General features: G+C 32.8%; 201 protein-coding genes, 5 pseudogenes and 1 riboswitch (1 of these 207 cut by a window edge). Of the genes and pseudogenes, 170 read left to right on the plus strand and 36 right to left on the minus strand.

Features of this window, described 5'->3' with window-relative positions; translation table 11 throughout:
- The first annotated feature begins 278 nt into the window (after positions 1–278).
- The 14 genes from LIX58_RS09215 to LIX58_RS09280 all read left to right on the plus strand — a co-directional run bounded on the left by LIX58_RS09215 (position 279) and on the right by LIX58_RS09280 (position 16,066).
- Positions 279–1,802: an NAD(P)H-binding protein gene (locus tag LIX58_RS09215; RefSeq protein ID WP_226386283.1), complete on the plus strand. Its 1,524-nt coding sequence runs from the start codon at positions 279–281 to the stop codon at positions 1,800–1,802.
- Positions 1,803–2,240: 438 nt separating this feature from the next.
- The gene (locus LIX58_RS09220; protein WP_226386284.1) at positions 2,241–2,714 is read left to right on the plus strand and encodes a CHAP domain-containing protein; all 474 of its coding nucleotides are present in this window, start codon (positions 2,241–2,243) and stop codon (positions 2,712–2,714) included.
- 115 nt (positions 2,715–2,829) lie between these two features.
- Positions 2,830–3,306 carry a signal peptidase II gene (lspA, locus tag LIX58_RS09225; protein WP_126566505.1) on the plus strand — a complete coding sequence of 159 codons (477 nt, stop codon included), beginning with the start codon at positions 2,830–2,832 and terminating at the stop codon, positions 3,304–3,306.
- Positions 3,307–3,317: 11 nt separating this feature from the next.
- The gene (locus tag LIX58_RS09230) at positions 3,318–4,235 is read left to right on the plus strand and encodes an RluA family pseudouridine synthase (RefSeq protein WP_154836651.1); all 918 of its coding nucleotides are present in this window, start codon (positions 3,318–3,320) and stop codon (positions 4,233–4,235) included.
- An 837-nt stretch (positions 4,236–5,072) separates the two neighbouring features.
- A complete protein-coding gene (pyrR, locus tag LIX58_RS09235) occupies positions 5,073–5,600 on the plus strand; it encodes a bifunctional pyr operon transcriptional regulator/uracil phosphoribosyltransferase PyrR (RefSeq protein WP_126566510.1) in 528 nt (175 codons plus the stop codon).
- A gap of 246 nt (positions 5,601–5,846) precedes the next feature.
- Positions 5,847–7,157 carry a uracil-xanthine permease family protein gene (locus LIX58_RS09240; protein ID WP_126566511.1) on the plus strand — a complete coding sequence of 437 codons (1,311 nt, stop codon included), beginning with the start codon at positions 5,847–5,849 and terminating at the stop codon, positions 7,155–7,157.
- Between the two features lie 31 nt (positions 7,158–7,188).
- Positions 7,189–8,082, plus strand: a complete 894-nt coding sequence (locus LIX58_RS09245; RefSeq protein WP_154836652.1) for an aspartate carbamoyltransferase catalytic subunit — start codon at positions 7,189–7,191, stop codon at positions 8,080–8,082.
- A 3-nt stretch (positions 8,083–8,085) separates the two neighbouring features.
- Positions 8,086–9,360 carry a dihydroorotase gene (locus tag LIX58_RS09250; RefSeq protein ID WP_154836653.1) on the plus strand — a complete coding sequence of 425 codons (1,275 nt, stop codon included), beginning with the start codon at positions 8,086–8,088 and terminating at the stop codon, positions 9,358–9,360.
- 1 nt (position 9,361) lies between these two features.
- Positions 9,362–10,462, plus strand: a complete 1,101-nt coding sequence (locus LIX58_RS09255; RefSeq protein ID WP_126566514.1) for a carbamoyl phosphate synthase small subunit — start codon at positions 9,362–9,364, stop codon at positions 10,460–10,462.
- Complete coding sequence (gene carB / locus LIX58_RS09260; RefSeq protein ID WP_226386285.1) at positions 10,455–13,628, plus strand: carbamoyl-phosphate synthase large subunit; 3,174 nt, start codon at positions 10,455–10,457, stop codon at positions 13,626–13,628. The genes LIX58_RS09255 and carB overlap by 8 nt, the downstream gene beginning before the upstream one ends.
- Positions 13,629–13,719: 91 nt before the next feature.
- On the plus strand, positions 13,720–14,412 hold the full coding sequence (pyrF, locus tag LIX58_RS09265; RefSeq protein ID WP_126566520.1) for an orotidine-5'-phosphate decarboxylase: 693 nt from the start codon (positions 13,720–13,722) through the stop codon (positions 14,410–14,412).
- Between the two features lies 1 nt (position 14,413).
- On the plus strand, positions 14,414–15,022 hold the full coding sequence (pyrE, locus tag LIX58_RS09270; protein ID WP_154836655.1) for an orotate phosphoribosyltransferase: 609 nt from the start codon (positions 14,414–14,416) through the stop codon (positions 15,020–15,022).
- Between the two features lie 29 nt (positions 15,023–15,051).
- Positions 15,052–15,279, plus strand: a complete 228-nt coding sequence (locus tag LIX58_RS09275) for a hypothetical protein (RefSeq protein ID WP_126566526.1) — start codon at positions 15,052–15,054, stop codon at positions 15,277–15,279.
- Positions 15,280–15,661: 382 nt separating this feature from the next.
- Positions 15,662–16,066: a VOC family protein gene (locus tag LIX58_RS09280; protein WP_126566528.1), complete on the plus strand. Its 405-nt coding sequence runs from the start codon at positions 15,662–15,664 to the stop codon at positions 16,064–16,066.
- A gap of 235 nt (positions 16,067–16,301) precedes the next feature.
- On the opposite strand, the gene LIX58_RS09285 is transcribed toward LIX58_RS09280, so the two are convergent.
- A complete protein-coding gene (locus LIX58_RS09285) occupies positions 16,302–17,999 on the minus strand; it encodes an NFACT family protein (protein ID WP_154836656.1) in 1,698 nt (565 codons plus the stop codon).
- Between the two features lie 158 nt (positions 18,000–18,157).
- Between LIX58_RS09285 and gmk the strand changes: the two genes are divergently transcribed.
- The 5 genes from gmk to LIX58_RS09310 all read left to right on the plus strand — a co-directional run bounded on the left by gmk (position 18,158) and on the right by LIX58_RS09310 (position 23,471).
- On the plus strand, positions 18,158–18,781 hold the full coding sequence (gmk, locus tag LIX58_RS09290) for a guanylate kinase (RefSeq protein WP_126566534.1): 624 nt from the start codon (positions 18,158–18,160) through the stop codon (positions 18,779–18,781).
- The gene (gene rpoZ, locus LIX58_RS09295) at positions 18,781–18,993 is read left to right on the plus strand and encodes a DNA-directed RNA polymerase subunit omega (RefSeq protein WP_103297890.1); all 213 of its coding nucleotides are present in this window, start codon (positions 18,781–18,783) and stop codon (positions 18,991–18,993) included. Before gmk ends, rpoZ begins: the two co-directional genes overlap by 1 nt.
- A 264-nt stretch (positions 18,994–19,257) precedes the next feature.
- Positions 19,258–20,457, plus strand: a complete 1,200-nt coding sequence (gene coaBC / locus LIX58_RS09300; protein WP_126566536.1) for a bifunctional phosphopantothenoylcysteine decarboxylase/phosphopantothenate--cysteine ligase CoaBC — start codon at positions 19,258–19,260, stop codon at positions 20,455–20,457.
- Entirely contained in the window at positions 20,457–22,865 is a 2,409-nt protein-coding gene (gene priA, locus LIX58_RS09305; protein WP_154836657.1) for a primosomal protein N', read from the plus strand. The genes coaBC and priA overlap by 1 nt, the downstream gene beginning before the upstream one ends.
- A 363-nt stretch (positions 22,866–23,228) precedes the next feature.
- Positions 23,229–23,471, plus strand: a complete 243-nt coding sequence (locus tag LIX58_RS09310; RefSeq protein ID WP_154836658.1) for a hypothetical protein — start codon at positions 23,229–23,231, stop codon at positions 23,469–23,471.
- A gap of 57 nt (positions 23,472–23,528) precedes the next feature.
- Here the strand turns inward: LIX58_RS09310 and LIX58_RS09315 are convergent, their stop codons facing one another.
- Positions 23,529–23,732, minus strand: a complete 204-nt coding sequence (locus LIX58_RS09315) for a TM2 domain-containing protein (RefSeq protein WP_126566543.1) — start codon at positions 23,730–23,732, stop codon at positions 23,529–23,531.
- Positions 23,733–23,909: 177 nt separating this feature from the next.
- Between LIX58_RS09315 and LIX58_RS09320 the strand changes: the two genes are divergently transcribed.
- From LIX58_RS09320 to LIX58_RS09360, 9 genes are all read left to right on the plus strand, one after another.
- On the plus strand, positions 23,910–24,398 hold the full coding sequence (locus tag LIX58_RS09320) for a peptide deformylase (protein ID WP_154836659.1): 489 nt from the start codon (positions 23,910–23,912) through the stop codon (positions 24,396–24,398).
- On the plus strand, positions 24,391–25,323 hold the full coding sequence (fmt, locus tag LIX58_RS09325; RefSeq protein WP_154836660.1) for a methionyl-tRNA formyltransferase: 933 nt from the start codon (positions 24,391–24,393) through the stop codon (positions 25,321–25,323). Before LIX58_RS09320 ends, fmt begins: the two co-directional genes overlap by 8 nt.
- Complete coding sequence (rsmB, locus tag LIX58_RS09330) at positions 25,320–26,627, plus strand: 16S rRNA (cytosine(967)-C(5))-methyltransferase RsmB (protein ID WP_154836661.1); 1,308 nt, start codon at positions 25,320–25,322, stop codon at positions 26,625–26,627. The genes fmt and rsmB overlap by 4 nt, the downstream gene beginning before the upstream one ends.
- Before the next feature lies 1 nt (position 26,628).
- Complete coding sequence (gene rlmN / locus LIX58_RS09335; RefSeq protein WP_126566554.1) at positions 26,629–27,723, plus strand: 23S rRNA (adenine(2503)-C(2))-methyltransferase RlmN; 1,095 nt, start codon at positions 26,629–26,631, stop codon at positions 27,721–27,723.
- A 5-nt stretch (positions 27,724–27,728) separates the two neighbouring features.
- A complete protein-coding gene (locus LIX58_RS09340; RefSeq protein ID WP_126566556.1) occupies positions 27,729–28,472 on the plus strand; it encodes a Stp1/IreP family PP2C-type Ser/Thr phosphatase in 744 nt (247 codons plus the stop codon).
- A complete protein-coding gene (pknB, locus tag LIX58_RS09345; protein WP_226386286.1) occupies positions 28,469–30,526 on the plus strand; it encodes a Stk1 family PASTA domain-containing Ser/Thr kinase in 2,058 nt (685 codons plus the stop codon). Before LIX58_RS09340 ends, pknB begins: the two co-directional genes overlap by 4 nt.
- Positions 30,527–30,736: 210 nt before the next feature.
- Positions 30,737–31,612, plus strand: coding sequence for a ribosome small subunit-dependent GTPase A (gene rsgA / locus LIX58_RS09350; protein WP_154836662.1), 876 nt, complete (start codon positions 30,737–30,739; stop codon positions 31,610–31,612).
- Positions 31,612–32,256, plus strand: coding sequence for a ribulose-phosphate 3-epimerase (rpe, locus tag LIX58_RS09355; RefSeq protein WP_126566564.1), 645 nt, complete (start codon positions 31,612–31,614; stop codon positions 32,254–32,256). Before rsgA ends, rpe begins: the two co-directional genes overlap by 1 nt.
- Before the next feature lie 5 nt (positions 32,257–32,261).
- On the plus strand, positions 32,262–32,900 hold the full coding sequence (locus tag LIX58_RS09360) for a thiamine diphosphokinase (RefSeq protein WP_126566566.1): 639 nt from the start codon (positions 32,262–32,264) through the stop codon (positions 32,898–32,900).
- An 82-nt stretch (positions 32,901–32,982) separates the two neighbouring features.
- On the opposite strand, the gene rpmB is transcribed toward LIX58_RS09360, so the two are convergent.
- Complete coding sequence (rpmB, locus tag LIX58_RS09365) at positions 32,983–33,171, minus strand: 50S ribosomal protein L28 (protein ID WP_103297877.1); 189 nt, start codon at positions 33,169–33,171, stop codon at positions 32,983–32,985.
- A gap of 342 nt (positions 33,172–33,513) precedes the next feature.
- Between rpmB and LIX58_RS09370 the strand changes: the two genes are divergently transcribed.
- From LIX58_RS09370 to rplS, 18 genes are all read left to right on the plus strand, one after another.
- Positions 33,514–33,888 (plus strand): Asp23/Gls24 family envelope stress response protein, encoded by a 375-nt coding sequence (locus tag LIX58_RS09370; RefSeq protein WP_103297876.1) that lies wholly within the window; start codon positions 33,514–33,516, stop codon positions 33,886–33,888.
- A 14-nt stretch (positions 33,889–33,902) separates the two neighbouring features.
- Positions 33,903–35,561, plus strand: a complete 1,659-nt coding sequence (gene fakA, locus LIX58_RS09375; protein WP_226386287.1) for a fatty acid kinase catalytic subunit FakA — start codon at positions 33,903–33,905, stop codon at positions 35,559–35,561.
- Positions 35,562–35,878: 317 nt separating this feature from the next.
- On the plus strand, positions 35,879–36,649 hold the full coding sequence (locus tag LIX58_RS09380) for a thermonuclease family protein (RefSeq protein ID WP_154836664.1): 771 nt from the start codon (positions 35,879–35,881) through the stop codon (positions 36,647–36,649).
- A 200-nt stretch (positions 36,650–36,849) separates the two neighbouring features.
- Positions 36,850–38,901 carry an ATP-dependent DNA helicase RecG gene (gene recG, locus LIX58_RS09385; protein WP_154836665.1) on the plus strand — a complete coding sequence of 684 codons (2,052 nt, stop codon included), beginning with the start codon at positions 36,850–36,852 and terminating at the stop codon, positions 38,899–38,901.
- 316 nt (positions 38,902–39,217) lie between these two features.
- Entirely contained in the window at positions 39,218–39,787 is a 570-nt protein-coding gene (fapR, locus tag LIX58_RS09390; RefSeq protein WP_126566575.1) for a transcription factor FapR, read from the plus strand.
- Positions 39,780–40,766: a phosphate acyltransferase PlsX gene (gene plsX / locus LIX58_RS09395; protein WP_154836666.1), complete on the plus strand. Its 987-nt coding sequence runs from the start codon at positions 39,780–39,782 to the stop codon at positions 40,764–40,766. The genes fapR and plsX overlap by 8 nt, the downstream gene beginning before the upstream one ends.
- Positions 40,759–41,685, plus strand: a complete 927-nt coding sequence (fabD, locus tag LIX58_RS09400) for an ACP S-malonyltransferase (RefSeq protein WP_226386289.1) — start codon at positions 40,759–40,761, stop codon at positions 41,683–41,685. Before plsX ends, fabD begins: the two co-directional genes overlap by 8 nt.
- The gene (gene fabG / locus LIX58_RS09405) at positions 41,678–42,415 is read left to right on the plus strand and encodes a 3-oxoacyl-[acyl-carrier-protein] reductase (protein WP_103297870.1); all 738 of its coding nucleotides are present in this window, start codon (positions 41,678–41,680) and stop codon (positions 42,413–42,415) included. The genes fabD and fabG overlap by 8 nt, the downstream gene beginning before the upstream one ends.
- A 151-nt stretch (positions 42,416–42,566) precedes the next feature.
- Positions 42,567–42,800, plus strand: coding sequence for an acyl carrier protein (locus LIX58_RS09410; protein WP_001830184.1), 234 nt, complete (start codon positions 42,567–42,569; stop codon positions 42,798–42,800).
- A 110-nt stretch (positions 42,801–42,910) separates the two neighbouring features.
- Entirely contained in the window at positions 42,911–43,621 is a 711-nt protein-coding gene (rnc, locus tag LIX58_RS09415) for a ribonuclease III (protein ID WP_413470821.1), read from the plus strand.
- Positions 43,622–43,687: 66 nt separating this feature from the next.
- On the plus strand, positions 43,688–47,257 hold the full coding sequence (gene smc, locus LIX58_RS09420) for a chromosome segregation protein SMC (protein WP_226386290.1): 3,570 nt from the start codon (positions 43,688–43,690) through the stop codon (positions 47,255–47,257).
- The gene (ftsY, locus tag LIX58_RS09425; protein ID WP_154836670.1) at positions 47,254–48,477 is read left to right on the plus strand and encodes a signal recognition particle-docking protein FtsY; all 1,224 of its coding nucleotides are present in this window, start codon (positions 47,254–47,256) and stop codon (positions 48,475–48,477) included. Before smc ends, ftsY begins: the two co-directional genes overlap by 4 nt.
- Positions 48,464–48,796 carry a putative DNA-binding protein gene (locus tag LIX58_RS09430; protein WP_126566590.1) on the plus strand — a complete coding sequence of 111 codons (333 nt, stop codon included), beginning with the start codon at positions 48,464–48,466 and terminating at the stop codon, positions 48,794–48,796. The genes ftsY and LIX58_RS09430 overlap by 14 nt, the downstream gene beginning before the upstream one ends.
- Positions 48,797–48,821: 25 nt before the next feature.
- A complete protein-coding gene (gene ffh, locus LIX58_RS09435; protein WP_154836671.1) occupies positions 48,822–50,192 on the plus strand; it encodes a signal recognition particle protein in 1,371 nt (456 codons plus the stop codon).
- 339 nt (positions 50,193–50,531) lie between these two features.
- Complete coding sequence (gene rpsP, locus LIX58_RS09440) at positions 50,532–50,807, plus strand: 30S ribosomal protein S16 (protein WP_103297864.1); 276 nt, start codon at positions 50,532–50,534, stop codon at positions 50,805–50,807.
- A gap of 120 nt (positions 50,808–50,927) precedes the next feature.
- Positions 50,928–51,431, plus strand: a complete 504-nt coding sequence (rimM, locus tag LIX58_RS09445; RefSeq protein ID WP_126566595.1) for a ribosome maturation factor RimM — start codon at positions 50,928–50,930, stop codon at positions 51,429–51,431.
- Positions 51,431–52,171, plus strand: a complete 741-nt coding sequence (trmD, locus tag LIX58_RS09450; protein WP_154836672.1) for a tRNA (guanosine(37)-N1)-methyltransferase TrmD — start codon at positions 51,431–51,433, stop codon at positions 52,169–52,171. Before rimM ends, trmD begins: the two co-directional genes overlap by 1 nt.
- A 101-nt stretch (positions 52,172–52,272) precedes the next feature.
- Positions 52,273–52,623: a 50S ribosomal protein L19 gene (gene rplS / locus LIX58_RS09455; protein WP_103297861.1), complete on the plus strand. Its 351-nt coding sequence runs from the start codon at positions 52,273–52,275 to the stop codon at positions 52,621–52,623.
- 120 nt (positions 52,624–52,743) lie between these two features.
- Here the strand turns inward: rplS and LIX58_RS09460 are convergent, their stop codons facing one another.
- A complete protein-coding gene (locus tag LIX58_RS09460) occupies positions 52,744–55,362 on the minus strand; it encodes a YfhO family protein (protein WP_226386291.1) in 2,619 nt (872 codons plus the stop codon).
- Position 55,363: 1 nt separating this feature from the next.
- Positions 55,364–57,955, minus strand: a complete 2,592-nt coding sequence (locus LIX58_RS09465; protein WP_154836674.1) for a YfhO family protein — start codon at positions 57,953–57,955, stop codon at positions 55,364–55,366.
- A 238-nt stretch (positions 57,956–58,193) separates the two neighbouring features.
- Between LIX58_RS09465 and ylqF the strand changes: the two genes are divergently transcribed.
- The 44 genes and pseudogenes from ylqF to rny all read left to right on the plus strand — a co-directional run bounded on the left by ylqF (position 58,194) and on the right by rny (position 109,421).
- Entirely contained in the window at positions 58,194–59,078 is an 885-nt protein-coding gene (gene ylqF / locus LIX58_RS09470; protein ID WP_154836675.1) for a ribosome biogenesis GTPase YlqF, read from the plus strand.
- Positions 59,062–59,829 carry a ribonuclease HII gene (locus LIX58_RS09475; protein ID WP_154836676.1) on the plus strand — a complete coding sequence of 256 codons (768 nt, stop codon included), beginning with the start codon at positions 59,062–59,064 and terminating at the stop codon, positions 59,827–59,829. The genes ylqF and LIX58_RS09475 overlap by 17 nt, the downstream gene beginning before the upstream one ends.
- Positions 59,830–59,939: 110 nt before the next feature.
- On the plus strand, positions 59,940–61,106 hold the full coding sequence (sucC, locus tag LIX58_RS09480) for an ADP-forming succinate--CoA ligase subunit beta (protein WP_154836677.1): 1,167 nt from the start codon (positions 59,940–59,942) through the stop codon (positions 61,104–61,106).
- Positions 61,107–61,127: 21 nt separating this feature from the next.
- Positions 61,128–62,033 carry a succinate--CoA ligase subunit alpha gene (gene sucD / locus LIX58_RS09485; protein ID WP_154836678.1) on the plus strand — a complete coding sequence of 302 codons (906 nt, stop codon included), beginning with the start codon at positions 61,128–61,130 and terminating at the stop codon, positions 62,031–62,033.
- 99 nt (positions 62,034–62,132) lie between these two features.
- Positions 62,133–62,570: pseudogene (locus LIX58_RS09490) on the plus strand (peptidoglycan bridge formation glycyltransferase FemA/FemB family protein); the annotation flags it as partial.
- 223 nt (positions 62,571–62,793) lie between these two features.
- Complete coding sequence (gene dprA / locus LIX58_RS09495; RefSeq protein WP_126566614.1) at positions 62,794–63,657, plus strand: DNA-processing protein DprA; 864 nt, start codon at positions 62,794–62,796, stop codon at positions 63,655–63,657.
- A gap of 201 nt (positions 63,658–63,858) precedes the next feature.
- Positions 63,859–65,928, plus strand: a complete 2,070-nt coding sequence (gene topA / locus LIX58_RS09500) for a type I DNA topoisomerase (RefSeq protein WP_226386292.1) — start codon at positions 63,859–63,861, stop codon at positions 65,926–65,928.
- Positions 65,929–65,948: 20 nt separating this feature from the next.
- Positions 65,949–67,256, plus strand: a complete 1,308-nt coding sequence (gene trmFO / locus LIX58_RS09505) for an FADH(2)-oxidizing methylenetetrahydrofolate--tRNA-(uracil(54)-C(5))-methyltransferase TrmFO (protein WP_154836680.1) — start codon at positions 65,949–65,951, stop codon at positions 67,254–67,256.
- Positions 67,257–67,400: 144 nt separating this feature from the next.
- Entirely contained in the window at positions 67,401–68,294 is an 894-nt protein-coding gene (xerC, locus tag LIX58_RS09510) for a tyrosine recombinase XerC (protein ID WP_126566620.1), read from the plus strand.
- Positions 68,295–68,840 (plus strand): ATP-dependent protease subunit HslV, encoded by a 546-nt coding sequence (hslV, locus tag LIX58_RS09515; RefSeq protein WP_103296939.1) that lies wholly within the window; start codon positions 68,295–68,297, stop codon positions 68,838–68,840. It begins immediately after the preceding gene.
- Between the two features lie 62 nt (positions 68,841–68,902).
- Entirely contained in the window at positions 68,903–70,306 is a 1,404-nt protein-coding gene (gene hslU, locus LIX58_RS09520) for an ATP-dependent protease ATPase subunit HslU (protein WP_154836681.1), read from the plus strand.
- 21 nt (positions 70,307–70,327) lie between these two features.
- Complete coding sequence (codY, locus tag LIX58_RS09525; protein ID WP_126566626.1) at positions 70,328–71,101, plus strand: GTP-sensing pleiotropic transcriptional regulator CodY; 774 nt, start codon at positions 70,328–70,330, stop codon at positions 71,099–71,101.
- A gap of 296 nt (positions 71,102–71,397) precedes the next feature.
- Positions 71,398–72,186 (plus strand): 30S ribosomal protein S2, encoded by a 789-nt coding sequence (gene rpsB / locus LIX58_RS09530; RefSeq protein ID WP_103296943.1) that lies wholly within the window; start codon positions 71,398–71,400, stop codon positions 72,184–72,186.
- 162 nt (positions 72,187–72,348) lie between these two features.
- Positions 72,349–73,227, plus strand: a complete 879-nt coding sequence (tsf, locus tag LIX58_RS09535; protein WP_154836682.1) for a translation elongation factor Ts — start codon at positions 72,349–72,351, stop codon at positions 73,225–73,227.
- 140 nt (positions 73,228–73,367) lie between these two features.
- A complete protein-coding gene (gene pyrH / locus LIX58_RS09540) occupies positions 73,368–74,090 on the plus strand; it encodes a UMP kinase (RefSeq protein ID WP_103296946.1) in 723 nt (240 codons plus the stop codon).
- Between the two features lie 15 nt (positions 74,091–74,105).
- Positions 74,106–74,660 carry a ribosome recycling factor gene (gene frr, locus LIX58_RS09545; protein ID WP_103328775.1) on the plus strand — a complete coding sequence of 185 codons (555 nt, stop codon included), beginning with the start codon at positions 74,106–74,108 and terminating at the stop codon, positions 74,658–74,660.
- 226 nt (positions 74,661–74,886) lie between these two features.
- The gene (locus LIX58_RS09550; RefSeq protein WP_126566632.1) at positions 74,887–75,657 is read left to right on the plus strand and encodes an isoprenyl transferase; all 771 of its coding nucleotides are present in this window, start codon (positions 74,887–74,889) and stop codon (positions 75,655–75,657) included.
- A 3-nt stretch (positions 75,658–75,660) separates the two neighbouring features.
- A complete protein-coding gene (locus LIX58_RS09555) occupies positions 75,661–76,443 on the plus strand; it encodes a phosphatidate cytidylyltransferase (RefSeq protein ID WP_126566634.1) in 783 nt (260 codons plus the stop codon).
- A 372-nt stretch (positions 76,444–76,815) separates the two neighbouring features.
- A complete protein-coding gene (gene rseP / locus LIX58_RS09560) occupies positions 76,816–78,102 on the plus strand; it encodes an RIP metalloprotease RseP (protein ID WP_126566636.1) in 1,287 nt (428 codons plus the stop codon).
- Positions 78,103–78,119: 17 nt separating this feature from the next.
- Complete coding sequence (locus LIX58_RS09565) at positions 78,120–79,820, plus strand: proline--tRNA ligase (RefSeq protein WP_226386293.1); 1,701 nt, start codon at positions 78,120–78,122, stop codon at positions 79,818–79,820.
- Positions 79,821–80,060: 240 nt separating this feature from the next.
- Positions 80,061–84,371: a PolC-type DNA polymerase III gene (locus tag LIX58_RS09570; RefSeq protein ID WP_226386356.1), complete on the plus strand. Its 4,311-nt coding sequence runs from the start codon at positions 80,061–80,063 to the stop codon at positions 84,369–84,371.
- A gap of 183 nt (positions 84,372–84,554) precedes the next feature.
- Positions 84,555–85,022 (plus strand): ribosome maturation factor RimP, encoded by a 468-nt coding sequence (gene rimP / locus LIX58_RS09575; RefSeq protein ID WP_154836683.1) that lies wholly within the window; start codon positions 84,555–84,557, stop codon positions 85,020–85,022.
- Between the two features lie 20 nt (positions 85,023–85,042).
- Complete coding sequence (gene nusA / locus LIX58_RS09580; protein WP_226386294.1) at positions 85,043–86,299, plus strand: transcription termination factor NusA; 1,257 nt, start codon at positions 85,043–85,045, stop codon at positions 86,297–86,299.
- Positions 86,300–86,326: 27 nt separating this feature from the next.
- The gene (gene rnpM, locus LIX58_RS09585; RefSeq protein ID WP_126566645.1) at positions 86,327–86,611 is read left to right on the plus strand and encodes an RNase P modulator RnpM; all 285 of its coding nucleotides are present in this window, start codon (positions 86,327–86,329) and stop codon (positions 86,609–86,611) included.
- Positions 86,608–86,925 (plus strand): L7Ae/L30e/S12e/Gadd45 family ribosomal protein, encoded by a 318-nt coding sequence (locus LIX58_RS09590; protein WP_154836685.1) that lies wholly within the window; start codon positions 86,608–86,610, stop codon positions 86,923–86,925. The genes rnpM and LIX58_RS09590 overlap by 4 nt, the downstream gene beginning before the upstream one ends.
- 4 nt (positions 86,926–86,929) lie before the next feature.
- Positions 86,930–89,032, plus strand: coding sequence for a translation initiation factor IF-2 (infB, locus tag LIX58_RS09595; protein WP_154836686.1), 2,103 nt, complete (start codon positions 86,930–86,932; stop codon positions 89,030–89,032).
- 280 nt (positions 89,033–89,312) lie between these two features.
- Entirely contained in the window at positions 89,313–89,663 is a 351-nt protein-coding gene (gene rbfA, locus LIX58_RS09600) for a 30S ribosome-binding factor RbfA (protein ID WP_126566653.1), read from the plus strand.
- Between the two features lie 98 nt (positions 89,664–89,761).
- Positions 89,762–90,682, plus strand: a complete 921-nt coding sequence (gene truB / locus LIX58_RS09605) for a tRNA pseudouridine(55) synthase TruB (RefSeq protein WP_154836687.1) — start codon at positions 89,762–89,764, stop codon at positions 90,680–90,682.
- 14 nt (positions 90,683–90,696) lie between these two features.
- Positions 90,697–91,668, plus strand: coding sequence for a bifunctional riboflavin kinase/FAD synthetase (locus LIX58_RS09610; RefSeq protein WP_126566657.1), 972 nt, complete (start codon positions 90,697–90,699; stop codon positions 91,666–91,668).
- Between the two features lie 114 nt (positions 91,669–91,782).
- On the plus strand, positions 91,783–92,052 hold the full coding sequence (gene rpsO, locus LIX58_RS09615) for a 30S ribosomal protein S15 (protein ID WP_011275926.1): 270 nt from the start codon (positions 91,783–91,785) through the stop codon (positions 92,050–92,052).
- Between the two features lie 134 nt (positions 92,053–92,186).
- The gene (pnp, locus tag LIX58_RS09620) at positions 92,187–94,283 is read left to right on the plus strand and encodes a polyribonucleotide nucleotidyltransferase (protein ID WP_226386295.1); all 2,097 of its coding nucleotides are present in this window, start codon (positions 92,187–92,189) and stop codon (positions 94,281–94,283) included.
- A 298-nt stretch (positions 94,284–94,581) separates the two neighbouring features.
- A complete protein-coding gene (gene rnjB, locus LIX58_RS09625; RefSeq protein WP_154836689.1) occupies positions 94,582–96,255 on the plus strand; it encodes a ribonuclease J2 in 1,674 nt (557 codons plus the stop codon).
- Between the two features lie 244 nt (positions 96,256–96,499).
- A pseudogene (locus LIX58_RS12675) lies at positions 96,500–97,187 on the plus strand (cell division protein FtsK); the annotation flags it as partial.
- Between the two features lie 281 nt (positions 97,188–97,468).
- Positions 97,469–98,926: pseudogene (locus tag LIX58_RS12680) on the plus strand (DNA translocase FtsK); the annotation flags it as partial.
- A gap of 2 nt (positions 98,927–98,928) precedes the next feature.
- Positions 98,929–99,645, plus strand: a complete 717-nt coding sequence (locus LIX58_RS09635) for a GntR family transcriptional regulator (protein WP_154836691.1) — start codon at positions 98,929–98,931, stop codon at positions 99,643–99,645.
- A gap of 26 nt (positions 99,646–99,671) precedes the next feature.
- A complete protein-coding gene (gene yfmF, locus LIX58_RS09640; RefSeq protein ID WP_226386296.1) occupies positions 99,672–100,958 on the plus strand; it encodes an EF-P 5-aminopentanol modification-associated protein YfmF in 1,287 nt (428 codons plus the stop codon).
- Complete coding sequence (yfmH, locus tag LIX58_RS09645; RefSeq protein ID WP_226386297.1) at positions 100,948–102,237, plus strand: EF-P 5-aminopentanol modification-associated protein YfmH; 1,290 nt, start codon at positions 100,948–100,950, stop codon at positions 102,235–102,237. Before yfmF ends, yfmH begins: the two co-directional genes overlap by 11 nt.
- Positions 102,237–102,941 carry an elongation factor P 5-aminopentanone reductase gene (gene ymfI / locus LIX58_RS09650; RefSeq protein WP_154836693.1) on the plus strand — a complete coding sequence of 235 codons (705 nt, stop codon included), beginning with the start codon at positions 102,237–102,239 and terminating at the stop codon, positions 102,939–102,941. The genes yfmH and ymfI overlap by 1 nt, the downstream gene beginning before the upstream one ends.
- Positions 102,942–103,073: 132 nt before the next feature.
- On the plus strand, positions 103,074–103,904 hold the full coding sequence (locus LIX58_RS09655) for a YmfK family protein (RefSeq protein ID WP_126566673.1): 831 nt from the start codon (positions 103,074–103,076) through the stop codon (positions 103,902–103,904).
- A 21-nt stretch (positions 103,905–103,925) separates the two neighbouring features.
- Positions 103,926–104,318 carry a helix-turn-helix domain-containing protein gene (locus LIX58_RS09660; RefSeq protein WP_154836694.1) on the plus strand — a complete coding sequence of 131 codons (393 nt, stop codon included), beginning with the start codon at positions 103,926–103,928 and terminating at the stop codon, positions 104,316–104,318.
- A 34-nt stretch (positions 104,319–104,352) separates the two neighbouring features.
- Positions 104,353–104,928 carry a CDP-diacylglycerol--glycerol-3-phosphate 3-phosphatidyltransferase gene (pgsA, locus tag LIX58_RS09665; protein ID WP_126566677.1) on the plus strand — a complete coding sequence of 192 codons (576 nt, stop codon included), beginning with the start codon at positions 104,353–104,355 and terminating at the stop codon, positions 104,926–104,928.
- Positions 104,929–105,094: 166 nt separating this feature from the next.
- Positions 105,095–106,237 carry a CinA family nicotinamide mononucleotide deamidase-related protein gene (locus tag LIX58_RS09670; protein ID WP_154836695.1) on the plus strand — a complete coding sequence of 381 codons (1,143 nt, stop codon included), beginning with the start codon at positions 105,095–105,097 and terminating at the stop codon, positions 106,235–106,237.
- Between the two features lie 337 nt (positions 106,238–106,574).
- A complete protein-coding gene (recA, locus tag LIX58_RS09675; RefSeq protein ID WP_126566681.1) occupies positions 106,575–107,621 on the plus strand; it encodes a recombinase RecA in 1,047 nt (348 codons plus the stop codon).
- Between the two features lie 240 nt (positions 107,622–107,861).
- Positions 107,862–109,421, plus strand: a complete 1,560-nt coding sequence (gene rny, locus LIX58_RS09680) for a ribonuclease Y (RefSeq protein ID WP_126566684.1) — start codon at positions 107,862–107,864, stop codon at positions 109,419–109,421.
- 178 nt (positions 109,422–109,599) lie between these two features.
- Here the strand turns inward: rny and LIX58_RS09685 are convergent, their stop codons facing one another.
- Positions 109,600–109,815 (minus strand): hypothetical protein, encoded by a 216-nt coding sequence (locus LIX58_RS09685; protein ID WP_126566686.1) that lies wholly within the window; start codon positions 109,813–109,815, stop codon positions 109,600–109,602.
- 159 nt (positions 109,816–109,974) lie between these two features.
- Between LIX58_RS09685 and LIX58_RS09690 the strand changes: the two genes are divergently transcribed.
- From LIX58_RS09690 to hfq, 17 genes are all read left to right on the plus strand, one after another.
- On the plus strand, positions 109,975–110,769 hold the full coding sequence (locus tag LIX58_RS09690) for a TIGR00282 family metallophosphoesterase (RefSeq protein ID WP_154836696.1): 795 nt from the start codon (positions 109,975–109,977) through the stop codon (positions 110,767–110,769).
- 147 nt (positions 110,770–110,916) lie between these two features.
- The gene (locus LIX58_RS09695) at positions 110,917–112,677 is read left to right on the plus strand and encodes a 2-oxoacid:acceptor oxidoreductase subunit alpha (RefSeq protein WP_154836697.1); all 1,761 of its coding nucleotides are present in this window, start codon (positions 110,917–110,919) and stop codon (positions 112,675–112,677) included.
- A complete protein-coding gene (locus LIX58_RS09700; RefSeq protein ID WP_154836698.1) occupies positions 112,678–113,544 on the plus strand; it encodes a 2-oxoacid:ferredoxin oxidoreductase subunit beta in 867 nt (288 codons plus the stop codon). It abuts the gene before it with no gap.
- 216 nt (positions 113,545–113,760) lie between these two features.
- Positions 113,761–114,381 carry a poly-gamma-glutamate hydrolase family protein gene (locus LIX58_RS09705; protein ID WP_226386298.1) on the plus strand — a complete coding sequence of 207 codons (621 nt, stop codon included), beginning with the start codon at positions 113,761–113,763 and terminating at the stop codon, positions 114,379–114,381.
- A gap of 65 nt (positions 114,382–114,446) precedes the next feature.
- Entirely contained in the window at positions 114,447–114,743 is a 297-nt protein-coding gene (locus LIX58_RS09710; RefSeq protein ID WP_126566698.1) for an MTH1187 family thiamine-binding protein, read from the plus strand.
- 205 nt (positions 114,744–114,948) lie between these two features.
- Positions 114,949–116,493 carry a tRNA (N6-isopentenyl adenosine(37)-C2)-methylthiotransferase MiaB gene (miaB, locus tag LIX58_RS09715; RefSeq protein WP_126566701.1) on the plus strand — a complete coding sequence of 515 codons (1,545 nt, stop codon included), beginning with the start codon at positions 114,949–114,951 and terminating at the stop codon, positions 116,491–116,493.
- A 1-nt stretch (position 116,494) separates the two neighbouring features.
- Positions 116,495–116,863: a RicAFT regulatory complex protein RicA family protein gene (locus LIX58_RS09720; RefSeq protein ID WP_154836701.1), complete on the plus strand. Its 369-nt coding sequence runs from the start codon at positions 116,495–116,497 to the stop codon at positions 116,861–116,863.
- 19 nt (positions 116,864–116,882) lie between these two features.
- Positions 116,883–117,374: an energy coupling factor transporter S component ThiW gene (gene thiW / locus LIX58_RS09725; RefSeq protein ID WP_103328787.1), complete on the plus strand. Its 492-nt coding sequence runs from the start codon at positions 116,883–116,885 to the stop codon at positions 117,372–117,374.
- Positions 117,375–117,642: 268 nt separating this feature from the next.
- Positions 117,643–120,312, plus strand: a complete 2,670-nt coding sequence (gene mutS, locus LIX58_RS09730) for a DNA mismatch repair protein MutS (RefSeq protein ID WP_154836703.1) — start codon at positions 117,643–117,645, stop codon at positions 120,310–120,312.
- Between the two features lie 10 nt (positions 120,313–120,322).
- The gene (mutL, locus tag LIX58_RS09735) at positions 120,323–122,359 is read left to right on the plus strand and encodes a DNA mismatch repair endonuclease MutL (RefSeq protein ID WP_154836705.1); all 2,037 of its coding nucleotides are present in this window, start codon (positions 120,323–120,325) and stop codon (positions 122,357–122,359) included.
- Positions 122,360–122,374: 15 nt separating this feature from the next.
- Positions 122,375–122,908, plus strand: coding sequence for a glycerol-3-phosphate responsive antiterminator (locus tag LIX58_RS09740; RefSeq protein ID WP_226386299.1), 534 nt, complete (start codon positions 122,375–122,377; stop codon positions 122,906–122,908).
- A 382-nt stretch (positions 122,909–123,290) separates the two neighbouring features.
- Entirely contained in the window at positions 123,291–124,109 is an 819-nt protein-coding gene (locus tag LIX58_RS09745) for an MIP/aquaporin family protein (RefSeq protein WP_154836709.1), read from the plus strand.
- A 137-nt stretch (positions 124,110–124,246) separates the two neighbouring features.
- A complete protein-coding gene (gene glpK / locus LIX58_RS09750; protein WP_126566715.1) occupies positions 124,247–125,746 on the plus strand; it encodes a glycerol kinase GlpK in 1,500 nt (499 codons plus the stop codon).
- 148 nt (positions 125,747–125,894) lie between these two features.
- Positions 125,895–127,568 carry a glycerol-3-phosphate dehydrogenase/oxidase gene (locus tag LIX58_RS09755; RefSeq protein ID WP_154836710.1) on the plus strand — a complete coding sequence of 558 codons (1,674 nt, stop codon included), beginning with the start codon at positions 125,895–125,897 and terminating at the stop codon, positions 127,566–127,568.
- 252 nt (positions 127,569–127,820) lie between these two features.
- Entirely contained in the window at positions 127,821–128,744 is a 924-nt protein-coding gene (locus tag LIX58_RS09760; RefSeq protein ID WP_126566721.1) for an alpha/beta hydrolase, read from the plus strand.
- Positions 128,745–128,758: 14 nt separating this feature from the next.
- The gene (miaA, locus tag LIX58_RS09765; protein ID WP_126566723.1) at positions 128,759–129,757 is read left to right on the plus strand and encodes a tRNA (adenosine(37)-N6)-dimethylallyltransferase MiaA; all 999 of its coding nucleotides are present in this window, start codon (positions 128,759–128,761) and stop codon (positions 129,755–129,757) included.
- Positions 129,711–129,953 (plus strand): RNA chaperone Hfq, encoded by a 243-nt coding sequence (gene hfq / locus LIX58_RS09770; protein ID WP_126566725.1) that lies wholly within the window; start codon positions 129,711–129,713, stop codon positions 129,951–129,953. The genes miaA and hfq overlap by 47 nt, the downstream gene beginning before the upstream one ends.
- 191 nt (positions 129,954–130,144) lie before the next feature.
- Here hfq and LIX58_RS09775 read toward each other — a convergent pair whose 3' ends face one another.
- A complete protein-coding gene (locus LIX58_RS09775; protein ID WP_126566727.1) occupies positions 130,145–130,621 on the minus strand; it encodes a glutathione peroxidase in 477 nt (158 codons plus the stop codon).
- A 109-nt stretch (positions 130,622–130,730) separates the two neighbouring features.
- Here LIX58_RS09775 and hflX point away from each other — a divergent pair, with 109 nt between their 5' ends.
- The 4 genes from hflX (at position 130,731) to glnA (ending at position 135,170) form a co-directional block, all read left to right on the plus strand.
- Positions 130,731–131,969 (plus strand): GTPase HflX, encoded by a 1,239-nt coding sequence (hflX, locus tag LIX58_RS09780; protein WP_226386300.1) that lies wholly within the window; start codon positions 130,731–130,733, stop codon positions 131,967–131,969.
- A 19-nt stretch (positions 131,970–131,988) separates the two neighbouring features.
- Positions 131,989–133,227, plus strand: coding sequence for an aminotransferase class I/II-fold pyridoxal phosphate-dependent enzyme (locus tag LIX58_RS09785; RefSeq protein ID WP_154836712.1), 1,239 nt, complete (start codon positions 131,989–131,991; stop codon positions 133,225–133,227).
- 213 nt (positions 133,228–133,440) lie between these two features.
- Complete coding sequence (locus tag LIX58_RS09790; RefSeq protein ID WP_186805176.1) at positions 133,441–133,809, plus strand: MerR family transcriptional regulator; 369 nt, start codon at positions 133,441–133,443, stop codon at positions 133,807–133,809.
- A gap of 20 nt (positions 133,810–133,829) precedes the next feature.
- On the plus strand, positions 133,830–135,170 hold the full coding sequence (glnA, locus tag LIX58_RS09795) for a type I glutamate--ammonia ligase (protein WP_154836713.1): 1,341 nt from the start codon (positions 133,830–133,832) through the stop codon (positions 135,168–135,170).
- 183 nt (positions 135,171–135,353) lie between these two features.
- Here glnA and LIX58_RS09800 read toward each other — a convergent pair whose 3' ends face one another.
- Complete coding sequence (locus LIX58_RS09800; RefSeq protein ID WP_154836714.1) at positions 135,354–136,379, minus strand: threonine aldolase family protein; 1,026 nt, start codon at positions 136,377–136,379, stop codon at positions 135,354–135,356.
- Positions 136,380–136,612: 233 nt separating this feature from the next.
- On the opposite strand from LIX58_RS09800, the gene LIX58_RS09805 reads away from it, so the two are divergent.
- The 6 genes from LIX58_RS09805 to LIX58_RS09830 all read left to right on the plus strand — a co-directional run bounded on the left by LIX58_RS09805 (position 136,613) and on the right by LIX58_RS09830 (position 141,784).
- Positions 136,613–136,807 carry a hypothetical protein gene (locus LIX58_RS09805; protein WP_154836715.1) on the plus strand — a complete coding sequence of 65 codons (195 nt, stop codon included), beginning with the start codon at positions 136,613–136,615 and terminating at the stop codon, positions 136,805–136,807.
- A gap of 38 nt (positions 136,808–136,845) precedes the next feature.
- Positions 136,846–138,330 (plus strand): cardiolipin synthase, encoded by a 1,485-nt coding sequence (cls, locus tag LIX58_RS09810; RefSeq protein WP_154836716.1) that lies wholly within the window; start codon positions 136,846–136,848, stop codon positions 138,328–138,330.
- Between the two features lie 145 nt (positions 138,331–138,475).
- A complete protein-coding gene (locus LIX58_RS09815; protein WP_154836717.1) occupies positions 138,476–139,333 on the plus strand; it encodes an ABC transporter ATP-binding protein in 858 nt (285 codons plus the stop codon).
- A gap of 13 nt (positions 139,334–139,346) precedes the next feature.
- Positions 139,347–140,084 (plus strand): ABC transporter permease, encoded by a 738-nt coding sequence (locus tag LIX58_RS09820; protein WP_226386301.1) that lies wholly within the window; start codon positions 139,347–139,349, stop codon positions 140,082–140,084.
- Positions 140,085–141,185: a sensor histidine kinase gene (locus tag LIX58_RS09825; RefSeq protein ID WP_154836721.1), complete on the plus strand. Its 1,101-nt coding sequence runs from the start codon at positions 140,085–140,087 to the stop codon at positions 141,183–141,185.
- Positions 141,182–141,784, plus strand: coding sequence for a response regulator transcription factor (locus LIX58_RS09830; RefSeq protein WP_226386302.1), 603 nt, complete (start codon positions 141,182–141,184; stop codon positions 141,782–141,784). The genes LIX58_RS09825 and LIX58_RS09830 overlap by 4 nt, the downstream gene beginning before the upstream one ends.
- Here LIX58_RS09830 and LIX58_RS09835 read toward each other — a convergent pair whose 3' ends face one another.
- Both LIX58_RS09835 and LIX58_RS09840 read right to left on the minus strand, forming a co-directional pair.
- Complete coding sequence (locus tag LIX58_RS09835; protein ID WP_154836725.1) at positions 141,785–141,964, minus strand: hypothetical protein; 180 nt, start codon at positions 141,962–141,964, stop codon at positions 141,785–141,787.
- A 352-nt stretch (positions 141,965–142,316) separates the two neighbouring features.
- A complete protein-coding gene (locus LIX58_RS09840; protein WP_154836727.1) occupies positions 142,317–142,508 on the minus strand; it encodes a LapA family protein in 192 nt (63 codons plus the stop codon).
- A 164-nt stretch (positions 142,509–142,672) separates the two neighbouring features.
- On the opposite strand from LIX58_RS09840, the pseudogene nucI reads away from it, so the two are divergent.
- Positions 142,673–143,211, plus strand: a pseudogene (gene nucI / locus LIX58_RS09845) (thermonuclease NucI).
- 94 nt (positions 143,212–143,305) lie between these two features.
- Here the strand turns inward: nucI and LIX58_RS09850 are convergent.
- A complete protein-coding gene (locus tag LIX58_RS09850; protein ID WP_154836731.1) occupies positions 143,306–144,163 on the minus strand; it encodes a hypothetical protein in 858 nt (285 codons plus the stop codon).
- Positions 144,164–144,623: 460 nt separating this feature from the next.
- On the opposite strand from LIX58_RS09850, the gene LIX58_RS09855 reads away from it, so the two are divergent.
- The gene (locus LIX58_RS09855) at positions 144,624–145,205 is read left to right on the plus strand and encodes a hypothetical protein (RefSeq protein ID WP_126566754.1); all 582 of its coding nucleotides are present in this window, start codon (positions 144,624–144,626) and stop codon (positions 145,203–145,205) included.
- A gap of 83 nt (positions 145,206–145,288) precedes the next feature.
- Here LIX58_RS09855 and LIX58_RS09860 read toward each other — a convergent pair whose 3' ends face one another.
- On the minus strand, positions 145,289–146,671 hold the full coding sequence (locus LIX58_RS09860; protein WP_226386303.1) for an aspartate kinase: 1,383 nt from the start codon (positions 146,669–146,671) through the stop codon (positions 145,289–145,291).
- 199 nt (positions 146,672–146,870) lie between these two features.
- On the opposite strand from LIX58_RS09860, the gene LIX58_RS09865 reads away from it, so the two are divergent.
- From LIX58_RS09865 to LIX58_RS09880, 4 genes are read left to right on the plus strand one after another with little or no spacing between them, the layout of a single operon-like run.
- Positions 146,871–148,148, plus strand: a complete 1,278-nt coding sequence (locus LIX58_RS09865; protein WP_126566757.1) for a homoserine dehydrogenase — start codon at positions 146,871–146,873, stop codon at positions 148,146–148,148.
- A 5-nt stretch (positions 148,149–148,153) separates the two neighbouring features.
- On the plus strand, positions 148,154–149,215 hold the full coding sequence (gene thrC / locus LIX58_RS09870; protein WP_126566759.1) for a threonine synthase: 1,062 nt from the start codon (positions 148,154–148,156) through the stop codon (positions 149,213–149,215).
- Positions 149,216–150,133 (plus strand): homoserine kinase, encoded by a 918-nt coding sequence (gene thrB / locus LIX58_RS09875; protein WP_154836735.1) that lies wholly within the window; start codon positions 149,216–149,218, stop codon positions 150,131–150,133.
- A gap of 51 nt (positions 150,134–150,184) precedes the next feature.
- Positions 150,185–150,988, plus strand: coding sequence for a Cof-type HAD-IIB family hydrolase (locus tag LIX58_RS09880; protein WP_126566764.1), 804 nt, complete (start codon positions 150,185–150,187; stop codon positions 150,986–150,988).
- 86 nt (positions 150,989–151,074) lie between these two features.
- Here the strand turns inward: LIX58_RS09880 and LIX58_RS09885 are convergent, their stop codons facing one another.
- Positions 151,075–151,389: a hypothetical protein gene (locus LIX58_RS09885; RefSeq protein WP_154836737.1), complete on the minus strand. Its 315-nt coding sequence runs from the start codon at positions 151,387–151,389 to the stop codon at positions 151,075–151,077.
- A 167-nt stretch (positions 151,390–151,556) separates the two neighbouring features.
- The gene (locus LIX58_RS09890; protein ID WP_226386304.1) at positions 151,557–153,008 is read right to left on the minus strand and encodes an amino acid permease; all 1,452 of its coding nucleotides are present in this window, start codon (positions 153,006–153,008) and stop codon (positions 151,557–151,559) included.
- A 216-nt stretch (positions 153,009–153,224) separates the two neighbouring features.
- Between LIX58_RS09890 and LIX58_RS09895 the strand changes: the two genes are divergently transcribed.
- The 5 genes from LIX58_RS09895 (at position 153,225) to LIX58_RS09915 (ending at position 157,650) form a co-directional block, all read left to right on the plus strand.
- A complete protein-coding gene (locus LIX58_RS09895; protein WP_154836740.1) occupies positions 153,225–154,739 on the plus strand; it encodes a catalase in 1,515 nt (504 codons plus the stop codon).
- Positions 154,740–154,826: 87 nt separating this feature from the next.
- Positions 154,827–154,976: a 50S ribosomal protein L33 gene (gene rpmG / locus LIX58_RS09900; protein ID WP_103299054.1), complete on the plus strand. Its 150-nt coding sequence runs from the start codon at positions 154,827–154,829 to the stop codon at positions 154,974–154,976.
- A gap of 219 nt (positions 154,977–155,195) precedes the next feature.
- Complete coding sequence (gene rpsN, locus LIX58_RS09905) at positions 155,196–155,465, plus strand: 30S ribosomal protein S14 (protein ID WP_011275862.1); 270 nt, start codon at positions 155,196–155,198, stop codon at positions 155,463–155,465.
- A 156-nt stretch (positions 155,466–155,621) separates the two neighbouring features.
- Positions 155,622–156,605 (plus strand): GMP reductase, encoded by a 984-nt coding sequence (gene guaC / locus LIX58_RS09910; protein WP_126566775.1) that lies wholly within the window; start codon positions 155,622–155,624, stop codon positions 156,603–156,605.
- A 25-nt stretch (positions 156,606–156,630) separates the two neighbouring features.
- The gene (locus tag LIX58_RS09915) at positions 156,631–157,650 is read left to right on the plus strand and encodes a CAP domain-containing protein (protein ID WP_186805178.1); all 1,020 of its coding nucleotides are present in this window, start codon (positions 156,631–156,633) and stop codon (positions 157,648–157,650) included.
- A gap of 226 nt (positions 157,651–157,876) precedes the next feature.
- On the opposite strand, the gene lexA is transcribed toward LIX58_RS09915, so the two are convergent.
- Positions 157,877–158,500, minus strand: a complete 624-nt coding sequence (lexA, locus tag LIX58_RS09920) for a transcriptional repressor LexA (protein WP_126566781.1) — start codon at positions 158,498–158,500, stop codon at positions 157,877–157,879.
- 142 nt (positions 158,501–158,642) lie between these two features.
- Here lexA and sosA point away from each other — a divergent pair, with 142 nt between their 5' ends.
- The 7 genes from sosA (at position 158,643) to sbcC (ending at position 166,830) form a co-directional block, all read left to right on the plus strand.
- Positions 158,643–158,876, plus strand: a complete 234-nt coding sequence (gene sosA, locus LIX58_RS12605) for a DNA damage-induced cell division inhibitor SosA (protein ID WP_154836744.1) — start codon at positions 158,643–158,645, stop codon at positions 158,874–158,876.
- 292 nt (positions 158,877–159,168) lie between these two features.
- The gene (locus LIX58_RS09925; RefSeq protein WP_154836746.1) at positions 159,169–159,411 is read left to right on the plus strand and encodes a DUF896 domain-containing protein; all 243 of its coding nucleotides are present in this window, start codon (positions 159,169–159,171) and stop codon (positions 159,409–159,411) included.
- A gap of 99 nt (positions 159,412–159,510) precedes the next feature.
- Complete coding sequence (gene tkt, locus LIX58_RS09930) at positions 159,511–161,499, plus strand: transketolase (RefSeq protein ID WP_226386305.1); 1,989 nt, start codon at positions 159,511–159,513, stop codon at positions 161,497–161,499.
- 182 nt (positions 161,500–161,681) lie between these two features.
- A complete protein-coding gene (locus tag LIX58_RS09935) occupies positions 161,682–161,924 on the plus strand; it encodes a YneF family protein (protein ID WP_037541068.1) in 243 nt (80 codons plus the stop codon).
- 155 nt (positions 161,925–162,079) lie between these two features.
- Positions 162,080–162,547 (plus strand): CcdC family protein, encoded by a 468-nt coding sequence (locus tag LIX58_RS09940; RefSeq protein WP_126566791.1) that lies wholly within the window; start codon positions 162,080–162,082, stop codon positions 162,545–162,547.
- 119 nt (positions 162,548–162,666) lie between these two features.
- Positions 162,667–163,791, plus strand: a complete 1,125-nt coding sequence (sbcD, locus tag LIX58_RS09945; protein ID WP_226386306.1) for an exonuclease subunit SbcD — start codon at positions 162,667–162,669, stop codon at positions 163,789–163,791.
- Between the two features lie 3 nt (positions 163,792–163,794).
- On the plus strand, positions 163,795–166,830 hold the full coding sequence (gene sbcC / locus LIX58_RS09950) for an exonuclease subunit SbcC (protein WP_226386307.1): 3,036 nt from the start codon (positions 163,795–163,797) through the stop codon (positions 166,828–166,830).
- A gap of 101 nt (positions 166,831–166,931) precedes the next feature.
- Here the strand turns inward: sbcC and mscL are convergent, their stop codons facing one another.
- Positions 166,932–167,291: a large conductance mechanosensitive channel protein MscL gene (mscL, locus tag LIX58_RS09955; protein WP_126566799.1), complete on the minus strand. Its 360-nt coding sequence runs from the start codon at positions 167,289–167,291 to the stop codon at positions 166,932–166,934.
- A 196-nt stretch (positions 167,292–167,487) separates the two neighbouring features.
- On the opposite strand from mscL, the gene LIX58_RS09960 reads away from it, so the two are divergent.
- The 3 genes from LIX58_RS09960 (at position 167,488) to menI (ending at position 172,693) form a co-directional block, all read left to right on the plus strand.
- On the plus strand, positions 167,488–169,134 hold the full coding sequence (locus tag LIX58_RS09960) for a BCCT family transporter (RefSeq protein ID WP_154836754.1): 1,647 nt from the start codon (positions 167,488–167,490) through the stop codon (positions 169,132–169,134).
- 287 nt (positions 169,135–169,421) lie between these two features.
- Positions 169,422–172,127 carry an aconitate hydratase AcnA gene (gene acnA, locus LIX58_RS09965; RefSeq protein ID WP_154836756.1) on the plus strand — a complete coding sequence of 902 codons (2,706 nt, stop codon included), beginning with the start codon at positions 169,422–169,424 and terminating at the stop codon, positions 172,125–172,127.
- 95 nt (positions 172,128–172,222) lie between these two features.
- On the plus strand, positions 172,223–172,693 hold the full coding sequence (menI, locus tag LIX58_RS09970) for a 1,4-dihydroxy-2-naphthoyl-CoA hydrolase MenI (RefSeq protein WP_154836758.1): 471 nt from the start codon (positions 172,223–172,225) through the stop codon (positions 172,691–172,693).
- A gap of 76 nt (positions 172,694–172,769) precedes the next feature.
- Here menI and LIX58_RS09975 read toward each other — a convergent pair whose 3' ends face one another.
- Both LIX58_RS09975 and plsY read right to left on the minus strand, forming a co-directional pair.
- Positions 172,770–173,069 carry a HesB/YadR/YfhF family protein gene (locus tag LIX58_RS09975; RefSeq protein WP_126566807.1) on the minus strand — a complete coding sequence of 100 codons (300 nt, stop codon included), beginning with the start codon at positions 173,067–173,069 and terminating at the stop codon, positions 172,770–172,772.
- Between the two features lie 248 nt (positions 173,070–173,317).
- On the minus strand, positions 173,318–173,926 hold the full coding sequence (gene plsY / locus LIX58_RS09980) for a glycerol-3-phosphate 1-O-acyltransferase PlsY (protein WP_126566809.1): 609 nt from the start codon (positions 173,924–173,926) through the stop codon (positions 173,318–173,320).
- Between the two features lie 202 nt (positions 173,927–174,128).
- Between plsY and parE the strand changes: the two genes are divergently transcribed.
- The 6 genes from parE to mprF all read left to right on the plus strand — a co-directional run bounded on the left by parE (position 174,129) and on the right by mprF (position 185,296).
- Positions 174,129–176,129, plus strand: a complete 2,001-nt coding sequence (gene parE / locus LIX58_RS09985) for a DNA topoisomerase IV subunit B (protein WP_154836760.1) — start codon at positions 174,129–174,131, stop codon at positions 176,127–176,129.
- The gene (parC, locus tag LIX58_RS09990; protein WP_126566814.1) at positions 176,126–178,528 is read left to right on the plus strand and encodes a DNA topoisomerase IV subunit A; all 2,403 of its coding nucleotides are present in this window, start codon (positions 176,126–176,128) and stop codon (positions 178,526–178,528) included. Before parE ends, parC begins: the two co-directional genes overlap by 4 nt.
- 215 nt (positions 178,529–178,743) lie before the next feature.
- The gene (locus LIX58_RS09995; RefSeq protein ID WP_126566815.1) at positions 178,744–180,204 is read left to right on the plus strand and encodes an alanine/glycine:cation symporter family protein; all 1,461 of its coding nucleotides are present in this window, start codon (positions 178,744–178,746) and stop codon (positions 180,202–180,204) included.
- Between the two features lie 170 nt (positions 180,205–180,374).
- Entirely contained in the window at positions 180,375–181,223 is an 849-nt protein-coding gene (gene glcT, locus LIX58_RS10000) for a glucose PTS transporter transcription antiterminator GlcT (RefSeq protein WP_126566816.1), read from the plus strand.
- Between the two features lie 118 nt (positions 181,224–181,341).
- Positions 181,342–182,571 carry an AI-2E family transporter gene (locus LIX58_RS10005; protein WP_126566817.1) on the plus strand — a complete coding sequence of 410 codons (1,230 nt, stop codon included), beginning with the start codon at positions 181,342–181,344 and terminating at the stop codon, positions 182,569–182,571.
- A gap of 202 nt (positions 182,572–182,773) precedes the next feature.
- Positions 182,774–185,296 carry a bifunctional lysylphosphatidylglycerol flippase/synthetase MprF gene (mprF, locus tag LIX58_RS10010; RefSeq protein WP_154836762.1) on the plus strand — a complete coding sequence of 841 codons (2,523 nt, stop codon included), beginning with the start codon at positions 182,774–182,776 and terminating at the stop codon, positions 185,294–185,296.
- Between the two features lie 74 nt (positions 185,297–185,370).
- On the opposite strand, the gene msrA is transcribed toward mprF, so the two are convergent.
- Positions 185,371–185,880 carry a peptide-methionine (S)-S-oxide reductase MsrA gene (gene msrA / locus LIX58_RS10015; RefSeq protein ID WP_126566819.1) on the minus strand — a complete coding sequence of 170 codons (510 nt, stop codon included), beginning with the start codon at positions 185,878–185,880 and terminating at the stop codon, positions 185,371–185,373.
- Positions 185,881–186,023: 143 nt separating this feature from the next.
- On the opposite strand from msrA, the gene LIX58_RS10020 reads away from it, so the two are divergent.
- Positions 186,024–187,001 carry an LCP family protein gene (locus LIX58_RS10020; RefSeq protein ID WP_154836764.1) on the plus strand — a complete coding sequence of 326 codons (978 nt, stop codon included), beginning with the start codon at positions 186,024–186,026 and terminating at the stop codon, positions 186,999–187,001.
- Positions 187,002–187,089: 88 nt separating this feature from the next.
- Here the strand turns inward: LIX58_RS10020 and LIX58_RS10025 are convergent, their stop codons facing one another.
- Complete coding sequence (locus LIX58_RS10025) at positions 187,090–187,278, minus strand: 2-hydroxymuconate tautomerase (protein WP_103298140.1); 189 nt, start codon at positions 187,276–187,278, stop codon at positions 187,090–187,092.
- Between the two features lie 149 nt (positions 187,279–187,427).
- Between LIX58_RS10025 and LIX58_RS10030 the strand changes: the two genes are divergently transcribed.
- Positions 187,428–188,690, plus strand: a complete 1,263-nt coding sequence (locus tag LIX58_RS10030; RefSeq protein WP_154836766.1) for a Y-family DNA polymerase — start codon at positions 187,428–187,430, stop codon at positions 188,688–188,690.
- A 181-nt stretch (positions 188,691–188,871) separates the two neighbouring features.
- Here LIX58_RS10030 and LIX58_RS10035 read toward each other — a convergent pair.
- Positions 188,872–189,962: pseudogene (locus tag LIX58_RS10035) on the minus strand (prephenate dehydrogenase).
- Between the two features lie 147 nt (positions 189,963–190,109).
- On the opposite strand from LIX58_RS10035, the gene LIX58_RS10040 reads away from it, so the two are divergent.
- From LIX58_RS10040 to LIX58_RS10085, 10 genes are all read left to right on the plus strand, one after another.
- A complete protein-coding gene (locus LIX58_RS10040; protein WP_126566823.1) occupies positions 190,110–191,147 on the plus strand; it encodes a M42 family metallopeptidase in 1,038 nt (345 codons plus the stop codon).
- 445 nt (positions 191,148–191,592) lie between these two features.
- A complete protein-coding gene (locus tag LIX58_RS10045; protein ID WP_154836768.1) occupies positions 191,593–193,002 on the plus strand; it encodes an anthranilate synthase component I in 1,410 nt (469 codons plus the stop codon).
- Complete coding sequence (locus LIX58_RS10050) at positions 192,999–193,598, plus strand: anthranilate synthase component II (protein WP_154836770.1); 600 nt, start codon at positions 192,999–193,001, stop codon at positions 193,596–193,598. The genes LIX58_RS10045 and LIX58_RS10050 overlap by 4 nt, the downstream gene beginning before the upstream one ends.
- Positions 193,573–194,568, plus strand: coding sequence for an anthranilate phosphoribosyltransferase (gene trpD, locus LIX58_RS10055; protein WP_126566826.1), 996 nt, complete (start codon positions 193,573–193,575; stop codon positions 194,566–194,568). The genes LIX58_RS10050 and trpD overlap by 26 nt, the downstream gene beginning before the upstream one ends.
- Before the next feature lie 4 nt (positions 194,569–194,572).
- The gene (trpC, locus tag LIX58_RS10060; protein WP_226386308.1) at positions 194,573–195,358 is read left to right on the plus strand and encodes an indole-3-glycerol phosphate synthase TrpC; all 786 of its coding nucleotides are present in this window, start codon (positions 194,573–194,575) and stop codon (positions 195,356–195,358) included.
- Positions 195,355–195,990: a phosphoribosylanthranilate isomerase gene (locus LIX58_RS10065; RefSeq protein WP_154836774.1), complete on the plus strand. Its 636-nt coding sequence runs from the start codon at positions 195,355–195,357 to the stop codon at positions 195,988–195,990. The genes trpC and LIX58_RS10065 overlap by 4 nt, the downstream gene beginning before the upstream one ends.
- Positions 195,983–197,194 (plus strand): tryptophan synthase subunit beta, encoded by a 1,212-nt coding sequence (trpB, locus tag LIX58_RS10070; protein WP_154836776.1) that lies wholly within the window; start codon positions 195,983–195,985, stop codon positions 197,192–197,194. Before LIX58_RS10065 ends, trpB begins: the two co-directional genes overlap by 8 nt.
- Complete coding sequence (gene trpA, locus LIX58_RS10075; RefSeq protein WP_154836778.1) at positions 197,187–197,915, plus strand: tryptophan synthase subunit alpha; 729 nt, start codon at positions 197,187–197,189, stop codon at positions 197,913–197,915. The genes trpB and trpA overlap by 8 nt, the downstream gene beginning before the upstream one ends.
- 323 nt (positions 197,916–198,238) lie before the next feature.
- Entirely contained in the window at positions 198,239–199,492 is a 1,254-nt protein-coding gene (locus LIX58_RS10080; protein WP_126566831.1) for an aminoacyltransferase, read from the plus strand.
- Between the two features lie 27 nt (positions 199,493–199,519).
- A complete protein-coding gene (locus LIX58_RS10085; protein ID WP_126566832.1) occupies positions 199,520–200,779 on the plus strand; it encodes an aminoacyltransferase in 1,260 nt (419 codons plus the stop codon).
- Positions 200,780–200,819: 40 nt separating this feature from the next.
- On the opposite strand, the gene LIX58_RS10090 is transcribed toward LIX58_RS10085, so the two are convergent.
- Positions 200,820–202,136 (minus strand): ISL3 family transposase, encoded by a 1,317-nt coding sequence (locus LIX58_RS10090; RefSeq protein ID WP_226386176.1) that lies wholly within the window; start codon positions 202,134–202,136, stop codon positions 200,820–200,822.
- Between the two features lie 1,015 nt (positions 202,137–203,151).
- On the opposite strand from LIX58_RS10090, the gene LIX58_RS10095 reads away from it, so the two are divergent.
- On the plus strand, positions 203,152–203,934 hold the full coding sequence (locus tag LIX58_RS10095) for an HAD family hydrolase (RefSeq protein WP_126566833.1): 783 nt from the start codon (positions 203,152–203,154) through the stop codon (positions 203,932–203,934).
- A gap of 89 nt (positions 203,935–204,023) precedes the next feature.
- On the opposite strand, the gene LIX58_RS10100 is transcribed toward LIX58_RS10095, so the two are convergent.
- Positions 204,024–204,362, minus strand: a complete 339-nt coding sequence (locus LIX58_RS10100; protein WP_126566834.1) for a hypothetical protein — start codon at positions 204,360–204,362, stop codon at positions 204,024–204,026.
- 162 nt (positions 204,363–204,524) lie between these two features.
- On the opposite strand from LIX58_RS10100, the gene pepF reads away from it, so the two are divergent.
- Entirely contained in the window at positions 204,525–206,336 is a 1,812-nt protein-coding gene (gene pepF / locus LIX58_RS10105) for an oligoendopeptidase F (RefSeq protein WP_154836780.1), read from the plus strand.
- 149 nt (positions 206,337–206,485) lie between these two features.
- On the opposite strand, the gene phoU is transcribed toward pepF, so the two are convergent.
- From phoU to cvfB, 6 genes are all read right to left on the minus strand, one after another.
- Positions 206,486–207,139 carry a phosphate signaling complex protein PhoU gene (gene phoU, locus LIX58_RS10110; protein WP_126566836.1) on the minus strand — a complete coding sequence of 218 codons (654 nt, stop codon included), beginning with the start codon at positions 207,137–207,139 and terminating at the stop codon, positions 206,486–206,488.
- Between the two features lie 8 nt (positions 207,140–207,147).
- The gene (gene pstB / locus LIX58_RS10115) at positions 207,148–208,035 is read right to left on the minus strand and encodes a phosphate ABC transporter ATP-binding protein PstB (RefSeq protein WP_126566837.1); all 888 of its coding nucleotides are present in this window, start codon (positions 208,033–208,035) and stop codon (positions 207,148–207,150) included.
- An 81-nt stretch (positions 208,036–208,116) separates the two neighbouring features.
- Complete coding sequence (gene pstA / locus LIX58_RS10120) at positions 208,117–209,052, minus strand: phosphate ABC transporter permease PstA (RefSeq protein WP_126566838.1); 936 nt, start codon at positions 209,050–209,052, stop codon at positions 208,117–208,119.
- Between the two features lies 1 nt (position 209,053).
- Positions 209,054–209,980 (minus strand): phosphate ABC transporter permease subunit PstC, encoded by a 927-nt coding sequence (gene pstC, locus LIX58_RS10125; protein WP_103298060.1) that lies wholly within the window; start codon positions 209,978–209,980, stop codon positions 209,054–209,056.
- Positions 209,981–210,164: 184 nt separating this feature from the next.
- Complete coding sequence (locus LIX58_RS10130) at positions 210,165–211,124, minus strand: PstS family phosphate ABC transporter substrate-binding protein (RefSeq protein ID WP_126566840.1); 960 nt, start codon at positions 211,122–211,124, stop codon at positions 210,165–210,167.
- A gap of 306 nt (positions 211,125–211,430) precedes the next feature.
- Complete coding sequence (gene cvfB / locus LIX58_RS10135) at positions 211,431–212,327, minus strand: RNA-binding virulence regulatory protein CvfB (RefSeq protein ID WP_226386309.1); 897 nt, start codon at positions 212,325–212,327, stop codon at positions 211,431–211,433.
- A 153-nt stretch (positions 212,328–212,480) separates the two neighbouring features.
- On the opposite strand from cvfB, the gene LIX58_RS10140 reads away from it, so the two are divergent.
- From LIX58_RS10140 to lysA, 9 genes are all read left to right on the plus strand, one after another.
- Positions 212,481–214,085, plus strand: coding sequence for an ABC-F family ATP-binding cassette domain-containing protein (locus tag LIX58_RS10140; protein ID WP_226386310.1), 1,605 nt, complete (start codon positions 212,481–212,483; stop codon positions 214,083–214,085).
- 243 nt (positions 214,086–214,328) lie between these two features.
- Positions 214,329–214,505, plus strand: a riboswitch (Lysine riboswitch).
- 83 nt (positions 214,506–214,588) lie between these two features.
- Positions 214,589–215,791 carry an aspartate kinase gene (locus tag LIX58_RS10145; protein ID WP_126566843.1) on the plus strand — a complete coding sequence of 401 codons (1,203 nt, stop codon included), beginning with the start codon at positions 214,589–214,591 and terminating at the stop codon, positions 215,789–215,791.
- Positions 215,792–215,861: 70 nt separating this feature from the next.
- Positions 215,862–216,851 carry an aspartate-semialdehyde dehydrogenase gene (locus LIX58_RS10150; protein ID WP_126566844.1) on the plus strand — a complete coding sequence of 330 codons (990 nt, stop codon included), beginning with the start codon at positions 215,862–215,864 and terminating at the stop codon, positions 216,849–216,851.
- Between the two features lie 2 nt (positions 216,852–216,853).
- Positions 216,854–217,738, plus strand: coding sequence for a 4-hydroxy-tetrahydrodipicolinate synthase (dapA, locus tag LIX58_RS10155; RefSeq protein WP_154836782.1), 885 nt, complete (start codon positions 216,854–216,856; stop codon positions 217,736–217,738).
- Entirely contained in the window at positions 217,738–218,463 is a 726-nt protein-coding gene (gene dapB / locus LIX58_RS10160; RefSeq protein WP_154836784.1) for a 4-hydroxy-tetrahydrodipicolinate reductase, read from the plus strand. The genes dapA and dapB overlap by 1 nt, the downstream gene beginning before the upstream one ends.
- Before the next feature lie 49 nt (positions 218,464–218,512).
- A complete protein-coding gene (dapD, locus tag LIX58_RS10165) occupies positions 218,513–219,232 on the plus strand; it encodes a 2,3,4,5-tetrahydropyridine-2,6-dicarboxylate N-acetyltransferase (RefSeq protein WP_154836786.1) in 720 nt (239 codons plus the stop codon).
- Between the two features lie 175 nt (positions 219,233–219,407).
- A complete protein-coding gene (locus tag LIX58_RS10170) occupies positions 219,408–220,559 on the plus strand; it encodes an amidohydrolase (protein WP_226386311.1) in 1,152 nt (383 codons plus the stop codon).
- 6 nt (positions 220,560–220,565) lie between these two features.
- A complete protein-coding gene (locus LIX58_RS10175; protein WP_126566849.1) occupies positions 220,566–221,642 on the plus strand; it encodes an alanine racemase in 1,077 nt (358 codons plus the stop codon).
- Between the two features lie 2 nt (positions 221,643–221,644).
- Positions 221,645–222,910, plus strand: coding sequence for a diaminopimelate decarboxylase (gene lysA / locus LIX58_RS10180; RefSeq protein ID WP_126566850.1), 1,266 nt, complete (start codon positions 221,645–221,647; stop codon positions 222,908–222,910).
- 164 nt (positions 222,911–223,074) lie between these two features.
- On the opposite strand, the gene cspA is transcribed toward lysA, so the two are convergent.
- Together cspA and msaA are read right to left on the minus strand one after the other, a co-directional pair.
- Positions 223,075–223,275 (minus strand): cold shock protein CspA, encoded by a 201-nt coding sequence (gene cspA, locus LIX58_RS10185; protein WP_002433901.1) that lies wholly within the window; start codon positions 223,273–223,275, stop codon positions 223,075–223,077.
- A gap of 204 nt (positions 223,276–223,479) precedes the next feature.
- Positions 223,480–223,788: a regulatory protein MsaA gene (gene msaA / locus LIX58_RS10190; RefSeq protein ID WP_154836790.1), complete on the minus strand. Its 309-nt coding sequence runs from the start codon at positions 223,786–223,788 to the stop codon at positions 223,480–223,482.
- 163 nt (positions 223,789–223,951) lie between these two features.
- Here msaA and LIX58_RS10195 point away from each other — a divergent pair, with 163 nt between their 5' ends.
- Genes LIX58_RS10195 through LIX58_RS10205 form a run of 3 tightly spaced genes read left to right on the plus strand, consistent with a single transcriptional unit; the run spans position 223,952 to position 226,051 of the window.
- Positions 223,952–224,221: an acylphosphatase gene (locus tag LIX58_RS10195; RefSeq protein WP_154836792.1), complete on the plus strand. Its 270-nt coding sequence runs from the start codon at positions 223,952–223,954 to the stop codon at positions 224,219–224,221.
- A gap of 20 nt (positions 224,222–224,241) precedes the next feature.
- On the plus strand, positions 224,242–224,868 hold the full coding sequence (locus LIX58_RS10200) for a 5-bromo-4-chloroindolyl phosphate hydrolysis family protein (RefSeq protein WP_154836794.1): 627 nt from the start codon (positions 224,242–224,244) through the stop codon (positions 224,866–224,868).
- Between the two features lie 25 nt (positions 224,869–224,893).
- Positions 224,894–226,051, plus strand: coding sequence for a toxic anion resistance protein (locus LIX58_RS10205; RefSeq protein ID WP_126566854.1), 1,158 nt, complete (start codon positions 224,894–224,896; stop codon positions 226,049–226,051).
- A 52-nt stretch (positions 226,052–226,103) separates the two neighbouring features.
- Here the strand turns inward: LIX58_RS10205 and brnQ3 are convergent, their stop codons facing one another.
- From brnQ3 to LIX58_RS10230, 5 genes are all read right to left on the minus strand, one after another.
- Positions 226,104–227,450 carry a branched-chain amino acid-like transporter carrier protein BrnQ3 gene (brnQ3, locus tag LIX58_RS10210; RefSeq protein ID WP_154836795.1) on the minus strand — a complete coding sequence of 449 codons (1,347 nt, stop codon included), beginning with the start codon at positions 227,448–227,450 and terminating at the stop codon, positions 226,104–226,106.
- Positions 227,451–227,577: 127 nt separating this feature from the next.
- Positions 227,578–229,467 carry a vWA domain-containing protein gene (locus LIX58_RS10215; RefSeq protein ID WP_154836797.1) on the minus strand — a complete coding sequence of 630 codons (1,890 nt, stop codon included), beginning with the start codon at positions 229,465–229,467 and terminating at the stop codon, positions 227,578–227,580.
- A gap of 12 nt (positions 229,468–229,479) precedes the next feature.
- Positions 229,480–230,271 carry an AAA family ATPase gene (locus LIX58_RS10220; protein ID WP_154836800.1) on the minus strand — a complete coding sequence of 264 codons (792 nt, stop codon included), beginning with the start codon at positions 230,269–230,271 and terminating at the stop codon, positions 229,480–229,482.
- 108 nt (positions 230,272–230,379) lie between these two features.
- The gene (locus tag LIX58_RS10225) at positions 230,380–230,583 is read right to left on the minus strand and encodes a DUF6501 family protein (protein WP_126567128.1); all 204 of its coding nucleotides are present in this window, start codon (positions 230,581–230,583) and stop codon (positions 230,380–230,382) included.
- Between the two features lie 37 nt (positions 230,584–230,620).
- Positions 230,621–230,686 carry the end of a VOC family protein gene (locus tag LIX58_RS10230; protein ID WP_154836802.1) on the minus strand. 741 nt of this gene lie beyond the right edge of the window, so only the last 66 of its 807 coding nucleotides appear in the window; its start codon lies beyond the right edge, outside the window — the gene reads right to left on this strand; its stop codon occupies positions 230,621–230,623.

Below are 230,686 nucleotides of genomic sequence, written 5' to 3' on the forward strand. Positions count from 1 at the left end.
TTATAACTTCGCGACTATTTGCCTCAACAACAAAAAAAGAGATTAAACAACCTAAGGTTGCTTAATCTCAATATTAGGACTCATCAGTCCGATTTGACGTAGAGCCATTATTTAGTACTACAACTTACTTTAGAAAAAAATAAATTTTATTTCATTTAATTAAATTAATGTTTAATGTTTGATAGTAGTTTTAAAGGGATATTACATTTTATAACCAAATTTAAACGCTTTCAAAAAAGAGTAATTAATTGAATATAAAAGATAAAAGGAGTGGCATTATGGGTAAAGTATTATTAACAGGGGCTTCGGGTTATATCGGGGGTCACTTAAAAGAATTATTAAAAGAAGATCATGAAATAATAGCAATTTCGCGTCATGCTGATAATAAAGAAGATGAAAAGAATATTACTTGGAAATCAGCAGATTTATTCGATTTAGATGAAATTACAGAAGTGATGGAAGGCATCGATACAGCAGTATACCTAGTACATTCTATGATGCCAAGTGCCAAATTAACACAAGCCAATTTCGAAGATATGGACGCATTGCTTGCAGATAACTTTGCACGTGCTGCTAAAGCACAGGGTGTAAAACATATTGTTTTCATGAGCGGTATCATTCCTGATGAAAATAATCTATCACCTCATTTACGTAGCCGCTTAGAATGTGAAAAAATTCTTAGTTCATATGGTATTCCAGTAAGTACATTACGTGCAGGTTTAATTATTGGTGCCAAAGGTAGTTCATATCCTATTTTAAAAAGATTAGTAGATCGTTTACCAGCAATGATTCTTCCTAACTGGGCCTACCATATGATTGCCCCAGTAGCTATCGAAGATGTCATTGAAAAATTAGCAGCGTTAGTAGACCGTTCACCAGATGAAAATGAAGCATTTGATATAACTGGTCCAGAAGTGATGAACTATAAAGAATTAATTAAGCGTACAGCTAACGTATTAGATAAACCTTTGCCTATATTAGATTTACCTATCATTCCTATTTGGGCAAGTCGTTATTGGGTACAGTTAATATCACAAGTACCAAAAGAAATGGTATATCCTTTAATGAATAGTTTAGTGCACGATATGATTCCACAACCTCATCGTGTGCATCCTGAACTTTCAATTGGAAAGATTGATTACGAAGATAGTGTGAAAAAAGCTTTAAGAGAAGAAGAAAAGCAAGGACAAGTGAAAAAAAGTAAGCAATCTAAATCTAACAATTCAAACAATAAAGATAAAAAAGAAGATATCAAAGATGTTCGCGCAATTACACGATTTAAAATACCTGAAAGTTATTCAATGCGTGATGTAGCTCAAGAATACGCAAAATTTATTAATGACATTACATTGCACTTAGTTAACGGTAATATTAATGAATATGAATTCAATATTCGTTTACCGCTAATTAATAAATTCATTTTGAAAATGGAAAGAGATGAACACGATTCTACAAATGAAATGATTGTTTATAGAATCGTAGGTGGCGATCTTGCCTTAGCTCGAGATGGTGGAAATGCTAGATTTGAATTTAGACGTATTTTAGATACTAATGAAGGTTTAATTGCTCTTCAAGAATATGAACCAACGTTACCATGGGCGATTTACAAATTCACACAAGCGAATGCTCATAAAGCTGTAATGGATGTTTTCATGAAACATATGAATCATTTAGCTGAAGAAGAGGAAGAAAAACAACAGTCGTCTCAATCAGAAAAATTTGTAAGCAATTTAGTCATGACGACAGGCGCTATTGTGGGTGCATTTGTAGGTGCTAAAATTTATAATAGCTTTAGAAAATAATATAAGTATCACTGATAGGTCAATTCACTGATTAAATTGATTCAGTGAATTGGCCTTTTTGTATAAAATTTGAAAATAATAAACTAATAAATTGCAAACTACATATATAATTGGTAAAATAGTTGATATTTTGTAGTAAATCTAAACGAATAATCTCATGTAAGTGATTATGAAGTACGTAAGTAGAAGATGATTTCATAGAATACTTTGGTTTAGAACAAATAGCTTCCTTAGACAATTTCTCTCTTTTATTAGCTTCTGCCCAATGCTACCATTATGCAATTCACTCATAATTATCTATTTTAAAATATGACGAGAATAATTCTACTTATTGTTAAATACTAATCAATATTTAATATCCTCAAATTACTTATTTGAAGATGAAAGAGCCCAATAAATTCTTATTCTAATTTAATTTTATAGAAGTAGCGTGATAGAATGAAAAAATTTTTATTAATAATTGTAGTTGGAAGTGCGCTTTTAACTGGGGACGCGCTTTATGACGGTGTAGATAATCAAGATATGACAGAACCGACCATTCACTTTTGGCAAAGTAACCCAATGAAATTTAACACTTACGTTAAAGGACAGTGTACGTATTATGCTTTCGATCGTATTCGTCAAGACGGGAATATGATTAACAACAAATGGGGTGATGCTAAGTATTGGGCATCTAAAGCTGAGAATGAGGGTTACAAAGTGGATGAATCTCCTAAAGCAGGTTCAATATTGCAAACCTCTGAAGGTGAGCACGGTCATGTTGCCTATGTAGAAAAAGTAAATGACAATGGTTCACTTACAGTGTCTGATATGAATTATAGAAAGCCTTATGAAGTAACGACGAGACACATCGGTACTTATGAAGTAAAAGATTATAATTATATTCATCCTAAAAATAATGCTAAAACGTAATAGATGATAATAATTTAAATCGTTTGAGATTGTAACTGTAGCTTTTTTTATAAAGTTTATTAGGCTATAATGTAGAGTGTTGTCAAAGCATTGAGGTGTGAATGGAGGCACGTGAATGAAAAAGAAATATTATATTGGTGTTTCACTTATAGTAGCGATTGCTATTTTAGTCATTGACCAATTAACGAAACGCATAATCGCGATGACGATGAATATTGGAGATTCTTATGAAGTCATTCCTAATTTCTTAAATATAACGTCTCATAGAAACAATGGTGCAGCATGGGGAATCTTAAGTGGTAAAATGGGATTCTTTTACATTATTACACTAATCATTTTAGTGGTGCTTGTATTATTTTATATCAAAGAAGCTAAGCACAATTTATTTATGCAAGTAGCGATTAGTCTATTATTTGCAGGTGCATTAGGTAATTTCATTGATCGTTTACTTAATGGTGAGGTAGTAGACTTTATTGATACAAATATTTTTGGATATGCTTTTCCAATATTTAACGTCGCAGATTCAAGCTTAACTATAGGCGTAGTATTAGTCATCATTGCTTTAATCAAAGATGCCACATCAAACAGATAGGAGGTTATAAGTTGGAAACACATGAGTATAAGATAGATAATAATGAACTCGTTGGACAACGAATTGATAAATTACTTTCTGATTTCAATGGAGAATGGTCTCGAAGCCAAATTCAAGATTGGATTAAAGAAGAACTTGTAACAGTTAATGGTAAAGTCATTAAATCAAATTATAAAGTTAAAATGAATGATGACATAGTTGTGACTGAAAAAGAAGTCGTTGAAGCGGATATTCAACCTGAGAATTTAAACTTAGATATCTATTATGAAGATGAAGATGTAGCTATTGTATATAAACCTAAAGGTATGGTAGTTCATCCATCACCAGGTCACTATACAGGTACTTTAGTTAATGGGTTAATGTATCAAATTAAAGATTTATCAGGTATTAATGGAGAAATTCGTCCAGGTATTGTGCACCGTATCGATAAAGATACGTCAGGGTTATTAATGGTTGCTAAAAATGATATTGCCCACCGTGGACTAGTGGAACAACTTATGGATAAAACAGTTAAACGTAAATATACAGCGTTAGTTCATGGTAATATTCCACATGATTATGGCACGATTGATGCACCTATTGGTCGTAACGAAAAAGATCGCCAATCTATGGATGTAGTTGATAATGGTAAAGATGCTGTAACACATTTTAATGTATTAGAGCATTTCAATGACTACACATTAATTGAATGTCAATTAGAAACAGGGCGTACACATCAAATTCGTGTGCACATGAAATATATAGGTTTCCCATTAGTTGGCGACCCTAAATATGGTCCTAGAAAAACACTTGATATCGGTGGTCAAGCATTACATGCAGGTGTCATTGGTTTCGAACATCCTGTGACACATGAATACATTGAACGCCAAGCTGACTTACCACAAGAATTTAAAGATTTATTAGAAGAAATTCGCTTAAGAGAAGCGTAATATAACTAGGAATATAAAATTCTTGAAGAAGTTCATGAGACAATTTCTATTGTAATAATATAGAAATTGTCTCTTTTTAATTAATATGATTTTAACTTCATTTTGAGATCTTTGTGTATATATATGAATGTCAATGAACGTAAGTAGTTCTAAGGTGAATAACGAATGACACTGTGTGACGCCTATGTTGATTATTAATGAACCTAAGTGCTAAAGCACTTAGGTAAGAAATTCTAGAGATGAACTACGAGTGTTGTTGCGCGCGGGGCCCCAGCAAAGAGATTTTCAATAAGAAAATCTACAAGCAATGCAAGCTGGGGAAGGAACTTAAGTGTTTAGACACTTAAGTAAATAGTTCTAATGATTAAAATCAAAGAACTATTTTACATGATTACAGGCTTGAGCCTTTCCCGCAAGAAAGCGTCGCAACAAAAATAAGTGAATGTTCATCTAAGAATTTCTTTACAACTCAGCCCCTAGGCAAGCATCACAACAGAGTGAGTGACTATCTATCTAAGAACTATGTTTTTGAATTTTTTCAGTTTAAGAGTGTATCTTTTTTTAATTTTGCATTGACTTATTTTCAAAAAAGCATTAAGCTAATAACAGTTCAAATAAGAAAACGTTATGTCTTTAAGTGAGAGTCCAGAGAGGCTTCAAAGACAGAGAGAATAATTATATACTAAATTAAAACATAGCATCGATGTTAGGTTGATATGTTTTATGAACTGAAACTTTTAATATGTAATAGTATAAATATTACATATTTGTATATAAATAAACCCTCGTGTCTTTGATTAAAGACATGAGGGTTTTTATATTTTAAGAGGTGAGATAATGTCAGAACGTATCATTATGGATGATGCTGCAATTAAAAGAACAGTTACACGCATTGCGCATGAAATTCTTGAATACAATAAAGGTACTGAAAACCTTGTATTACTCGGAATTAAAACGAGAGGCGAATTCCTAGCACGACGCATTCAAAATAAAATTAATCAAATTGAGCAAAAAAATGTTCCAACCGGTACGATTGACATTACGCATTTCAGAGATGATATTGAAATCACAAACAAACAAATTACTAAAGAAGCTATAGACATTGAGGCTGACATCACAGATAAAGTTGTCATCATTATCGACGATGTTCTTTATACTGGACGTACAGTCAGAGCTTCATTAGATGCAATATTATTACATTCTCGACCAAATAAAATTGGCTTAGCAGCACTCGTTGATCGAGGGCACCGTGAATTGCCAATTAGAGCAGATTTTGTAGGAAAGAATATTCCAACTGCTAAAAATGAAGCCGTTTCAGTTTATTTAGATGAAAAGGATTCACGTAACGCAGTAGTAATTGAATAAAGACCTTTTAAATCAGTACGAGAGACTGAAAAAGGTGAAGTATTTAATGGTGAGCATGTAAATCGATAATATCAAATAAGTAATTAAATTGCCCCTACACTCACAGTAATTAAATGCTTTATCACGTACTTAACAGATAATATTAATGATCAATTTCGTTTTATCTATTTAAATGAGTACCAATTTTTTAGTCTCTTTACATTCACAAATGTAAAGAGACTTTTTTTATAGAAGGGAAGAAAAAAGATGGAAAATGATCAAATGTTTGAACGCACCGTTAAACCGGTGTTAGATGTGAAAGATAAACCGAAACCTTCGCAATGGGCATTACTTAGCTTACAACATTTATTTGCTATGTTTGGCTCGACGGTATTAGTACCATTTCTAACAGGTTTGCCAATCTCGGCAGCATTGCTAGCTTCAGGAATAGGAACATTACTTTACATTCTAATAACAAAAGCTAAAATTCCAGCCTATCTTGGCTCAAGCTTTGCATTTATAACGCCAATTATCACAGGGTTAAGCACACATAGCTTAGGCGATATGTTAGTTGCTTTATTCGCTAGTGGTGTGATGTACATCATTATTGGTATTTTAATCAAAATCAGTGGTACAGGTTGGTTAATGCATTTATTACCACCAGTAGTAGTTGGTCCAGTCATCATGGTTATCGGCTTGAGTTTAGCGCCAACAGCAGTGAACATGGCAATGTTTGAAAACTCAGGTGAAATGAAAGGCTATAACTTAAGTTATTTAGTTGTTGCCTTAATCACATTATTAGTAACGATTATCGTACAAGGTTTCTTTAAAGGGTTCTTATCACTTATTCCAGTGCTTATCGGTATTATAGTAGGTTACATTGTAGCTATCTTTATGGGAATTGTTAATTTCGCACCTATTGCAAAAGCAAGTTGGATTGATTTCCCACACATCTACTTACCATTTAAAGATTATATTCCATCTATTCATATAGGTTTAATCTTGGTAATGTTACCTATCGTATTTGTGACGGTAAGTGAACACATCGGTCACCAAATGGTTATTAATAAAATCGTTGGACGTAATTTCTTTGAAGACCCAGGACTACACCGTTCGATTATTGGTGACGGGGTATCAACAATGTTCGCGAGCATCATTGGTGGGCCGCCAAGTACAACATACGGTGAGAATATCGGCGTGTTAGCCATCACAAGAATTTACAGTATTTATGTGATTGGAGGCGCAGCAGTCATTGCGATTGTTCTTTCATTTATCGGTAAATTCTCAGCCCTTGTTTCATCAATACCTACACCAGTCATGGGTGGCGTTTCTATCTTACTCTTCGGTATTATCGCAGCAAGTGGTTTAAGAATGTTAGTTGAAAGTAACATTGATTTCTCAAACAACCGTAACTTAGTTATCGCGTCAGTTGTCTTAGTAGTTGGTATTGGTAATTTACTTATCAACTTAAAAGGACTCGGCATTAATCTTCAAATTGAAGGTATGGCGTTAGCAGCACTTTCAGGTATTATCTTAAATTTAATTTTGCCAAAAGAAAAAGAAGAACCAAAACATTAATTTAAATAGATTATTTATCAGGAGGCGCTTTATGAAGAACTTATTATCTATGGAACACTTATCAAATGAGGACATTTACGATTTAATTCAAACAGCTATCGCTTATAAATCCGGTGAACAAGCATTACCACAATATGAAGGTCAATTTGTATCAAACTTATTCTTCGAAAATTCAACCCGTACAAAATGTAGCTTCCAAGTTGCAGAACAAAAACTTGGATTAAAAGAAGTTAACTTTGAAACAAGCACTTCTTCTGTTCAAAAAGGTGAATCATTGTACGATACATGTAAAACGTTAGAAAGCATCGGTGTGAATTTATTAGTCATTAGACATTCACAAAATGCATATTACGAAGAATTAGAGAACCTTAATATTCCGATTGCAAATGCAGGAGACGGAAGTGGTCAGCATCCTACACAAAGTTTATTGGATATCATGACAATTTATGAAGAATATGGTTCATTTGAAGGTTTAAAAGTGTTAATTTGTGGTGATATTAAAAACTCTCGTGTAGCTAGAAGTAATTACACTAGCTTAACAGCACTAGGTGCTGAAGTGATGTTCTCAAGTCCAGATGAGTGGGTGGATGACTCACTAGATGCACCATATGTTCAAATTGATGATGTGATTGATCAAGTAGATATAGTGATGTTATTACGTGTGCAACATGAAAGACACGGTATAACAGGTGAAGCGAATTTTGAAGCAAATGAATACCATGAGAAATATGGTTTAACGACAGAACGTTATGACAAATTAAAAGATAATGCGATTGTAATGCATCCAGCACCAGTTAATAGAGGTGTAGAAATTGATTCAGAATTAGTTGAAGCACCGAAAGCACGCATTTTCAAACAAATGACTAACGGTATGTATTTAAGAATGGCAGTCATTAATAAACTTTTATCAGGAAAAGGGGAGTAAAGAATGAAATTAATTAAAAACGCTCAAATTTTAGATAACGGTGAACTAAAACAGGTTTCAATATTAATTGATGGACAACATATCAAAGAAATTAACAACTCAATTGAAGTAAGCGATGATGTTGAAGTAATTGATGCACAAGGCCAATTCGTGGCACCTGGATTTGTAGACGTACATGTACACTTACGTGAGCCAGGCGGTGAACATAAAGAAACAATTGAAACTGGTACGAAAGCGGCAGCTCGTGGTGGTTTCACTACAGTATGTCCAATGCCTAATACGCGTCCTGTACCGGATTCAGTTGAAAACATGGGCCGTTTAAATAAACTTATTAAAGAAAATGCTCAAGTACGTGTTTTACCATACGCTTCAATTACAGTACGAGAAGCAGGTAAAGAACATGTAGATTTTGAAGCTTTAGCTAAAGAAGGTGCTTTCGCTTTCACTGATGATGGTGTAGGTGTGCAAGAAGCTGCTATGATGTATGAAGCGATGCAACAAGCTGCTAAAGTAAACAAAGCTGTAGTGGCCCATTGTGAAGATAACAGTTTAATCTACGGTGGTGCGATGCATCAAGGTAAACGTAGTGAAGAATTAGGTATTCCTGGTATTCCTAATATTTGTGAAGCGGTACAAATTGCTAGAGATGTGTTATTAGCAGAAGCTGCAGACTGTCACTACCATGTATGTCACGTTTCTACTAAAGAAAGTGTTAGAGCAATTCGTGATGCTAAAGCAGCAGGCATCCATGTTACAGCAGAAGTAACACCTCATCACTTATTACTAACAGAAGATGATGTACCAGGTGATGATGCCATTTTCAAAATGAATCCGCCTTTAAGAAGTAAAGAAGACAGAGAAGCGTTATTAGAAGGTTTACTAGATGGTACAATCGATTGTATCGCAACAGACCATGCGCCTCATGCTAAAGAGGAAAAAGCACAACCGATGACGAAAGCACCATTCGGTATTGTGGGTAGTGAAACAGCATTCCCATTATTATACACACACTTTGTGAAAAATGGAGACTGGACACTTCAACAATTAGTTGATTATTTAACTATTAAACCTGCCGAAACATTCAATTTACCATATGGTAGATTAGAAGAAGGAAGCTTTGCTGACTTAACAATTATTAACTTAGATGAAGAACGCGAAATCAGAGGCGAAGACTTTTTATCTAAAGCAGATAACACACCATTCATTGGGTATAAAGTATACGGTAATCCAGTATTAACAATGGTTGAAGGCGAAGTTAAATTTAAGGAGGATAAGTAAAATGCTTGAACGACGTTATCTTGTATTAGAAGATGGGACATTTTATGAAGGTTATAAATTAGGATCAGATGAATTATCTATTGGTGAGATTGTATTCAACACAGCAATGACTGGTTATCAAGAAACAATTTCTGACCCATCTTATACAGGTCAAATCGTGACCTTTACTTACCCATTAATTGGAAATTATGGGATTAATAGGGATGATTTTGAATCATTAACACCTACATTAAATGGTGTAGTAGTGAAAGAAGCAAGTACTCACCCAAGTAATTTTAGAAAGCAAAAAACATTACATGAAGTACTTGAACAATACAAGATTCCAGGAATTTCAGGCGTAGATACACGTAGTATTACACGTAAAATCAGACAACATGGTGTATTAAAAGCTGGATTCACTGATAATAAAGAAGAAATTGAACAATTAGCTGAAAGCTTAAAAACAGCGGAGTTACCTCGCGATGAAGTGACGACAGTTTCAACAAAAACGCCATACGTTTCAACTGGTTCAGACTTAAGCGTTGTGTTATTAGACTTTGGTAAGAAACAAAACATTGTGCGTGAATTAAATTCAAGAGGGTGTAACGTAACTGTTGTACCATATGATACGTCAGCAGAAGAAATTTTAGCAATGGCTCCAGATGGTGTAATGTTATCCAACGGCCCTGGGGATCCAGATGAAGTAGATGTAGCATTAGATATGATTAATGGTATTTTAGGTAAAATTCCATTCTTTGGTATTTGTCTAGGCCATCAATTATTCGCATTATCTCAAGGTGCGACATCATTTAAGATGAAATTTGGTCACCGTGGTGCGAACCATCCGGTTAAAGACTTGCGTACTGGTAAAGTAGATATTACTAGCCAAAACCATGGGTATGCGATTGATAAAGATTCATTAGCAAATACAGAGTTAGAAGTTACGCATATTGCATTAAATGATGGCACAGTAGAAGGGTTAAGACATAAAACATTACCTGCATTCTCAGTACAATATCATCCTGAGGCTAGACCAGGCCCAAGTGATTCGAATTACTTATTCGATGAATTTATGACAATGATGAAAGAATTTAAAGAAAAGGAGAAAAAAGCAAATGCCTAAACGTGACGATATTCAAACGATTCTAGTGATTGGATCAGGTCCGATTATTATTGGACAAGCTGCAGAATTTGATTACGCTGGTACACAAGCGTGCTTAGCACTTAAAGAAGAGGGTTATCGTGTAATTTTAGTTAACTCAAATCCTGCCACAATTATGACAGATAAAGAAATTGCAGATAAAGTTTATATCGAACCGTTAACACATGACTTTATTGCTCGTATTATCCGAAAAGAACAACCCGATGCATTACTACCAACATTAGGTGGTCAAACGGGATTAAACATGGCGATTCAATTACATGATAGCGGTGTATTAGAAGCAAATAATGTAAAACTATTAGGTACTGAACTTAAATCAATTCAACAAGCAGAAGACAGAGAATTGTTTAGATCATTAATGAATGACTTAAACGTGCCTGTACCTGAGAGTGATATTGTAAATACAGTAGAACAAGCTTTTGCTTTTAAAGATGAAGTAGGCTATCCATTAATTGTACGTCCAGCCTTTACAATGGGTGGTACTGGAGGCGGTATTTGCCATAACGATGCAGAATTAAAAGAAGTAGTTAGTAATGGTTTACACTACAGTCCTGCTACACAATGTTTAATTGAAAAATCAATCGCAGGTTATAAAGAAATCGAATACGAAGTAATGCGTGATAAAAATGACAACGCGATTGTTGTATGTAATATGGAAAATATCGACCCAGTCGGTATCCATACTGGTGACTCAATTGTAGTAGCACCAAGCCAAACGCTATCTGATGTTGAATATCAAATGTTACGTGATGTATCACTTAAAGTAATCAGAGCATTAGGTATTGAAGGTGGATGTAACGTTCAATTAGCTTTAGATCCACACTCTTTAAATTACTATATTATCGAAGTTAACCCACGTGTATCACGTTCATCAGCACTTGCGTCTAAAGCAACTGGTTACCCAATTGCTAAACTAGCGGCTAAAATCGCAGTAGGATTAACGTTAGATGAAATGTTAAACCCAGTAACTGGCACATCTTATGCTGCCTTTGAACCAGCATTAGACTACGTTATTTCTAAGATTCCTCGTTTCCCATTTGATAAATTTGAAAAAGGTGAACGAGAATTGGGTACACAAATGAAAGCTACCGGTGAAGTTATGGCGATTGGACGTACTTATGAGGAATCATTACTAAAAGCAATTCGTTCATTAGAATACGGTGTACATCATTTAGGCTTACCAAATGGTGAAAGTTTTGACTTAGACTACATTAAAGAACGTATTGGTCATCAAGATGATGAACGTTTATTCTTCATTGGTGAAGCCATTCGTCGTGGTACAACATTAGAAGAAATTCATAACATGACTCAAATCGACTATTTCTTCTTAAATAAATTTCAAAATATCATTAACATTGAACACGAATTAAAAGCGCATCCTGGTGATTTAGAATATCTTAAATATGCTAAAGACTATGGTTTCAGTGATAAAGTAATCGCACACCGCTTTGGCATGACAGAAGAAGAAGTATATCAATTACGCCAAGATAATAATATTAAGCCAGTATATAAAATGGTAGATACATGTGCCGCAGAATTTGAATCTGCTACACCTTATTATTATGGTACGTACGAAACTGAAAACGAATCAATTGTTACTGATAAAGAAAAAATCTTAGTACTTGGTTCAGGTCCAATCCGTATTGGACAAGGGGTAGAATTTGACTATGCTACTGTACATGCCGTATGGGCTATTCAAAATGCTGGATATGAAGCAATTATCGTGAATAATAACCCTGAAACAGTTTCAACAGACTTTTCAATTTCAGATAAATTATACTTCGAACCATTAACTGAAGAAGATGTAATGAACATTATTAATTTAGAACAGCCTAAAGGTGTGGTTGTACAATTTGGTGGTCAAACAGCAATCAACTTGGCTGATAAATTAGCAAAACATGGTGTTCAAATCTTAGGTACAACATTAGAAGATTTAAATCGTGCAGAAGATAGAAAAGAATTCGAAGCGTTATTACGTAAGATTGATGTGCCACAACCTAAAGGTAAGACAGCGACTTCTCCTAAGGAAGCGCTTGAAAATGCCCGTGAAATTGGCTATCCAGTGGTAGTACGCCCATCATACGTTTTAGGTGGACGTGCAATGGAAATCGTAAATAGCGATGCAGAATTAGAAAACTATATGGAACAAGCGGTTAAAGCGAGTCCAGAGCATCCTGTACTAGTGGATAGATATTTAACAGGTAAAGAAATCGAAGTAGACGCGATTTCAGACGGCGAAACAGTGATTATCCCTGGTATCATGGAACATATCGAACGTGCAGGTGTGCATAGTGGTGACTCAATCGCAGTTTATCCACCACAAACATTAAGCCAAGAAGATATTGATACTCTAGAAGACTACACAATCAAATTGGCTAAAGGTTTAAACATTGTAGGTTTAATTAATATTCAATTCGTAATCGCACATGATGGTGTCTATGTATTAGAAGTGAACCCACGTGCTAGTCGTACAGTGCCATTCTTAAGTAAAATCACTGATATTCAAATGGCACAATTAGCAATGCAAGGAATTATGGGAACTAAGTTGAAAGATTTAGGTTACAAACAAGGGATGCAACCTTATTCAGAAGGCGTATATGTTAAAGCACCAGTATTCAGCTTCAATAAATTAAAAAATGTAGATGTGACGCTTGGACCTGAAATGAAATCTACCGGTGAAGTTATGGGTAAAGACATGACATTAGAAAAAGCTTTATATAAAGGCTTAACTGGTAGTGGTGTAGAAGTCAAAGATCACGGTACTGTATTAATGACAGTAAGCGATAAAGATAAAGAAGAAATTGTTAAAATAGCACATCGCTTAAATGAAGTAGGCTATAAAATCTTAGCTACAGAAGGTACAGCTGAAAAATTAAAAGAACAACACATTCCAGTTGAAGTCGTAGGTAAAATCGGTGGAGAAGATGATTTACTAACACGCATTCAAAATGGAGAGGTACAAATTGTAATTAATACAATGACAAAAGGTAAAGAAGTAGAAAGAGATGGTTTCCAAATCCGTCGTACTACTGTAGAAAATGGTGTACCTTGCTTAACGTCATTAGACACTGCAAGCGCATTGACAAATGTGATTGAAAGCATGACATTCACAATGAGAAATATGTAAATAATCAGTAAGAACGACAAAGCAGAATAAGGTTTGGACTTTACAAACCTTAAACTGTTTTCGTCGTTCATTTTCAAAAGGAGCTTTATAAATGAAGGATTTACCTATTATCGCTTTAGATTTTGAATCTGCGGATAAAGTAAACACGTTTCTTGATCAATTTGATGAACCATTATTTGTGAAAATTGGCATGGAATTATTTTATCAAGAAGGACCAGACTTAATTAAAACGATTAAATCACGTGGACATGATATCTTTCTAGACCTTAAGTTGCACGATATTCCCAACACCGTGGAGAAAGCAATGGAAGGCTTAGGTAAACTTGATGTAGATTTAGTTAATGTGCATGCTGCTGGCGGTACACAAATGATGGAGGCAGCTATACGTGGTTTACGTAAATATAGTAAAGACACAAAGATTATAGCGGTAACTCAGTTAACTTCTACTACTGAAGAGATGTTGCATAACGAACAAAATATTCAAACATCAATTGAAGAAGCCGTATTGAATTATGCGACATTAACACAGAAAGCTGGACTTGACGGTGTCGTATGTTCACCACTTGAAGCGGAATTATTAACAAATGAGTTAGGTTCAGACTTTTTAAAAGTAACACCAGGGATCAGACCACAAGGGGCAGCGGTAAATGATCAAAAAAGGATTACTACACCAGAAGATGCTAAACAATTAGGGGCAACGCACATTGTAGTTGGACGTCCAATTACACAAAGTCAAAATCCAGTAGAAAGTTATAACAATATTAAAGAAAGTTGGTTAGGTTAAAATGGCAAAAAACATTGCGAAATCTTTATTAGATATTGAAGCAGTTACATTATCACCAAACGATTTATATACATGGAGTTCAGGTATTAAATCACCTATCTATTGTGATAACCGTGTAACATTAGGTTATCCTGAAGTACGTGAAGCAATTCGTGATGGCTTAAGCCAGTTAATCACTGATAAGTTTGATCACGTTGACGTTGTTTCAGGTACTGCGACAGCTGGTATTCCTCATGCTGCTTATATCTCTGAGAAATTAATTTTACCGATGAACTATGTACGTTCTAAAAGTAAAAGTCATGGTAAACAAAATCAAATCGAGGGCGCTCAAAGTAAAGGTAAAAAAGTAGTAGTGGTTGAAGATTTAATTTCCACTGGTGGATCATCAATTACTGCGGTAGAAGCTTTACAAGAAGCAGGTGCAGAAGTAGTAGGTGTAGTAGCTATTTTCACTTATGGTTTAGCTAAAGCAGATAAAATGTTTAAGGACATTGGCGTACCTTTCTATACATTAAGTAACTATAATGAATTAATCGAAGTAGCTCGTGAAGAAGGTAAAATTTCTGAAGAAGATATTCAAACGTTAGTTGATTGGAGAGACAACTTATAATAAGCTATGTCTAAAGGGGGTAGTGAATATTGACTACTGATAAAGAGAAAAATCATTTTTATAATAAGATGCGACATGTGAATGATTTTTTATATAGTGAAACTAATTTTAAAACCCCAGACCAGAGATTAACGGTTGATGAAAGTATCGAAAGCATTCACAATGAGAGTAACAAAACAAGTATGGAGGCTTTCGAACATACTATTGATTTTTTCAAAAAAGCAAAAGAATCTTTACGCCAAAAAGGCGAAATTTAAAAAGACAAAATGGTACATATCACGACAGCTGTTTAAATACAGATATAGTCGTGTATGTACCATTTTTTTAGTTATAAAAAAACGCCACTAAGTGAATTCCTTTTATGGCGTTTAAATGTAATCAGAAAATATTATTAACGAATAAAAATTTTAATTAAGACCCATCCTATTAATAACACAATACACATAGATAATAGGGGAATAACAAAATGCATCATTATAAAAAGCCTCCAATTTAACTTTCTTTAATTGTAACGATAATACAAAATAAGTCAAAAAAATAAGTTTTAGGAAGTATTATGTAAGATTGAAATTTTGTTAAATTATTCATGAATAGTTTAGAATAATAATATGAATATAAAGAAAACGCAGGGGGATTATAATGGAAATACCTAAAATAACAACATTTTTAATGTTTAATAATCAAGCTGAAGAAGCAATTAATTTATATACAAGCCTATTCGAAAATAGTGAAATTTTAACTATGGTGAAATATGGAGAAGAAGGACCAGGCGTGCCAGGGACAGTACAACATTCTATCTTTACGTTGAATGGACAAGTATTTATGGCAATTGACGCTAATAATGGTGAAGAATTACCTATGAATCCATCCATTTCACTATATATCACTGTAGATAATGCGATGGAAATGGAACGTTTATTTAGCGGATTGAAAAAGGAAGGCGCTATTTTAATGCCAAAAACAGCAATGCCACCATTTAGAGAATTCGCTTGGGTACAAGACAAGTTTGGTGTGAGCTTCCAATTAGCTTTACCAGAAAAATAAAGTGTACGATTGATATAATGTACTTAATAACATAATTCTATAGAAAGATATAAGGCACTGCGCAAATTTTGTTTAGCAATAAATAAATGATGCGAAAGTGCCTTTTTGTTTTAAAGATTGTTGATAAATAATTTACAGAATAAGTGAATAAATATTTTCGTCTTATAGAACTGCTTTACAATCAAAATAAAATTATCCACGCTATAAGCAATTTATAACGTGGATAATCAATTTTTTATTTTTGTTTCATACTTTGGATTTTATCGTAATCAGGTGTAGCATAGAGTGTTTTTTGGTTATCATATGTGACAAAACCAGGTTTCGCACCTGAAGGTTTGTGGACATTTCGAATTTCTGTATAGTCCACTGGTATTTGTCCAGAATTGCCGGCTTTAGAGAAGTAACCTGCTAACATTGCCGCTTCTTTAATTGTTTGCTCACTAGGCGCGTCATTTAAAATCACCACGTGAGAGCCTGGTATATCCTTCGTATGGAACCAAATATGAGATTTTTGAGCTTTACGATTAGTTAAATAATCATTTTGTTTATTGTTTTTACCAACTAATATCGTATCTCCATCGGTTGATAGATACGTTTGTAGTTGAATCTTTTCATTTTTCTTCTTTTTAACATTTTTACGCTGTTTCATGAAGCCTTGTTCAGCTAATTCATCTCTAATATCATCTATCTCATCCACTGTAATATGTTCAAGTTGTTGTTCAATATTAGCGAAATAATCAATGTTTTCACGTGTTAATTTAATTTGATGATCGAGTTCTCGTTCACGCGTTTTCATGCGGTTATACTGCTTATAATAATACTGTGCGTTTACTGAAGGAGACTTCGTTGGATTTAAAGGAATCGTCACTTCCTCATTAGTATAGTAATTAAGTGCAGTGATAGACTCATCACCTTGTTTAATACGGTAGATATTAGCCGTAATGAGTTCCCCATACAATTGTTGCGTATCTTTATCTTTCGCACCTTCATATTCCTCAATCAATTTATTTAACTTATGTTGTTGCTTTTGAAGTTGCTGTTGAACAAAGCGCACTAAATCATTCGCACGTTGTTTCACTCGTTCTCGTTCGCCACGCGCATCATAGAAACGGTCTAACAATTCATGTAATGAATCATATATAACGGCATCATCTTGGAATTGTTTAAGTTTCATAAAGTAGAAATCTTCTTTACCTGTTTCATGATTTTTATGGAAAATGGGTACAGGTTCCTGGTGTATTTGTTCCATGACTTCATCGTATGCTTTAGGCAATGTTTCAGAAGTCATAAATTGATAACGATCTACAATTTCATTTGTAATTAAAGGACTAAAGCCCTCAAATGTAGTTAATAGTTGTTTTGCAATTTTACCACTATTAAAATCAATATGTTTTAACGCTTCTTGGCCATCCATTTCAAACGGATTGATTTTATTTTGCGTAGGAGGCGCTTCATATTGGAAACCAGGCATTACTGTACGATATTGGTTAGTATTAGGTGTTAAATGTTTAAATCCTTCGATAATTTTATAATTGTCATCTACTAAAATGAGGTTACTGTGTTTACCCATTATTTCAAGAATGACGGTACGATAAATTGTATCTCCAATTTCATCTTTACTTTCAATATCAATCTCTACACGGCGGTCATTTCCAATTTGACGCACTGCTTTCACAATGCCACCTTCTAAATGTTTACGGAAGACACGTGCAAACATAGGTGGATCAAACGGATTATCGTATTTTTTATTAGTTAAATGCATTCTTGAAAAGCTTGGATGTATTGATAACAATAAATGATGGTTTTTACGATTTTGTCGTACAATCATAATTATTGTGTCATTTTCTGGTTGATTAATTTTGTGAATTCTACCAGAAACTAGAAATTGTAATGAGTCTACTATTTTATTAGTAAATAAGCCATCGTATGCCATAATTAATTTCCACCTTCAATATTTTCATTCATTATATTGTAACATGGTAAAATCATAGAGTCATGAGTTAAGTTTGTCGTTCATACTCTATACAATTCAATCCTCAATGTGATATTATATTTAAATAATAGAAGAATAGCTTAGAGAGGTCGTAAGGCATGGATAATGAAAAAGGATTACTAATTGTTCTTTCAGGTCCTTCAGGAGTAGGTAAAGGAACTGTTCGTAAAGAAATATTTGACGATCCAACTACATCATATAAGTACTCTATCTCAATGACTACACGTGATATGCGCGAAGGAGAAGTTGATGGTGTAGATTACTTTTTTAAAACGAAAGAAGAATTCGAAGCGTTAATTCAGGAAGATCAATTTATTGAATATGCCGAATATGTAGGAAATTATTATGGAACACCTGTTCAATATGTTAAAGATACGATGGAAGCTGGTCATGACGTATTTTTAGAAATTGAAGTAGAAGGTGCTAAACAAGTAAGAAAGAAATTTCCTGATGCATTATTTATCTTCCTTGCACCGCCAAGCCTAGACCATTTGAGAGAACGTTTAGTTGGGCGAGGCACTGAATCTGATGAAAAAATTCAAAGCAGAGTTAATGAAGCACGTAAAGAAGTGGAAATGATGAATCTTTACGATTATGTTGTTGTTAATGATGAAGTAGATTTAGCCAAACAACGTATTCAATCAATCGTTGAAGCGGAGCATTTAAAAAGAGAACGCGTAGAAGCTATATATAGAAAAATGTTATTGGAGGCCAAAAAATAATGTTAAACCCACCTTTAAATCAATTACAATCAAAAATTAATTCAAAATACTTAATTGCTACGACTGCAGCTAAGCGTGCACGTGAATTAGATGAGAAACCTGAAACTGCTTTATTAAATGGTTATCATTCAGCTAAACCAGTTGGTCAAGCATTAGAAGAAATCGCTAACGGTAAAATTGAACCTGAATATCCAGATGATTTTTACGCTTAAGTTTAACGTTTAAAGCATTTTTAAATTCACAAGATTGTATTAATTTATGTGACTACCATAGATAAGATTCACACACCTTACATTAAATGAGCTACTCATTTTATTAAGGTGTGTGTTTTTAATTATACGATTGATTTGTGTATAATTGATTTAAAATGAGCTTGTCAGAAAGTAAAACAACGTATAAAAACCGAAATGGTTTGCCTACAGGCTTAATGTAAAAATCTATTAAATAATCGAAAAAAGTAAGGGAGAAAGCCGATTATGAAACACATTCTACTCGCCGTAACAGGTGGTATTGCAGCTTATAAAGCAATTGATTTAACGAGTAAGTTAACGCAAGCAGGTTACGATGTAAGAGTTATGCTTACAGATCATGCTCAAGAATTCGTAACACCTTTAGCATTTCAAGCTATTGGTAGAAATCCAGTATACACGAGTACTTTTAAAGAAGAGAATCCTCAAGAAATTCAGCATGTGGCACTAGGAGATTGGGCTGACGCGATTATAGTAGCACCAGCTACTGCCAATATGATTGCTAAATTGAGTGTAGGCATTGCTGATGATATGGTGACTTCTACGTTGTTAGCTACTGAAACACCTAAATTTATAGCGCCAGCGATGAATGTGCATATGTATGAGAATCCTCGTACACAGCGCAATATTGATGTGCTTAAATCAGACGGTTATCACTTCATTGAACCTGGTGATGGTTTCTTAGCGTGCGGTTATGTGGCAAAAGGAAGAATGGAAGAACCACTACAAATTGTAAGTGTCCTTAACGACTATTTTAAACAACAGCAACAAATTCAACATAGTAGCTTCACTGGCAAGCATGCCTTAGTTACAGCAGGACCTACAGTAGAAGTGATTGACCCCGTACGTTTTGTTTCAAATCGTTCATCTGGAAAGATGGGATTTGCAATCGCCCAAGCATTAAGAGATCGTGGTGCACATGTGACATTAGTCACTGGTCCTACTCAATTAGAGGATCCAGCTGGGGTAGAAGTGATTCATATTGAGAGCGCAGAAGAAATGTTCCAAGCGGTGACACAACGCTATGATGAACAAGATATTGTAGTGAAAGCAGCTGCAGTGTCAGATTATACCCCTACTCAAGTGCTAGACCATAAAATGAAGAAACAAGAAGGGGATTTATCAGTCACATTTAAGCGTACTAAAGATATATTAAAATATTTAGGTGAACATAAAACCCATCAATATTTAGTAGGTTTTGCTGCGGAAACACAAAATATTGAACAATACGCACAAGACAAATTAAAACGTAAAAATGCAGATGTCATTATTTCAAATAACGTAGGTGATCAATCAATTGGTTTTAAATCTGATGATAATGAATTAACAATGCATTTTAAAAATGGTGAGGCACATAATATAAAGAAAGGAAAAAAAGTGCAACTCGCTCAACAAATTTTAGATGAATTAGAAACTAGGTGGCAATAATGATTGCAAAGGTCATTGTAGATGTACCTTCCAAGAGTGTAGATTTTAAGTTTGACTATCTCGTACCTGATAAGTTAGAAGAATTTATACAAGTAGGCGTCAGAGTAATCGTTCCATTTGGGCCTCGTACAATTCAAGGCTATGTTATGGATATTCAGTCACAACCAAGTGATGATATTGATATTCAAAAGTTAAAAGAAATTAAAGAAGTGCAAGATATACGCCCTGAATTAACGCCTGAATTAATACAATTAAGTGAATGGTTAAGTTATTCTCATGTATCTAAGAGTATTTCAGTCCTTGAAGCGATGTTACCTAGTGCCATTAAGGCAAAATATACAAAAGTATTTGAAGTCGTAAAACATAATGACATAGAGGAAGAACTTTTAAAGTATTTTGATTCAAAAGGTCATTATAAATATAAAGATGCGCAAAAAAATAACCATTTGCCGGTATTAAATGATTTACTCAAAGCAGGTAGCGTTCAAGAAGTAACATTGTTATCTCAAAACACTAGTAAAAAAATGCAAAGAGCGGTTCGCATTCTTGATGACTATCATCCTGATGAAATATTGGCATTGCTTGAAAAATCCATGAAGCAATATGATGTGTATGCCTTCTTATTAGATGAACAACATAAGACGGTTTTTCTTAAAGATTTAGAAGAAATGGGATTTTCAAAATCTAGTATTGATAGTCTTGTAAAAAAAGGATTTATCGAAAAATATGATGCTGAAGTAGAACGTGATCCATTTGCAGACCGTATTTTTGAAAGAGAAGAGAAACGTACATTAACGCAAGAACAAGAAGAGGCTTTTCAACAAATCAAAACAACGATTGATGAAGAGCAACAGCGTACTTTTCTACTACATGGTGTTACTGGTTCAGGGAAGACGGAAGTCTACTTACAAACTATTGAAGAAGTACTTAATAAAGGACAACAAGCCATGATGTTAGTACCTGAAATTGCCTTAACACCACAAATGGTTTTACGTTTCAAACGCCGTTTTGGTGATGATGTTGCCGTACTTCACTCAGGCTTATCAAATGGTGAACGCTACGATGAATGGCAAAAAATTAGAGATGGTAGAGCGCAAGTAAGTGTAGGTGCGCGATCAAGTATTTTCGCGCCTTTTAAAAACTTAGGCATTATTATTATTGATGAAGAACATGAATCAACCTATAAACAAGAAGACTATCCACGCTACCATGCGCGTGACATTGCTGAATGGCGCAGTCGTTATCATCATTGTCCATTAGTGCTAGGAAGTGCAACACCAAGTCTTGAATCTTATGCTCGAGCTGAAAAGGGAGTATATCAACTTCTAACATTGCCTACTAGGGTGAATCAACAAGCACTACCTTCGATTGATATTATTGATATGCGTGAAGAATTAAGTTCAGGCAACCGTTCCATGTTCTCAAATGAATTGCGTGAAGCAATTCAAGATCGTTTAAATAAAAATGAACAAATTGTATTATTTTTAAATCGTCGTGGATATGCATCATTCATGTTATGTCGTGATTGTGGTTATGTTCCTCAATGCCCTCATTGCGATATTTCGCTTACTTACCACAAAACAACGGATCAGTTAAAATGCCATTATTGTGGTTACCAAGAAATACCGCCTAATATTTGTCCTAACTGTGAGAGTCCCCATATTCGCCAAGTAGGTACAGGGACACAACGCGTAGAAGAAATATTGCAACAAGAATTTGAAGAAGCGCGTATCATTCGTATGGATGTAGATACGACATCGCGTAAAGGTGCACATGAGAAATTACTTACTGATTTTGAAAAGGGCAAAGGTGATATCTTACTAGGTACACAAATGATTGCGAAAGGCTTAGACTTTCCTAACATTACATTGGTAGGCGTACTCAATGCCGATACAATGTTAAACTTACCCGACTTTAGAGCAAGTGAACGAACGTATCAATTATTAACCCAAGTGTCAGGTCGAGCTGGACGTCATGAAAAGCCCGGGAAAGTAATTATACAAACATATAATCCAACCCATTACGCTATTGAAGATGTAAAACAAAATGATTATTTAACGTTTTACCAAAAAGAAATGGAATTTCGAAAAATTGGAAAATATCCTCCATATTACTTTTTAATCAATTTTACTATTGCACACAAAAATATGAAAAAAGTGATGGAAGCTTCAAAACATGTTCATCAGGTATTGTTACAACATTTAACCGATAAAGCATTAGTGCTAGGGCCCTCTCCTGCAGCTATTGCGCGAATTAATAACGAACATCGTTTTCAAATCCTTGTTAAATATAAGCGTGAGCCAGAATTGCTTAAAGCGTTACAATATTTAGATGATTATTATCATGAAGCGTATATGAAAGATAAGCTATCCTTGAAAATTGATATTAATCCTCAAATAATGATGTGATGAAATTATCGAGTTTTTATGATTGATAAAAATGATATCAAGGTGTAAAATGTAATCTAAATTAGAGCGTAGTATTGTCGCTAAAACGCAATGTTTAATTTATCCATTAATTATTTTATGTCATTCAAGCATCTAGAACATACACATAACTGTAAGTACATGGCATTTTAATAATGGAGGATGACCGCTATGATTTAAGATAAATATGTCGGTACCAAAGAATTTGAGGAATTTAAAGAACACGTTGATTCAAGATTTAATCATCTTGGAGATAAAATCAACAGAACAGAAGCAACACTTAGTGAGAAAATAGATAATGTTGAGCTAAGACTTGATCAAAAAATCGATAATGTAGAACAAAAGTTGAACTTACGTATTGACGACGTGGAACAAAAGCTAACCCAACGTATAAATAACGTAGAAGAAAAATTAAGTCACAAGATAGATAGTAATCATAAAGCTTTAACTTTGACCATTCAAAATATGATGTTTCAAATTAAAGAAGAAACCCATAAAAAATATATAGATGAGATACGCTTTATTATTCCAACGATAATAAGTATCATAGCGCTTGTATTACCAATTGTTTTATTTATTTTAAGATAAAATAAAAGTTACGCCACAGAATTTAAATTCTGTGGCGTAACTTTTTTAATAAATATGCTACATTACTACGTTACCATTTTCATCGGCAGGTCTGAATAATGTTAAGATTGCACTAATAATAGCGATGATATGTGGAATGCCTGTCCAGAAGAAAGCTAAATGTAAAATGCCTGATATCGTTTTACCTGCATAAAACTTGTGCACACCAAAACTACCTAAAAATACTGCTAAAACGATATATATAATTTTGTTTACTTCCATTTTAATGACACCTCCAATCTTTTTATAATTAATTTCTTCTTACTTTCTATTTTAATCGTATCAAATTTAAATGCAATTGATAACAAGCTATTCAGTATTAATTTCAGTCTAAGGTCGCAATTCAATTTGAATTAAGTTATAATTATATGATGAATTTTTTCAGGAGGAGCATACATTATGGCGATACAAAAATTAGTCCAATCTACGCATCCTGTATTAACTAAAAAAGCACAACCTGTAACACAATTTGATGATGTATTAAAAGATTTATTATTAGATATTGAAGATACACTATATGCTGAAGAAGCATCTGCATTGAGTGCGCCTCAAATAGGGATTAGCAAACAAGTGGCGATGATTGATATGGAATTAGAAGGTTTATTACAGCTAGTAAATCCTGTCATTAAATCTGAATCAGCTGAGAAAATAACCGACTTAGAAGGATCTGTGAATTTACCTGGCGTATATGCGGAAGTAGAACGTAGTAAAATGATTACAGTAGAAGGTAATGATCTAGAGGGAAATAAAATAGAATTAACTGCTTATGATGATGTGGCGCGCATGATTTTACACATCGTTGATCAATTAAATGGCATATTATTTACCGATCGTGCTAAAAAAGTATTAACTGAAGAAGAAGTGGAGGCGTATTTTGAAAATGAGTAAAATAATTTTTATGGGAACACCTGATTTTTCAACAAAAGTATTAGAAATGTTAATAGCAGAGCATGAGGTGATTGCAGTCGTTACTCAACCAGATAGACCGGTTGGACGTAAACGCGTATTAACACCACCCCCAGTTAAAAAAGTAGCTCAAGCGCATGATATACCTGTTTATCAACCTGAAAAACTTAAAGATTCAGAAGAATTAACTACATTATTAAACCTTGAGCCAGATTTAATTGTAACTGCTGCATTTGGTCAGTTATTACCTGAAAGCTTATTAAACGCCCCTAAAAAAGGCGCTATCAACGTTCACGCTTCACTATTACCTAAATATCGCGGTGGCGCACCAATTCATCAAGCGATTATTGATGGAGAGAAACAAACTGGTATTACAATTATGTATATGGTAAAGAAATTAGATGCTGGTAATATTATTTCTCAAAAAACCATTGATATTGAGGAAGATGATAATGTAGGAACAATGCATGATAAACTAAGTTTCTTGGGCGCCGATTTATTAAAAGAAACATTACCTTCAATTATTGAAGGAACGAATGACAGCATCCCTCAAGATGACGCAAAGGCTAGCTTTGCTTCAAATATTAGCAGAGAAGATGAACGAATCGATTGGACAAAGTCAGCGCAAGATATTCATAACCATATTAGAGGATTATCGCCATGGCCAGTAGCTTATACTAAGATGGATGATACAAATTTAAAACTATTTGCTGCTCATATTATTGAAGGTAAAAAAGGTGAGCCAGGACAAATTATTGAAACAACTAAAAAAGCAATTATAGTTGGTACAGGTTCAGATGATGCTATAGCATTAACAGATATACAATTAGCAGGAAAAAAACGTATGTTAGTAAGTAATTACTTAAGTGGCGTGCAAGAATCACTAGTTGGGAAGACATTAGTATGACACAAACAGTGAGAGAATTAGCGTTTCAAGCTATCCAAGATATTCTAAATGAAAATGCTTATAGTAATTTAAAGATTAATGAAGTACTTTCAAATGAGGAGATATCTTCTATTGATAAACCACTTTTCACAGAATTAGTCTATGGTACGATAAAACGTAAATTAACGTTAGATTTTTATTTAAAACCGTTTATTAAAACAAAAGTAAAAGGCTGGGTTAGACAATTACTTTGGATGAGTCTGTATCAATATATTTATCTAGATAAAGTGCCTAATCATGCTATTATCAATGAAGCTGTAGATATCGCAAAGCGCCGTGGTGGACCGCACAATGGCAATATAGTAAATGGTATTTTAAGAACCATTTTCAGAAGCGATTTAACTAGCATTGATACTATAAAAAATGAAAAACAGCGTATGTCTATTCAGTATAGTGTGCCAAAATGGATTATTGAGCATTGGATAACGCATCATGGTATTGAACAAACCCATAAAATCGCCAATGCTTTTCTGCAACAAACAGCGAATACTGTAAGAGTTAATACAAGCCGAATTAATCCTGAAGAGATGGCAACGCGTTTACAAGATGAAGGTTATCAAGTTGAAATAGATAATATCATACCATATTGTTTACATTTGAAAGGCAAACCTGTAGTAGATTCTTTAGCATTTAAAGAAGGACTTATTTCAATTCAAGATAAAAGTTCAATGTTTGTGGGTTACTTCATGGACGTGCAACCTAATGATGAAATCTTAGACACATGTAGTGCACCAGGTGGTAAAGCATGTCATATGGCAGAATTATTATCGCCACATGGCCATGTTGATGCGACAGATGTGCATAAGCATAAAATTGGCTTAATTAAAGAAAATATTAGAAAATTGCAACTTAAGAATATAACAACATTTGATCATGATGCTACAACACCTTATAAAGGCATGTATGACAAAATTTTAGTGGACGCGCCTTGTAGTGGATTAGGTGTATTAAGACATAAGCCTGAAATTAAATATGTACAATCTCAACAAAGTATTAATGACCTAGTTGAATTGCAACTTGAGATATTAGACAATGTAAAAGGTAACTTAAAGCCTGGAGGTACACTTATTTACTCGACGTGTACAATAGAACAACTTGAAAACGAGAACGTGATTTACACGTTCTTAAAACGCAATAAAGATTTTGAATTTGAGCCAATCACACATCCAATCACTGGAGAACAAGTTAAAACGTTACAAATTTTACCCCAAGACTTCGATTCAGATGGATTTTTCATAACTAAAATAAAAAGAAAGGAAAGTTAAGATGATAACTGCTGAAAAAAAGAAGAAAAATAAATTCTTGCCTGATTTCGATAAACAATCGATTTATTCTTTGAGATTTGATGAAATGCAAGAGTGGTTAGTAGAACACGGACAACAAAAATTTAGAGCGAAACAAATTTTTGAATGGTTATATCAAAAACGTGTAAATAGTATTGATGAAATGACGAACTTATCTAAAGAGTTACGTCAAGTATTAAAAGATAATTTTGCTATGACAACGTTAACTACCGTAGTAAAACAAGAAAGTAAAGATGGTACGATTAAATTTTTATTTGAATTACAAGATGGTTATACGATTGAAACGGTATTAATGCGTCATGATTACGGTAATTCAGTATGTGTAACGACACAAGTAGGTTGTCGTATTGGTTGTACTTTCTGTGCCTCTACATTAGGAGGATTAAAACGTAATTTAGAAGCGGGAGAAATCGTTTCTCAGGTATTAACTGTACAAAAAGCATTAGATGCTACAAATGAACGTGTGTCTCAAATTGTAATCATGGGAATTGGTGAACCATTTGAAAACTATGATGAAATGATGGACTTTTTACGTATTGTTAATGATGATAATAGTTTAAATATCGGGGCTCGTCATATCACGGTTTCAACATCAGGTATTATTCCACGTATTTATGATTTTGCGGAAGAAGATATTCAAATTAACTTTGCAGTAAGTTTACATGCTGCGAAAGATGAGATACGTTCAAGATTAATGCCTATTAACCGTGCTTATCATGTAGATAAGTTAATGGAGGCGATTAAATATTATCAAGAAAAAACAAATCGTCGTGTTACCTTTGAATATGGTTTATTTGGAGGCGTTAATGATCAATTAGAACATGCACGTGATTTAGCGCATCTAATCAAAGATTTAAATTGCCATGTTAATTTAATACCTGTTAACCATGTTCCAGAACGTAATTATGTTAAGACACCGAAAGATGACATTTTTAAATTTGAAAAAGAATTAAAAAGACTCGGCATTAATGCTACGATTAGACGTGAACAAGGTGCCGATATTGATGCAGCATGTGGACAATTAAGAGCTAAGGAACGACAAGTAGAAACGAGGTAATCAAAATGCTAAACGCACAATTTTTCACAGATACTGGACAACATAGAGATAAGAATGAAGATGCAGGAGGTATTTTTTATAACCAAACCCACCAACAATTATTAGTATTATGCGATGGAATGGGTGGTCATAAAGCAGGAGAAATTGCAAGCCAATTTGTTGTTTATGAACTTCAAAAACGCTTTGAAAATGAAAACTTTATTGAGTTCGAACAAGCAGAAGATTGGTTGCGTTTGACTTTAAAAGATATAAATCGTGATCTATTTGAGTATGCTCAAAGTCATGAAGACTATAAAGGCATGGGCACAACTTGTGTCTGTGCACTTGTCTTTGATAAACAATTAGTAATTGCTAATATTGGAGATTCTAGAGCGTATGTAGTAAGCACAAGAGAGATTGAACAAATTACACACGATCATTCATTTGTTAATCATTTAGTAATGACAGGACAAATTACTGAAGAAGAAGCATGGTCTCATCCTCAACGTAATATTATTACAAAGGTGATGGGTACAGATAAACGTGTAAATCCTGATATATTTACTAAACGTTATAGTTACTATGATTACCTTTTACTAGCATCAGATGGACTTACAGATTACGTAAGAGATGCGCGTATTTTAGAAGCCTTAAGTGAACCATTATCACTTGAAGAACATGGTAATCAGTTAATTCAATTAGCGTTATATCATCGTTCTAAAGATAATATTAGTGTACTATTAGCTTCTATTGAAGGTGATAGTGTATGATAGGAAAGTTAATTAGTGATCGCTATAAAGTTTTAGATAAACTCGGTGGCGGTGGTATGAGTATTGTTTACCTAGCCGAAGATACGATTTTGAATCGAAAAGTAGCTATTAAAGCAATTTCTATTCCACAGAATGAAAAAGATGAAACGATGCGTCGTTTTGAAAGAGAAGTAAATAATGCCACTCAACTTAGTCATAATAATATCGTTGAAGTCTATGATGTAGATGAAGAAGAGGAATGTTTTTATCTCATTATGGAATATATTGATGGCCCTACGCTTTCAGAATATATACATAGTCATGGACCACTAAGTATTGATACGGCAATCAATTTTGTTGAACAAATTTTAAAAGGTGTTCAACAAGCACATGAAAAGCGCATTGTACATAGGGATATTAAACCTCAAAATATTTTAATTGATAAAAATAAAACATTAAAAATATTTGATTTCGGTATTGCGAAAGCACTTAGTAAAACTTCTATGACACAAACTAATCACGTACTAGGTACAGTACAATATTTGTCACCTGAGCAAGCTAAAGGTGAAACGACTAATGAAACTACAGATATTTATTCAATTGGTATAGTACTTTATGAAATGTTGATTGGCCACCCACCATTTAGTGGAGAAACTGCTGTAAGTATTGCTATAAAGCATATACAAGAATCTGTTCCAAATGTGACTGATCAAAGGGAAGATGTGCCTCAATCGTTAAGTAATGTGGTATTAAAGGCTACTGCTAAAAATCCTGAGCATCGTTATCATAGTATTAAAGAAATGCGAGAAGATTTAAGTAGTGTATTATTCTCGAGCCGTATTAATGAAAAAAGACATATGCTTGAAAATGATGAGAAAAAAACAGTCCCTATTAATAAAAATGAAATTAAAGATAAATTAAAAGAAGAAGATGCTAAGAAAAATATTGCACAAACTATGCAAATTCCAATCGTAAATGAGCATCAATTTCAAACGAGTGAGAATCATATATATGAACCTCCTCGTAAGAGACGTTCTAAAAAGAAGAAATTTGCTATTGCTTTAATTTTACTTTTTCTTTTAGTAAGCTTATTCGGTTTTATAGCTATTGGTATGTTTGGAGATAAATATTCTGAAATGCCAGATTTAACAGGTAAAACCGAAAAGGAAGCGGAAAAATTACTTCGTAAGTCACATTTAGAAATTGGTAAAATTTCACGCGAATATAGCGATACTTATCCTGAAAATAAAATCGTGAAATCTACACCCAAAGCTGGGGAAAGAATTAATCAACATGATAAGGTAGATATCATTCTTTCAAAAGGTCCTGAGCGTGCAAAAATGCCGAATGTCATCGGTATGAAAAAATATGAAGCAGTCAATAAACTAAAAGAATTAAAACTAAATAATATTTCTATTGAGCAGGAATATAGTAACCAAATGCCGAAAGGTAGTATTCTTCGACAAAATATTACTCCAGATAGCGAAGTAAAAGTAAATGATCATCGTATTATATTAACTGAGTCTTTAGGCGTGAAAAAAGTCTATGTTAAAAATTATGAAAACGAAAATTATCAAACTGCCAAAAAAGAATTAGAAAAAGATAAATTAAAAGTAGAAATATCTGAAGAATTTAGTGATGATATTAAAAAAGATAAAATCATTTCTCAGACACCTAAGAGTACACAAGTAGACGAGGGTAGTATTATCCATTTCACTGTTTCTAAAGGTAAAGAAGATAAGAAAGATAACAAAGGCAATAAAGATAGTAAAGATACAGAGGATAATAAAAAGAATGATTCACAAGAAAAAAGTGATGATTCGAAAAACACAGCGAATATAAAAAATTATAATGAAACGTACACGATACCGTACACTGGGGAAGACGATACTAGTCAAAAAGTTCAAGTATATGTAAGAGATAAAAATAATAGTGGTACAAGTGCTATTCAAACTTACACAATTACTGATGACAAGACCATAACAATTCCATTAGCTATTGAAAAAGGTACATCAGCTGGCTATACCATTAGAGTAGACGGTAAAGTTGTGGCAGATAAAGATGTTTATTACTAACACCACTTTATTGAGAAATAATAGCAAAAGTCTCAAAGTGATTTTGAAAATATGTCAAAATCATTTTTGAGACTTTTTTAAAAATTAAAATTTACTATAAAAAAATTATGTAAACATCTATAATAACAACCTTTTTTAATGCTAACTTAGAATATTCATTCACATTTTGCTATAATATGTAATTATAAATATAAGACAAGAGGTGTCATTTTGGAGACTGGACGTATCATTAAATTAGTAAGTGGCGTTTATCAAGTAGATGTAGAAGGGAAATTATATAATACTAAACCACGTGGGTTATTTAGAAAGAAAAAGTTTTCTCCTATAGTGGGTGATATTGTAGATTTTGATATTCAAAACATAGATGAAGGGTATATTCATCATGTACATGATCGACGTAACGCTTTAAAACGTCCACCAGTAAGTAATATTGATGGTTTAATTATCGTAATGAGTGCGGTTGAACCTGAGTTTTCAACACAATTATTAGATCGATTTTTAGTGATTGCGCATTCTTATGACTTAGCACCGAGTATATTAGTTACTAAGAAAGATTTAGCATCAGAAGAACAAATTGAACATATTGAATCATTATTAACAAACTATCAATCTATCGGATATAATACTCAATTTGTTGGTAAAGACTCTGATAAAAGTCATGTCGTTGCTTCATGGCCTAATGGATTAGTCGTTTTAAGTGGTCAATCTGGTGTAGGTAAATCAACATTTATCAATACATTTAATCCAGAACTAAATCTTGAAACGAATGACATATCGAAATCGTTGAATCGTGGTAAACATACAACGCGACACGTAGAATTGTTTGAAAGAGAGAATGGCTTTATAGCTGATACTCCCGGGTTTAGTGCTTTAGATTTTGATCATATTGAAAAAGATGATTTAAAACATTATTTTATTGACATTGATCACTATGGAGAGCAATGTAAATTTAGAAATTGTAACCATATTAAAGAACCTCAATGTCATGTAAAACAACAATTAGATGAAGGTCATTTACCGCAATTTCGCTATGACCATTATCTTCAATTATTTAATGAAATTTCTAATAGAAAGGTAAGATATTAATGAGAAGAATATATCCTTCGCTATTATCAGCAGACTTTTTAAATTTAAAAAATGAAATTACTTTATTAGAAGAAGCTCAAGTAGACGGTTTGCACTTTGATGTCATGGATGGACAATTTGTGCCTAATATTTCTATTGGGTTGCCTATTTTAGACGCTGTACGTAGTGCTACTCAGCTTCCAATTGACGTTCATCTGATGATTGAGAATCCTGAACAATATATTGAAACGTTTGCTGAACATGGCGCAGATATGATTTCAATTCATGTAGAAGCAACTCCTCATATTCATCGTGCATTACAAATGATTAAAAATGCTGGTAAAAAAGCTGGCGTGGTGATTAATCCTGGCACACCAGTAGAAGCATTAATGCCTATTCTAGAAATGGTGGATTACGTATTAATTATGACAGTAAACCCAGGATTCGGTGGACAATCATTTATAGAAGCTTGTGCAACTAAAGTAAGACTATTACGTGATATAAGAGAAGCGTCAGAATTGCATTTTGATATTGAAGTTGATGGTGGAATTAATGATGAAACGATTCAATTATGTGCAGACAATGGTGCCACTATGTTTGTAACTGGATCTTATTTCTTTAAACAAGATGATTATAAAAAGGTTACACAACGCTTGAAAGGTTGATTGATATGAGAATCAATTTAATGTGTGGAGACAGATATTTACCTCAAGATATATTTAATAACGCGCAAGACATGCATTGGGGCGGTATAGATAGAGGGACTTTAATACTTACTAATCATGAAATTATTCCTAAATTTACAGTGGGTGATTTCGATTCGGTAACAGAAGAGGAAAGAAATCATTTGAAAGAAGCGCTTGATATTCATCCAGTTAAGGCTGAAAAGGACGACACTGATTTAGCACTGGGTGTCGAAGAAGCAGTTCAACGAGGCTATAATGAAATTTATATTTATGGCGCCACTGGCGGACGTTTAGATCACTTTATGGGGATGCTTCAAATTTTGCTGAAACCTTTTTATTCTGAAAAACAAATTAAATTAATCGTAGTTGATCAGCAAAATGAAATTCAACTATTAAATAGTGGTATACATACAATAGAAAAGTCTGCAAATTACAAATATGTATCCTTTATTCCTGTAAATGGAGAAGTGACTTTAACACTAAAAGGATTTAAATATAACCTTCAACAGCAGCATTTAGAAATTGGATCTACATTAACTATTTCTAATGAAGTAGAGGAGTCAATTGCGCATATTAACGTTGAAAATGGCCAAGTACTACAAATGAGAAGTAAAGATTTATAGCACGAACGTTCATCACAATAAAATTTAGACATAAAAAAATGCCTTCACCACATATGAAGGCATTTTTTGTGCATTATATTTATTAAACTCTAGTAACTTTACCAGATTTTAAAGCACGCGCAGAAACCCAAACTTTTTTAGGTTTTCCATCAACTAAAATTCTAACTTTTTGAAGGTTAGCATTAAATCTACGTTTATTCGCATTTAAAGCGTGTGAACGATTGTTACCAGTCGATGCTTTACGACCTGTTACGAAACATTGTTTACCCATCAAAGTACCTCCTTTAATAAATATAAATACACTTGACTACTTATATACTTTAATAAGATACCACATATGAAATTTGAAAGCAATAAAATAAGATGTAATTTAACTTAAAATGTTTTGAAATCTTCAAATTATGGTATAATTGTTAGCTGAGGAGTTATGTAACATATCTTGAATAACAAATATATTTGAGTATGAAGCAATAGTGTTTATCACTATTTTAATAAAATATTGATTATAGATAGGGTATACATATTATCAATGACCCATGAAGTCTTCTATAATCTTTGTGTAGTTTCTTTAAAGTTAACGTCATTTTAACCACAATTCAGGAGGAATAGGAAGATGACTATTGAAATCTCAAATGACTATGGCAAAATAGATATTTCAAATGAAGTAATCGCATCAGTGGTAGGTAGTAAAGCAGTTGAAAGTTATGGAATAGTAGGTATGGCATCTAGACAACAAGTAAGAGATGGTATTGCTGAAATCTTAGGTCATGAAAATTATGCTAAAGGTATTATTGTTAAAGAGAATAATGGCGTGATTGATATCGATATGTATATTATCGTAAGCTATGGTGTAAAAATTTCTGAAGTAGCTAATAACGTTCAATCATCTGTAAAATACACACTAGAGCATTCGTTAAATGTTAAAGTAAATTCAATTAATATTTTTGTACAAGGCGTACGACTTAATCACAAGGGCAAGAAGGTATAGGAGGACAAAGCACGATGATTAGCACAATTAACGGTAAATTATTTGCCGATATGATTATACAAGGGGCACAAAATTTATCTAATAATGCAGATTTAGTGGATTCCCTGAATGTATATCCTGTTCCAGATGGTGATACAGGGACAAATATGAACTTAACAATCACTTCAGGACGTGAAGAAGTAGAGAATAATTTATCAAATAGTATTGGTGAACTAGGTAAAACATTTTCTAAAGGATTATTGATGGGCGCTCGCGGTAACTCAGGCGTTATTTTATCTCAATTATTTAGAGGCTTTTGTAAAAATATTGAACAAGAGCAACAAATCAATGCACAACAATTAGCGAGTAGCTTCCAAGCTGGTGTAGATACTGCTTATAAAGCGGTAATGAAGCCTGTTGAAGGAACGATTCTTACAGTAGCTAAAGACGCTGCTAATGCGGCTATGAACAAAGCTGAAGAAACAGACGATTGTGTTGAAGTAATGGAATATACCATTGCAGGAGCTGAAAAATCACTAAACAATACACCAAATTTATTAGCTGTATTAAAAGAAGTAGGTGTCGTTGATAGTGGTGGTAAAGGCTTATTATGCGTTTATGAAGGTTTCTTAAAAGGTCTTAAAGGTGAAACAGTTGAAGCTAAGAAACCTAAATTAGACACTGATGATTTAGTTCATGAAGAACACGATTTCCATGGTGTTATCAACACTGAAGATATTAAATACGGCTATTGTACTGAAATGATGGTTCGCTTTGGAAAAGATAAAAAAGAATTTGATGAACAAGAATTTAGAAATGACATGAGCCATTTCGGAGATTCTTTACTCGTTATCAATGATGAGGAAATTGTCAAAGTACACGTTCATACTGAAACACCAGGTGAAGTGTTTAACTACGGTCAACAATATGGTGAATTAATAAAGTTAAAAGTTGAAAATATGCGTGAACAACATCGTGAAGTTATCCGCAAAGAACAACAAAATCAACACACAAGTAAGGATGAAGCACCAAAAACAGTAGAAACAGCTATTATTGCAATTTCTATGGGTGAAGGTATTTCAGAATTATTTACTTCTATGGGTGCAACACATATTATTAGTGGTGGACAAACAATGAATCCGTCTACTGAAGATATTGTAAAAGTCATCGAACAATCTCAATGTCAACGTGCAATTATTCTTCCTAACAATAAGAATATTAGAATGTCGAGTGATCAAGCAGCCGAATTAGTTAAGGCAGATACTGTTGTCATTCCAACAACATCTATCCCTCAAGGTATTGCTGCACTTTTCCAATACGATCCATCATCTACATTGGAAGAGAATCAATCTCACATGACTACTGCTCTTGAAACAGTGAAATCTGGTTCAATCACATTTGCAGTAAGGGATACTAAAATTGATGGTGTAGAGATTAAAAAAGATGAATTCATGGGATTAGCAGAAAGTAAAATTGTTACTAGTAATGCAGATGAATTTGCAACTATTAAAGGCCTACTATCTGAATTATTAAATGAAGATAGCGAAATTTTAACTGTTATCGCTGGTGAAGAAGCTAGTGATGACATGACAAGCCAATTAGTTGAATGGGTAGAAGCTGAATATCCAGATGTTGAAGTTGAAGAACATAATGGCGGTCAACCTATTTATCAATATTTATTCTCAGTTGAATAGAAATTAAAGTTATAAGAGCCTGTACATTGTAAAATGTGACAGGCTCATTTTATATTTAAGCTGTAAATAACTGGATTGAAAATACGATAATATAGATTATTCCAATTTTAGTAAAATCTTTTTCCATAAATAAAGGAAGTTGAGAATAATGAAATCTTTTTATTAAAATTCAGATTTCTCTTTCCTTCTTTCTTATGTTTTTTTAAATTAAGCAGACCTACGCTTTTTAAGTTTCAATAATATGTAAAATTTTAATATTAGAAAAATTTACAAAAAATTATATTTCTAATTTCCAAAATTAGTATAAAATATATTTAATGAAACTTAGGAGGATAGAAATGAAAAATTCAAGTTTGGTTATTAAAACATTTATTATCACTTTAATTAGCGTCATAGCACTTTCATTAGGTACTAGTTATACATATCATTCTCATATTGCTAATGCGCAAACATCATTAAAAAAAGAGCCGGCTAAGTTTGTTCGAGGTGTAGATGGCGATACTGTACAATTACTATATAAAGGTAAACAAGCAACATTCAGATTATTACTTATTGATTCACCTGAAACTAAAGATCCACGCAAGCCAGTTCAGAAGTATGGTCCAGAAGCAAGCAGATTTACTACTAGCATGATGGCGAATGCGCGAAATATCCAAGTTCAGTTTGATAAAGGGCAACGTACAGATAAATATGGTCGATATTTAGCTTATGTATACGCAGATGGTCAAATGGTAAATAATGCTATTGTAAGACAAGGTTTAGCTAGAGTTGCTTATGTTTACCCGCCGAACAATACTTATGTTCAAACATTGTATGCGAGTCAATCTAGAGCTCAAGCTGAAAAGTTGAACATTTGGAGCACACAAACAACTAAATCGACAACTAAGACTAGTACAGTCCCTAAAGCTACAAAACCTAGTGCAACAGTAAACGCGACAAACAAAACAAACAAAACTACAGCACCACAATATTTTAAAAATTGTACAGCAATGAGACAAACATATCCCAATGGTGTAAGTAAAAATCATCCAGCTTATCGTTCAGCATTAGATAGAGATAAAGATGGATGGGCATGTGAAGTAAAGTAGATAATTAAATAATAAGCGGTAAAACCTGTCTTCAAAAGATAGGTTTTATTTTTTATTACTATAAATTTATTATGTAAACAAAAATCGTGAATGTTCATTTTCCCTTTTTATATCTCATTTTCAAAAAGCGTTAACTATCATTAATATAGTTAAACCATGTTAAAATAATAACGAGATTATAAATATTAGGTGAGAAAACGATGTCTAAAGTCAATTTAATAGAGAGTCCATATCCGCTTCAAAATATTAAAGGACTTGGACCTAAAAGAATGGCGTTATTACATGAATTAAATATTCACACTGTTGAAGATTTAGTATTATATTTACCGACAAGATACGATGATAATACGATAGTTGATTTAAATATGGCAGAAGATCAATCTACTGTAACGGTAGTAGGTCAAGTTTACTCAGTACCAACCGTAGCCTTTTTCGGGAGAAATAAATCTAAGTTAACGGTCCATCTCATGGTAGATAATATTGCAGTGAAATGTGTCTTCTTTAATCAACCATACTTAAAAAAGAAAATTGAATTACATGGCACAGTGACAGTTAAAGGGAAATGGAATCGAGCAAAGCAAGAGATAAATGGTAATCGTATGTTCTTTGATGCACAAGCGCAAGACACTGAAGAAGTGAAGCTAGAGCCAGTGTATCGCATTAAAGAAGGCATCAAGCAAAAACAAATGCGCGATATCATTCACCAAACATTAAATGATGTCACTATTCATGAATGGTTAACGGATGAATTGCGAAATAAATATAAATTAGAAACGTTAGACTATACGATTAAAACGATGCATCAACCGAAAGATAGAACTGAGTTATTACGAGCACGTAGAACATATGCGTTCACAGAATTATTTATGTTTGAGCTAAGAATGCAATGGCTTAATCGAATAGAGAAAACGTCTGATGAAGCGATTGAAGTTAATTACGATATCAAAAAAGTGAAAGCATTTATTGACACCTTACCATTTGAATTGACTGATGCTCAGAAAACGAGTGTTAATGAAATCTTTAGAGATTTAAAAGCACCGATACGTATGCATCGTCTATTACAAGGGGATGTAGGTTCAGGTAAAACCGTCGTCGCAGCAATTTGTATGTATGCCCTAAAAACAGTTGGTTACCAATCTGCACTTATGGTACCTACAGAAATTTTAGCGGAACAACATGCCAATAGTTTAACGGAATTATTTGGAGATTATATGAATGTTGCTTTATTAACGGGTTCTGTCAAAGGAAAAAAACGTCGTGCCTTATTAGAACAACTAGAAAATGGTACTATAGATTGTTTAATTGGAACACATGCACTGATTCAAGATGACGTTATCTTCGATAATGTAGGATTAGTGATCACAGATGAACAACATCGTTTCGGTGTGAACCAACGTCAAATGTTAAGAGAAAAAGGGGCGATGACTAACGTCTTATTCATGACAGCAACGCCAATTCCAAGAACTTTAGCAATTTCAGTATTCGGTGAAATGGACGTTTCTTCAATTAAGCAATTACCTAAGGGGCGCAAACCGATTATTACTAATTGGGCGAAGCATGAACAATATGAACAGGTACTAGCGCAAATGACTTCTGAATTGCAAAAAGGAAGACAAGCGTATGTTATCTGTCCTTTAATTGAAAGCTCTGAGCACCTTGAAGATGTGCAAAACGTTGTAGCACTGTATGAGTCACTACAAGCGCATTATGGCAATGGTCGTGTAGGACTACTTCACGGTAAAATGCCGGCAGATGAAAAAGATGAGGTTATGACACGATTTAGTGAACATGAACTAGACATTCTTGTTTCTACGACAGTTGTAGAAGTTGGGGTTAACGTGCCTAATGCCACATTTATGATGATTTATGATGCGGATCGTTTCGGCTTGTCAACGTTACACCAATTAAGAGGACGTGTAGGTCGAAGTGAACATCAAAGTTACTGTGTATTAATCGCCTCACCTAAAACAGAAACTGGAATTGAGCGTATGACGATTATGACGCAAACAACAGATGGGTTTGAGTTGAGTGAACGCGATTTAGAAATGCGCGGTCCTGGTGATTTCTTTGGCGTGAAACAAAGTGGGTTGCCAGACTTTATGGTGGCTAACATAGTTGAAGATTATCGTATGCTTGAAGTAGCGCGTGATGAGGCTGCTGAGTTAATCCAATCTGGTGTCTTTTTTACTGATGCTTATGAACATTTACGTACATTTATTGATGAGAATTTGCTACACATGAGCTTTGATTAAATGACTGTAGGTAAATACTCTTACGCTTCATCTAAAGTAACACTTCTTATATAGAAGTTAATGCCACTTATATATAAAAAGTGTTTCTTTTTCCTAAAAGCGTCCACCGATGCGTATGACATTCCTTCGATTAATGGCCTTTTGCTTATAGTCATAATACCTTTGGGAATACTGATGAGTAATCTATCTTTCTCTTTTCCGAAAAAGGGAGCAAGGTATGATGATATTTGTTGAGCTTCTTAAATAGAAAGTGTTATGATATGTGAGGAATGTTTAAGACTTGGTACTAAATTCGCGTGTGAAGGGGGAACTTTATTTGAAAATGAAGAAAGACGAACGTCGCCAAGCCATTCAAAAGGCGATTGATTTGAACCCCTTTATAACGGATAGTGCGCTGTGTGAGATGTTTGGTGTGAGTATTCAAACAATACGGTTAGATCGCACGTATCTTAATATTCCTGAGTTACGCAAACGTATTAAGTTAGTAGCTGAGCAAAATTATGAGCAGATTCAAGCTTTAGAGGCCAATGAAGTGATAGGTGATTTGATTCAAGTTGCGCCTAATCAATCAGCGCAATCGATTATTGAAGTAACAGAAGAATCGGTATTTGCGAAGACTCAAATTGCTCGTGGTCATATCTTATTTGCGCAAGCGAATTCGTTATGCGTAGCATTGATACATAAATCGACAGTGTTAACACAAGAAAGCTCGATTAAATTTATTGAAAAAGTGAAGTTACATGATACTGTAAGAGCAGAAGCACATGTAACTGATAAAACAACGCATCATTATTTTATAAAAGTTAACTCTTATGTCAAAGATACTTTAGTGTTTCAAGGCACGTTTAAAATGTTTTATATAAGCGAGGATGAAGCAAATGGTTAAAATTGCTATAGATATGATGGGTGGCGATGATGCCCCTGGTATCGTGTTAGAGGCTGTTGAAAAAGCGGTTAATGATTTTAAAGATTTGGAAATTATTCTTTTTGGTGATGAAAAACAATATACGCTCAATCATGAACGTATTGAATTCAGACATTGTTCTGAGAAGATTGAAATGGAAGACGAACCGGTTAGAGCAATTAAACGTAAGAAAGATAGTTCAATGGTGCGTATGGCTGAAGCGGTTAAAAATGGCGAAGCAGACGGTTGTGTTTCAGCAGGGAACACTGGTGCATTAATGTCTGCTGGATTATTCATCGTAGGTCGCATTAAAGGTGTAGCACGTCCAGCTCTAGTAGTTACATTACCAACGATTGATGGTAAAGGCTTTACGTTTTTAGATGTAGGTGCCAATGCGGATGCGAAACCAGAACATTTATTACAATATGCACAACTTGGCAATATTTATGCTAAAAAAGTTCGTGGCCTCAATAATCCAAAAGTATCATTATTAAATATTGGTACTGAGCCAGCTAAAGGTAACTCACTAACGAAAAAAGCGTATCAATTATTGAGTGAAGATGGTAGTTTCAACTTCGCTGGTAATATTGAAGCGAAAACGTTAATGGAAGGTAACACAGACGTTGTAGTAACGGATGGATACACTGGTAACATGGTATTAAAAAATATTGAAGGTACTGCGAAATCTATCGGTAAAATGTTGAAAGAAACATTATTAGGTAGCTTTAAAAATAAATTAGCTGCAGCCGTATTGAAAAAAGATTTAGATACGTTTGCTAAGAAAATGGACTATGCAGAGTATGGTGGATCAGTATTACTAGGTTTAGACGGTACTGTAGTTAAAGCTCACGGTGGTTCAAATGCGCGTGCATTTTACTCAGCAATTCGCCAAGCTAAAATTGCTGGAGATGAAAAAATTGTTGAAATTATGAGAGAAACGGTAGGTAATCAAGATGAGTAAAATTGCAATTGTTTTTCCTGGCCAAGGTGCTCAAAAAGTCGGAATGGCAAATGATTTATACAATGAAGATGCTAAGGCAACAGAGATATTAAATTCAGCACAGGAAGCAGTAGATTTTGACTTACTAGAAACAATGTTTACTGATAGTGAAGGGAAATTAGGTGAAACTGAGAATACGCAACCTGCATTGTTAACGCATAGTGCTGCATTATTAAACGCACTTAAAGATGTTAATGCAGACTATACAATGGGACACAGTTTAGGTGAATATTCAAGCTTAGTAGCTGCTGGTGTATTAAATTTTGAAGATGCCGTTAAGATTGTACGTAAACGTGGTCAATTAATGGCGCAAGCTTTTCCAAATGGTGTGGGTAGTATGGCAGCCGTGCTAGGTTTAAGTTATGAAGAAGTAGATAAAATCTGTAAAGACTTATCTACGGAAGATGAATTAATTGAGCCAGCTAATATTAACTGTCCTGGACAAATTGTTGTGTCTGGTCATAAAACGTTAATTGATAAATTAGCGGAAGAAGGTAAGTCACTTGGTGCTAAACGTGTATTACCTTTAGCTGTGTCTGGCCCTTTCCATTCTTCAATGATGCAAGTCATTGAAAAAGACTTCGAAGCTTATATTAATCAATTTGATTGGCATGATGCTAAATTCCCTATTGTACAAAATGTGAATGCGAAAGGCGAAACAGATGCTGAAACAATCAAACAAAATATGGTTAAACAATTATATTCACCAGTGCAATTTATTAAATCAACTGAATGGTTAATCGACCAAGGTGTTGATCACTTTATTGAAATTGGACCTGGCAAAGTATTATCTGGTTTAATTAAAAAAATCAATCGTGATGTTAAATTAACATCTATTCAAACTCTAGAAGATGTGAAAGGATGGAATCAACATGACTAACAAGAATGCATTAGTAACTGGTGCTTCAAGAGGTATTGGCCGTAGTATTGCGTTACAATTAGCTGAAGATGGCTTTAACGTAGCTGTAAACTATGCAGGCAATAAAGAAAAAGCAGAAGCAGTAGTAGCTGAAATTAAAGAAAAAGGTGTAGAAAGCTTTGCGATTCAAGCAAACGTTGCTGAAGGCGATGAAGTTAAAGCAATGATTAAAGAAGTTGTGAGTCAATTTGGTTCACTAGATGTGCTTGTAAATAACGCTGGTATAACACGCGATAACTTATTAATGCGTATGAAAGAGCAAGAATGGGATGACGTCATTAATACAAACTTAAAAGGTACATTCAATTGTATTCAAAAAGCTACACCACAAATGTTACGTCAACGTGGTGGGGCAATCATTAACTTATCAAGTATTGTAGGTGCTATGGGTAACCCTGGCCAAGCAAACTATGTAGCAACTAAAGCGGGTATTGAAGGCTTAACTAAATCAAGTGCACGTGAACTTGCATCACGCGGTATTACAGTGAATGCTGTTGCACCTGGTTTCATTGTTTCAGATATGACAAATGCTTTAAATGATGACTTAAAATCACAAATGTTAGAACAAATTCCGTTATCACGTTTTGGTGAAGATAAAGACATCGCTTATACGGTAGCATTTTTAGCGTCTGAAAGAGCTAAATACATCACAGGCCAAACAATCCACGTTAATGGTGGCATGTACATGTAAAATTAAAAATAAGCATTTTTAGTATAAAAAAATGTACTTTACATGGTGTAAATAGTATCTTTACAATGCTAATAAATGCTTGTATTTTAACCATTAAAATGGGAAAATAAAATAGTCTATGGATAGACACTTTTAAAGGAGGTGAATCGACGTGGAAAACTTCGATAAAGTAAAAGACATCATCGTTGACCGTTTAGGTGTTGATGCTGACAAAGTAACTGAAGATGCATCATTCAAAGATGATTTAGGCGCTGACTCACTTGATATCGCTGAATTAGTAATGGAATTAGAAGATGAATTTGGTACTGAAATTCCTGATGAAGAAGCTGAAAAAATCAACACTGTTGGTGATGCTGTTAAGTATATCAATAGTCTTGAAAAATAAAAAACTTACATCTGAGTCGTCTACAGGATGGCTCAGATTTTTTTCATAAGAATCAAACATAGAATAGATATAATGGAGGTTCTAGCGTGACAAATCCAAAGAAAATAGCAATGGTAAATGAGTTTCAACAACAATTTTCAAAGAAAATGAAATCGCTTGGATTTGAATATTCAAATATCGAATTATATCAACAAGCATTTTCACACTCGAGTTTTATAAATGATTTTAATATGGATCGTTTAGAACACAATGAACGTTTAGAATTTTTAGGAGATGCGGTATTAGAATTGACGGTTTCACGTTATCTTTTTGATAAACACCCTGACTTACCAGAAGGGAATTTAACTAAAATGCGTGCAACAATCGTATGTGAGCCCTCACTTGTAATATTTGCAAACAAAATCGGTTTAAACCAATTAATTTTATTAGGTAAAGGTGAAGAAAAAACGGGCGGAAGAACACGTCCATCACTCGTTTCAGATGCATTTGAAGCATTTGTAGGTGCCTTATATCTTGACCAAGGCTTAGAGGTCGTTTGGCAATTTGCTGAAAAAGTGATATTCCCACACGTTGAAGATAATGAACTCATAGGTGTAGTAGATTTTAAGACACAATTCCAAGAATTTGTGCATAGTCAAAATAGAGGAGATGTGACGTATCGCCTTATCAAAGAAGAAGGGCCCGCACATCATCGCCTATTCACCTCTGAAGTTATATTAGAAAATGAGGCAGTTGCCACGGGACAAGGAAAAACGAAAAAAGAATCCGAACAAAAAGCTGCTGAACGTGCCTATACTAAATTAAAACAATTAGACGCCTAATTAGAATGATATTAATAATTACCCCTTATCAACAAGAATGAGTATGAATGTATTAAGGAGAATAAAATGGTTTATTTAAAATCAATTGATGCCATTGGTTTCAAGTCATTTGCCGATCACACAAATGTGCAATTCGATAAAGGTGTTACGGCAATTGTAGGTCCAAATGGTAGCGGGAAAAGTAATATCACAGATGCCATTAAATGGGTACTAGGTGAGCAATCAGCTAAATCCCTTCGTGGTTCTAAAATGGAAGATATTATTTTTTCAGGAGCAGAACATCGAAATGCTCAAAATTATGCAGAAGTACAACTTAATTTAGATAACTCTACCCGACAATTACAATTTGATGCCGATAATATCGTAGTGACGCGCCGATTATACCGTAGTGGTGAAAGTGAATACTATTTAAATAATGATCGTGCACGCTTACGAGATATTACGGAACTATTTTTAGATTCTGGCTTAGGAAAAGAAGCATTTAGTATTATATCTCAAGGCCGAGTAGATGAGATTTTGAATGCAAAACCTATCGATAGACGCCAAATATTAGAAGAATCTGCGGGCGTACTCAAATATAAGAAGCGTAAAGCGGAGTCATTGCAGAAACTTGGTCAAACAGAAGATAATTTAACTCGAGTGGAAGATATATTATATGATTTAGAAGGTCGTGTAGAGCCACTTAAAGCTGAGGCATCGATAGCTAAAGAATACTTACAATTATCAAAAGAAATGAAACAGAGCGATGTTATTGTTACTGTGCATGATATCGATCAATATTCAGAGGATAATCGACAATTAGATCATAGATTGAATGACTTGAAAAGCCAACAAGCTGACAAAGAAGCGAAACAAGCTCAAATTACACAATATTTACAAAAGCAAAAGGCAAAGCGTCAACAAATTGATACGGATGTAGAACGACTTAACTATGATTTAATCAAAGCAACAGAAGAGTATGAAAAGTTCACTGGTCAACTTAATGTGTTAGAAGAAAGAAAACGCAATCAATCTGAAACAAATGCACGTTTCGAAGAAGAAATTGAAAACCTTAATGAAGAATTAAGTAATGCTGAAAAAGAAAAAGAAGAACTAACACAACAGCTTGTCTCTCTAAAAGATAAACAAAAAGGGTTAAATGCAGAAATTCATGACATAGAATCTCAGCTTTATGTTTCTGATGAACAGCATGAAGAAAAACTTGAAGCTATAAAAAATGATTATTATGAATTAATGTCGGAGCAATCAGATGTTAACAATGATATTCGCTTTTTAGAACATACGCTTAAAGAAAATGAAGCTAAAAAATCACGTTTAGATACACGATTAGTTGAAGCTTTTAATCAGTTGAAGGAAATACAAAAAGAAATTTCGAATACTGAAAAACGTCATCAAACTATCTCGAATGAATTTAAAGCTGTGGAAAGACAGATTGAGCAACAAGAAAAAGCACTTTCAGAAGCAAAACAATTACAGACTGAGTATGAAGATAAACTGTATCAAGCATATCGTTATACCGATAAAATGAGAGCTCGAATCGAAAGTTTAGAAACACAAGAGGAAGAATATTCTTATTTCTTTAATGGCGTTAAACATGTGTTAAAAGCAAAAGGTAATACACTACAAGGTATTCACGGTGCAGTAGCAGAAGTCGTTCAAGTACCTTCAGAACTAACACAAGCGATTGAAACAGCGTTAGGTGCTTCTTTACAACATGTCATTGTTGAAACAGAAAAAGAAGGTCGCCAAGCCATTCAATTCTTAAAACAAAAAGGCTTAGGAAGAGCAACATTCTTACCATTAAATGTAATTAAACCTCGCATGCTTTCAGCAGATATAAAAAGAACAGCGCAAAGTTCCAATGGCTTTATTAATGTAGCTTCAGAAGCGGTGTCAGCGAGTAAACAATATCAAGCTATCGTTGATAATCTTTTAGGTACTACAATTGTTGTCGATAATTTGAAAAATGCTAATGAACTTGCAAAAGCCATACAATATAAAACACGTATTGTTACATTAGAGGGCGACATTGTTAACCCTGGTGGTTCAATGACAGGTGGTGGCGCTCGTAAAACGAAAAGTATTTTATCTCAAAAAGATGAACTTACTACGATGCGTGCTCAGTTAAAAAGCTATGAACAACAAACACAAGACTTTGAACATCAATTACAAACACATAAACAAAAAGTTGAAAGTTTAAGTTACGCGTATATTGAGTTAAATCAACAATATAATCACTTAAAAGAACAGTCACATAATGAAGCGTTAGCTTTAGATCGTTTAAAAACACAAGAAGCACATATTAAAAATGAGCATGAAGAATTTGAATTCGAAAAGAATGATGGCTATCAAAGTGAGACAAGTCGTACAACACTAACAGAAAAACAAAATCGATTAGTTGAAATTCAAACGCATCTTGCTCAACTTGAAAAAGATATTGAGCGTTATACACAGCTATCTAAAGAAGACAAAGCATCAACTTCAAAAATGCAACAGCATTTAAATCAAAAACGTTCTGACTTAGCCGTTATTAAAGAACGCATTAATGCTCAAAAGTCCTCATTAGATCGTGCAGAAAAACAAATTAACAACATTCAACAACAAATAACAAATGTTAATGAAAAGATTGAATTATTTAATTCAGATGAAATGATGGGACAACAAGCCTTCGATAAATTACAGAACAATATTCAAGAAAAACAAGCATTGCGTGAATCAGTGACGCAACAATTAGAAGAATTGAAACAACAACGAGTGTCAGTTGATGAAGATATAGAGATTCATGATTATCAATTACAAGAATGCCATCAAGACTTGTTATCCATTGAAAGTTTTTACCAAGATATTAAAGCACAGCAATCTAAATTAGATGTCTTAATCAATCACGCCATCAATCATTTGAATGAGACATATCAATTAACAGTTGAACGTGCCAGAGAAGAATATCAAGATGAGACGCCTATTGAAGCATTACGTAAGAAAGTGAAATTGACTAAAATGTCTATCGATGAATTAGGACCTGTTAACATCAACGCGATAGAACAATATGAGGAAATTAATGAACGCTATACATTCTTAAACGATCAACGTAATGATTTGAGGGAAGCAAAACAAACGCTTGAACAAATTATTGAAGAAATGGATCAAGAAGTGAAAGGTCGCTTTAAAGAAACATTCTTACAAGTTCAATCACACTTTACTACAGTGTTTCAGTCGTTATTTGGTGGCGGACATGCTAAATTAGAGTTGACAGATGATGATTATTTATCAGCTGGGGTAGATATTATTGTTCAGCCCCCAGGTAAAAAACTACAACATCTTTCATTATTGAGTGGCGGTGAACGTGCTCTTAGTGCAATTGCTTTATTATTCGCAATATTAAAAGTTCGCTCTGCACCATTTGTTATACTAGATGAAGTAGAGGCTGCACTTGATGAAGCAAACGTCATTCGTTATGCTCAATTTTTAAAAGAATTATCAGTACAAACTCAATTTATTGTTATTACGCATCGTAAAGGAACAATGGAATACTCAGATCGCTTATACGGTGTCACGATGCAAGAATCAGGTGTTTCTAAATTAGTAAGCGTTAATTTAAATACTATAGATGAGGTTATGAAGGAGGAGCAAGGATGAGTTTTTTTAAACGATTAAAAGATAAGTTTTCATCTAAATCTACAGATGAGATTGAACAAGAATTATCTGAAAATGAAGAAGTCGAGGAAGATGTGTCGTCGCAACAAGACGACATGGCAGAGCCAGCCCCTAAAAAGAAGCCTCGTAAGTTAAGTGAAGCAGACTTTGACGAAGATGGTTTAATTTCAATTGAAGACTTTGAAGAAATTGAAGCTCAAAAAATGGGTGCGAAATTCAAAGCCGGTCTTGAAAAATCACGTGAAAACTTCCAAGAACAACTTAATAATTTAATCGCACGTTATAGAACAGTAGACGAAGATTTCTTCGAAGCATTAGAAGAAATGTTGATTACAGCAGACGTTGGATTTAACACTGTAATGCAATTAACTGACGAATTACGTACAGAAGCACAACGTCGTAATATTAAAGAAACTGAAGATTTACGTGAAGTTATTGTTGAAAAAATAGTAGAAATTTATCATCAAGAAGACGATAATTCAGAAGCGATGAACCTTGAAGATGGACGTCTTAATGTCATTTTAATGGTCGGTGTTAACGGTGTAGGTAAAACAACTACAATCGGTAAATTAGCACATAGATATAAAATGGAAGGTAAAAAAGTAATGCTTGCTGCAGGCGATACATTCAGAGCCGGAGCTATCGAACAATTACAAGTTTGGGGCGACCGTGTCGGTGTAGAAGTGGTTAAGCAAAGTGAAGGTTCAGATCCAGCAGCGGTTGTATATGACGCCATTAATGCTGCGAAAAATAAAGGTGTCGATATTTTAATTTGTGATACAGCTGGACGTTTACAAAATAAATCTAACTTGATGCAAGAATTAGATAAAATGAAACGTGTTATTAGCCGTGCTGTACCAGACGCACCTCATGAAGCGCTATTATGTTTAGATGCGACAACTGGTCAAAACGCCTTATCACAAGCCCGTTCATTTAAAGAAGTAACAAACGTATCTGGTATCGTGTTAACGAAATTAGATGGTACTGCTAAAGGTGGTATCGTACTTGCCATTAGAAATGAACTTCATATCCCGGTTAAATACGTAGGTCTTGGTGAGAAATTAGATGACTTACAACCATTTAACCCTGAAAGTTATGTATATGGCCTATTTGCAGATATGATTGAGCAAAATGAAGATATTCCTGAAGAAGTGGCTGAATTAGATTTTAATAATGAGGAACATTCGAATGGGGAAAAATGATTTAGTTAAAACCTTACGAATGAATTATTTGTTTGATTTCTATCAATCATTACTTACTGAAAAACAAAGAAATTATCTTGAACTATTTTATCTTAAGGATTATTCTTTAAGTGAAATTGCAGAGACATTTAATGTGAGTAGACAGGCAGTTTATGATAATATAAGAAGAACTGGCGATTTAGTAGAAGATTATGAAGCTAAGCTTAATTTATATGAAAAATTCGAACAACGTCGTACTATTTATGAAGAAATGAAACAAACGTTAAATGATCCAAATAAATTAAAATATTACATTACTCAATTAGAAGAATTAGAATAATTTTCAAAAAAGGAGGGCAATTAACATGGCATTTGAAGGATTATCCGATCGCTTGCAGGCCACGATGCAAAAGATTCGTGGTAAAGGTAAAGTCACTGAAGCGGATATTAAAACAATGATGCGTGAAGTACGTCTCGCATTACTTGAAGCCGATGTTAACTTTAAAGTAGTTAAAGACTTCGTTAAGACTGTATCTGATCGTGCTTTAGGTTCAGATGTAATGCAATCTTTAACGCCAGGTCAACAAGTTATAAAAATTGTACAAGACGAATTAACACAACTAATGGGTGGAGAAAATACATCTATTAAAATGGCTAATAAGCCACCAACAGTAGTAATGATGGTAGGTTTACAAGGTGCCGGTAAAACGACAACTGCTGGTAAATTAGCTTTATTGATGCGTAAAAAATATAATAAAAAACCTATGTTAGTAGCTGCCGATATTTATCGTCCAGCAGCGATTAACCAATTACAAACAGTAGGTAAACAACTTGATGTACCTGTATATAGTGAAGGTGACCAAGTTAAACCACAACAAATTGTTGAGAATGCCTTAAGTTATGCTAAAGAAGAGCATCTTGATTTCGTCATCATTGATACAGCTGGTCGTTTACACATCGATGAAGCGTTAATGAACGAGCTTCAAGAAGTTAAAGAAATTTCTAAACCGAATGAAATTATGTTAGTTGTCGATGCAATGACAGGTCAAGATGCCGTTAACGTTGCACAATCATTTGATGATCAATTAGATGTTACAGGTGTCACTTTAACTAAATTAGATGGTGACACTCGTGGTGGTGCTGCGTTATCAATTCGTTCTGTTACTCAGAAACCAATCAAATTTGTCGGTATGAGTGAGAAGATGGACGGTTTAGAACTATTCCATCCTGAACGTATGGCGTCTCGTATTCTTGGTATGGGTGACGTTTTAAGTCTTATTGAAAAGGCTCAACAAGATGTCGACCAAGAAAAAGCGAAAGACTTAGAAAAGAAAATGCGTGAATCATCATTTACATTAGATGATTTCTTAGAACAATTAGATCAAGTTAAAAACTTAGGTCCACTGGATGACATTATGAAAATGATACCTGGTATGAATAAAATGAAAGGTATCGATAAATTAAATATGAGTGATAAACAAATCGATCATATTAAAGCGATTATTCAATCAATGACACCAAGTGAAAGAGAAAATCCAGCAAGTTTAAATGTTTCACGTAAAAAACGTATCGCTAAAGGTTCAGGTCGTTCTTTACAAGAAGTCAATCGATTAATGAAACAATTTAATGATATGAAGAAAATGATGAAACAATTCACTGGTGGCGGACGTAAAGGTAAAAAAGGCAAACGTAGCCAAATGGAAAATATGCTTAAAGGCATGAACTTACCATTCTAATAATGAATAACAACATCGAGCAATCAAATGGGTTGTTCGATGTTTTATTGGTTATAAAGGTTTATTTCATAAATCTATTTTTAGAGGTTCGGCCTAGCTAAAGCTAGTGCGCAGTGGTTGATTGGACTTGAAATAAAATATTTCAAGTGCCTAATCAACTGTGCGGGGGTGAGAGGACGAATTCAAAAGAATTCTATCTCACTCCCATAACCAAATCTACGATTTATTTCATAAATCTAGATTTGGTAAAGAAAAAAGTCTTTACAAAGTTTAATTGAACTGTTAATATTATTTCTTGTAGAAAATAAAAAGTAAAAGATTTAAAGGAGAGTTTTATATATGGCAGTTAAAATTCGTTTAACTCGTTTAGGTTCAAAAAGAAATCCATTCTATCGTATCGTTGTAGCAGATGCACGTGCTCCACGTGACGGTCGTATTATCGAACAAATCGGTACTTACAACCCAGCTAGCGTTAACGCACCAGAAGTTAAAATCGACGAAGAATTAGCTTTAAAATGGTTAAAAGACGGTGCTAAACCAACTGATACAGTTCACAATATCTTATCTAAACAAGGTATTTTAAAAACTTTTGATGAACAAAAGAAAGCTAAATAATTAGCGAAAGTTTTAATAGTTTAAAACTTACCTAAGGCGCCCTTTGTGGCGTCTTTTTATTTAATAAAAAATCATGATACTATGTAAGAAATGAACTTAATGTATTAGGAGGGGCGCAATATGGAAGTTGAAGTGGGACAGATTGTTAACACGCATGGAATTAAAGGCGAAGTAAAAGTTAAATCTAATTCAGATTTTACGGAAACACGTTTTCAGCCAGGAGAAACATTAATAGTTAAACACAACAATAATGAAATAGCGTTGACAGTTACTTCTTATCGTGTGCATAAAGGGTTTCACATGCTTAAATTTGAAGGTATCAATAACATTAATGATGTTGAACAATATAAGGGAGACTATTTATATCAAGAGCGTGATCACGAAGATATAGAATTAGAAGAGAATGAGTTTTATTATTCAGATATCATCGGATGTACAGTGTTTGATGATGAAGATACACCAATTGGTCGAGTAATCAACATCTTCGAAACAGGTGCAAATGATGTATGGGTAGTGAAAGGTGACAAAGAATATCTTATCCCTTATATTGCCGATGTAGTTAAAGCAGTTGATATTGAAAATAAATCAATTCGAATTACACCAATGGAAGGATTGTTAGACTAATGAAGATTGATTATTTAACATTATTTCCAGAAATGTTCGATGGTGTACTGAATCATTCTATTTTAAAAAGAGCGCAAGATAAAAATATTATCAACGTAAACACGATTAATTTCAGAGATTATGCTGTCAACAAACATAATCAAGTAGATGATTATCCATTTGGTGGCGGTCAAGGCATGGTGTTAAAACCAGAACCTGTATTTAATGCTATGGAAGATATTCAACGCGATGCGGATACACGTGTAATATTAATGTGTCCTCAAGGACGTCCATTTTCACAAGAAATAGCACAAGAACTTAGCGAAGCAGAACATATTGTCTTTATCTGTGGACATTATGAAGGCTATGACGAACGTATTCGTGAGCATCTTGTTACAGATGAAATTTCAATGGGTGATTACGTTTTAACAGGAGGCGAGTTACCTGCGATGACGATGACGGATGCGATTGTGCGTTTGATTCCTGGCGTTCTAGGTAATGAACAATCTCACCAAGATGATTCTTTCTCAGACGGTTTGTTGGAATTTCCGCAATATACCCGCCCAAGAGAGTTTAATGATATGACGGTGCCTGATGTATTATTATCTGGTAACCATGCAAATATTGAAAAGTGGCGTCATGAACAAAAGTTAATACGTACTTATAATAAGCGTCCTGATTTATTGGAACAGTATCCACTTACAGATAATGATAAAGAAATTTTAGAAAGCTATAAAAAGCAATTGAAAAACGAGAAGTAGTATGCTAATATATATCAAGTGTGAAAAGACACTAAAAATCACTATGATCCGCTGCTATATGTATGTCGAGGCAAGAACATAGGTTGAAGGAGAGTATAAAAATGAGTAATCATAAGTTAATCGAAGCAGTAACTAAATCACAATTACGCACAGACTTACCAGCTTTCCGTACTGGTGACACTTTACGTGTACACGTACGTATCGTGGAAGGTTCACGTGAACGTATCCAAGTATTCGAAGGTGTTGTAATCAAACGCCGTGGTGGAGGAATTTCAGAAACTTTCACAGTTCGTAAAATTTCTTCAGGTGTAGGTGTGGAACGTACATTCCCATTACACACTCCAAAAATCGAAAAAATCGAAGTTAAACGTCGTGGTAAAGTACGTCGTGCTAAATTATACTACTTACGTAGTTTACGTGGTAAAGCTGCTAGAATCCAAGAAATTCGTTAATCAGCATACTGAAGATATGATAAAGGTATGGGTTAGTCACAACGCATATCTTAATCAAAAAGACTTCCAATTGATGGCTTCATGCCAGATTGGAAGTCTTTTTTGTATTAGTTAAGTTTTTTAAGATGAATGCACTTTACGTTTTACCCATAGGCTAAATATGACACTACCTATTATTCCGATTACACTTAATACTATTAAAATGAATAAATGAGGTGGTGTATATGTTAATCGTATATGCGTATCATTTTTATTGACTGGAATGGCAGTCATAATACCATTTGCTTTTTCAACTTTAACGTCTCTACCGTTGACGTTTGCTTTCATACCATCTGCATATACAGTCGGTAGAACAACATAACCTGAAGTGCCTTTAGATTTTGTAATAGTATAACCATTTCTATTTTCTTTTACTTTAACAGCTTCTAGCTGCTTTGAAGCATGTTTTAAGGTATCATAATTTTCACCGTAAATGCCTTTAACAGATAAGCGATATTTTCCCTTTGAAAGGTGAATGTTTAACTTATCAGATGATTTCACCCTCATTGTGACAGGTGTAACAAAGCGACGGTATTTATAGCTTAATTCATTACGATTTTGAGTATATTCATTTACACCTACATTATGAGCTTTATCAGGTGCTAATAATTCTACATCCATTTCCACATACATATCTTTATATTTATTTGCAATGGATTGTGGCAATGATAAGGTTACGCCACCATCATCTTTAGTTACTTGAAGGTGATTTTTATTTTGCCAAGAGGCGTTATTTAACGATTCCTCCGCTTCACCAAGTAAATTATCGTTACGCTTAAATGATGTATTTGCTTTTTTAGAATTATTATCTAGGACTACACCTTGTAACATCGCCTGTTCACGATCTAGCGGTGATTTAAGATCCTTAGCATTATAAATCTTGTCAGTAACGTGTGCAGCTGGATAATCTATTTTATTTTTGGAATGTATTAATTTGTCTTTACCCTCAGTAATTGTCTCTGCCTTTTCAAAACCATAAGGCATGTTTAAATCCTTAGGATGACGGAAACGGTCTTGAACATCCCACATTGCTTCTAAATTCGCGCGATTACCTAAATAACGATAAGTACTATTCTTATCCACCGGCATATTGATTTGCATTAATTTATCATAATAGTTTAAGATGCTCCCATCGAAAATGCTGGAATATAGGGAGATGCCATTATAATGATAAATAAACGGTGAATTTAACCCATACATCGACATGTAATCAATGCGATGAAATGGATCATTAGTTGCGTCATTAATATGATTGATTTTTTTAGCTAGTGCCTTGTTATGATAACTAGGGTCATGAATTGTTTTCATTGTAGTGGCATAAGGATCAATCGTACGTGCTCGTGAATCATGCGTTAATACAACTTGTTGCACGACGAAGATAAGAACCATAGCTAAAAGTATAATAGGGTGGTTTAACCACTTTTTCCTCCAAACTAAGAAAGCAAGTACCACCATCAATGCTAATGGAACAACCATCCAATGAACATAGCCTTCAGCAAAGATTAATTTAAGTATGCCAAAAATGAAGACCGGCACCGCAGCAAATAAATAATGCTTCAGCGATAATTCTGATAAATATTGAATAAATAAAGCGATCAATGCACTTGTTGATAGGGATAGGAAATAAACCCAGCGACGTTGTGGTAAAGAGAAACCATTAAACGCACTATCAAAGTATTGTGAAAGTGAACCGATTAATAAAAACCATGTAATGATGGCAAAAATACGATAATAGTAATGCCTATATAGTTTAAATGAAAGTAATGCGACTAATGCAATAATTGATACAGTGATATAAAAACCATTTGAGAATATATAATATTTATTTTGAGTTAAATCAGTGAATAACGAAATGTTAAAGTCATTATTTTGCTGTCTATCGTTATTTAAAAATGACGACACGCCAGTATAGAAACCTAAAATACTTGAAAGCAACGCTAAAATTGCACCACAAGCAAGTAGATAGAACTTTTGCCAACGTGTAACGATATCATAGCGATGTTTAAAAATCAGTCGTAATAAGAAATATATTCCTAATACAATGGCTTGATAATAGCTAAAGTAGAAGTTTGAAAATAAAGTTAACGCAACTGAAAATATAAATAAGCCAATTTTTCGTTGTTGGAAGAAACGTTCCATTCCCCATATTGATAATGGTAAGAAAATCAATAAATCACCATAAAACGACCATGTATAGTTATAGTATAATATGAGCGTTGAAGCACCATAAGAGATGGTCGCTATTAATAGTGGTGCAGGTTTTAATTTTAAATATCTAAAGCAATAAAATGCACAGATAAATGTAATGATTGTTCTAATATAGGCAACAATCAATTGGTTAAATGGCCAAAAATCAATTTGATGGGGATTCCAATTAAATAGGGTTTCTCCAAGCCAAACAAATATGAAATTAAGCCACATAATAGGGGAGAAGGAGTAATAATAAGCAAGTCCTTTAACATAGTCGCCCCCTAAACCAAATGACTGGTCATAAAAGCCTTTGAATTGAGTAAAATGCTCATATAAATAGAGTTGAAAAGGCATCATTTGTCTAAAACCGTCGCCAGAACCACTAAACACATATCCCTCTCTAAAATAATCGCGTATAAATGGATAATAAATCGCTAACGACACTAAATTAGCAACGATAAAAATGAATCCAAATGTCCATAATGGTTTAGTCCAAACTTTCTTAATCAATTTACTTCCTCATCTTTCTCTTTTTTGAATTGTTAAATCGTACAAATATGAAGCTTATAGTCATACTTATTAAAGAAATCAGTATCATCGTATTCCAATAAGGTGGTTGATACTTGATAGTAATTGTTTTAGCTGATGCATTTACAGGTACACCTGTCATCATATAATTTACTTTTACCGGATTAACACGCGTTCCATCGACATAGGCGCGCATGCCATCTCGATAAGGAATATTAATAGAAGCCATCCCCTTACGATGTTTATCTAGATGAACTTCCACGCCATTTTTAATATCTTTGTAATTACTGTGATCTCTATGCTGATAAGCCTGTTTAAGCGTATCATAATTTTCCCCATTTAAATCGAGCAATTTCATATTAAATTCTCCATCAGGAGATAACATAATCGTAATATTACCATCTTTATCAGGTTGCGTACGGTAAAGTTGCGTGTCTATGCCAGTTCGGTACGTTGAATTATTAAATAAACGATGGTTCGCATAATTATTGACAGCAACTGTATAATTACTATCCGGATTACCACGTTTAATCATCATTGTAAGATAAAAATCATCATATTTTTTACGTAATGCAGAAGGCACATGTAAAGTAATGGAACCGCCTTTACCGCCTACAACTTTATATTTATGGTTGTCTAGTTTCTTAATGTTGTGAGATTGCATGTCTACTTTACTAAGTAAGTCAGGCGCTTTAGCAGTAAACTTAGTCCCTTTGTCTTCCATTATTACGCCGTCTAGCATCGCATGTTCACGATCTATAGCTTTAGTCAGACTCTTACTATTATAAATCTTGTCAGTTACTTTTACTGAAGGTAGATTAAGTTGATTCTCATATATTGAGTATTGCCCGCTTGTTTTTATTTTTTGAAAATGCGTAGGCAAATTACCTTGATATTCTTTTAACATTATATAACGAATAGAGAATAAACTTGCGAGATTTTGACGACCATTGATAGATTGATAGCGACTCAATGATTCTTCAGCTAAATTAATCTTCAAGGCATCGTAATAAAAATCAAGAATATTATGATGGAAGATACTTGAATAAAGACTCAAACCTTTAAAATGTTGATACATTGGCGTATTGTCTTGTTCATTCACGCGCCAATCTATACGTTCATCATCTTGCTTACCTTTCACCATTTCTTTAACAAGCGCACGTTGTAAATCTGAACTATATAAACTCGAATTGACATAGAACGTATTGGCACGATCTCTGTGATCTTTAAAATATATTTGATTATTTATAAATACAATTGAGACGACAATACTTAATAAGATGATGGATATTCCATATATATAATTAAGCTTTATACGATAAGACGCATCTTTTATTAATAAAATAATTAAACCAATGAGTGATACCATTGGAACAAGAATTAACCAAGCGACGAACTTATGATAAACAATAGCACTACTAAAAATAACTATTTCAGCTATAAGATTAGATATTATGTAAGTTCTAAGACTCAACGTACGATAATATTTTAAAAATAAACCAATTAATATTGCTGAATTAAAAGCTAGAATAAAGTGCCAACGTTTTTGTGGTGCAGAAAAGCCATTAAACACTTGATCCACAAATGGGATAAAACTACATATGATAAAAATGAATGTGAGTATAGCAAACATTCTATAGTAATAATGTTTATATAATTTAAACGATAATAAAGCTTGGATGGTAATAAATAATATGACAATAAGATAATTATCAAAGAATACATTAGTATTAATATCTAATTTTTCAAAAGCAGGGACATCACCTGAAAAGGGAATACGTCGATTGTTTAAAAAACTTTGCGCACCATGGAAAAAAATAAATAAACTGTTACCAAGTGCTAATAATGCACTAATGACTAGCAATAACAGCGCTTTTCCCCGTGAAACTATATCTTTAGGATGTCTAAATATAATTCGTATTAATATGTAACCTGCACCTATTAAACTTAAGTAATAAGCGAAATAGAAGTTGTTAATTAAGAGTAGTGTCACAGTCACTATAAATAAACCAAACTTCTGTTTCTGTAACACACGTTCAATTGAGAATAATAGAAGAGGCATCCAAATAAAGACATCACTAAAGAATGGCCAATAAACGGTAAAACGATAATATAACGGCGACATAACAAATAGAAAGGCCATAATTAAACTTAGCCATTTATTTTTAGAAATCAATTTACTATATAAATAAGTACAATATAGCGCAATGGCTGCTTTGATAATTGACATAATGAGTGCATCAATCATCCAAAACATTAAATCTTGGGTATGTAATGTTATGAAAGTTTTTAATATTAATATAATAATAACGTTTAAAATAAATAATAAATTAGTAGAGAAGTAGTAACTTAAGTCGGTGAAAAAGTCTCCACCTAAACCGAAATCCGTAGCATAAAATAGATTGCCGTGACTCCACTTATCAAATAAATACATTTGAATAGGAACCATTTGCTCCATACCATCATTCGGCCCAGTGAATAAAATACCATCGTGAATGAAGCGGTAAATAATATAGCTATGGCCAATTAAAGCAAGTGCTATGAATAAGCCTATATGTATTAGAAATTTCTTCATATTTAACCTCTAACTTGTTTTAAATCATTTTCATAATTAAATTGTAGGCTATTCGTGGTTAGGAATAAAGTAATTTGAGCATGACGTAGAGGGATGGTAACCGCTATTAGTTCACTCATATTCAATACGAATGATAAAATGAAAGAGAATATACAGGTTTAGTGGTGAAGGTTTTAATTTTCAAGTATAATCAAAAAGTTGAAATCATATAAAATTAACGAAAGCAAGGTGAATGAATATGCCAATCCAATGGTATCCAGGTCACATGGCTAAGGCCAAAAGAGAGGTTACTGAACAATTAAAAAAAGTAGACGTTGTCTTTGAATTAGTAGATGCACGTATTCCGTATAGTTCACGAAATCCAATGATAGATGACGTCATTAAGCAAAAACCAAGAGTAGTCATTCTAAATAAAAAAGATATGGCTAATTTAAATGAAATGCAAAAATGGGAGCGTTTCTTTGTAGATAAAGGCTATTATCCTGTAGCGGTTGATGCTAAGCACGGCAAAAATCTAAAAAGCGTAGAAACGGCTGCTATTGAAGCGACTAAAGAAAAATTTGAAAGAGAAAAAGCAAAAGGATTAAAACCACGTGCGATTCGTGCGATGATTGTAGGCATTCCGAATGTTGGGAAATCTACACTTATTAATAAATTAGCTAGAAAGAATATCGCTCAAACAGGAAATAAACCTGGTGTTACTAAACAACAACAATGGATTAAAGTGGGTCAATCACTACAATTATTAGACACACCTGGGATCCTTTGGCCTAAATTTGAAGATGAGTTAGTAGGTAAGAAATTAAGTTTAACAGGTGCGATTAAAGATAGTATCGTGCATTTAGACGAAGTGGCAATATATGGTTTAGAATTCTTGATTAAACATGATTTAGAAGGCTTTAAGCAACATTATAAAATAGATGTGCCTGAAGATGCTGAGATGTTAGAATGGTTCGATGCTATTGGTCGACGTCGAGGACTATTACAACGTGGTAATGAAGTAGATTATGAAGCGGTTATTGAATTAATTATCAATGATGTACGTAATGCTAAAATCGGCACTTACTGCTTTGACCTATATGCTGAAATGAAAAGTGAGTTAGACGATGGCGCAAACGATTAAAGAAGTAAAAGCATTGCTAGCCACAATCACAGATATTGAAGAATTAGATAATCATGAATTAAATGCTGATAGTCGTAAAGGTGTACAACAAAGTATCGTCCAACGTCGTAAACAACTTTTAAAAGAGCAAGAAATCATCCAGCATTATAAAACTATGAGTAAATTTGAGAATGAATTGCTTGAGCAACATCCTGAAGCATTAATTTGTGGGATAGATGAAGTAGGGCGCGGGCCATTAGCAGGACCAGTAGTGGCCTGTGCTGTCATACTTAATCCGGGCCACCAATATTTAGGGTTAGATGATTCTAAAAAAGTCTCAGCTGTAAAACGCGAATTATTAAATCAACAGCTTAAAGAAGGCGTACTTGATTATGCATATGGTGTGGCGAGCGCAGAAGAAATCGACCAATTAAATATTTATAATGCGACAAAAGTAGCGATGGAACGTGCCATTGCGCAATTGAAACATCAGCCAGATCACCTATTGATTGATGCAATGACGTTAGATAATTCAATTCCTCAGACTTCAATTATTAAAGGGGATGCTAAAAGTGTGTCCATTGCGGCTGCAAGTATTATGGCTAAAGAGTATCGAGATACATTAATGAAAGATATTGCAGAAGCATATCCTGGTTATGAGTTCGATAAAAATGTGGGTTACGGCACGAAAGCGCATCTTGAAGGATTAAATAAATTAGGTATTACGCCATATCATCGACAGAGCTTTGAACCAGTGAAATCTATGTTGTAATTATTTGAATTTTAAATTTATTGCAAAAAATGAAACAGTTTCAGTTTACAATAGCGCTTTCATTTTTTATAATTGAAATGAACTTAACCTAAGAAACAGGAGGATGGAAGATGAATATCCACGAGTATCAAGGTAAAGAAATATTTCGTTCTATGGGCGTAGCCGTTCCTGAAGGACGAGTTGCATTCACTGCTGAAGAAGCGGTAGAAAAGGCGAAAGAATTAGACTCAGATGTTTATGTGGTAAAAGCACAAATCCACGCTGGGGGTAGAGGTAAAGCAGGTGGTGTTAAAATTGCTAAATCACTATCTGAAGTTGAAACTTACGCAAATGAATTATTAGGTAAACAATTAGTTACACATCAAACTGGCCCAGAAGGTAAAGAAGTAAAACGTTTATATATCGAACAAGGTTGCGACATTCAAAAAGAATATTATGTAGGTTTTGTTATTGACCGCGCAACTGATCGTATTACTTTAATGGCTTCTGAAGAAGGCGGTACTGAAATTGAAGAAGTAGCCGCTAAAACACCAGAAAAAATCTTTAAAGAAACAATCGACCCAGTTGTAGGTTTATCACCTTACCAAGCACGTCGTATTGCTTTTAATATTAATATTCCTAAAGAATCAGTTAATAAAGCAGCAAAATTCTTAATTTCTTTATACAATGTATTTGTAGAAAAAGACTGTTCTATCGTTGAAATTAACCCATTAGTAACAACTGGTGACGGTGACGTTTTAGCTTTAGATGCGAAACTTAACTTTGATGACAATGCTTTATTTAGACATAAAGATATTCAAGAATTACGTGATTTAGAAGAAGAAGATCCAAAAGAAATTGAAGCATCTAAATATGACTTATCTTACATCGCTTTAGATGGAGATATCGGTTGTATGGTTAACGGTGCTGGTTTGGCTATGGCCACAATGGATACAATTAATCATTTTGGTGGAAATCCAGCTAACTTCCTAGACGTTGGGGGCGGCGCTACTAAAGAAAAAGTTACTGAAGCATTTAAAATCATCTTAGGTGATGACAATGTTAAAGGTATCTTTGTAAATATCTTTGGTGGAATCATGAAATGTGACGTTATCGCTGAAGGTATCGTAGCAGCAGTTAAAGAAGTAGACTTAACTTTACCTTTAGTTGTACGTTTAGAAGGTACTAACGTTGAACGTGGTAAACAAATCTTAAACGATTCAGGATTAGCAATCGAACCAGCAGCTACAATGGCTGAAGGCGCACAAAAAATTGTTAAACTTGTTAAAGAAGCGTAAGGAAAGGATGGGAACACTAAGATGAGTGTATTTATAGATAAGAATACTAAAGTAATGGTACAAGGTATTACAGGGTCTACTGCCCTTTTCCATACAAAACAAATGCTTGATTATGGCACACAAATCGTTGCTGGTGTAACACCAGGTAAAGGCGGACAAGTCGTTGAAGGCGTGCCAGTGTACAATACAGTAGCAGAAGCTAAAGAAGAAACAGGTGCTAACGTATCAGTTGTTTATGTTCCAGCACCATTTGCTGCAGACTCTATTTTAGAAGCGGCTGATGCTGATTTAGATATGGTTATTTGTATTACTGAACACATTCCAGTTGTCGACATGATTAAAGTTAAACGTTACTTAGAAGGTAGAAAAACACGTTTAGTAGGACCAAACTGCCCAGGTGTCATCACTGCTGATGAATGTAAAATTGGTATTATGCCTGGATATATCCACAAAAAAGGTCATGTAGGCGTAGTTTCACGTTCTGGTACATTAACTTACGAAGCAGTTCATCAATTAACTGAAGAAGGTATTGGTCAAACTACAGCTGTAGGTATCGGTGGCGACCCAGTCAACGGTACAAACTTCATCGATGTTCTTAAAGAATTTAATGAAGATGAAGAAACTAAAGCGGTTGTTATGATCGGTGAAATTGGTGGTACAGCTGAAGAAGAAGCAGCTGAATGGATTAAAGCTAACATGAAGAAACCAGTAGTAGGTTTCATTGGTGGACAAACTGCTCCTCCAGGTAAGCGTATGGGCCATGCTGGTGCGATCATTTCTGGTGGTAAAGGTACTGCAGATGAAAAAATTAAAACATTAAACGATTGTGGTGTTAAAACTGCAGATACACCTTCAGAAATTGGTACAACATTAATCGAAGCAGCTAAAGAAGCTGGCATTTATGAAGAATTATTAACAGTTAAATAATCATCATTAAAATTTGAATTGATTTTATTGTCTAAGACCTGATTTCTAACACTGGAAATCAGGTCTTTTGTTTAATTTATTATAAGTAATTAATATTTATTAAAGCAACGAGCGATAGAATTAGAAGAGAAAGTGACTGAAATTAAACAATCATTAAAAGTGAATGCTAATTCAAAAAAGACAAAAACAAAATATCACCAATTAAATCAACAACTCGAGAGCCTTTATAATAAAATAGCAAAAACTGAACAATTAATCATTACGGATGGTACATTACTTGATTTAGCTGCTGCATTGTTTATTTATAACAATCACGAAATGTACTATTTATCAAGTGGTTCTAATCCTAAATACAATGAATTTATGGGTGCCTATTGTCTACAATGGGATATGATACGCTACGCAAAGGAGAAAGGGATAGAGCGTGATAATGGCATAACTGGCGACTTTGGTGAGGATGCAAAAGATTATGGTGTTCAACAATTTAAAAAAGGATTCAATGCATTTGTAGAAGAATATGTAGGCGATTTTATTTAGCCAGTAAATAAGTTGTTATATAAATTATATAGGAAATAATAAAGGAGGTAGAGATGATAAAGATATAAATCTCTACTTTTTACTTTTATAAAAGTTAGTTTACATAAGTAAATCTTCTATTTTACTCATTAAGTTTTAATATTATTTCGATAGTGAAATGTATTTATAATGAAATATCAAATTGACAGAATTACTTTATAATGAGATTAAAGGAGAAGACATCATGACTAACAACGATGAATTATTATTAAAAATGCGGTGGGTTGGTTATTCTACCCATCAGATACACCACTTACTTTCGTTATATCCTGACTATTTTAATTTGTCTTATAAAGATCAAAAAGATACTTTAAGGATATGGGATGAAATTTACAATCATAATAAGCTAATAGACAAATTTATGGATATAGATTTAAATAAAATTTTAACCTTCTTAAAAGATAATGATGTGAGATATGTTACATTCTTAAACCCCAATTATCCTAAGCTACTTAAAGAAATATACGATTTTCCTCTTCTCATATTTTACCGTGGTAATGTAAAGCTATTAAATTCTACTAATACTCTAGGTGTTGTTGGGTCTCGCACTGCTACTAATTATTCTGCAAGAGCATTACAATATTTATTTCCTCATTTTAAACGAATACCACTAACAATTATATCTGGATTAGCTAAAGGTGCCGATAGCTTAGCACACCATTTTGCATTAAAATATCAACTTCCTACAATAGCTGTATTAGGATATGGACATATGATACATTATCCGAAAGAAACACTAAAGTTACGCAATATTATTGAAGAAAAAGGATTAGTAATTAGTGAATATCCTCCATTTGTTAATATTGCGAGGTATCATTTCCCACAACGTAATCGTCTAATTAGTGGTTTATCAAAAGGCGTTCTTATTACTGAAGCAGGTATTAAAAGTGGTAGCCAAATCACGATTGATTGTGCAGTTGAACAAAATAGAAATGTATATGTATTACCAGGTTCTATGTTTAATCCATTAACAAAAGGAAACATACTAAGAGCTCAAGAAGGTGCAATGATAGTTTCGGAAGCTCAAGATATATTAAATGATTTTTAAGAGGAGTTTAATTGTTAAAAAATTGCTAAAATTGTTATAAATGATAATTTATATTATGAAATAAGTTGATATTATATGTTAATAGAAACTATTTTAAATGATGATCAAAAACGGATTTAATTAAAGTTAAATATTGACAAAATCAAAATTAACCGTTTATCATTTATCTTTAGTAATTGAAAAAGCAAGGGGGAATTCACTTTGGCAGATAATTTAGTCATAGTTGAGTCGCCTGCAAAAGCTAAAACCATTGAAAAATATTTAGGTAAAAAATATAAAGTTATTGCTTCTATGGGGCATGTTCGTGACTTACCAAGAAGTCAAATGGGTGTCGATGTAGAAGATAATTATGAACCAAAATATATTACTATTCGCGGTAAAGGTCCCGTCGTTAAAGATTTGAAAAAATATGCTAAGAAAGCGAAAAAAGTTTTCCTAGCGAGTGACCCCGACCGTGAAGGTGAAGCGATTGCTTGGCATTTATCAAAAATTTTAGAACTTGATGATACAAAAGAAAACAGAGTAGTATTTAATGAAATTACAAAAGACGCGGTTAAAGAAAGTTTTAAACATCCACGCGATATTCAAATGGATTTAGTGGATGCCCAACAAGCGCGTCGTATTTTAGATAGATTAGTAGGTTATAACATTTCTCCAGTATTATGGAAGAAGGTAAAAAAGGGTTTATCAGCAGGACGTGTACAATCAGTAGCTTTAAGATTAGTAATCGATAGAGAAAACGAAATTCGCAATTTTAAACCAGAAGAATATTGGACAATTGAAGGCGAATTTAGATATAAAAAGTCGAAATTTAATGCGAAGTTCTTACATTATAAAAATAAGCCATTTAAATTAAAGACTAAGAAAGACGTTGAAAAAATTACAGCTGAACTTAATGGTGATGAGTTTGAAATTACGAATGTGAATAAAAAGGAAAAAACAAGAAATCCAGCTAATCCTTTTACAACTTCAACACTTCAACAAGAAGCAGCACGTAAATTAAACTTTAAAGCTCGTAAAACAATGATGCTTGCACAACAACTGTATGAAGGTATAGATCTAAAAAGACAAGGCACAGTTGGTTTAATTACTTATATGCGTACAGATTCAACACGTATTTCTCAGTCAGCTAAAGATGAAGCAAAGAATTACATCGAAGATAAATACGGAAAAGATTATGTGTCTCGTCGTACAGCTAAAGGTAAACAAGGGGACCAAGATGCCCATGAGGCAATTCGTCCTACAAGTACTCTACGTACGCCTGAAGAAATGAAAGCATATTTAACGCGTGATCAACATCGTTTATATAAATTAATTTGGGAACGTTTTGTAGCGAGTCAAATGGCGCCAGCTATTTTAGATACTGTAGCTTTAGACGTTACTCAAAATGACATTAAGTTTAGAGCTAATGGACAAACAATTAAATTTAAAGGCTTTATGACTTTATATGTTGAAGCTAAAGATGATAAAGAAAATGAAAAAGAAAATAAATTACCAAAATTAAATGAAGGCGATAAAGTTACTGCAACACAAATTGAACCTTCACAACATTTTACACAACCACCTCCACGTTATACAGAAGCACGTCTAGTAAAAACATTAGAAGAATTGAAAATCGGTAGACCATCAACGTATGCACCGACAATTGATACAATTCAAAAAAGAAATTATGTAAAACTTGAAAGTAAGCGATTTGTACCTACTGAATTAGGTGAAATTGTATATGAACAAGTAAAGGATTACTTCCCAGAAATCATAGATGTAGAATTTACAGTCAATATGGAAACGCTTCTAGATAAAATTGCTGAAGGTGACATTGGTTGGAGAAAAGTAATTGATAATTTCTATGGTAGTTTCAAATTAGATGTAGCACGTGCAGAAGAAGAAATGGAAAAAGTCGAAATCAAAGACGAATCAGCTGGAGAAGATTGTGAAGTCTGTGGCTCACCAATGGTTATAAAAATGGGTCGTTTTGGTAAGTTTATGGCTTGTTCTAATTTCCCTGATTGTAGAAATACCAAAGCTATAGTTAAAACAATTGGTGTTACTTGCCCTAAATGTAAAGATGGCGATGTAGTAGAAAGAAAATCTAAGAAAAATAGATTATTCTACGGCTGTTCAAATTATCCAGAGTGCGACTTTATTTCATGGGATAAACCTGTAGGGCGTGATTGTCCTAAATGTAATCACTATCTCATGGAACATAAAAAAGGACGTAGCTCTCAAGTTATTTGTTCAAATTGTGACTATAAAGAAGAAGTACAGAAATAAAAAATTTGAGGAGGATCAATATGAGTCAAACCGTTAACGTAGTTGGTGCAGGTTTAGCTGGTTCAGAAGCTGCTTACCAATTAGCACAACGAGGAATTAAAGTTAACTTAATTGAAATGCGTCCAGTGAAGCAAACACCAGCGCATCATACAGATAAATTTGCTGAATTAGTATGTTCTAACTCATTAAGAGGTAATTCATTAACTAATGGCGTAGGTGTATTAAAAGAAGAAATGAGACGCTTAGACTCATTAATCATTGCAGCTGCTGATAAAGCTAGAGTACCTGCAGGAGGCGCTTTAGCTGTAGATAGACATGATTTTTCAGGATATATTACTGATACATTAAGAAATCATCCAAATGTGACTGTATTAAATGAAGAAATTCATAGCATTCCAGAAGGTCATACCATTATTGCTACTGGACCATTAACTACTGAGAATTTAGCAAAAGAAATTGTAGACATCACTGGCAAAGATCAGTTATATTTCTATGACGCTGCAGCACCTATTATTGAAAAAGATTCAATCGATATGGACAAAGTGTATCTAAAATCACGTTATGATAAAGGTGAAGCGGCTTACTTAAACTGTCCAATGACAGAGGAAGAATTTAACCGTTTTTATGATGCAGTGCTTGAGGCAGAAGTTGCGCCAACAAATGAATTTGAAAAAGAAAAATATTTCGAAGGATGTATGCCTTTTGAAGTAATGGCTGAACGTGGTCGTAAGACACTACTATTTGGACCTATGAAACCAGTTGGTCTTGAAGATCCTAAAACAGGCAAACGCCCATTTGCGGTTGTACAATTACGTCAAGATGATGCTGCTGGTACGCTTTATAACATCGTTGGTTTCCAAACGCATTTAAAATGGGGTGCACAAAAAGAAGTTATTCGATTAATTCCAGGCTTAGAAAATGTTGATATCGTAAGATACGGCGTCATGCATAGAAACACTTTCATTAATTCACCAGATGTTTTAAATGAAAAATATGAGTTAATTAATGAGAAAAGAATTCAATTTGCTGGTCAAATGACTGGAGTTGAAGGTTATGTTGAGAGTGCTGCAAGTGGCCTTGTAGCTGGAATTAATTTAGCGCATAAACTTCAAAATAAAGGAGAAGTTATTTTCCCTAGAGAAACGATGATAGGTAGTATGGCTTATTACATTTCTCATGCTAAAAACGAAAAGAACTTCCAACCAATGAACGCTAATTTTGGCTTGCTTCCTTCATTAGAGAAACGTATTAAAGATAAAAAAGAACGTTACGAAGCACAAGCAAACAGAGCTTTAGAATATTTAGAGAACTTTAAGAAGACACTATAAGTTTTAATTTATATATAAATTAAAATTGAGAAGTATTATTTCGATATTTTGAACAATTCTCAAAAGATTTTGAATTCTATAGCTAATTATTTTAGTCCCTTCCATAATATATGCTACAATGCATATGATGGAGGGGATTTTTAAGTGGAAGAAATCCAAAAAACATTTTTAAATATGCTTAAAGTTGAAAGAAATTTCTCCGACCATACCTTAAAATCTTATCATGATGATTTAGAGCAATTTAACCGCTTTTTAAATCAAGAAATGTTAAAATTAAATACGTTTGAATATAAAGATGCTAGAAATTATTTAAGTTTTTTATATTCTCAAAATTTAAAAAGAACGACTGTATCTAGAAAAATATCAACGCTAAGAACATTTTATGAATTTTGGATGACTCAAGATAATTCAATCATTAATCCTTTCGTGCAATTAGTTCATCCTAAAAAAGAACAATATTTACCCCAATTCTTTTATGAAGAAGAGATGGAGGCATTGTTTAAAACCGTAGCTAAAGATTCTAAAAAAGGATTAAGAGATCGAGTTATCTTAGAATTATTATATGCAACAGGCATACGTGTTTCAGAATTAGTAAATATTAAACTTACCGATATAGATATGTCATTACCAGGCGTTAAAGTACTGGGAAAAGGTAATAAAGAACGCTTTGTTCCGTTTGGAGAATTTTGTCGACAAAGCATTGAACAATATTTGAATGAATTTAAACCCGTTCAACACAAATCGCATCCTTATTTAATAGTAAATATGAATGGTGACCCAATTACGGTTAGGGGAATTCGATATGTGCTTAATGATGTAGTTAAACGCACTGCAGGAGTAACTGAAATTCATCCCCATAAATTAAGACATACGTTTGCCACTCATTTATTGAATCAAGGGGCTGATTTGAGAACAGTTCAATCTTTGTTAGGCCATGTAAATCTTTCTACAACTGGAAAGTATACGCATGTGTCAAATCAACAATTACGCAAGGTATATTTAAACGCACATCCTCGAGCGAAAAAGGAGAGTAAATAAATGAGCAAGACATCATTACACGCTACAACTATTTATGCAGTGAGACATAATGGAGAAGCAGCGATGGCAGGAGATGGCCAAGTTACACTTGGTGAACAAGTGATTATGAAACAAACTGCCCGTAAAGTTAGACGTTTATATGAAGGTAAAGTATTAGCTGGATTTGCTGGAAGTGTAGCAGATGCATTTACTTTGTTTGAAAAGTTTGAAACTAAGTTGCAACAATTCAGTGGTAATTTAGAACGTGCAGCTGTTGAATTAGCTCAAGAATGGCGAGGAGATAAGCAATTACGTCAACTTGAAGCGATGCTTATTGTTATGGATAAAGATGCAATATTAGTAGTTAGTGGAACAGGAGAAGTTATTGCACCAGACGATGATTTAATTGCGATTGGTTCTGGCGGTAACTATGCATTAAGTGCTGGTAGAGCATTGAAACGTCATGCTACACACATGTCTGCTAAAGAAATGGCTTACGAAAGTTTAAAAGTAGCCTCTGATATCTGTGTATTTACAAACGATAATATTATTGTAGAAACTTTATAATAGTTTAATAAAAAATGGGAATGAATAGATATGGACATACATTTAGTTGGAGGTAATAGTTAATGGATGCAAACGGTATAAAATTAACACCTAAAGATATCGTATCTAAGTTAGATGAATATATTGTTGGTCAAGATGATGCGAAACGTAAAGTCGCAATCGCTTTAAGAAACAGATATAGAAGAAGCCTTCTTGATGATGAAACTAAACAAGAAATCGCACCTAAAAACATTTTAATGATTGGTCCAACAGGTGTAGGTAAAACGGAAATTGCACGTCGTATGGCTAAAATAGTAGGCGCACCATTTATTAAAGTGGAAGCTACTAAATTTACTGAAGTAGGCTATGTAGGTCGCGACGTTGAGAGTATGGTAAGAGATTTAGTAGATGTCGCAGTACGATTAGTGAAGGACCAAAAGAAAGCTTTAGTTAAAGATGAAGCTACTGAAAAAGCTAATGAAAAATTAGTAAAACTATTAGTTCCTAGTATGAAGAAAAAAGCGTCACAAAATAATAACCCACTTGAATCTCTTTTAGGTGGCACACTTCCAAACTTTGGTAATCATGATGATGAGGAAGAAGAAACACCAACCGAAGAAATTAAAACAAAACGTTCTGAAATTAAAAAACAACTTTTAGATGGTAAACTTGAAGAAGAGAAAGTTAGAATTAAAGTTGAGCAAGATCCAGGTGCATTAGGCATGTTAGGTACAAACCAAAACCAACAAATGCAAGATATGATGAATCAACTTATGCCTAAACGTAAAGTTGAACGCGTTGTTCCAGTGAAAACGGCACGTAAAATTTTAATAGATGATTTCGCTGATGAATTAATCGATCAAGAAACAGCTAATCAAGAAGCGTTAGAATTAGCCGAACAAATGGGTATTATCTTTATTGATGAAATCGATAAAGTTGCGACAAATAATTCAAATAGCGGTCAAGATGTATCAAGACAAGGTGTACAACGTGATATTTTACCAATCCTTGAAGGTAGCATGATTCAAACGAAATATGGTACTGTAAACACTGAACACATGCTATTTATAGGGGCTGGAGCATTCCACGTTTCAAAACCTAGTGACTTGATTCCTGAATTGCAAGGTCGTTTTCCAATTAGAGTTGAACTTGAAAGTTTAACAGTAAATGACTTCTTCAGAATTTTAACAGAGCCTAAATTATCACTTATTAAACAATATGAAGCTTTACTTAAGACTGAAGATGTTACTGTGAATTTCTCTGAGGAAGCGATTACTCGTTTAGCAGAGATGGCATATCAAGTAAACCAAGATACAGACAACATTGGTGCACGTCGCTTGCACACTATTTTAGAAAAAATGCTTGAAGATTTATCGTATGAAGCTCCGAACATGCCGAATGCGGTCGTAGATATAACACCTCAATATGTTGATGATAAATTGAAATCTATTTCAACTAATAAAGATTTAAGTGCATTTATTTTATAATATAAATAAAGGAGAAATTTTATGAGCTTATTATCTAAAACTAGAGAATTAAATACGTTATTACAAAAACATAAAGGTATAGCTGTAGACTTTAAAGATGTTGCTCAAACAATTAGTAACGTAACTGTGACAAACGTGTTTATTGTATCACGTAGAGGAAAAATCTTAGGTTCAAGTTTAAATGAACTTTTAAAAAGCGAAAGAATTAGTGAGATGTTAGAAAGCAGACACATTCCAAGCGAATACACTGAACTATTAATGGATGTTAAACAAACAGAATCTAACATCAAAATTGACAATGAATTAACTGTTTTCCCTCCTGAAGATAAAGAAACTTTCATTAACAGTCGTACTACTGTGTTTCCAATTTTAGGTGGTGGAGAACGTTTAGGTACATTAGTACTAGGACGTGTTGAAGATGACTTCAATGAAAATGATTTAGTTTTAGGCGAATATGCAGCCACAGTTATTGGCATGGAAATTCTTCGTGAGAAACATAATGAAGTGGAAAAAGAAGCACGTGATAAAGCAGCGATTACGATGGCAATTAATTCACTTTCTTATTCGGAAAAAGAAGCTATCGAACACATTTTTGAAGAATTAGGCGGTAATGAAGGATTGTTAATCGCATCAAAAGTTGCTGACAGAGTAGGTATTACTCGTTCTGTAATCGTCAATGCCTTACGTAAATTAGAAAGTGCTGGTGTAATTGAATCTCGATCGTTAGGAATGAAAGGCACATTCATTAAAGTTAAAAAAGAAAAATTCTTAGACGAATTAGATCGTAATAAATAAGCGTTAATCATTTGAAGCGAAAAAGTTTTATAATAAATTAATTTTCATTTTAGCTAGTTTATAGAAACGAGCCAAGTTAATCTTTCAGGTAAGATAACTTGATGACTCGTTTTTATTTTCTCTAAAATGAATGATATTAAATCAGCCATTGCACTAGTAAAAAAAATATGGTATTATTATTGACGGCTATAAAGCCAATACACACATAATAAGCGTATATGCAAAGGGTGCAATTCTAAGAATTGTCTTTACATTAGTTTATTATGGAGGTAAATAACCAATAGGAGGAATTTAAAATGGCAGTAATTTCAATGAAACAATTACTAGAAGCCGGTGTTCACTTCGGTCACCAAACACGCCGTTGGAACCCAAAAATGAAAAAATATATCTTCACTGAAAGAAATGGTATCTATATCATTGACTTACAAAAAACAGTGAAAAAAGTTGAAGAAGCTTACAATTTCTTAAAACAAGTATCTGAAGATGGCGGTAAAGTCTTATTCGTAGGTACTAAAAAACAAGCACAAGAATCAGTTAAAGCTGAAGCTGAACGTGCTGGACAATTCTACGTTAACCAAAGATGGTTAGGCGGAATTTTAACTAACTATAAAACAATTTCTAAACGTATTAAACGTATTTCTGAAATCGAAAAAATGGAAGAAGACGGTTTATTCGAAGTATTACCTAAAAAAGAAGTTGTTGAACTTAAAAAAGAATACGACCGTTTAATCAAATTCTTAGGCGGTATTCGTGATATGAAATCAATGCCTCAAGCATTATTCGTAGTTGACCCTCGTAAAGAGCGCAACGCGATTGCTGAAGCACGTAAATTAAATATCCCAATCGTTGGTATTGTTGACACTAACTGTGATCCTGATGAAATTGATTACGTTATCCCAGCGAACGACGATGCTATTCGTGCCGTTAAATTATTAACTGGTAAAATGGCAGACGCTGTCTTAGAAGGTCAACAAGGTATTTCTAACGATGAAGTAGCTGCAGAACAAAACATCGATTTAGATGAAAAAGAACAATCTCAAGAAGCAGAATCAACTGAAGAAAATACTACTGTTGAATCAAACTAAGATATAGTTTAAATGGGTGATAAGATGTAATGCTTATCGCCCTTTTTTCAAATAAAAAAATATTTATTAAATAATAATAGAGTATTGGAAATTATAGTGCCTTTAATGGTAATATTTAAGTATCATCTATTATTACAATTAGACATATTGGAGGAATAATTAATGGCAATTTCAGCAAAACTTGTAAAAGAATTACGTGAAAAAACTGGCGCTGGTATGATGGATTGTAAAAAAGCGCTAACTGAAACTGATGGTAACATCGATAAAGCGATTGATTACTTACGTGAAAAAGGTATCGCTAAAGCAGCTAAAAAAGCTGACCGTATCGCAGCAGAAGGTTTAGTACACGTTGAAGTAAAAGGTAATGAAGCTGCAATCGTTGAAATCAACTCTGAAACAGACTTCGTTGCTCGTAATGAAGGTTTCCAAGAATTAGTAAAAGAAATTGCTAACCAAGTTCTTGAAAGCAAAGCAGAAACAGTTGAAGCTTTATTAGAAACTAAATTATCAAGTGGTCAAACAGTTGATGAAAGAATGAAAGAAGCTATCTCAACTATCGGTGAAAAATTAAGCATCCGTCGTTTTGCTATCAGAACTAAATCTGACAACGATGCATTCGGTGCATACTTACACATGGGTGGACGTATTGGTGTGTTAACTGTTGTTGAAGGTTCAACTGATGAAGAAGCAGCTAAAGACGTTGCTATGCACATCGCAGCAATCAACCCTAAATATGTTTCATCTGATCAAGTAAGTGAAGAAGAAATCAGCCACGAAAGAGAAGTATTAAAACAACAAGCATTAAATGAAGGTAAACCTGAAAAAATCGTTGAAAAAATGGTTGAAGGACGTTTACGTAAATATCTTCAAGAAATTTGTGCAGTTGATCAAAACTTCGTTAAAGATCCAGACCAAACAGTTGAAGCTTTCTTAAAATCTAAAGGTGGTAAACTTGTTGACTTCGTACGTTATGAAGTAGGCGAAGGTATGGAAAAACGTGAAGAAAACTTTGCTGACGAAGTAAAAGGACAAATGAAATAATCTTTCAAAATTACCAAACAAGAAAGAAGGCACCTTTGAGGTTTTCTATTAGATAAAGGCTCTACTTTATCTCAGAAGACGCGTTCGTGTCTTCTTTACTTGTATATATTACATATTTTTACAATAGAGAGGAAAAAACAATGGCGCAAACTTCTAAATATAAACGTGTAGTTTTAAAACTTAGCGGTGAGGCACTTGCAGGAGATAAAGGCTTTGGAATTAATCCAATGATCATTAAAAGCGTAGCTGAACAAGTAGCTGAAGTAGCTAAAATGGATTGTGAAATTGCTGTAATTGTTGGCGGTGGCAATATCTGGAGAGGGAAAACGGGTAGCGATTTAGGTATGGATCGCGGTACAGCTGATTATATGGGTATGTTAGCAACTGTAATGAATGCACTTGCTTTACAAGATAGCCTTGAACAATTAGACTGTGATACTCGCGTATTAACTTCAATTGAAATGAAACAAGTTGCAGAACCTTACATTCGTCGTCGTGCAATCAGACACTTAGAGAAAAAACGTGTGGTTATCTTTGCAGCGGGTATTGGTAATCCATACTTCTCTACAGATACAACTGCAGCATTACGTGCAGCAGAGGTTGAAGCTGATGTTATTTTAATGGGTAAAAATAATGTAGATGGCGTATATTCAGCTGACCCTAAAGTTGATAAAAATGCAGTAAAATATGATCACTTAACTCATATCCAAATGTTACAAGAAGGATTACAAGTTATGGACTCAACTGCTTCATCATTCTGTATGGACAATAATATTCCTTTAAATGTCTTCTCAATTATGGAAGAAGGAAATATTAAACGTGCAGTAATGGGTGAAAAAATCGGTACTTTAATTACTAAATAATTTGAGGTGTAAAACATGAGTGACATTATTCAAGATACTAAAGCTAGAATGAAAAAATCTATCGATAACTTATCACGTGAATTAGCTAATATCAGTGCAGGTAGAGCTAACTCTAATTTATTAAATGGTGTAACTGTTGATTATTATGGTGCACCAACACCAGTACAACAATTAGCAAGTATCAATGTGCCTGAAGCACGTTTACTAGTTATCTCACCTTACGATAAAACTTCTGTTGCTGATATCGAAAAAGCAATTATTGCTGCTAACTTAGGTGTTAACCCAACTAGTGATGGTGAAGTAATTCGTATCACAGTTCCAGCTTTAACAGAAGAACGTCGTAAAGAATTAGTTAAAAACGTGAAAAAAATTGGTGAAGATGCTAAAGTTTCAATCCGTAATATTCGTCGTGATATTAATGATCAATTGAAAAAAGATGAAAAAAATGGCGATATTACTGAAGATGACTTAAGAAGTCAAACTGAAGATGTTCAAAAAGCGACTGATAATTCTATTAAAGAAATTGATCAATTAGTAGAAGATAAAGAAAAAGATATCATGTCTGTATAATTTAGAATATTAATACCGTTTAATTATTCATAAATTTTGTGAATTTATCGTATTATTAATTATAATAGTACAATAATCATTTTAGTCTAAACTGTGCCAATTCAGACTTTGGTACAGTTTTTTAATTTGCTTATTCAATGCCATTATCGAGTATGATAAAATGATAGATGATTTCTTAAATAACTAATATAATATAACAGAGATGATCAGGCTCGGAGGAAAGACCATGTTTAAAAAGCTAATACAAAGAAATAAGACTAAAATCACTCACAACGATGATTTAGATTTACATAATTTACCTGAACATGTAGCGATTATCATGGACGGAAATGGACGTTGGGCTAAAAAGCGTAAAATGCCTAGAATTAAAGGTCATTATGAAGGTATGCAAACAATAAAAAAAGTAACGCGTGAAGCGAGCAATTTAGGTATTAAATACTTAACCTTATACGCTTTTTCAACGGAAAATTGGTCTAGACCTGAAAATGAAGTTAATTATATCATGAATTTACCTGTTAATTTTTTAAAAACTTTTCTACCAGAATTAATAGAAAAAAATGTCCAAATTGAAACAATTGGTTTTTTAGAGGCAGTGCCTCAATCAACTATTGATGCTATTGAATATGCAAAAGAGAAAACAAAAGATAATACAGGTTTGAAATTAATATTTGCCATTAATTATGGTGGACGAGCTGAAATTGTTCAAAGTATGAAATCAATTTATGATGAGCTTCAAAATAATGGTCAGGATAGTAATGACATCGACGAAACAATGATATCGAAACATTTAATGACGCATCCCTACCCAGATCCTGAATTATTAATTCGCACGTCTGGTGAACAACGCATTAGTAATTTTCTAATTTGGCAATCTTCTTATAGTGAATTTATATTCAATGAGAAGTTATGGCCGGATTTTGATGCTGAGGAATTTAAAAAATGTTTAAAAATATACCAATCTCGTCAAAGACGTTTTGGAGGATTAAGTAAGGAGTAGCGTATGAAAGTTAGAACTTTAACCGCGATTATAGCTTTAATTATATTTCTACCTATTTTATTAAAAGGTGGAACTATTTTAATGTTATTTGCTTATTTACTAGCTTTAATTGCATTAAAAGAACTGTTGAATATGAATATGATCAAATTACTTTCTATTCCAGGTATTTTTAGTGCTTTAGCGTTAATTATCATTATGTTACCGCAAGATGCTGGGCAATGGGTAAATGATGTTCAGCTAAAAAGTTTAATCGCAATGAGCTTTATATTACTAAGTTATACTGTACTTTCTAAAAATAGATTTAGTTTTATGGATGCAGCATTTTGTTTAATGTCAGTTGCTTATGTAGGCATAGGTTTCATGTATTTTTATGCTACACGTGAAGATGGCTTGCACTATATACTATATGCATTTTTAGTTGTATGGTTAACTGATACAGGCGCATATTTATTTGGTCGTTTAATGGGCAAACATAAATTATGGCCTGTCATTAGCCCGAATAAAACAATTGAAGGTTTTATTGGTGGATTAATTTGTAGTCTAATTGTGCCACTAGTTATGCTATTTTTCGTTGATTTCCACTTAAACATTTGGCTACTATTACTTGTAACGATAATTCTAAGTGTATTTGGTCAACTTGGTGACTTAGTGGAATCAGGGTTTAAACGTCATTTCGGTGTGAAAGATTCAGGCAGAATTTTACCGGGACACGGTGGTATACTAGACCGTTTTGATAGTTTTATGTTTGTGTTACCTTTACTCAACATATTATTAATACAAATATAGTGAGAATTTAACGTAATATTTATTTTTAAAAAATGAATAATGGTATAATTGAGGAGTTATTGAATTTACTGTTGATTAGAAGCATTCAATCACGTAATTCTTAACTCCTTTTCTCAAAGGTAATAATTAGAAAATTTTGTTAAAGTAAATATAGTAAATGACTGAAAGAACCTTTATCAATCGATGAACGTAATGCGTAACGGTGGGAGTTTACGGTGTGTAAACGAGCTAGCCATGCATAATGTAACGAAGAGTGAAAGGAATGTTATACAGTCATAAATGCTTGAAAAACTCTACAAAATCATACATAATCTACAACATTCTTATGAATTGAATAGAAGTAGATAAATTTAATTAATTGAGGTGTAGCGAGTGAGTTATTTAGTCACTATTGTCTCATTTATTATCGTATTTGGTGTGCTTGTAACGGTACATGAATATGGCCATATGTTCTTTGCTAAACGTGCAGGGATTATGTGTCCAGAATTTGCGATTGGTATGGGACCGAAAATTTTTAGTTTCCGTAAAGACGAAACCCTTTATACGATCCGTTTACTACCTGTGGGAGGCTACGTAAGAATGGCCGGGGATGGTCTTGAAGAACCGCCCGTTGAACCAGGTATGAATGTAAAAATAAAATTAAATGACCAAGATGAAATTACACATATTATTTTAGATGATCAGCATAAATTTCAAAAAATTGAAGCTATTGAAGTAAAGCAATGTGATTTTAAAGACGAATTATTTATTGAAGGTATTACAACTTATGATAATGAAAGACATCACTTCAATATTGCTAAGAAAGCGTATTTTGTAGAAAATGGTAGTTTAATTCAAATTGCGCCTAGAAATCGTCAATTTGCTCACAAAAAACCACTGCCCAAATTTTTAACATTATTTGCAGGGCCATTATTTAACTTCCTCTTGGCTATCGTATTATTTATTGGTTTAGCTTATTACCAAGGAACGCCTACAACTACAGTTAATCAATTGGCGGATAATTATCCAGCACAACAAGCCGGGTTAAAAACAGGTGATAAGATTGTACAATTAGGTAGTCATAAGGTAGATAAGTTTGAAGATATTCAAAAAGCTGCCGATCAAATTAAAGATCATAAGACAACGTTAAAAGTTGAACGTGATGGCAAGGTTAAAACGTTAGATATTACACCTAAAAAACAAGTGATTAAGCAAACAAAAATGAACTCAGTTACAAAATATGTACTAGGTTTCCAACCTAAAAATGAGCACTCATTGTTTAAACCTATTCCAGCTGGTATTGAAGATTTTGTTAACGCTAGTACAGTCATTTTCAAAGCAGTAGGTACAATGATAGCAAGCATCTTCACTGGCGGTTTCACATTTGACATGCTTAATGGACCAGTGGGTATCTATCATAATGTTGATTCAGTGGTTAAACAAGGTGTCATCGCGCTTATATTCTATACTGCTTTATTAAGTGTAAACTTAGGTATAATGAACTTATTACCAATTCCAGCACTTGATGGTGGTAGAATTTTATTTGTAATTTATGAAGCTATATTCAGAAGACCAGTGAATAAAAAAGCAGAAACAGCTATCATAGCTGTTGGGGCAATATTCGTAGTAATTATCATGGTACTGGTTACTTGGAACGATATACAACGCTATTTCTTATAATTTAGGAGGAGAATGATATGAAACAATCGAAAGTATTCATACCAACGATGCGAGAAGTACCTGCAGAAGCAGAAGCTTTAAGTCATCAATTATTATTAAAAGCAGGATTAATCAAACAAAGTACAAGTGGTATTTATAGCTATTTACCACTAGCAACACGCGTATTAAATAATATTTCTAAAATTATTCGTGAAGAAATGGAAAGTGTTGATGCAGTTGAAATTTTAATGCCTGCACTTCAACAAGCTGAGTTATGGGAAGAGTCAGGTCGTTGGGGAGCGTATGGTCCTGAACTAATGCGTTTAAAGGATCGCAATGGTAGAGAATTTGCTTTAGGACCAACACACGAAGAAGTAGTGACTTCAATCGTACGAGATGAACTTAAATCTTACAAACGTTTACCAATTACTTTATTCCAAATTCAATCTAAATTCCGTGATGAGAAGCGCCCACGCTTTGGTTTATTACGTGGTAGAGAATTCATCATGAAAGATGCTTATTCTTTCCATGCAGACGAAGAATCACTAGATCAAACATACCAAGATATGTATAACGCTTATAGCCGTATATTTAAACGAGTAGGAATTAATGCTCGTCCAGTAGTTGCAGATTCAGGTGCTATCGGCGGTAACCATACACATGAATTTATGGCATTAAGTAAAATTGGTGAAGACACAATCGTTTATAGTGAAAATAGCGACTATGCAGCAAATATCGAAAAAGCTGAAGTGGTTTATCATCCTAATGAAAAACATACAGATATTGCTGAATTAAGTAAAATTGAAACACCAAATGTTAAAACTGCACAAGAATTAGCTGACTTTTTAAATCGTCCAGTAGATGAAATTGTTAAAACAATGAACTTCAAAGTAGATGGCGAATTTATAATGTTCTTAGTAAGAGGGCATCACGAATTAAATGATGTGAAAGTGAAATCATTCTTTGGCACTGATAATGTAGAATTGGCATCTCAAGATGAAATAGTTAATTTATTAGGTGCTAACCCAGGTTCATTAGGTCCTATTCATGATAAAGAAATTAAAATCTATGCCGACAATTATGTTAAAGATTTAAATAATATCGTTGTAGGCGCAAATGAAGATGGTTACCATTATGTAAATGCGAATGTTGATCGTGACTTCAAGATTGATGAATATGGAGACTTCCGCTTTATCTTAGAAGGTGAACAATTAAGCGATGGTTCAGGTGAAGCTAAATTTGCCGAAGGTATCGAAGTAGGACAAGTATTTAAACTTGGTACTAAGTATTCAGAAGCTATGAATGCAACATTCTTAGATAATCAAGGTAAAGCGCAACCATTAATCATGGGTTGCTACGGTATCGGTGTTTCAAGAACGCTAAGTGCGATTGTAGAACAAAATAATGATGAAAATGGTATTATTTGGCCTAAATCAGTGACACCATTTGATTTACATTTAATTACAATTAATCCTAAAAAAGAAGAACAACTTGAATTAGCTAATCAATTATATGCACAATTCCAAGGTAAGTACGATGTGTTATACGATGATCGAAAAGAACGTGCAGGTGTTAAATTTAACGATGCTGATTTAATCGGTTTACCTATTCGTATTGTAGTAGGTAAGAACGCTTCTGAAGGTATCGTTGAAGTAAAATTACGCCACACTGGTGAAAGCGAAGATGTGCATATTGATGATTTAGAAGCACATGTAGCTAAAATTTATGAAAACTTATAAGTTTATTTAAAAGTTTAACTCGAAGCGGTAAAAATGTTTGTGGCATTTTTACCGTTTTTCATTGTGTATATAGAATTAATTTTCAAAAAATAAAGAAATAATCTGTACGAATGAAATACGAATGAAAAATGATAATTGAAGTAGTATAATAGATATCAAGTTTGTGAATGTAGGGTAGTTGAAAATACTATCAACTGTGAGGAATTTAAGTAAGAAATAAGGTGGTTATCTGTCGTGGCAATGACGAATCAAGAAAAATTTAGAGTACTTGCTGACCAAATCAAAATTTCAAATCAACTTGATAAAGAAATTCTTGAAAATGGGGAATTAACACGCGTTGATGTATCAAATAAAAATAGAACATGGGAATTTCAAATTACATTGCCATACTTTCTTTCGAATGAAGATTATTTAATCTTTACCAATGCAATCACCGAAGAATTTAAAGAAATCGCAAAAGTAGATTGGCATTTTACGATACAAAATACGAGTAACCAAGATGAACATGCAATCAAATACTTTGGTCACTGCATCGAACATACTGCTTTATCACCTAAAGTGAAGGGACAACTAAAGCAGAAACGTTTAATTATGTCTGGCAATGTTTTAAAGATTATGACTTCAAATGATATTGAAAGAAATCATTTTGACAAAGTATGTAACGGTAGTTTGGTTAAAGCTTTTCAAAAGTGTGGATTTGATATAGATAAAGTTGTCTTTGAAACGGATGAGTCTAACACGGATGAAGATTTAGCTTCATTAGAGGCGCATATTCAAGAAGAAGATGAAAAAAGCGCAAGAGAAGCAACCGAAAAAATGGAAAAAATCAAAGCTGAAAAAGCGAAACAGCAAGATAATAACGAAAGTAGCGTCGATAAATGTCAAATTGGTAAGCCAATTCAAGTTGAGAATATCAAACCAATTGAATCAATTATTGAAGAAGAATTTAAGGTAGCTATTGAAGGGGTCATCTTTGATATTAATCTGAAAGAACTTAAAAGTGGCCGTCACATCGTAGAATTGAAAGTGACAGACTACACAGATTCATTAGTACTAAAAATGTTTACTAGAAAAAATAAAGATGACTTAGATCACTTTAAAGCATTAAGTGTAGGTAAATGGGTACGTGCTCAGGGACGTATTGAAGAAGATACATTTGTGCGCGACTTAGTTATGATGATGGCAGATATTGAGGAAATCAAGAAGACGCCAAAACAAGATAAAGCTGAAGAGAAACGCGTTGAATTCCATTTACACACGTCTATGAGTCAAATGGATGGGATTCCTAATATTGGCTCTTATGTAGCACAAGCAGCAAACTGGGGGCATAAAGCTATTGCAGTAACCGATCATAATGTAGTACAAGCGTTCCCAGAAGCGCATAGTGCTGCTGAGAAAAATGGCATTAAAATGATTTACGGTATGGAAGGTATGCTTGTAGATGATGGTGTACCAATTGCTTATAAACCGACAGATAGAGATTTAAAAGAAGCAACTTATGTCGTCTTTGACGTTGAGACAACAGGTTTATCAAACCAATATGATCAAATTATTGAACTTGCCGCTGTAAAAGTGAAAGACGGCGAAATTATCGATAAATTTGAACGTTTTAGTAACCCGCATGAAAAGTTATCTGAAACAATCATTAATTTAACGCACATCACAGACGATATGTTAACGGATGCTCCAGAAATTGAAGAAGTATTAACAGAATTTAAAGAATGGGTTGGAGACGCTATATTTGTAGCGCATAATGCTTCATTCGATATGGGCTTTATCGATACTGGATATGAAAGACTTGGTTTCGGTCCTTCTACAAATGGGGTTATTGATACGCTTGAATTATCTCGTACGATTAATACGGAATATGGTAAACATGGTTTGAACTTCTTAGCTAAAAAATATGGTGTAGAACTGACACAACACCACAGAGCCATTTACGATACTGAGGCAACAGCCTACATTTTCATAAAAATGGTGCAACAAATGAAAGAGTTAGGCGTTACAAATCATAAAGATATTAATAAAAAATTAACCAACGAAGATGCTTATAAACGTGCGCGTCCTACTCACGTCACTTTAATTGTGCAAACTCAAGAGGGACTTAAAAATCTCTTTAAGATTGTCAGTGCCTCATTAGTTAAATATTATTACCGCACACCAAGAATTCCACGTTCATTGTTAAATGAATATCGAGAAGGCATTTTAGTGGGCACAGCTTGTGATGAGGGTGAACTATTCACTGCGGTAATGCAAAGAGATCAAGCAGAAGTTGAAAAAATCGCGAAATATTATGATTTCATTGAAGTTCAACCGCCAAAACTTTATCAAGATTTAATTGATCGTGAATTAATTAGAGATACTGAAACGTTATATGAAATTTATGATCGTATCTTAAAAGCTGGTGAGAGTACAGGTATTCCGGTATTAGCAACTGGTAATGCGCATTATTTATATGAACATGATGCGATTGCACGTAAAATTTTGATTGCTTCTCAACCAGGTAATCCATTAAATCGCTCAACGTTACCAGAAGCTCATTTTAGAACGACAGATGAAATGTTAGACGAATTTCATTTCTTAGGAGAAGAAAAAGCCTATGAAATTGTGGTTAAAAATACAAATGAATTAGCAGATCGTATAGATAAAGTTATTCCAATTAAAGATAAACTGTTCACACCACGTATGGAAGGTGCTAACGAAGAAATACGAGAATTAAGTTATGCTAATGCGCGAAAACTTTATGGGGAAGATTTACCTCAAATTGTTATTGATCGTTTAGAAAAAGAGTTAGCAAGTATTATCGGTAATGGTTTCTCTGTAATCTATCTAATTTCTCAACGATTAGTTAAAAAATCATTAGATGATGGCTATCTTGTAGGATCTCGTGGTTCTGTAGGTTCAAGTTTCGTTGCGACAATGACTGAAATTACAGAAGTTAACCCACTACCACCGCACTACATTTGTCCAAACTGTAAGACAAGTGAATTCTTTGATGATGGGTCAGTAGGGTCAGGATTTGACTTACCAGACAAGAAATGTGGTACATGTGGTGCTGAGTTAATTAAAGAGGGACAAGATATTCCGTTCGAAACGTTCTTAGGATTTAAAGGGGATAAAGTGCCTGATATTGACTTGAACTTTAGCGGTGAATATCAACCTAACGCCCATAACTATACGAAAGTGTTATTTGGTGAAGATAAAGTATTTCGTGCTGGAACAATTGGTACTGTTGCTGAAAAGACTGCCTTTGGTTATGTAAAAGGTTATTTAAATGATCAAGGTATTCATAAACGCGGTGCTGAAGTGGATCGTCTAGTTAAAGGATGTACTGGTGTTAAACGTACGACTGGACAACACCCTGGCGGTATTATCGTAGTACCTGATTACATGGATATATATGATTTTACGCCTATTCAATTCCCAGCAGATGACCAAAGTGCTTCATGGATGACCACACACTTTGACTTCCATTCTATTCATGATAACGTATTAAAACTTGATATTCTTGGACACGATGACCCAACTATGATTCGTATGTTACAAGATTTATCAGGTATAGATCCTAAAACGATTCCAGTTGATGATAAAGAAACGATGCAAATCTTTAGTAGCCCTGAATCATTAGGTGTGACTGAAGAAGAAATTTTATGTAAAACCGGAACATTTGGAGTGCCTGAATTTGGTACAGGATTTGTGCGTCAAATGTTAGAAGATACTAAACCTACAACGTTCTCAGAGCTTGTTCAAATTTCAGGGTTATCTCATGGTACAGACGTATGGCTAGGCAATGCGCAAGAACTAATTCGCTCTGGTATTTGTGATTTATCAAGCGTAATTGGTTGTCGTGACGATATCATGGTTTATTTAATGTATGCAGGTCTAGAACCATCTATGGCTTTTAAAACAATGGAGTCTGTACGTAAAGGTAAAGGTTTAACGGATGAAATGATTGAAGCTATGAAAGAAAACGATGTACCAGATTGGTATTTAGATTCATGCCTTAAAATTAAGTACATGTTCCCTAAAGCCCATGCTGCTGCATATGTATTAATGGCTGTGCGTATCGCGTATTTCAAAGTTCATCATCCTTTATACTATTATGCGGCTTATTTCACTATTCGTGCTTCAGACTTTGACTTAATTACAATGATTAAAGATAAAGAAAGCATCAAAAATACAGTTAAAGATATGTATTCTCGATATATGGATTTAGGCAAGAAAGAGAAAGACGTGTTAACTGTATTAGAAATAATGAACGAAATGGCGCATAGAGGTTTCCGTATGCAACCTATTAGCTTAGAAAAAAGTCAGGCGTTTGATTTTATTATCGAAGGCGATACTTTAATACCACCATTTATCGCCGTTCCCGGTCTAGGTGAGAACGTAGCGAAACGTATCGTGGAAGCTCGTGAAGATGGTCCGTTCTTATCTAAAGAAGACTTAAATAAAAAAGCAGGTTTATCACAAAAAATCATTGAGTATTTAGATGATTTAGGTTCATTACCAGACTTACCAGATAAAGCACAGTTATCTATTTTTGATATCTAAAATGAGTAGGCCAACAAAGTTACTATTTTTTACTAAACTGGAACTATTCAATGCTTTATTTAAATACCTTAATTTGTTTAAAAAATGAACTTGTGATATAATTGCACTGTGTAAAAATTAGACTCAGGCAGAAAGAGTGGGCATATACCCGCTCTTTTCTATTTGCCAAAAAAGGAGGCCTGTATGAGTAAAATAACTAAAGAAGTAGAAACTATCATTTCTCCTGTTTTAGACGAATTAAATTTTGAACTAGTAGATATCGAGTATGCTAAAGAAGGAAAAGATCATTTCTTAAGAATTTCTATCGATAAAGAAGGTGGCGTCGATTTAAATGATTGTACGCTTGCTTCTGAAAAGATAAGCGAAGTAATGGATGAGAAAGATCCAATATCTGAAATGTACTATTTAGATGTTGCCTCACCAGGTGCTGAGCGACCAATAAAAAAAGAAAAAGATTATCAAAATGCAATCGACAAACCAGTATTTGTGTCACTATACGCTCCTATTGAAGGAGATAAAGAATGGTTAGGCATCTTAAAAGGTGTCACTGATGATGCAATTACGATGGAAGTTAAAGAAAAAGCTAGAACTAAAAATATCGAAATCCCAAGAAATAAAATTGCAAAAGCACGTCACGCAGTAATGATTTAACGTGATGAGGAGGAATAATTGTGGCAAGTAATGAGTTATTATTAGCAACTGAATATTTAGAGAAAGAAAAGAAAATCCCAAGAGAAGTTTTAATTGATGCCATTGAAGCAGCATTAATTACAGCATATAAGAAAAACTATGATAGCGCTAGAAACGTGCGCGTTGAATTAAATATGGATGAAGGTACTTTCAAAGTTATCGCACGTAAAGAAGTCGTAGAAGAAGTATTTGATGACCGTGATGAAGTTGATTTAAGTACAGCATTAGTTAAAAACCCTGCTTATGAAATTGGCGATATTTATGAAGAAGATGTGACACCTAAAGACTTTGGTCGTGTAGGTGCACAAGCAGCTAAACAAGCGGTAATGCAACGTTTAAGAGATGCTGAAAGAGAAATTCTTTATAAAGAATTTATCGACAAAGAAGAAGACATTTTAACAGGTGTGATTGACCGTGTTGATCATCGCTATGTTTATGTTAATTTAGGTCGTATTGAAGCTGTATTATCTGAAGCTGAAAGAAGCCCTAATGAAAGTTACATTCCAAATGAACGCATCAAAGTGTACGTAAACAAAGTTGAACAAACTACTAAAGGCCCTCAAATTTATGTGTCTAGAAGTCATCCAGGTTTACTTAAACGTTTATTTGAGCAAGAGGTACCTGAAATCTACGATGGAACTGTTATCGTTAAATCAGTAGCACGTGAAGCGGGAGACCGTTCTAAAATCAGTGTTCACTCTGAAAATCCTGACATTGATGCAGTAGGCGCATGTGTAGGTGCTAAAGGTGCGCGTGTTGAAGCTGTAGTTGAAGAACTTGGCGGAGAAAAAATTGATATCGTTCAATGGAACGAAGATCCTAAAGTTTTCGTGCGCAATGCATTAAGCCCATCACAAGTACTTGAAGTAATTGTTAATGAAGATAACCAATCTACAGTCGTAGTTGTACCTGATTATCAATTATCTCTTGCTATCGGTAAAAGAGGTCAAAACGCACGTTTAGCAGCCAAATTAACTGGTTGGAAGATTGATATTAAATCAGAAACTGATGCACGTGAAGCGGGCATTTATCCTGTTATCGAATCAGAAGAACAAGCTGATGAAATCGTTATGACAGGCGATGAAGATGTAGAAATCGATGATGTGAATTTAGAAGAATCTAATTTAACAACTGCTGAGTTAGCAGCCGAAATCGATGAACCTTCTGATGAAGAAAGTGAAGAAACTTCTGAAGACGTAGAGCAAACTGAAGAAGAGAATGAAAATAAAGACGTTTAAGCACAAAATTGGGGTGAGTAATTAATAATGAAGAAGAAAAAAATTCCAATGCGCAAATGTATTATTACTAATGAAATGCGTCCTAAAAAAGAAATGATTCGCGTTGTTATTAATAAAGAAGGCGAGATATTTGCTGATGGTACAGGGAAACAACAAGGTAGAGGCGCATATGTTTCAAAAGATGTTAAAAGTGTAGAAGAAGCTCAACAAAAAGGCGTACTTGAGAGATATTTTAATGAAAATCCTGAAAAATTAGACCCAGTCTACAAAGAAATTATCAGATTAATTTATAGAGAAGAGATTCCTAAATGACCAAAGAAAAAATATTTAATTTTTTAGGGTTAGCTATGAGAGCTAGAAAAGTTAAAGCAGGAGAATCTGTATTATTAACAGAAATAAAAAAACAAAATGTTAAATTAGTTATTTTAGCTTCTGATGCTTCTGAAAACTCTATAAAAAATATACAAAATAAATGTGAAACATATCATGTTCCATTTAGAATTTTCGGTACGAGAGCAGAATTAGGCCAATCTTTAGGCAAAGCAGAACGTGTAAATGTTGGAGTCACTGACTCAGGATTTGCTAAAAAGCTAAAGGCTATGATTGATGAATATTGTAAGGAGTGATTATATGAGTAAAAAAAGAATTTATGAATATGCGAAAGAGTTAAACGTGAAAAGTAAAGAGATTATCGATGAGTTAAAAAAAATGGACGTAGAAGTATCTAATCACATGCAAGCGCTAGAAGACGATCAAATTAAAGTGCTTGATAAGAAATTTAAACCACAACAAAGTGGTAATAATGATAAACAAACTACTCAAAATAATCACCAAAAACAACAAAGTAATAACAATAATAAGAAACAAAATAACAAAGGAAACGCTAATCCTAAAAACAATAATAAAAATAAAAACAACAAAAATAATAAGAACAATAATAAAGGAAACAAAAATAAACCAGCAGCTGAACCAAAAGAAATGCCATCAAAAATCACTTATGAAGAAGGCATTACTGTTGGTGAATTAGCGGATAAATTAAATATTGAATCATCAGGCATCATTAAAAAATTATTCTTATTAGGTATTGTAGCGAATATTAACCAATCTTTAGATGAAGAAACGTTAGAATTAATTGCTGATGACTATGGTGTAGAAATTGAAAAAGAAGTAGTAGTTAATGAAGAAGATCTTTCAACCTACTTTGATAACGAAGAAGACGATCCAGATGCAATTGAAAGACCGGCTGTAGTGACTATTATGGGTCACGTTGACCATGGTAAAACAACGTTACTTGATTCAATTCGTCATACAAAAGTAACTGCTGGCGAAGCAGGTGGTATTACACAACATATCGGTGCATATCAAATTGAAAATGCTGGTAAGAAAATTACTTTCTTAGATACTCCTGGACACGCAGCTTTCACTACAATGCGTGCACGTGGTGCTCAAGTTACAGATATCACAATCTTAGTAGTAGCAGCAGATGATGGTGTAATGCCTCAAACAATTGAAGCGATTAACCATGCCAAAGAAGCAAATGTACCTACAATCGTTGCGGTAAACAAAATCGATAAACCAACTGCTAACCCAGATCGCGTTATGCAAGAATTAACTGAATATGGTTTGATTCCTGAAGATTGGGGCGGTGACACAATCTTTGTTCAGTTATCAGCATTAAGTGGCGATGGTATCGATGACTTATTAGAAATGATTGGTTTAGTAGCTGAAGTTCAAGAATTAAAAGCTAACCCAGATAAACAAGCTGTTGGTACTGTAATTGAAGCAGAATTAGATAAATCACGTGGTCCAGCAGCATCATTACTTGTACAAAATGGTACATTAAATGTTGGTGATTCAATCGTAGTAGGTAACACGTATGGACGTATTCGTGCTATGGTAAATGACCTTGGTCAAAGAATTAAAACTGCAGGCCCATCAACTCCTGTTGAAATCACTGGTATTAATGACGTACCTTTAGCTGGTGACCGTTTCGTTATTTTCAAAGATGAGAAACAAGCACGTCGTATCGGTGAAGCACGTCATGAAGCAAGCGTAATTCAACAACGTCAAGAAAGTAAAAATGTTTCACTAGATAATTTATTTGAACAAATGAAACAAGGTGAAATGAAAGATCTTAACGTTATTATTAAAGGTGACGTTCAAGGTTCAGTAGAAGCCTTAGCCGCTTCATTAATGAAGATTGATGTTGAAGGTGTAAACGTACGTATCATCCACACTGCCGTAGGTGCTATCAATGAATCAGATGTAACATTAGCTAATGCATCTAATGGTATCATTATCGGATTTAACGTTCGTCCAGATGCAGGTGCTAAACGAGCTGCTGAAGCTGAAAATGTAGATATGCGTCTTCACCGTGTTATTTACAATGTTATCGAAGAAATCGAATCAGCCATGAAAGGTTTATTAGACCCTGAATTTGAAGAGCAAGTTATTGGTCAAGCTGAAGTACGTCAAACATTTAAAGTATCTAAAGTGGGTACAATCGCAGGTAGTTACGTAACTGAAGGTAAAATCACACGTAACGCAGGTGTACGTATTATCAGAGACGGTATCGTTTTATTTGAAGGTGAATTAGACACATTAAAACGTTTCAAAGATGATGCTAAAGAAGTAGCACAAGGCTACGAATGTGGTATTACAATTGAGAAATTCAACGATATTAAAGAAGGCGATATTATCGAAGCCTTTGAAATGGTAGAAGTTGAAAGATAATTTAACCCTTTAAGTTAGTTAGATTTTAAGGTAAAAATAACTATATGAAGCCACATAGCAAATTCGCAGTAGTTGATTGAATTGAGAAGTCGCTTATTACAAGTCTTTCTCAACGTTAGTCATCCTTGCGGGGGTGGGACAATGATTTCTAATTGATTTCAGTCCCACTCCCTTTTTTAAGAAATAAAAGTAATATAATCATTTCTAAAGTTTAAACAAACTGAAAAAAGGAAATTTAAAAAATAAGTAGAATTAAACATCAATTAAAGAGGTGACACAAATGAGTAACATGAGAGCAGAACGTGTTGGCGAACAAATGAAAAAAGAAATTATGGATATCGTTAATAATAAAGTAAAAGATCCTAGAGTAGGTTTCATCACAATTACTGATGTTGACTTAACAAATGACTTGTCACAAGCTAAAGTATTTTTAACAGTACTTGGTAGTGATAAAGAAGTGAAAGATACTTTCAAAGCTTTAGATAAAGCTAAAGGATTTATTAAATCTGAACTTGGTTCAAGAATGAGATTACGTATTATTCCAGAATTATTCTTTGAATACGATGAGTCAATCGAATATGGAAATAAAATTGAAAAAATGATTCAAGATTTACACAAACAAGATAAATAATGAAGGATTGGCTGAGGCATAGTATCATGTCTCAGCCTCTCAATTATTATTGAAATAAAACTTATACATAAATCGTTTTAGGATAAGGGCGTGAAATAATGTACAACGGCATTTTACCCGTATATAAAGAACGTGGACTTACAAGTCACGATGTTGTATTTAAATTAAGAAAAATTTTAAAAACGAAAAAAATCGGTCATACTGGCACATTAGACCCAGAAGTTGCAGGGGTGTTACCTATTTGTATTGGGACTGCTACTAGAGTGAGTGACTATATTATGGATATGGGTAAATCTTATAAAGCGACTGTTTCAATTGGTGAAAGTACAACTACTGAAGATCAAACTGGAGAAGTTATTAATAAGGTGAATATTGCGACAAATGAACTTAATGAACGTCAAGTAGATTTAATATTAGAAGATTTTCAAGGTATTATAACGCAAGTTCCACCTATGTATTCTTCAGTAAAAGTGAATGGTAAAAAATTGTATGAATATGCGAGAAATGGTGAAGCGGTAGAGCGACCAGAAAGAAAAGTGAATATTAAACAAATCGAACGCACGTCAGATTTAGTGTTTAAAGATAATCAATGTCATTTTGATATCATTGTTCATTGTGGAAAAGGGACATATATTCGTACGCTTGCCACTGATATAGGAAAAGAATTAGGTTATCCAGCGCATATGTCTTTATTAACGCGCACAACTTCAGGTGGCTTTGATATTAAAGAAAGTTTAACACTTGAACAAATTTCAGATTTCCATGAGCAAGACACATTACAATCTCATTTATTTCCTATAGAATATGGTTTGAAAAGTTTGCCTGAGATACTTATTTCAGATGAAAATATGAAAAAAAGAATTTTAAATGGTCAGAAATTTAATAAGAAAACGTTTAAAAAATCAATAAAAAGTGATCAACTTGTATTTAAAGATGCAGACACTGACAAAGTAATGGCTATTTATGTTCAACATCCTGACAAACCACATGAAATAAAACCTAAAAAAGTATTCAATTAAAGGAGTTAGACGTTATGAAAGTGATAGAAGTAACCCATCCAATCCAAAAGGACCAATTAATCCAAGAAGATGTTGCCATGGCTTTTGGTTTTTTTGATGGTGTGCATCGTGGACATAATAAAGTATTTGAAGCGTTAGATGAACGTGCTCAAGAGAAACATTTGAAAAAAGCAGTGACAACTTTTGACCCACATCCTTCTGTAGTGTTAAATCCTGAACGTAAACGTACGGATTATTTAACACCGCTTTCAGATAAACTTGAAATGATTGAACAACATGACATCGATTATTGTATTGTCATTAATTTCTCTTCTCGATTTGCAAATGTGACTGCTGAAGAATTTGCACAAGAATACATCATTAATAACCATGTTAAAGAAGTTGTTGCCGGTTTCGATTTTACGTATGGTAAATTTGGAAAAGGTAATATGTCAGTTTTAAACGAAATGGAAGAATTTAATACCACTATTGTTGGTAAACAAGAAATGGAATCTGAAAAGATTTCAACCACTGCTATAAGAGAAGCTTTAAAAAATGGTGACTTGAAAAAAGCAAATGAACAATTAGGTTATTTATATCGCATTAAAGGTACGGTAGTGCAAGGTGAGAAACGTGGACGTACGATTGGTTTCCCTACTGCTAACGTTCAACCTAGTGATGATTACGTTTTACCGAAAAAAGGTGTATATGCAGTAAGTATGGCTATTGGTGCTGAAAATAAATTATATCGTGGAGTAGCGAATGTTGGCGTAAAACCTACATTTCATGATCCTTCAAAAGCAGAAGTTGTTATTGAAGTAAACATCTTCGACTTTAGTGATAATATTTATGGTGAACGCGTGATAGTTTATTGGCATCATTATTTAAGACCAGAAGTTAAATTTGATGGTATTGATCCGTTAGTTGAACAAATGAACAATGATAAAGAACGTGCTAAATATTTATTAGCTGTTGATTTCGGAGATGAAGTATCGTATAATATTTAAAGTTGAGTTTTATAAATATAAGACTTATTAAATTTATTCCTTTCTCTTGGCAAGTTGAAACTCCGACGCTTAGCTCAGATTAAGGTGTATACAAAATTTAGGAGGAATTTAATTATGGCAATTACTCAAGAACGTAAAAATGAAATTATCAAAGAATATCGCGTACACGAAACTGACACTGGTTCACCAGAAGTACAAATCGCTGTTTTAACTGCAGAAATCGCTGCATTAAACGAACACTTACGTGAACACAAAAAAGACCACCATTCACGTCGTGGATTATTAAAAATGGTAGGTCGTCGTCGTCACTTATTAAACTACTTACGTGGTAAAGATATTCAACGTTACCGTGAATTAATTAAATCATTAGGTATTCGTCGTTAATATTAATATATTTAAAGGAAAGCACCACTTGGTTTGGTACTTTCCTTTTTTTATCTTTTTAAACAATCACTAATATAAAATTATAAAAATTAATGATATGATGTAGGTATTAGATTTCAGAGAGGAGATTCATAATGTCTCAAGATAAAAAAGTTTTTAAAACTGAGTGGGCTGGAAGATCGTTAACGATTGAGACAGGTCAATTAGCTAAACAAGCTAATGGTGCAGTATTAGTGCGCTATGGTGATACAGTAGTATTATCAACGGCTGTAGCCTCAAAAGAACCTCGTGATGGTGACTTTTTCCCATTAACAGTGAACTATGAAGAAAAAATGTATGCTGCAGGTAAAATTCCTGGCGGTTTCAAAAAACGTGAGGGTCGTCCTGGAGACGAAGCTACATTAACAGCGCGTTTAATTGATAGACCTATTCGACCACTTTTCCCAAAAGGCTACCGTCATGATGTACAAATTATGAATACAGTACTAAGTGCTGATCCTGATTGTTCACCTGAAATGGCAGCAATGATCGGTTCATCAATGGCATTAAGTGTATCTGATATTCCATTCCAAGGACCAATTGCTGGCGTAAATGTCGGTTACATTGATGGAGAATACGTAATCAATCCTACACTTGAACAAAAAGAAGTTTCACGCTTAGATTTAGAAGTAGCTGGGCATAAAGATGCGGTCAACATGGTTGAAGCGGGCGCAAGTGAAATTACTGAAAAAGAAATGTTAGAAGCGATCTTCTTTGGTCATGAAGAAATTAAACGTTTGGTTGCATTCCAAGAAGAAGTTGTTGAGCATATTCAACCAGTTAAGAAAGAATTCGTACCTGTTGAACGTGATGAAGAACTTGTAAACAATGTAAAAGCTTTAACAGAAGAAAAAGGCTTGAAAGAAACTGTCTTAACATTCGATAAACAACAACGTGATGAGAATTTAGATGCTTTAAAAGCTGAAATTGCAACTGAGTTTGTTGACGAAGCGGATCCTGAAAATGAATTATTAATTGATGAAGTCTATGCTATTCTTAACGATTTAGTTAAAGAAGAAGTACGTCGCTTAATTGCAGATGAAAAAATTAGACCAGATGGTCGTAAACCAGACGAAATTCGTCCATTAGACTCTGAGGTTGGTTTATTACCACGTGCACATGGTTCAGGATTATTTACACGTGGTCAAACACAAGCGTTATCTGTATTAACATTAGGTGCTTTAGGAGATTATCAATTAATTGATGGTTTAGGACCTGAAGTTGAGAAACGATTCATGCATCATTATAATTTCCCTAACTTCTCAGTAGGTGAAACTGGCCCTGTAAGAGCGCCAGGACGTCGTGAAATTGGACATGGTGCGTTAGGCGAAAGAGCCTTAAAATATATCATTCCAGATACAGCTGACTTCCCATATACAATCCGTATTGTAAGTGAAGTATTAGAGTCTAACGGTTCATCTTCACAAGCTTCAATCTGTGGTTCAACGCTTGCATTAATGGATGCAGGTGTACCAATTAAAGCTCCAGTAGCAGGTATTGCAATGGGTCTTGTAACACGTGAAGATAGTTATACTATTTTAACTGATATTCAAGGTATGGAAGATGCGTTAGGTGATATGGACTTTAAAGTAGCAGGTACTAAAGAAGGTATTACTGCTATTCAAATGGATATTAAGATTGACGGTTTAACAAGAGAAGTGATTGAAGAAGCACTTGAACAAGCACGTCAAGGCCGCTTAGCAATTATGGATCATATGTTACAAACTATTGATCAACCACGTAAAGAATTAAGTGCATATGCGCCTAAAGTAGAAGTTATTCATATCAATCCAGATAAAATTAGAGATGTTATTGGACCTGGTGGTAAGAAAATCAATGAAATCATTGATGAAACAGGCGTTAAATTAGATATTGAACAAGATGGTACAGTCTTTATTGGCGCAGTTGATCAAGCAATGATCACACGTGCTCGTGAAATTATTGAAGATATCACACGTGAAGCGGAAGTAGGTCAAGTCTACAATGCTAAAGTTAAACGTATTGAGAAATATGGAGCATTTGTAGAAATCTTCCCTGGTAAAGATGCATTATTACACATCTCTCAAATTTCTAAAGAACGTATTAATAAAGTCGAAGATGTATTAAAAATTGGCGATACAATTGAAGTTAAAATTACTGAAATTGATAAGCAAGGTCGCGTGAATGCATCTCATAAAGCATTAGATGAATAGGAATTGAGACAGAAATTAAACTTATTTCTTCATCTCGCTCATTAAGGGTGACAATACTAAGATTGTTAAGGTTAAGGCGTTTGTTTACGCTTTAACCTTATTTTTTTAACTCATTTAGATATCTGTGGTACTTGCTGTTACAAAAATGAAAAATTTAAGTAAAAATAAGCATTAATAGTTTTTGCCTATATTACAAGAAGTAATGAAGTACTTTAATAGTGTACATCCTACATAAATTAAATTATAATAAATGATGAGTTTATATGGACGGGGATTTTTTTATATAGGAGGTAACATTTTGAGTTTAGTAAAGAAAAAAAATGACGATATTCGCATCATCCCACTTGGTGGCGTTGGCGAAATCGCTAAAAATATGTATATCGTTGAAGTAGACGATGAAATGTTCATGTTAGATGCGGGATTAATGTTCCCAGAAGATGAAATGTTAGGTGTAGACATTGTTATTCCTGACATTCAATATGTCATCGAGAACAAAGAAAAATTAAAAGGAATCTTTTTAAGTCATGGTCATGAGCATGCAATTGGTGCTGTTAGCTATATTTTAGAACAAATTGATGCGCCGGTTTATGGTTCGAAATTAACTTTAGCGCTTGTTAAAGAGAATATGAAAGCAAGAAATGTGAAGAAAAAAGTGCGCTATTACACAGTTAATCATGATTCAGTAATGCGTTTTAAAAATGTAAATATCACTTTCTTTAATACAACACATAGTATTCCAGATAGCTTAGGCATTTGTATCCATACATCTTACGGTTCAATCGTTTATACTGGTGAATTTAAATTTGATCAAAGTTTACAAGGTCATTATGCGCCAGATATTAAGCGCATGGCTGAAATTGGTGAAGAAGGTGTATTTGCATTAATCAGTGACTCTACTGAAGCAGAGAAACCTGGTTACAATACGCCAGAAAATGTAATTGAGTCACATATTTATGATGCCTTTGCTAAAGTGCGAGGACGTTTAATTGTGTCTTGTTATGCGTCTAATTTTATTCGTATCCAACAAGTGCTTAACACGGCTAGTAAATTAAACCGAAAAGTTTCATTCTTAGGACGTTCATTAGAAAGTTCATTTAACATTGCACGTAAAATGGGATATTTTGATATTCCAAAAGATTTATTAATCCCTATTAATGAAGTAGAGAATTATCCTAAAAATGAAGTCGTAATTATTGCTACAGGTATGGAAGGCGAACCAATTGAAGCTTTAAGTCAAATGGCTCAACATAAGCATAAAATTATGAATATTGAAGAAGGCGATTCAGTTTATTTAGCAATTACCGCTTCAGCTAATATGGAAGTCATCATTGCAGATACATTGAATGAACTTGTTCGTGCAGGTGCACACATTATTCCTAACAATAAAAAAATCCATGCATCTAGTCATGGTTGCATGGAAGAATTAAAAATGATGATTAATATCATGAAGCCTGAATACTTCATTCCTGTACAAGGTGAATTTAAAATGCAAATCGCTCATGCCAAATTAGCTAATGAAGCAGGCGTTGCACCTGAAAAGATTTTCCTTGTAGAAAAAGGGGATGTCATTCATTATGATGGCAAAGATATGGTATTAAATGAAAAAGTACAATCAGGTAATATCTTAATCGATGGTATTGGTGTTGGTGATGTAGGTAATATTGTATTAAGAGATCGTCATTTATTAGCAGAAGATGGTATCTTTATCGCAGTAGTTACCTTAGATCCTAAAAATAGACGTATTGCTGCAGGGCCAGAAATTCAATCTAGAGGTTTTGTATACGTACGTGAAAGTGAAGATTTAATGAAAGAAGCTGAAGAGAAAGTACGTGAAATCGTTGAGGCAGGACTTCAAGAAAAACGTATCGAATGGTCTGACATTAAACAACATATGCGTGATCAAATTAGTAAGCTTTTATTCGAAAGCACGAAACGTCGTCCAATGATTATACCAGTCATTTCTGAGATATAAGATATATATAACAATAAAGAGGTCGGGACAACACATCACAGCAGTGAATTAATAGAACGCGGGGTATCATAACTTGCGTCATTCATTATTCACGTTGTTGAAAGACAATTTAGTCTGAAGATGTATGATATTGTCTCAACCTCTTTCCTAATTTTTATGAAAAGTGAAACCAATACATAGTCATAACTTGTTTTAAGCAATACATATAAAAATTAACGCATGAAATAAAAGAAGGTGTACAAATTTGCCACAAACTAAGAAAAAAACAACTACTAGAAAAAAAGGAACTTCTACACGAGCACGTAATACTAAAAAGAAAAAGCAACAAAAAACGGAAAGTTCTTCTTTAAGATACGTCGTAGCAATTGTAGTTGTCATTTTATCAGTATTAGGCATGTTTCAACTCGGCATTGTTGGACGAATGATTGATAGCTTCTTTAATTATTTATTTGGTATGAGTCGCTATCTTACATATATTTTAGTCAGTTTAATTACAATTTATGTTGCTATGCAAAAACGATTTCCTAAATCACGCCGAACGATAGGCTTAATTCTATTACAGTTCGTTTTATTAATCGTCGCACAAATTATATATCATATGACTAAAGGTGCAGTAGCGGAGCGAGAACCGGTACTTTCTTATGTATATAAATCGTATAACCATACGCATTTCCCGGATTTTGGGGGAGGTTTACTTGGTTTTTATTTATTGAAAATATTTGTGCCATTAATTTCTATTGCTGGTGTCATTATTATTACTTTATTACTACTAGTTTCAAGTATTATTTTACTTATGAAATTACGTCATAGAGATGTTGCTAAATTATCTTTAGAAAAGATGAAATCATCGAGCTCAAGTGCTTCGTCTAATTTTAAAGAAAAAAGAGAACAAAATAAGATTAAAAAACAAGAGCGTGCACGTCAAAAAGAAGAACGCGCACGAGAGCGACAATTGCAAAAAGAGCAAGAAGAAGAGCGATTACAACGTGAAAAAGAAGTTACAGATGTTAGTGATTTCCCAGAGGTAGAAACACCATCTGAAGATATTCCAATTTATGGTGATAACGATAGTTCAGAAGAGAGACCAGTAGCTAAGAAAAGAAAGAAACGTCACTTCGACTTTGAAGACGAAATACCTTTTGAACGAGCTCCAAAAGCAACTCAATCTAAGCCATCAACACCACAGCACGATAATTCTTCAGAAGATGGTAATCAAGCGGGCAGCTCTATTTCAGAAGCTGGTGAAGTAGCGAATGTAGCTTATCATATTCCACCGTTATCATTATTAAAACAGCCAGCCAAACAGAAAGCGACATCAAGAGCTGAGGTTCAAAGAAAAGGTCAAATTCTTGAATCTACAATGAAAAACTTTGGAGTCAATGCGAAAGTTACTCAAATTAAAATTGGCCCTGCAGTAACTCAATATGAAATTCAACCAGCCCAAGGGGTTAAGGTAAGTAAAATCGTAAACTTACATAATGATATTGCCCTTGCACTAGCTGCAAAAGACGTCCGCATTGAAGCACCCATCCCTGGACGTTCAGCAGTAGGAATTGAAGTTCCAAATGATAAAATATCATTAGTTACTTTAAAAGAAGTGTTAGAATCCAAGTTCCCAGCGCAAAATAAATTAGAAGTTGGATTAGGGCGAGATATCTCCGGTGAACCAATGACTATCCAGTTAAATGAAATGCCTCATTTATTAGTCGCAGGTTCTACAGGAAGCGGTAAATCAGTATGTATTAATGGTATTATTACTAGTATTTTATTAAATGCTAAGCCACATGAAGTCAAACTTATGTTAATTGATCCTAAAATGGTAGAATTAAATGTATATAATGGCGTACCACACCTATTAATTCCGGTAGTTACAAACCCTCATAAAGCATCTCAAGCATTAGAGAAAATCGTAGCTGAGATGGAACGACGTTATGATTTATTCCAACATTCTTCAACACGAAATATCGAAGGGTATAATCAATTCTTACGTCGTCAAAATGAAGAGCTGGATGAGAAACAAGCTGAATTACCTTATATCGTAGTGATTGTCGACGAGTTAGCTGACTTAATGATGGTAGCGGGTAAAGAGGTGGAGAATGCGATTCAACGTATTACGCAAATGGCGCGTGCAGCGGGAATTCATTTAATTGTGGCTACACAAAGACCATCTGTAGATGTTATTACAGGTATTATCAAGAATAATATTCCATCACGAATTGCGTTTGCAGTAAGTTCTCAAACTGACTCAAGAACGATTATTGGTTCAGGAGGAGCTGAAAAGCTACTCGGTAAAGGTGATATGTTGTATGTTGGTAATGGAGAATCTTCTCAAACACGTGTGCAAGGGGCATTTTTAAGTGATCAAGAAGTACAAGATGTCGTAAATTATGTAGTAGAACAACAAAAAGCTAACTACGTGAAAGAAATGGAACCCGATGCACCTGTAGATAAGTCAGAAATGAAAAGTGAAGATTCATTATATGATGAAGCTTATTTATTTGTGATTGAACAACAAAAAGCAAGTACTTCTTTATTACAAAGACAATTTAGAATTGGCTATAATAGAGCTTCAAGATTAATGGATGATTTAGAACGCAATCAAGTTATCGGTCCTCAAAAGGGCAGTAAACCTAGACAAGTCTTAATAGATTTAGATAATGAAGAGGTGTAAAAATGACAGAATTAAACTCAGTTTTTAAAGTTAAAGAGTATATATTTAGACAGATAAAAAATCAATCTTTAAAACCTGGTGACCCACTTCCTAGCAATTTAGAAATTGCTAGAGAAGTGAATGTCAAAACAGATGATGTCTATGACGCAATTGGGGAACTCATTACAGAGCAAGTCCTAACAGATAACTTTGAAGAGGGACCAAGTGTTAAAGCGTTACATCCTTTCTTTTATCCATTAAATAAATTATTTAGCATTAATGACATGATTGAAAAAGCAGGATACTATTCAGGTACTGAATATTTAAGTTTAGAACAACAACCTGCATCAATATGGGATGCTCAAATGTTAGGAATTGAAGATAAGCAACCTATTACGATTATTGAACGTTTACGCACTGCTAATCATCAACCGGTTATATATTGCTTAGATAAAATTGCTAAAAATAATCTAACTTGTGCAGATTATCAAGTTAGTGATGGCTCAATGCTTAAAGCAATAGAAACAAATACAGGTCATAAAGTGGCATCTGCTGAAACTGAAGTTGAAGCTATTAGTTATGAACCACATATTTCTGAAATATTAAATGCTTCTCCCCATGAAGGTTTAATGTTATTAAAGGTTGTACATTATGATGAAATGGGTAAACCTATCTTATATTCATTAAATTATGTTAAAAGTAGCTTAGTTAAATTTAAATTGACGCGCACTAAGCTTTAAAACTTAATAAGGAGTGAGATGTTACATTGAATTCGCAAGTAAATAAGGATAAATATCAACATATCAACATATTGCCTACCGAAAAATTTAAAACAACAATGATTACTTTTAAATTTATGGCGCCGCTTGATTATAATACAATCACTGTAAGGTCATTATTAAGTAAAGTTCTAGTACGCGGTACTCAGAAATGGCCAACTGATAAAGCATTGAATAGAGAGTTATCAGAATTATATGGGGCTTATATCAACAGCTTTGTATCTAAATTTAAAGATAAACATGTGATTACTATCTCACTAGAAATTGTTAATGAACGTTATCTTAAAGATAATACACCATTACTTGAAAAGGGACTTAATTTACTACAAGAAGTTATTGCTAACCCTCTCATTAAAGATAAAGCATTTGACCCTACGTTTGTGACGCAAGAAAAATCATTATTATCTAAAAAAATTGAGTCAATAATAGATAATAAAGCACAATATTCATTTTTAAACCTACTTAAATATATGTTTAAAGATGAACCATATCGTTACTTAGCAACGGGACAAATAGAAAATATAGCTCAAGTTTCATCTGAAAGTTTATACGATACATATCAATCTATGATTAATAATGATGACTGTTCTGTATATGTAGTAGGAAATGTTGACGAAGCGAAAGTTAGTCGATTAATTAAGGAAAAAATTGATATCAGACCATTTATACTTCAACAATCAGTTATGCCTGAGTTGAAGTACAATCAAACTGAGCCGCAATTCATTGTTGAAGAGGATGAAGTAGATCAAGCAAAGCTTAACCTTGGTTATCGTTTTCCTACGCGTTACGGATCTAAAGATTATTATGCCCTTGTTGTTTTAAATACAATGTTTGGTGGAGACCCTTCATCTGTATTATTTAGCGAAGTACGTGAAAAGCAAAGTTTAGCGTATTCAATCCATTCACAACTAGATGGTAAAAATGGCTATTTATTTGTTTTAAGTGGTGTATCGGTTGATAAGTATGAAGTCGCTAAAGAAACGATTTTAAAAGAATTTGAGAAATTTAAAAATGGTGAATTTGAGGATAATAAACTAGCACTCGCTAAAAAAATTATTGTTTCACAACGTCAAGAAATTGCAGATAGACCTAAAAGTATTATTGAGGTTATGCAAAACCAATTACTTCTTGAAGAAGCACAAACAGATGAAGAATATATGCAAGCCATCATGAGTGTGACAAGAGAAGATGTTATAGCAATGGCTAATAAAGGCTTACTTGATACTATTTATGTGCTTACTAAAGGAAAAGGAGGTCAAACTGATGAAAAATAAATACTATGAACTCATAGATGAGCATGTGTTCGAACATGAACTAGAGAATGGTTTACGTTTATTTGTGATTCCGAAAAAAGGATTTCAGAAAACATTTGTTACATATACGACTCAGTTTGGCTCATTAGATAGTACATTTAAACCTCATCACAGTGATGAATTTGTAACTGTTCCTGATGGCGTAGCGCACTTTTTAGAGCATAAATTATTTGAAAAAGATGAAGATGAGGATTTATTTACTACATTTGCAGAAGACAATGCTCAAGTAAATGCTTTTACTAGTTTTGACCGTACAAGTTATTTATTTAGCGCAACAGATAATGTTGATAGCAATATACAACGTTTACTTGAAATGGTAGAAACGCCTTACTTTTCAAAAGAAACAGTAGATAAAGAAAAAGGAATTATAGCTGAAGAAATCAAGATGTACCAAGAACAACCGGGCTATAAAATTATGTTTAATACGTTACGCGCTATGTATCAAAACCATCCAATTAGAGTAGATATTGCAGGTAGTGTGGAGAGTATTTATGACATTACAAAAGATGATTTATATTTATGTTATGAAACGTTCTATCATCCTTCAAATATGGTGTTATTCGTAGTGGGAGATGTCGATCCAGAGCATATTCGTGAAGTAGTTGAAACGCACGAGAATAAACGCAATAAAACGAATCAACCAAGTATTCAAAGAGGCCACATTGATGAACCAGTCAACGTGATAAAACCTTATGTCACTGAAGAAATGAAATTGCAATCGCCACGATTAATGTTAGGATTTAAAAATCAACCTTTAAATGAAACACCTGAAAAATATGTCCAACGCGATTTAGAAATGACCCTATTCTTTGAATTAGTATTTGGTGAAGAAACAGAATTTTATCAAGTGTTATTAAATAATGATTTAATTGATGACACCTTTGGCTATCAATTTGTTTTAGAATCTACATATAGTTTTTCAATCATTACTAGTGCAACTCAACATCCCGATAAGTTAAAAGAAATACTTTTAACTGAGTTACGACAACGTAAAGGAGCGTTAACTGATACTGAAGCCTTTGAGTTATTGAAAAAACAATTTATTGGTGAGTTTATCTCAAGTTTAAATTCTCCTGAATACATTGCCAATCAATACGCAAAATTATACTTCGAAGGTGTAAGTGTATTTGATATGTTAGATATCGTTGAAAATATAACGCTTGAAAGTATTAATGAAACGGCAAATCAATATTTAAACTTAGATAATTTGGTAGATAGTCGCTTGGAGATTAAACAGTAATGAAAGCTTTAGTTATGGGCGGATCAGGTAGTATAGGCACGGCTATTGTAGAACGACTATTGAAGGATAACTTTGAAGTTATCGTGCAATACCATCATACTGATGTAGCCATTTTAAAAGAAAAATATCACAACGAAGCGGTTGAATTTATTCAAGCTGACTTAACGAAAGATATTGATTTAGAACAAACCTTTGGTCATATTCAACATTTAGATTGTTTAGTTTATAGTGCAGGCACAGCCTTGTATGGCATGATTCAAGATATGACTGATGATGATATTGATCAAAGTTATCATATTCATGTAAAACAATTTATAAGATGTTGTCGCTACTTTGTAGACACGTTGCGACAAAGTTCCAATGGAAGAATTATTGTGATTTCTTCTATATGGGGAGAAACTGGTGCAAGTATGGAAACCGTTTATTCAGCAATGAAAAGTGCTCAAATTGGGTTTGTTAAAGCGTTGAGTCAAGAGCTGGCAATGACGAATGTAACGGTAAATGCCGTGACGCCAGGGTTTGTTTCAGGTAATATGTCTCAAACATTTAGCGACGTTGAAAAAGAAGTCATTTTAGCAGAGCTTCCTCAACAACGAATGGTGAAACCTGAAGAGATAGCGCATACGTGTGCTTATTTATGGCATCCATTTTCTCAAAGCATTACAGGTACCGTTCAGAAAGTGAATGGTGCTTGGTACTTATAGATACATATGAAGTTTAAAGTGTGAAGAGTTAAATTATTAATTAGCATTATCTAAATAAATGATATAATATGATTATCATTTTATGAATGTATACTGATGCTAAATGGATATTTAAACAAGGGGCGGATGTAAATGACGATTGCCGAAAAAAAAGAATGGTATCTTGAATATGAAATTACTGTGAATCGTGCTGGCCTATTAGGGGATGTTTCAAGTTTACTTGGTATGTTAGGTATTAGCATTGTCACAATTAATGGTGTAGACCGAGGACGCCGTGGTTTATTAATTAAAACGGATAATCTTGAAAAAGTAAAACGCTTTGAGCACATCATTAAAGAACTTAATGAAATCGAAATTACTAAATTGCGCTTACCTGAATTACGTGATCGACTAGCAGTACGTCACGGTAGATATATCGAACAGGATGCAGATGATAAAAAGACATTTCGTTTCGAACGTGAAGATTTAGGACTACTTGTAGACTTTTTAGCTGAACTTTTCAAAGAGGAAGGTCATAAGCTGATCGGTATCAGAGGAATGCCTCGAGTTGGGAAAACGGAATCAATTGTAGCTGGAAGTGTGTGTGCACATAAACGTTGGTTATTTATCAGTTCCACGTTAATTAAACAAACTGTTCGTAGTTCTCTAATTAAAGGTGAGTATGAAGCAAATCATGTTTATATTATTGATGGTGCAGTTACAGCTAGAGAAACAAATCCTAAACATCAAGAGTTAGTTAGAGAAGTGATGGCATTGCCATCGATTAAAGTAGTGGAACATCCGGATTTGTTTGCAGAATCATGTGATTATAATATGGATGATTTTGATTACATTATTGAATTACGTGAAAATGAAAATCAAGAAATACAATATGAACACATGAAACAACAAACTGTTAAAAGTAAAAACACATTAGATTTTGGTGAAGATACATTTGGCGGGGGCTTTGGATTTTTTGAATAGTAAGTGTGGAGGCTTTTGAAAGTGAGAACAATTGGAGAAACTTTAAAAGGTAGAAGAGAAAGATTAGGAATGACACTAGCTGAATTAGAAGAACGTACGCAAATTAAGCGTGAAACGTTAAAAATGATTGAAGATAATCGTTTTAATCAATTAGCTAAAATAGACTATGCTGAAGGCTTTATCAGACGTTATGCTAGTGTAGTGAATATAGATGCAAATCAACTTATCTCAGCACATAAAAGTGAAATTCCTAGTAGCCAGAATCAATTAGATGATCTCCTTTATCGTTATCATAGTGATGAGGCGCCAACATATCGTACTAAGAATAAAGAACCGTTGCAACTTGCAGTTATTATGGGTGGCATTGTTATTATTACTTTTGTTCTTTGGGTTTTGGCAGTATTAATATTATAATCAAAAGATATAAATTTAGAAATGAGGCTTTAACATGAATATACCAAATCAAATTACAGTTTTTAGAGTAATACTTATTCCTGTTTTTATTTTATTTGCTCTAGTTAACTTTGGATTTGGCAGTGTATCAATTTTAGGCGGATATGAAATCCGTATTGAACAACTTATTGCTGCTATTGTGTTTATCATAGCATCATTAAGTGATTTCTTAGATGGCTATTTAGCAAGAAAATGGCAATTAGTTACAAACATGGGGAAATTTTTAGATCCTTTAGCAGATAAGTTATTAGTTTCAAGTGCGCTTATCGTTATGGTACAAATGGACTTAACTAATTCAGTAGTAGCGATTATTATCATAGCCAGAGAATTTGCAGTGACAGGTTTACGTTTATTACAAATTGAACAAGGTTTTGTTAGTGCGGCAGGTCAATTAGGTAAGATTAAAACTGCAGTCACAATGGTCGCTATTATTTGGATTTTATTAGGGGATTTATTTGTACATTGGATTGGATTCCCTATTGGACAAGTCTTACTTTATATTGGTGTATTCTTTACGATTTTATCTGGTATTGAGTACTTCTATAAAGGTAGAGATGTTTTTAAACATTAAATTAGTGAAAATATTAACCAAGAATAATTGTAAGATAGTTTTCTTACGGATATTCTTGGTTTTTTATTTTTTATAAGCCTAATTTTAGAATAAATAGATTAAGACGTTTATAATATATATGTTGTATATGAACGAGTATTGTAAGTATTACAAGGGGGAGTCATAAATGAATATTTCAATCATTGCAGTAGGTTCGGAATTATTATTAGGACAGATAGCTAATACTAATGGCCAATATTTATCTAAGTTATTTAATAGTATTGGAAAAAGTGTCGTAGAACATACGGTTATTGGAGATAATCCACAAAGACTTGAATATATTATTAAAGAAGGTTTAAGACGATTTGATACTTTAGTATTAACTGGTGGTTTAGGACCAACGAAAGATGATTTGACTAAGCATACTGTAGCTAAAGTGCTTGGGAGAGAACTTGTTACAGATAATGACGCATTAGAATATATTGAACAATATTTTAAAGAACAAGGACAAGAAATGACACCTAATAATAAGCAACAAGCGTTAGTCATTGAAGGCTCAAAAGTTTTAAAAAATCATTATGGCATGGCTCCAGGTATGCTAGTTGAAAAAGATGATAAGAAAGTAGTGTTATTACCAGGGCCGCCACGTGAAATGCAACCAATGGCTAAAAATGAATTACTTCCTTATTTAATGGACGATGATAAAGTCATCTTTTCAGAACAATTAAGATTTGCAGGCATAGGTGAATCAAAAGTTGAAACAGAACTTATGGATTTAATCGATGAGCAATCTAATCCTACTATTGCACCGTTAGCTGGTACACATGAAGTATATATAAGATTGACTGCAAATGCTGATACAAAAGAGGAATGTCAACGTCTAATAGCGCCTGTTAAAGAAGAAATATTAAATCGTATAGGTGATTACTACTATGGTTCAGATGATGTCGTCATTGAACAGTCAGTTATGAATACTATGAAAGAAACATTTAGTATTTATGATGGCGTAACAAATGGTGCAATATATACACGTCTTAAAAATTATGATGAGGAGCATATTCTAAAAGGATTACTACCTGATAATGAGGTATTCCTTGAGGAAAATAATGATATTGAAGGAAAAGTAAAAAGAGCGGCACAATACGTTAAAGATTTATATAAAACAGAAGTGGGTATAGCTTTATTACATGACAATGAACATGTTGTCTTAGGAATGTATCAAGATGATGAATTTAAAGTAGACGCATTTAAAATGTCACAGAAAAGAAATCTACTTCAAAACAGAAGTCAAAATTATGCATTAATAAGATTACTAAATTGGCTTAAGTAATTTGATATTTCTTCAAAAATCTAATTTTTAGGCACATTTGTTCGATTTTAGAACTTTTAAATTTGAAAAATGCGAACAAATATTCGTAAAATGCTTGTAATTCATTTTGATTGAGAGTATAGTATTAGATAAGATATTAAATAGATAACCAAGGTTGTCGACAAAGAAATTTTTAAGTATAAAGACTGAATGAAGACCATCGTCAATCTAGGAACCAAAATGCATAATGCTGGGAGTTTACTATATGTAAACGACTTAGTCATGCATAAGGTGATGAAGAGTGAAAAGGTTTGTCTACAGTCTAATTAGATAACTATCTCATTTAGGAGGTTTCGCTTTGGATAATGAACGTCAAAAAGCTTTAGATACAGTTATTAAAAATATGGAAAAATCATTTGGTAAAGGTGCCGTTATGAAATTAGGCGACAATAAAGGTCGTCGTGTTTCAAGTGTTTCCAGTGGTTCAGTTACTTTAGATAATGCATTAGGTGTCGGTGGATATCCTAAAGGAAGAATTATTGAAATTTATGGACCTGAAAGTTCAGGTAAAACAACAGTAGCTTTACATGCTATTGCAGAAGTACAAAAAAATGGTGGCGTAGCTGCATTTATCGATGCTGAGCATGCGCTTGATCCAGTTTACGCAGAAGCTCTAGGCGTAGATATTGATAACTTATATTTATCTCAACCAGACCATGGTGAACAAGGTTTAGAAATTGCTGAGGCATTTGTAAGAAGTGGCGCAGTAGATATCGTTGTTGTTGACTCGGTAGCTGCTTTAACACCTAAAGCAGAAATCGAAGGGGAAATGGGCGATACTCATGTAGGTTTACAAGCGCGTTTAATGTCACAAGCGTTACGTAAACTTTCAGGTGCTATTTCTAAATCTAATACTACAGCAATATTTATTAACCAAATTCGTGAAAAAGTCGGCGTAATGTTTGGTAACCCAGAAACTACACCTGGCGGTAGAGCATTAAAATTCTATAGTTCTGTTCGTTTAGAAGTACGTCGTGCCGAACAACTAAAACAAGGACAAGACATTGTTGGTAACAGAACTAAAATTAAAGTTGTTAAAAATAAAGTAGCACCTCCATTCAGAGTAGCTGAAGTAGACATTATGTATGGTCAAGGTATTTCTAAAGAAGGCGAATTAATCGACCTTGGTGTTGAAAATGAAATCGTTGATAAATCAGGTGCTTGGTACTCATATAATGGTGAAAGAATGGGCCAAGGTAAAGAAAATGTTAAAACTTACCTTAAAGAAAACCCTCAAATTAAAGACGAAATTGATCGTAAGTTACGTGAAAAACTTGGTATTTTTGATGGTGATGTAGAAGAAAAAGAAGAAGACTCACCACAGTCATTATTTGATGAAGAATAATATCTAGCATTTTAAAATAAATTACATCCTGAGGTAGGTGAAAGGAAGCTTTCACCTGCTTTGTTTTATTCAAAAAAATGTTTGATAATATATATGTAAACTGAATCTTATGTGCAATTTCATATCTTGACACTACCAACTTTAAAAACGTACAATTAATATGTATAATTATTATACAACTTATAAAATCATATAGATTTTGATATACAAAGCAAATACCTAGAAAAAGGAGGTGTTTATGTGAATTTATTAGACCTCCTACTCATTTTGCTGGGGATTATTCTAGGGGTTGTTGTAGGGTATATTGTAGCCCGAAATATATTGCATCAAAAGCAATTACAAGCTAGACAAACTGCTGAAGATATTATTAGGCATGGTCAAAAAGAAGCCGAAAATATCAAAAAAGAAAAATTATTAGAGGCAAAAGAAGAAAATCAATTTTTAAGAGAACAAACTGAAACTGAACTACGTGAAAGACGTGGTGAGCTTCAAAGACAAGAAGCCCGACTTCTTCAAAAAGAGGAAAACTTAGATCGAAAATCTGATCTTTTAGATAAAAAGGATGAGATTTTAGAACAAAAAGAATCTAAACTTGAAGAAAGACAACAACAAGTAGATGCAAAAGAGAGTAGTGTTCAAACATTAATAATGAAGCATGAACAAGAATTAGAACGCATCTCCGGACTAACTCAAGAAGAAGCTGTTAATGAGCAACTTCATAGAGTAGAAGAAGAACTGTCACAAGATATTGCAGTACTTGTTAAAGAGAAAGAAAAAGAAGCAAAAGAAAAAGTTGATAAAACAGCGAAAGAACTATTAGCTACTACCGTTCAAAGATTAGCTGCTGACCATACTACAGAATCAACCGTATCAGTAGTTAATTTACCAAATGATGAAATGAAAGGCCGTATCATTGGTAGAGAAGGTAGAAATATTCGAACTTTAGAAACATTAACAGGTATCGATTTAATCATCGATGATACACCCGAAGCGGTTATTTTATCTGGATTTGATCCAATAAGACGTGAAATCGCTAGGACTGCATTAGTCAACTTGGTGTCTGATGGACGTATCCATCCAGGACGTATTGAAGAAATGGTTGATAAGGCTAGAAAAGAAGTTGACGATATTATTAGAGACGCTGGTGAACAAGCTACTTTTGAAATTAATGTTCACAATATGCATCCTGACTTAGTTAAAATATTAGGTCGTCTAAACTATCGTACTAGCTATGGCCAAAATGTTTTAAAACATTCTATTGAAGTTGCGCATTTATCAGGAATGTTAGCAGCGGAATTAGGAGAAGATGTTAATTTAGCTAAACGTGCTGGTTTACTTCATGATGTGGGTAAAGCTATCGACCATGAAGTTGAAGGTAGTCACGTAGAAATTGGCGTAGAATTAGCAAAAAAATATGCTGAGAATGATACTGTGATTAATGCTATCCATTCTCACCATGGTGATGTAGAACCAACATCAATCATTTCAATATTAGTAGCTGCAGCTGATGCACTTTCTGCAGCAAGACCAGGTGCCCGCAAAGAAACACTTGAAAACTACATCCGCAGACTTGAACGTTTAGAAACTTTATCTGAAAGTTATGATGGTGTGGAAAAAGCATTTGCTATTCAAGCGGGTAGAGAAATCAGAGTAATTGTATCACCTGATGAAATTGATGACTTGAAGTCATATCGATTAGCTCGAGACATCAAAAATCAAATCGAAGAAGAACTACAATATCCTGGTCACATTAAAGTGACAGTTGTAAGAGAAACAAGAGCAGTTGAGTATGCGAAATAATTTTTAACAGACCTAATCATTTATTGGGTCTGTTTTTTCTTCGACTTTTTAAATTAGACCGATAACATGACATCAATTAGTATAAGTAAGAATTTGAAAAATAAAAATTAAGCTAGAAGTTGAAACGTCATATTTTAACGTTAACTTCTAGCTTTTTAAAATGTCACTTATTCATTAACTATTTAAGTTGTAAATCAGTTTTTCTTACTTCAGAAATTATTTCAGCAGTATCATAGCAGTTTGTAGCGATATTTGAATATCTTTCTGCTAAACGATAAGCATTAACGTATAATTCTAAACTTTCTTTAGCAATATCTTCAGCATCCTCAGACTTTGATGGATTAGATGTAACTACTAATTCTGCAAATTTTTCAGGATCAATATTAATTGACATATATTTATTACAACTCCTATTATTTTTATAAGTTTATATTATCATATGTTATATACATGCTAAAGTAAAGTTAGGCATAAATTTAAGTTGAGTATAAATCATCTCTTTAAATCTAGTCCTTTTTGAATTAAACTGTTTTTATGAGAGGATGAACATTTAATGAGAATATTATTTATCGGGGATATTGTTGGTAAAATTGGCAGAAACGCTATTAGTGAATATTTGCCTAAAATTAAGCAAGCGTATAAGCCAACAGTAAGTATCGTAAATGCAGAAAATGCTGCTCATGGTAAAGGTCTAACTGAAAAAATTTACAAACAATTATTGAGAGATGGCGTAGATTTTATGACAATGGGCAATCACACGTACGGCCAACGTGAAATTTACGATTTTATTGATGATGCAAAAAGGATGGTTCGTCCAGCGAATTTTCCAAGCGAAGCCCCTGGTGTGGGAATGCGCTCTATTCAAGTTAATGATATCAAATTAGCAATTATTAATTTGCAAGGTCGTTCATTTATGCAAGATATTGATGATCCCTTCAAAAAAGCAGATCAATTAATTGAAGAAGCAAAAAAAGAAACGGATTATATTTTTGTGGATTTCCATGCTGAAACTACATCAGAAAAAAATGCAATGGGATGGTATTTAGATGGTAGAGCAAGTGCTGTAGTTGGTACGCATACCCATATACAAACATCTGACGATCGTATCTTGCCTCAAGGCACTGGATACATTACTGATGTAGGAATGACTGGATTCTACGATGGTATTCTTGGAATTAATCGTGATGAAGTAATTGAACGCTTTATTACAAGTTTACCTCAAAGACATGTAGTTCCAAATGATGGAAGAAGTGTGCTATCAGGTGTTATCATTGATTTAGATAAAAATGGTAGAACGAAGCATATTGAAAGAATTTTAATCAATGACGATCATCCTTTTAATAAATAATATATTTTGTGTTTAATATTTTTATTGAAAATGGATTTATTATAGTCCATTAGTATGAATTTAATCAAATGCCACTGTTGACATAGTAAGACGGTGGTTATTTTTGTTATTATTTAAGATGAATTATTTCCACAGGAGGCATATGATATGAAATCACAGATATCATGGAAAGTGGGCGGACAACAAGGTGAAGGAATTGAATCAACAGGTGAAATATTCGCCACAGCAATGAATCGTAAAGGTTATTATCTTTATGGATATAGACATTTCTCTAGTCGTATTAAAGGTGGTCACACAAATAATAAAATTAGAGTATCTATCGAACCAGTTCATGCGATTAGTGATGATTTAGATATTTTAGTCGCATTTGATCAAGAAACAATTGAATTAAACCATCATGAGATGCGAGAAGATAGTATTATCATTGCAGATGCTAAAGCAAAACCTACTAAGCCTGAAGATTGTCGTGCTCAATTAATTGAATTACCTTTTACGAGCACTGCTAAAGAGTTAGGTACAGCGCTAATGAAGAATATGGTAGCAGTAGGTGCTACATGTGCAATAATGGATTTAGATACAAATACGTTTGAAGAACTTATTAATAATATGTTCAGTAAAAAAGGCGATAAAGTCGTTGAAATGAATATTGAAGCGTTAAACCAAGGATACAATTTAATGAAAGAGCAATTAACTGAGGTTGAAGGTGACTTCAAGTTAGAAGCAAATAATGAAGACCCACATTTATATATGATTGGTAACGATGCAATAGGATTAGGTGCTATCTCAGCAGGGTCAAGATTTATGGCTGCTTATCCAATTACACCTGCTTCAGAAATTATGGAATATATGATTGCTAATGTTCCTAAAGTTGGTGGTACAGTTGTTCAAACTGAAGATGAAATTGCAGCAGCTAATATGGCTATTGGAGCTAACTATGCTGGAGTAAGAGCATTTACAGCTAGTGCTGGCCCCGGTTTATCATTAATGATGGAAGCCATTGGTTTATCGGGTATGACTGAAACGCCACTAGTGATTATCAATACTCAACGTGGTGGTCCATCAACAGGGTTACCTACGAAACAAGAACAATCAGATTTAATGCAAATGATATATGGTACACATGGTGATATTCCTAAAATTGTCGTAGCTCCAACTGATGCTGAAGATGCATTTTATCTAACAATGGAAGCCTTTAATTTAGCAGAAGAATATCAATGTCCAGTCATTGTATTAAGTGATTTACAATTATCATTAGGTAAACAAACTGTTAAAAATCTAGACTATAATAAAATCCAAATTAAACGTGGAGAGTTATTACAGTCTGATATAGAACGTGAAGAGGATGATAAACAATACTTCAGACGTTATGCATTAACAGGTAGTGGTGTATCTCCTAGACCGATTCCAGGAGTCAAAGGTGGTATTCATCATGTTACTGGTGTTGAGCATAATGAAGAAGGTAAACCGAGTGAAGCAGCTGAAAACAGACGCCAACAAATGGAAAAACGTATGCGTAAAACAGCTGATTTACTAATTGAAAATCCTGTTGAGTTAAATGAAGCACATGACGAAGCGGATATATTATATATAGGATTCATTTCAAGTAAAGGTGCGATACAAGAGGGTACAAAACGCTTAAACGAAAAAGGTATCAAAGTGAATACAATGCAAATCCGTCAATTGCATCCTCTACCCGTAGACACAATCCAAGATGCTATTGATAAAGCTTCTAAAGTAGTGATTGCGGAACATAACTATCAAGGACAATTAGCGAATATTATTAAAATGAATACAAATGTTCAAAATAAATTAATCAACCAAACTAAATATGATGGTACGCCTTTCTTACCTCATGAAATTGAAGAAAAAGGTTTAGAAATAGCTAAAGAAATTAAGGAGTTGGTTTAATTGGCTACATTTAAAGATTTCCGAAATAATGTTAAGCCAAATTGGTGCCCAGGCTGTGGTGATTTCTCTGTTCAAGCAGCTATACAAAAAGCGGCAGCTAATGTAGGTCTTGAGCCAGAAGAAGTAGCAATCATCACAGGTATAGGATGTTCAGGTCGCTTATCAGGTTACATTAATTCTTACGGTGTACATGGTATTCATGGTCGTGCTTTACCATTAGCTCAAGGTGTTAAAATGGCTAACAAAGATTTAACAGTTATTGCATCAGGAGGAGATGGCGACGGTTATGCGATTGGTATGGGACATACTATTCACGCTTTACGTCGTAATATGAATATGACTTATATTGTTATGGATAACCAAATTTATGGTTTAACTAAAGGTCAAACTTCTCCTTCGTCAGCAGTTGGATTTGTAACTAAATCTACGCCTAAAGGTAATATTGAGAAAAATGTAGCGCCATTAGAATTAGCATTATCTTCAGGCGCAACATTTGTAGCGCAAGGATTTTCAAGTGATATTAAAGCATTAACAAAATTAATTGAAGATGCTATAAACCATGATGGCTTCTCATTTGTAAATGTATTCTCACCATGCGTAACGTATAATAAAATCAATACGTATGACTGGTTTAAAGAACATTTAACTAATTTAGATGATATTGAAGGATACGACCCAACGGATAAACAATTAGCTATGAAAACTGTATTAGATCATGAATCTCTAGTTAAAGGCATTGTTTATCAAGATACAGAAACGCCTTCATATGAATCTCAAATCGAAGAATTAGAAGAAAGTGCATTATCTAAAAGAGATATTCATATTTCAGAAGAAGATTTCCAAAAATTAACAGCTCAATTTGTTTAATAATATTTACTCTTAAGCCTAGCACATTATTAAATGTGTAGGCTTTTTTATTTAGAATGAAATTATTTGGAATTCTCTCTTACTCTCATAGTTTTATTAAAGAGGAATAACAAAATTTAATTGCAAGTAAATTTTGTTAAATCTTAGTAAAGCTACTTTTTATAATGATTTTAAAGGGAAGAGTTTAAATATACATTATTAAAAAGTGGGGGTTCTATGGATAAATTTAAATCAATGACAGAATTAGTAAAACAAACAAAAGAGAATGAAGATTGGGAAATAGTTAGTAATGATTTAAGAAGTAATGTGACTATATTAGCTATACATGGAGGCGGTATTGAACCCGCAACTACTGAATTAGCATGTGTTATAGTTGAGCAAGGACAATATAACTATTTTGCTTTTAATGGTATAAGAAGCAAAGGAAACAATGAGTTGCATGTAACTTCTATCAATTACGATAATGAAACAGCTATGAACCTTGTGAATGATAGTGACATAGCAGTAACAATACATGGTTGCTCTGGCGATGAAAGCGTTGCATATATAGGTGGAAAAGATATAGAACTTAAAGAGGCCATTGGGAGTGGTTTAGCTAACATCGGTATAGATGTTCAAGCTGCACCAAGTAATATGGCTGGTGCTCAAGATAACAATATTGTTAATCGCACTACAAAAGGTGCAGGTGTTCAAATTGAACTTTCTTCAAAATTAAGAAAATCTTTATTTAAAAATAGGAAAAGTAATTTTAAAAGTAGACAAGATCAATCAAATTGGGATGATTTAATGTACGAAATAGCTAAAGCAATTAATAAAGCGATTGAAAGTCTAAATTAAATAAGTTATTTAGAAATAAGAGTGCTAAAATAAATATGAATATAATTTATAGAGGTGAATGAATAATGCAAGATACTTTAATGAGTATACAAATTGTCCCAAAAACACCAAACAATGAGGATGTTATTCCGTATGTTGATGAAGCGATTAAAATTATAGAAGAATCTGGTTTGCATTTTAGAGTGGGGCCACTTGAAACGACAGTTCAAGGAGATATGAGTGAATGTTTAATTTTAATTCAAAAATTAAATGAAAGAATGGTTGAATTAGAATGTCCAAGTATTATTAGCCAAGTGAAGTTTTATCATGTGCCAGAAGGCATTTCAATTGAAACATTAACTGGCAAATACGACGAAGCTTAATAAAAGTTTATCGAAACTAAGGCATATTAAATGCCTTGGTTTTTTTATTTTTAGAAATTTTTAGTAGCAATACTAAAAAAGTATGTAATTAATCTTTCATAAACTTTACTATTTTATGAATTCTTTTGAACTCTTTTTGCACTTTATGGTTAATTTTAATATAATGTACTAATGATATTAGGGCATATAGAAAGGATATTGTAAAGTGAACGAAGAACAAAGAAAAGCTGGTACGATAAATATATTAGATGAACGTGAGAAAAAAGCTGAAAAAGATTATAGTAAATATTTTGAACATGTTTATCAGCCACCTAGTCTTAAAGAAGCTCGTAAACGTGGGAAACAGGATATAAATTATAATCGCGACTTTCATATAGAAGAGAAATATAAAGGAATGGGTAAAGGACGTACATTCCTTATTAAAACATATGGCTGTCAAATGAATGCGCATGATACTGAAGTAATGGCAGGTATTTTACAGGCATTAGACTATACTGCTACAGATGATATTAATGAAGCGGATGTCATTTTGATTAATACTTGTGCAATTCGTGAAAATGCAGAGAATAAAGTGTTTAGTGAAATCGGGAATTTAAAACACCTTAAAAAGAATAGACCAGAAGCTTTAATTGGTGTATGTGGGTGTATGTCTCAAGAAGAGTCAGTAGTAAATAAGATTTTAAAATCTTATCAAAATGTAGATATGATTTTTGGAACTCATAATATCCATAAGTTACCTGAAATTCTTGAAGAAGCATATCTATCAAAAGCAATGGTAGTGGAAGTATGGTCTAAAGAAGGAGATGTCATTGAAAATCTCCCTAAAGTACGTGAAGGTAGCACAAAAGCATGGGTAAATATCATGTATGGCTGTGATAAATTCTGTACATATTGCATTGTTCCATTTACTAGAGGTAAAGAACGAAGCCGTCGTCCAGAAGATATTATTGAAGAAGTACGTGGTTTAGCACGTGATGGTTATAAAGAAATCACATTGTTAGGACAAAATGTTAACTCTTATGGTAAAGATATAAAAGAACTGAACTATGGTCTAGGAGATTTATTAGAAGATATTTCTAAAATAGATATTCCACGTGTTCGCTTTACTACAAGTCACCCTTGGGACTTTACTGATCGTATGATTGAAGTAATCGCTAAAGGTGGAAACATTGTTCCTCATATTCACTTACCAGTACAATCAGGTAATAATGCTGTGTTAAAAATTATGGGACGTAAGTACACACGTGAAAGTTATTTAGATTTAGTTTCTCGAATTAAACAAGCTATTCCAAATGTTGCACTAACTACAGATATTATTGTTGGTTACCCAAACGAAACAGAAGAGCAATTTGAAGAAACTTTATCATTATACGATGAAGTGAAATTCGAACATGCTTATACTTATTTATACTCACAAAGAGATGGCACACCTGCTGCTAAAATGAAAGATAACGTGCCTAATGAAGTTAAAAAAGATCGCTTACAGCGTCTGAATAAAAAAGTAGGACACTATTCAGAAGAGGCAATGAAACAGTACGATGGTCAAGTAGTGACAGTATTATGTGAAGGTACTAGTAAAAAAGACGATACTGTTTTAGCAGGATATACTGAAAAGAATAAATTAGTTAATTTTAAAGGTCCTAAAGAAGCAATTGGACAATTAGTAGATGTGAAAATTGAAGAAGCTAAACAATATTCATTAAATGGTACTTTCGTGCGTTTCAATGATAATGTATTGGTGACAAATTAACATGTATAGTAAAGAAGAAATATTAAATCAAGCAGAGCAACTTTCGGGTAAAATTAGTGACTTAGATATCATTCAAACTTATCAAAATATTGAACAACAGATTCATGAAAATGCTACGATTAAAAATAAAATGAATCAATTAAAAAAACAGCAGAAACAATCTGTTAATTTTCAAAATTATGGTAAAACCCATGCTTATGAACAATCAGAAGATGAAATTCATAATTTGGAAAGTGAAATTAATAGGTTACCAATTGTTGAAGAATTTCGTTCTGCGCAATATGAAGCTAATGATTTTTTACAAATGATGATTAGCACGATGGAAAAAAGATTAAATGATTATAATAAAAAAGAACATAATGATTTATAAATGAGAAAGGAACTAAACTATGAACACTCGAAAACTTACACTCACTGCATTATTGATAGCCATCAATGTGGTGTTAAGCAGTATTATTGTTATCCCTTTAGGGCCAATTAAAGCAGCACCAGTTCAACATTTTATCAATGTACTATGTGCTGTATTTGTTGGACCATGGTATGGCTTAGCCCAAGCTTTAATTTCATCAATTATTAGAATTCTTTTTGGAACAGGAAGCTTCTTTGCGTTCCCTGGAAGTATGATTGGTGTATTATTAGCTAGCCTTTTCTATATGTATAGAAAACATATATTTATGGCTGCAGTAGGTGAAGTTATAGGTACAGGTATCATAGGTAGTTTAATGTGTATTCCTGTAGCATGGATGTTAGGTATGCAAAACTTTTTTGTTAAACCATTAATGCTTGCTTTTATTATTTCAAGTTTCATAGGTGCGATAATCAGCTATTTCTTACTTATAATGTTGAAAAAACGAGGCTTACTCGATAAATTTAAAAAATAATTGTCATAGATTTTTATTTAGTCAATTTAAAAAGATTATCATTTCAAATGTAGTTATTAGATGTCATAACCTCTTGTATCTTTCATTTTGGAATGGTAATTTTTTTATCTGAAAATATATTATTGAATAGAATATAAATTATAAAATAGAGTTTACCCGAAAACTTTCACTAGTAATGAGAACGAGCGTGTAATAATGAGTTATGTTAAAATAGACAAGTTAAAAGTACGTATAAAAATTAGAAATACTTTAGTTAGGTTGTGAAAATATGTCGAATACGACCCCAATGATGCAACAATATTTAAAAATTAAATCTCAATATCAAGATTGTTTATTGTTTTTTAGATTAGGCGATTTTTATGAAATGTTTTATGAAGATGCTAAAGAAGCTTCTAGAGTTTTAGAAATTACTTTAACTAAAAGAGATGCTAAAAAAGCTAATCCTATTCCAATGTGTGGTGTACCATATCATTCCGCTAATAGTTATATTGAAACGTTAATTAGTAATGGATACAAAGTAGCAATATGTGAACAAATGGAAGATCCAAAACAGACTAAAGGTATGGTAAAAAGAGAAGTAGTTCGAATAGTAACTCCTGGTACAGTAATGGAACAAGGGGGTATGGATGAAAATCAAAATAACTATATTCTTAGCTTTATTTTACAAGATAATAGTTATGCTTTAAGTTATTGTGATATTTCGACGGGAGAACTTAAAGCTACTCATTTCGACGATGAAGGTACATTGATAAATGAAATTATTACTATCAATCCAAATGAAATTGTAGTCAATCATGAAATAGATGAGGAATTAAAAAAACAAATTAGTTTAACGACTGAAACAATAACAGTTAGAAATGACATTTCTGATGCTACCTATGAAGTTAATCAACTAGATAATCAAAAAATGTATTTAGCAACCCAATTACTTTTAGATTACATCCACCATACTCAAAAAAGAGACTTGTCTCACATTGAAGAAGTTATTTCATATACGGCGATCGACTTTATGAAAATGGATTACTACGCTAAGAGAAATTTAGAATTAACAGAGAGTATTAGACTTAAATCGAAAAAAGGAACGCTATTATGGTTAATGGATGAAACAAAAACACCAATGGGTGCCCGTCGATTAAAACAATGGATTGATAGACCATTAATTCATAAAGATAAAATTGAAGAACGTTTAAATATAGTAGAATCATTTATTAATCATTTTATTGAGAGAGATACCTTAAGAGGTTATTTAAATCAAGTTTATGATATTGAAAGATTGGTAGGACGTGTAAGTTATGGAAATGTTAACGCTCGCGATTTAATTCAACTTAAACATTCTATTTCTGAAATTCCTAACATTAAGTTATTACTTGAAGAAATGGATAGTACAACATCTGAACAATTCAGTGCACTCGAACCTTTAGAAGATTTATTAAAAGTGCTTGAAGATAGTTTGATTGAAGAACCCCCGATTTCTGTCAAAGACGGTGGTATTTTTAAACAAGGTTTTAGTAAACAATTAGATGAATATCTTGAAGCTTCTAAAAATGGTAAAGATTGGTTAGCGCAATTACAAGCTAAAGAGCGTGAACGTACTGGAATTAAGTCTCTAAAAATTAGTTTCAATAAAGTATTTGGTTATTTTATAGAAATTACGCGTGCTAATCTTCAAGGCTTCGAGCCTACAGAATTTGGCTATCATCGTAAACAAACGCTATCTAATGCCGAACGTTTTATTACTGATGAACTTAAAGAAAAAGAAGATATTATTTTAGGCGCTGAAGATAAAGCAATCGAATTAGAATACCAATTATTCGTTAGATTAAGAGAACATATTAAAACGTATACTGAACGCTTACAACGACAAGCTAAAATTATTTCAGAACTTGATTGCTTGCAAAGTTTTGCCGAAATTGCTCAAAAATACAATTATGTTAAACCTGAATTTAGTGTAGATAAAACATTAAAACTTGAAAATTCTCGACATCCAGTAGTTGAGCGTGTAATGGACTATAATGACTATGTTCCAAATGACTGTCAGTTAGATAAAGATAATTTTATTTATTTAATAACAGGACCAAATATGTCTGGTAAGTCGACATATATGCGACAAGTAGCCATTATTAGTATTATGGCTCAAATGGGAGCATATGTACCTTGTGATGCTGCTGTGTTACCTATTTTCGATCAGATATTTACTAGAATTGGAGCTGCTGATGATTTAGTTTCGGGTAAAAGTACATTTATGGTAGAAATGTTAGAAGCTCAAAAAGCACTTACTTATGCTACAGAAGATAGTTTAATTATCTTTGATGAAATTGGTCGAGGTACTTCAACATATGACGGACTAGCATTAGCTCAAGCGATGATTGAATACGTTGCACAAACATCACACGCTAAAACTTTATTCTCAACGCACTATCATGAATTAACTACTTTAGAACAAGAATTGCCAAGCTTAAAAAATGTGCATGTTGCTGCTGAAGAGTATCAAGGAGAATTAATCTTCTTGCATAAAGTTAAAGATGGGGCAGTAGATGATAGTTATGGTATTCAAGTAGCTAAGTTAGCGAACCTGCCTGACTTAGTAATTGATCGCGCTCAAGTTATATTAAATAATTTTGAACAAAAAGACGACAATCAAATTGACTCAGCAACATTAAGTGAACCTTCCATCTCAGAGTTAAATATAGCGGAAGAACAAGAGACTGGTACAGATGAAAGAAACGAACTTGATTCATCAGTTTATTCGGAAAATGATACGGAAAAATCACACAATACTAAAAATAAAAATCAATTCGAACAAGCTAGTTTCGACTTATTTGAAGCTAATAAAGAAACTAGTGAAATTGAGGAACAAATCAAAAATCTTAATATATCAAATATGACACCTATTGATGCATTATTAAAATTAAGTGAATTACAAAATCAGTTAAGATAGAGGTGCTATTATGGGTAAAATTAAAGAATTGCAAACCTCTCTAGCTAATAAAATAGCTGCCGGAGAAGTAGTTGAGAGACCGAGCTCAGTTGTTAAAGAATTGCTTGAAAATGCCATTGATGCACAGTCAACAGAAATTAATATTGAAGTTGAACAATCAGGGATTTCTTCAATTCGCGTGGTAGATAATGGAACTGGAATAGAACAAGATGATTTAGAGTTAGTATTTCATAGACATGCTACGAGTAAGTTAGATGCTGATGAAGATTTATTTCATATCCGAACTTTGGGCTTTAGAGGAGAAGCATTGGCAAGTATTTCTTCTGTAGCTAAAGTTACTTTGAAAACTTGTACTGATAATGAAAATGGACATGAAATATACGCTGAAAATGGAAAAATTATTAATCAAAAACCTGCTAAAGCGAAAAAAGGTACGGATATCAAAGTAGAATCATTATTTTATAATACGCCAGCTCGTTTAAAATATATTAAAAGTTTATATACAGAATTAGGTAAGATAACTGATATTGTAAATCGCATGGCTATGAGTCATCCAGACATTCGAATATCTCTTATTTCTGACGGCAAAGTCTTACTTAAAACAAATGGTTCAGGAAAAACAAATGAAGTCATGGCAGAAATATATGGTATTAAAGTAGCTAAAGATTTAGTTCATATTTCCGGAGATACTAGTGATTATCATTTAGAAGGGTTTGTAGCTAAACCGGAACATTCTAGAAGTAATAAACACTATATTTCAATTTTCATTAATGGTAGATATATTAAAAACTTTGTACTTAATAAAGCTATAGTAGAGGGTTATCATACATTACTTACTATAGGTAGATATCCAATCTGTTATATCAATATTGAAATGGATCCAGTTCTAGTAGATGTCAATGTGCATCCTACTAAATTAGAGGTTAGACTTTCTAAAGAAGAACAACTTTATAATTTAATTGTTGAAAAAATCCGTAGTGCTTTTAAAGATAGAATTCTTATCCCTCAAAATGATTTAGATAAAGCACCTAAGAAAAATAAAGTACTACAATCGTTTGAACAACAGAAATTAGATTTTGAGAAAAAACAGAGAGAGAATGAAGAAGCTTTAAAACAAAATAATAATCGTCCTACTAATAATTGGAGCACTAATAATTCCGATAACGTAACTCATGCTGATGAGTATATAAGTGATAATGAGTCTATAGCTAATGAAGATACTGCTAATTTTGATAACTATAATAATAAACGTTCAGATGACGTAGATTACTTCCAAATTCAGAAAGATATTTTAAATAGTTTGGATAGAGCAGAGAGTTCATTGAATGAAGAGAAAGAATATGTAGAGTCAGATAATGAAGTTTTTAATCAAAATACTGACTCAGATACTGAGTCGCAAAACACTTTAAGTAATGATAATGAAGAAAGTGACATTAAAGGTACAGTGAGTAAAACACCATCTCGTCGCGTGCCTTATATGGAAGTTGTAGGGCAAGTTCATGGTACTTATATTATTGCCCAAAATGAGAATGGTATGTTTATGATTGACCAACATGCTGCACAAGAACGTATTAAGTATGAATATTTTAGAGAAAAAATCGGAGAAGTGAGTAATGAAGTTCAAGATTTATTGATCCCTTTGACTTTCCACTTTTCAAAAGATGAACAAATGATTATTGACCAATATCAAGAAGAATTAGATAAAGTAGGTGTGCATTTAGAACACTTCGGCGGTCACGATTATATTGTGAATAGTTATCCAGTGTGGTTCCCTAAAGTAGAAGCGGAAGAAATTATTAAAGATATGATAGAATTGGTGCTAAATCATAAAAAAATAGATATTAAAAAAATGCGAGAAGATGCCGCGATTATGATGAGTTGTAAAAAATCGATAAAAGCGAATCATTATTTAAAAAATAATGAAATGGCTGACTTAATAGATCAATTACGTGAAGCAGAAGATCCATTCACATGTCCTCATGGCAGACCGATTATTATCAATTTCTCAAATTATGAATTAGAAAAATTATTTAAACGAGTAATGTAGAAAGGGATACGCTAAATGAAAAAGAACGTGTTACCGGCAATTCGTACTATGAAAGATTTAGAGAAGCTCACTAAAACAGACTATAAAGTGTGTGTGTTACTAGATATGCATATTGGACACTTAAAAAGTGTAATGGAATTACTTAAAAATCATAATATTGAAGCATTTATCCATATCGACTTAATTAAAGGCATGACTCATGACGAATTTGCATGTGAGTACATTATTCAAACTTATAAGCCTAAAGGAATTGTTTCGACTAAAACTAAAGTGATTCAAAAAGCTAAGTCACTCAACACATTAACGATATTCAGAGTGTTTATTATAGATAGTCAAGCGCTAAATAGAAGTATTCAACTTATTAAAAAGGTGCAACCTGATTTCGTTGAAGTGTTGCCAGGCGTCGCCCATAAAATTGTTAAAATAGTTGGCGAAGAAACTGCTTCAAAAGTGATAGCAGGAGGCTTAATTGAAGAAGACAAAGAAGTTCAAGAAGTGATTGATAGTGGTGCGAGTTATGTAACAACTAGCAATCGTGCACTATGGTAATCGAGAAACATACAATTTTTTAGTAACAATTAAATTATTTTGATGCATAATTTTTCTAATTAAGCGCTTATAATCATGTGATATTTATTTAAATGATTATAAGCGTTTTTTAATACAAATGACTCACAATATTGCATTAAACACAAACTATTGAAAATGCTATAAGACAAAACAATTTAAAAAAAATTCTAAAAATAAATTTTACAACTTTTAAATAAATCTATTATTTGTGACAAATTTTTTACAAAAGTATTGACAACGCTTACACCGATTATGTATGATTTAACCAAGTTAATATTTGATTAAGAGACGAAGAGATTTCTGCAATGCATATATCTAGTGCTTTTGTAGGAATCTTTTTGTCTTCATAGGAGGTAAAAACATGAATATATATTTAGCAGAGTTTTTAGGTACTGCTATCTTGATATTATTCGGTGGTGGCGTTTGTGCTAACGTAAATTTAAAACGTAGTGCCGGACAAGATTCTGACTGGATAGTTATCGCAGCTGGTTGGGGATTAGCAGTATCGATGGGTGCTTATGCAGTAGGGAAATTTTCAGGAGCGCATTTAAATCCTGCGTTAACCATTGCACTTGCGATGGACGGTAGTTTTAGTTGGGCACAAGTTCCTGGCTATATCATTTGTCAATTACTTGGTGGTATCTTTGGTGGGGTGTTAGTTTGGTTAATGTACTTACCTCATTGGAAAGCAACAGAAGATCAAGGTGCTAAACTTGGCGTATTTTCTACAGCACCTGCAATCAAGAACTATTTCGCAAACTTTTTAAGTGAAATCATTGGAACAGCTATCTTATGTTTAGCGATTATGTACATTGGTATAAATAAAATTGCTGACGGTATGAATCCATTAATCGTTGGGGCTTTAATCGTAGCGATTGGCTTAAGTTTAGGTGGTCCAACTGGATATGCAATTAACCCAGCACGTGACTTAGGTCCTAGAATTGCTCATGCCATTTTACCAATTGCTGGAAAAGGAAATTCAAATTGGGGTTACGCAATTGTTCCAGTTTTAGGCCCAATTGCTGGTGGTATGCTTGGCGCAACAATTTACAAAGTATGCTATCAAGGACGTTTTGATATCTCTTGTATAGTTGCTATGGTTGTTGTCATTGCTACTTTATTATTAGGTGTGGCACTTAATAAATCTAATAAATCAAATGATATTGAATCGATTTATTAAATTTAAATGAAATATAGCATTTTTATGATTAATTTTTTTGGAAAAGTGTAATAAAGATAGTACACTTCCTTATTAACAAGATACTCAAGCTACATAATAGCACTTTTTCATTTATAGATTAGAAAGGGAGAATATTTATGGAAAAATACATCATGTCAATAGACCAAGGAACAACAAGCTCTAGAGCGATTTTATTCGATAAAGATGGGGATATTAAAGGCGTCGCTCAACGTGAATTTAAACAATACTTCCCTAAATCTGGTTGGGTAGAACACGATGCTAATGAAATTTGGACATCAGTATTAGCAGTTATGGCAGAAGTGCTAAATGAAAATGAAATAAATGCTGAACAAATTGAAGGTATCGGTATTACTAACCAACGTGAAACTACAGTCATCTGGGATAAAAATACTGGACGCCCTATCTATCACGCAATTGTATGGCAATCTCGTCAAACTCAATCTATTTGCCAAGAATTAAAAGATCAAGGGCACGAAGATACATTCCGTAACAAAACAGGTTTATTACTAGATCCTTATTTCGCAGGCACAAAAGTTAAATGGATTTTAGATAATGTAGATGGTGCTAGAGAAAAAGCTGAAAACGGCGATTTATTATTTGGTACTATCGATACTTGGTTAGTTTGGAAATTATCTGGTGGAGAAGCTCATATCACAGATTACACAAATGCAAGCCGTACATTAATGTACAATATTTATGATTTAAAATGGGACGACGAACTTTTAGAATTATTAGATGTTCCTAAAAACTTATTACCAGAAGTTAAAGAATCAAGTGAAGTTTATGCGCATACTAAAGACTATCACTTCTTTGGTCAAGAAGTTCCAATTGCTGGTATCGCTGGAGACCAACAAGCAGCATTATTCGGTCAAGCTTGTTTCGAACGTGGAGATGTGAAAAATACTTATGGTACTGGTGGTTTCATGTTAATGAATACCGGAGAAGAACCAGTTAAATCTGAAAGTGGTTTATTAACAACAATCGCTTATGGTCTTGATGGAAAAGTAAACTATGCATTAGAAGGTTCTATCTTTGTCTCAGGTTCTGCGATTCAATGGTTACGTGATGGTTTAAGAATCATTAACTCAGCACCACAATCAGAAAATTATGCTACACGTGTCGATTCAACTGATAATGTATATGTAGTACCTGCTTTTGTAGGTCTTGGTACACCATATTGGGACTCAGAAGCAAGAGGTGCAGTATTTGGCTTAAGCCGTGGTACTGAAAAAGAACACTTCATTCGCGCAACACTTGAATCATTATGCTATCAAACACGTGATGTAATGGAAGCAATGTCTAAAGACTCTGACATTGAAGTACAGACTTTACGTGTCGATGGTGGCGCTGTTAAAAACAATTTCATCATGCAATTCCAAGCAGATATCGTTAATATCGCTGTAGAACGTCCTGAAATTCAAGAGACTACAGCGCTAGGTGCTGCTTACTTAGCAGGTTTAGCAGTAGGCTTCTGGGACAGTAAAGATGAAATTGAAAACAGATGGCAATTAGAAACTGAATTTAAACCACAAATGTCTGAAGAACAAAGAACTAAGTTATATAAAGGTTGGAAGAAAGCAGTAGAAGCAACTCAGGTCTTTAAATTAGAAGATTAATCACTATTAATGGCTTAGTTTTGAAAGATGTGTTATGATAAACTTAAGTTAATATATTAATCGAGATTTGAGAGACCTGTTTCATGCAGTATGCTTCTGTATGGATAGGTCTCTCTTTTTTTAATTAAAAGTTGGAGGGGTATAAATTATGGCTTTGTCTACTTTAAATAGAGAAGTAATTAAAAAGAATTTACAAGATACTGAATATGACGTAGTTATTATTGGTGGCGGTATTACTGGTGCAGGTATCGCATTAGATGCTAGTCAACGTGGTATGAAAGTAGCTTTAGTTGAAATGCAAGACTTTGCGCAAGGTACTAGCTCACGCTCAACTAAACTTGTTCACGGTGGTTTACGTTACTTGAAACAAGCACAAATTAAAGTTGTAGCAGAAACAGGTAGAGAACGTGCAATCGTTTATGAAAATGGTCCACACGTAACTACACCTGAATGGATGTTATTACCAATGCATAAAGGTGGTACATTCGGTAAATTTACAACTAACTTAGGTTTAATGATGTACGACCGTTTAGCTCGTGTTAAAAAATATGAACGTAAAAAAATGTTGACTAAAAAACAAACATTAGATAAAGAACCATTAGTTAAAAAAGATGGTTTAAAAGGTGGCGGTTATTACGTTGAATACCGTACTGATGATGCTCGTTTAACTATTGAAGTAATGAAACGTGCTGAAGAGAATGGTGCAGAAATTATTAACCACACTAAATCTACAAACTTTTTATACGACTCAAAATCAAAAGTAAATGGTATCGAAGTTCAAGATCAATTAACAGGCGATATCTACCAAATCAAGGCTAAAAAAGTAATCAACGCTTCAGGCCCATGGGTAGATGAAGTGAGAAGAAAAGACTATACACGTAATAATAAACAATTACGTTTAACTAAAGGTGTACACGTAGTTATCGACCAATCTAAATTCCCATTAGGTCAAGCAGTTTACTTTGATACTGAGAAAGATGGTCGTATGATTTTCGCTATTCCACGTGAAGGTAAAGCGTACGTAGGTACTACAGATACTTTCTACGATAACGATAAAGCGAAACCATTAACTACTCAAGAAGATAGAGATTATTTAATTGATGCGATCAATTACATGTTCCCAGATGTAAATGTTAAAGATGAAGATATTGAATCTACATGGGCTGGGGTAAGACCACTTATTTTAGAAGATGGTAAAGATCCTTCTGAAATTTCACGTAAAGATGAAATCTGGGAAGGTAAATCAGGTCTATTAACAATCGCTGGTGGTAAGTTAACTGGTTATCGTCACATGGCATTAGAAATTGTTGATTTATTAGCGAAACGCTTAAAACAAGAACACGGTTTGAAATTTGGTGAATGTGCTACTAAAAACACTCCAATTTCTGGCGGTGATGTAGGTGGCAGTAAAAACTTTGAAAAATACGTTGAACGTAAAGTTGAAGAAGGTAAAGCAATTGGCTTGAAAGAGGATGTTGCACGTCGCTTAGCTTCTAAATATGGTTCAAATATTGATAAATTATACAATATTGCTCAAATCGCAAAAGATAAAGATCTTAAATTACCATTAGAATTATATGTACAATTAGTTTATAGTGTACAAAATGAAATGGTTTATAAACCAACTGACTTCTTAGTACGTAGAACTGGTAAATTATACTTCAATATTAATGAAGTAAAACAATATAAAGATGCAATTATTGAAGAATTGGGTCAATTATTGAATTACACTCAAAGCCAAGTTAACGAATATACTAAAGAAGTTAATGTAGCTATTGAAGAAGCAACACATGGTAATGAACAATTAGCTGTAAAAAAATAATTGTTAACTAGCTTATAACACTTTTAATACTACTAACATATGGGTGTCTTACCAATATGTTAGTAGTATTTTCTTATGTCCTAAAAAAATTAATACATAGTCCATTTAATATTTTGATTTTCAAAAAATTCATTTACTCACTATTAAAAAGTCACTCTCAATTTGATAACATTAAACAGTAAAGGTATATTTAAAGGAATACTAAATCATTTTAATTTATAAAAGATTTGTTTTTCGTTGGGAGGCATATGCGTGGGTCAAAATTCTTATAAAATTACCGTTGAAGATGGTACAACATTAGAAGTTAAAGTAGATAAAGCAAAAATAGCTACCTTTGGCGTCGTCCATATTTTTCACGGGATGGCTGAGCATATGGATCGTTATGAGGCACTCGTTCAATCTTTAACTCAACAGGGATATGATGTTATTAGACATAATCATAGAGGTCATGGTATGGAAATAAATGAGGATGAACGTGGCCACTTTGATGATATGAATATAGTGGTGCAAGATGCGTATGAAATAGCTCAAACATTACATAGTGAAAAAAGAGACTTACCTTATATTGTTTTGGGTCATTCAATGGGTTCGATTATTGCTCGTTTATTTGTTGAAAAGTATCCTGATATGGCACAAGGATTAATATTAACAGGCACGGGTCTGTATCCTAAATGGAAAGGTATACCAGCAATGATTGGTCTAAAATTAATTACATTATTCTGTGGTAAACGCAATCGTTTAAAATGGGTAAATCAATTAGTTTATAAGTCTTTTAACAAAAAAATCGATCAACCAGAAACGCAAAGTGATTGGTTATCTTCTAGACGTGATGAGGTTGATAAGTTTGTTAAAGATGAATATACCGGTTTCTTAGTTTCAAATCAGCTCATTTATCAAACAGTTAAAAATATGATGAGAACTGCAAATGATGGTCAATTGAAAAAAATGAATTCGCAATTACCAATACTACTTATTTCAGGTAAAGAGGACCCATTTGGAGATTACGGTAAAGGCGTAAGAAATTTAGGGAAAAAATTTAAAGCAGCTGGAATTAAGCATATTACAGTTCAACTATACGCCCATAGACGTCATGAAATTTTATTTGAAGAAGATGAACAAATGATTTGGAATCATATGTTTGATTGGATTCAAAAACAAATATTAAATAAAAGTTAAAGTGAGGGATAATTTTGAGTGATTCTACCAAACCCTTTTTAGTTGTAATAGTGGGGCCAACTGCTTCAGGTAAAACTGAGCTAAGTATTGAATTAGCCAAACGCATCAATGGAGAAATCATCAGCGGAGATTCTATGCAAGTGTATCGACAAATGGACATTGGTACCGCTAAAGTAACTCAAGAAGAAATGGATGGCATACCTCATCATATGATAGATATATTGAATCCAGACGATACTTTTTCTGCTTATGATTTTAAAAAAAGAGCAGAAATATTAATCGATGAAATTACTGCTAAAGGCAAAACGCCAATTATAGCTGGGGGCACAGGACTATATATACAATCGTTAATTTATGACTATCCATTTGATGATGAAAGTGTATCTAAAGAAGTAGAGGCACAAGCCAATGCAAAAATGAGCGAATTAGAACAACTTGATAATCAAACCTTACATCAATATTTAGCTTCATTTGATCCTGAATCCGCAAAAGATATTCATCCCAATAATCGAAAAAGAGTCAATAGAGCGATAGAATACTACTTAAAAACGAAAAAACTTTTAAGTTCTCGCAAGAAAGTGCAACAATTTACAGAAAATTATGATACATTATTAATAGGGATTGAAATGTCGCGCAAAACATTATATTCAAGAATAAATAAACGTGTTGATATTATGTTGGGCCACGGATTATTTAATGAAGTGCAACAACTCGTTGAACAAGGTTTTGAATCTACTCAAAGTATGCAAGCAATTGGTTATAAAGAATTGGTTCCCGTAGTCAAAGGACAAATGGAATTAGAACCTGCCATTGAAACGTTGAAGCAACATTCTAGACAATATGCTAAGCGACAATTGACTTGGTTCAAAAATAAACTAAATGTTCAATGGTTTGATAGAGAGAGACTTACACTTCAAATGATGTTAGATGAGATTACAACCCAAATAAATAAAAGGAGTTCTAAACATGATTGCAAACCACAACATCCAAGATCAAGCACTAGAGAACTTTAAAGCAGAGAAAACTGAAATCACAGTCTTTTTCTTAAACGGATTTCAAATGAAAGGTGTTATCGAAGACTTCGATAAATACGTGATTAGCTTAGTATCTCAAGGCAAACACCATCTGATTTACAAACATGCGATCAGCACTTTCACTGTTGATGATGAAGCTTCTGAAGCAGAATCAGCAGTAGCGAGTGAAGAATAAGTTGTAATCAAAGTGCCAAGTTTAAAAGTTTTGTAGAGCGTAGACAGCGGTCTAGCATGACTTTCACTTGCTGAAAACTCATCATTTTAGCACTTTTGAACAAATAGAGGAAATGTTTGTAATAAGAAAAAGCTTCATATCAGACGGACATTAGAAAATAAATGTCTTCTGATATGAAGCTTCTTTTTGTTTTATAATAATTTTTCAATATCTTTTTCGATTTGAGCTGGCTTTTTCTGTGGTGAGAAACGGCTCACTACACGGCCATCGCGATCTACTAAGAACTTAGTAAAGTTCCATTTGATTTTTTCATTCAACATACCTTTAGCCGCATCAGTTAAGTAACGGAATAAAGGATGTTGATTGTCCCCTTTGACGTCTACTTTTTCATGAATAGGGAACGTTACGCCATAGTTAATTTTGCAGTTTTGGTTCGCTTCAGCGCCAGTACCTGGTTCTTGTCCACCAAATTGATTACAAGGGAAACCTAAAACAATAAAGCCTTGATCTTTATATTTCTCATATAAAGCTTGTAAGCCTTCAAATTGTGGCGTAAAACCACATTCACTTGCTGTATTTACAATTAGCATAACCTGACCTTTATAGTCAGCTAATTTATAATCTTCACCGTTAGATTTTTTTACTACAAAGTCATATATATTTTCCACAATATCACCCTTTCTTATCAACTTTAATTTAACATAATTTTAGAAGATAGTCTTAAGAAACACACTATGATAGAATATTTGAGAAACATTTTAGAAGGAGATGTATAACATGGCGCAGCAAACCACTCATGATACAAAGAAAAAATTAGAAACTGCTGTTTTAGTCGGTGTACATGCTCAAAACGATAATCAATTTAATTTTGAGTCAACAATGGAAGAATTAGAAGCATTATCATTAACTTGCCAACTAGATGTTAAAGGACAAATCACACAAAATAGAGAACAGGTTGATCATAAATATTATGTTGGTAAAGGTAAAATCGAAGAATTAAAAGCTTTTATAGAATTTCATGAAATAGATGTAGTAGTAACGAATGATGAATTAACTACTGCACAGTCGAAAACATTAAATGATAATTTGGGCATAAAAATTATCGATAGAACTCAATTAATTCTTGAAATCTTCGCGTTAAGAGCGCGTAGTAGAGAAGGTAAACTTCAAGTTGAGTTAGCACAATTAGATTATCTTTTACCACGATTACAGGGTCATGGAAAAAGCTTATCACGTTTAGGCGGCGGAATTGGTACAAGAGGTCCTGGTGAAACTAAGTTAGAAATGGATCGTCGTCATATCAGAACCCGTATGAATGAAATTAAGCATCAACTTCAAACAGTGGTAGAACATCGTGAACGTTATCGTAATAAACGAGAACAAAACCAAGTGTATCAAATCGCATTAATTGGTTATACAAATGCGGGTAAATCATCATGGTTCAATGTCCTAGCTGGTGAAACGACATTTGAAAAAGATTTACTATTTGCGACATTAGATCCTAAAACAAGACAAATTCAAATTAATGATGGCTTTAATTTAATTATTTCAGATACTGTTGGATTTATTCAAAAATTACCAACTACGCTTATTGCTGCTTTTAAATCAACATTAGAAGAAGCAAAAGGTGCTGATTTATTATTACATGTCGTAGATGCAAGTCATCCTGAACACCGTGCACAATTTGATACTGTTAATCAATTAGTAAAAGATTTAGACATGGATCAAATTCCACAAGCAGTCATTTTCAATAAAAAAGATCAATGTAATAAAGAAGAGGATGCCCCTGTTTCAGAGGCGCCTTCAGTATTTGTTTCTAGTCGAGCTGACGAAGATAAAGCGAAAGTGAAACAATTATTGTTTCAACAAATCAAAGCGTCATTAACGCATTATAAAGAGACGGTTCCTGCAGCTGATGCCGACAGATTATATTTCTTGAAACAACATACATTAATAGAAGAAATGGATTTTGACGCTGAAAAAGAAGAATACCTTATTGAAGGTTATAAAAAATAGTAAAAGGAAGTCATTAAGCATGTCAGATATTAAACAATTGGTTACTGAAGTAGAAGATACTTTGGCGCCATATTTTGAAGAAATAGAAGAAACTGCATATATTAATCAAGAAAAAGTGTTAAATGCATTTCATCATGTTAAAGCCACAGAAAGTGACTTAACGGGTAGTACAGGATACGGTTACGATGATTTCGGACGTGATCATTTAGAAGAAATATACGCGCATACATTTAAAGCGGAAGATGCGATTGTTAGACCACAAATCATTTCAGGTACACATGCGATAACGTTAGCACTGCAAAGTACCCTTAAATATGGAGATGAACTCATTTATATTACAGGTAGCCCGTATGATACGTTATTAGAAGTGATAGGGGTTAACGGTAATGGTATTGAAAGTTTGAAAGAACATGGCGTAAGTTATAACGAAGTCGCTTTAAAGAACGGTCAAATCGATGTTGAGAGTGTTTTAAATACTATCTCAGAGAAAACGAAAGTGATAGCGATTCAACGTTCTAAAGGTTATGATCAACGTCCATCTATTCCAGTTGATGAAATTGAAGAGGCTATCAAATGTATTAAACAACACCACCCAAATATTATAGTCTTTGTCGACAATTGTTATGGTGAATTTGTCGAACGCCGTGAACCTATTGAAGTAGGGGCTGATTTAATCGCTGGATCATTAATTAAAAATCCTGGTGGTGGATTAGCTAAGATTGGTGGTTACATTGCTGGTAGAAAGGATTTAATCGAACGCTGTGGCTATCGCTTGACTGCTCCTGGTATTGGGAAAGAAGCGGGTGCGTCATTGAATTCACTACAAGAAATGTATCAAGGCTTCTTCCTTGCGCCTCATGTCGTAAGTCAAAGTTTAAAAGGCGCCTTATTTACTAGTTTACTTCTTGAAAAAATGAACATGAACACTGTGCCTAAATATAATGAACGACGCACAGATTTGATTCAAACGGTTCAATTTGATACGAAAGAACAAATGATTGCGTTCTGTCAAAGTATTCAACATGCATCACCAATTAATGCACATTTCAGTCCAGAACCTAGTTATATGCCGGGTTATGAAGATGATGTTATTATGGCAGCAGGTACTTTCGTTCAAGGTTCTTCTATTGAATTATCTGCAGATGGCCCGATTCGACCGCCATTTGAAGCTTATGTGCAAGGTGGACTAACATATGAACATGTGAAGATTGCCGTAACTAGAGCAGTGAGCCATTTGAAAGAACAGAATATGATTTAATAAAAATTCCTACTTTTTTAAGTAGGTTTTTTATTTTTTCTGAAAATGAAGATAAATTATAATGCGAAATTTAATAATTATATGAAGCAAATGCTTGATATAACAACGTTTAAGGAGTATTTAAATTTTTATGTCAGAAAACCTAACATATTTTTGTAATGCGAATGAAACTATGCTAAATTATAGACAAGTTCAAAAGTAGAGGTGAGGTTATTGATGTCTAACGATAGAATAAGACGCAATATGGCCGTGTTCTCTATGAGTGTAGTTTGTAAATTAACCGACCTCACTGCTAGACAGATCCGCTACTATGAAACACATGAACTTGTAAAGCCCGAACGTACGGAAGGAAACAAACGATTGTTTTCTTTAAATGATTTGGAAAGACTTTTAGAAATTAAATCCTTAATTGAAAAAGGATTTAACCTGAAGGGAATTAAACAAATCATTACCGGTAATCAAGGGCATTTGTCACCCGATGAACAAGAGACTAGAAAGAGAATGATTGTAGACGCAACGCAAAAACCACATGGTGAAGCTTTGCCAATAAATCGTGGCGATTTATCGCGATTTATTAAATAAATATTTGGAGGATTTCTGTTATGCCAAAACGTACATTTAGTAAAGATGATATTCGTAAATTTGCAAAAGAAGAAAACGTTAGATATTTAAGATTACAATTCACTGATATCTTAGGTACAATCAAAAACGTTGAAGTACCAGTTAGCCAATTAGAAAAAGTTTTAGATAACGAAATGATGTTTGATGGATCATCAATCGAAGGTTTCGTACGTATCGAAGAATCAGATATGTACTTACGCCCAGACTTAGATACTTGGGTAATCTTCCCATGGACTGCTGGTCAAGGTAAAGTAGCACGTTTAATCTGTGATGTTTACACGACTGATGGTGAACCATTCGCTGGTGACCCACGTACAAACTTAAAACGTGTCTTAAAAGAAATGGAAGATATGGGCTACACAGACTTTAACCTAGGGCCTGAACCAGAATTCTTCTTATTCAAATTAGATGAAAAAGGTGAACCAACATTAGAATTAAACGATAATGGTGGTTACTTCGATTTAGCACCAACTGACTTAGGTGAAAATTGCCGTCGTGATATCGTATTAGAACTTGAAGATATGGGATTCGATATCGAAGCAAGTCACCACGAAGTTGCGCCTGGTCAACATGAAATTGACTTCAAATATGCAGACGCAATTTCAGCATGTGACAACATCCAAACATTCAAATTAGTTGTTAAAACAATTGCTCGTAAACATAATTTACATGCAACATTTATGCCAAAACCATTATTTGGTGTTAACGGAAGCGGAATGCACTTCAACGTTTCATTATTCAAAGGTAAAGAAAATGCATTCTACGATCCAAATGGCGAAATGCAATTAACTGACGATGCATATCACTTCACTGCAGGTATCTTAAACAACGCACGTGGATTCACTGCTGTATGTAACCCATTAGTAAACTCATACAAACGTTTAGTACCAGGTTACGAAGCACCATGTTATATCGCATGGAGTGGTAAAAACCGTTCACCATTAGTACGTGTACCTTCTTCAAGAGGATTATCAACTCGTATTGAAGTACGTTCAGTTGACCCAGCTGCTAACCCATACATGGCATTAGCAACAATCTTACAAGCTGGATTAGATGGTATTAAAAACAAAACTAAAGTACCAGAACCAGTAAACCAAAATATTTATGAAATGAATCGTGAAGAACGCGAAGCTGTAGGCATTCAAGATCTTCCATCAACATTATACACAGCGCTAAAAGCTATGCGTGAAAACGACACAGTTAAAAAAGCGTTAGGTAACCACATTTACAATCAATTCATCAATTCTAAATCAATTGAGTGGGACTATTACAGAACTCAAGTGTCTGAATGGGAACGCGAACAATATATGAAACAATATTAATCGCTAAGTAAATCGGGGAAAGACTTAGGGAAATAAGGAGTTAAGGCATTTTGCCTTAGCTCTTTTTTGTTTTTAGTTGGGTAATTGAATGAGAAAAATAAGTATAATTTTGAAGAAATGGGCAACTATTTTAAAATTCATTAAAAACAGGGCTAACTTTAAAATTAGCCCTGTTTTTCAATATCAAATTAACTCTAATAACTTATCTACGTTTTCTTCAGTAGTAGCCCAACTTGTCGCAAATCTAACGACACGATGGTTATCATCATATTTTTCCCACACTGCGAATTTCACTTTTTGTTGTAATTCTTTAATCTTATCTTCACTTAAAACAAAAAATTGTTGGTTGGTAGGTGAGTCGAAATATACTTGATAGCCTTTTTCGATAAATCCTTTTTTCATCTTGTTAGCCATGTTAATCGCATGACGGCTAATGTCAAAGTATAAATTATTAGTAAATAATTCTAAGAACTGGACACCGACTAAACGACCTTTAGCTAATAAAGCACCATGTTGTTTAATACGTGTTGTGAAGTGTTTCGGTTCGTTATTATTTGTGAAGACAATTGCTTCGCCACATAAGGCACCGATTTTTGTACCGCCGATATAAAATATATCACAATACTTCGCAATATCTTCAATAGTTAAATCACTTTGATCACTCATCAATCCGTAACCTAATCTAGCGCCATCCATGAATAATGGTACTTTATGTTCTTTACAAACAGCAGCTAGATTTTTTAATTCTTCTTTACTATATAACGTTCCATATTCAGTTGGATGAGAAATATATACCATGCCAGGAAATACCATATGTTCACGTTTAAAATCACTATAGAACGTATCTAAATAAGCATTAACTTCTTTAGGTGTGATTTTCCCTTCATGAGAAGGAATAGCTAAGACTTTGTGACCGCTAAATTCTATTGCGCCACCTTCATGTACTGCGACATGTCCTGTGTCGGCTGAAATGACACCTTCATACGATTCTAAAACGGAATTAATTACAACTTGATTGGTTTGTGTACCACCTACTAAGAAACGTACGGTTGCTTCAGGACATTTAATAGCAGCTTTAATTTGTTCAGCTGCTTTTTTGGAAAATTGATCATCCCCATAGCCACTTGCTTGTATTAAATTCGTATCGAGTAGTCTTTGTAACACTTTTTCATGTGCGCCTTCTAGGTAGTCATTTTCAAAAGAAATCATATATTTCCCTCCATGAAATTAATTAACACAAATTATTATATTATTCTGAAAATTTAAAAGAATGTCTTTAGTATACCTTAAATCACACATGATGTGAATTTAATATTAAAAAAATATAATTGTAAGCGTTTTAAAAATAATGAAGCGTTTTAACTAATACATTTAAATTTAGTTGCTAAACGTATATAAAAAGACTATGATTTAAACAAACAGAAAAGAGGAGTGTTAGATAGATGAATAAGATTAAATTCAAAAAGATTAAAGAAAAAACATTAGAAGGTTTAGAAGCTAAAGTTAATGAGTTTTTAGCTAGTGAGGAAGGTAGTCAATTTAAGCTTTTAAATGCTTCAATTGAAAGAGTAGAAGAACAAAAGTTTCCACATAACGAAGAAGTTTTAAGTGCTACATTAATTTTAGCGCACCAATAATTTTAAGCATTAATATCGGGTTAATAGGAGTAAATGTTATGAAATATATATTTGGTCCAGATTTAGGGACTGTATTTACAATTATATTAGCTTTAGGGTTTATTATTAATTTAGTATTAGCTTTTATAATTATATTTTTAGAAAGAAATCGACGCAGCGCAACATCGACATGGGCCTGGTTATTTGTATTATTCGTTTTGCCTTTAATAGGCTTTATTCTATATCTATTCTTTGGTAGAACAGTATCTAAACGTAAAATGGAGAAAAACAACGGTAAAGAATTGGATACCTTCAAAGATGTCATTAAGCAACAAGTTGAGGCATTAGATGCTAATAATTATCAAACGAATAATAATGAAGTTAAAAAACATCGTGATATGATTAGAATGCTATTAATGAAACAAGATGCCTTTTTAACTGAAGATAATAAAGTAGATTTATTTACAGATGGTCATCAACTTTACGACAAAGTAATTGAAGATATCTATAATGCGAAAGACTACATACATTTAGAATATTATACTTTCGAACTAGACGGGCTAGGGCATAGAATTATTGATGCACTAGAAACAAAGCTTAAAGAAGGCTTAGAAGTAAAAATCTTATATGACGATGTAGGCTCTAAAAAAGTAAGAATGTCTAAATTTAAACATTTTAAATCATTAGGTGGGGAGGTAGAAGCTTTCTTTGCCTCTAAATTTCCACTTATCAACTTTAGAATGAATAACCGTAATCATCGCAAAATTATTGTTATTGATGGCCAAGTTGGTTACATTGGTGGTTTTAACATTGGTGACGATTATTTGGGATTAGGGAAATTAGGGTACTGGCGTGATACGCATATTCGTGTTGAAGGTGATGTGGTCGATGCTTTACAAATGCGTTTTATTCTCGACTGGAACTCTCAAGCCCATCGTCCTCAATTTGAATATGATGATAAGTATTTCCCACCGAAGAAAGCGCAACATCATGGCAATTCGGCAATTCAAATTGCTTCTAGCGGACCAGCTTATGAGCTTCATCAAATTGAATATGGTTACACGAAGATGATTATGAGTGCTAAGCGATCGGTTTATTTACAAAGTCCATACTTTATTCCAGATCGTTCTTATATAAACGCTTTGAAAATGGCTGCTAACGCCGGCGTGGACGTGCACTTAATGATTCCAAGTAAACCTGACCATCCTTTCGTATACTGGGCTACATTTTCAAATGCAGCAGATTTAATTGAAAGTGGTGTCAAAGTTTATATGTATGAAAATGGCTTTATCCATTCAAAAGTCGCTATGATTGATGGAGAAGTCAGCAGTGTGGGGTCAGCAAATATGGACTACCGAAGCTTTGCTTTAAACTTTGAAGTCAATGCATTTATCTATGACAAAGATATCGCGCAACAACTTAAAACAGCATTTGAAGAAGATGTTAAAAAATCTAAACAACTAACAAAAGAAGAATATGACAAACGATCACTATCTATAAAAATAAAAGAAGATATAGCTAAATTAGTATCGCCAATTCTATAGAACTTAATGACTCACTAAGACTAAATTTTAGTTTTAGTGAGTTTTTTTATGACAAATGTCACATTATATTCATGACATATTGGACTAATGACAAATAAAGAAAGTTGATAAATTAAGTATATTAAATAAAAGGAAGTGAACAGTCATGGTTGAAATAATGCATTTGTCTAAATTTTTTGGAAAAAAAGAGGTACTTAAGGATATTTCATTAACAATTGAAAAAGGGGCATGTACTGCTTTAATTGGTAAAAATGGCGCAGGTAAGTCAACATTAATAGATATATTAATTGGCCATAAACATGCTTCTAAAGGTTCGATTAACGATGCAGATGACTTAAATCAGTCGAAAAATATGGGAATCTTATTTCAACGCACCAACTTCCCAAAATTAATTAAAGTTAAAGAATTATTTTATTTGTATCAAACTTTATATAAAAATAGTATGACTCTAGAGCAATTTAGAGAACTTACACAGTTTAGTCAAACGCAAATGAACCAATATGCTAATGATCTTTCAGGTGGTCAAAAAAGACTGTTAGATTTCGCGCTTACATTAATTGGTAACCCTCAATTTTTAATATTAGATGAACCTACAGCTGCTATGGATATTGAAACAAGAGAACATTTTTGGCAAATTATTTATCGCCTTAAACGTCAAAATATAACAATATTGTATACTTCTCACTATATCGAAGAGGTAGAGCGGATGGCTGATAGAGTGGTTTATTTAGAAGATGGAAAAGTAAAAATTGATGATACACCTCAACATATATTATCTAATCAAAATAATTCGATTGTAGAGTTAACAAATTATAGTCATGAGATACATCAATCACTTGCAAAATCATTTAAAACAGAAGTCAAAAATGGAAATTTAAAAATTTATACGAACGAAGTTGAGGAAGTGATAAAAAGCTTATTAGAACTAAACTTCAATTTAAACTATATGACAATTTATAAAAAATCATTGCTTGAATTAATGTTTACAAATACTAATGAGTAAGGAGCGTTAAATTATGAATAATACAATGATGTTATTAAAAACTGAATATAAATTAATGGTGAGACGTAAATTAACTACCTTCTTAGCATTTATATTTCCTTTAGCATTTTATATATTATTTAGTTCTTTGATTGATTTGCCAGAAGATGCTAAAAAAGTTTTCTATAAAGAGTATATGTATAGTATGACAACTTTTAGTTTAATGGGATTTTGTATGATGCAATTTCCACTTGAAATTATTGAAGAGAAAAATAACGGTTGGTATAAAAATTTGATAGCTACACCTATAACACCTTTTAATTATTTTTTATCCAAAATCTTAAAAACAATGACACTTTTTTTGTTTTCAATTATATTATTATTTAGTGTAGCGCATTTTTATAAAGGTGTTAACTTGAGCTTAAGTGAATGGATTTTATCGGGGTTTTCACTATGGATTGGAGGAAGTTTGTTTTTAACTTTAGGTCTTATTATTACCCAATTTAATGAAGCGCAAAAAGCGAGTAGTATTGCCAATTTAATTAATATGATCTTAGCAATTCTTGGAGGTCTATGGTTTCCAGTTCAAACATTTCCAACTTGGTTACAACATATTTCAAAATGTACGCCAACATATCATTTATGTCAGTTAGCTTTAGATTTAGGTAAAGGTAACGGTTTTAATTTACAATCATTTGTTATTTTGATTATGTATAGTTTGGTATTTTTAATCATTGCATTATATATAAATATGAGAAAAGAAGTGAATTAAATGGCGCGTCGCAATATAGGTGCTAGAATGGGAGAAATTTCTTCATTAATTTATCTGATTTTTCCGTTTTATGGAGTTTATTTAACAAGAAATCGAGAAGAATTTATTTTGAATATTATTGTTGTATTAATTTTTACGATTGCCTACAGTGGTTTAATTCTGTTTCATCAAAAATTAAATTATAAGCTAAATTTATCATTATTTATTATACATTTAATTGCAATCGTTTATTTTGTAGCAGTATTTAGTCCAATGCTGAGCTTGTTTTTCTTTTTTAGTGCATTTGCAATCCCTTTTATGTTTAAAGCAAGTATAAAATCAATCGAATTTGTGCTTTTATTGTTAACTATGGTGAGTTGTGTCATTGTAACAATATATCAAGATGACATTACTAGTTTAGTCAGTCTACTTATTTATTATATAGTTATTATGGCATTGTTATTCGGGAATTTTAGCACGGCGAAACATCGAGAAACACGTAGACAACTTGAAGCAAAAAATAAATACATCAATGTTCTTATTGCAGAACAAGAACGTAATCGCATTGGTCAAGATTTACACGATACCTTAGGCCATGTATTTGCTAGTCTTAGTTTGAAGTCAGAATTAGCTTTTAAATTAATTGACTCTAATCCTGAAGCTGCAAAAGAAGAAATTAAAAATATAAATGAAATATCTAAAGAAACATTAAATAAAGTACGACATATTATAGAAAATTTGAAGGTCCAAAATTTTGAAGATGAAGTGACCTCTATTGATAATATATTGCAAGACGCTAATGTTGAATTTACTTTTAAAAATAAAAAAGGGGCAAATTCTTTAAATCCAGCCAAGCAGTCTATACTAGCAATGATTTTCAGAGAAACAATAAATAATATTATTAAACATGCTCAAGCGACTAGAGTGGAAGGTAAATTAAAAAATAATCAAGAAAGTATTCAATTATTTGTAAAAGATAATGGTATCGGAATTAAAAATCCAAAAGAGATTAAATTAAAAAGTATAAGTGATAGAGTAGAATTACTTCAAGGCACATTAGAAGTTAAATCAGTAAACGGTACGCAACTAAAAATCACTATACCGAGGGAAGATGTACAATGATTTCAATTGTGATTGCAGAAGATCAATATATGTTACGTCAAGCTATGGTGCAGTTAATAGGATTGAATGAGGATATGAAAGTTGTAAATGACTTTGATAATGGGGAAGAGGCACTTGACTTTATTAAACAACATCCTCCTGATGTGGTAATATTGGACATTGAACTTCCGAGAATGTCAGGTTTAGAAGTTTTAGCAAAGTTAAGAGAAACTTCAATTGATACAAAAATTATAATAGTCACTACATTTAAACGACCTGGTTATTTTGAAAAGGCAGTAGCAAATGAAGTAGACGCTTATGTTTTAAAAGAGCGATCCGTAGATGAATTAGTTACGACTATTCATAAAGTAATGCAAGGAGAAAGAGAGTATAGTACTTCATTAATGACTTCATTGTTTAAAGAAGCTAACCCACTTACACATAAAGAACAAGTTGTATTGCGTGAAATTGGTGAAGGTTTAAGTAGTAAAGAAATTGCTGAAAAACTATATCTTTCAAATGGCACAGTACGAAATTATACTTCTATAATTATAGAAAAATTAGTAGCAGAAAATCGTTTTGATGCTTGGAAAAAGGCAATAAGTAAAGGATGGATTTAATTATTTTTTTGCCTTTTCCGCTTCTAATTGATCTACGTGGGTCGCTAATAAACGTAATACTTGTGCTACTTTGTCTGGTGGTGTTTCATTAGCTAATGTGTGTTCAAATATATTGCCATTTTGCGTTTGCACTCTATAAATAAGTCCATGTGTATCGATAATAATATCAAGAATTTCCATTGTTTCCACCTCTTTACTTTAGTATTTAATATGAGGTTTCTTTTTGATTATCGTCTTAATATTTCTATAAAGGATAAATTATATAGTTATTCCTTATATCTACCACACTGACTTTAAATTAATCTTAAATATTAAAAATAAGGGAGTGGGACAGAAATTAAATAAATTTTGTCGTCCAACCCCAGCTTGCTTTATTAGTGGAATTTCTTAATGAAATTCTCTGTGCTGGGGCCCCGCTCCCCGGCAAGGGTGACTAGATTTGAAAAAAGCTTGATTTAAGCGAATTTTCAAACCAGTCAGTCTTTGCCAATATATTAGCAAAGGCTGAGACATTTTAATTTGTCTCAGCCTCTTATTTGTTTTTACGTTTTTTAATAAAGGATTGAATAATATAAATAATAAAACCGACTAAAACGCCTAATAATACGGCTACTACTACTGATACAATGATTGGAAGTTTATAAATAATTTGAAGAATAACACCAATGATGATGGCGATTACGACAGTTATAGTAGTCAGTAAATTTTCATTACGTTCGTTCATGTGTTTCACTCCTAACGCATTACATTATAGCATGATTTTAATTGTTTCTTCATTTTCAGGAAAATAAAAAGACGTTTTATATTAATGTAAGTAAATATTTCATTGACGATTAAATTCGAATTATATATTATATGGAAGTATCGAAAAGAAGAGCAGGTGAGTTCATGAAATCTAAAAAATCTCTCAGTATAATCGTCTTAGCTGTGATTATAGTAGGGGTGTTAGCATTCCAATTTATTAATCACACAGGTCCGTTTAAAAATAGCGGGAGCCCAACTTCATCAACTACAGAATTAAAGGGTAAAGAGAAAGTACATATTGAACGTGTCGTCGATGGTGATACATTTGTAGCTAGAAATAATAGCGGTAAAGAAATAAAAATAAGATTAATCGGTGTGGATACGCCTGAAACCGTTAAACCTAATACACCTGTGCAACCTTATGGAAAAGAAGCAACAAATTATAGTAAAAAACATTTATCAGGTAAAGATGTATACTTAGAGTACGATAAAGAAAAAAAGAGGATCGATACGGACGTACTTTAGCATATGTCTGGTTAGATAAAGATACAATGTACAATGAAGAATTAGTAAAACAAGGGTTGGCACGTGAAAAATATTTTGCGCCTAACGGTAAATATAGAAGTACTTTTGAAAAAGATGAAGCGGAAGCTAAAAAGAATAAAGTTAATATCTGGAGCTAAAATAAAGAGAAAAAGCGATTATCATATTATCTAGGAAGATAGTATGATAATCGCTTTTATCATTAATGTTAAATATTCAATTCATTAAAATAAATTAGTTATTGAAGCTATTGACGATTTTACTAGCCTGTTCTTCAGTAAGTGGGTGTTTAGATAAATTAATTGCATTTTTAATCACATGTTCGAGTGAATATTTTGTTGAGACTGTGTCTACATATTTCTCACGATCTTGCGCACCTTCAATGATATTAACACTTCCGTCACTAAAGTAAATAATACCAATACTTTGAATTTTGTGGTCAAAATGCTTTTCAATATTATCTTTTAAAGACTTAGAATTTATCGCAGCTTGTTCATATGGATCATATTCATAAAAGTCATAAATCACTCTATTATTTTGAACCTTTTCGACAAAAGTATAAATGTCACTACGTGGTGAATTGAATTGGCTATGAAACTGTTTGCTAATATAATGACCAACTATTTGATTAACATCTTTAGTATCAATAACCATTTTATCGTCTATCGGCGCATTAAAATGATAGAACGTTTTCTGATTCCATTTTTTGACATCAATATTGATTAAACCAATATCAGAAATAACAATAAAATCAAATGTTCTAGCATATTCGAATAAAGGATGTTTAGTTGCTAGATTACTCGTCGTAACGATATGATAAAATTTTAATTGACCTTCAGTGATGTAGTTATCTAAAATTTCTCTTATCACTCTTTTTGCATTACTTTTAGCATGCGGACTGATTTCCTTGTTAGAACTTAACATTTTGTTCCTAAGATCTAAATTCTCTTTACTTAAAACTGCATTTTTAGATATCATTTGATTTCTAGCATACATTTCAGTGTCAACTCGATCTTGCATATAACGTTGATTTAAAATAAATGCCAAGATAAGTACTGCTATGATAATTAGCAAAATAACCGTTAACGTCATAATTAATCACCTGCATTTTTGTTTATTCGTTTATATCATTAAACGTTTTCAAAAATTTTAAATGATATAAGACAACACATAAATTATAAACGTAATATATCGACAGTTCAATATTCTGAAAATCAAGAAGGTCTTAAGATTTTGTTAAGACATTATTAAAAACAATTGATTTTACACTTTAATTTTAATTCAAGTTTCTCAACTTTTAGGTTTGATAAATATGATGTAGGTTTCTGTTAGAAGTAATTTGGCTTATAAATTAGTTATTTTTATATCGAAAATTTTAAAGAATTATTTTATAATAGTTAATTATCAATTAAATATTAATTGAATTTAAAATGTTGGAATTAACATTTTATGAGTTAAATACTTACATATTTTTCATAAATTGAAGTTTGAAAATATTGTACAAGAAAGGTATAATAATCACTATGAAAGCGTTTCCTTAGGAGGTAGTAGAATGGAGAATGAACATCAAGAATATGTAGAAAAGTTAGTAGACATTCTTAAATCAAAATGTCGAAAATCTTTTAAATTTCATGGGGAAGTCGCTATGCAGTTATTTTTAAACGATAACTTTACGCTACCTTCAAAAGTTGACATATGTGTTGAGAGAAAATATTTAGTCGAAGTGTTAAGAGTAATTCCTTCATCATACACATATAATTTTTATAATAAAAATAATAAGAAAATGGATAAAGATAAATTAAATGTGCCGGAAGTAGCTCATATCGATGTCACAATTAATAATGAATTAGTTCTAAATATCTTTATTTATGATGTTGTAAATGAAGAATGGATATTTAGATTAGATGAAAGTATTCGTCTACCTAAAAATAGTATTTATTTTCATTCGCTCACTTGGAATGTTGATTATATAAAACCAGAAATAGTGCTAATGTATGATTTGATGGATAATCAAAATTATCATCAATTACCAAATTATAAAAGGGTATTAGAAGCGTTAAGTTACTATCAATTTGTTATATTAAAAATGGTTGTGGGTGAGCAAAGAATCCAAGCAGCTTTAACACAAGGTTAAACCTAATAAAATTTAAGATAGAAAAAAGCAACTGATATAGATAAGACTTTAACAGTATTTATCAACATATCAGTTGCTTTTTATTACTTTTTAGCACATAAATTTTTTAAACAAACACCGTGATAACAATATTCATAGGTTGATAAGACTGCTTTATCAGCATCTTCAACCGAAATTCCAAACATCATTGAAATTTCTGAGGCGCCTTGGTTAATCATTTTTAAGTTAATATTAGATTCGGCTGATGCATGCGTAATTTGATGGGCGGTACCTACAGATTTGTTCATTCCTTCCCCTACAATCATTAAAATAGCTAGATCATGTTCAATACTTAATTCATCAACATCGCATTTTTTACGTATAGCATTTAAAACTTCTTGTTCCTTACCTTTAATTTGATGTGTACGCATAATAATACTGATACTATCGATTCCTGAAGGCATATGGTCAAAAGAAATATTGTAATCTTCAAGAATTTCTAATATTTTACGAGTAAACCCAACTTGTCTATTCATCAGATATTTTTTTATATTAATTACTGTAAAGTCTTTGTCACAACTAATACCGATAATAACTTCTTTATCATTAATATCGCGATCATGTCTAATGAACGTTCCTTTATCTTGGGGACGATTAGTATTTTTAATAACTACAGGAATTCTATGTTTATACAAAGGTTGTAGTGCTTCATCGTGGAAAACACCAAACCCTGCATAAGATAATTCGCGCATTTCTCTATATGTAATTTCATTAATGAGTTCTGGATTTTTTATAACATTTGGATTCGCTTTGAAAATACCTGAAACGTCAGTAAAGTTTTCATAAAGTGATGCTCTTACGCCTCTAGCAATAATTGCACCAGTGATATCTGATCCGCCTCTAGGGAACGTTACAACATAATTTTGTTTAGATACCCCGAAGAAACCAGGAATAATAATTTTTCCTTCAACCTCTCTCAGTTTATAGATTTGGTCATAAGCTTTTTCTAAAATTTGTGCTTGTTGAGGCAAATCACTAACTAAAATACCAGCATCTTTAGGGGAAAAGTATGTTGTTTTAACACCTTGTGAGTTATTATAACTTGCGATTAATTGAGCATTAAAATTCTCGCCGCACGATAATAAAGCATCATATAAACGAGGGGGTTCGTTTTTTAATGTTTTAATGATGTGTTCAAGTGTTTCATCAATTGTAGTTAAAAAAATCATATCCATCTCTAGCTCTTCTAAAATATCTGCATAGCGCTGAATAATTTCCTTCTTTTTATCTTGATAGTCTAATCCATTTAGAACCTTTTCATACAAACGAATTAAAAGGTCAGTTGTTTTTATATCATCTTTGTGTCTTTTTCCAGGAGCAGAAACAATAATGATTTTACGTTCGTCATCTTCATTGACAATATTAAGGACTTTTTTAATTTGAGTTGCATTTGAAACAGAACTACCGCCGAATTTTGCTACTTTCATAAATTGTATCAACCTTTCTAAAAAATCAGAAAATTCTATTTAATTTTCTGATACCCCGTGGTAATATATATCTATATATTCACTTTTTACGCTAAAAAAGTCCTATCAATTTAATATGATTTAATAGTATACTATAATAAAGTATATTTCAAGAAAACAATTGTATTTCTCAGTAATACAAATGGGGGAAGATAGTTATATGAAAGAATTGAACGTTGCTTTACTTGGCCTGGGAACAGTTGGGTCAGGCGTAGTAAAAATCATAGAAGAAAATAGACAACAAATTAAAGATACGCTCAATAAAGATATCATTATTAAACATATTTTAGTTCGTAATAAATCTAAAAAAAGACCTATCAATATTAGTCAATATCATTTAACAGATGATGTAGACGAAATCTTAAATGATGATTCAATTGATATCGTTATCGAAGTTATGGGAGGTATTGAACCTACCGTTGATTGGCTTAGAGATTCGCTTAAACGTGGTAAACATGTTATTACAGCGAATAAAGATTTACTAGCCGTACACTTAAAACTTTTAGAAGATTTAGCTGAAAAACAAGGCGTAGCACTAAAATTTGAAGCAAGTGTAGCAGGTGGTATTCCAATCGTTAATGCAATCAATAATGGATTAAATGCCAATAATATTTCTAAATTTATGGGAATTTTAAATGGTACTTCTAATTTTATTCTTTCTAAAATGACACGAGAACAATCATCATTTGAAGAAGCACTAGAAGAAGCAAAGCGTTTAGGCTATGCAGAAGCGGATCCTACTGATGATGTTGAAGGAATTGATGCAGCACGTAAAGTAGTGATTACTTCTTATTTATCATTTAACCAAGTCATTAAATTAAATGATGTAAAAGTTAGAGGAATTAGTAACACAACATTGAGTGATATTAATGTAGCAGATAAATTAGGTTATAAGATTAAATTGATTGGTAAAGGAACATATTATAACAGCAAAGTTTCAGCATCTGTAGAACCAACTTTAATACATAAATCTCACCAATTAGCTGCTGTGGAAAATGAATATAATGCTATTTACGTTATTGGTGATGCTGTAGGAGACACTATGTTCTACGGTAAGGGGGCAGGTAGTTTAGCTACAGGTAGTGCGGTAGTAAGTGACTTATTGAATGTTGCGTTATTCTTTGAATCCAATCTACATACACTTCCTCCACATTTCGAATTGAAGACTGATGAAACACGCGAATTAATGGATAATGATGAGTCAGTTTCTCTTAAGGAAAAGTTAAATTATTATGTTGTTATTCATAGTGACAAATCAATAGAAAAAATTGAAGGTGAACTAAAAGCGATATTACCTTTCCATAAATCGCTTCAAATAGAAAAAAGAGATGAAACATCTTATGGTGTAGTGGTTATTGGCTTAGACGTATCTCCTGAAGATGAACTAAGTAAAGCAGGATTGAATGTTGAAAAAATTTATCCAGTTGAAGGAGTTTAATAATTATGAAAAGATGGCAAGGATTAGTAGAAGAATTTAAAGAATATTTACCTGTGAATGAAGACACACCTCATTTAACACTTAATGAAGGGCATACACCACTTATCCATTGTGAAAATTTATCAGCAATGTTAAACATTGACTTATATGTCAAATTTGAGGGTGCAAATCCTACAGGTTCTTTTAAAGACCGTGGCATGGTAATGGCTGTCACTAAAGCAAAAGAGCAAGGTAAAAAAGTAGTTATTTGTGCTTCAACTGGTAATACATCTGCTTCTGCAGCAGCCTATGCCGCAAGAGCAGGTTTAAAAGCAATAGTCGTTATTCCTGAAGGTAAAATAGCGTTAGGAAAGTTATCTCAAGCGGTAATGTATGGGGCAGAAATCGTTTCTATTGAAGGAAATTTCGATGAAGCTTTAGAAATTGTTAAAGAAATAGCGGCAAATGATGATGAAATTGAATTAGTGAATTCAGTTAACCCATATCGTATTGAAGGACAAAAAACAGGAGCATTTGAAATTGTTGAACAATTAGAACAAGCACCAGATGTTTTAGCGATCCCAGTAGGAAACGCGGGAAATATCACTGCATATTGGAAAGGGTTTAAAGAATATAACGAGAAAAAAGGTAGCCAGTTACCACAATTATTTGGTTTCCAAGCAGAAGGTGCATCTCCAATTGTTCAAAATAAAGTAATTAAAAATCCTGAAACAATTGCTACTGCTATTCGTATCGGTAATCCTGCTAGCTGGAGTAAAGCGACAAAAGCGTTAGAAGAATCTAATGGTTTAATTGATAGCGTAACAGATGAAGAAATTTTAGAAGCTTATCAATTAATGACTTCAAAAGAAGGTGTATTTAGTGAACCAGCAAGTAATGCTTCTATTGCTGGACTTATTAAATTACATCGTGCAGGTAAGTTGCCAAAAAATAAAAAAGTTGTAGCTATTTTAACTGGTAATGGCTTAAAAGATCCTGACACAGCTATTTCTATTTTAGATAATCCTATTCAACCGCTTCCGAATGATAAAGCAAGTATTATTGATTACATCAAAGGAGCATTATAAATGAATAAATATTTGCACCTTAAGATTCCAGCATCAACTGCTAATTTAGGAGTAGGATTTGATTCAATTGGAATGGCTATCGACAAATATTTAAATTTATATGTTCATAGAATCGAAGGTGATGAGTGGGAATTTGAGTATTTAAGTCCAGAATTAAACAGTCTTCCTAACAATAAGGACAATTACATATATCAAGTCGCCCAACAAGTTGCTACTAAATATAATATTGAGTTACCGACGTTAAAGGTTGAAATGAGAAGTGACATACCATTAGCAAGAGGATTAGGATCTTCAGCATCTGCTTTAGTTGGAGCATTATATATAGCTAATTATTTTGGTAACATTCAGCTTTCAAAATATGAGTTACTTCAGTTAGCAACTGAATTTGAGGGTCATCCCGATAACGTAGCGCCGACTATATATGGAGGCCTATTGGCCGGATATTATAATCCAGATACTAAAGAAACAGATGTCGCTCATATTGATGTGCCTGACGTGGATATTATTTTAACTATTCCTCCATATGAATTAAAAACTGAAGATTCTCGAAATGTTTTGCCAGATAAATTTTCTCATAAAAAAGCAATTCAAAATAGTGCGATTAGTAATACAATGATTTGCGCCTTAATACAGCACAATTATGAACTTGCTGGGAAGATGATGGCACAAGATGGTTTTCATGAACCATATCGTCAACATTTAATTCCAGAATTTGAAGAAATAAAAGCGTTAGCCAAGAAATATGATGCTTATGCTACAGTGATTAGTGGAGCGGGACCTACTATCTTAACATTAAGTCGTAAAGAAAAAAGCGGCGAGTTGGTAAGAGCATTGAGACATCAAATTACACATTGTAATTCTGAATTAGCTACGATTAATCAAGTAGGTGTAGTTGAAGAAATTGTGTATCCTTCTTAAATTTATTGTAAAATGAGAACAAGCAATTTTTGAAAGGAGCACCATAAAAATATGAGTAATTTCAAAGTGATAGTAATGGATATGGATGATACTTTAATTAATAGTGATAATAAAGTAAGTCCTGAAACGAAAGAGTATTTAATAGATCTTCAAAATCAAGGCTATAAAGTAGTTCTAGCTTCTGGACGACCAACAGAAGGTATGTTACCCATAGCTAAAGAATTACATTTAGATAAACATGATAGCTATATCATTAGTTATAATGGTGGAAAAACAATCAAAGTAGCCACTGAAAAAGTTGAAGTAAGTAAGAGTGTCTCAAAAGAAGACTTTGATAAAATCGCAGACTTCTGTAGAGAAAAGAACTTTTTAGTGTTAACTTATCAAGATGGTCATATCATTCACGATGGTGATCACGAATATAGAGATATTGAATCTCAACTTACTGGTTTACCGATGAAGAGAGTAGACGATATCAAAAAATATATCAATGAAGATGTGCCTAAAGTGATGGGTGTAGATTATGTAGAGAACATTACGAATGTAAGAGATGCATTACATGGTTCATTTAATTCCAATATTGATGTTACTACAAGTAAACCATTTTTCTTAGAGTTTATGGGTAAAGGCGTATCTAAAGGTAATGCTATTAAAGCGTTATGTGAAAAGTTAGATATTTCTTTAAAAGAAGTAGTGTGCTTTGGCGATAGTTTAAATGACCAGTCTATGTTTGAAGTAGCAGGTTATTCTGTAGCTATGGGAAATGCTACTGAAGAATTAAAAGAAGTAGCGGACAAAGTGACATTAGATAATGATTCTAATGGTATACCAGCCGCTTTAAAAGAAATTTTATAAATAATTAAAGCATGAGTACTTATTAACGTTGAATATACTAAAATGTTTTTAGTAAAAACGTTAATAAGTATTCATGCTTTTTAATATTACTTAGCAGTATGTGTCCAATCATGTTTGCCACGATAGCGTTTGACATAAGCGTAAACTTGGTCCGCTGCATAATCTAAATTAGTATAAACAGTAATAGTATATGCTGATTGATTATCGTTAAATGGTTCATTACTAAACACGTCTTTTAAATGGATAAATAAATTCTCCATCTGATCGTGTTCGAGACTTGGATACTCTCGTAAAGTACGTTTAAGTAGCTGACCATTTTTCTCTTCAAGAGATTGGACTACGATTACAAAACGCTCTTCACTTTTAATGACATCGTCAAATAAATTTGTTTGACCAACCATTCTTCTCACCTCTAAATCGATATCTTAAGACTTATTATACAGAATAAATTAAACCGTGGAAATACACAGAATACGTTTCAATGAAAAAGCGAACAGTTAAGAGAGAAAGAGGATATATATGTTCATATCCAAAGTTCTCTTTACTGTTCGCTTAAAATATAAAAATTCTAATTATCATGATAGTGATGAGGCGTAATATCCATTTCATCTAACTTAACATATTTTGTTTTTCTAATTACTTTATGCACCAAGAAAATGAGTGCTAAAACAATTAAAGGTAAAATATTAATGATGAACTTACCGATATGACCACTAAATAAATCGCCTATTGAATTACCAAAATATAAGAAAATAAGTGTTGCAAATACTAGGATTGGACCTAGAGGATATAAAGGTGATTTATAAGGTAATAAAGTATTGATATCTTTGCCTTGGCGTTTTATCGCTTTACGTAAACGCACTTGAGCCCATGAGCTAGCTGCCCAAACAATAATTACCAATGAGCCAATAATATTTAATAAACTAAATACTGCATTAGAATAAAAGTTAGCGATAATAATGATTGCTACAATTAAAATATATGTTGTAACTAAAGCACGTAAAGGAAGTTTCGTTTTTTCATTTAATTTACTTAAGAATTTCGGCGCTTGTTTTTCATCACTTAAAGAGAATAACATTCTACTAGTAGTATACATGCCCGAGTTCGTCGCTGATAATAATGAAGTTAAAATAACTGCATTAATAACAGAAGCCGCGAAAGCAATTCCAATTCTATCAAATACAATGGTAAATGGACTTTGAGATACAGATTCATGCTCATTTAGTAACAGTGGATCTGAATAAGGAATAATGGCTGCAATGACAGCGATAGACAATACGTAAAATAATAAAATTCTCCAAAAGACTTGTTTAACGGCTTTAGGCATTGTTTTTTTAGGATTATCTGATTCACCAGCTGTCACAGCGACAACTTCTGTACCGCCCACTGAGAAACCCGCTACAAGTAATACGCCTAAAAAACCTGAAAAGCCGCCAACAAACGGTGCTTGCCCTTTAGTATAATTTTCAAAGCCATAAGTATGGCCACCTAGGATACCAAGAATCATTAAGAAACCAACAATTATAAATACTATAATTGTAATCACTTTAATTAGTGAAAGCCAAAACTCAGTTTCCCCAAATGCTTTAACTGTGAATATGTTTAATAGGAATATTATCGTAATGAAGATTAAACTCCAAGTAAGCGGACTAAAGAATTTAAATATATCCCAATAAAACAAAACATTTGATGCGACCATTACGTCTACACTTGAAACTAAAGACCACATTATATAATATAGCCATCCCATCGTAAAACCTAGAGAAGGATCAACGAAGCGGGTAGCATATGAACTGAATGAACCTGATACAGGATAAAAAGTAGCAAGTTCTCCAATTGATGACATTAAAAAATAAAGCATAACGCCTATTAATAAATAAGCTAAAATAGCGCCTCCAGGACCTGCTTGAGCTACAACGCTACCAGTAGCTACAAAGAGACCTGTACCGATTGCTCCGCCAATTGCAATCATGGATATGTGTCTTGAACTAAGACCACGTTTCATATTGTTATCTTCCATATGTTGTCTCCTATACAAAAATTAAATATACACATCATTTTAATGCTTTTATCTCAAGTATTCAATAACTTTTAAACAATTCGTTCTAAAAATTTTAAATTTTCTGATTTTTCAAGAAAAAGTGAAAATACGTTTATCTACAAGGGAAATGGGTTTAATAATAGTAGCTATTAGATTATAATTATTACAAAGTAAGGTAATGAGAGGAGATTTACTATGTCTAAAGAAGATAAAAAATTGACTGGTTTATTCGGACATCCCGTTTCAGATAGAGAGAATAGTATGACAGCAGGCCATCGTGGTCCGTTATTAATGCAAGATATATATTATTTAGAACAAATGTCACACTTTGATCGTGAGGTCATTCCTGAACGTCGTATGCATGCAAAAGGTTCAGGCGCATTCGGTACATTTACAGTAACGAATGATATTACTCAATATACAAGTGCGAAAATATTCTCAGAAGTTGGTAAACAAACAGAAATGTTTGCACGTTTCTCAACAGTTTCAGGTGAGCGTGGAGCAGCCGACTTAGAAAGAGATATTCGTGGTTTCGCTTTAAAATTTTATACAGAAGATGGAAACTGGGATTTAGTTGGTAACAACACGCCTGTATTCTTCTTCAGAGATCCAAAATTATTCATTAGTTTAAACCGTGCCGTGAAACGTGACCCACGTACTAATATGAGAAGTCCTCAAAATAACTGGGATTTCTGGACAGGTGTCCCAGAATCATTACATCAAGTAACAATTTTAATGTCTGACCGTGGTATGCCTAAAGGTTTCCGAAATATGCATGGCTTTGGCTCACACACATATTCAATGTACAACGATAAAGGTGAACGTGTATGGGTTAAATATCATTTCAGAACTCAACAAGGTATTGAAAATTATACAGACGAAGAAGCTGCTGAAATTGTTGGTGGCGACAGAGATTCTTCTCAACGTGATTTATATGATGCGATTGAACGTGGAGATTATCCTAAATGGAAAATGTACATTCAAGTAATGACTGAAGAACAAGCTAGAAATCACCCAGACAATCCATTTGATTTAACTAAAGTTTGGTACAAAGATGAATATCCTTTAATTGAAGTAGGGGAATTTGAATTAAATCGTAACCCTGAAAACTATTTCATGGAAGTTGAACAAGCTGCGTTTGCACCTACAAATATTGTTCCAGGTCTAGATTTCTCACCAGACAAAATGTTACAAGGTCGTTTATTCTCATATGGTGATGCGCAACGTTATAGATTAGGCGTTAATCACTGGCAAATTCCAGTAAACCAACCTAAAGGAGTAGGCGTAGAAAACTTATGCCCATTTAGTCGTGATGGTCAAATGCGATTCCTTGACGGAAACCAAGGTGGCGGACCTCATTATTATCCAAATAATCAAGGTGTTTATGATTCACAACCAGAATACAAAAAACCACCATTCCCTGTAGATGGTGATGGTTATGAATACAATCAACGCCAAGATGATGACAATTACTTTGAACAACCAGGTAAATTATTCCGTTTACAAACAGATGATGCTAAAGAAAGAATCTTCAAAAATACTGCAAATGCTATGGATGGTGTTTCTGAAGATGTGAAACGTAGACATATTCGTCATTGCTATAAAGCTGACCCTGAATACGGTAAAGGCGTAGCAAAAGCATTAGAAATTGATATTAACGATATCGATTTAAAAACTACAGAAGATGAAACATACGAAAACTTCAAATAAATTAAAATATTAATTGCGCATAATTGAACCTTGTGGTAAAATTTTAAATCGTAAGAATTCCTAGTTGTAAAAGAAAGGATGTTAATTATGCGCGTTAATGTAACATTAGCTTGCACAGAATGTGGCGATCGTAACTATATTACGACTAAAAATAAACGTAATAATCCTGAGCGTATTGAAATGATGAAATATTGCCCAAGATTAAACAAACACACGCTACATCGTGAAACTAAATAATCACTTATCTTTTAAATACGACATTTTAAGATAATATTAAAGAGCTAAGACTGCTGACAAAGTTAGAAAGATTTTGTCAGCAGTCTTTTTTTATTCATCAAAATTCTAATAAAGTGATTTATAATTTGAAATTTAAAATTTTAACTACTTGCAAATGAAAAAAGATGTGTTAATATATAAAACGTAATTATTACGATTTGTAAAAAGGAGATATCATTTATGGCTAAAAAATCAAAAATCGCAAAAGAAATGAAAAGAGAAAAATTAGTTAATCAATATTACGAATTAAGAAAAGAATTAAAAGCGAAAGGTGATTACGAAGCTTTAAGAAAATTACCAAGAGATTCTTCACCAACGCGTTTAACTAGAAGATGTAAAGTAACAGGAAGACCTAGAGGTGTTTTGAGAAAATTTGAAATGTCTCGTATTGCGTTTAGAGAACATGCACATAAAGGTCAAATTCCTGGTGTGAAAAAATCAAGTTGGTAAACTTTTATAAAAAGTACTACTTTAGTCCATTTACAATATAAATAAAAGGTTGTAAAGTATATAAGGGTGAAAATCATGAATGATTTATGTAAATGCTTTGTAAATTGTTCGTATTTTCAATGTTAAATAAATTTATATAGGGGCTATGAAATTAAAATGAAAATTTTTGACTATGAAGATATCCAATTAATTCCAAATAAATGTATTGTTGAAAGTAGATCAGAATGTGACACAACGGTTCAATTCGGACCAAAAACTTTTAAATTACCAGTAGTACCAGCAAATATGCAAACAGTTATGAATGAAGAACTTGCACAATGGTTTGCAGAAAACGATTATTTCTATATCATGCACCGTTTTGACGAAGCAGGTCGTATTCCATTTATCGAAAAAATGCAAAACAAAGGTTTATTTGCGTCAATTTCTGTAGGTGTTAAAAAGAATGAATTCCAATTCGTTGAAGAGTTAGCTGAAAAAGGTTTAGTACCAGAATATATTACTATTGATATTGCACACGGTCACTCAGATTCAGTTATTAATATGATTAAACATATTAAACAACACTTACCTGAATCATTTGTTATTGCAGGTAATGTAGGAACTCCTGAAGGCGTAAGAGAATTAGAAAATGCTGGCGCAGATGCTACGAAAGTAGGTATTGGTCCAGGACGAGTTTGTATTACTAAAATTAAAACAGGATTTGGTACAGGCGGTTGGCAATTAGCTGCATTAAATATTTGTAGCAAAGCTGCTCGTAAACCAATTATTGCTGACGGCGGAATTAGAACACATGGTGATATCGCTAAATCTATTAGATTCGGAGCAAGCATGGTAATGATTGGATCATTGTTTGCAGCACACGAAGAATCTCCAGGTGAAACTGTTGAATTAGAAGGTAAACGTTATAAAGAATACTTTGGTAGTGCTTCTGAATTTCAAAAAGGTGAACACAAAAATGTTGAAGGTAAAAAAATGTTTGTAGAGCATAAAGGTTCACTAAAAGACACATTAGTTGAAATGCAACAAGACCTTCAAAGTTCAATTTCATATGCTGGTGGTAAAGATTTAAAATCATTAACAACAGTAGATTATGTCATTGTAAGAAATTCAATTTTCAATGGGGACAGCGACAGAGGTTAATTATAAAAAGTGGCAGGTGTGACTTATTAAAAAATTTCTTTTATTTTCATTGTTATTGTTGTCCTTTATCTTAATAGTGCCACTCAACGAAAGTCCATCCCTCATTCATTTACAAAATGACGTTCAAGCTAAAGTCAGTAAATGGATGAATGGGGATACTAGTGTTAAAAATAATACGTTAAAAGTTCCGAAAGATCAGGAATTTGCAATTAATAATATACAATTGAATACATCTAAAAGCGAAGTTGAAAAACACTTAGGTCAACCTAAGCGAGTGACCACGAATGAATATGGATTAAAATGGTTTACTTATTATGATGGCGACTATAATAACTTTGTTATGGTAAGCTATTTAAATAATAAGGTCAACGCACTATATAGTAATCAAAATATTATTACGTCTAAATCGAAAATAAAATATAATACACCTAAAGAGGTTGTTGAAAAACGTTTAGGTCAACCTATAAATGAAGTAGTTAAAGGAAGATATCGTTTCGAAGTTAAAGATGATGAATATGATGTCTTCCATAAAGATCATGTATATTCTACAGTATTTTATGATAAGCATAACAATAATGGTGTTACTGCACTATTACAAGTTAGTGAAGCGATGGAGAATCGATTGTCTCAACAATACGGCGCGCCATCCTCTGCTTTAGAAAAAAGCTTTGAATATCAAAATTATGATTTAGTAAATGCTGAACGTAAACAACACGGTTTAAACACTTTAACTTATTCAGATAATCTAGCTCAAACAGCTAGAAAACATAGTGAAGATATGGTTAAAAATAATTACTTTGATCATACAGATTTACAAGGAAATTCGCCATTTGATCGTTTGCGTAAAGATGGCATCACATTTGATACTGCTGGCGAAAATCTCGCTTATGGACAGAAGAGTAGTATTTTTGCTCATGAAGGTTTAATGAATTCTTTAGGGCATCGTAAAAATATTTTAAATAACGATTTTACTACGTTAGGTGTCGGCGTAGATTTTAATAAAAATCGTCAGCCATATTGGACTGAAAATTATACTGGTGAGTAGTTTAAATATTGAATGTTTGGGGTATCTTTTTATTGATAAGGAAGTTGATAATATGACTACTAATACAAAAAATAAAAAAGACATTCTTGATAAAGTGAAAGATATTTTAAACAAAAAAGACACAGTTGAAAAAAAGAACTAGAGCTAGTCAAAAAAGACTAGCTCTAGTTCTTTATTATATTTAAATATATAAGAGAGATAGTTAACTTAAGAAAACAAGTGCTACTTATAATTCTCTATAAAGACCTATTACTTTACCGATAACAGTAACGTTATCTAAATAAATAGGATTCATAGTGCTATTTTCTGGTTGTAATCTATAACGATTTTTTTCTTTGAAGAAACGTTTTACAGTAGCTTCATCATCTTCAGTCATTGCTACAATGATATCTCCATTTTCTGCAATTGTTTGGCTTCTAACGATGACTTTATCTCCATCTAAGATGCCAGCCTCAATCATACTTTCACCAACAACATTTAAAATAAAAATATCGCTATTGTGAGTAGAAGTTAAATGCTCTGGTAATGGAAAATATTCTTCAATATTTTCAACAGCGGTAATAGGAATACCAGCTGTGACTTTACCAATTACTGGCACATATATTGTTTCTTCCATATTAATAGAGTCATTTGATTGTTCACTCACGATTTCAATTGCTCTTGGTTTTGTTGGATCTCTTTTTATATATCCTTTTTCTTCTAATCTTGATAAGTGACCGTGAACAGTTGAACTTGAAGCTAAACCAACCGCTTCACCAATTTCACGAACACTTGGTGGATAACCTTTAACTTGAACTACATGTTTAATGTAATCATATATTTCACTTTGTCTTTTTGTTAATTCTCTCATATATAGGCACTCCCTATGTTTATTTAACGTTATTATAGCATTAATTTTTCATTAAAACAAACATTTGTTCGTTTTTGTATTGACTAGGAACATCTGTTCTGTTAAAGTGTTAATACAAACAAATGTTCTGGGAGTGTAATAAATGATTAATAAATATACTAGTAATTTGATTAGCAATATAGCCATTGTAGTAATCTCTTGCGTTGTTTTTCTAGTTTTTTTCATTAGTTTATATCATAGCTCGCAAATGGAACAAACGTACGAAATTACAGATCATACTATCTCTAAAAAAGCTATGTTAAATAGTGACGATAAGAACATAAAAGACACAAATACAGAACAAACAGATTACAAAGTGTTCGCGTTAGTCCAATAAACTTTTAATGTGTAGAGTAATTATATATAAAATTTTAAAAGCATAAATTCCTTATATAATTAGTTAAGGAATTTATGCTTTTATTTTTAGGAAAGTAATAAATGTTAGAAAGTATGTTGATGGGGTAATAGCACTCAATACACGAGTTTATTTAATATAAACATATATTTATAATTTGAATCGTTAGTTATGGCAGAAATAGCTTTTCAAAAACTTTTTTAACCCACATATTTTTGGTATATTTTATGAAGTAATTAATAAAAATATTTTATTCGAAAAGAGAGTGATTGCCTTGACTAAAGACAATTTAAATATAGATAGAATTAATGAATTAGCTAAAAAGAAAAAAGAACAAGGATTAACTGAAGCTGAAGCTAAGGAACAGTCTAAGTTACGTAAAGCTTATTTAGAATCATTTAGAAAAGGGTTTAAACAACAGATTGAAAATACTAAAGTAATAGACCCAGAAGGAAACGACGTTACACCTGATAAATTGAAAAAAATTCAAGAAGAAAATAAAAATAATAAAGGTTAAAATTCAAGGTTTAACCCCTTGAGATTAATTCCTTATCAAAAACAATATATTTAAGTTATAATATAACAAAGATTATTTAGTAGAAGGGAAGTATTATAGATGTTTAACGAGAAAGATCAATTAGCCATTGATACTATTCGTGCTCTAAGTATTGATGCAATCGAACAAGCAAATTCTGGGCACCCAGGTCTACCTATGGGAGCGGCTCCAATGGCTTACACTTTATGGACACGCCATTTAAACTTTAATCCTCAATCAAAAGACTATTTCAATAGAGACCGTTTCATTCTTTCAGCGGGTCACGGTTCGGCTTTACTTTATAGTCTTCTTCATGTATCTGGTAGTTTAGAATTAGAAGAACTTAAGCAGTTCAGACAATGGGGATCAAAAACACCTGGTCATCCTGAATTCAGACATACTGATGGTGTAGAAGTAACAACTGGTCCATTAGGCCAAGGTTTTGCAATGTCAGTAGGTATGGCTTTAGCAGAGGATCATTTAGCAGGTAAATTCAATAAAGAAGATATCGATATCGTTGATCACTACACTTATGTATTAGCTTCTGACGGCGACTTAATGGAAGGTATCTCTCATGAGGCCGCTTCTTTTGCTGGACACAATCAATTAGATAAATTAATCGTGTTATATGATTCAAATGATATTTCTCTTGATGGGGAATTAAATAAATCATTTTCAGAAGATACTAAACAACGCTTCGAAAGCTATGGATGGAATCACATCTTAGTTAAAGAAGGTAATGACCTAGAAGAAATTGATAATGCTATTACTAAAGCTAAATCTCAAAAAGGTCCTACAATCATTGAAGTTAAAACAATTATTGGTTTCGGAGCTCCAAACGTAAGTGGTACGAACGGCGTTCACGGTGCACCACTAGGCGATGACGAAAGAAAATTAACATTTGAAGCTTATGGTTTAGATCCTGAGAAACGCTTCTACGTGCCAGAAGAAGTATATGAAATCTTCCAAACAACTATGTTAAAACGTGCTAATGAAAATGAAGATGCTTGGAAAGAAAAATTAGAAGAATACTCTAATAAATATCCAGAATTGGCAGAAGAATTTAAATTAGCGATTAGCGGTAAATTACCTAAAAATTATAAAGATGAGTTACCTAAATTTGATAGTGAGCATAACGCTGCTACTCGTGCTGATTCAGGTGAAATTATCCAAGCTCTAAGTAAATCAGTACCTTCATTCTTTGGTGGTTCTGCTGACTTAGCTGGTTCTAACAAATCTAATGTTAAAGAAGCTATAGATTATGACCGTAACACACCTGAAGGTAAAAACGTTTGGTTTGGTGTAAGAGAATTTGCAATGGGCGCAGCAGTTAATGGTATGGCAGCTCATGGTGGTCTCCACCCATATGGTGCAACATTCTTCGTATTTAGTGATTACTTAAAACCTGCACTTCGTTTATCATCAATTATGGGACTTAACTCAACATTCATCTTTACTCATGACTCAATTGCAGTAGGTGAAGATGGTCCTACTCATGAACCAATTGAACAATTAGCTGGTTTAAGAGCTATTCCAAATATGAATGTGATTCGTCCAGCTGATGGTAATGAAACAAGAGTAGCTTGGGAAGTTGCTTTAGAATCTGAACAAACACCAACGTCATTAGTATTAACTCGTCAAAATCTTCCTTATTTAGATGTTGATGAAGCTACAGTTGAAGAAGGCGTTCGTAAAGGTGCCTATACTGTTTATGAAACTGAAACTAAACCAGAATACTTATTATTAGCTACTGGTTCAGAAGTTAGCTTAGCTATTGAAGCGGCTAAAGACCTAGATAAACAAGGTAAAGGTGTAAGAGTAGTTTCTATGCCGAACTGGTTAGCATTTGAACAACAAAGCGATGAATATAAAGAATCAGTAATTCCTAAAGACATTACTAAACGTGTTGCTATTGAAATGGCTTCACCACTTGGTTGGCATAAATACGTTGGTACTGAAGGTAAAGTTATCGGTATCGATGGATTTGGCGCAAGTGCCCCGGGTGATTTAGTAGTTGAAAAATATGGATTTACTAAAGAAAATATTTTAAATCAAATTAGAACATTCTAATTGATTACTAATGCTAGAGAGAAGACTTTCAACGGGAAAGTCTTCTTTTTTATTAAATTTTAGGTATCAAAATGATATGGTAATTTGTTATCATAATAAATGTGTTTTTATTCTTAAACTAGCTATTGAAAATAAGATAGTTATTTAGTAAAATTCAGTAGGTATAGAAAGTGGGTGAAACAATGGCAACTTGGTTAGCGATATTATTAATCATTGTAGCGCTTATCATCGGACTTGTTGGTGGTTTCTTCTTAGCAAGAAAATATATGATGGATTATTTGAAAAAAAACCCACCTATTAATGAAGAAATGTTACGTATGATGATGATGCAAATGGGACAAAAACCATCACAAAAGAAAATCAATCAAATGATGACTATGATGAACAAAAACATGGATCAAAACATGAAAAGTTCAAAAAAATAATTTTTAAGAAGGATTGTACCGTTTAAAGGTTTACAATCCTTTATTTTTGATGTAAAACAATTTTAGGATTATTATTGATTCAGAAATTCAATTAAAATTTTAGCTATTGAAAATAATTTTAAAGTATTAGTTTATGAATATAAGAAGGTGTAATTTTGGCATATTTAATTTTTTCAGTAGTATTTGCATTGTTTATGGGGATTGTCGTTATCTTCATACGTATGAAAGCTCAAAAATTCCCAGTTAATGAGAAAAAAATTATTTTACCACCGTTCTTCATGGCTACAGGTGCACTAATGTACGTTATACCGTATTTTAGATTAACTGGTGCAGAAATAATTGAATCTATTATTTTGGGCGTTCTTTTTTCATCAGTTTTAATTTGGACAAGCCATTTTGAAGTTCAAGGAACTGAAATTTATATGAAAAGATCTAAAGCTTTTCCAATCATTTTGATTTCATTATTAATTATACGTACGGTGATTAAAATATTTATAAGTAGCTCAATTGATCCTGGCGAAATCGGTGGAATGTTCTTCTTATTAGCATTTAGCATGATTGTACCTTGGAGAATAGCTATGTTATATAAATTTAAAAAATTGAAAAAAACTGTAGTTTCATAGATTCAATGGGAGCGGGACAGAACTGAATTTGATTTCTGGTTCGCTTCCTATTTTATTTGAATAAGAAAAAAAGAATGTGTATAATTTATACGAACAAATGTTCTTAAGGGGGGGTTTCTATGAAAATCATACACACAGGAGATTGGCACTTAGGAAAGATTTTAAATGGCAAGCAATTTTTAGAAGATCAAGAATACATATTAAATCAATTGATAAATAAAATTAGTGAAGAAAAACCAGATGTTTTTATTATTTCTGGTGATATTTACGATACAACATACCCAAGTAAAGAAACAATTAAATTATTTGAAAAGACGCTCAGTACGATAAATATTCAGATGGGTATTCCTACCATTATTACTAATGGTAATCATGATGGAAAAGAACGCTTGAATTACGGTTCTACTTGGTTTCAACATTCAAAATTATACATACGTACTAGATTAGAGGATATGAACTGTCCTATTACAATTAATGATGTTAATTTTTATACATTACCATTTGCTACAGTAAGTGAAATCAAAGCATTTTTTGAAGATGATTCAATTGAGACATATGAGCAAGCTACTCAAAGATGTATTGCTTATATGTCTGAAACTATGGATAAAGACGAAGTGAATTGCTTAATTGCACATCTTACAATTAATGGAGGCAAAACGTCTGATTCTGAAAGACCACTTACAATTGGTACAGTTGAAAGTGTGGATAAAACATCTTTTAATATTTTTGACAAAGTACTATTAGGCCATTTACATCATCCGTTTAGTATTGAGGATAAGGTGATTAGTTATAGTGGTTCATTATTACAATATTCATTTTCAGAAAGTAACCAACCAAAAGGTTATAAACGACTTGTAATTAACTCTAAAGAGGACATAACGAATCACTTTGTCCAAATAAAACCTTTGCGAGAATTGGAAGTTATTGAAGGTGATTATAATGATGTTATTCAAGGTAATATCAAAATAAAAAATAAAGAGAATTATTTTCATTTTAAATTGAAAAACATGTCACATATTAGTGACCCTATGTTACAACTCAAACAATTGTATCCTAATACTTTATCGTTAAGTAATATAACTTTTGAAAGTAGCAGTCAATTTCATCAAGCTGAATTAAAACAAGAAGATGATGCGACAATTATTAAGCAATTTTATAAATCGATTACAGATCAAGAGCTAACTGATTATCAAAATAATAAAATTCATGACTTACTTAATCAAGTAATGAATAAGGAGGTTTAAACGGTGAAGCCCATAAAATTAAAGTTAACTAATTTTGGCCCTTTTTTAAATGAAACTATTGATTTTCAAGAAATTAAAAATGAAAAATTATTTTTGATAAGTGGTAAAACTGGATCTGGTAAAACAATGTTGTTTGATGCAATTGTCTTCGCTTTATTTGGAAAAGCTTCTACTGAGGGACGAAATGAAAGTGAGCTGAGAAGTCATTTTGCAGATGGAAAATCGCCTATGTCTGTAATTTATGAATTTGAGCTTAAAGATAAAGCATTCAAAATTGTAAGACAAGGTGCTTTTACAAAACAAGGTAATACCTCTCAAACTCCAGGAAAATTAGATGTTTATGAATTAGAAAAAGAAACAAATCAATATGAATTGCGTGAGAGTAAGATTAGTTCAGGAAATGCATTTATTAAAAGTATTTTAGGGGTGAATGCAGATCAATTCAGACAACTATTTATATTACCTCAAGGCGAATTTAAGAAATTTTTAGTTTCTAATAGCTCTGATAAACAAGGTATTTTAAGAACTTTGTTTAATAGCATAAGATTCGAAGAAATTCAGAATTTGCTACTAAATGAAGTAAAAGAAGAAAAGAAACAAATTGAATCCCGTCAAAATCAAATTCAATTGTTATGGGAAGATATAGATGACTTTGAAAATGAAGTGTTAAGCCAACTTAAGTCAATCGACAGTCTTCAAACACAAGAAATTTTAAAAGTCATTCCAAATTTTAAAGAAGTTGGTCAACAATTACTTAATGATTATGAAGAATTAAAGAATAAAAACTATTTTGCGCTAACGAACTTAAATCAACGTATTGAAGATAATAAACAACTTAAACAAAACTTGATAGATTTAGAAAAACGAAAAGAATTAAAAAAGCAGTTAGATGAAAAAGCTAGTTACATTAACCGATTAAATAAGGAATTAGATAGATTAAATGAAATAAAAACACTTTCTAATTTATATGACCAAGAAAAAAATAAAGTTCTAAAAATTGAAGAAGTTAAAAATAAAATAGCGACCTCCAAGTCTAATATTACTCATCTAAAACAATCATTAGAATCATATTCAAGTAAATTCGAGTCTTTAGTACAAAACGAGAATGATATTGAACAAAAATCTGAATATATCAATAATACTAGGCAATTTTATGTGAACCTTACAAAATACAAAAATGCTTATACTGATATAAAAACTACCGACCATCAGTTAGTTGAGAATAGTAAAAATCAAGAAGAAATTAATTATAATGAAAATGAACTTAACGAAAAAGTTAAAACCATTGAAGTTGATGAGGATGCAATTGATCAATTAACACAACGTATTTATGGGCTAGAAAGAGATATTGATAAACAAAAACAATTACACGCTAATAGAGATAAATTGGCTAAATTAAAAATTGAATATGATGATAAATCCAACCAACAAGAAGTTTTAAAGCAAGAAATCGAAAGTTTTAATGCACAATTAGAAGATATTGATAAAACAAATATCGATTTAAATGATAAACAAACGTTCGTGCAAGAAATTCAATCTGCTTTACATATTGGCGACACTTGCCCGATTTGTGGAAATGAAATTGAATCCTTAAATGCACATATTGATTTTGAAAAGATCAATCAAAATCAACAATTAATAAGAAAATTAACAAACGATATTCATGACAGAAATATTAAATTAAGTAATATTGAAACTTCTCACGCATTTATCTCTCAGCAAATGAAAGAATTAGAAGTTAATGAAAATGACATACAAGATATTAAAAAATTAGAACAATCTTTACAAGATACAAAATTAGAAAAGCAACAAATTCAAGAACAAAAAAATGAGTTAAAAGAATACAATAATCGATTAAATAAGATCAGAGAAACTAAACACCAATTATTAGTTGATTACGAAAAATTAAAATCTCAGAAAAAACAATATGAAATTTTAATTAATGATTTTGAAAAAACAACAGCATTTAATGATATTAAATCGTTTGAAACGCATTATGCTGAGAATGAAGAATCGGTTAATGATTTTCAAAAACAAAAAGAAAATTTAAATAAAAAAATTCAGCAATATAATCAAGAATTAGCTATCGAAAAGAATAATTTAGAAAATCATGAAAATAGCCATCAAGAATTAAAAAAAGAATTATCTCAACTAAAAACTCAAATAGATAATGAAATGGCGAGAATAGGTGTATCAAATTATGAAGAAATTGAACATTTATTACAAAAATTGAATACTAAAAATGATATTGAAAAAGAAATTGAGGACTATAATCAAGAACAACATAGGCATTCAATTGAAATAGAGCGATTGACTCATTTAACAAAAGATAAAGAACTAGAGGATATTCAATCTTTAGAAGAAGAAAAACTAAACGTAGAAGAACAGTACAATGAAACTTTCGAAATCTCAACAACTATACAATATAAAATACAACAAAATGATAAAAAATTTGAAAATATGAAAGTGCACATTAATTACTTAGAGGAAGAATTAAAAGAACAACAACAAATATTCGAATTAGCGGAAGTATTGTCGGGCAAAAACAATCAAAAATTAACGCTTGAAAATTATGTGTTAATTTATTATTTAGAACGTATTATTCAACAAGCTAATATTCGATTGAAGAAAATGAGCGGTCAAAGATACCAACTCCAACGTAGACAATCCGTTTCACAAGGTTATAGTGGATTGGAAATTGATGTTTTTGATCTTCATTCTAACCATTCAAGACATATTAGTTCTTTATCAGGCGGTGAAACGTTCCAAGCTTCTCTAGCACTGGCATTAGGGCTAAGTGAAGTGGTTCAACAAGAATCCGGTGGCATTACTTTAGACTCCATGTTTATTGACGAGGGCTTCGGCACTTTAGACCAAGAAACACTCGAAACAGCACTAGATACTCTAATGAAATTACAAACTTCAGGAAGAATGGTTGGGATTATTTCGCATGTTAGCGAACTAAAACAACGCATTCCGCTTATACTTGAAGTAAAAACAAATCAATATCAAAGTAGTACTCAATTTAAATGGCATTAATACAACAACATTAAACATAAATAATATAAAAAGACATCATAGCATCTATACGTAGTAAAATGTATAGATATTAAGATGTCTTTTTATATGTTATGTAACAATTATTTTTGTCTTAATAAGTCACGTATTTCAGTTAATAATACTGTATTAGCTTCAATTTCTTCCTCTTCTTCAGTTTCTTCTTTTCTCATAAGTGTATTAGCAATTTTTACGAAGATAAATAAAGCCGCTGCAACAATAATAAAGTCAATTATTGATTGAATGAACAAACCATATTTAATTCCCCAAAATTCCCAATCTTTAGCAAAGTCAACTGAACCAAAGATTTTACCGATTAAAGGCATGATGATGTAGTTAACTAGTGATGTAACGATTTTGTTAAAAGCAGCCCCCATAACAACTGCAATAGCTAAATCTAATACATTTCCTTTTAAGGCAAACTCCTTAAACTCTTTTAACATAAAATAAACTCCTTTCATTCATACAGAATAAAATATATTATACATCATATAAAATATTTAGTAAAACATATTTTTAACGAAATTTGCTTAAGAAAAAAGCCTTTGTTATTCTATTAATTAGAGTTATTGAAATATAGTTATATTATTTCTACGCACTTTGAAAATTTAATATGGGAATGAAAGGAGTATATTTATTATGAATTCTTCTTCTGAAGGAAACAAAAAAGGAAAGAAGTTTTCGCCGGTTTTCATCTATAGTGCTATTGTGGTAGCTATAGTAGTACTTATTGGTGCTATTTTACCGGAGCAATTTGATTCTATTACTAGTAATATCAGTAGTTGGATTACTGAAAAACTCGGTTGGTACTACATGATTCTAACTACTATTATCGTGTTCTTTTGTATATTCTTAATTTTTAGTCCAATTGGTAAACTTAAACTTGGTAAACCGGAGGATAAACCTGAATTTAATACAGTTTCTTGGTTTGCTATGTTATTTAGTGCTGGTATGGGTATTGGTTTAGTCTTTTATGGTGCAGCAGAGCCAATGGCAGATTTCGCAGCTCCACCAAATGCTGATCCTAAAACGACTGAAGCTTATACTGAATCATTACGTTCTACATTCTTCCACTGGGGATTCCACGCATGGGCTGTTTATGGTGTAGTAGCACTTGCATTAGCTTATTCTCAATTTAGAAAGAATGAACCAGGTTTAATTTCTAGAACGTTACGACCAATCTTAGGGGACAAAGTTGAAGGCCCTATTGGAACAATTATTGATGTTTTATCAGTATTCGCTACTGTAGTAGGTGTAGCAGTTTCATTAGGTATGGGTGCCTTACAAATCAATGGTGGTTTAAATTATCTATTTGGTATTCCAAATAATGTATTTGTACAATCAATCATCATTGTTGTTGTAACTATCTTATTCATTGCTAGTGCATGGTCAGGATTAAGTAAAGGTATCCAATATTTAAGTAACCTTAACATCGGTTTAGGTACTGTATTAATGATTATTGCTTTAATTATTGGACCAACTGTTTTAATCTTAAATATGTTTACTAGCTCAACAGGTAGTTTACTTAACACATTCTTATTTAACAGCTTTGATACAGCTGCGTTAAACCCTCAAAAACGTGAGTGGATGTCATCATGGACACTTTACTATTGGGGTTGGTGGCTAAGCTGGAGTCCATTCGTAGGTGTATTCATTGCACGAGTTTCTAAAGGACGTTCAATCCGTGAATTTATTTCAGGCGTCTTATTAGTACCTGCAATCGTAAGTTTCTTATGGTTCAGTGTATTTGGTGTCCTAGGTATTGAAACAGGTAAGAAACATCCTGAGCTATTCAAGATGACACCTGAAACTCAATTATTCGGTGTATTTAACCATGTACCATTAGGTATGGCGTTATCATTAGTTGCATTAGTATTAATCGCATCATTCTTTATTACTTCTGCCGATTCAGCTACTTTCGTATTAGGTATGCAAACAACTTATGGTTCACTTGAACCATCAGGTATAGTTAAAGTAACTTGGGGTGTTGCCCAATCACTTATCGCGTTTGTATTATTATTAGCTGGTGGAGGAGATGGTGCTGAAGCACTTAACGCAATTCAAAGTGCCGCAATCATCAGTGCCTTCCCATTCTCATTTGTTGTAATAATGATGATGATTAGTTTCTTCAAAGATGCTAACCAAGAACGAAAATTCTTAGGTTTAACGTTACAACCTAATGATGAAAGAATGAAAGATTATATTAAATATCAACATAAAAATGATGATACTGATATTTTAGAAAAACGTGAAGTGCATAAAGCTTCTGAAGTTGAAAGAAAATAATAAATTATTCTATGTAAAAAGCCTCGAAAGTATCATACTTTCGGGGTTTTTTATATGTGAAAATAAAAGTATTTACCATATGGCAATGAAAATCATTCTCAATTAATAATATTTACTTATTGCACTAAGTGTATATGATAAGTATTACTTATATACTCTGATTAAAAATGCGAAAGCTAAATAGTGTGAAAACTAGAGGTACAGAGTTGTTTTAAAAATCATATAATTATACAATTTAATTAAAGGCATATAATTATGAAATGTTAATATTCAAGGGGGATAAACATATGACTTCTAACATAAAAGAACAAGCTAAAAAAACGTTTGAAGTAAATGGTAAATCATATACTTATTATGATTTAAAAAGCTTAGAAGAACAGGGTTTAACCAAAATCAGTAAATTACCTTATTCAATTCGTGTTTTACTAGAATCAGTTTTAAGACAAGAAGATGATTTCGTTATTACTGATGAACACATTAAAGCTTTAGGTAATTTTGGCAACGAAGGTAATGAAGGGGAAGTTCCATTCAAACCATCTCGTGTTATCCTACAAGACTTTACTGGGGTGCCAGCTGTAGTTGATTTAGCATCTTTACGTAAAGCGATGAATGATGTTGGCGGGGATATTAATAAGATCAATCCTGAAGTGCCAGTAGATTTAGTTATCGACCACTCAGTACAAGTAGATAGCTATGCTAATCCTGATGCACTTGAACGAAATATGAAATTAGAGTTTGAAAGAAACTATGAACGTTATCAATTCTTAAACTGGGCAACTAAAGCATTTGATAACTATAATGCAGTACCTCCAGCAACTGGTATTGTACACCAAGTTAACTTAGAATATTTAGCAAATGTAGTACACGTACGTGACGTTGAGGGTGAACAAACGGCATTCCCTGATACATTAGTAGGTACAGACTCACATACGACAATGATTAATGGTATCGGCGTTCTAGGTTGGGGCGTTGGTGGTATCGAAGCTGAAGCGGGTATGCTTGGACAACCATCATATTTCCCAATTCCTGAAGTAATCGGTGTACGTTTAACAAATTCATTACCACAAGGTTCAACAGCTACTGACTTAGCTTTACGTGTAACTCAAGAATTACGTAAAAAAGGTGTAGTAGGCAAATTTGTAGAATTCTTTGGTCCAGGTGTTGCGGATTTACCATTAGCTGACCGTGCTACAATTGCTAATATGGCTCCAGAATATGGTGCAACTTGTGGTTTCTTCCCAGTAGATGAAGAATCACTTAAATACATGAAATTAACTGGTCGTTCAGAAGAACACGTCGAATTAGTTAAAGCATACTTAGAACAAAATAATATGTTCTTTACTGCGGATAAAGAAGATCCAGCTTACACTGATGTCATTGATTTAGATTTATCAACAGTAGAAGCTTCATTATCAGGTCCGAAACGTCCTCAAGATTTAATTTTCTTAAGTGACATGAAAGCAGAATTTGAGAAATCTGTTACTGCTCCAGCAGGTAACCAAGGCCATGGTTTAGATGAGAGCGAATTTGATAAGAAAGCTGAAATTCAATTTAAAGATGGCTCAACAGCTACAATGAAGACAGGTGATATTGCAATCGCTGCAATCACATCATGTACAAATACATCTAACCCATATGTTATGTTAGGTGCAGGCTTAGTAGCTAAGAAAGCTGTTGAAAAAGGTCTTAAAGTACCTGAATTTGTGAAAACATCATTAGCGCCAGGTTCAAAAGTAGTAACTGGTTACTTACGTGATTCAGGTTTACAAGAATATCTAGATGATTTAGGTTTCAACTTAGTAGGTTATGGTTGTACAACTTGTATCGGTAACTCAGGTCCTTTATTACCTGAAATTGAAAAAGCAATTGCAGATGAAGATTTATTAGTTACATCTGTTTTATCAGGTAACCGTAACTTTGAAGGTCGTATTCATCCATTAGTGAAAGCTAATTATTTAGCATCTCCTCAATTAGTAGTTGCTTACGCTTTAGCTGGTACAGTGGATATCGATTTACAAAATGACCCAATCGGTAAAGGTAAAGACGGAGAAGACGTATACTTAAATGATATTTGGCCTACAATTCAAGAAGTGGCTGATACAGTAGATAGTGTTGTAACTCCAGAGTTATTCTTAGAAGAATATAAAAACGTTTATAATAATAACGAAATGTGGAATGAAATCGATGTTACAGATGCACCACTATATGACTTCGATCCAAATTCAACATATATTCAAAACCCAACATTCTTCCAAGGCTTATCTAAAGAGCCTGGTACAATTGAACCATTAAAAGGTTTACGAGTAATGGGTAAATTTGGTGACTCAGTGACTACTGACCATATTTCTCCAGCAGGTGCTATCGGTAAAGATACGCCAGCAGGTAAATACTTATTAAGCCATGATGTTTCAATTCGTGACTTTAACTCTTATGGTTCACGTCGTGGTAACCATGAAGTAATGGTAAGAGGTACGTTTGCGAACATTCGTATTAAAAACCAATTAGCTCCAGGTACTGAAGGTGGCTTTACTACTTATTGGCCAACTGACGAAGTAATGCCAATTTATGATGCAGCTATGAAATATAAAGAAGACGGTACTGGCTTAGCGGTATTAGCTGGTAATGATTACGGTATGGGTTCTTCTCGTGACTGGGCTGCTAAAGGTACTAACTTACTAGGTGTTAAAACAGTTATCGCTCAAAGTTATGAACGTATCCACCGTTCTAACTTAGTAATGATGGGTGTGTTACCATTACAGTTCAAAGATGGAGAATCAGCTGATTCATTAGGTCTTGATGGTAGAGAAGAAATTTCTGTAGATATTAATGAAGATGTTAAACCACATGATATTGTGACGGTTCACGCTAAAAAAGAAAACGGCGATGTTGTTGATTTTGAAGCAATCGTACGTTTCGACTCATTAGTAGAATTAGACTACTATCGTCACGGTGGTATCTTACAAATGGTATTAAGAAATAAACTAGCACAATAAGATTAATTGTTAATAAGCCATGCCGACGTATATGTTGGCATGGCTTATTTGTGTTACTATTGAATTGTAAGATATTTGAAAAGAGGTACATAAATATGATTTACAGTATGACTGAAATTGAAGCTAGATATCAAGAAACAGATAAAATGGGTGTAATCTATCATGGCAATTACGCCACATGGTTTGAAGTAGCCCGTACAGATTATATTCGCAAGTTAGGTTTTAGTTATGCAGATATGGAAAAAGAAGGTATTATATCGCCTGTGATGGATTTACAAATTCAATATAAAAAATCTATCTTTTATCCTGAAAAAGTAAAAATTAAAACTTGGGTAGAACATTATTCGAGATTACGTTCACAATATAATTACGAAGTATATAATGAAAAAGGGGAATTAGCTACGACTGGCTCGACTCAACTGATTTGTATGAAAGCAAGCAACTTCAGACCAATTCGTTTAGATCGTTATTTCCCAGACTGGCATGAAACTTATAGTAAAGTTGAACAGCTAAATAAAGAAGGTAAAGACTTAGAAGTTACTAATAGCAAAGATTTAGATTTCTAATTACTTATCAATAAAGACCATGAGAGCATATCAAACTACTATCTCTCATGGTCTTATATTTAATATTATTCAATCATTAGTTAATTTTAGAATAGGCAATTTCATCATCGTGGTCTACTTTTTCAACAAGTACTTCATTATCTTCGAAATACCATAAGTCATCTTCTGCCACTACTACAATTAAATCATTGTAATTTTCTTCATAGCCAATTTCAACATCGTTTCGTGGTTCTACTCTGAATGCTGGGCTAAAACCTTGTTTAAGTTGGAATTCTCCACCATATCTAACATAAAACTGTAAAACTTTATTGTCTTCAGGTAAATCTAATTCATCTTTAAACCATTCTACAGCTTGATCAGATAATTTGATTTTCATTCTAGAATCCTCCTTGATTACCTATTTATTTTTATTTGACATAACTTTTATGAGAACTGTCAAAATTATAACATATTGTAACTTTTAAAAAACTTTATAAGCTTAAGCCGTTCATAATAATAAAAGAGAGCAAACTAGAAATCAAATTTAATTCTAAAGATTTCATTAGCTTGCTCTCAAATCAAAGTCAATTTTTAGACTAAGTTATACTATTTTTAGCTGGTCCGCTTCTATAATGAATAAGGAGATTACATCCACTTAATTTTAGGTTCTTCTCCTTTAAAGATTCTTACAATATTACTTCGGTGTCTTACAATTAAGATAATAGAAACAAATAAACTCATCCAGAATAAAATATAGTCATGTATGAATAAAGAACCAATCACACAACTAATTGCTGCGATGATACTTGAAAGTGATACATATTTTGAAAGGTAAAGTACACCAAAGAAGATAATAGCTAATACAAGTAATAATATAGGATTAACCCCTAGAACTACACCAGCACTTGTCGCTACAGCTTTACCGCCTTTAAACTTAAGATAAACAGGATAGACGTGACCTAAAATAGCAAACAGACCAACAATTAAACCGTGCGTGAAGAACGTGCTAAGTGGTCCATCAGCATGCACTGGAAACCATATTGGGAAGAATACAGTTATAAATCCTTTGAATATATCTAGGAAAGTAACTATAAAGCCTGCTGGTTTACCAAGCACACGGAAACTATTTGTTGCGCCTGTATTTCCGCTTCCAAATTGTCTTATATCTTTTTTGAAAAAGAGCTTCCCTATAACATACCCATTAGGAATAGCACCAATGAGATAGCTAAGAATTAACATAAGCACTATCATCATATAACTTTACACATCCTTTAATAACTTAGATTTATTTTACCATAATCTACGAGTTAACAACGACTGAAAACTAAAAAATGTTTATTACATCTGTATTAATCTTTATAGTGTATAACTCATACTTGCAATTTAACTTAATTTATATAAAAATATCTATTGTATAGTTTTTAAAACGAACGTACGTTTGTAGGAGGCGAACAGATTGACGACGAAAAAAACAAATCACTACTCAGATGATTCTATCCAAGTGTTAGAGGGATTGGAAGCGGTTAGAAAACGTCCAGGTATGTATATAGGATCTACTGATAAGCGAGGATTACATCATTTAGTATATGAAATTGTCGATAACTCCGTCGACGAAGTATTAAATGGTTATGGGAATGAAATTGATGTAACAATCAATCAAGATAATAGTATTTCAATTCAAGATAATGGACGTGGTATGCCTACTGGTATGCATTCATCAGGTAAGCCTACTGTAGAAGTAATATTTACGGTCTTACATGCAGGCGGTAAATTTGGTCAAGGTGGCTATAAAACATCAGGCGGTTTACATGGTGTAGGTGCTTCAGTAGTAAATGCTTTAAGTGAATGGTTAGAGGTTGAAATACATAGGGACGGAAATATTTACAAACAAAGCTTTAAAGATGGTGGTTTACCAGCCTCAGGTTTAGTTAAAGCTGGTAAAACAAAGAGAACAGGAACTAAAGTTACATTTAAGCCTGATCCAGAAATTTTTAAAGCTACGACAACGTTCAATTTCGATACTTTGAGTGAACGTTTACAAGAATCCGCTTTCTTATTAAAAAATCTTAAAATTACGTTAACTGATTTACGTAGCGGTAAAGAAAAAGAAGAAATATACCATTATGAAGAAGGAATTAAAGAATTTGTAAGTTATATTAACGAAGGCAAAGAGACTTTACATGATGTAACGACATTTACTGGCGCTGCTAATGGTATTGAAGTCGATGTAGCATTTCAATATAACGATCAATACTCTGAAAGTATTTTAAGTTTTGTAAACAACGTACGTACTAAAGATGGTGGAACACATGAAGTAGGATTTAAAACTGCAATGACTCGTGTGTTCAATGATTATGCAAGACGCATTAATGAACTAAAAGAGAAAGATAAAAACTTAGATGGTAATGATATTCGTGAAGGTTTAACTGCAGTTATTTCAGTGCGCATTCCTGAAGAATTATTACAGTTTGAAGGACAAACTAAATCTAAATTAGGTACATCTGAAGCGCGTAGTGCCGTCGATTCAGTGGTTTCAGAGAAACTTCCGTTTTATTTGGAGGAAAAAGGTCAATTATCTAAATCACTTGTTAAAAAAGCGATTAAAGCACAACAAGCTAGAGAAGCGGCACGTAAAGCACGTGAAGATGCACGCTCTGGTAAAAAGAATAAGCGTAAAGATACATTACTATCAGGTAAGTTAACACCTGCCCAAAGTAAAAATACAGATAAGAATGAATTATACCTAGTTGAGGGTGACTCTGCCGGTGGTTCTGCTAAACTTGGTAGAGATCGTAAATTCCAAGCTATCTTGCCATTAAGAGGTAAAGTGATTAATACTGAGAAAGCCCGTCTTGAAGACGTTTTCAAAAATGAAGAAATTAATACGATTATTCATACCATTGGCGCTGGTGTTGGTAACGACTTTAAATTAGAAGATAGTAACTATAATAGAGTCATTATAATGACCGATGCCGATACAGATGGTGCGCATATCCAAGTATTATTACTAACATTCTTCTTTAAATATATGAAACCGCTAGTACAAGCGGGTAGAGTATTTATTGCTTTACCACCATTATATAAATTGGAAAAAGGTAAAGGTAAGTCTAAGAAAGTGGAATATGCTTGGACAGATGATGAACTTGAAAAGCTTCAGAAGAAACTTGGTAAAGGTTTCATGTTACAACGTTATAAAGGTTTAGGTGAGATGAATCCTGAACAATTATGGGAAACAACTATGAATCCTGAAACTAGAACGTTGATTCGTGTGCAAATTGAAGATGAAATGCGTTCATCTAAACGTGTAACGACGTTAATGGGAGATAAAGTTGCACCACGTCGTGAATGGATTGAAAGCCATGTAGAATTTGGTATGCAAGAAGATCAAAGCATATTAGATAATACTGAAGTCCAAGTCTTAGAAACTGAAGAATATACTGAGGAGGAAGGAAATTGAGTGAGATAATTCAAGATTTATCACTTGAAGACGTGATAGGCGACCGTTTTGGAAGATATAGTAAATATATTATTCAAGAACGTGCGCTGCCAGATGTTCGTGATGGTTTAAAACCTGTGCAACGCAGAATTTTATTTGCAATGTATAGTAGTGGAAATACTTATGATAAGAACTTCCGTAAAAGTGCTAAAACTGTGGGGGATGTTATTGGTCAATATCATCCTCATGGTGACTCTTCAGTTTATGATGCAATGGTACGTTTAAGTCAAGACTGGAAATTACGTCATGTCTTAGTAGAGATGCATGGTAATAATGGTAGTATCGATAATGACCCACCTGCAGCGATGCGTTATACTGAGGCGAAATTAAGTCAGTTATCTGAGGAATTAGTGCGTGATATCAATAAAGAAACTGTAGCGTTTGTATCTAACTATGATGATACAACGTTAGAGCCTATGGTATTGCCTGCACGTTTTCCAAATTTATTAGTTAATGGTTCAACAGGGATTTCTTCAGGTTATGCGACTGATATTCCTCCTCATAATTTGGGGGAAGTAATTCAAGCTACGTTAAAATATATCGATAATCCTGATATTTCTGTAAGTCAGCTTATGAAATACATTAAAGGCCCGGACTTTCCAACTGGTGGTATTGTGCAAGGTATTGATGGTATTAAGAAAGCTTATGAAACTGGTAAAGGTAAAGTCATTGTACGTTCAAAAGTAGACATAGAATCATTGCGTAATGGTCGTCAACAATTAATCGTTACAGAAATTCCTTATGAAGTTAATAAAAGTTCACTTGTTAAACGTATCGATGAGTTACGTGCGGATAAAAAGGTCGATGGTATTGTAGAAGTACGAGATGAGACAGACCGTACTGGTTTAAGAATTGCCATTGAATTGAAAAAAGATGTCAATGCTGAGTCCATTAAGAACTACCTTTTCAAGAATTCAGATTTACAAATCGCTTATAACTTTAATATGGTGGCAATTAGTAATGGTCGTCCTCAGTTAATGGGAATTCGTCAGATTATTGATAGTTATCTTGGACACCAAATTGATGTTGTAACGAATCGTACGAAATTTGACCTCGAACATGCAGAAAAGCGTATGCATATCGTTGAAGGTTTAATGAAAGCATTATCTATTCTAGACGATGTGATTGAGCTAATCCGTAGTTCTAAAAACAAAAAAGATGCTAAAGATAATTTAGTGGCTAAATTTGATTTCACTGAAGCACAAGCGGAAGCGATTGTTATGTTGCAATTATACCGTTTAACAAATACAGATATTGTTTCACTTGAAAATGAATTTAACGAATTAAAAGAAGTTATTAAAGAATATCATCATATTTTAGATAATCATGATGCATTATTGGATGTTATCAAAAACGAATTAACAGATATTAGAAAACGATTTAAGTCAGATCGTTTATCAACAATTGAAGCGGAAATCGCAGAAATTAAAATTGATAAAGAAGTAATGGTACCTAGTGAAGAAGTCATCTTAAGTGTGACACGCCAAGGATACATTAAACGTACATCTACGCGTAGTTTTAATGCGAGTGGCGTCACTGAAGTAGGTTTAAAAGATGGCGACAGTCTGCTTAAGTATCAAACTGTTAATACACAAGATACGGCCTTAGTATTTACAAATAAAGGTAGATATTTATTTATTCCGGTTCATAAATTAGCAGATATACGTTGGAAAGAGTTAGGACAGCATGTATCTCAAATTGTGCCATTAGAAGATAATGAAACTGTTGTAGATGTATATAATGAGAATGATTTCAAAGATGACGCGTATTACGTTATGGCAACACGTAACGGCATGATTAAACGAAGCGGCGTACCATTATTTAAGACGACGCGTTATAATAAGCCATTAGTTGCGATGAAAGTCAAAGATAATGATGAAATCATCAATGTTATTCGATTAAGTGAAGATCAACTCATCACTGTATTAACACACAAGGGTATGTCATTAACCTATTCAACATCTGAATTATCAGATACTGGGTTGAGAGCAGCAGGTGTTAAATCTATTAACTTAAAAGACGAAGATTATGTCGTGATGACTGAAGCAGTTGGCCCAGATAATACTATTATTATGGCGACTCAAAGAGGCGCAGTGAAACGTATTAAATTTACAGTTTTACAAGAAGCTAAACGTGCGCAAAGAGGTATCACATTACTTAAAGAATTAAAGAAAAATCCACATCGCCTTGTAGCGGGTCATGTAGTTAACAATGAAGTAACATATACTTTAGTTTCAGCAATGCATTCTGAAACAGGTCAGATTTCTGATATTCACGAATCTGAACAATATACTAATGGATCATTTATTGTAGATACAAATGAGTTTGGTAACGTGATAGATCTAACACTTAGCGAATAAAATTTGAAAATTTATATTTTCAAGCTATTGATAAAATGATAAACTAAATTTTGTTATTTTAACATTTTGTAATTAACAAGAGATTTATATTGTTTTTGGGTAAAATTTTAAAAGCATGTGAGTGATGACTGGTGCTTAATGATTTTATTCAATTTAATATAAATCTCTTGTAGTGTATTTAAGATTTTATTAAAGAATAGATTAGGAGGATTTCATTGAGCGATTTCGATAGTTTAATTCCTGGATGGTTCAAATCAATTGTTCAGGTAGGAAATGATTTAATATGGTCTCAATATCTTATTGGACTATTATTAACAGTAGGTGTATTCTTCACTATTAGTTCTAAATTTATTCAGTTACGTATGTTACCTGAAATGTTTAGAGCGTTAACAGAGAAGCCTGAAACATTAAATAGTGGGGAAAAGGGTATTTCTCCATTCCAAGCATTTGCGATTAGCGCAGGTTCACGTGTAGGTACTGGTAATATTGCCGGTGTAGCTACTGCAATTGTGTTAGGTGGCCCTGGTGCAGTATTTTGGATGTGGGTTATTGCTTTTATTGGTGCAGCGAGTGCCTTTATAGAAGCGACTTTAGCGCAAATTTATAAAGTACATGATAAAGAAGGTGGCTTCCGCGGAGGTCCAGCATATTACATAACTAAAGGTTTAAACCAAAAATGGTTAGGTATTCTATTTGCTATTTTAATTACAATAACGTTTGCATTTGTATTTAATACAGTGCAATCAAACACTATCGCTGAATCATTAAAAACACAGTATAATGTAAGCCCTGTTATTACAGGTATTATTTTAGCTGTTATTACTGCAATCATCATCTTTGGTGGTGTACGTAGTATCGCAACGTTATCATCATTAATTGTGCCAATTATGGCTATTATTTATATTGGTATGGTTTTAATCATTTTACTTTTAAACATTGATCAAATTATTCCAATGATTGGTACAATTATTAAAAGTGCTTTTGGTTTAGAACAAGTTACTGGTGGCGCAGTTGGTGCTGCTATTTTACAAGGTATTAAACGTGGCTTATTCTCTAACGAAGCTGGTATGGGTTCTGCACCTAATGCAGCAGCGACTGCAGCAGTGCCTCACCCTGTGAAACAAGGTTTAATTCAATCACTAGGTGTATTCTTTGACACAATGTTAGTATGTACAGCAACTGCAATTATGATTTTATTATATTCTGGTTTAAAATTTGGCGAAAATGCACCTCAAGGTGTAGAAGTAACACAATCTGCATTAAATGAACATTTAGGTTCAGCAGGTGGTATTTTCTTAACTATAGCTATTACGTTATTTGCGTTCTCTTCTGTAGTAGGTAACTATTATTACGGTCAATCTAATATTGAATTCTTATCTAATAACAAGGTAATATTATTTATCTTTAGATGTTTAGTTGTTGTTTTAGTATTTGTTGGTGCAGTTGTAAAAACTGAAACAGTATGGAGCACTGCCGACTTATTCATGGGATTAATGGCTATCGTAAACTTAATTTCAATTATAGGATTGTCAAATATAGCTATCGCAGTGATTAAAGATTACCAACGTCAACGTAAAGCAGGTCAGAAACCTGTATTTAAACCTGAGAATTTAGAAATTAACTTATTTGGTATTGAAACTTGGGGGCGAGAAAATAAGATTCCTAAAAACCACTAAGTTATCATTTTTATAATATTAGTTTCATCATAATGATATACCCCTTTCAGAGTAAGCTCTTTCTATGAAAGAATTTCTTTGAAAGGGGGATTTTTGGTTTGGAGAGATATCTTTTCAATTGTAGTGTTTAGCTATATAATTTTAATCATAAAAAAAGAAAGGTGATTATGATGAGCGAGTATTACATTTCCAAGACTTTAAATAATAACGTCATCATATGCACTAATAATAATCAACAAGAGGTCATTCTAATAGGTAAAGGTATCGGATTTAATAAAAAACCTGGCATGACACTAGATGATAATGCTTCAATTGAAAAAGTTTATAAATTAGAGCAAAAACAACAACAAGAATATTATAAATCTTTAATAGAATTAGCTGATGAAGCTGTCATACATGCTATTATCGAAGCGGTTAATTTTATTACAAGTAAAATCAATACTACTGATGATAAAAATCTAGTCGTAGCGTTAACTGATCATATTATTTTTGCATATAAAAGACTTAAACAAAATCAAGTGATAAATAATCCTTTCGCAATGGAAACGATGCATTTATATAGCGAGGCTTACACGATCGCAAGCCAAGTAATAGAGCGATTGAATAAACAGTTAGATGTTGAATTTCCTCGTGATGAAATAGGCTTTATAGCCCTTCATATTGCTTCTAATACTGAAGATTTATCCATCCATGAAATGTCACTCATTAATAAATTAATTAGTAAAAGTATTTTAATTATTGAGAATGATTTAGGCCATGAAATTAATAATCAAACCGTGCAATATCAACGATTTATTAGACATGTTCAATTCCTTATACGTCGATTAAATAAACAAGAACATCTTCAAGCGCAAGAGGTCTTTATTAACATGGTTAAACAACATTATGCTAATTGTTATAATACGGCATTTAAAATTTCAAAAATGATTCAAAAACATATTAATGTTCCCGTAGATGAGTCTGAAATAGTGTATTTAACATTACATATTTATCATTTTGAAACTCAAATTACTACTTAAAACATAAATACAAATGGAGTTATTTCATGATATGATGATAATTAGTTGATGTTTACAATTAAGCATCACTTAAATAATTCAAAAGTTTATATTTGTTAGTTAAGGTATGGTGAAAAACATGACAACTGAACAACAACAAGTTGAAGAAAAGAAGTCGAAAAAACTAACCTTTTCTGAAACGCGTTTTATGAAATTTTTAGGTGGTAAAGATTTATTATTTGCCTTAGTTTCACTAGTGTTACTTGGTATTGTAATATTTATTTTTGATAAAGTTTCTTATGTTTTCCATCCCTTTATCATTGTATTTAATACAATTGTAGCACCTATCATTGTGTCACTTATTTTATTTTATTTAATCAACCCTATTATTAATTTGATGGAACGGTATAATATTCCAAGATTACTTGGCATTATTATTGTCTTTTTAGTCATTGCAGGCGGCGCTACTCTTATCGTTAATTTACTAATCCCGCTTATCGGTGATCAAATAACGCGATTAGTCAAAAACTTCCCGAAATATGTTGAAAAGTTTAATGAGTTGATTGATAAAGTGACTCATTTTTCATTCCTGTCTTCATTTTATAGTCAAATACAAGATGGGCTAGACTCGTTCTCAAATAAAGTACCTACACTTGTTTCAAACTATTTCGATGGATTTAGTACTAAAATTATGTCGTTTGCTGAAACAATCGTAAATGTGGGTGTTGTTATTGTAACGACACCATTCGTATTATTCTTTATGTTAAAAGACGGCCATAGATTTAAGGACTATAGTACAAAGATAATGCCTCCAAAATTCAGAAAAGATTACCATGATTTAATTGAAAAAATGAGCGTTCAAGTTGGTTCATATATTCAAGGACAAATTATTGTATCATTCTGTATTGGGATTTTATTATTTATAGGTTATAGCATTATTGGATTAGATTACGGTTTAGTATTGGCTTCAATCGCAGCAGTAACAAGTGTTGTGCCTTATCTAGGACCAACGATTGCGATTTCACCGGCTATTGTTATTGCGTTAATTACTTCTCCATTTATGCTATTGAAATTAATTATCGTATGGACACTCGTTCAATTCTTTGAAGGCCACTTCATTTCTCCTAATATTATGGGTAAAACGTTGAAGATTCATCCACTTACAATTATCTTTATCTTATTAAGTGCCGGAAATTTACTTGGTGTGGTAGGGGTTATACTAGGTATTCCTGGTTATGCTATTTTGAAAGTGTTAGTGTCACATCTCTTTTTATTATTTAAACGTCGTTATAATAAGTATTATGGTGATGATGCTGGTCAATACGAAATTAAACAAGAAGAACATAAAAATTTTACTGAAGCGGAATAATTTAATTTTTAAGTCATAACAAGTGAATTTCATTTGTTGTGACTTTTTTATTTTGTTGAAACGAAAGCGTAAGGATTTATTCTTCACAAGATAGTTTTACATTACAATTCTGTTAGCTTAATTAAAGTGTCAGTATATGTTCATTCTAAAAAAGGTATGATATATTTTTAATTAACTTAAGATAAAGGATAGAAGTGAAATAATGACTGAAGAATTTAAAAATAGAATTTTATCAATATTAAAATTTGTATTTGCAGCCGTGTTATTTATTGCCGTAGTGGTTACGTTATATCACGAGTTAGCTAATATTAATTTTAAAGAAACGTTAGAATCATTTGGTAAAATCAATCGCTGGCATTTAATTGGATTATTTATTTGTGGTGGCGCTTCGATGATATTACTAAGTCTCTATGACTTAATACTTGTTAAAGCGCTTAAACTCGATATCGCATTGTCGAGAGTCTTTAGATTGAGTTATATCATTAATGCTTTCAATGCAATTGTAGGCTTTGGTGGTTTTATCGGAGCTGGATTTAGAGCGTTTGTATATAAAAACTATACCTCTGATAGAAAGAAACTCGTTCATGCGATTTCAATCATTCTTGTATCCATGTTAACAGGATTAAGTTTACTCTCTATATTGGTGGTATTACATATCTTTAATGCTTCCCACATTCTTAACAAAATTGGTTGGGTAAGATGGATACTCTATGTTGTTGCTTTATTCTTACCTATATTTATTGCTTACACAATCATCAAGCCTATTGATCAACGCAACAAGTTTTTAGGCGTTTATTGTACATTAGTGTCAAGTATGGAATGGATAGCTGCAGCGGTAGTACTATATCTATCTACTGTGATCGTTAATAGCCATGTAGCATTTACGACAGTTATCGGTATTTTTATCATTGCCGCTTTAGCTGGATTAGTAAGTTTTATCCCTGGAGGCTTTGGGGCATTCGATTTAGTTGTCTTACTTGGCTTGAAATCTCTAGGTGTACCAGAAGAGAAAGTGTTATTAGCATTATTACTATATCGTTTTGCGTATTATTTTGTTCCAGTAATTATCGCACTGATTCTATCTACCTTTGAATTTGGTTCTTCTGCGCGTAAATACTTTGAAGAATCTAAATATTATGCACCAGCTAAAGATGTCACATCGTTTTTATTTTCTTATCAAAAAGATATCGTGTCGAAGATTCCCTCATTTGCATTATCAATTCTCGTATTACTAACAAGTATTATCTTCTTTATTAACAATATTACGATTGTATATGATGGCCTTTATGATGCAGATCACTTTATTTATTATATTGTGTTATCGATTCATACAAGTGCTTGTTTGTTATTATTGATTAATGTGAAGGGGATTTTTAAACAAAGTAGAAGAGCGATTATCTTCGTCATGATTGCGTTAGTTTTAATCTTTGTTGCAACAATGTATACGTACGCTTCATTTATTTTACTAGCATGGTTAGTACTTATCTTTATCTTGCTTATCTTGGCGTATCGACGTGCTAGAGTATTAAAACGTCCGTTTAGATTAAAGAATGTATTTTTAACGTTACTATTCAGTATTATCGTTTTATACATTAATCATTTAATTATTTCAGAAACTTTATATGCTTTAGATATTTATCATATTGAGATGGATACGTCACTATTAAAATATTATTTCTGGTTAACCATTTTAGTCGTCATCATTATTGTAGGTCTTATCGAATGGTTATTAGAAATTCGTTTTACTAGACCGCACAAAGTTGAAGATTTATCTCAATGTCAATCCATTATTGAAACTTATGGTGGGAATTATCTTAGTCATTTAATCTATAGTGGAGATAAAGATATATTTATGCATGAGAATGAACAAGCTTTCTTAATGTATCGTTATAAATCTAATGCATTAGTCGTCTTAGGCGATCCTATTGGAGATACGGCTTCATTCCAATCTTTATTAATTACGTTTTATAATTATGCTGAAAAGTTAGGCTATGACATTATTTTCTATCAAGTTTCTGATAGATTCATGCCACTTTATCATAATTTTGGAAATCAATTTTTCAAACTTGGAGAAGAAGCTATTATTGACTTAACCCAATTTACTACCTCAGGTAAAAAACGTCGAGGCTTCCGTGCCACGTTAAATAAATTTAGTGATTTAAATATTCAATTCGAAATTGTTGAACCTCCATTTTCAAAAGAATTATTTAATGAACTTAAAGAGGTAAGTGACCAATGGTTAGATGGTCGTAATGAAATGCATTTCTCTGTAGGTCAATTTACAGAAGACTATTTAAAAGAAGCACCTATTGGTATTATGAAGAACGAAGAAGGCAAGATTATTGCGTTCTGTAGTTTAATGCCAACACATTATAATGAAGCAATTTCAGTAGACTTAATTAGATGGTTACCAGATTTAGATTTACCATTGATGGATGGCTTATACTTGCATATGCTGTTATGGGGAAAAGAAAAAGGCTATAAAGCATTTAATATGGGAATGGCGACTTTATCTAATGTAGGACAATTAGATTATTCATATCCTAGAGAGCGTGTTGCAGGGCGTGTGTTTGAACACTTTAATGGTTTATATCGCTTCCAAGGTTTGCGTAAATATAAGGAAAAGTATAGCCCTAATTGGGAACCAAGATTTTTAGTTTATCGTAGAGATAGTTCGTTAGTATATAGCATGATGAAAGTCATGAGAGTCATTAGACATAAATAGATAAGTTAACATGAAAGAAGACATCCTACTGAAGTGTCAATGATTACACACTTAGTATGGATGTCTTTTTTAGATTATAAATTGGGTTTATAATTTGCACGGTCTTGTTGTTCTTGTGCATAACGTTCTGGGTTCTTTTTATAAAAATCTTGATGATACTCTTCAGCTTTGTAAAAAGTTGAAGCGGGTAATATTTTTGTAGCAATTGCTTTCTCAGCATGTAATGTATCTTGTAACTGTTGAATGTATTCTTCAGCCAGTTTCTTTTGATCATCATTTGTATAGAAAATAGCGGTTTTATATTGTGAACCTCTATCTTGGAATTGTCCTTCAGCATCTAATGGATCAATCACTGAAAAGAAAATTTCTAATAATTTATTATATGAGAATAGCGCTACATCATATTCAACTTTTACGGTTTCATAATGGCCGGTTGTACCGCTTTTCACTTCTTCATAGGTAGGGTTCTCTGTTGTTCCTCCCATATATCCAGAGGTAACTGTTTCTATACCATCGAATTGATCGAAAGGTTTAGTCATGCACCAGAAACACCCACCAGCAAAATATGCTGTATTAATATTCATTTACGCCATCCTTTCATTAGACCTTAGTCCCATTTATCTAAAAAGCACTTGATTTTTTAAGATAAGTTCTTTAACTTTAGTATATATAAATTATAGTACATAGATATATAATTTTGAAGATTTTAAACACAAGGTAGGTAAATATGACAGACGAGAAGGATAAGACACAATTAAGCAGACAATCACACAATCAAACACCTTCTAAACGACGTAAGAAGAAAAAACTTCGTAAATTACCTTTTATAGTACTGATTCTATTAGCAATAATGTTGGCGGTCGCTATTTATGTGATACATAGTTATCGAAGCGGGTTAAATTATGCAAAAGAGCATGCTAAAGATGTGAAGGTACATCAATTTAATGGGCCAGTAAAAAATGATGGAAAAATATCAGTACTTGTACTTGGTGCAGACCAAGCAAACGGTGGTAAATCTCGCTCGGATTCTATCATGGTTGTACAATATGATTATATTCATAAAAAAATGAAAATGATGTCCGTTATGCGTGATATTTATGCAGAAATACCTGGATATCAGAATTATAAAATTAATGCAGCTTATTCACTTGGTGGACCTGAATTATTACGTCAAACATTGAATAAAAATTTAGGCGTTAATCCTGAATATTACGCTGTAGTTGATTTTACAGGTTTTGAAAAAATGATTGATGAATTAGAGCCCAATGGCGTGCCGATTAACGTGGAAAAAGATATGTCTGAAAACATTGGCGTATCATTGAAAAAAGGGCGTCATCGTTTGAATGGTAAGGAATTACTTGGTTATGCTAGATTTAGACATGATGAAGAAGGGGACTTTGGTCGAGTTAGACGCCAACAACAAGTGATGCAAACATTAAAACAACAATTAGTAAATCCAGATTCGATTGTTAAGTTGCCTAAAGTTGCAGGTATACTAAGAGGATATGTTAATACAAATATACCTAACTCTGCTATTTTCCAAACCGGCGTCAATTTTGGTATTAGAGGAGATAAAGATGTACAGTCATTAACTGTTCCTGTTAAAAACTCATATCAAGATATAAATACCAATAATGATGGAAGTGCACTTGATATTGATAAAGAAAAGAATAAACAAGCAATCAAAGAATTTTTTAATGAATAAATAGTTTAAAAGCCATGCTGTTAAGCATGGCTTTTTTGTGATTCTGTTAAAACAATAATTTTATTATGTAAACTCAAAGTATAATAACTTATTTTTCGTCAGATTTTCTTACGCCAGCTACTCCGTAGTGATTTTTCTTCATTTCTTCAATCACTACATGGATTGCTTCTCTATTAGCACCTGTAGTTTTTTCAACTGCATTAGTTACTTCAGTTACTAAGTCTTTTAATTGTTCATCTGAACGTCCTTCAAGTAATTTAACATTTACGATTGGCATAAATCTTCCTCCTTATAACTTAATACATGATTAGTATAGCATTTTTCGTTTTGACCGCAAAAAATATTTTTAAGAACATTCGTTCGTATTTATATTGATATAGAATAAATGTTCGCATATAATGATTATTGTATAGGGAGGTTATTAAGATGTATGACTATAACTTACTTGAAGATAGGGATGTTTTATGTATTGACCAAAAGAGTTTTTTTGCAAGTGTATCGTGTATGGAAAAAGGGTTGGATCCGTTAACTACAAAATTAGCAGTAGTTGCTGATACTAAACGACAGGGGTCTGTAGTGTTAGCAGCTACACCGAAACTAAAAGAAATAGGGATAAAAACAGGTTCAAGATTATTCGAAATACCACATCGCAATGATATTTATATCATTAATCCAAGTATGAGAAAGTACTTGGAAGTATCTATTGAAATTTCAAAAATTGCACTTAAATATATTCCAGGTGAGGATTTACATCAGTATAGTATTGATGAATTTTTTATGGATGTAACTAATAGTTATCATAGATTTAATTCTACAGTAGCTTCATTTGCAGAAAGATTGCAGAAGGAAATTTTAGATAAAACGGGTATATATTGCACTATTGGAATAGGTTCCAATATGTTGTTAAGCAAAGTGGCTATGGATATAGAAGCCAAACACACAAAAACTGGTATTACTGAGTGGCGCTATCAAGATGTTCCGCAGAAACTATGGCATATTCAACCTTTAAGAGACTTTTGGGGAATTAATAAAAAAACAGAAATGAAACTTAATAAAAAAGGAATTATTACTATAGGAGATTTAGCGCAGTATCCTTACAGATATTTAAAGAAAGAATTTGGTATTTTAGGAACAGACATGCATTTACATGCTAATGGCATTGACCAAAGTAAAGTACGAGAAAAATACCAAGTTACTAATCCTTCAATATGTAAAAGCCAAATTTTAATGAGAGATTATCGTTTTGAAGAAACAAAAGTTGTGATGCAAGAATTAATCGAAGATGTATCAAGTCGTATTAGAGCACGTAAGCAATTAGCACGTACAATACATTTTTCGTTTGGTTATACAGAAGGTGGCGGCGTACATAAGCAATACACTCTAACAGATCCCACTAATTTAGAAAAAGATATTTTTAAGGTAGTGAACTATTATGCGAATCAACTATGTGACAAAAGTGCATTATATCGAACATTGAGCATTTCATTAACCCAGTTGATTAGTGAAGAAGATAGACAGTTAAATTTGTTTATTGATGAATACGAACGGCGAAGAGATGAAAAATTAGCTAAGACAATAGACTATTTACAAAATAAGTATGGAAAGGGCATCGTATCAAAAGCGATTTCATATACTGATGCAGGAACTAAACATGGACGTTTAGGTCTAATGGCAGGACATAAAATGTAGAAAAGCATCCTCTTAACGATAGAGAAAAAATAGAGATTAAGACATTAAGCGTTTGTATTCTGGGAAATCCTAAAGCAGAATTTTCGGTAGCAAGAGCCCAGTATAGAGAATTTCGTTCAGAAATTATACTCCTAAAGCTTTTGTCCCAGTCTCATATTTATTATCAGTTAAGAGGATGTTTTTATAATATATAAGTTTCAAAAGAGTTTAGTGCTCTAACTCCTAATTCACGGTCTTGAGGTGTTTTAAAACTAATGCGTAGAGCGCCTAAAATGTCTTCACGGACTTCTAAAATTTTTAAGTTACTTATAGAAATATTATGTAAACTTAGTATATTAGTAATTTTGTTAATCATACCCGGTTCATCTGGAATATCTACATATAGATCATACGCTACATTTAGTGCTCCACGTTGTTTAACAGGGAGTTGATCTCTATAATTTTTTGCATCTTCAAAAAAAGAGTGTATAGTATCACTTTCATCATTTTTAATTGAAGCTGCGATAGCTTGGAACTGCAATTGTAACATTTCTAAAATATCTAAAATGTTTTCTTTGTTACTTAAGGTAATATCCCTCCACATATCAGCGTTACTGCTGGCAATACGGGTGATATCTCTGAAACCACCGGCTGCTAATTGCTTTACTAGTGCATGCTTGTTTGAATTATTTTCACTTAAATGTACTAAACTAGAAGCGACTATATGAGGAACATGGCTTACAATACCTGTAACATAGTCATGTTCTTGTGCGGTAGTAGTAATGAATTTAGCAGATGTTGAAGCTAGCAATTCTTGTAATTTGTTAGCAGCTAAAGCGTTTCGACTATCATTATAAACTAGAACATAATAAGCATTTTCAAATAAATATTTCTTAGAATTGAGCACACCTGATTTATGACTACCAGCCATTGGATGACCGCCAACAAGATGAATATTATGTTCTAAAAGGTATGATTCATATTGTTGAATGTTTACTTTCGTACTACCAGTATCTGTAACAATTAAATTAGGGCGTGTGCGATAGTTAGGTAATTCTTTTAAATATACTTCAGTCTGTTGAACAGGGGTAGCATAGATAATGATGTCAGCTTTTTCGATACCTAAACATAGTCTTCAATTTTTTCATCAATGATACCTATGGATTGTGCCTTATCGAGTTGAGTTAAATCAGCATCAAATGCAGAAATTTGAATATCTGGACGATAAAACTTTAAGTTACTTGCTAAACTACCGCCAATTAGACCTAGACCTACGAATAAAATATTGTTCAATTGAATCACCTTATTTCAAAATTTTCAGAATATATTTATTGTAAAATAGCCTACATAATTAAACAATAGTTATATAGATAGATTAATAGAGATAGATGAGTAAGTACGATAAAATAAATGTTAATAAGATAAAAGGAGGAAATAAGAGTGAGCGAAAAGGTTTTACAAACGATTAAAGAATTAACAGAAATTAATAGTCCTTCTGGTAATGCAGCTGAAGCTGTGAATTATGTAAAAGACAAAGTTGAAAGTTTAGGTTATCCTACTAAATTAACTAATAAAGGTGCATTAATCATTACTGTTAAAGGAAAAGATGATGAGCATCAAAGATGTATCACTGCACATGTAGACACACTTGGAGCTATGGTTAAAGAAATCAAAGACGATGGACGATTAGCGCTTAGTTTAATTGGTGGCTTTACTTATAATGCTATTGAAGGTGAGTATTGTGAAATTCAAACAGAAGCTGGCCAAGTATACACTGGAACAATTTGCCTACACGAAACAAGTGTACATGTCTACAAAGATAATCATGAAATCGAACGTAATATTGAACATATGGAAGTTCGTATAGATGAAAAAACATCTTCAGCTGAAGAAACAAGAGATTTAGGAATTGAAGTAGGGGACTTCATTAGTTTCGACCCTAGAACTCAAATTACACCTTCAGGATTCATTAAATCACGTCATTTAGATGATAAGGCCAGCGTAGCAATGATCTTAGAATTACTGGAAAAGTTAAAACAAGACGACATAACTTTACCTCATACTATCCAATTCTATATATCAAATAATGAAGAAATAGGATATGGCGCAAATGCTTCTATTTCAGAAAAGATTATAGAATTTATCGCATTTGATATGGGAGCATTGGGAGATGGCCAATCTTCAGATGAATATACAGTTTCTATTTGTGCCAAAGACAGTTCTGGTCCGTATCATAAAGAATTAAAATCTCATTTAATTAATTTATGTAAGATTAATCAAATTCCATATAAAGTAGACATTTATCCTTATTATGGATCTGACGCATCTGCAGCGCTTAGAGCTGGAGCTGATATTCGTCATGGTTTATTTGGAGCAGGAATCGAATCATCTCATGCACTAGAAAGAACTCACATTGATTCAATTAAAGCTACTCAAGACTTACTTTATGCATATTGTTTATCACCAATAAAATTGTAAAATGTCATTGACAATTAAAATAATTATATGTATTATACTGAATTATAAGAATTGTCAAATAATTTTAAGTAAAGTAGATAATATGATTTGTAGCATAAGAAAGCTAATGGTAGATGGGAATTAGCACGACATATTTTTGAATTGGGCTTAAAATGTATAATTGAATAATCATTGAGTGAACATGAAAATGTTAATTAAGGTGGCACCACGGTAACGCGTCCTTATAATTGAGGATAGCTAACCGTGGTGTCTTTTTGATTTACAATTTAATATCGTCTAATCACAACTAATTAACGAATAATCTAAAGAAGCAGCGTTAAGGAAGCATTTAATTTCAAAAAAAGTACAAATTAAATAGTCTGAATTTTCAAAATAAAAAAGGTGGAAAATTTTATTAATACTTAAGTCATTAAATAACTCATTTTATTAAGAAAAGGGTGAGCATATGGAAATATATTATGAAGTGATAAGAGCTAACATCACTCCAGAAGTTCTAGGTCAACTCAAAGAACAAAAGATTATATTAGAAAGTACAAGTCAACAGGAATTAAAAGGTAGGTATTCGATTGTTGCATTTGATTATTATGGGACAGTAACTTTGACAGATGAAAAGTTAGAAATTAAAACTAAACGTCAAAGTCAAATAGTCACAACGCGACCTTATAATTTTTTAAAAGACTATATTAACCAGTTTGATATTCAGATTAATGATAATTTACTCAAACAATTGCCATTTGTTTCAGGGTTTATTGGTACGTGTAGTTTTGATTTAGTCAGACATGAATTTCCTATATTGCAACGACTCAATGTCGAAGCTAAGAAAGAACATGATGATGTACAACTATATATGATTGAAGATGTCTATGTATTTGATCACTACAGAGATGATTTGTATGTCATTGCTACTAATCAATTTTCAGAAGTAAGCAAAGATCAGTTAAAAACGAGAGTAAAAGAACGTATTGAAAAGCTGTCATCTATTAAAGTATATGAACAAAATATGATAGCTCCACCAAATAGAACAAATGTAACAACTAATATAACTGATAGTGATTTTATAAATAATGTTAAATACTTAAAACAGCTAATTAAAGAAGGGGACATGTTTCAAGTTGTTCCATCAAGAATTTATCAATATCATCATCATTTTGGAGAAAATAAATACCAATTAAGTTATCAACTCTATCAAAATTTAAAACGACGCAATCCTAGTCCATATATGTATTTTATCAATATGGGTGGGACAATCATCGTTGGAAGTTCTCCAGAAAGTTTTGTCAAAGTTCATAATAATGAAGTCATTACTAATCCAATTGCGGGCACGATAAAAAGAGGTAAAACAAAAGAAGAAGATGAATATAATGCGAGTCACTTGTTAGCAGATGAAAAAGAAATAAGTGAACATAGCATGCTAGTAGATTTAGGACGAAATGATATTCATAGAGTAAGTAATACAGGGACTTCAAAAATTACAAAATTAAAGGAAATTGAAAAATATGAACATGTAATGCATATCGTGAGTGAAGTTAAAGGTCAAATAAAAAAGGAACTGTCGCCTATGACTGTTATTGCCAATCTTTTACCTACTGGAACAGTTTCAGGTGCGCCAAAACTAAGAGCAATACAACGAATTTATGAAATCTATCCTCATAAACGCGGTATATATAGTGGCGGTATTGGCTACATTAATTGTAATCAAAACTTAGATTTTGCTTTAGCCATTCGTACAATGTTTATTGATGATACTACAGTTCAAGTAGAGGCTGGTTGTGGTGTAGTGTATGACTCTATTCCTGAGAAAGAATTAGAAGAAACACGTTTGAAAGCGAAGAGTTTATTGGAGGTCTCCCCATGATACTAATTATCGATAATTATGATTCTTTTACTTACAACTTAGTAGATATCGTAAAACAGCTAGATGAAGTGATAGTCAAATATTCAGACGACAAAGATGTGTTGAATTATAGTGACGAAATTAACGGTGTAATTATTTCTCCAGGGCCTGGTCATCCACTCGATAATGACTGTTTAATCAATGCTATTGATACATATAAACATTTACCAATCTTAGGTGTATGTTTAGGCGCTCAAGCACTCACTTGCTATTATGGCGGTAAGGTTGTTCAAGGTGTAAAAGTAATGCACGGCAAAGTAGACATGATGAAAGTATGTAGTCAAACGCTTCTATATCAAGATTTACCGACTGAATTTAAAGTTATGCGTTACCACTCATTGATAAGTGATGAAAATTCATTCCCTTCAAACTTAATTATTACAGGTAAGACCGAAGATAGCATCCAATCATTTGAAGATAAACACCATTTACATTTTGGTATTCAATATCATCCAGAGTCTTTCGCTACTGACTATGGAGAACAAATTATTACTCATTTTATACATCTTGTGCACGAAAGGAACAACTCAGATGAAACTACTAGAGCACATTTATAATCAAACTATTTTGACACAAGAACAATCGACAGAATTTATTAATACCTTAATTAATCAAGATATTAAATTTGAAGATAAGATTGAATTGCTTGAAGCATTTTCAAGAAAAGAGATTCATCAACAAGAGCTAACATATATTGTAGAAAGTCTAATTCACACAATGTATCCTACACAACCGACTTATGATGGAAGTATATGCGTATGTGGAACTGGAGGCGACAAATCTAATAGTTTCAATATTTCTACAACCGCTTCATTTATTGTTGCAAGTGCTGGCGTACCAGTAATAAAACATGGTAACAAAAGTATAACCTCGAATTCTGGTAGTACAGATTTACTACATGAATTAGGTATTTCTACGACAGCTGTAACTGATGTAGCAGAGCAAGTGGCACAAAAAGGACTAGCGTTTATAAGTGCTATGGAATCTTATCCAATTATGAAGTACATTCAACCAGTTAGAAAAGCTATAAAGACACCTACAATTTTTAATTTAGTTGGCCCTCTAATTAATCCATTTAAGCTAACTTATCAAGTTATGGGCGTTTATGATCCATCTAAATCAAAAATGATTGTAAACACCTTAAAAGATTTAGGGCGTCGTAAAGCAATAGTGGTACATGGCGCAAATGGTATGGACGAAGCTACATTGTCCGGTGACAATGAAATTTATGAATTAAATGAAGATGGTTCTATTCGTCATTATCATTTAAACGCTAAAGACTTAGGTTTGAGAAATGCAGATAATAACGAACTAAAAGGTGGAACACCTCAGATTAATAAACAAATCACCTTGAACATTTTAAACAATCAAGATCACACTGTTAAACGTGACATAGTCGTTCTAAATGCAGCACTTGCACTTTATGTTACTGAAAAGGTTGAAACAATTAAGGCAGGAGTTAAGTTAGCTCAACATCTTATCGATAGTGGTCAAGCTATGAAACAGTATTTATTGATGGGAGCGTAATGAAATGACTATTTTAGATGAAATTGTAGCGTATAAAAAACAATTGCTAAATAAAGGATATTATGAGGAAAAATTAAATACTCTTAAAAATATAAAAGTGGCACATAAACAGAAATTAGTTGAAAGTTTGAAAAGTAGCTTTAGATTAAATATTATTGCAGAAATTAAATCAAAAAGCTCCTCTGTATCTTCATTCCATGAACGTAATTTAGTTCAACAAGTAAAAGATTATGAACACTACGGTGCCAATGCGATTTCTATTTTAACAGATGAACAGTACTTTGGGGGGAGTTTTGAACGCTTACAGGAACTTACTTTACATACTAACCTACCTGTATTATGCAAAGATTTTATTATACATCCGCTTCAAATAGATGTAGCTAAAAAAGCTGGCGCAAGCATAATTTTATTAATCGTCAATATTCTAACCGATGAACAATTGCATGATTTATATACTTATGCAAGTAATTTAGAATTAGAAGTTTTAGTTGAAGTACATGACAAAAGTGAATTAGAAAGAGCCTACCAATTAAACCCTAAAATAATAGGTGTAAATAATAGAGATTTAAAAACGTTCATTACAGATGTAACCCATACAAATCAAATATTGTATAACAAAAAGCAAGGATATTATTATATTTCAGAAAGTGGCATTAATACAAAAGATGATGTTGAAAAAATTATTAAGAGTGGAATAGATGGTTTATTAATAGGTGGAGCGCTAATGAATTGTCATGATTTAACTCATTTTTTACCATCTTTGAAAATGAGAAAGGTAAATCAAAAATGATACTCAAATTTTGTGGATTTAAAACAGTTAAAGATGTAGCAAAAGTAAAATCATTAAATATTGATATGATTGGATTTATACATTTTCCTAAAAGTAAGCGTCACGTTGATATCCAGCAATTAAATAACTTTATGACCGTGGTTCCTAGAAAAATTGAAAAAGTCGTCGTAGTGGTAAACCCAACTTTTAAAGAAGTTCAAAACTTAATCATAAATACACCGCTTGATTGTATTCAGTTTCATGGTAATGAGTCAATCGAATTAATCAAAAAGGTTAGAGAAAATTATAAGAATATTAAGATAATTAAAGCGCTTCCTGCTACAAAAACTATCGCTAAATTAATAAAAGTATATGAAAACTATACTGACTATCTAATTATAGATACACCTTCAGAACATTATGGAGGCACAGGACAAAAGTTTAATTGGGAATTACTCAATAATATTCAAACGTCGACACCTTATTTAATCGCTGGAGGATTAGATATGGAAAGTGTGCATCAACTTGAACAATCAAATTTAAAACATGCTGGTTATGATATTTCTAGTGGCATTGAAAGTAATCATGACAAAGACTTAACTAAAATGAATAAAATCGTACATCTTGTGAAAGGAGATTTAAACTATGAATAACATCCAAACCGAAGCTGATGAATTAGGATTCTTTGGTGAATATGGAGGACAATATGTTCCAGAAACATTAATGCCAGCCATCATTGAATTAAAAAAAGAATATACGAAAGCGAAACAAGATCCTCATTTTCAAAAAGAAATCGCATATTATTTAAAAGAATATGTTGGTAGAGAGACACCCTTAACTTATGCTAAATCATACACAGAAACATTAGGAGGCGCCAAGATTTATCTTAAACGTGAAGACCTAAATCACACAGGCGCGCATAAAATCAATAATGCCATTGGCCAAGCTTTATTAGCGAAACGCATGGGAAAAAATAAATTGGTTGCTGAAACGGGTGCTGGTCAACATGGCGTAGCTAGTGCAACGGTTGCAGCACTATTTGATATGGAACTGATTGTCTTCATGGGAAGAGAAGACATTAAAAGACAACAATTGAATGTCTTTCGTATGGAATTATTGGGCGCTAAAGTTGAAGCAGTGGATGACGGACAAGGCACATTGTCTGACGCAGTAAATAAAGCACTGCAATATTGGGTAAGTCATGTCGACGATACACATTATTTATTAGGCTCAGCACTTGGTCCGGATCCATTTCCAACGATGGTTCGAGACTTCCAAAGTGTCATTGGTAAAGAGATAAAGTCACAAATATTAGATAAAGAAGGCCGTTTACCAGACGCAATAGTAGCATGTGTAGGCGGGGGATCAAACGCAATAGGAACTTTTTATCCATTTATTCAAGATGACGTTAAATTATATGGTATTGAAGCAGCCGGTAAAGGTGTTAATACTGATAAGCATGCACTTGCTATTGGAAAAGGGCGACCAGGCGTACTTCATGGCTCAAAAATGTATTTAATTCAAGATGATAATGGACAAATAGAATTAGCACATTCTATATCTGCTGGGCTGGATTATCCTGGAATAGGACCAGAACATTCCTACTATCACGATATAGGAAGAGTAAAATACGAGTGTGCAAATGACCGAGAAGCTATGGAAGCGCTCATCCGCTTCAGTAAAATAGAGGGAATTATCCCAGCGATTGAAAGTGCTCATGCACTAAGTTATGTAGAAAAATTAGCACCTACAATGAAGAAAGATGAAATTATTGTAGTTACAATTTCTGGACGTGGTGACAAGGATATGGAAACTATTCGACAATATACTAATGAAAGAGGTGGTATAAATGACTAAATTATTTATACCATACATTATGGGTAATAAAAATTTCATAAAAAATATTGCGGTATTAGATAAAAATGGGGCTGATATCATCGAAATTGGTGTGCCATTTTCAGATCCTGTGGCTGACGGGCCTGTGATTATGAATGCAGGGAACAAAGCAATTAAAGAGGGCGTGACCATTGATTTTATATTTAATGAATTAGTTTCGCATCAAAATGAGATAAAGTGTAAATATGTACTTATGACATATTACAATATTATTGTGTCATATGGAGAAAAATCCTTTTTCAAAGAATGTGAAAAAGCAGAAGTATATGGCGTTATAATTCCAGATTTACCTTTTGAATTGGCCGAAGCATTGAAAAGAAGAATAAGTAACTACTCGGTGAAAATCATTTCACTTATAGCAATGACCGCTTCAGATGAACGTATTAAAACGATTGCAAGACATGCCGAGGGATTCATTTATACTGTGACAATGAATGCTACCACTGGTAAAGATGGAACTTTTCATCCTGAATTGAAAGAAAAAATAAATAGAATAAAAGAACTTACTGATATACCCGTGGTTGCAGGGTTTGGTATTAGAACCCCTGAACACGTTACTAACATCATAGAAGTGGCAGATGGTGTGGTAATTGGAAGTGAAATTGTTAAGAGATTTGAAAGCTATGATCCAATCAAAATGGAGAACTATTTAGTGTCAATAAGAGGGGCATTAAATAAATAAATAGCAACTGTTAATTTCAGTATAATAATACAATTAGAATGGTTGGCAAAGCGTGTGCAAATACTTTAAAATAAAATTAACATAATTATTTAATGAGCTGAAAACTTAGTCTTTCAGCTCTTATTATTTGTCTACATCAATATAAAATAAATTGAAGCATTTGTCTGTATTAATAGTTTCTATTTCAGTTTTATAAATATCTATTGTATACTTATTGAGATTAGAGAAAAATAATTTCAAAGTAATGCTTAGAAGAAAATTATTTAACTGAAATAGTGAACATTAATCTAGATAAAGATATCTTAAATTAGGAGTTATAAATAATGAAGTTTACAAATTTAACGGCTAAAGAGTTTGGCGAATTCACAGATAAAATGCCATACAGCCACTTTACGCAAATGACTGAAAACTATGAATTAAAAGTTGCGGAAAAAACTGAAACTCATTTGGTTGGAATTAAAAATAACAATAATGAAGTCATTGCTGCATGTCTTTTAACTGCTGTGCCAGTAATGAAATTCTTTAAATACTTTTACAGTAACCGCGGTCCAGTTATTGATTTCGAGAATAAAGAACTTGTTCACTTTTTCTTTCATGAATTAGAAAAATATCTTAAACAACATAATTGTCTATATGTGCGCATAGATCCATATTTACCTTATCAGTATCGTAATCATGATGGTGAGATTACTGGTAATGCTGGTAATGACTGGTTCTTTGATAAAATGAAACATTTAGGCTATGCTCATGAAGGCTTTACAACAGGATTTGACCCTATCCTACAAATCCGCTTCCATTCAGTTTTAGATTTAAAAAATAAATCAGCTAAAGATGTATTAAATGGAATGGATAGTCTACGTAAAAGAAATACTAAAAAAGTACAAAAAAATGGTGTAAAAGTTAGATTCTTAACTGAAGATGAATTACCAATTTTCAGATCATTTATGGAAGACACAAGTGAAACGAAAGATTTCGCTGATAGAGAAGATACGTTCTATTATCATAGATATAAACATTTTAAAGATAGAGTGTTAGTACCATTAGCGTACATTAAATTTGATGAATACTTAGAAGAGCTTCAAAATGAACGTGAAACATTAACTAAAGATTTAAATAAAGCGTTAAAAGATATTGAAAAACGTCCTGAAAACAAAAAGGCTCATAATAAAAAAGCAAATCTTGAACAACAATTAGATGCTAATCAACAAAAAATTGATGAAGCTACTAAATTGCAAAGTGAACATGGTAATGAGTTACCAATCTCTGCTGGTTTCTTCTTCATCAACCCATTTGAAGTAGTTTATTATGCAGGTGGTACTTCTAATAAATATAGACACTTTGCTGGAAGTTATGCTGTTCAATGGACAATGATTAACTATGCTTTAGAACATGGCATCGATAGATATAATTTCTACGGTATTAGTGGACACTTTACTGAAGATGCAGAAGACGCTGGTGTAGTAAAATTCAAAAAAGGATTTAACGCTGATGTAATTGAATATGTGGGAGATTTCGTTAAACCTATAAATAAACCAATGTACTCAGTTTATAGAACGCTTAAAAAGATTAAAAAATAGATTTGATTAAGAGGGGAATAGACTAATATGAAATTTACAGAGTTAACAGTAAAAGAATATGAAAACTTTGTACAAAACCCATCACTAGAAAGTCATTACTTCCAAGTAAAAGAGAATATTCAAACTCGTGAAAATGATGGTTTTGAAGTCGTGTTATTAGGTGTGAAAGACGAAAGCAATAAAGTAATTGCGGCTAGCCTTTTTTCTAAAATTCCGACTATGGGAAGTTATGTTTATTATTCAAATCGTGGACCAGTTATGGATTATTCAGATTTAGGTCTTGTCGATTTTTACTTACGCGAACTAGAAAAATATTTACAACAACATCAATGTTTATATGTTAAATTAGACCCTTATTGGATTTATCAAATATATGATAAAGACATTAATCCAATTGAAGGTCGAGAAAAAAATGACGCTTTAGTAAACTTATTTAAATCTCATGGTTATGAACATCATGGCTTCACTACTAAATACGATACTTCAAGCCAAGTGCGATGGATGGGTGTCGATTATCTTAAAGGTGAAACACCTGCTTCACTTAAAAAGCAATTCGACAGTCAACGTAAGAGAAATATTAATAAAGCGATAAACTATGGGGTTAAAGTAAGATTTCTAAATCGAGATGAGTTTCACATCTTTTTAGACTTATATCGTGAAACTGAAGCAAGAACGGGATTTGTATCTAAAACTGATGAATATTTCTATAACTTTATTGATACATATGGGGATAAGGTTCTTGTTCCACTTGCATATATTGATCTTGATGAGTATATTAAAACTTTACAAGAATCACTTAGTGATAAAGAGTCTCGTCGTGATCAAATGATGGCAAAAGAAAATAAAAATGATAAACAACTTAAGAAAATTGCCGAATTAGATAAACAAATAGAACATGACCAAAAAGAGCTCTTAAATGCGAGTGAATTACGTCAAACAGATGGTCAAATTTTAAATTTAGCTTCTGGTGTATACTTTGCAAATGCCTACGAGGTTAATTACTTCTCTGGAGGATCATCAGAAAAATATAATAATTACATGGGACCATACATGATGCATTGGCATATGATGAATTATTGCTTTGATCATGGTTATGATCGATATAATTTCTATGGCTTATCTGGTGATTTTACTGAAAATAGCGAGGATTACGGTGTTTATCGCTTTAAACGAGGCTTCAATGTACATATTGAAGAGTTAATAGGAGATTTTTATAAACCAATCAATAAAGTAAAATATTGGTTATTTACGACACTTGATCGTATACGTAAGAAAGTTAAAAAATAGGCTCTACGTCAAATCGGACTGATGAGTCCTAATATTGAGATTAAGCAACCTTAGGTTGTTTAATCTCTTTTTTTGTTGTTGAGGCAAATAGTCGCGAAGTTATAATAATTCGATTACGTAAATTATCATAATTTCTATAACCAAAAGATACCCTTTTAATGAGTTTGATTTTATTATTAATTCCTTCTAACGGACCGTTGGTCAGGTTAGAATATATCATGGAGTTTTCAATGAAAGCTGTTAATCTTCTTAAAGTTCTAATGACTGGGCGTAATCTAGGACACACATCTGAAAGATGAATAGAAAAGAGTTTATGAGTAAATTTCTCTATTTGGTTTTCTTTTAATAATCGTCTTAGCTCATGAACGTAGTGATATGTATTAAATAATTCAACGTCTACACTTAATAAGTAATTCATAATTCCTTTTTCGGTTTTCCACTCTTTAAATAAACGGACTTTACGATAATTAAATGCCTCTAGCGTTTCAAAAGGTTTAAGAAATAGTTTCCAATAACTTTTATATTTATTGTAAAGCGGTCTATTAGAGGTTCTATAACAATTCATTATATGAACTCTAGACATATTTAACGCTCGATTTAAAGATTGAACAATATGGAAACGATCAATAATAATCTTCGCATTAGGAAATAATTGTTTGATTAGCGACATATAGGGTTCATACATATCAATCGTTACAGTTTTGACTTTTTGTCTTAGTTTCAAAGAATAACGATAAAAATGATCTTTCAGCGATTTTAACTTACGATCCGCTACCACATCTACGATGCGGTGTGATACAGCATCTGCATAAATAAAACTCATTTTTCCAATTACATTTTTAACACTTTTAAATTCGTCCATCATTAAGTGTTCAGGTAAAGCATCAAAAGAAGACTGACCTACGTCGCTTGCCGCTTGATTAATCACTCTAGATACAGTCATTGATGATACTAAGCATGACTTAGCGATAGATTTTTGAGAGCGGTATTCTTGTACTTTATCTAAAACTGCAAGTTTTGTTTTGTTAGAAATAAAACAATAATCGTCGACAATATTAGATTTAGCAGTAAAATAACTATCACATGTTTTACAATAAAATCTTTGTTTTTGAAGCTTTAAATAAGCAGGCATTTCCATAATTTTAAGTAAAGTAATCATTGAAGTTTTCTTCCCATTTTTCACTATAGAGAAATTTTCGTTTTTAGTTAAACAGTTTTCACAATGTGTAGGTTGATAAGTAAGCTCTGCATAGTAAAACAAACTCTTTCGTCCTTTATATTTTTTCTCAGTCACTTCATCTGAAAAATTTAGATTTTTATCTTTAATTCTTAATGTATTTAATATAGACTTACACATAGGCGCATTACCTTTCTTTTTTATTTGGTGTGGTAGCTAATAATTATAGAGGTAATTGCGCTATTTTTGTATTCAAAACATAAAAATTTGACTGATGATTTTTAGTCATCAGTCCAATTTATTATAGAGCCAAAAAATAAAGTTTGAAAGAAAAGCATATTGGCATGACGCCAGTATGCTTTCTTTTTTATCGTAATAAGTGATAGAGCCAAATTACGATATAGTGTAGGTAAATTCTAAGTTGTCATTGCATGTTGTAGCCTACAAATTAATAATAGCACACCTCTAGATTTTAGCAATAATATTCCAAAAGAAATTTATTTTGAAAAATTAATAAATATTATAATATAAAGTCTTTTAATTTTTAGTTCCAATGATGATTAGGTTGAGAGATAGATAATTCATTAATTAAAACGTAAAAATTACGAATTAATGCTGAAAATATATATCAACTTAAATAACGGTAGTTAATAGTTAGAACTAAATCCTACAGTTTAGCACTAACAAGAATTTAATATATCATTACATAAGCAACGATCATATACATATATTACATTTGAACGAAATTCTAGTTTAACGTCTCCATACAGAGCTTTATATCATTACTAATTTTGTTGCATTTAAGCTTAGCAAGTTTGTATAAGTATAAAAATATGAGTTGCTAGACAAATCTAGATTATAACTAAAAAGTAAAATTCAGCTTAATAAATATAAACATAAATAAGACAACAGTACAGAAAGGATTATAAAAATGCTCAGAAATCGTCCTGACAGCGTCATTAAATATAAGATATTAATTATTTAATCTTTTAGTTTACATAATATATATTATAGGAAGTTATATATTAAGCTTTAGGGGACCTATCCTTTTGCATTATTTTAGCTTAATTACTAGTTTTAATAAGTACTTATTGAATGTCTATCGTCATTAGTTGATTAGTTTCAGTAAATCACAAATATATCTTATGATAATATCTATACATATATATACTATATAAAGGAGTTGATACGACTCATGAATTTGGTTTTTGATATTGATGGTACGATATGCTTTGATGGTCAACAAATTAACGAAGAAATAACTCGAAGATTAATTAGTTTACATAACGTAGGACATAAGATTATTTTTGCCTCGGCAAGACCAATACGTGATCTTTTACCCGTTTTACCTAAAAATTTTCCTGATATTTCATTAATTGGTGGTAATGGTTCAATTATTTCTATGAATAAATCAATTAAAACTTTAGCTACTATATCTCATGAAGATTTTCAAATTATTAAAGGCGTTATTAATAAGTATAATTTAAATTATATAGTCGATGACAAATGGGATTATGCTGCTAATGTTAGTGCTACCAATGAAATCTATAAGCGTTTAGATCCATTACATTTAGCACAAGAACAATCTATAGATAACATAATTTCGCCTATCAAGGTGATTCTATTAAATATACCTACGCAATATTTCGAAGATATTGCAGCACAATTAAGTACGAAAGCTCCACATTTATCTTTAATTAATCATTCAAATGAACTTAATATAGATATTACTGCACAGCATATTAATAAATATACTGCTATTGAGTACATACTTGGCCTGAACCCAATGTACATTGCCTTTGGTAATGACCATAATGATTTTACGATGCTATATAACGCTAAGGCTGGTTATTTTGTTAATAATAAAGGGGTTGATTGCCCTACTTTTGAAAATAATCAAAGATTACAAATCATAGAGCCAAATGTAGCCTCAATATGTAACATACTTGATCAATTATTAGAAAAAGCATCCATTTAATAGTAATAGATATATTAAAAACCGTTGAAATGTATTAATATTTCAACGGTTTTGTTTCCTATTCTCTTCTACTTTCTATAGAAAAGTAATTAAAAACGACGACGATGTTTTCTATCCTCATTTTCATACTTCTGTATTTCTTTTTCTAATTTTCTTTGTTTACGTTCACGTCTCCAATTTCTAGTAAAATACCATAATAAGAAACTGATAATTAAACTTATGATTGCTAAAAAGGCAGCATAGCCAAGTAATGGTTGGAATGAAATATCATAGAAATTAGGTATAAAGAATGCTAATACTCCCAACACTATAAAAGTAATGATTGCTGATATGATCCACTTTTTCAAAACTAAAGAACAAAATACTGTTAAAAGAATCATAGCAACTATAGTAATCCATAAATAATTAGGCATATCAAAAATAGTCATGTAAAACTCCTTGCATTGTAAATAGTTATAAATGTATATAGCATTATTTTACTTAATTATACAATGTTATAAAAGTGAAATACTCGGCCTAATGGCTTAATAATGAGAATGAAAATAAACTTGTGTATAATAATTGTAAAACTAGATTCAAGGAGTGATTAGATGTCAACAGGCTTACCATTAAGAAAAGATGTGGCTCAAGAAGAAAAATGGGATTTAAAAGATTTATTTAAAGATGATCAGCAGTTTTATGAGGTTTTAGAAAAAACGATAAATGATGCTAAAACTTTAAATCAACAACATAAAAATAAAATATCCCCTTCTAATATTCATGAGGTATTAAACGAATATGAAACGATACTAATTCAATTAGATCGTTTAGGCAATTATGCAGAATTAAGATTGAGTGTAGATACTTCGAATGAAGAAGCTCAAACATTAAGTGCTAAACTGTCAACTTCTTATGGCAAAATTACTAGCCAATTATCATTTGTAGAATCTGAAATTTCAGCGTTGTCTAATAGTGAAATTGAGGATGCTATGGCTAAATCCAATATCCCTCACTATTTACAAAAAATAATGAGGGATAAGCCTTATCAGTTATCTCCAGAGGTAGAAGAAGTCTTAGCGAGTTTATCCCCTACTTTCCAAAGTGCATACGAACTTTATGGTACAACTAAAATGTTAGATATTGCTTTTGAATCATTTGAACATAATAATGTGAATTACCCGTTAGATTATGCAACTTTTGAAAATGAGTATGAAGATAATCCAGATCCTGAATTTAGACGTAAAAGTTTCCAAAATTTCAGTAATGCTTTAAGAAAATATCAGCATACGACTGCGGCTACTTATAATCAGCATGTGCAACAAGAAAAAATTGAAGCAGATTTAAGAGGTTATGACTCAGTGATTGATTATCTATTACATGATCAAGAAGTAACACGTGAAATGTATGACCGCCAAATTGATGTAATCATGAGTGATTTAGCGCCTGTAATGCAAAAATATGCGAAATTACTTCAAAGAATTCATGGTTTAGACAAAATGCGTTTTGAGGATTTGAAAATTTCAGTAGATCCAAGTTATGAACCTCAAATTTCAATTGAAGAATCTAAAAAATATATTCATGGTGCACTTAATGTTTTAGGTGAAGATTATATCAAAATGATTGATAACGCCTACCAAGATCGTTGGATTGATTTTGCTCAAAATAAAGGTAAAGATACTGGTGCTTATTGCGCAAGTCCTTATTTCACTCATTCGTATGTCTTTATCTCTTGGACTGGTAAAATGGCCGAAACATTTGTATTGGCACATGAATTAGGTCATGCAGGACATTTTACATTAGCACAACAACAACAAAATTTATTAGATTCTGAAGCCTCTATGTATTTTGTTGAAGCACCTTCTACAATGAATGAAATGCTTATGGCAAATTACTTATTTAGTAATAGTGACAACCCTAAATTTAAACGCTGGGTTATCGGTTCTATCTTATCTCGTACTTATTATCATAATATGGTGACGCACTTGCTTGAAGCGGCGTACCAACGTGAAGTATATCGTAAAGTCGATAATGGAGAATCTCTAACTGCTTCAGTATTAAATAATATTATGCGTACTGTTTATGAACAATTTTTCGGTGATGCAGTTGAACTCACTGATGGTACAGAATTAACATGGATGCGTCAACCTCACTATTATATGGGATTATATTCATATACTTATTCTGCTGGTTTAACAATTGGAACAGTGATGTCTCAAAAAATTAGAAAAGAAGGTCAGCCAGCTGTCGATGCCTGGTTAGATACGCTTAAAGCTGGAGGTAGTCAATCACCAGTTGACCTTGCTAAAATTGCTGGTGTTGATATTACAACAGATGCGCCATTAAAATCTACAATCAAATATATATCTGAATTAGTAAATGAAGTCGAATCTCTTACAGATCAAATTGAACAAGAAAATTTGTAGGTACTAATTAGTTACTCATAAGCTCTATTTTATGAACATCAAAACCCCGTTATTTGAATAATCACAAATAACGGGGTTAATTATATTTATTTATCTAAATTTGGGTTATTTTAGAATAAATGCATTAGTTGAAAAATCTAGAAATTTCTTTATTGACGAGAAGACTTTTCATAATGTTCGCCAGTAAAGTAATAATATACACTTTCAGCGATATTACTTACATGGTCTCCCACGCGTTCTAAATTTCTTGCAGCTAAATGTGCTTGTCCAGCTACGAATGGATCATTATCGATAAGATACGTAGTATTGACGATATTAACATATAAATCATCGATATCTTTGTCTCGTTCAATCACTTCTTTAATCAATGTAATATCTTCTTGTTTAGCTGCATTGTTTAAATCTTGAAGCATAAGCATTGCCAATTTACCCATTGTCTTTAAACGTGTTAACACATAATGGTCTGTAATCTTTACTCTTAAACGGATATGAGCAATATTAGCAGCATTATCTCCCATTCTTTCGAAATCAGTTGAAATTTTTAAAGCTGACATCATCATTCTTAAATCAGTCGCAATAGGTTGTTGTTTAGTAATCAACATAATAACTTTCTCATTGATATCACAATCGAATTCATTAATCTCTTTGTCTCGTTCAATCACTTCTCTTGCAAAATTTTTATCATCTTCACTTAACGACACTAACGCACTTTCAATATTAAAATAAACACGAAGACCAAGTCGACGGATATCTTTTATTAACTCGTCTAATTGACCTTCGTATTTTTGTCTAATAATCGTCATGTAGAATATTAACCGAAACGTCCTGAAATGTAATCTTCTGTTTGTTTATCAGAAGGATTTGAGAAGATTTTATCAGTGTCGTCGTATTCATTTACATAACCATTAAGGAAGAATGCAGTTTTATCAGATACACGCGCAGCTTGTTGCATGTTGTGTGTAACCATAATAATTGAATAATTTTCTTTTAATTCTTGAACTAATTCTTCAACTCTTAAAGTTGAGATTGGGTCAAGTGCTGATGTTGGTTCGTCCATAAGAATAACATCAGGTTCGATTGCTAAACATCTTGCGATACATACACGTTGTTGTTGCCCACCAGATAAACCGTAAGCATTTGTATGTAATCTATCTTTTAACTCATCCCAAATTGCAGCGCCACGTAATGATTTTTCAACAATTTCATCAAGAATTTTTTTATCTTTAATACCATGTGTTTTAGGACCATAAGTAATATTATCATAAATTGATTTAGGGAATGGGTTTGGTTGTTGGAATACCATTCCTACATTCGTTCTTAATTTTTCTTTTGAATAATTTTCATCAAAGATGTTTTGGTCACGGTATAAAATTTTACCTGCTGTTTTAACTGATGGTACTAATTCAACCATACGGTTTAATGTTTTAATATAAGTTGATTTACCACAACCTGATGGTCCGATAATAGCAGTTACGTTATTTTCTAAAATATCTAAATTGATATTTTGTAAAGCGTGAGTATCTCCGTACCATAAATCTAAATTTTGAGTAGAATAAACTACTTTTTTGTTAGCGTCAGATTCTTTAGATTGGTTGTGTTGATTTTCGTTTGAAGAAACAACCGTAGATACTGGCGTTTGAGAATGATCAGTATGTTTAGCTACTTCTTGTTTTTTTTCATCTACATTTGTATTTGCCATAATTAAAACTCCTTCTATATTTGAGAGAAAAGTGATAATACACTTTTTCTCTCCCCCAAAATTACGTTAAATGAATTTAAATTAATATTTTCTTGAGAATTTGTTACGTAAGAAAATAGCAACACCATTCATTAATAATAAGATAACAAGTAATACGATGATTGCAGCTGAAGCAACGTTTTGGAATTCAGCTTGTGGCATTTTAGCCCATGTGTAAATTTGTGTTGGTAATGCTGTGAACATTGACATAATGCTTGTTGGTGTAGCTAATAAAATTGTTGGAACCCCGATTAAGATTAATGGTGCTGTTTCACCTAATGCACGAGATAAAGATAAGATGAAACCAGTTAAGATACCAGGTAATGATGCTGGTAATACTACACGTCTAATTGTTTGCCATTTATTCGCACCTAATCCGTAAGATGCTTCACGAACAGAATTAGGTACTGCTCTAATTGCTTCCTGACTTGATACGATAATAATTGGTAAGATAAGTAGTGACATTGTTAAAGCAGCAGCAATAACACTATTTCCTAATGCTAATGCTTGAATACCGCCACCACGAACGAATAATGTTAAACCTAATAAACCGAATACGATTGAAGGTACACCTGCTAAGTTAGAAATACTAATTTTAATAAAGCTAGTGAAGAAATTATCTTTAGCATATTCTTCTAAATAAATTGCAGTTCCTACACCTAAAATAATTGAAATTGGAATGATACTAATCATTAACCAAATTGTTCCTGCTAATGCACCTTTAATACCTGCTTGAGAAGGTGTTGAAGATGAGAAGTTAGTAAAGAATTCAGGTGTTAAGTGACCTACACCTTTAACAAGTGTTTGTATAAGTAATGCAACAAGTACTAATAATGCAATTACGATACAAGCAAAGAATAACCATTTATTGATTTTATTTTTAGTAGATCGACTTGAAATGTTTTTTTCAACTTTACTTTGGTCTATTAAACCTTTTGCTTTAGGATTTGTAGTATTAGGATTCGTAGTAGTTGACATATTAATACTCCTCTCTGAAGCGTTTAGAAACCCAATATGAGATAAGGTTCATAATTAGAGTGAACACGAATAATGTGAAGCCTACAGCATAAATACTGTAGTACACGTCTGAACCGAAAGTTGCATCTCCAGTTGCGATTTCAACAATGTAACCAGTCATTGTTTGAATTGAACTAGTTAAAGATAATGATGCAGTTGGTGAACTACCTGCTGCTAATGATACGATCATTGTTTCACCGATAGATCTTGAAATACCTAATACGATTGAGGCAACAACACCAGAGGCAGCAGCTGGAAGTACAACTTTAGTTGCTACTTCAAATTTTGTTGAACCTAAACCATAAGCACCTTCACGAATTTTGTTAGGTACTGACGCCATAGCGTCCTCACTCATACTTGTGATGATAGGAACAATCATAATACCTACTACAATCCCTGGACTAATAGAGTTGAAGCTATCTAATGCAGGAATAATCGTTCTTAATACTGGTGTTACGAATGTTAATGCAAAGAAACCAAATACGATTGTTGGAATACCAGCTAAAATTTCAAGAATTGGTTTAATAATACGACGTGCTTTGTCGCTAGCGTATTCGCTTAAATAAATGGCAGCCCCTAAACCAATTGGTACTGCTACAATTGTTGCAATAATTGTGATTTTTAATGTCCCAATAACCAATGCCCAAATACCATATTTTGGATTTGAACCTGTCGGATTCCAATCTTTAGTGAATAAGAATTCAGTAATCGAAACACGAGTGAAAAATGTAATAGTTTCTGTAATCAAAGTGAATAGAATTCCAATGGTAGTTAAAATAGAAATAGCTGCTATAATCCCTAAAATGACGGGTACAACTTTATCGCTGAATCCACCTTTTTTAGCGTTATTTTTAGCTATCATATCTCTAACATTAGTCTCTGAAGCCATATATAACCCTCTCTTTTTTCTCCCAATAAATTTAAAAAAAGAGCAAGGAAATTATCAGGTAATAATGAGTTCAAATTAAATTAAAACATTTTAAAATCACCCATATATTCTGAAACAAGGTGGCGGTTAAACCACCTTGTCATACCCCTTGAATAATTTCCCAGCCCTTTGATATTAATAATGATTATTTTTTATCTGAATCTTTTTTACCGTATTTATCTAATTCTTTAAGTTCATCTTTGTAAACTTTATCTGGAGAAGCTACATAACCAGCATCTTCAGCAGATTTACCTTTGTCTTCTAAAGTGAATTTAATGAATTCTCTCATTACATCATTATCTTTTAATGATTTTTCTTTAACATATAAGAATAATGGTCTACTTAAAGCGTAAGAACCGTCTTTGATAGATTCTTTCTTAGGTTCAGTTGCTTTACCTTTATCGTCTTTAATTTTAACTTCTTTTAACTTATCTTTGTTTTGTTCATAGAAGCTATAGCCGAAGTAACCAATACCTTCTTTGTTTTTCTCAACTGATTGAACGATTACGTTAGTGTCGCCATTTTTCTCAGCTTTGATGTCGCCTTTATCCATTACTTCCTCTTCGAAGAAGTCATAAGTACCATGACTTGAGTTAGGTGAGAAAGCTTTGATTTCTTTGTCAGGCCAGCTTGAATCTACGTCTTTCCAAGTTTTAGCTTCGCCACTGTAGATTTTTTTCAATTGGTCTTTAGATAATTCTTTAACGAAGTCATTATCTTTGTTAACAGCAATTGTTACACCGTCTTGAGCAATTTTGAATTCTTTATATTTAATGTTTTTGTCTTCTAATTTTTGTTTTTCTTCATCTTTGATTGGTCTAGAAGCTTGAGAGAAATCAGTTTCTCCAGCGATGAATTTTTCAAATCCAGCACCAGTACCTGCTTGACCAGATGAAATTGTAGCGTTTGGATGATCTTTAGCCCATTTTTCGTTTAATTTTTCAACGATAGGAGCTACAGTAGATGAACCTTCACCTTTTGCTTCTCCTTTAAGGTCTTTACCTTCATCTCCAGAACCACTACCATTGCTGTTGCCACCGCCACATGCACCTAATAATACTGAAGCACTTAATACAGTAGTACCGACTAATTGCCATTTTTTCATTGAAACATCCTCCTAATATAGATAACCCAAATGTTATATGTATTTCTTACAATGCTTATAATACATACCTTTTGTTAATGTAAAATATATTAAATGTAAAGGTTTTGTTAATTTAATAAAGAGATTGATAGTGATGATAGATTATATCTATATAAAAAATTAAACCCATTACTATGAATACCTTTCGATATCAAGTAATGGGTTTATCAAAGTAAGATTTTTAGTTTTGAAAATATGGGTTCTATAAACTAAGTAGATTTAACATATATAATAGAAGAAAAGCGGGTTAACTTTAAAAGTCAATACTTAGTCTTCTGCGCGACTCCAACCTTTTTTAGTTAACGTAATTTTTCCGGTTTCTATATTGATAATTTTTTGTTTGTATAAATGACCAATGGCACGTTTGAAAGCACCTTTACTCATATTGAATACTTCTTTTATAGCTTCTGGACTAGATTTATCCCAAAATGGTAATTCACCATCGTATTCAACTAATAAATCAAAGATTAATTGGCCGTCTTCATCTAAGCGTTCATGAGCCAATGGTAAGAATGAACCATTTAATTCACCTTTATCATTATGACCAATAATACGTACCTCTACTTCTTCGCCTAAACGTGGTTCTTCTTTTCGTTCTGATTCATGTACAAATATTTTGTAACCATCATTAGATAATAAAAAGCTTCCGACACGTAACAAACGATAAGGTCTTGCTACTAGAACTTGATTCAATTTATCGTCGTCAAATACTGGTGTGAACATCTTTTTAACAATAGTTTCACTAGCTAAACGTGCAAACATTTGATTATCTCTATCTATACGTAAAGTAACTAATACATAGTCACCAGCTTGGGGCCATAATGATTTAACTTTAGGTAAATCTTCCCATGGAATTAAAACTTCTCTTGGTAAACCTACATCTACTCGTGCGCCATCACGATCTGTTTTAAGTACTTTTGCAAAATCGTACTTATCTTTAGTGATGTCTGGCATGTTTTGAGTAGCAAATAGTTCACCTGAACGGTTTGGATAAATAAAGAAACTGTACTCTTCACCTATTTCAAAAGCATCGTCGTCATCGATTTCTGATTGATTTAATTTAACTTGTTCTCCATTAGGTCCTTTTAAAAGGTATGTTGAACCTTCTAAGCCAACAACTTCTAAAAATTCTATTGACCCAACTATATCTTTATCTAATGCCATAATATTCTCCTTCAAGGGTTTGTATTCTTTTGTATTATAACATGCCTCTATCAAACAAGCATTCTTACAATTGAACTTACATGAACTCGAAAGTAAAAACATTATGTGATATAATTTTTGCGTTAGATAAACGATGAATAAAGGAGTAAATGCATGTTACAAGTAACTGATGTAAGTTTACGTTTTGGTGATCGTAAACTATTTGAAGATGTAAATATTAAATTTACTGAAGGAAACTGTTATGGACTTATTGGCGCTAATGGTGCTGGTAAATCTACATTTTTAAAAATCTTATCTGGAGAAATTGATTCTCAAACTGGTCATGTGTCTTTAGGAAAAGATGAACGTTTAGCTGTCTTAAAACAAGATCACTTTGCTTATGAAGATGAACGTGTGTTAGACGTTGTCATTAAAGGACATGAACGTCTATATGAAGTTATGAAAGAAAAAGATGAAATTTATATGAAACCAGATTTCAGCGATGAAGATGGTATTCGTGCAGCAGAACTAGAGGGAGAATTCGCTGAAATGAACGGTTGGAATGCCGAAGCGGATGCTGCTTCCCTATTATCAGGTTTAGGTATTACAACTGAATTACATGACAAACAAATGTCTGAATTAGAAAATAATCAAAAAGTAAAAGTATTATTAGCACAAAGTTTATTTGGTGAACCTGACGTACTATTACTTGATGAGCCTACCAATGGTTTAGATATTCCAGCCATTAACTGGTTAGAAGATTTCTTAATTAATTTTGATAACACTGTCATAGTTGTATCCCATGACCGTCATTTCCTTAACAATGTTTGTACACATATTGCTGACTTAGACTTTGGTAAAATCAAATTATATGTAGGTAACTATGATTTCTGGTATCAATCAAGTCAATTAGCACAAAAAATGGCTCAAGAACAAAATAAGAAAAAAGAAGAAAAAATGAAAGAGCTACAAGACTTTATCGCTCGTTTCTCTGCGAATGCTTCAAAATCTAAACAAGCAACAAGCCGTAAGAAACAATTAGAAAAAATTGAGTTAGATGATATTCAACCTTCTTCAAGACGTTATCCTTATGTAAAATTCACGCCAGAACGTGAAATTGGTAACGATTTATTAGTTGTTGATGGTATCTCTAAAACAATTGATGGTGAAAAAGTATTAGACAATATTTCATTTACAATGAATCCTAATGATAAAGCCATTCTTATCGGAGATAGCGAAATTGCTAAAACAACGTTATTAAAAATCTTAGCTGGTGAAATGGAGCCAGATGAAGGTTCATTCAAATGGGGAGTTACTACATCATTAAGTTATTTCCCTAAAGATAACTCTGACTTCTTTGAAGGCGTAGACATGAACTTAGTTGAATGGTTACGTCAATATGCTCCTGAAGATAAACAAACAGAAACATTCTTACGTGGTTTCTTAGGTCGTATGTTATTCAGCGGTGAGGAAGTTAAGAAAAAAGCTAGTGTATTATCAGGTGGAGAAAAAGTACGTTGTATGTTAAGTAAAATGATGCTTTCAAGCGCAAACGTTTTACTATTAGATGAACCAACAAATCACCTTGATTTAGAAAGTATTACTGCTGTCAATGATGGTTTAAAATCATTTAAAGGTTCAATTATTTTCACGTCTTATGACTTTGAATTTATTAACACTATCGCTAACCGTGTTATAGATTTAAATCAACAAGGCGGATTATCTAAAGAAATTCCTTACGAAGAATATCTTCAAGAAATTGGCGTATTACAAAAATAATATTTTTCGACTCACTTTCTATCTTATTGGGAAGTGAGTTATTTTTTGTTTAATAACTATATTTGATATTGTTATATACTTAAATTCTTTTCTCCTTATACCCTACTTTTTACTAAATAGAAGTATCATTGCTATTAAGTAGTAAAATAACTGTTAGATTTTTCAGTCAATTGCAAAAAATCACAATTATCGGTTTACAGACATAATTGCCTTATGTATAATAAAAAACATAGCAATTGAATAAGAAATTGATGAGGCGCATCAATCATTAGTACATATTAGATACACTGTCTGCAACAGCTAATATTGAAAGGGTGCGATGCCGAAACGTTTTATAGACGCAGATATAAAGCGTTGGACTTTGTGGTTAAGAGCTGAGAGTTTGTCATTATTATTTAATAATGGAGTGCATCACTTGTATATAAATTACGAGCAAGTTCGCGCGCATTCCGAACTTGCTCTTTTTTATAGCGTGGGCCTCCCAAAATGTAGGAGGTAAAAGTTTGAAACGAAGTGTTTTGAAGTTCGGCGGTTCATCCGTTGCCGATTTTACAAAGATAAAAAATATCGCAGAAATGCTTAAACGTCGTGTGGATGACGGCGAACAATTAATTGTAGTAGTGAGTGCCATGGGTAAAACTACAGATCAATTAATGGAAAATGTATCAAATCTTACTACAACACCTAAAGATGAAGAATTAGCCCTATTATTAACTACTGGTGAACAACAAACAGTGTCTTACTTATCTATGGTATTGAATGATATTGGTGTAAACGCAAGATCGATGACTGGTTATCAAGCTGGTATTAAAACAATTGGCCATCATCTTAAAAGTAGAATTGCTGAAATTAATCCTGAAACGTTTGATAAAGCGTTTGAAGATAAAGATGTTTTGGTTGTAGCAGGATTCCAAGGAATTAATGATGAATTGGAATTAACAACGTTAGGTCGAGGTGGTTCTGATACAACTGCAGTTGCCTTAGCTGCAAGTAATCAAATACCTTGTGAAATATATACTGATGTTGATGGTGTATACGCTACTGATCCAAGAATACTTAGTAAGGCTAAGCGCTTAGATTATGTATCCTATGAGGAAATGATGGAAATGAGTGCTTTAGGCGCTGGGGTCCTTGAAACAAGAAGCGTAGAACTAGCTAAAAATTACGATATTCCCCTTTATTTGGGCAGAACATTATCAAATGTGAAAGGAACATGGATTATGCCAAGAACAGAAATTTTAGAGAAAAAAGCTGTAACAGGTGTTGCATTAGATAAACATATGATGCACGTAACAATTAGTTATCCCCTACCGGATAATCGTTTATTGACTCAATTATTTACTGCTTTAGAAGATGGTTCAGTAAATGTAGATATGATTTCGCAAATAGTCAATACAGAAGGATTACAATTATCTTTCTCAATTAAAGATAGTGATGCTCATCAAATCTCAAATATCTTAGAGGAGTTATCTACAGCATTTGAAGCACTAGACTATAAAATCAATGAATCATATGTCAAAATCTCATTAATTGGTTCAGGAATGAGAGACATGTCTGGTGTAGCATCTAAAGCATTTATTACCCTTATCAATTCTAATATTCCTTTTTATCAAACTACAACATCTGAAATCAGTATTTCGTATGTCATTGATAAAGAGAATGGTGAAAAAGCAGTCGAAATTTTATACGATGCTTTTGACATCTAATAATCTAGAATATCTTATTTATAATTAATTTTTTTAAAATTCAAATAATAAAACAATGGAGTGACTTTTTATGACAAGAATCGCAGTAGTCGGAGCAACAGGATTAGTAGGAACAAAAATGTTAGAAACACTTGATCGTAAAAATATTAAATTTGATGATTTAGTATTATTCTCATCAGCTAGATCAGCAGGTAAAGAAGTTGAGTTTCAAGGTAAAACATATGTTGTTCAAGAACTTACAGAAGAAGCAGCAAGTGAGAAATTTGACTACGTATTGATGAGTGCTGGTGGTGGCACAAGTAAACAATTCGCCCCTATTTTTGAAAAAGCTGGCGCAATCGTCATCGATAATTCTAGTCAATGGCGTATGACTGAAGACATTGATTTAATTGTACCAGAAGTAAATGAGCCTCATTTTAAACGTGGTATCATTGCTAACCCTAACTGTTCAACAATTCAATCAGTTGTACCGTTAAAAGTATTACAAGATAAATACGGATTAAAACGTGTCGCTTATACAACTTATCAAGCGGTTTCAGGCTCAGGCATTAAGGGTAAACGTGATTTAACTGAGGGTGCAAATGGTAAAGCACCTGAAGCGTACCCTCACCCAATTTATAATAACGTGCTTCCTCATATTGATGTCTTTTTAGAAGATGGATATACAAAAGAAGAACAAAAAATGATTGATGAAACACGCAAAATCTTAAATCAACCTGAGTTACGTGTAACTGCAACATGTGCGCGTGTACCTGTTCAAGATAGCCATAGCGTTGAAATTGATGTGACTCTTGATAAAGAAGCGACAGTACAAGAAATTAAAGATTTATTCGATCAAGATAGTCGCGTAGTATTAGTTGATAATCCTGAAAATAATGAATATCCATTAGCAATTAATTCAACTGGAAAAGACGACGTATTTGTTGGACGTATTCGTCGAGATGATTCATTAGATAATACATTCCATGTATGGTGTACTTCTGATAATTTACTTAAAGGTGCAGCATTAAATGCAGTTCAAGTATTAGAGCAAGTGATCAATTTAAAAGGAGCTAGATAATAATGGCACATATTTTTGAAGGCGTTGGTGTAGCGCTTGCTACCCCATTCACAAATAATGAAGTGGATTACAATGCATTAGAAAGACATGTTGATTTCTTATTAGAAAATGGTGTACAAGCAATTATAGTTAATGGTACGACAGCTGAGAGCCCTACTTTAACCGAAGAAGAAAAAGAACAAGTATTGGAAGCGGTAGTGAAACAAGTAGATCATCGTGTAGCAATTATTGCTGGTACTGGTACTAATAATACTGTTAAATCTATCCAAGCTTCACAGCGTGCTAAACAATTAGGCGCAGATGCAATTATGTTAATTACGCCTTATTATAATAAAACGAATCAACGAGGCTTAATAAAACATTTTGAAACAATTGCTAATGAAGTTAAATTGCCTGTTGTACTATATAACGTACCTTCAAGAACAAATATGACGATTAATCCTGAAACAGTTGAAACATTAAGTCATAATGAATATATTGTCGCAATTAAAGATGCAACAAATGATTTCGAATACTATGAAGAAGTAAAAAAACGTATTAATCAAGATGAATTTGCATTATATAGTGGTAATGATGATAACGTTGTAGAATTTTACGAACGTGGTGGAAATGGCGTTATTTCAGTTATAGCTAATGTTATTCCAAAAGAATTCCAAGCATTATATGATGCTAAACAAAGTGGACAAGGTATTTCTAAAGACTTCGAACCAATTGGTAAATTATTAGATGCCCTTTCTGTTGATGTAAATCCAATTCCGATTAAAGCATTAACAAGTTATTTAGGTTTCGGAGAGTATGAATTACGTTTACCTCTTTTACCTTTAGAAGTTGAAGATGCTAAAGTATTAGTTAATGCTTACGAACAGTTTAAAGCAGGTGAACACTAATGAAAATTTTATTAATCGGTTATGGTGCGATGAATAAACGTGTTGCACGACTTGCAGAAGAAAAAGGTCATGAAATTGTAGGTGTAATTGAACCCGAGCATAATGATTCAACACCGTATACTCATTTCGACCATATTGTTGATGCTCAAGAGAAAGCAGATGTCGCAATCGATTTCTCTAATCCTAACCTACTATTACCACTATTAGATGAGGATTTTGAATTACCATTAGTTATTGCTACTACTGGTGAGAAAGAGAAACTTGTAGCTAAATTAGAAGACCTTAGTGAACGTATGCCTGTATTCTTTAGTGCAAATATGAGCTATGGTGTACATGCATTAACAAAAATCTTAGAGGCTGCAGTACCCCTACTTCAAGATTTTGATATCGAACTAACTGAAGCGCATCATAATAAAAAAGTAGACGCACCAAGTGGCACACTTGTTAAGTTATATGATGTTATTAAAGAATTACGTAACAATGTACATCCTGTTTATGACCGTCATGAGCGTACTGAAAAACGAGAAAAAGATGAAATCGGTATTCATGCAGTGCGTGGTGGTACAATTGTAGGAGAACACGATGTATTATTTGCTGGAACGGATGAAACAATTACAATTTCTCATAAAGCACAGTCGAAAGATATCTTTGCAAATGGTGCAATTACAGCTGCTGAACAGTTAATTAAAAAACAAAATGGTTATTATACCTTTGATAATTTGTAATAACTGAAAGTCATCTTTTTAATTCATGAAATAATAAGGAGAATCGAACATGGTACAACATCTTTCTGCACAAGAAATTATTCAATATATTAGTGATGCTAAAAAATCTACCCCTTTAAAAGTTTATGTTAATGGAGAATTTAACAATGTTAACTTCCCAGAATCATTTAAAGTGTTTGGATCAGATAATTCAAAAGTTATCTTCTGTGAAGCGGATGATTGGAAACCTTTCTATGAAGCTAATCAAGCTAGTATCACAGATTTAGAAATTGAAATGGATCGTCGTAATTCAGCTATCCCACTTAAAGATTTAACTAATACGAATGCTCGAATTGAACCTGGCGCTTTTATTCGCGAACAAGCCATTATTGAAGATGGTGCAGTAGTTATGATGGGCGCTACAATTAATATTGGTGCTGTTGTTGGTGAAGGTACTATGATTGATATGAATGCAACATTAGGTGGACGTGCTACAACTGGTAAGAATGTCCATGTTGGCGCAGGCGCTGTATTAGCTGGCGTAATTGAGCCACCTAGTGCTTCACCAGTAGTCATTGAAGATAATGTACTTATCGGAGCAAATGCTGTTATTCTTGAAGGTGTAAGAGTTGGTGAAGGTGCTATCGTGGCAGCCGGAGCTATCGTTACTCAAGATGTCCCAGCAGGCGCAGTAGTAGCCGGAACTCCTGCGAAAGTCATTAAACAAACTTCTGAAGTTGAAGATTCTAAACGTGAAATTGTTTCAGCTTTAAGAAAGTTAAATGATTAAGAATTAACGACGTATAATTTAAATTTTATAGAGGCTGGGACGCTTAAGTCTCAGCCTCTGTCTATAACTTTTTATACTTTCCCACTTTTTTGGAAAATGAAGTTTTAACAAGACTGGCAGTTATTTTCAAAATAAAACGAACGCTCTCATTATTAAGTAAAAAAGGAATGATTATATGAATGAATTGGAATTCGTCACAAAACATAGAAGACATTTACATCAACATCCAGAGTTGAGTTTGCATGAATTTGAAACTACAAAATATATTGTAAATTTCTTAGAAGAGTTAGGCATTTCATATGAGTGCCCTCTTGAAACAGGCGCCATTGCTTATTTAAAGGGAAATAGTGATCATACGATTGCATTTAGAGCTGACATTGATGCCCTCCCAATCTTTGAAGAGAATGACATTGATTATCGTAGCCAAACTGATAATGTCATGCATGCATGTGGTCACGATGGTCATACAACTGCATTAATGTTATTTGTAAAACGTTGTAAAACAATGGCAGATAATAATGAATTACCTCATAACGTTGTATTTATCTTCCAACCTGCCGAAGAAACTGGCGGTGGTGCTAATCGTCTCATTAAAGCAGGTGCGTTTAATAATTACCCTATTGAAGCTGTATTTGGTATTCACATCAACCCGTTCGCTGATGAAGGTCAAGTAGTCATTCGTGATAATGAAATTACAGCTAGTGCCACAGAATATCGCTTCTTTTTAAAAGGTTTATCAAGTCACGTAGCGGACAAAGAACAAGGTCATTCATGTGGTGAAGCTTTACTTCATGTTTTAAATCAAGTAGGACAAATTCAACAATATCATTTAAACGGTTTAAAACGTAATATTGTACATATGGGACATTTTGAAGCTGGTGAGGCCATTAATACAGTGCCTAGTAATGGCTATTTAGAAGGTACAATTCGTACCTATGATGCCAATGATTTAAATGTAGTTAAAACGCAAATGCAAAAAATAGCTGAAAGTGTAAAATTATTATTCAATGTAGAATGTGAAGTGAAGTTTGAAGAAGGTTATCCTGCGACAATGAATAGTCCTCAATTAAGAGTAAGTGTGGAACAGGCAATTCAAAGTGCAAACTTAGAAGTAATAGATAAACCATTACCATTTTTATTTGGAGAAGACTTTAGCTTCTATGGTCAGCAACTCGCTCCTGCTTACTTCGCATTCGTAGGTACACGTAATGAAGATAAAGGTTATGTCACAGGTTTACACACATCTCACTTAAATTTTGATGAAAAGATATTAATCGATGTGGCGAACTATTATGAACAATTATTACTACATTATGGAGAGGAGTAACTTAAATTGACAGCAACATGGTCGGTTGATTCAGAAGCGTTTTATCAAAATGCTGTTAAAGTAAAAAATAATAATTCAATTATGGCAGTAGTAAAAAATAATGCGTATCATTATGGATTAGAATTTGCCGTAAAGCAATTTTCAAGAGCGGGTATCAATACTTTCAGTACGACTTCTTTAAAAGAAGCTATAAGAATTCGTAAATTGGTGCCTGAAGCTACAATATTTTTAATGAATGCAGTGTATGACTTTGATACTGTGAGAGATAATCAAATTCAAATGACTTTGCCCTCTCTAGAATACTATTATAAATATAAAGAGGAACTACACGATATTAAAGTCCATTTAGAGTTTGAAAATTTATTACATCGTTCAGGTTTCAAAACGTTAGAAGAAATTAAAGAAGTATTAGAAGATGATTATCACACTTCTAATTCGAACAAAATGATTATCTCAGGATTGTGGACACACTTTGGCTATGCCGATGAATTCGATGTTCCAGAGTACGGCTTAGAACGCAAAGCTTGGTTAAATGTAGTAAATACACTATTAGCTGAAGGCTATCAATTTGATATGATACATGCTCAAAACAGTGCAAGTTATTATCGTGAAGGACAAGCGCTGCTTCCCTACCATACGCACGCACGTGTAGGCATAGCTTTATATGGGTCTCGTCCTTACAGTAAATTAGAAGAAGAACGCATTCAACAGTCACTTACAGTTAAAGGAAATGTTATACAAGTTCGTGAAGTAAATGAAGGCGATTATTGTGGCTATAGCTTTGCATATGAAGCTACACGTAACAGAACTCAATTAGCAGTTGTAGATGTAGGCTATGGCGACGGTATTCTAAAATCACGCGCAAAACATGAGGCGCTCATTAATGGCAAACGCTATCCTATTCGTGCATTAATGATGAGTCATATGTTTGTAGAAGTTGACGATGAAGTTCATGCACAAGATGAAGTGATATTATATAATAACGATATACGCATTGATGAATATACATTCAAAGGTGTGGGCGCTAACTCTGAACAACTTAGTGCGATGAATCATGATTCTCTCATAAAGGAGTATAGATAAAAATGGCAGTTAAATATAATGAATATGGTGAGTTAACAATGGCAGGTACAAGTTTAAAAACACTTGCTCAAAGCTTTGGTACCCCTACTATTGTTTATGATGAAGATGAAATCCGCAATCAAATGCGTAGATATCACTCAGCTTTTCAAAAAAGCGGTTTAAAATATAATATTTCATATGCTTCAAAAGCATTTACATGTATTCAAATGGTCAAATTAGTTCAAGAAGAAGATTTACAATTAGACGTAGTTTCTGAAGGTGAACTGTACACAGCGTTAGAAGCTAAATTTGATCCTAGCAAAATCCACTTCCATGGTAACAACAAAACAAAACGTGAAATTCAATACGCTTTAGAAAGTGGCGTTGGTTACTTTGTCATCGATTCGCTTGAAGAAATCGATTTAATTGATAGATATGCAAGCGATACAGTCAATGTAGTCTTACGTGTTAACCCTGGTGTTGAGGCACATACGCATGAGTTTATTCAAACTGGCCAAGAAGATAGCAAATTTGGTTTATCAATTCGCCATGGTTTAGCGATTGAAGCAGTTAATAAAGTACGTGACTCTAAACGTTTACATTTAAAAGGTATTCATTTCCATATTGGTTCTCAAATTGAAGGAACTGAAGCGATGATCGAAACTGCTAAGATCGTACTTAATTGGCTTTCTGAAAATGATATTAAAGTTGAATTACTTAACCTAGGTGGCGGTTTCGGTATCAAATATGTTGAAGGAGACGTTAGTTTCCCTATTGAAGAAGGCATAGCAGAAATTACAGATGCTATCAAAGCTGAAACAGAGCGTTTAAACTATGAAGTGCCAGAAATTGGTATTGAACCAGGTCGTTCAATTGTTGGAGAGGCTGGTATTACTTTATATGAAGTTGGTACAATCAAAGAAATTCCTGAAGTTAATAAATATGTTTCAATTGATGGCGGTATGAGTGATCATATTAGAACTGCATTATATGGAGCTAAATATCAAGCATTATTAGTGAATCGTCATGAAGAAGCTAATGAAACAGTAACAATTGCAGGTAAATTATGTGAATCAGGCGATATTATTATTCGTGATGCAAAACTCCCTGCTTCTGTTCAACGTGGTGATTACCTAGCAATTCTTTCTACAGGCGCTTATCATTATTCTATGGCTTCTAATTACAATCAAATGCAGAAACCACCTGTTTTCTTCTTAAAAGATGGAAAAGCACGTGAAGTCATTAAACGTCAATCATTACGTCAATTAATCATTAATGATACTAAATAAACGTAGTTACTGAGCGATGTTTGTATAAATAAATATAGCCATATTCTAAACCTTTTAAATGAAGGATAGAATATGGCTTTTATATATTCCTTAAAATTGAGCAATAAAAAACACCTTACATCTTGGTAAGGTGTCAATAAAGTCAATATTTTACAATCTATTTATTATAGTTTAACAACGTTTGCAGCTTGAGGACCGCGATCGCCTTCAACTACTTCAAATTCAACTGATTGACCTTCTTCTAATGATTTATAACCATCTTGGTTAATTGCTGAAAAGTGTACGAATACGTCGTTTTCACCTTCAACTTCGATAAAACCAAAACCTTTTTCAGCGTTAAACCATTTAACTGTACCTTGTTTCATAATTCTGAAACCTCCAAGACTAAATTCTTTCAATATGCGTTATTCGCATATTACAAAAAATACATGTGACAATTATGTATGAATAACAAAACGCTATATATAACTCTTACAGATATTCTTTGCAATATGGAATAAAACCATTGCTTAATAGCTATTATATGTTAGTTCGAATTAAATTGCAATACAATTATAGAAAATTGTCTTTTAATTAATTTTTGGCAGATTATAATAAACTTCATTATTATTTAATACAATAAAACTATAAAATATTTGTAAATCTTCATCACAATCTTCACAAAAATTTAAATCGCAATTATTATAAAATGCATGAATATTATATTTCCCAATTACATAATTATCATAATATTGTTTGCTTGCATTAATAATTTTTTTATAATTTCCCAACATGTCTTCATAACTATCGAAATGATGTTGTTCAATGATTTTATCTGTCCAGTCGCTAAATAACCACCATCCCTCGTAGTCAGCTCTAATCTTTGCAACTGTCCACATCGTCAATTCCCCTCTCAAATTAAAACTATAAAATTATTTTAACTCTAATATAAATGAATTCAAGTTTTACGGCTCATACTTTTGGCCGACCTCTATCTAATGTGATAGTAAATATTAGTTTTTTGATGCTAAAGTTCGTATAATAGTAATAAGAGGTGATATTATGCAACATAAGCATTTACAAGTATTTGGAACAGTTCAAGGTGTAGGTTTTCGTTACTATACAGAGAAATTAGCTCAGAAATATAATATTGTAGGAACCGTTCAAAATGTGGAAGACTATGTTGAAATTTATGCTCAAGGTAAAGAAGCAGACTTAGAACAATTTATAAATGCCGTTATAAATGGCGCATCACCAGCTTCTTCTGTTGGTAATTATACTATTGAAGATGTTCATAACGATAAACAATATTCAGAATTTCAATCGATTTAAAATATAAAGGAAGATGCCATTTGAGATATAATATTTCTCGATTCATAGGCGTTTTAGTAGGGATTCCAGTAGCTATTATTTCATGGGCGGTAAGTATATTTGGGTTTGATCTTTCATTTATACTAGACGCCTTAATAGGTATTGGGATGTTTTTTGTATCTTACTTCCCTACTCAACGCTTAACGTCAAAAAAATATTTAACTGAAATAGGCTTATCACGTAGAGATTATCGCTTTGTTAGAAATCAGTTAAATCAATCGCAAGATAAAATTAGAAATATATTAAGATCTTATGTTAATGTGCGATCGCTTAAAGATTTTCGTCAAATTAATGATATTTATCGCATTTCGAAATCTATTCACGTGGCTGTAAAGCAAAGACCAGGTTTGTTTTTCAAAGTTGAGAGTTTCTTCTATTCTCATATTGATAATGCATTAAATTTAATTGAGTCTTACACGCGTTTATCAAAAATGCCAAAGAAATCAGCATCAGAGAAACAAAAACTGGAACAAACACGTATTACATTAGACGAAGTAAAGCGCACGTTGATTGCAGATTTAAAACGTTTAAATGAAGACGATTATGAGCGATTAGATGTTGAGATGGAACTTAATCGTCTTGAACAAAATCGTCATAAAGATAGTTAACTTAAAGAATGGAGCGAAGATATAAATGACGAAAGAAGAACAATTTATTAACTCACATCCATTAGATGATTATATAGAACAACAGCAGTTAAATACTAGTAATAGCCCTAATCTTTCTCAGAACACAATTGCTGAAGATTTTGAGCATCAATTTAATGAGAATGAACTTAAAAAAATTGATTCAATCAGTCAACAGATTAAACCGTTAGATAATGATGGTTTATTAGCCTTTGGTTCTCATCTACAACAAAATATGTCTCAATTCTCACATCGTATGTTAGATGAAGTTCAAGCTAAAGAAATTGGTCCTGTTGGTGACGCATTGAATCAACTTATGTCTAAACTCAAATCTGTAAATCCAGATGATTTAAATCCGGAAAAGCAATCTAAATTAAAACGTCTTTTCAAAAGAACAAAAGCTTCAATCAACGAAGTGTTCTCAAGAATGCAGTCAGTAAGTTCACAAATAGATCGTATTACGATTCAATTAGATAAACATAAGAATAATCTATCAAAAGATATTCAATTGTTAGATGGATTATATGAACAAAATAAGACGTATTTCGATGACGTTACATTATATATTGCTGCAGCTAAACGTAAAAAACAGGAAATTCTTACTAATGATATTCCTAAATTACAACAACATGCCGAACAAACTGGCAATCAAATGGATATTCAAGCCGTGGCAGATATGCAACAGTTTGTCGATCGTCTGGATAAGCGTATTTATGATTTACAATTATCAAGACAAATTGCGATTCAAACTGCCCCGCAAATTCGAATGATTCAAAATGTTAACCAAGCGTTGGCTGAGAAAATTCAAAGTTCAATACTTACAAGTATTCCATTATGGAAGAATCAAATGGCAATTGCCCTTACGTTAATGAGACAACGCAATGCAGTAAGTGCACAACGTGCCGTTACAGACACAACGAATGATTTGTTAACTCAAAATGCAGCGATGTTGAAACAAAATGCGATTGAAACTGCTACTGAAAATGAACGTGGCATTGTAGACATCGAAACGCTTAAAACAACGCAAAGTGATATTATTGAAACAATTGAACAAACGCTTCAAATCCAGCAAAATGGTCGTCAAAAACGTCAAGAAGCTGAACGAGAACTAAGCGGTTTAGAAAATGAACTTAAACAACATTTATTAACAATGAGAAAAGAATAAATGCCTATACTAAAGAGCACATCACCTACTATAAGTGATGTGCTCTTTAGTATTACTTATCATTTTGATATTGAATATAATCTTGTTTTACAAATATAGAAATAATGTAGCTTATAATAGTAGCAATAATTGCAATTGGTAACCATTCTAAGGCAACTTGTTTTAAAGGTAGTTCATTTATAAATGCAATCTTGACCCAACCATTTGATGAAATAGTGCTTAATACAGAAATACAACTTACTACGATAATAGGAATCTGTTGAGCAATCGGTTTGGTTGGAATAAATTGAGCAATTAAAATTAATAAAATTACCGTAATTGCAATTGGATAAATAATACTTAATACCGGGACTGACATAGAGATAACTGAATTTAGTCCGAGATTTGCTAATACAAAACTTATTAGAGTAAATATAACGGCGTAAATTTTATATGAGATTTTTGGATATAAACTATGGAAATATTGACTTACAGAAACAATTAATCCACATGCGGTAGTTAGACAAGCTAATGCTACGATAATACCTAGTAAATATTTTCCAAAAATACCGAATCCTTGAGTTGCCATATTGGTTAATAAGTATGCACCAATATTTTGGTTTTTAGCAGCTAAGTTATCAAGCGTCTGATGATTTATCAACATATGGTTACCTATATAACCTAACGAAACATAAATAAATATTAATGCTACGGCTGCAATAAGACCTGCCATAACTGTTTGTTTAAAGATATTATTTCTTTGACTTTCCCCTGTAGATTTAATGGCATTAACAACAATCATTGAAAATGCGATTGAAGCGATAGCATCCATAGTTAAATAACCTTCTGTAAAACCTTTAGTAAAGCTACTTAATGTAGATGTATATACATCGGCGTCTCCGTTTGAATGACTATTACTTCCAAAATCTACAAATCCTTTAATAATCATTGCTAAAATTGTAATTAATAACAATGGCGTAAGTAGTGAACCAATACGATCTACTATCTTATTCGGGTTGATGCATAAATACAAGACAATTAAAAAGTAAATGAGAGTAAATATGAATAATGCCACATTACTATTAGTGTGTGCAATTGGCGTCACTGTCATTTCAAACGCTGTGGAACCGGTACGTGGTATCGCGAAAAGAGGCCCGATAGTTAAATAAATAATAATTAAAAAAATCATAGAGAATTTAGGCGAAATTTTACTGAGTGAACCTATGTAACCTCTATTATCAAAGGCTCCTACAATTACGCCTAGCAAAGGCAAACCTATGCCTGTTAAGCAGAAAGGAATCATTGCCCACCAAAAATATTGACCACTATCCTGCCCTAATTTAGGAGGAAAAATGAGATTACCAGCACCAAAAAACATGGCAAATAGCATGAATCCCATTATCCAGGTATTTCTATTCATAGAATTGCTCCTTTTTATGTATATATGTGCAATAGTTAACATTCTACCATAAAAAGGATTTGCAAGTCTATGTAAATTCAGAAAATTTAAAAACATTAATTATATTTTCTGATTATTAATTTTATTTTTAAAAAGATTTTAGTAATAATTTTTTAAGTAATGGAGATAAATGAGCTGGCAGATTCTCTACTCCCTCTACAAACAACGCATATTGACCGTAAATATTATGGATAGTTTGTTCTATATCTTCTGTAATCGTATCTTGACTTAAAAATACATTGAATACTTCTATCCCATATTTACGAGCCATTTCAACAGCTTCATACGTATCTAAAATACCATCCTGTGCATAATTAAATGCTGATGGCTCACCATCTGAAAAGACAATTAAGAAACGTTGATTATGACTACGTCTTAATAAGCGTTCACTAGCTATTCGTATTGCTACCCCGTCACGATTATCATCTTGAGGATGTAATGACATAATACGCGGACCACTTTTATCCATAGTTGAATAATCATAATGAACAATCTCATCAATGATATTAGGCTGTTTATTATCATCTGAATCAAATGCATCTTCATTAAAAGCAAGTATTTCATGTTTAACATTCAATGATTTGAGCGTCTCGTGGAATAATACAACACCTTTAATTGTTTCATCCATTTTATCAAACATACTTGCAGAAACATCAATTAATAATGTAAATGTAGCATCAAATGTTTTACTTAAATCTTGTTTTTTATAAAATAATTTATATTGATCATCAATAAACCAATTGATTAAATCACGTTGTAAACGTCCTTTTGTAAGATTGTGACGTTCATCAACATGCTCACGATCAATTGTTTTCTTAATAATTTGGATTAAGTCTTTTGTTTCAAATTGAACATCATTCTTCACATTTTGATATTCTAAAAGATATTCTGTTTCAATATCAGGCACATTCCATTTGATTTCGACGTTTTCATTAATACCTTTAAGGGCAAATGAAGGATTTTGACCAATTGAACCACCTTCATCATTATTAAGCGTAGTATCAGATCCACGTCCTTTTTTAGTCATCATATCTGTCATGTCATCAGTAGAATCGCCTTCACGCGCCGTATCATTATCACTTAAAACATCACTGTTTTCACCTTCATGCAATTCCATTTCCAAGTAAGCGCCACCCTCAGACTTGCTATCCTGGGCATTCGTTTCAGCTTCAGCAGTTTCAGCATCAGTATCCTCACTCGTATTGTCATGACCGTCTACATTGCTGGCATCGGTACGTTTAATATCCTCATATGCTAATTCATGTATCGCTTCATAAACTCGTCTAGGAAGATAATAATATTCATTTAGCATGTCTTTACTTAACATATCATCAATTTGAAACATAATGCGTTGCGCTAAATACATATTATCTTCAGAAGTTTCATTTTGGAAAAAGTTAGGCAAATACTGGAACATATGATTTAAAATATCATCAAATTGTGGATGCATCATTGGAATATCAAAGAAATTTTGACTTAAAAATGCACGTTCTAAATATAAAAATAGTAAGTCAGTATAAACCGTCTTAGTTTTATAAAAAGTAATTTGCGATTCAGTATAAGATAAACGTGTTTGCAGACGTAAATCAATGAGTTTAGCTGTACTTGGTCGTTCATTACGGATGTGGTTAAAAACACGCATATCTTCTAAAAGACGGAAGAGTTGATGATAAAACTTAGGATGTTCAAACTCATCTTCATGAAGTACTTCATTCACAATTTTTTCATCCATCATTTGATAGCCATATGCAGCTAACATTACATCCGTTTTTAAACCTGCATTTTCAATTTCAGCAGGACGATGAGACCAAAACCAACTAGTGATAAGTGTATTATTAATCGGATCATAAAAAGGGAATTTTTGAATTTTAACTTGTGTTTGTTCGTTTTTTAGAAGTAAGCGCGCTAAGTCTTGTAACATCATGACTTGTTTAGCATCGAGTTGCTCATCATTAAATTTTATAAAACGATCACTCATATTAATCCCTCTCTAAAAGTTTAGTTCAATTGCATTTTTAATCGCTTGTTGTTCACGTTCGTCTTCCAATTTATCAATAATTGTTCGTTGAATCGCACGTTCAATAGGCATCACGGTAATTAAATCACTTAAGTCAATAAGTGCACGAATACTAGCTGCCTCTTCCGAAATTTGACCTTGTTTAGACATTGTACGTAAATCTTCATTGAATTTAATAATTTGTTCAATGATTTTATCATCCTGCAAATTACTTTGGTGTTTAATAACTTCTTTTAAGATGTCACCATCAATGTAATCTACTTGAATTACAACAAAACGGTTTTTAAGCGCTTCGTTCATTGGTAATGTGCCTACATACCCTTCGTTAATAGCAGCAATAACATTGAAACCAGGCGCAGCTTTAATTACCTCTCCAGTGAATGGATTAGTGAGTTGACGACGATAATCTAATACACCGTTTAAAATTGGTAATGTTTCAGGTTTAGCCATATTAATTTCATCGATATATAAGATATGACCTTCACGCATTGCTTTAATAACAGGACCATCAATAAAGACAATTTCTTGGCGACCTTCATCGTTTGTTTTAATTGTTTTAAATCCTAATAAACTTTCAGCATCTAAATCCACAGAACAGTTAACTTGATGCATAGGCGTATTAACCGTTTCACTTAAAGTTTCCGCTAATTTCGTTTTACCAGAACCAGTTGGGCCTTTAAGTAAGATATTTTTATTTAATTTAAATAATGCTTTTGCATCATTAAATACAGATTCATCAGAATTGATATATTGATTTTGTACCATAATAATTTAAACTCCTTCTTTCTTTAAAAATGAAAAAATAGACTAAGGAGTCTTTTTTTAACTCCCGAGTCTTAAATTGAACAACATGTTTAAAAATGATTGGCAGTCTTAAATTTCTTTAAAATAATCTTTGTAATAACCACCAACTAAACCAGAATTATCAATAATTTGATAATATTCTTCAGTTTCATTAATTACATCATATTGTTTGCCGATAGTTAACATGTCAGAAACTGTAAATTTCTTAGCATCTGTATTAGTAACTTCAACTTTTTTAATTGGTGTACGCTCTTTCCATGTTTCATGTAACATAGCCATATATATTCCTCCAATAATGAACTAGTATAATTTATTTTTCTAAAGTATAAATGAATGAGATGCCACTATTTTCAGTGATACGAATTGATTTAGCATC

This window comes from Staphylococcus sp. Marseille-Q1834, assembly GCF_916858875.1.
In the GTDB taxonomy this organism is placed as follows: domain Bacteria; phylum Bacillota; class Bacilli; order Staphylococcales; family Staphylococcaceae; genus Staphylococcus; species Staphylococcus pragensis.

Excerpts from the sequence above, each read along its gene's own strand:
- recG (WP_154836665.1), top strand. The coding sequence starts at position 36,850 with ATGTCTAAAGTCAATTTAATAGAGAGTCCATATCCGCTTCAAAATATT.
- tsf (WP_154836682.1), top strand. The coding sequence starts at position 72,349 with ATGGCAATTTCAGCAAAACTTGTAAAAGAATTACGTGAAAAAACTGGC.
- LIX58_RS10050 (WP_154836770.1), top strand. The coding sequence starts at position 192,999 with ATGATACTAATTATCGATAATTATGATTCTTTTACTTACAACTTAGTA.
- pstB (WP_126566837.1), bottom strand. The coding sequence starts at position 208,035 with ATGGCAAATACAAATGTAGATGAAAAAAAACAAGAAGTAGCTAAACAT.
- lysA (WP_126566850.1), top strand. The coding sequence starts at position 221,645 with ATGGCAGTTAAATATAATGAATATGGTGAGTTAACAATGGCAGGTACA.
- LIX58_RS09840 (WP_154836727.1), bottom strand. The coding sequence starts at position 142,508 with ATGAACGAACGTAATGAAAATTTACTGACTACTATAACTGTCGTAATC.
- LIX58_RS09685 (WP_126566686.1), bottom strand. The coding sequence starts at position 109,815 with ATGTCAATTAATATTGATCCTGAAAAATTTGCAGAATTAGTAGTTACA.
- ylqF (WP_154836675.1), top strand. The coding sequence starts at position 58,194 with ATGCCAATCCAATGGTATCCAGGTCACATGGCTAAGGCCAAAAGAGAG.
- LIX58_RS10095 (WP_126566833.1), top strand. The coding sequence starts at position 203,152 with ATGAATTTGGTTTTTGATATTGATGGTACGATATGCTTTGATGGTCAA.
- hslV (WP_103296939.1), top strand. The coding sequence starts at position 68,295 with ATGAGCAAGACATCATTACACGCTACAACTATTTATGCAGTGAGACAT.
- LIX58_RS10020 (WP_154836764.1), top strand. The coding sequence starts at position 186,024 with ATGACAGACGAGAAGGATAAGACACAATTAAGCAGACAATCACACAAT.
- LIX58_RS09465 (WP_154836674.1), bottom strand. The coding sequence starts at position 57,955 with ATGAAGAAATTTCTAATACATATAGGCTTATTCATAGCACTTGCTTTA.
- pepF (WP_154836780.1), top strand. The coding sequence starts at position 204,525 with ATGTCAACAGGCTTACCATTAAGAAAAGATGTGGCTCAAGAAGAAAAA.
- LIX58_RS09975 (WP_126566807.1), bottom strand. The coding sequence starts at position 173,069 with ATGAAAATCAAATTATCTGATCAAGCTGTAGAATGGTTTAAAGATGAA.
- gmk (WP_126566534.1), top strand. The coding sequence starts at position 18,158 with ATGGATAATGAAAAAGGATTACTAATTGTTCTTTCAGGTCCTTCAGGA.
- thiW (WP_103328787.1), top strand. The coding sequence starts at position 116,883 with ATGAACACTCGAAAACTTACACTCACTGCATTATTGATAGCCATCAAT.
- hflX (WP_226386300.1), top strand. The coding sequence starts at position 130,731 with ATGGCGCAGCAAACCACTCATGATACAAAGAAAAAATTAGAAACTGCT.
- LIX58_RS10205 (WP_126566854.1), top strand. The coding sequence starts at position 224,894 with ATGACGAAAGAAGAACAATTTATTAACTCACATCCATTAGATGATTAT.
- rpsN (WP_011275862.1), top strand. The coding sequence starts at position 155,196 with ATGGCTAAAAAATCAAAAATCGCAAAAGAAATGAAAAGAGAAAAATTA.
- priA (WP_154836657.1), top strand. The coding sequence starts at position 20,457 with ATGATTGCAAAGGTCATTGTAGATGTACCTTCCAAGAGTGTAGATTTT.
- LIX58_RS09315 (WP_126566543.1), bottom strand. The coding sequence starts at position 23,732 with ATGGAAGTAAACAAAATTATATATATCGTTTTAGCAGTATTTTTAGGT.
- LIX58_RS09710 (WP_126566698.1), top strand. The coding sequence starts at position 114,447 with ATGCAAGATACTTTAATGAGTATACAAATTGTCCCAAAAACACCAAAC.
- glpK (WP_126566715.1), top strand. The coding sequence starts at position 124,247 with ATGGAAAAATACATCATGTCAATAGACCAAGGAACAACAAGCTCTAGA.
- LIX58_RS09380 (WP_154836664.1), top strand. The coding sequence starts at position 35,879 with ATGAAACTTAGGAGGATAGAAATGAAAAATTCAAGTTTGGTTATTAAA.
- plsY (WP_126566809.1), bottom strand. The coding sequence starts at position 173,926 with ATGATGATAGTGCTTATGTTAATTCTTAGCTATCTCATTGGTGCTATT.
- infB (WP_154836686.1), top strand. The coding sequence starts at position 86,930 with ATGAGTAAAAAAAGAATTTATGAATATGCGAAAGAGTTAAACGTGAAA.
- pstC (WP_103298060.1), bottom strand. The coding sequence starts at position 209,980 with ATGGCTTCAGAGACTAATGTTAGAGATATGATAGCTAAAAATAACGCT.
- LIX58_RS10025 (WP_103298140.1), bottom strand. The coding sequence starts at position 187,278 with ATGCCAATCGTAAATGTTAAATTACTTGAAGGACGTTCAGATGAACAA.
- pyrH (WP_103296946.1), top strand. The coding sequence starts at position 73,368 with ATGGCGCAAACTTCTAAATATAAACGTGTAGTTTTAAAACTTAGCGGT.
- thrB (WP_154836735.1), top strand. The coding sequence starts at position 149,216 with ATGAATAAATATTTGCACCTTAAGATTCCAGCATCAACTGCTAATTTA.
- cvfB (WP_226386309.1), bottom strand. The coding sequence starts at position 212,327 with ATGGCATTAGATAAAGATATAGTTGGGTCAATAGAATTTTTAGAAGTT.
- acnA (WP_154836756.1), top strand. The coding sequence starts at position 169,422 with ATGACTTCTAACATAAAAGAACAAGCTAAAAAAACGTTTGAAGTAAAT.
- LIX58_RS09255 (WP_126566514.1), top strand. The coding sequence starts at position 9,362 with ATGCTTGAACGACGTTATCTTGTATTAGAAGATGGGACATTTTATGAA.
- LIX58_RS10215 (WP_154836797.1), bottom strand. The coding sequence starts at position 229,467 with ATGAGTGATCGTTTTATAAAATTTAATGATGAGCAACTCGATGCTAAA.
- hslU (WP_154836681.1), top strand. The coding sequence starts at position 68,903 with ATGGATGCAAACGGTATAAAATTAACACCTAAAGATATCGTATCTAAG.
- trpD (WP_126566826.1), top strand. The coding sequence starts at position 193,573 with ATGAAACTACTAGAGCACATTTATAATCAAACTATTTTGACACAAGAA.
- LIX58_RS09830 (WP_226386302.1), top strand. The coding sequence starts at position 141,182 with ATGATTTCAATTGTGATTGCAGAAGATCAATATATGTTACGTCAAGCT.
- rpoZ (WP_103297890.1), top strand. The coding sequence starts at position 18,781 with ATGTTAAACCCACCTTTAAATCAATTACAATCAAAAATTAATTCAAAA.
- rpmB (WP_103297877.1), bottom strand. The coding sequence starts at position 33,171 with ATGGGTAAACAATGTTTCGTAACAGGTCGTAAAGCATCGACTGGTAAC.
- dprA (WP_126566614.1), top strand. The coding sequence starts at position 62,794 with ATGACTAACAACGATGAATTATTATTAAAAATGCGGTGGGTTGGTTAT.
- LIX58_RS09565 (WP_226386293.1), top strand. The coding sequence starts at position 78,120 with ATGAAACAATCGAAAGTATTCATACCAACGATGCGAGAAGTACCTGCA.
- LIX58_RS10225 (WP_126567128.1), bottom strand. The coding sequence starts at position 230,583 with ATGTTACATGAAACATGGAAAGAGCGTACACCAATTAAAAAAGTTGAA.
- LIX58_RS09835 (WP_154836725.1), bottom strand. The coding sequence starts at position 141,964 with ATGGAAATTCTTGATATTATTATCGATACACATGGACTTATTTATAGA.
- LIX58_RS10130 (WP_126566840.1), bottom strand. The coding sequence starts at position 211,124 with ATGAAAAAATGGCAATTAGTCGGTACTACTGTATTAAGTGCTTCAGTA.
- rpmG (WP_103299054.1), top strand. The coding sequence starts at position 154,827 with ATGCGCGTTAATGTAACATTAGCTTGCACAGAATGTGGCGATCGTAAC.
- pnp (WP_226386295.1), top strand. The coding sequence starts at position 92,187 with ATGTCTCAAGATAAAAAAGTTTTTAAAACTGAGTGGGCTGGAAGATCG.
- msrA (WP_126566819.1), bottom strand. The coding sequence starts at position 185,880 with ATGAATATTAATACAGCATATTTTGCTGGTGGGTGTTTCTGGTGCATG.
- LIX58_RS09705 (WP_226386298.1), top strand. The coding sequence starts at position 113,761 with ATGGATAAATTTAAATCAATGACAGAATTAGTAAAACAAACAAAAGAG.
- LIX58_RS09240 (WP_126566511.1), top strand. The coding sequence starts at position 5,847 with ATGGAAAATGATCAAATGTTTGAACGCACCGTTAAACCGGTGTTAGAT.
- LIX58_RS09935 (WP_037541068.1), top strand. The coding sequence starts at position 161,682 with ATGGCAACTTGGTTAGCGATATTATTAATCATTGTAGCGCTTATCATC.
- LIX58_RS10220 (WP_154836800.1), bottom strand. The coding sequence starts at position 230,271 with ATGGTACAAAATCAATATATCAATTCTGATGAATCTGTATTTAATGAT.
- LIX58_RS09890 (WP_226386304.1), bottom strand. The coding sequence starts at position 153,008 with ATGGAAGATAACAATATGAAACGTGGTCTTAGTTCAAGACACATATCC.
- rimP (WP_154836683.1), top strand. The coding sequence starts at position 84,555 with ATGAGTAAAATAACTAAAGAAGTAGAAACTATCATTTCTCCTGTTTTA.
- trpB (WP_154836776.1), top strand. The coding sequence starts at position 195,983 with ATGAATAACATCCAAACCGAAGCTGATGAATTAGGATTCTTTGGTGAA.
- LIX58_RS09690 (WP_154836696.1), top strand. The coding sequence starts at position 109,975 with ATGAGAATATTATTTATCGGGGATATTGTTGGTAAAATTGGCAGAAAC.
- rnpM (WP_126566645.1), top strand. The coding sequence starts at position 86,327 with ATGAAGAAGAAAAAAATTCCAATGCGCAAATGTATTATTACTAATGAA.
- LIX58_RS09670 (WP_154836695.1), top strand. The coding sequence starts at position 105,095 with ATGAATATTTCAATCATTGCAGTAGGTTCGGAATTATTATTAGGACAG.
- LIX58_RS09850 (WP_154836731.1), bottom strand. The coding sequence starts at position 144,163 with ATGACGTTAACGGTTATTTTGCTAATTATCATAGCAGTACTTATCTTG.
- LIX58_RS09865 (WP_126566757.1), top strand. The coding sequence starts at position 146,871 with ATGAAAGAATTGAACGTTGCTTTACTTGGCCTGGGAACAGTTGGGTCA.
- LIX58_RS10080 (WP_126566831.1), top strand. The coding sequence starts at position 198,239 with ATGAAGTTTACAAATTTAACGGCTAAAGAGTTTGGCGAATTCACAGAT.
- LIX58_RS10170 (WP_226386311.1), top strand. The coding sequence starts at position 219,408 with ATGAATGAATTGGAATTCGTCACAAAACATAGAAGACATTTACATCAA.
- truB (WP_154836687.1), top strand. The coding sequence starts at position 89,762 with ATGTACAACGGCATTTTACCCGTATATAAAGAACGTGGACTTACAAGT.
- LIX58_RS09250 (WP_154836653.1), top strand. The coding sequence starts at position 8,086 with ATGAAATTAATTAAAAACGCTCAAATTTTAGATAACGGTGAACTAAAA.
- mutL (WP_154836705.1), top strand. The coding sequence starts at position 120,323 with ATGGGTAAAATTAAAGAATTGCAAACCTCTCTAGCTAATAAAATAGCT.
- yfmH (WP_226386297.1), top strand. The coding sequence starts at position 100,948 with ATGAAAAATAAATACTATGAACTCATAGATGAGCATGTGTTCGAACAT.
- LIX58_RS09340 (WP_126566556.1), top strand. The coding sequence starts at position 27,729 with ATGCTAAACGCACAATTTTTCACAGATACTGGACAACATAGAGATAAG.
- LIX58_RS09825 (WP_154836721.1), top strand. The coding sequence starts at position 140,085 with ATGGCGCGTCGCAATATAGGTGCTAGAATGGGAGAAATTTCTTCATTA.
- LIX58_RS09860 (WP_226386303.1), bottom strand. The coding sequence starts at position 146,671 with ATGAAAGTAGCAAAATTCGGCGGTAGTTCTGTTTCAAATGCAACTCAA.
- rplS (WP_103297861.1), top strand. The coding sequence starts at position 52,273 with ATGAGTAATCATAAGTTAATCGAAGCAGTAACTAAATCACAATTACGC.
- LIX58_RS09755 (WP_154836710.1), top strand. The coding sequence starts at position 125,895 with ATGGCTTTGTCTACTTTAAATAGAGAAGTAATTAAAAAGAATTTACAA.
- LIX58_RS09590 (WP_154836685.1), top strand. The coding sequence starts at position 86,608 with ATGACCAAAGAAAAAATATTTAATTTTTTAGGGTTAGCTATGAGAGCT.
- LIX58_RS10085 (WP_126566832.1), top strand. The coding sequence starts at position 199,520 with ATGAAATTTACAGAGTTAACAGTAAAAGAATATGAAAACTTTGTACAA.
- LIX58_RS09245 (WP_154836652.1), top strand. The coding sequence starts at position 7,189 with ATGAAGAACTTATTATCTATGGAACACTTATCAAATGAGGACATTTAC.
- rlmN (WP_126566554.1), top strand. The coding sequence starts at position 26,629 with ATGATAACTGCTGAAAAAAAGAAGAAAAATAAATTCTTGCCTGATTTC.
- LIX58_RS09720 (WP_154836701.1), top strand. The coding sequence starts at position 116,495 with ATGTATAGTAAAGAAGAAATATTAAATCAAGCAGAGCAACTTTCGGGT.
- ffh (WP_154836671.1), top strand. The coding sequence starts at position 48,822 with ATGGCATTTGAAGGATTATCCGATCGCTTGCAGGCCACGATGCAAAAG.
- LIX58_RS09820 (WP_226386301.1), top strand. The coding sequence starts at position 139,347 with ATGAATAATACAATGATGTTATTAAAAACTGAATATAAATTAATGGTG.
- LIX58_RS09895 (WP_154836740.1), top strand. The coding sequence starts at position 153,225 with ATGTCTAAAGAAGATAAAAAATTGACTGGTTTATTCGGACATCCCGTT.
- LIX58_RS10065 (WP_154836774.1), top strand. The coding sequence starts at position 195,355 with ATGATACTCAAATTTTGTGGATTTAAAACAGTTAAAGATGTAGCAAAA.
- LIX58_RS09550 (WP_126566632.1), top strand. The coding sequence starts at position 74,887 with ATGTTTAAAAAGCTAATACAAAGAAATAAGACTAAAATCACTCACAAC.
- rbfA (WP_126566653.1), top strand. The coding sequence starts at position 89,313 with ATGAGTAACATGAGAGCAGAACGTGTTGGCGAACAAATGAAAAAAGAA.
- LIX58_RS09740 (WP_226386299.1), top strand. The coding sequence starts at position 122,375 with ATGAAAAAGAACGTGTTACCGGCAATTCGTACTATGAAAGATTTAGAG.
- LIX58_RS09745 (WP_154836709.1), top strand. The coding sequence starts at position 123,291 with ATGAATATATATTTAGCAGAGTTTTTAGGTACTGCTATCTTGATATTA.
- mprF (WP_154836762.1), top strand. The coding sequence starts at position 182,774 with ATGACTGAAGAATTTAAAAATAGAATTTTATCAATATTAAAATTTGTA.
- LIX58_RS09695 (WP_154836697.1), top strand. The coding sequence starts at position 110,917 with ATGAAATCACAGATATCATGGAAAGTGGGCGGACAACAAGGTGAAGGA.
- LIX58_RS10030 (WP_154836766.1), top strand. The coding sequence starts at position 187,428 with ATGTATGACTATAACTTACTTGAAGATAGGGATGTTTTATGTATTGAC.
- rnc (WP_413470821.1), top strand. The coding sequence starts at position 42,911 with ATGGTAAATGAGTTTCAACAACAATTTTCAAAGAAAATGAAATCGCTT.
- LIX58_RS09815 (WP_154836717.1), top strand. The coding sequence starts at position 138,476 with ATGGTTGAAATAATGCATTTGTCTAAATTTTTTGGAAAAAAAGAGGTA.
- ymfI (WP_154836693.1), top strand. The coding sequence starts at position 102,237 with ATGAAAGCTTTAGTTATGGGCGGATCAGGTAGTATAGGCACGGCTATT.
- LIX58_RS09475 (WP_154836676.1), top strand. The coding sequence starts at position 59,062 with ATGGCGCAAACGATTAAAGAAGTAAAAGCATTGCTAGCCACAATCACA.
- cspA (WP_002433901.1), bottom strand. The coding sequence starts at position 223,275 with ATGAAACAAGGTACAGTTAAATGGTTTAACGCTGAAAAAGGTTTTGGT.
- mscL (WP_126566799.1), bottom strand. The coding sequence starts at position 167,291 with ATGTTAAAAGAGTTTAAGGAGTTTGCCTTAAAAGGAAATGTATTAGAT.
- fabG (WP_103297870.1), top strand. The coding sequence starts at position 41,678 with ATGACTAACAAGAATGCATTAGTAACTGGTGCTTCAAGAGGTATTGGC.
- pyrF (WP_126566520.1), top strand. The coding sequence starts at position 13,720 with ATGAAGGATTTACCTATTATCGCTTTAGATTTTGAATCTGCGGATAAA.
- lexA (WP_126566781.1), bottom strand. The coding sequence starts at position 158,500 with ATGAGAGAATTAACAAAAAGACAAAGTGAAATATATGATTACATTAAA.
- fmt (WP_154836660.1), top strand. The coding sequence starts at position 24,391 with ATGAGTAAAATAATTTTTATGGGAACACCTGATTTTTCAACAAAAGTA.
- LIX58_RS09570 (WP_226386356.1), top strand. The coding sequence starts at position 80,061 with ATGACGAATCAAGAAAAATTTAGAGTACTTGCTGACCAAATCAAAATT.
- msaA (WP_154836790.1), bottom strand. The coding sequence starts at position 223,788 with ATGTGGACAGTTGCAAAGATTAGAGCTGACTACGAGGGATGGTGGTTA.
- menI (WP_154836758.1), top strand. The coding sequence starts at position 172,223 with ATGATTTACAGTATGACTGAAATTGAAGCTAGATATCAAGAAACAGAT.
- pgsA (WP_126566677.1), top strand. The coding sequence starts at position 104,353 with ATGAATATACCAAATCAAATTACAGTTTTTAGAGTAATACTTATTCCT.
- plsX (WP_154836666.1), top strand. The coding sequence starts at position 39,780 with ATGGTTAAAATTGCTATAGATATGATGGGTGGCGATGATGCCCCTGGT.
- hfq (WP_126566725.1), top strand. The coding sequence starts at position 129,711 with ATGATTGCAAACCACAACATCCAAGATCAAGCACTAGAGAACTTTAAA.
- trmFO (WP_154836680.1), top strand. The coding sequence starts at position 65,949 with ATGAGTCAAACCGTTAACGTAGTTGGTGCAGGTTTAGCTGGTTCAGAA.
- LIX58_RS09785 (WP_154836712.1), top strand. The coding sequence starts at position 131,989 with ATGTCAGATATTAAACAATTGGTTACTGAAGTAGAAGATACTTTGGCG.
- LIX58_RS09885 (WP_154836737.1), bottom strand. The coding sequence starts at position 151,389 with ATGGTTGGTCAAACAAATTTATTTGACGATGTCATTAAAAGTGAAGAG.
- ftsY (WP_154836670.1), top strand. The coding sequence starts at position 47,254 with ATGAGTTTTTTTAAACGATTAAAAGATAAGTTTTCATCTAAATCTACA.
- LIX58_RS09655 (WP_126566673.1), top strand. The coding sequence starts at position 103,074 with ATGACGATTGCCGAAAAAAAAGAATGGTATCTTGAATATGAAATTACT.
- LIX58_RS09880 (WP_126566764.1), top strand. The coding sequence starts at position 150,185 with ATGAGTAATTTCAAAGTGATAGTAATGGATATGGATGATACTTTAATT.
- LIX58_RS09285 (WP_154836656.1), bottom strand. The coding sequence starts at position 17,999 with ATGGCATACGATGGCTTATTTACTAATAAAATAGTAGACTCATTACAA.
- pstA (WP_126566838.1), bottom strand. The coding sequence starts at position 209,052 with ATGTCAACTACTACGAATCCTAATACTACAAATCCTAAAGCAAAAGGT.
- rpe (WP_126566564.1), top strand. The coding sequence starts at position 31,612 with ATGAGAAGAATATATCCTTCGCTATTATCAGCAGACTTTTTAAATTTA.
- trpC (WP_226386308.1), top strand. The coding sequence starts at position 194,573 with ATGACTATTTTAGATGAAATTGTAGCGTATAAAAAACAATTGCTAAAT.
- LIX58_RS10045 (WP_154836768.1), top strand. The coding sequence starts at position 191,593 with ATGGAAATATATTATGAAGTGATAAGAGCTAACATCACTCCAGAAGTT.
- pyrR (WP_126566510.1), top strand. The coding sequence starts at position 5,073 with ATGTCAGAACGTATCATTATGGATGATGCTGCAATTAAAAGAACAGTT.
- cls (WP_154836716.1), top strand. The coding sequence starts at position 136,846 with ATGAAATATATATTTGGTCCAGATTTAGGGACTGTATTTACAATTATA.
- codY (WP_126566626.1), top strand. The coding sequence starts at position 70,328 with ATGAGCTTATTATCTAAAACTAGAGAATTAAATACGTTATTACAAAAA.
- dapB (WP_154836784.1), top strand. The coding sequence starts at position 217,738 with ATGAAAATTTTATTAATCGGTTATGGTGCGATGAATAAACGTGTTGCA.
- LIX58_RS09805 (WP_154836715.1), top strand. The coding sequence starts at position 136,613 with ATGAATAAGATTAAATTCAAAAAGATTAAAGAAAAAACATTAGAAGGT.
- trpA (WP_154836778.1), top strand. The coding sequence starts at position 197,187 with ATGACTAAATTATTTATACCATACATTATGGGTAATAAAAATTTCATA.
- glcT (WP_126566816.1), top strand. The coding sequence starts at position 180,375 with ATGAGCGAGTATTACATTTCCAAGACTTTAAATAATAACGTCATCATA.
- LIX58_RS09610 (WP_126566657.1), top strand. The coding sequence starts at position 90,697 with ATGAAAGTGATAGAAGTAACCCATCCAATCCAAAAGGACCAATTAATC.
- LIX58_RS09555 (WP_126566634.1), top strand. The coding sequence starts at position 75,661 with ATGAAAGTTAGAACTTTAACCGCGATTATAGCTTTAATTATATTTCTA.
- thrC (WP_126566759.1), top strand. The coding sequence starts at position 148,154 with ATGAAAAGATGGCAAGGATTAGTAGAAGAATTTAAAGAATATTTACCT.
- LIX58_RS10005 (WP_126566817.1), top strand. The coding sequence starts at position 181,342 with ATGACAACTGAACAACAACAAGTTGAAGAAAAGAAGTCGAAAAAACTA.
- pyrE (WP_154836655.1), top strand. The coding sequence starts at position 14,414 with ATGGCAAAAAACATTGCGAAATCTTTATTAGATATTGAAGCAGTTACA.
- sosA (WP_154836744.1), top strand. The coding sequence starts at position 158,643 with ATGATTAATAAATATACTAGTAATTTGATTAGCAATATAGCCATTGTA.
- LIX58_RS09370 (WP_103297876.1), top strand. The coding sequence starts at position 33,514 with ATGACTATTGAAATCTCAAATGACTATGGCAAAATAGATATTTCAAAT.
- tkt (WP_226386305.1), top strand. The coding sequence starts at position 159,511 with ATGTTTAACGAGAAAGATCAATTAGCCATTGATACTATTCGTGCTCTA.
- LIX58_RS10090 (WP_226386176.1), bottom strand. The coding sequence starts at position 202,136 with ATGTGTAAGTCTATATTAAATACATTAAGAATTAAAGATAAAAATCTA.
- rpsP (WP_103297864.1), top strand. The coding sequence starts at position 50,532 with ATGGCAGTTAAAATTCGTTTAACTCGTTTAGGTTCAAAAAGAAATCCA.
- LIX58_RS10195 (WP_154836792.1), top strand. The coding sequence starts at position 223,952 with ATGCAACATAAGCATTTACAAGTATTTGGAACAGTTCAAGGTGTAGGT.
- LIX58_RS09635 (WP_154836691.1), top strand. The coding sequence starts at position 98,929 with ATGACAGAATTAAACTCAGTTTTTAAAGTTAAAGAGTATATATTTAGA.
- LIX58_RS09855 (WP_126566754.1), top strand. The coding sequence starts at position 144,624 with ATGGAGAATGAACATCAAGAATATGTAGAAAAGTTAGTAGACATTCTT.
- rimM (WP_126566595.1), top strand. The coding sequence starts at position 50,928 with ATGGAAGTTGAAGTGGGACAGATTGTTAACACGCATGGAATTAAAGGC.
- LIX58_RS09220 (WP_226386284.1), top strand. The coding sequence starts at position 2,241 with ATGAAAAAATTTTTATTAATAATTGTAGTTGGAAGTGCGCTTTTAACT.
- fabD (WP_226386289.1), top strand. The coding sequence starts at position 40,759 with ATGAGTAAAATTGCAATTGTTTTTCCTGGCCAAGGTGCTCAAAAAGTC.
- rsmB (WP_154836661.1), top strand. The coding sequence starts at position 25,320 with ATGACACAAACAGTGAGAGAATTAGCGTTTCAAGCTATCCAAGATATT.
- LIX58_RS10140 (WP_226386310.1), top strand. The coding sequence starts at position 212,481 with ATGTTACAAGTAACTGATGTAAGTTTACGTTTTGGTGATCGTAAACTA.
- lspA (WP_126566505.1), top strand. The coding sequence starts at position 2,830 with ATGAAAAAGAAATATTATATTGGTGTTTCACTTATAGTAGCGATTGCT.
- trmD (WP_154836672.1), top strand. The coding sequence starts at position 51,431 with ATGAAGATTGATTATTTAACATTATTTCCAGAAATGTTCGATGGTGTA.
- LIX58_RS10100 (WP_126566834.1), bottom strand. The coding sequence starts at position 204,362 with ATGACTATTTTTGATATGCCTAATTATTTATGGATTACTATAGTTGCT.
- LIX58_RS09960 (WP_154836754.1), top strand. The coding sequence starts at position 167,488 with ATGAATTCTTCTTCTGAAGGAAACAAAAAAGGAAAGAAGTTTTCGCCG.
- phoU (WP_126566836.1), bottom strand. The coding sequence starts at position 207,139 with ATGACGATTATTAGACAAAAATACGAAGGTCAATTAGACGAGTTAATA.
- pknB (WP_226386286.1), top strand. The coding sequence starts at position 28,469 with ATGATAGGAAAGTTAATTAGTGATCGCTATAAAGTTTTAGATAAACTC.
- mutS (WP_154836703.1), top strand. The coding sequence starts at position 117,643 with ATGTCGAATACGACCCCAATGATGCAACAATATTTAAAAATTAAATCT.
- smc (WP_226386290.1), top strand. The coding sequence starts at position 43,688 with ATGGTTTATTTAAAATCAATTGATGCCATTGGTTTCAAGTCATTTGCC.
- dapD (WP_154836786.1), top strand. The coding sequence starts at position 218,513 with ATGGTACAACATCTTTCTGCACAAGAAATTATTCAATATATTAGTGAT.
- frr (WP_103328775.1), top strand. The coding sequence starts at position 74,106 with ATGAGTGACATTATTCAAGATACTAAAGCTAGAATGAAAAAATCTATC.
- fakA (WP_226386287.1), top strand. The coding sequence starts at position 33,903 with ATGATTAGCACAATTAACGGTAAATTATTTGCCGATATGATTATACAA.
- LIX58_RS10150 (WP_126566844.1), top strand. The coding sequence starts at position 215,862 with ATGACAAGAATCGCAGTAGTCGGAGCAACAGGATTAGTAGGAACAAAA.
- LIX58_RS09430 (WP_126566590.1), top strand. The coding sequence starts at position 48,464 with ATGGGGAAAAATGATTTAGTTAAAACCTTACGAATGAATTATTTGTTT.
- coaBC (WP_126566536.1), top strand. The coding sequence starts at position 19,258 with ATGAAACACATTCTACTCGCCGTAACAGGTGGTATTGCAGCTTATAAA.
- LIX58_RS09360 (WP_126566566.1), top strand. The coding sequence starts at position 32,262 with ATGAGAATCAATTTAATGTGTGGAGACAGATATTTACCTCAAGATATA.
- rpsB (WP_103296943.1), top strand. The coding sequence starts at position 71,398 with ATGGCAGTAATTTCAATGAAACAATTACTAGAAGCCGGTGTTCACTTC.
- guaC (WP_126566775.1), top strand. The coding sequence starts at position 155,622 with ATGAAAATTTTTGACTATGAAGATATCCAATTAATTCCAAATAAATGT.
- LIX58_RS09280 (WP_126566528.1), top strand. The coding sequence starts at position 15,662 with ATGGAAATACCTAAAATAACAACATTTTTAATGTTTAATAATCAAGCT.
- LIX58_RS09800 (WP_154836714.1), bottom strand. The coding sequence starts at position 136,379 with ATGATTTCTTTTGAAAATGACTACCTAGAAGGCGCACATGAAAAAGTG.
- glnA (WP_154836713.1), top strand. The coding sequence starts at position 133,830 with ATGCCAAAACGTACATTTAGTAAAGATGATATTCGTAAATTTGCAAAA.
- LIX58_RS09215 (WP_226386283.1), top strand. The coding sequence starts at position 279 with ATGGGTAAAGTATTATTAACAGGGGCTTCGGGTTATATCGGGGGTCAC.
- sucD (WP_154836678.1), top strand. The coding sequence starts at position 61,128 with ATGAGTGTATTTATAGATAAGAATACTAAAGTAATGGTACAAGGTATT.
- dapA (WP_154836782.1), top strand. The coding sequence starts at position 216,854 with ATGGCACATATTTTTGAAGGCGTTGGTGTAGCGCTTGCTACCCCATTC.
- LIX58_RS09320 (WP_154836659.1), top strand. The coding sequence starts at position 23,910 with ATGGCGATACAAAAATTAGTCCAATCTACGCATCCTGTATTAACTAAA.
- carB (WP_226386285.1), top strand. The coding sequence starts at position 10,455 with ATGCCTAAACGTGACGATATTCAAACGATTCTAGTGATTGGATCAGGT.
- sucC (WP_154836677.1), top strand. The coding sequence starts at position 59,940 with ATGAATATCCACGAGTATCAAGGTAAAGAAATATTTCGTTCTATGGGC.
- brnQ3 (WP_154836795.1), bottom strand. The coding sequence starts at position 227,450 with ATGAATAGAAATACCTGGATAATGGGATTCATGCTATTTGCCATGTTT.
- sbcD (WP_226386306.1), top strand. The coding sequence starts at position 162,667 with ATGAAAATCATACACACAGGAGATTGGCACTTAGGAAAGATTTTAAAT.
- rpsO (WP_011275926.1), top strand. The coding sequence starts at position 91,783 with ATGGCAATTACTCAAGAACGTAAAAATGAAATTATCAAAGAATATCGC.